The following is a 230,686-nucleotide window of genomic DNA, read 5'->3' as shown; positions in this document are numbered from 1 at the left end:
CGTCGGTCTCGCCGTTCTCGAAGACGGGACGGAAGGTACCCTCTACGGCTATCGCTTGCTCGACTCGGCCCCGGGACTGTATCGCAGTGGCAATGGCGGTCAAACCTGGGAAAGGTTCGGGGAAGGCATTGAAGGCATCGTCGTACATTTGGTGCAGGCGCCGGGAAATTCCCAAATCCTTTATGCTGTTAACGAGAACAATGGCATCTTTGAATCGAGAGATCGCGGCGCCACCTGGACGGCGATCGCGACTCCCTAGCCACTGAGTACCGATTGGGTTAACGGGAGGGCAACAGGTCGGCTCGATCGCCGCCCCGTGCTTGCACGCGCAACGGCTCGAATCCAGATGCGGCGATCGCCCGCGCCCAATCCGCGACCGACAGGCGATCGGCAACGGCAGGGGTCAGGGATTCGGCAATCTCGGTCTGTTCGGCGAACGAGAGGCGATCGGGCAATGTTACGCTCCGAGAAGCCGGGAACGGGGAACGGTCAATCTCGCATTGCCCCGCCGGAGCGAAGGTGATGCGGGGAGAAAGGCGGTGTTCGGTTGTGGCGATCGGACGGATCTCGATCCGGATCTGAAGGGAGTGGCGGGACAATGCGGGTAACAATAGAGTGGCCAGGACGATCGCGCTCGTACATAACGTCGCCTGGTACAGATTGCTCCAATTCATCCCCTTAGACCTCCATTGGGATGGCTTCATTGCTTCCATCCCCAATTCGTCCGATCTCGCGCCGCTAAATTCATCGGCATTTGAATAAAGTCTTGCTCAAAGTTGACCGCCATCACCGATCTCGAACGAGCGGATCGAGTCTTATTTAAGTCAGTATATAACGCCTTTCGATCGGAAATCATCCCCGATTTCTTGGATTTTTGTAAAGTTTAGATGGCAATCGACCCGTAATTTTCGACCTCTTCCATCCAGGGCAATTACTATCGATGGCGATCGCCTTTTTTCGGCGGCGCCCTAGTTATTTGGCCGTGATTTGGCCGTCGATCGCGCGGCGCGATCGACGGGAAAAATGCCCGATTCCGTGAAATAGGGTCGAGTGACTGTAGGCAGATCGGGGAACTGTTACGATGTCGGGCGGCGATCGCCCCTCTCCCTGGGTCGCTTCCGGCCTTGAGAAAGGGCGAATTGCCACCTCTTACATAAATTAGCTAACTTGAATGAGACATCGTTGAGGTTGATGGCAAAGATCGAATATTATATAGAAGACCCCTCGATCGAATGTAGAGTTAACCGATAGAGGATTAAGGTGAGAATCCAATGATGTCCCTCGACTCCAAGTTTCAGGAATTTCTCGACGCACAGGCCAAACATCACGCTTTATCTCGTGCGGAATGGGAAGCCCTCAGTTTAGCCGTAACCGGTCACGAAATTAGTGCCATTGCCGAACAACTGCACGTCCGACCGGAAGCGATCCGACAGCGACTGAGCCAAGTCTATCAAAAATTTAACATTCAAGGACGCGGCCCGGTCAAACTGGCGAAACTGCAAAAACTCCTACAGCAGCGCTACCAAGAATATTGCATCGCCCGCGAAGCGGAATTAGGAAGTTGCTGCTGCGATCGCCTCGGGAGCTCCATTCCCCAGGATTGGGGTAACGCGCCCGATCTGAGTAGCTTTTACGGACGCGAGGCGGAACTGGCCACTCTAGAGCACTGGATCGTCGGCGATCGCTGTCGCTCGATCTCCATTTTAGGACTGGGTGGCATCGGTAAAACCAGCTTGGCGATCGCCGCCGTCAAAGAGGTTCTCGAAGCGGGAAACTTCGACAGGCTCATTTGGCGATCGCTCTCCCACGCACCGACCCCAGAAACTTTACTCGACGACCTCTTGCTGCGTTTCTATCCAGAAACCCTCGATCCGCCCGCCGCGATCGCCACCAAAATGACCCTCGTCATCGAAGGGTTGCGATCGCGGCGCTGCTTAATCGTCTTGGACGACGTAGAAACCATTTTACGCCCTGGCGACCGTCTCGGACGCTACCAAAGCGGCTACGAAGTCTACGGACAACTGTTTCAACGAGTCGGAGAATCTCCCCACCAAAGTACCTTCCTGATTCTCTCTCAAGAAAAACTACGAGAAATCTCCTTACTCGCCGGATCGAATCAACCCGTTCGCTTGCTCAAACTCGACGGACTCAAACTCCAAGATGCCCGACAATTGCTCCAGGAAAAACACCTGACCGGACAACCGGAACATTGGCAAGAGTTAATCGATAATTATCGCGGCAATCCCCTCGCTTTAAAAATTGTCGCCACGACCATTCAAGAAGTGTTTGGTTGCAGCGTGGATCGCTTTATAAAATACAAAACCTTGGTCATTAAAGACCTGTTTCTCGAAGTTCTCGAACGACAATTCGAGCGTTTATCTCCCTTGGAACAAAAAATCGTTTTTTATTTAGCACAGAATCAATATCCGCATTCTTTAGAACAAATTCACCTGCAAATGAAAACCACGAACTTGAGTCATTCCGACTTAATCGAACCGTTGGAATCCCTAAGCGGGCGATCGCTGATCGAAAAAACCAAAAATCACGAAACCCACGAACCCCTGTTTACCCTCCAACCCGTGATTCGCAAATATGCGATCAAATACCACCTCGCCGAAATGGAAGTCAGCGAGAGTGAGGGCGCCGCGATCGAACCGACCCCGTTATAAGATTCAGCCGATGGCGATCCTCCCAACTGCTTTGGAGTCGTTAAGTGCAAAGCGCGAAGCCATGCCGCAGGCTATACGCGATCGCCCCTACTTTTCATTGCTCCCTACGGTTAGCCTCTCACGGTGGCTACTATTTTTTAAAACCATTAGAATAGTTATATATTTCAACCCCTTCTCGATGGTGTCGTTTCTCTAGCTGATTTTTTGGTGAAATGCTTTTGTAACCATTTCCCTTAATATGTGAAATACTGTATCAATCCAGCCTGTCAACACCGTCAAAATTCCGATGCTGCCCTATCCTGTCAGGGATGTGGCACCGAGCTGCTCGTGGGCGGACGCTATCGCCTGCTCCAGCCGTTGCGATCGCTCGAAGGCCATCACCCCACGGAACTGTTCGAGGTAGACGATCGCGGTACGACCAAAGTAATGAAAGTGCTGGTACAAAGGCGCCCAGAAACGATCGAGATGTTCGAGCGCGAAGCCCTGACCTTACAATCGATCCAGGCTCCAGGCATTCCTCGGGTCGAACTCGACGGCTTCTTTAGCGTCTCTCTCCCCGACAGCACGCGCCCGGTGTACTGCTTGGTCATGGAAAAAATCGACGGCGAAACCCTGGAGCAGTGGTCCGCGCGCTGGGGCAAACTCCCCCAACGCCTCGCCCTCAACTGGCTCAGACAGCTCATCGCTATTTTAGATTTACTGCACGGGAACGGCTGCTTTCACCGGGATATCAAACCCTCGAATATTATTTTGCAACCGGACGGTCAACTGGTGTTGATCGACTTCGGTTCGGTTCGCAACGTTACCGATACCTACCTGGCGAAACTTAAAGGCGGACTCGCCGTGACCAGCGTCATTTCCGGCGGCTATACCCCACCGGAACAAATCGAAGGGAAAGCCCTCCCCCAATCGGATTTTTTCGCGCTCGGGCGCACCTTCGTCCACCTGCTTGCAGGTCAATCCCCCGTCGATTTACCCTCAAACCCGAAAACGGGGAGGCTAATTTGGCGCGATCGCGCCGAACAGGTGTCCAAACCCCTCGCCGATTTTATTGACGAGTTGATGGCGCCGTTGCCCCGCCAGCGTCCTCAAGATACTGCCAGTATCAGACGTTACTTGAGCCGTCGGGGCTTGTGGCTGCATAGTATATTGGGGGTGCTGCGATCGCCCCAGATGAAATATACCCTTCTCGGACTGTTGGCGTTCGCGCTTTTGTATCGCTTCTCTTTTCCTACCCAAGCGCAATATTACTACGATCGCGGTCTCGAAGCCTACCGAGAGGAAGAGTACGAACGCGCCCGCCATTATTACGAAAAAGCCCTTGAATTCCATCCTACCGATCCGAAAATTTATAATAATCTAGGATTGTTGTGTGCCAAAGAATCTGACTGGGCTTGCGCTCAAGAAAACTATCAAAAAGCCTTGGATCTCAATCCAGAAAATCCATTCACTCAATACAATTTGGGGGGACTTTACGACGATTCCGGCAACTTCGAGCAAGCCGAACGCTTGTACCGTCTTGCCAGCGAATCCCCCAATCCGGTGACCGCCCACGCCCTGAGTGATTTAGCGCGGATGCGCATTTTACAAGGGGATACCGAAGCGGCGATCGCCTTGAGCGAACGGGGGTTAAAAGCAACCGACCGTCCTACAGTCAAAGCAGCTTTATACAAAAATCTAGGTTGGGCGTTCTGGATCGAAAACGATGACGTCCGCGCCGAATCGTACCTGCGAGCGGCGATCGCCGCCAACCCCGAACGAAGCGACAGTTACTGTTTGCTCGCCCAAGTTCTCGAAGCCCGAGGCGATCGCGAACCCCCCCTCATTGATTGGCAAAATTGCCTAAAAGAAAACCCCCGCTCTCAATTAGACCTGCTCACTTGGCAAACCCTCGCCCGCCAACGACTGAACCAGGCGCACGGCGATCGTTAACCGACCGTCCACTTGCTTTCCTTGTTTCCATCCATCCCATCTCTGGAGGCAGAATAGTCGATGAAACTCACTAGCTACCTCGGTTTGTGCGTCCAAACCCTTTTCGGACTGATTCAGTTTTTCGAGATCGCCCAACCAGCGAACGCGATCGGAGATTCGCCCTCGCTGGCGGATCACTTAACTGCAAATACCGTCACCGATTCCTGTCAGCGAATCGGACGGGTCTTGAAGGCGAACGAGAATTCCTTGATGCACGCCGAAAATACTTCCCTATGCGCCGAAACCGTCATCCAAACTCCCCCCGGTCGTCCCTCGAGCGCCCTGTGCTTTGCAAATCTCGAAACCGTCGTGATTCCGGCAGGTCAGACCGGGCGCGGTGGCGATCTGTGTCCCCCAGTTGCCCTCGTTTGCGACGAAGAACGCGGCTGCGCCCCGGAAGATCCGCGCAGTCCGGAAGAGCTACAAGACAGTCCCAGAATTGTCCGCCCGTACAACAACACGACCTCGATCGACGATCGCCCCACCTTCTCCTGGAAACACATCGCCGGAGTCGATTACTATATCTTGAGAGTAGAAGATTTGAGCGGTACGGACCGCAACCGAGAAGACCGCTACTTCGTTTCCGAAATGAGAACGGGGGATCCGATCGAATTTCAATATCCTTTTGAAAAGCCCTTAACCCCAGGCAATCAATACATCACCACGGTCGAAGGGGTTAGCAATAGCGGCGATCGCCGGATCGTCAGATCGAGGAGTTACTTCAAAATGATCGACCGCAAAACCCACAGCGAGATCGATCGCGCGATCGCCCAACTCGACCGTCTCGACCTTTCCCCCAGGGAACAACTGCTCGACCGCCACGCCATTTATATTAGCCACGAGTTGTTCGATCTCGCGATCGTCATGCTCGAAAACTGGATCGCAGAACATCCCCACGATTCCGAGGTCGTCGGCTTACTTGAAGACCTCAAAAAAAGCCAACAGATTTAGAGGTAAAATCTACCATCTACAATCTAAAATTCCCAATTTCTTACCCAGTTACGATCGCTCTCAATGCCAATCTCCCGCGAGAATAAACGCCGCCCAATAGTAAGGCAAATGGTAGTTTTTGTCCCGATACTGGGGATCGTGTAAAAACGTTAGTTGGGTCTGACGCAACGCCTCCGCTTTCGTAAGGTTCGACTCGCGCCAATGGCGGTAAAATTCGCTCATGAATAACGCCGTCGAACCGTCGGCGACCTTCCACAAACTCGCTAAAGTACTGCGTGCCCCGGCTTGAACCGCGACCCCGGCTAAGCCCAAACCGCCGCGACGGTCCGATTTCGCCGTTTCACAGGCACTCAAGACCAGTAACTCGATCGGGAAAAGACTGCTTTCGATCCGGCGTCGGACGAAGCGGTCGAATTGGCGGACGTTAATCGGGTCGTCGAAGGCGAGAATAAAGGTCTTTTGAGGATCCGAACTAAATTCACCGTGAGTGGCAATGTGAACGATCGAAAAATCCGCGTGATTGATTTGTTTTTCAAAAGCATCGCGGGTAAAGTCTTCGTCCAAAAGGATTTTGCTGTCGCCAATTTCTGCTTGTACTTCCTCTAATTCTCTCTTGACAGCCGGGAGTTCGTCGAACCGATCGGAAAAACTCGGACCGTTTCTCACGCCTGCCAATAAGCCCCGGGGTTCGGACAAAGGTGGGGGCGGATTCGAGTTAGGCTGCGATCGCAAACTTAAGGCTAAGCTATATTTTTCGATTAAATATTGCCCTCCTTCGTCTTGCAACATTGCCATTGGAATAGTTTGGAGCAAACTGTCGGTAACAAAGACGATCGTTCCCGAATCGGGCAAGAGATCGCGAGCGGGTTGAATTAAAAGTTGGTAGAGTTCGCGAGCGGCTTTGGTAATTTGGTCTTGGTTAATACGAGTGTTAAGTGAATGCGCTTCTATAAAATAATTTAAAGCGTTAATTTGTTGTTTGACCGCCTGCCATTCGGCTGAGTAATAGTAAAATTGTTGTTCGGAGCCATCGGGAACCTCGAGGACGATCGCGATCGAATTGTATTTTTCTAAGACGATCGCGTAAAAAGTGGCTGCTGGGCGTTCTTGGAGATCGGAGTGGCGATCGCTTTCCATCAACAAATGGCAACCGAGAAAATTTTCTAATTCGGCCAACCCAAAGCGATCGACGATTTGAGCTAGGGCGATCAGTGTCTCTTGATTGGGTTCCCATTTCAAAAGGACAAAAATATAGTCTTCATAAATATCTCGAACCGTTTCTTGAAAAGCAAACTGTACTTCGGTTTCTAGGGAGAGTAAATCTTGGCGAACCTGCTCTACTTGCTCCACTGCCATTTCGTAAGCGGCGATCGCCATCGGAATTTCCCCGAGACTGTAAGCGATATTTCCTAACTGTTGTTGCCAGCGATAGCTCAATTCTGGAGCGGCGATCGCTTCCGAGAGCAACACCGCTCGTTCGGTCCATTCTCGGGCGAGATTCAAGTTACCTTGTTGCTGGTAAAACATCCCCATCAGACCCGAGGCATAAATTTCGGTCTGAGTATGGTTCAATTGGCGAGATGCGCCCAGAGCGAACTGGATCTGGGCGATCGCCTCGCGAGCGTATTGGCGATCGCCCCATTGCATTAAAGTATGGGCAAAATTGAGCCGCGCGTAGATTTCCTCGATCGCCGATAAACCCGAAAATAATAACGGATCGGCGACTAACTGCTCCACGGTCGGTTGGATTTGAGCGTCGAGTTGGCGCCACTCCTGGGTCAGGATCGCATTGTCATCTTGTCCGGCCCCTTCCTCCTTCAACCACTCGGCGATCTCGACGAGCAAACTCAAGGAATTGAACCGTGCTTGAGAGCGGGTGCCGTTGGCAGCTTCCCCCTCACTCTCCCTTCGTGCTATACGACGATAACGCTCCAGGGTTTCCTTGCCCAATTCGATCGCTTTGATGCGATCGCCGGATTGTTCGGTACGGTCGTAAAAACTGCGCTGGCGATTGTATCGCGCTCGTTGGGTGTTCGCCAAGCTCAGTTCGATAACAGCGATCTCCCGACCCGATCTCCACGATCTCGCCAGTTTCAGGGCTTGTTGCAACACCGTTTCCGATGCTTTTAATTTGCCGATTTCGCGTAAGATTTCGCCCAAATTCTGTAAGGCGAGCTTCTCGATTGCCGTGGAAAGACCGCAGTGCGACTCCGTACACGCCAACTCGAACCCATCCTCCGTTTGAGCTTCACACAAGAGATCGCCCCCCTCAACGGGGAGAATCCCGACTAATACTTTACAAGCACGACGATATTGACCTTGAGTTTGGAAAACCACACTTTGGTTGATCTGGCTTCCTACGATCCCGTCACGATCGCCCAAATAGCGATACAGTCGTTCCGCTTCTTGCCACAACTCTAAGGCTTTTTGGCGGTTGCCCCGGGCAAACTGTTCGTGTCCCTCCCGGGTTAACAGGCGAGCTTGACGTGACCATTGGGAGGATGGCGCGATCGTTTGCACCCGAAGCCGTTCCGAAGTGAGCGGGTTCGGGATCGACGGCAGTGCGATCGCCCGTGGGGTCATTCCTTCACCAAAAATTGTCCAGAGGAACAGGGCGGTTCCTCCCGCGATCGAAATAGAACGTGTCCTAGCGCACCCCCGACGCTCCAGCCAAGGTTCTAGCATCTGAATTTTTGACAACCCCTGAATTGTTTAGAATCAGCCAACGGCGCACTTCTTAACCCTACTTGGCGCGATCGCCTCAGAAGTGACCGAACCACAGAATCGGTTCTTTACTCAAGTTGTTGACTGGCTATCAATATTTTCTCAGGCTTTTTCTGGCCTGGGGAGAACTTGCAACCCTTTGAAATGTGCGATATCGAGATCTTGCCGATTGAGAATCACGAAATCTCAACCGTCGGGAAACTGCCAGCAGCACAAATGCTCGACATCCGAACTGCCACACTCCGGACAATCCGCCTCTTCTGAAGAATCCACCCATTCGGCATCGCAACGGCGACAGTGGCAGAAAATGTTATTGCGATTGGCCTGTTCGATCCCCTGTTGCCATTCTTTGAGACCTTCGGAGTCGAACATTTTGGGAATTTCAGACATTTCTCGAACTCGCGTAGATTTTAGATTGTAGATCTAAGATTTTAAGTTTTAGAGTTTATTGATTAGATCTCAAATTTTAATTACAAATTGCAAAGCGGGCAAGGATGCCCGCCCCTTTTCTAACTCCTGGCTTCTGCCTCCCTATACCGTCAATTCCAAACAAGCGGCCAAATCTTCATCCGGCGTCGAAATTGCTTTGAGGCCATATTTTTTCGATAACAACCCAAACACATTCGGCGAAATAAATGCGGGCAACGTCGGACCCAAGCGGATATTTTCGATGCCGAGATATAACAAGGTCAGCAAAATCGCCACCGCTTTTTGTTCGTACCACGAGAGAATCATCGACAACGGCAACTGATTGACCTCGACCCCGAAGGCATTCGCCAATCCCAAGGCAATCTGCAGGGCCGAATAGGCATCGTTACATTGTCCCACGTCCATCAGTCGCGGAATGCCGCCGATCTCGCCGAGGTCTTTGTCGAAAAAGCGGAATTTTCCGCAAGCTAAGGTCAAAACTACGCAATCGGACGGCACTTTTTCGACTAATTCCGTGTAGTAATTGCGGGTCGGTTTGGCCCCGTCGCAACCGCCGACGAGGAAGAAATGACGGATTTTACCTTGTTTGACTGCTTCGACGACTTCTCCCGCCACGCTTAAGACTGCATTGCGCGCAAATCCAGTCATCACTTGACGGGAATCGCCCGTTTCGGTAAAGCCGGGTAAATTTTGGGCGATCGCAATTAACGCCGCGAAATCGTCATTTTCGATATGGGGCAAGTCGGGCCACCCCACCGGACCGAGGGTATAGACCCGATTTTTATAACTCTCGTGAGGGGGCATCAAACAGTTGGTGGTCATCAGAATCGGACCGGGAAAGGCGGCGAATTCTTTGGTTTGATTCTGCCACGCCGTCCCGTAGTGACCGTACAGGTGCGGGTATTTTTGTTTTAAACCGGGATAACCGTGGGCGGGCAGCATTTCGCCGTGGGTGTAGATCGAGATGCCCGTTGCTTCGGTTTGTTGTAACAAGTGTTCCAGGGCTTTGAGGTCGTGACCGGAGACTAAAATCGCTTTACCGACGCGCGGACCGAGGGGAACGGCGGTAGGGACGGGATGACCGTAGGTTCCGGTATTGCCCGCGTCGAGGAGTTCCATGGTCCGCAAGTTAATTTCGCCGAGTTTGAGGGCAAGATTGACCCAATCGTCCAAGGTTAGATCGTTGCGGTCGAGGGCGGCTAAGGCTTCGTGACAGAAGGCGTAAACGCGATCGTCTTCTTGGGATAATTCTCGGGCGTGGTAGGCGTAGGCGGCGATCCCTTTGAGTCCGTAGAGGACGGTTAATTTTAAGGAGAAAATATCGACGTCGATCGCCGCTTTGGAGATAAATTCGTATTCGAGGTCTCGTCCTTGTTGGATTAACTCGTCGAGTCCGGTGGCGGGTTGGAAAGTGGCGGCGCCTTCGGGAATTGTCGCTTGGGGGGCGATCGCCTGTAACTGCTGTTTTAAGCCGTCTCTCAAGGCGATCGCGCGCTCGATATAATTGACGAAGCTTTGCGGGTCGAAATTGACGTTCGTTAAGGTGGCGAATAGGGTTTCGCAACTGAAGCGGTCGGCGTCGCGATCGATGATACCGTATTCGCGGGCGGCGATCGCCACCTGTCCCAATCCGCGTAAACTATGAATTAATAAGTCTTGTAAGGCGTCGAGTTCGGGGCTTTTCCCACAGGCGCCCCACTGATAACATCCTTCGCCTCGGCTGGTTTGTTCGCATTGGGTACAATACATGGCGCTTGTCTCCTGATTCGCTTTCCTCTGCTTATCCCCACTCTAGAATCGCGATCGCGGCGTGACCTTGACTTAAGTCAAGAACTGATTTTTTCCAGGTTGTTTTCTCTCAATTTCCGATGAAACCCGCCGAATCTTCTCTTGCCGAACTCGTCCAATTTTTGGCGACCACCCAACTTTTTGAGGGTCTTCCTCTCGAAGACATCGAAGCGTTAGCGGCGATCGCGGTTCAAAAAATGTATCGCAAAGGTGAGATTTTATTCTGGGAAGGCGATCGTGGGATTGGCTTTTTTGTTTTAATTCGAGGTCGGGTTAAGGTTTTTAAACAATCGGCGGAAGGCAAAGAACAAATTTTAGGCATTTTTGCGACCGGGGAGCATTTCGCCGAAGTTCCCGCTTTTGACGGCCAAGCTTTTCCGGCTTCGTCGGCGACGTTGGAGCAAACTCACGTTTTATTTTTTCCGAGGGTTGCGTTTTTTCAGTTAATGCAAGATCGACCGACGTTAGCGATGAATTTGTTATCGGTTTTTGCTCGAAAGCTGCGCCGTTTTAGCCGCGCGATCGAGAGTTTATCGTTAAAAGAAGTTCCGCAACGGTTGGCGGCGTATTTACTTTATTTAAATGAGTCGTCGGGCGATCGCACTACGATGGAGTTGGATATTACCAAAGGACAATTAGCCGCTTTTTTAGGCACGATTCCGGAAACGCTTTCCCGGGTTTTCGCCCGTTTGGTCGCCGAAGGGGCGATCGCGATCGACGGTTCGACGATTACCTTATTAAATCGAGACAGGTTAATCGCTCTGGCTGAGGGTCGGGTTAAACTTAAAAGTTAATGATTCTTCGATCTTTTTAAGTCATAAGCTGCTTCTCTTTTAAAATGCACAGGTGTAAGGAGGCGATCGTGTTTCCCGCAACCCCGCAAAAACTAGATCGTGTTTTTAGTAAAATTATTGACTTTAATCATGTATTTTCAATGTCTAACAACGGAGAAATGTAGGTAGGAGTTCATCGAGTTTGCTCCTGCCTACATTTGTTCGATCGCTCGCTCTCGTTTCTCAATCGACGATCGCGCCTGTCTAGTCCGAACTTAAATCAAAATTGTTCAAACTTCCGGACGAGAAGCGGCGAGTTCGGCTTTGGCTTCGGAAACCAGTTCTTTACTGCCTTCATAAGCGACAATACCACCTTTAACTGCCGTTTTGGCGATCGCCTTACCTGCTTTCTTGACGGCGGGAATGGCGACCGGAGCGACGACGAGGGCGCCGAGCGTTCCTAATAAAATCCATCCCATCCCCGGCACCGGACAGCGAAGCCCAAACGGACAAGTTCTCGCTAATTCTTCGCCGAATTCATATTCCCATTTCATCATGTCTTTATCCTCAAATTAGTCCTCTTTTTACGGCTTAATTCTCCCTACCTTTAAGTAAGGGGCGCAGTCCGTTGACCCCAGCCGCGATCGCCGATCCGTTATGGACCACCGCCGCCGCTAAGGGATGAAGTCCTACGGTCGTTGCTAACAATAACGCCGCCACATTTGGAATCACCGAAAGTCGGGTATTTTCACCGATCAATTGCTGGGTTTGTTGGGCCAGGGCGATCGCCTTGACCAGACTCTCTAAATCGTTTTCCATCAACACCACGTCCGCCGTTTCCCGGGCCACTTCGGATCCTTCGCCAAAGGACACGGAAACATCCGCATACGCCAAGGCTGCCGAGTCATTAATCCCGTCGCCGACAAACGCCACCGTTTTTCCCGATTCGTGCAGTTCGCGAACCACCACAGCTTTTTGTTCCGGGAAGGCGTCGGCGTGAATGTTCTCCGTGGCGATCCCCAATTGTGAGGCAACGGTAACGGCTCGTTGGCGGCAATCTCCGGTGAGAATGTGAATGTCGATCCCTTGCGCCTGCAAGGCTTGAATCGTCGCTTTCGTTTCGGGACGCAAGGGGTCGGTATATTCGATCGCCCCGAGTAATTCACCGTTGCTGGCGACGTAAATTGCCGCCGATCCGCGCAAGTCGGGATATACTTCATAGATCCGTTCTAGGTCGATCTGTTCCTTCGCCATGAAGCGATCGCAGCCGACGCGAACCTCTTCTCCCTCAATTATAGCCCGCACGCCGAGACCGACTTGATAATCCCAGCCATCGCGCTCTAACGCCTCTACCCCGCATTCTTGGGCGTAATTGAGCAGCGCACAGGCGATCGGATGCGTGAGGCGTCGTTCCGCAGTGGCGGCGAAAGCTAACAACCGTCGTGGGTCGGCACCGTGGATCGTTCTCACTCCGGTGACGACGACGTCTCCCTGAGTGAGCGTCCCGGTCTTGTCAAACACCACGGCATCTACGTGAGCCAGTTGTTCCAAACTGCGCCCGCTTCGGATGAGGATGCCGCGCCGTGCTGCCGCACTCATTGACGCCAGTACCGTAGTCGGCACGGAAACGCGAATCCCGGTCATGAAATCGAGGGTCAGAATCGCTGCGGCTCTCGCCATGCTGCCCGTCACGACTAAGACCCCGGTCGAGAACGCGAAGGCGGGCAAAATCGCTTTGTCGGCCAGTTGGGCCGCGTAGTTTTCCATGCGCGTATCGCCGACGGGAGCCTCTCGGACGAGGGTGATACTTTGTCCGGCGCGAGTGTCCAGCCCGGTTTTCTCGGTCAGGATATACAAATGGCCTTCGCGCACCAACGTAGAGGCATAGACCGGATCGCCGACCGATCGCCGCACGGGAACCGACTCGCCTGTGAGTTTTTGCTGGTCGATCGTGGCTTGGCCCCGGAGGATCGATCCGTCGATCGGGATTTGTTCGCCGGGATAGACAATAACTGTATCCCCGGGACGGACGCGATCGAGGGCGATTTGGACTTTCATCCCGTCCCGTTGGACCCAGACGACGCGATCGAGGGAATCGATCAATTCCGAGGCGTGGCGGGTCGTACTGCGGGCGGTGCGATCGCGGATCAGGTCCCCGAGTTTGTGCAGTAACAAGATCGTCGAAGGGGTGAGCGGATTGCCCTGTAACGTCGTCAGGGTCAGGGCCATCAAGTCGAGACAGTCGATGTTAATCCGCTTATCTTGCCACAAACTTTCGAGGGCTTTTTGCGCTACGGGCAGACTTCCGACGGCGATCGTCCCGACCACGGCTAGGGTCGGAATCGGCAACCCCATCGGTCCGGCGAGCAAGGCGAGGAGGCTGGCGACCAGGGGCAATTTCAGTTCGGACCAGGCGCTTTCCGCCTCCCCGTCGCCGTCAGCTCCCGGCGCCGGGACGATTGCCGTCGCCGCCAAGTCGATCAAGTTGCCCAAATGCTGCTGCATCTCCTCTACGGAAACGCGATCGCCGTGATAGTGGAGGGCGACGGACATCGCCTGGGGTTTCATGCGGATCTCGGTGATGTACTCGTCAGCTTCGAGCAACATTTGCAATCGGTAGACGTAATGAGCGTCGCAACCGAGGCGAGGCAACCGCAACCGCAACCGCCCGGGAATACTGTGAATCACTTGATGGGGAATCCCCGGGCGCGCAGTCGATGTTGACGGAGTTTGAACGGGGGAAATCGGTGAGTGCAGCGCTTCGCTATTGTCAAGGGCTTGGTCGATGGATTTGACCAGTGCGAGTGACCCTTTTTGCCTTACGACTTTTTGTTGAGACTTGAAATGGACTGCGAGGGCTGCTGCCATGATTTCCCCCTAAGATTTGTCAATTGAACTTAGGTTAACTGAAGGTTAATTTCTTCTGAATTCAGTTTAATTCTCTGGGCCATAGAAAAGCGATTTTGTAATAGTTTGTAAGCTTTGATTTTTATTAAAAATCATTTTCGTTAACGGGCGATCGTTCTCGTTTGTCTCCCCTTGAAATTTGGGGTCGCGACGGGCGACTTGACGGCACAAAGCTAGATTTATCGAGGGTTTTCAGCCAAGCTCCCCCTAAATTTCAACCCCGGCAAAAGACGATCTCTTCTTCGGAAAAATTGCCTCCATATGGGGTTGTTGCGTCATTTTTTTCCCGAAAATAGAGAATGATTGCAAATAGAAAACTTTGTCAATAACTCTGAGATTCCAGAGATTTTCTTAAAAATTCTATAAGTTTGGGGTTAGGTTCGAGGGATTTTAACCGAAGCGACTACGATTTACTCGACCCCCTAAACCTTGCCAGTTATCCCCAGTTTTCGGCTTAGTGTAATTTGGCGATCGCCGATCGCTCTACCAGTAATTCCCCGGTTAAAATATCGCGAACCGTTACTAACAACACCCGCATTTCGTCAATTTCAAATTGAACGGCGATGCGATCGCAACCGACTTGTCCGGGGGGGTCGAGATGGGCAATACAAACGTCGGGATCCCGTCCTTGTAGGGAGCGAAATTGAGTCTGTTTTTGCAGCGCCGTGCTGCTCATTTGACCTTCGGGGTCGAAAATAACCTCTGCTGCAGTAATTTCGGCGACTTCGCCAATATCCAGGCGAATTTCCCGTTGTCCTTCCACGGCGACTTGCAAAACCAACGGGCGATCGCCTGCGGTGGGATAGGACGTTCCTTGTTCAAAAATCGGCCAATAAGAATAACTTTTACTATACGGTTCCCACAGTCGGATCGCGTAACTGTGGCGCAAATAGTCTTCAATTTTAACGTGACGTTCGAGGGCTAAAGCACCGTGGGCGACCGCTTCAAAGGGCTTGTCTATTTTGACTTTCTGCCGTCCGAAATAAGAAACGATTAATTGAGCGATCGCGGGAATCAAACAACTGCCGCCGACTAATAAAACCCGTTCGATCTCCCGTTTGCTAATCCCTTTACTCGTAGCGATCGCCAGCACTTCGTCGATCGCCTCGCGCAAGCGATCGAGTAAACCTTTGCGCTCTAAAAGCTCTTCTAACTGCTGGCGGCTCAATTCAATTTGATAGGCTTGAAAGGTTTCTTCATCAAACCAACTTTCTCGAGCAGTTGCTGTTTGAGAGAGCCGAATTTTCAAACGTTCGGCAATTTCGAGTAACTGCAACCAACCCATTTCGCCGACTTGCGATCGATTCGATCCGATCTGACGCAAATAATCTTCCACGATCCAGCGATCGATATCTTCTCCACCGAGATAGGCGTCGAACTTGGCGATCGCTTGCGCCCGAACCGTGGACGGGTCGCGATCGCGGGCGCCCCATTCCACCGTGCGAACTAAGCTCAAATCCAGAGTTCCGCCACCGAAATCGACGACCAGGACGACGGCGCCGGGGGTTTGTAGGGCATATCCCAACGCCGCCGCCGTAGACTCGTCTATCACTTGCACCGATCCGACGCCGAGGACTTCCCCCATCCCTCGAATCCATTCTAAATAGCGGTCGAAGGCGCCGACGGGAACGGTAAAAATGGCGCGGGTCGGGTCGATTCCCAGGCGGTGCAGTTCTTCCCAGATGCCTAAGAAAAACCGTTGGGCGATCGCCTGCGGGGTGTAGGCGATGCCGTCAATTTGGCGCGGGGGCGGCTGAAAATCGGCCACCAGAGCGCGTTTGAAGCTACGAAACAGGCGATCGGGGTCGGCGGCGTCCAAGCGGCGCGATCGCACGGCTTGACCGAAGGTTAGTTGTTGGTTCTCGCCGCAAAAAACCAGGGACGGAATCACGGGAATTTCATAGCGATCGCCTGAGCTGCGATGGAGGACGAAGCGGCGCGAAAGTCCTTCAAATTTAAGGGTTTCTGGGGTTTGGCGGTCGGGGCTGAGAATGCTGACGACGGTGTTGCTCGTGCCGAAGTCGATCGCGACTGCTGTCATGACAAATGTCTGGATGGTTTAGTCGATCCCTGGCGGTAAGGTCCGGCTGACTTTCGCCGGACACAAGATGCGATCGCCCTGACGGTACCCGATAAAGCGAATGTAAACCAGTTCCCCCGGTTGGATGCTGTCGGTATCGGCTTGATGCCATTGAGGATTGTAACCGACCCGTTCCCACGGCGTCCCGATCGCCTCGTATCCCCAGTTTTCTAAAACCGTTGCTAGGGGAGTAAATAAAGCGATTAAATTTCGCGCCGGAAGTTCGGGTTTTTCGCGGGCGAATTGACACGCACTCGGGTATTGAGTCAGCAAACTTTGCAATTCCTCGAAGGTGTCTCGATGCACTTGTCGGGTAATCTGCTGTTGTTGGTCGGACAATTGAGCGCGCAAGCGCTCGCATTGTCGTCGCAACTGCTCGACTTCGTCGGCGATCTCCGTTGGGTCGGGCGCGGGTTCGCTTTCTTTTTTTAACGCAGAAATAAGCGCCAAACTGATAACAAACAGAACTCCACCGAAGGCGAACAAATTCGGATCTTCAACCACGGAAATCCCTTATTCCTCCTGCCGGATCGAGGCGGTGCGATCGCCCGTCAAGTTTTCATAATTTTCATAAGCATCTTGGCGATCGTCATAGTATTCTGGCAATAATTCCCGCGATTTCACCTGACCGAGTGCCGCTTCTAATCCGGCAGTGATTTCCGTACAACTCGTCCCGGATCCCTCGATCGCGGTTTCGATCGTCTTGCCGTCTTTCCCAATCCGATATTCAATTTTTTGATATTCTGCCATAGAGAGAACTCCCAAACTTTCTGTCCCCTTCGCCCTCGCCGACGAGGGGAAAGGCTGTCTCTAGTTTACGAAAGTTCTCAGGATTTTTCACGCCCAAAAGCCGCCTTCAGGAAAGAAGGGAACCGCTTTCCCCTGTTTTTTCTCCCGCTTGCGGTTGTGATTTTCCAGTTCGCCGTGGGCGTGAGTTAACAACTCAAAAACCGATTCCCGCGAGTGGTTGAGCTTGAAAAATTTGAGATCTCCCGCTACCGTTAACGGCGCGACAAAGGCAATGGAAGCCACTAAACTTCTTTGAATCGGTTTCCAAGTGAACAGTGAAAACATTTTTAAAACGTCCCTCAGATCTAAAGTGCCAACCGCCTGCAAGGCGTTCGATCGGTGGGCTGCAGCTTTTTTAAATATTGATTGAAGAATTCTTATGATTAATATTAGAGTATCTTTATGTACCCTTCAAGAATGGCACAAAATTATTCACAATCCTTGACATTTGTTTACAATGTGAGCCGTGTTCTGGAGTGCGATTTAAGGTATAATTACAAGTTCACTCTCTAGGAAAGAGCGATTTAGGGGGTGGGGTGACCCTGGCACGGGATTTCCCAAGGGCGAAGCTGGCGGGTAGTTGGGGTATCGGGAATCGGCCACCCCACACAGGTCGGCTGACGGTAAATTTGTTGCAGGGTATTGAGATCCCGTGGCGAAATTCCCGGCGGTCGGGAGACTTGCGAGAAATACATCACGTCGGACGGGCGATCGCTGTGTCCCCAGATTCCCAAAGCGTGACCGAGTTCGTGGCGGGCGGCAGCTTTGAGATAATCCCCGGTTTGAGTCGGACTCAGGAAAATTTCGCAGTGATGGGCGAGGAGGCGCCTCCCGGAGTCGGGGCGATCGCCAATTTGGTAGCGGGTTTGTGCCGATCGCGCCCGCAACAGTTCCCCAGTCGGCGACAGGCGCACGGGAGGACGGCGCGACCAGATCGTAATATCGGCGCCTTCGGGGTCGCCGACGAGGGTTAAGGGAAAATAGGCGCTCCATTCGGCCACTACTTCGCCCACCCCCTCGTTCCAGTCGCGCGATCGCGGCAAGTTCGGCGCCAGGGGTTCGATATAAACAGTAACCGGAAAGCGGGACCAAACGAGATAGCCGACATCGAGGGGGACGACTTCGGAGAAATAGTCACCGCCCTCGCCGTCGTCGTGCCATCCGGCGAGGGCTGGGGGCAGGGGATGGGGACGGGCAACGATCGCCCCGGACGCCTCGGAACCGGGAACCCGCAGGGCCGCCGCCGCGATCGCCCAACTCCAACACACGAGAGCGACCGCCAGGGCGGCGATCGCCGTCTTCTTCCTCAGCCAACTCATTGCACGAAGCCGCGATCGCCAGACTTGGCAAAACCTAGCCCAACCATCCGGCGCTTAACACGATCGTCGTTCCCATAAACACGATCGTCAGCCCCCAGGTAATCCGGTTGAGGCTCGTTTCCGCACTTTTGGCGCTGGTAAACAGTTGGGCTTGTCCGCCAATCCCACCAATACCGTCGCCTTTGGGGCTGTGCAGCAACACCAAAATAATTAAGGCGATCGCCGAAACCAGCCAAATAATTTCTGTCAGTTGGGTGATGGTCATAATTGCTACTGCTCAACAATGCTCGTTATCGATCTCGATCCACCAGGGGTCCAAACAGCCCGAGCCTCCCCAGTTTTGGGAGGCATCACGAGCCACTCGCTCGGTTCGCGATCGCGCCTACAGCGAAATCTCGACGGGTTCGCGACTCGGTTTGAACTTAACCCGACTCGAAACAATCATAGAACGTCCCGTCATCTCTGGCGGTTGCGGCAGACCCAAAATCTCCAAGATCGTCGGGGCAATATCCGCCAGACAGCCGTCCTCGCGCAAGGCGACTTCCGTTCCGTGTCCCGGAATCTTCAAGCCTTCCCCTTCCACCAAAATAAAGGGAACGGGATTGGTCGTGTGGGCGGTCCAGGGATTACCTTGTTCGTCTTGCATATATTCGGCATTGCCGTGATCCGCAATAATAATTGCCGTTCCACCCCGACGGGAGATTCCCGCCAGTAAGCGTCCGATATTGCGATCGACCGTTTCGATCGCCTGAATCGCCGCCTCAATTTGCCCCGTATGACCGACCATATCCGGGTTGGCGTAGTTGATCGCCACAAAAGAATAGATCCCGCGATCGATCGCGGCGAGGGCAGTGTCCGTCACCCTATCCGCCGACATTTCCGGCTGTCGGTCGTAAGTCGCCACCATCGGCGAGGGGATTAATTCGCGGTCTTCCCCTTCAAACGGTTCTTCCAGACCGCCATTAAAGAAATAGGTGACGTGAGCGTACTTCTCCGTTTCTGCGGTGCGGAATTGCCGCAAACCGCGATTGGAAATCACCTCGCCGAGAATCTGACTGAGATTTTGTGGCTCGAAGGCGACCAACACCGGGAGTTCGCTATCGTATTGGGTGAAGGTGACGAAGTTCAAGGGCTTAATCTGCTCGCGCTCGAACTCGTCAAAGGTCGGATCCACAAAAACTTGAGTGAGCTGTCTGGCGCGATCGGGTCGGAAGTTGAAGAAAATGACGCCATCCCCCGCTTCTACCGCCCCGGGTGCGATCCGCGTCGGAATGACAAATTCGTCGGTGATCTCCTCGGCATAGGATTGCTCTAACAGCTCGATCGCCGAGCGCCCGGCCCCCGGTCCGTCTTGGGTCATGACCCTATACGCTTTTTCAGCTCGATCCCAACGGCGATCGCGGTCCATCGCGTAGTAACGACCGCTCACCGTGACGATTTTACCCACGCCAATACGCGCGATCGCCTCCTCAATTTGCCCGATCGTCTCTATCCCTGACGTCGGCGAGGTATCTCGACCGTCCGTAATCGCGTGAATGCAAACGTCTGAAATCTGCTGTGCTTTTGCTAAATCCAGCAATCCGATTAAGTGGCTGATATGGGAATGAACCCCGCCTTCGGAACACAGACCGACTAAATGGAGTTTTCCTCCGCTTGCTTTGACCTCATGACAGACTTTCACGAGAGCCGGATTACTCAACAAGGAACCATCTTCGACAGCATCCGTAATCCGCATCAACTCTTGTTTGACAATCCGCCCGGCCCCGATGTTCATGTGGCCGACTTCCGAATTGCCCATTTGACCTTCTGGCAGCCCGACAGCTTTCCCCGAGGTTTTGATTAGGGTACTCGGGTAGGTCTCCCAAAGGCTGTCCATCACGGGTGTATTGGCAGCAGCAATGGCATTTCCTTCAGTTGAGTCACTGTAGCCCCAACCGTCTAAAATGACTAGCACCACCGGAGATATAGGTGCTTGCGCCATACTCAGTCACCCTTTCTTTTGTGATTTCTCCGCAATGATAGCATCTCCTCCGGGCATCCTCCAATCGGCTCGGGTTCGGTGGCGTCGGTTCCTACAGGTCGGGGAGGTCGGTTGGAACGGCGAACTGTACGGTTCGGATCGGGGAGGGGGTTTGGGCTTGCATCGGTTTCATGGCTCGGCTGCTCCTCCTGATTTTGGCTGAGTTCCCTCGCGGTTTTTTCAATTGCTTTAACGGGAAATCTGGTGCGTCTCGCTCGACGCGCGATCGCCTTCAAAAATGAACCGATCGCGGCGATTTTTTGGTTCTTGCCGATTCGATTTCGGGGAAAACAGAATCCATTTTAAGGTTGAAATATCGAGATTAAAGCGTATTCCTTTCGAGGGCGATCGCTCTCCAAACAATAGATGTTTTTCTTCCGGCTCGATCGCCCGTCATTCTTAGAGTTTGGAAAGGAGGAGATCGGCGAGTCTCATGTCGGATCCCACGGGTTTAAAATAGAGTCGTCGTTCGTTGAATTCTCAAGGGAAATAGGAACCCGGATCGGGCGCTCATGGGGCGATCGCCCTCGGGCTAAAGGTCAGGGGGGTAAGGGAGTCGATCGCCCTCCCCTCCCGGCGATCCCCCGGGCGATCTCCGCCCCGACGGTTGCCAAAAAAGACGCCACGATTTTATTTTGACTTGCAAAACTATCGAGTTTTAAAAAGCTTATAAAGTAGGATTGAAGCGGGATTTAAACCCGAATAAACCATGACCTCCCGTGCAAAAAAAAACGGCTCGACCGCCGGGGAGACGGAGACCGGATCGGGGGGAGGAGATCGGCTCGGAACCGCAGCCAGCCAGAGATCGAAGCCGACCCTCAACCGGAGCCAAACCCAATCGATTCGATCGCAATCCTTACAGATCGGGAACGAGATCGCTTCAGATTAATTGACAAAAATGATTAAAACTTCTAATCGATCGAAATTTTCCTCGATTCCTATCGGTGGGTTCGGTCTGAAATCGCCGCCAAGCGGTCATTTGCCGAGAGAAATCTTATCCGTTGTAACAGACGATCGCCCCCGATTGAAGGGGGAATCTTTAAGAAATTGCGATCGCCCGGTACGATTCCAAGATAGGATCGATGTTAATTTTAATTACAGCCTCTTGTCTGATGATGTCCATAAAGAAAATATTCTCCCGCCTGTTCGCCTTAGTTTTAGTCGTAGCGATCGCTTTAGTCGGTTGTTCCAGTAGTGGCAGCCTCACGGGAAACTACCAACAAGATACCCTCGCCTTAGTTGACAGTCTGCGAACGGCGATCGAACTGCCGGAAGACGCCCCCGAGAAAAAAACTGCCCAAGCCGAAGCGCGCGATCGGATTAACGAATTTTTCTCGCGTTACCGCCGCGATCCTTCCGTTTCCAAACAGGTATCATTTACCACCATGCGAACGGCGATCGACAGCTTGGCCGGACATTATAACTCTTACCCGAATCGTCCGATTCCGAGCAAATTAAAAAAACGACTCGAACAAGAATTCCGACAAGTTGAATCTGCAATCCAACGAGGCGCCTAAAATTGAGGGCGAGGGAAGCGCCCGAAGCAGCCGCTTGAGTGCCTTCTCTCCCTCGAATTCGTTCGTCCGTCGTCGGATCGACCCATCGAGAGCGAGCGTGCTGGCGTCATTCGGTTCGACCTTCCTCACACCGAGCCAGTCTTCTCCATCGCCACCTGCAGCCATCGAGTACATGGCTGAACTCCAGATCGAACAATCCGGTTTCGATCGCAAGCAGTGGGAACAGATCGACAGGAACTCGGGGTGCTACCGTTCATTAAGTTCATCAAGTTCATCAATTTCATCTGTTCGATCGCGCAAAACAGCTTTTCCCTTGCTCGAAGCCGCCACCGTAAGGGTGGCGATCGTCCATCGATCCCTCATTGCGGTTTGTCGCACTGGCGTCCGACCTCAATCGGGTTTCCTCCCTGGGGAACAAACGAACAAAGAAACAAACTAACAAGATGAATCGGTTGACGATCTCTGGCATAACCGAACGACCCCATTAAATTTTCCCGTGTCCTTCTCGTTCGGACGCCCCGAACCCAGCAACTGGAGGCGATCGCGAACCTCCCCACCCCCACCGTTCGGACATCGACCCGATGGGTGCGATCGTTGTGGATTCCCGAATGCTGCGACGGCTGCGCGATCCGAGCGTCTGCCCAAATCACTCAATTGTTTAACTGCGATGCAACACTGGCGATCTTTGTACGGCGCTCTCGCCGGACTCCTCATGAGTACCTCCCTCATCCCCCCGGCATTCAGTCAAGTCTCGAATGCCCAAGGTGGCCCGACCTGTCAAGCCACTGCCGAACAAATTGCCGAAAAAGATCGATTGCGGCAAGCCGCCCTCTCTGGCGACGAGACAGCCCGCCAAGCTTACCAAGCCTTTCTCGAAGCCGAAGGCAAACGCCTCGACGAATGCCGCAATAAAACTTGGCCCCAAGATCAAGCCCTCTGGTTGCGGCTGTATCCGTGTGACGCCCAACCCGGACAACTTGACGCCTTACTCGATCGCGTCGTCAACAAAGGATACAACAAAGTTTTTGTCGAATATTTCTATGACGGACAGGTCTTATTACCTGCCACCGACAACCCCACCCCTTGGCCCTCGGTCATCCGCACCCCGGGCTACGAAAATGTCGATTTATTAGCCGAATCCATTGAAAAAGGCCGGGAACGCGGTTTAGAGGTCTACGCTTGGCTGTTTACCCTCAATTTCGGCTATACCTATTCCCAAATGGAAGATCGACAAGGAGCTCTGGCGCGCAACGGCGAAGGTCAAACTACCCTCAGTATCAACCAAGACCCCGCCTTACACGACCAAGTGGGAGCCAGTCACGCCAATCATGCTTTTATCGATCCCTACAATCCTCAAGCCAGACAGGACTATAGTTGGCTGATTGCCGAAGCCCTCGAACGTCAACCCGATGGCGTCTTGTTCGATTACGTCCGCTACCTGCGCGGTACGGGTCCGGCTTCTGTCGTCTCCAAACCTTCCGATTTGTGGATTTACAGTCAGGCGTCCCAACAAACCCTCCTGCAACGCGGCATGAATCAAAAAGGACGGGAATTAATTCGCCGTTTTATCACTCAGGGATATATCAGTGCTGGGGATATCGAAGAAGTCGATAAAATGTACCCCAACGAACTCGAACCTCTCTGGCACGGTCGCACCCCACCGACGACCAAAACCCTCGCCCCGCCTGCCGAAAGGCAGCCGCTTTTGCAATGGGAACTGTGGTATCTCAGTGTAGCCCACGCCGTCCAAGGGATTCTCGATTTTGTCGATGCGGCTGCCGAACCGATTAAAGAGCAAGGACTCGCCGCCGGAACGGTCTTTTTCCCGGGGGGCAATCGCCCGGTCGGCGACAAAGGATTCGACTCTCGCCTCCAGCCTTGGGACCGCTTCCCCGCTTGGATGGAGTGGCATCCCATGGCCTATGCCAATTGTGGCGATCCCTCCTGCATTATGGACGAAATTCAGCGCGTCGTCAGCATGGCCCCTGAAGGCACTCAAGTGATTCCTGCCTTAGCTGGGGATTGGGGCCAGTCCGTGAGGGAGCGTCCGTCTCTGGAAGCCCAAATGTTTGCCTTGCAACGTCAGTTTGGGTCTAAAATTAATTCGGTCAGTCACTTTGCCTATTCTTGGCAAGAACCGGACTCCGATCGCGATCGCAAATTCTGTCAGCTTCCATCGCCTCAATAATATATTTTCCTAAATTGAACCCTTAAGGAGGTCGATCCGAGGGAGGCTGTCGCTCTCCCTTGGTTTTTTGCGTGAAAACTTCGCCAAAGGCCGATTTTAGGCTTAAATCTGGTAAATTATCAGGTGAATTACATTTCAAAAAGTTGACGCGATCGGCTCATGCGCTTGACCCACAATTTCTTAAAAGTTGAAACGGGCGAAGGAATTTGCATTTATAATATTACGCCGCAAATTCAAGAGTTCGTCGAAAAACACGGCATCAGACAGGGAAATGTCACCGTCATTTCTCAGCATACAACTACGGCTTTAACCATCAATGAAGCCGAAGAACGATTGCTCGAAGATATTAAAGCGTATCTCAAAAAATTAGCTCCTCCCGAAGATAAATATTTACATAACGACCTCCATTTACGCGACGTTCCCGAAGACGAACCGATTAACGCTCATTCTCATTTAATGGCAATGACGATGGGAACGACGGAAACCATCCCGATTCTTAACGGTAAATTAGCGTTAGGAACCTGGCAATCGGTGTTGTTATTAGAGTTAGATGGACCGCGTACCCGCAAGGTTTTATTACAATTTTGGGGAGAATAAATCGATCGCCGTTCGCGATCTAAAAAAATAAAGGTTCAACTCTAAAATCACAATGTCCAATTAAAATATAAAACTAAACTGCCCCATTAAAATTCCTACACTCACGATGAATCACGTTCGCTCCTGGGTCGCGCGTTTTCCCCACGCCCTCTTGAAAGTCGGATCGATCGCCGTGCTGACGATCGCCGCGTTGGGAGTCGCCAGTTGTCAGGCTACACCGGAAGGAGGCTCCACCCCACGGGGACGAGGTAACCCGGAACGCACCGAGAACAACCAACCGATCGCCGTCGATATCGCGATCGCCGAACGGCGGCCCTTACGAGAACCGATCCAATATACCGGAACGACGCGCCCGGTGGAGGAAGTGAGCTTGCGATCGCGCGCCGAGGGACAATTACTCGACTTGAGGGCCGATGTCGGCGATTTCGTCACCCAAGGCGAAATTCTCGGGCGCATTGACGATACCTTAGCGGTCGCCGACGTGGTTGAGGCGGAAGCGGAACTGGCGGCCCTGCAAGCGGAAGTCCAACGGTTGCAAGCGGCGGTCCGCGACGCGCGATCGCAAGTCGAAAGCATCCGCCTCGACCTGGAACAAGCGGAAAACGACGCCGAACGCCTCCAGTGGCTTTACGAAGAAGGGGCCTTGTCCGAACAAGAAGCGGAACGGGCCGGAACCTTAGCGCGCACGACCCGCCAAAATTTAGAAGCGGCGAGAGAACGGATCGGCACCCAGGAAAAAGCGGTAGAAGCGGCTCAAAAGCGGGTTTTGGCGCAAGAAGCGGTGCTGGCGGGATTGCGATCGCGCCGAAACTACAGCGTGTTGACGGCCCCCATCTCGGGTTCGGTGGTCGAACGGTTGGTGGATCCCGGGAGTTTGGTGCAAACGGGCGGCGAAATTCTCAAAATCGCCGATTTCAGCCGCTTGGAGGTCGTCGTCAACCTTTCCGAACTCAAACTCAATCAAATTCGTACCGGACAAACGGTTAACGTGCGTTTAGATGCGTTTCCCGAAGATAGCTTTTTCGGCGAGATTTCGCGGATTTCTCGCGCCGCCAACACCGAAACCCGTCAAATTCCCGTAGAGATTATCTTGGATAATACCGATCGCCGCCTCGCTAGTGGGTTGTTGGCGCGGGTGACTTTTGAAGCGGGCCGAACTCAGTCGGTGGTGTTACCCGAAAGTGCCTTACAGACTGGAGAGACCCGGGCGCGATCGCTGCGCGAAGGCAGTGAGGCGACGGTGTTCGCGATCGTCGAAAACGAGCAATCACCCCAGGTTAAGGCGCGTCCGGTAATCCTTGGCGAGCGGGTCGATGGCAAAGTGGAAATTCGCGCGGGCTTGGAATCGGGGGAACGGGTGGTCGTCAGAAGTAGTAAACCGTTGAAGGACGGCGATCGCGTGCGCCCCAGTATCCTGTCCGAATGAGCGGTCTGGACTCGAAGTAGAGGGCGATCGCTCGGATATTTATGTAAATCGCGCATCGATTATATTTTTTTTTGCATAATGACGCCCGATTTTGCTACTCTCGCTACAAATTTTTGCAGGAAAAAATGGGATTTCTACAAACATTAAGACGGGGTTAAAACAATTCTTGAGCAATCGATAACCTTCCGCTCGAAAAGTTACCCAGATTTCGAGCGTTCAGGGATCGTTGACGGCGGTTCGCCAAAGCGATCTCAAACTAATTTTCAACAGCAAAATCGTTGAATCATTGGCGATCCACTCGGCAGAAAGCTGCCTTTATTTTTGTAGACTTCCTCTCATTTACACTGTGGAAATTTGTCGCACTGCAATGTCACAATTCTCCCTAAAATTTTTGGCCACTCCTCTCTCGATCGCCGGATTTGCTCTTCTAGGTGCGACTGCCGAACTCGATGGGGCGATCGCCGCCGCCTCATCGCCTAACCGTGCAACTCAATCGCAAAATGTGTTCCGACAAGGCGATCGCTACTCCCCCATCAGCCAGGAATTCGCTCCCTGTCTCCAGCCCTTGCTTTACCAGATTTGGGTAAACAAGGATCTCTCGGCGGCTCGATCTTCGGCGCCGAACCGTATTTAAGCGATCTCGACGTGCCGGGAAATCCCGATTTTTCTACAGATATCCCGTTTCATGTCGAAGGCTTTTATAAATATCAAATGAGCGACAATATTACTATTACACCGGGTTTGATTGGGTTGAGCTCTCCCCAGCAAAATAATGACAACGATGATGTTTTTATGGGTACGGTGAGGACGACCTTTTCATTTTAAAGAAAAACGCGAAGGGGGGCAGGAGTCGAGAGTGGGAGGCAATACGAGCGCCATATTTCTCCCTGATTCCTCCTCTTTATTCCCTCAAATTATATGTTTTAAATGTTTTTAACCTGTGTTCGACATGGGTTCAAAATGTAAGAGGATAGAATTGTAACCCAATTCTCAATTAGATGAAGTTCGAGTGCTGTAGGTAAATTTGCTGTTAATTCTCTTATTGTTTGATGATTGTCGGATATGGCTTATCTTGCTCGCTTCGTTATCTAAAATCTAAAATCTAAAATTCAAAACCTCCCATTGTTGTATCGATTTGTACTGTATTTGACGCTTAATTCAGTTATAGTTGAAAAATTGACTTAAAATGGAATTGAATTGATAACAATGCGCCTAGAGCAGTTACAAGCCTTTCTGGCTGTTGCTGAGACGGGAAGCTTTCAGCAATCCGCGCGTCAATGTGGGGTGACCCAATCGACGATCAGCCGACAAATTCAGGCACTCGAAGCAGAATTGGGTTTGCCACTGTTTCATCGGGCTGCTCAGGCTAAGTTAACATTGGCGGGCGATCGCTTTTGGCCGCGCGCCCGTAAAATTTGCCAAGAATGGGATAACGCGCGTCAAGAATTGACGGATTTACTGGCAGGAAAACAACCAGAATTGTGCGTGGCAGCCATTCATTCGGTTTGTGCGTATTATTTACCCCCGGTTTTACAAAAATTTTGTCAAAGTTATCCGGAAGTGCAGTTAAGAGTGACGGCGTTGGGAAGCGATCGCGCACTGAAGGTTTTAAAGGATGGGTTAGTGGATTTGGCGATCGTCATGAACAACCGTTTTTTAACCGCCAGTCCGGAAATGGTGGTCGATATTCTTTATGAAGAAACCATCGAAGTATTGATGGCGGTGGATCATCCCCTCGCCCAATACGATCGCATTCCCTGGTCGGAATTAGCTCGTTTTCCTCAAGTGGTGTTTAAAGATGGTTACGGGATGCAACGGTTGGTACAAGATTTGTTTTTAAAACAAGGAATTCCCTTGCGTGCGGTGTTGGAATTAAACACGCCGGATGCGTTTCGCGGGGTAGTACGTCAGGGGGACACGATCGCCCTGCTGCCGGAATCGGCCCTGGTGGAAGCCCGACACGATCCGACTTTGGCAGTGCGATCGCTGGCGCCTCTATCGTCGGAGGTGGCGTTTGAGGCGGAGAAAAACGGGGAAAATAGCCAGGTTCCCTGGAATCGCCAAGTGGCAATCGTGACGACGCGCGATCGCTTACAAATTCCTCCGATTGCATACTTTTGGAAGTTGGTTCACGAGTGCGTCCCCGAACAGCACCCATTTCATCCCCGGGAAAGTGCGACTTCTCCCGTGTCTTGAAGGAGAACAATCGTGCGATCGCGGGTAAATCTTTGTAAAAATGAGAAAAAAATAATTTTTAAACTGGATTCAGCATAAGATCTCAAATCTAAGGACATCTAAACTTCTATTTTCGCCATGAGTGATGCTTTTCGCGAACTTCTCAAAAAAATTGGCAGTGGTCCTCATACCGGACAATCTCTCAACCGGGAAGAAGCAGCGAGTGCGATGCGAATGATGCTCCTCGGCGAAGCAACTCCGGCCCAAATCGGCGCGTTTTCGATCGCCCATCGAATCAAGCGTCCGACGGGGGAAGAGTTAGCGGGAATGTTGGATGCTTACGACGAGTTCGGACCGCACTTAGGGGCGATCGCGGGAATCGAGGCGATCGTTTTGGGGGTGCCTTATGACGGGCGATCGCGAACGGCCCCCGTAACCCTCCTGACGGCATTAATTTTAGCCAATGCGGGGGAGTCGGTGGTCATGCACGGGGGCGATCGAATGCCGACGAAATACGGCGTCCCTTTAATCGATCTCTGGCAGGGATTGGGGATTGACTGGCGATCGCTCGATCTGGCGCAAACTCAGGCAGTCTTTGAAAAAACCGGGATCGGTTTTGTGTATGTACCCGCTCATTTTCCCGAAGCGGCGAGTCTGATTCCGTACCGGGAGCAAATCGGCAAGCGCCCCCCGATCGCCACGTTGGAGTTAATCTGGTGTCCTTATGCCGGAAATGCCCAGATCGTCTCGGGTTTCGTCCATCCTCCCACGGAAAATATGTTTCGCGAAGCGTTCCGGTTGCGCGGACAAGCCCATTTTACGACGGTGAAGGGGTTGGAAGGCAGTTGCGATTTACCGCGCGATCGCGCCGCGATCGTCGGGGTGAAGCATCCGGAACGATCGCCCCACGACGAGTTAGAACGGTTGCTGCTGCACGCGCGCGATTATGGTTTTAGCAGCGTTAACGTGCCTCTGTGTTCGGAAGCCTTTTTAATCGAGCAAATGCAAGATATTCTCAAGGGCGAGGAAAGCGATTTGCTGCCGTCAGTGTTGTGGAATGCGGGCTTTTACTTGTGGCATCGCGGTATTGCCTCGAATTTGGAAATCGGCACGCAAATTGCTAAAGAAGCGTTGAGCGAAGGTCACATTCTCGCTAAAGTGGGGGCGATCGCCGAAGCCATCGCCGCCAGTTAAAATGTAGGTTCAACGCAAAAAATAACTGGTACTCTACAATCTACAATCTACAATGCTCAAAAATCGCCTCACTGCCTTAGTTCTAGCGGGCGGTTCGAGTTCGCGGATGGGGCAGGACAAAGCCCTCCTCACTGTTGGAGGTCGGACATTTTTGCAGAAAGTCTGCGAAGTCGCGCGCCACTGTTGCGATCGCGTCTGCATCCTGACCCCGTGGCCCGAACGCTATCAATTTTTAAATGAATTGCCCTCCTGGGGAGCAGGGACGATCGCCTTTCTCGACGAACTCCATCCCGGAGAAGGACCGTTAGTGGCGTTATGCGACGGTTTGGCGCAGGTCGAGAGCGAGTGGGTACTGTTGCTGGCGTGCGATTTGCCGTTCTTGGACGGAGCGATCGTGGCACGCTGGGCCGCCCAATTAGATGCCCTTTCCCCGGAGATTCTGGCGTCGGTCCCGCAACAGGACGGTTTGTGGCAGCCGACATGCGGTTTTTACCGATCGCCGATTCTGCCGCACCTGCAAGGGTTTGTCGCTCGGGGCGGGCGATCGTTCCAACGGGGGTTGAGCGAGCTTCCCGTGCAGGCGATCGCCTTGAACTCAGCCGAATCACAAATGTTGCTCAATATCAATACCCCGGAAGCGTTTCGAGCGCTGCAAAATTAGGGTTTTGGGGGGCGATCGCCCCGCCGAGGATCCTCAAATGAGTAAAAAAACTGACTTTAGCTCCGAGTTCCCAGGGATTCTTTGGAAAGATTTTGGAATCCTTGCTTATAATCTGTACAGGAATCTATAGATTTCTCAATAGGTTACTTGCGAACCTTTACAAACTCAGTAGTTCAAACCCTTGAATGATGCCCCGGATACTCGTCATCGACGATGACCCTGCGATTTCCGAATTAGTTGCCGTCAATCTCGAAATGGCTGGCTACGAAGTCAGCCAAGCTGAAGATGGCATCAAAGGTCAGGCTCTAGCGCTCCAGCTTCTGCCCGATTTGATCATGCTCGATCTGATGCTGCCTCGCGTGGATGGATTTACTGTCTGTCAGCGTCTGCGCCGCGACGAACGAACTGCCGACATCCCCGTATTAATGTTGACGGCTTTGGGTCAAACTCAGGATAAAGTCGAGGGCTTTAATGCAGGGGCTGACGACTACCTGACGAAACCGTTTGAAGTTGAGGAAATGCTCGCTCGGGTACGCGCCTTGTTGCGCCGAACCGATCGCATTCCCCAAGCGGCGAAACATACGGAAATTCTCAATTACGGCCCACTCACCCTGGTTCCGGAACGATTTGAATGTATTTGGTTTGCCCAAACGGTGAAATTGACCCATTTGGAGTTTGAGTTACTGCATTGCTTGCTCCAACGTCACGGTCAAACGGTGTCGCCGAGTGAAATTCTCAAAGAAGTGTGGGGTTACGATCCCGACGATGACATCGAAACGATTCGCGTTCACGTCAGACATTTGAGAACGAAGCTCGAACCGGATCCGCGTCATCCCAAATATATTAAAACCGTTTATGGGGCGGGTTATTGTTTGGAGTTACCCAATACCCCCGTTAGCGAACGCCAGGAAGATGTAGAAGCCGGATAGGGCGATCGAGATAGAGAAGGGAAAGGCAATGAAAGATAGCTTTCACGGCGATCGCCCGGATCGATCTCGGTCGAGCCACAGAAACAAATACAGCTAGACAGATTGGTCTAGCTGTATTTTACGATTTTATGGGGGGTCTGGGCGATCGCCCTTTGCCTGCCTTGGCGCGGCGATCGGGCGATCGGCTTCCAATTCGGTCTGTTTTTTTGAAGGTTTTATACACAATCTATAGTTCAAGCGAGCAGGCAAGCGAGCAGGATTCAATAATCAAGCTCGAAAATTGCTCGCCTCCGCTCGGATTCATCGGCGACCCGCGATCGGCGATCGGTCGGAACGACAGGCGCTAAAACCCGCATTCCGACCGATCGCTACCGAAAATATGACCGATGGAGAAAGCGTTCCCAAGCCCCTCTAAGGCGCTAACGCATTTCCTCGCAGCAAGCTACCGATGGTTTTCGCCGTAATCTTGAGCTGTACCAAAGGATTGGCAGGAACGACGGTTTTGTAGAGGTAGCTATCAAAGGTCAGCTTCTGTACGTCGAGGTCGGCGCACATTTCTACAAACGCTTCCCGGGTGGCGTCGGAACGGTAGAAGACCCGTTGCAAGATGTCGAGCACCTTGTAGGTCATGCCGTATTTCTTATCCCAACGCTTGATATAAAGCTGCAAGTCCGCTTCCGTCGGAATGCGCTGTCCGGCGTTGGTGGTTTCGACGATCGTTTCGGCGCACATCCGGGCGGATTTGGCGGCGAAGTAGATCCCTTCTCCCGAGGATTTGGTAACGGTTCCCGCAGCGTCGCCGACGAGAGCCACGCGACCGCGAACCCGGCGCGGACGGGGATGTTCGGGAATCGGGTGCGCTTCGACTTTGATGATTTCGCCACCTTCGAGGCGTTTCGCGGCTCGGGCGCGGATTCCAGCTTGAAGCTGTTTGATGCGCGCTTGGTTGACCTTCATCGTCCCCGTTCCCACGGCGACGTGGTCGTATTTGGGGAACACCCAGGCGTAAAAGTCCGGAGAGACATCGTTACCGACGTACATTTCCGCTAAATCTTGGTAATACGCCATTTTGTCTTCGGGCAGACGAATGCGCTCTTGGAAGGCGATCGCGTAGTTGTAATCTCCGGCTTCGATCGCCTTGGCTACCCGAGAGTTGGCACCGTCCGCACCGATGACGACATCGACTTTCAGGATTTTTTGAGTGCCTTCTAAAGTGCCGTCGGAATGATCGGCGTAGTGAATTGTATAAGGGTCGGTATTATTGGAGGGAATCTCAAGTTTGTGAACGGTGCCGTTGATCAGGGTGGCCCCTAACTTGGCGGCGCGATCGCGCATGAAGCCATCGAGAATTTCCCGGCGGCACATGCCAATATATTCGTCTTGATTGGGTAAATGAATATCGACTTCGATATTAGACGGGGAGATCATTTTCATATTTCTCACCCGCCGATCCACGATTTCGGGAGGTAGATCGAACTCGCTGACCATGCACAGTGGAATTGCACCGCCACAAGGCTTGGCATTATTGAGCTTGCGCTCGAACAGGAAGGTTTCAATACCCGCTTTTGCAAGTGTCTCGGCGGCAGAGGAGCCTGCGGGGCCTCCTCCCACGACAGCAACCCTTAGTCCCAAAGCTGTTCTCCCTATGTCTGTTTGCGGTTACCGCCAGCCATGGTACCACGGACTTCTAAGTCCCGCTTCGCTCCTCTCGCAGATATGACAAAAATGAAACAGACCTTAATATTTCGATACAATTCTTGGAGTCCGTCAATCTCGACCATCAGCAATTTTGAACGACAGGCGATCGCATTTGTGGTAAGAGGACATTAGGCGGGCAAAAAAAAAGGCGACCGGGACGGTCGCACTCGGGAAAATTGGCAAGCTTGCGATTCTGGAGAAAATGCTAGGGTTGCATCTTCCTAGAACGGGGATTTTTATACTCCGATCTGTTGCTGTCAGCCAGGTCAAGATTTATATAAAACGAACTTAGTTTTCAGTATAAGCTTTGACCGCTTTTTTAACCTTCTGTTCTACAGAATTATCCTCTTGCGTATCTTCCGGACTAATCATTTTATTTTTGCTGGCGGCGCCTTGAACCTCATTAATCCCTTTCTGCGCCCTTTTCTGAGTTTCTTTTAAAGACATCGGACTATCTTTGGCGACTTGTTCCGATCGCTGACGGATTTCGTTCAAATTCGCTTCGCCTTCCGTCGGCTGACTTTTAGCCGCAAAAGCCGGAAACGCACTACTCAAAATGAGTAAGCCCGCGATCGCGATCGCCAACAAAAAGCGGATCGGGCGGACGATCGCAAAATTAAAAGCACTAAAATTCATCCAAAAAACCTCCAAAATTTCAAAAATAAAATTCGCTCGGGCAGCGATGGTACCGACGGCCAACCCCCACTCGGGGAATTGAGTTCGATACAACTGAACTAACTTTAATTTAACGGAATTCGTGCGATCGCCAATCCCCCTAGAGAGAGATTTGAAGGGGCGGGCGATCTCTCTGTAGAGTGAGACCGATCGCCCTAGGACGATCGGTCTCCCAGCGCCAAACAGTAGCCGAGACGAGCGCCAACCGATAGAGTAAAAGCAATTTCCCTGTTTTCACCATCTCTATTCCATGTTTCCCAAGCCTTCTCGTCACTGGCAACAATGGCTCGCTTCCCGCCTCAAATGGGGACGATGGTTCGCCCTGGTTTGCACCTGCTGCTTGCTGGCGATCGCCTGTAACCCGCAACCTCAAGCCGATTCGCCCTCACCGACTCCTCCCCCCGAGATCGGCGATCGCATCGTCCTGGGAACCACCTCCAAACTGAGAACCCTCGATCCTGCCGACGCTTACGATCTCAGTTCCGGCTACTTACTCAATAATTTGGGCGATCGCCTCTACGCTTATCCCCTCGGAACCCAAGACATCCAACCCCAACTCGCCACCGCCTTACCCACCGTCAGCGACGACGGCTTGACCTACACCGTACCCCTGCGCCAAGGGGTAAAGTTTCACGACGGCACCCCCTTCGACGCCGAAGCGATGGCCTTTTCCCTGCGTCGCTTCATGGAAAATGGCGGTCAACCGTCCTTTTTACTCGGCGATATTATCGACTCCGTCGAAGCGACTGGCGAATACGAATTAACCTTTAGCCTCAAACAACCCTTTGCCGGATTTACCGCCTTGCTGACTTTTCCTGGCGCTTGTGCGGTGTCCCCCCAACATTACCAAATTGGCCCCGGTGCGTTCCAACCGGATACCTTCGTGGGAACGGGTCGCTATCGACTGGCGAATTACGGTCCCGATTCCTTAACCTTAGAAGTGTTTGAGGACTATTGGGGCGAAAAACCCGCCAACGACGGCATCGACCTGCAACGGTTTACCAGCGAAGGCAACTTATATAATGCCTTCCGAACCGGGGCGATCGATGTCGGTTACGAAACCCTCGACCCCGACCAAATTCGCTCCTTAGAAACCATGGCGCCGGAACGCGGTTGGCAGGTCATTTCCGCCAACGGCAACTCGGTCACCTATTGGACTCTCAACACCCAAACCCCGCCGTTAGATAACGTTAAAGTCAGGCAGGCCCTGGCGTTTTTGGTCGATCGCCCCGCCTTAATCGATCGCGTCAGTCCCGGACAAGCCGAACCGCTTTACAGCCTGATTCCCAATACCTTTGACGTGTCCGAAGCCGTCTTTCAAACCCGCTACGGCGACGGAAAAGCCGAGGAAGCCAAAGCCTTACTCGCCGAGGAAGGTTACGATGCGGACAATCCTCTAACCATAGAAGTGTGGTATCCGTCGGGGTCTCCCGTTCGGGTGATGCTGGCGAGTACGTTAAAGGCGATCGCCGAACGCGAACTCGGCGAAATCGTCCAACTCGAACTCAAAAGCGTCGAATTTACCACCGCCACGGCAAATATCGATAAAGGGGTTTATCAGACTTTTCTCACGAACTGGTTTCTCGATTTCTTCGACCCGGACAACTACGTGCAACCCTTTCTCAGTTGTAGCGAGGGGTCGCCATTGAGGGGATGCGTGTCTGGCGGCAGTCAGGCGCAAGGATCGTTTTATTATAACGATCGCGCCAACGCGGCGATCGATCGCCAACGCCAAGAACGCGACCCCCAAAAACGCAAGGCCATTTTTAGTGAAATCCAACAGATCCTCGCCGAAGAGGTTCCGTATATTCCCTTATTTCAAAATAAGGAGTACGCTTTTGCTCAAGCCGGAATAGAAGGGGTGCAGTTGCAACCCGCCCAACCGTTCCCCTTGTGGGAGATTCGCAAAACGAATGCCTCGGATTCTTAGTCTCCGGTTGGATCGCGGCGATCGCCGTATCTAGGGGAGAATTTGGGTTGCCGGGTCGATCGACGCTGTGCAATTAACGTCTATATCATAAGATTTAGAGTTCGAGGTTTATGGATCTGGGGGATATGTCAAAGTTGAATTTCGTTCGTACAATCTGCGCTTGGGGAATGGCGATCGCGCCGAAGTCGCGGCGGCGGCGATCGCACCTCCAATTTGTCGCCCTGTTTGCCACCTGCTGCTTGCTGGCGGTCAGTTGCGGATCGCGAGAAAGCGCCCAAGTCACTCAATCTCCGGGGGAACCCGGACGAATTACGATCGGCACGATCGCCAAAGTGCGAACTCTGGATCCGGCAGATGCTTACGAAAATGCGGCGGGAACCTTTCTCTATAATTTGGGCGATCGTCTCTACACCTACAAAACCGGGACGACCCAGATCGAACCCCAACTCGCCACCGCACTCCCCACCATCGGCGAGGACGGTTTGACCTATACCATTCCCTTGCGCGAAGGGGTGAAGTTTCACGACGGAACCGCCTTCAACGCCGAAGCGATGAAGTTTTCTTTAACTCGGTTTATCGAAAATGGCGGGATTCCCTCGTCTTTATTGGGGGAAGTCGTCGAGGCGATCGAGGCGACCGGAGAATACGAGTTGACGGTCACGTTGAAAAAGCCGTTTGCAGCTTTTACTTCCCTCTTGACATTTAGCGGAACTTGTGCAGTTTCTCCCCAGGCTTACGAAATTGGCGACGGTAAATTCCAACCGGATCGATTTGTCGGAACCGGACCGTATAAATTAGCCAGTTACGGTACTGATTCGATCCAATTCGACGTTTTTGAGGACTATTGGGGCGAAAAACCCGCCAATCTCGGCGTCGATGTTCGGCGCTATTCTAGTGCTTCCAACGTCTACAATGCCTTGCAAACCGGGGCGATCGATTTAACCTACGGGACGTTAGATCTCGATCAAATTGCTCAGTTAGAAAAAGAGGCAGAAGCGGGTAAGTTTAAAGGCGTTACCGGACCGGGAAATGGCATTTATTATTTAAGTTTGAATTTACAAAGCGAACCGTTAAACCGTCCCGAAGTGCGACAGGCGATCGCCGCGATCGTCAACCGTCCTTTACTGCAACAACGTGTTTTTCGCGGACAAATCGAACCGATTTACAGTCTGTTACCCGCCACCTTAGACGAGTATTACAAACCCGTCTTTCAAACTTACGGCGATGGCAATGGTGAAAAAGCCTTAGCAATCCTCATTCAAGCGGGATATTCACAACAAAATCCCTTAAATTTAGAGCTGTGGTATCGCTCTAATATTACCAGCAATGGTTTAGTCGCTACTACGATTAAAGCGGCGGCGGAACAGCAATTAAACGGTTTCGTCAATATCGAACTGAAGAGTGTGGAATCGGCGACCGCTTACCAAAATTTGGATAAAGGGGTTTATCCCATCTTCTTATTAGATTGGACTCCCGATTTTCTCGATCCGGATAACTACATCCAACCGTTTATGGATTGCGATCGCGGATCGGCGGAAACCGGATGTCAGGAAGGGGCGAGTAAGTTACAAGGGTCGTTTTATTACAGCGATCGCGTTAACGAGTTAATCGACCTCGAACGACAAGAACGAGACCCGGCAAAACGTCAGGCAATTTTTGCCGAATTACAAGATATTTTAGCCCGCGACGTGCCGTTCGTTCCTTTATGGCAAAGTCGGCAATATCTGTTCGCCCAACCCAATCTTGAAGGGGTCGCGCTTCAACCCACCCAACATGTCAATTTTGCGACAATTCAAGAGTAGCGATCGTCGTGGATTCCCGCTTTTGTGGGAATCCATAACTTCGTTTATTCGCCAAGCGATTCAGAACTTTTGTAGCGAACATCAATCATCTAGACGCGCGATCGAATCTAATCATCTAAAATCTAAACTCTAAACTCTAAACTCCCAACATGTCTCGTTCAAAAGCCTTACAATCTTATATCCTCATTCGCTTATTGTTGGCGCCGTTGATGTTGTGGACGATTACCACTTTGGTTTTCCTCCTCCTGCGGGCGACTCCCGGGGATCCCATCGATGCGATCCTCGGACCGAAAGCGTCGGACGAATTTAAAGAGCAAATGCGCGAACAGTTGGGATTGGGCGATCCGTTGTGGTTGCAATATGTTAATTACATGGGACGGTTGCTCAGTTTTGACCTGGGGACTTCGATTACCAGTCGCGGACAACAGGTGTGGGAAATTATCGGCGACTTTTTCCCGGCGACGGTAGAATTGGCGGTGGTGAGTATGGCGATCGCCCTGATTGTCGGAATCGGGGTAGGGATGATGTCCGCTTCCCGTCCCAATACGGTTTGGGATGCGGGGGGACGCTTGTTCGGGATTTTGACCTATTCGATTCCGATGTTCTGGTTTGGGACGATCGTGCAATTGGTGTTTGCGGTTCAACTGCGTTGGTTTCCGTTGGGAACCCGCTATCCCACCGAGGTTCCCGTTCCAAAAACGATTACCGGACTTTACACGATCGACAGTTTGCTGACGGGTCAGTTCGACCAATTTTTCGCCGCCTTGCACCATCTGGCGCTTCCCTGTCTGACCTTGGGAATTCTGATTAGCGGTATTTTCGAGCGCATTGTCCGGGTCAATCTCAAGCAAACGTTGCAAGCGGACTATGTAGAAGCAGCACGGGCGCGTGGTATCCCGGAAGGTCGCATTTTAGTCACCCACGCGCTCAAAAATGCCATGATTCCAGTGATTACGGTCATGGGATTGACTTTGGCGGCGCTCCTCGGCGGTGCGATTTTGACGGAAGTGACGTTTTCCTGGCCCGGATTGGCGAATCGACTGTACGAGGCGATTTCCCTGCGCGACTATCCGACGGTGCAGGGGATCGTGGTCTTTTTTGCGGCGATCGTGGTGTTGGCGAGTATTCTCATCGATATTTTAAATGCGTATATCGACCCGCGCATTCGCTATTAATTGAAGGGGTTAACTATCGGGACGGGCGATCGTACTCAAGATTTGCTCGACGCGATTCGCCGATTGGGTATTGCCTTGGAGTTCAAATAAATCCCGGGCATTGGTTAAAACCATTTGTGCTTCTTGCTCTTGACCTTTTTGATATAAAATAATGCCCAAATTGGCGTGAGCTTCGGCAAATTCAGGCTCGATGCGAATGGCATCGCGATAGGCGGCGATCGCGGCGTCTTCTTCGCCTAAATTGACCCAAGCATTTCCCATGTTGTAATGAGCTTTACTGTAGTTGGGCAAAATTTCGATCGCCCGTTTGTAGGCTTCGATCGCCTCGAAAAAGTTTTCATTTTTAGCCAGGGCGTTGCCTAAGTTATAATGGGCGGCTGCCAATTCCGGATCGATTTGGATCGCCGTTTCATACGCTTCGATCGCGCGATCGATTTCTCCTCGATTAACAAAAATAACGCCGGAATTGACGTGAGCTTCGGCTAAATTGGGATTGAGGCGGAGCGCTTCTCGATACTCTTCTAACGCCCCTTCTAAATCCCCTCTTTCTTGTAAGGTCGTACCGAAGTTATAATGTTCTTCGGCTTCGTCGATTTCGTTATTTTCGGACTCTTGGGCGACGGTAGCCGGGAAATTCTTAAGTAACCCTTCCCGATCGCTGGTGGGGATGTGAGGCGGCCATTGTCTTTGAGAAAGAGGCGTAAAACGGGCGATCGCCGGAGTGGGAATCGCACAACTGAAAGCAAATATCGTGGCGGCAAACCAGTAAAATTGACGCAGCATTGGGTGGGAATTTTTATTGTCTATAAAGTTCACTATTGTAGCATTTTTTAGTAAAAATTAGAATGCGACTTTGGCGAGGAATGATTTTCTCTTTGAGTAAATTTATCCCCACAATTCAAGGGTTGAAAAGTGACAGCGATCGCCCTTGTCACCCCGGCGAGGCGATTCTCCTGGGGAGACGCTTCACTAAGGTGGCGATCGCGCGGTTTCTCTCAAAAACTACCTTGAAAACTTATAAAAGCGACAAACTCTTGGAAACCATCTCGCGATAGAATTTTCACAGCAGTAATCTACACGAGCGACCCTACTCGAACCCATGACCGACCTGGCCTTCCCTTATCTTCTCGTTCGCGCCGATCGCGAGGAACCCCAAACCGTATGACCCGAGTCATTGGCGCCATTAGTGGCACGTCGGTGGATGGAATCGATGTTGCATTAGTAGAGATCGCGGGAACCGAACTCGATTTAGAGGTCAACTTACTAGCCGCTCGTACCCATCCCTATCCCCACACCTTACAAGAGGAAATTTTAGCCGTTTGTGGGGGGAAACCGTTAACGATGGCCGCTTTGGCGGAACTCGACGACGCGATCGCGGGCGAATTCGCCCGGGCTGCCCTCTCCTTGCTCCCCCAACAGCTCCCGGTAGACCTGATCGGCTCCCACGGTCAGACCGTCTATCACCGACCGCCTGTCGGTTCCCGGGATAATGGCTCGCGCCGTCTCGGCTACAGTTTGCAACTGGGACGGGGGGAGGCGATCTCCCAGTTGACTGGAATCACCACGGTTTCTAACTTCCGGGCGGCGGATATTGCCGCAGGCGGGGAAGGCGCGCCCCTCGTCCCCAAAGTCGATCGGGCGTTATTGGGCGATCGCCAGAAAACGCGCTGCGTCCAAAACCTCGGCGGGATCGGCAACGTGGCGTATTTGCCCCCGCGATCGAATCCCCACGAGACCCCGGAACCGATCCTCGGTTGGGATACCGGCCCGGCGAATAGCCTCTTAGATCTCGCTGTGCGGCGTTTGAGTCGGGGTCAACGGACTTACGATCGCGATGGCGCCTGGGCGGCAACGGGAACCCCCTGCGAACCCCTAGTCGAACGGTGGTTGCAAGAACCGTTTTTCCAACACCCTCCGCCGAAGTCTACCGGACGGGAGCTCTTCGGCCCGGACTATCTAGACCGATGTTGGCAAGAGGCGCAATCCTACGCTCTCTCCGACGAGGATTTCCTCGCTACCCTCGTCGAACTCACCGTCGCCTCGATTGCCGTCAATTACCGTGCGTTTCTCCCGGTTCAACCGGATGAGGTCTTGCTTTGTGGGGGCGGAAGTCGCAATCTGTATTTAAAACAACGCTTGCAAGCGCGCTTGGCGGCGACGTCAAACAAACCCGTCTCGGTGCTGACCACCGATGATGTCGGTCTCAATGCGGATTTCAAAGAAGCGATCGCCTTCGCGGTTCTCGCCTACTGGCGGGTGCGAGGCATTCCGGGAAACCTCCCCGAATGTACCGGGGCCGAAACACCCAGGCTGCTGGGTGAAATCCATCGGGTCCCTCGGCGATCGCGTGCTAGCATAGAATGCCAGTAACGGCAGTCAGTCGTGCAATTGAAGGAATTGTGCCGTGACTCACACCTTTTTATTAGAACCCGGTCGGTGGACTTTGGAAGGCACTTGGCTCGAACGAAACGGAATGCTCGTGCCTGTCAAGGGTAAAACTTTGGTCGCCTGGTCGCGGGAAGATTGGTTTAATATGGTGACCAAGTTAATTTTTCCCGGCAGCGATCGCCACGAAATTACACTACAGTACCGGGGTCATTTCGATTTAGGGGAGCGTCAGTATACTTTTGTCCTCCAACACAGCGATCTCGGTCGGGTCGAAGGGGAAGGCTGGATCGCCCCGGAGTCGATCGTCCAACGTTTCTGGGTTCTCGGCGATCGCAAACACCGCCGCAGTGGCTTTGAAACCCTGCACCGCCTCAGTCCGAATACCTATCACCATTCGAGCGGTCTGATGGCGGGGCATTACTTGGTCAGTGCGATGGAAGCTACCCTAGAACGCATTGCCAGCGAACAAAACTAGTGAACTGGGACTCCCGGTTTAGTCCCACCGACAAATCAGGCGACTGAGGGCGGCGATCGTGCCGTTTCAGTCGCCTGATGGGCGATCGTTAAGAATAACGCCGAATTTTCAATTTTGATGGGCGGGGAAGAAAATAATCGGTTCGCAACTGCGGCGCAGCAGTTCCCGGCGGAAGGAGGGCAGCCAGTCCCAAAGATTGCTCAGGTTGTCTGCGGACACGGCGATCGCACAGATATCCGACATCTGCGCCAATTCCAAAATATCGACGATCGGCTCGCCCAAGCGCACTTCTACATCGACTTGCAAGCCGAGGGCTTCGAGATCGGCTTGAATCGGGACGAGGGTTTCGTTCGCTTTGCGCAATTGTTCGTCTTTGGGGATTTGATGCAGGACGCCCGCATCGACGACCCAGGCCAGCAAACAGCGTTCTAGGGAGTTGGCGGGTCGATCTTTTGCGTAATACTTGAGCCGTTCCACCGTCTCGGTAGAGCGATCGCCCCCGTCGTAGGGAATCGCAATGTAACGCAATAAGTGTTGGCAACGTAAGGCTAATTCTTCGCTGGTCAACGCCGAAATTAACTCGGTCGGGAAGGTCATCAAGGGAATTCGCGTCCGTCCCGACAGCTCGATGGTCGTGCTACCAAATAGGTTTTCGCTGAGGGAATTGCGGTGGGACGTACCGAGGACGATTAAGTCACTTTGGTACTTTTTAGCGATTTTGACAATTTTGTCGCTCGCCGGACCCGAGAGCAATTCGACCGCGACTTCTATACCCTCCGGAACGGTTTCGGGGATCGAACGGCTCAGGCGATCGCGCGCCCGCTCCATTTTTTCCGTATCTTCGCGAGGGATTTGACCTTTTGTCCACAAGGGAACGGCGTGTAGAAAAACTACTTGCTCGATCCCCCCTGCCGCCAAGTTGGGGAGGAAGTTCCCCAAACGATGCAGACCATCCGCAAAATCCGTACAAACTAAAAGCCGCCTAAACATTCTGTTTTGATTAAGATTTAACTTTGAAGCTCTCAAATGCAGACATCGAGCGACGCCTGAAATCGCTGGGTCATGCCACGATAGGACTCGATTCGATCGCCGATCTCTTGCAGATCTAGGCGCGATCGGGGCGATTTGTTTCAAATTCTAGCACTTCTCATTGACGCTCACTCCGGTTCCGGTTCGGGCGATCGTCGCTCGTGGCGCTCTGATTACATCCGCGATCGCCCCGACTTTCAGCGTCCGATTGTCGGTCAAAACACTTAATTTGCTTATCTTTTGAGCGCAAAAACCCTCAGTTTTCGCCGTTTTTAATCCCCGTAGCAGCTTATTGGTTTTATCAGATATTTTTAGAACAACTCTCGTCGGCCTCGATCGCCGCGATCTTCACCGACTCGCGACTCGATTCTCTCAAAAAGATCGACGGTCGATCGCCAGGCGTCCGTCCCACGTCCCGTTCTCCTTTTGAAGGGCGATCGGAGAACAATAGCCGTTACAACAGTCAAATTGAGCCATGAAAAGGAGCGATACTCGATACCCGATCCCCGTTAACTCTCTCGGCAGTAGGCGCCGTACTTCTGACGCGATCGCGGGGAGTTAAACGCCCCGACATCCCCAGCTTTAGGTTCTCGCAAACAGAGAACGGAGCAAGAGAAGGAGGTCGTTGACTCGGTTGACCCACGTAAGGGATGACAACCCGTAAACCGGGTTATAATTCCCACTCTTGTTTGAGGAAATGCCGATACATATTTTCGCGCATCAACATTTGCTTGTACAGTTCTTTAAGGAAGTATTGGGCTTGATCGCGGCTCATGCGATCGACTTGATCCTCAAAGCTGCGGACGTTAAATTCTTGTTCTAAGGAGAGTTCTAAAGGTACTTGTTCCATTGGTAACCTCCAAGTTTTATCGGTCGGTTTTGACAAGCGCTATCCAGCCGGATTGACTGGATTTGTCTCTTGTTTCGGGAGTCCTTCTTAGGGGTCAGGATTCCCTGTTGGCCCTACGGCGGTTTCCCGATGTTACAAATTATAACAATCGTTTGACAAGTTGCCCAGTTTAGGGCGTCGTCTTGTGAATAAAAGATGACACGAATCGCCGAAAAGTTTCCGAACAGAGGGGTTCTGATGTCCTTTTATCAACTCGACCCGAGTAAAAATGCTCGGATTGAACGGAACGGGAGTAAATCCCGAGGCAAAGCGTTAACAATCCCGGACAAAAGCGGGAAATCAAATCGCGATTCCCTCGCCATCGGTGCGAGAAGTGAAAGGGTTATCGTTTGGGAAAAAAATAAACGCGCGGCGATCGCCCGACAGACGATTTAAGCGATCGGGCGATCCGGATCTCCCTACGAAAGCAGGACGATCCGAGTCGAATGCAGCGTTTTCGACTCGGATCGAGGGGAGAGGCGATCGGCGCCCCTAAAATCGGGGGGAATACGACCGTGGGGGGGGAGCGAAATTCCGTTTAAGTGACATTTTCGAGGGTAATGGCGATCGCGGTAATATTATCCCGCCCGCCTTTATCTTTAGCGGCGCTGACGAGATTTTTAACCGTTTGGTCCCCGGCGCGAATCGATTTGAGGATCGATTCGATCTTTTTATCCGAGAGCTCTTCCGTCAAGCCATCACTGCACAACAACAGGCGATCGCCCGGCTGTACGTCCAACCTCTGCACCTCAATTTCCTGAATGTCCTGTCTGCCCAAACATTGAGATAACACGTGGCGCCAGGGGTGAGTCCGCACCTCATCCGAGGTCAAATGTCCCGCCTTGAGGGCTCGCGCCACCCAGGTATGATCCTCGGTAATCTGTTCGAGGTTCGCCCCGCGCAGGCGGTAGAGGCGGGAATCGCCGATATGGGCGCACCACGGGCCGTCTTCGTCCCGAAAAATCACGGCGACGGCAGTAGTTCCCATATCCGACCGTTCGGGATGGTCTAACTGATCCTGAATAATCGCTTCGTTCGCTTTTAAAAAAGCCGCTTTCAATAACTCTTCGGAACTTTCCGACGAATCCCAATGCTCGATTAAATAGGTTTGAATCGTTTCAGTTGCAATTCGCGACGCTTCTTGACCCCCAGCATGACCGCCCATACCGTCGGCGACGATAAAAAATCGTCCTTCGGAGTCGTCGATGTAATATGCATCTTGATTAACGGCGCGAACGAGTCCCGTATCCGTGAGACCCGCAAAATATCGTTTCATAATCAACTGTAGGCGTGAAAATACGTGAAAACTAACCAAAATACGCCACGCGCAGCTAAAACGTGCGATCGCGGTGCGCCCGAGGGAAACCCCCTCTAAAACATCTTATCGGAGCGCTCGACACTCATGAGTAAGCGAATCAAGCTCCCCGCTAGGGCGATCGCCACTAAAGCCACCACCAACGCCAGCCAAATTTTATCGTTGACTAACAAAATTGTCGCCGACAGGGTAAACGCACTGACCAACAAAGCTAAATTCGTTCCCATTTGGATGCTACCGAGGCGACGCAGCACGCGATCGGTTTCGATCGAGCGTACCCGTACCCGGACGTCACCGCGTTCGAGTTTTTCGATCGTATCTTCGATGCGACCGGGTAAACCCAGGGCCGTACTACTGACTTGAGCAGCTTGGCGTCCGAGTTCGTCGAAAAAGGTATTGCGATCGCTGGAATTGGCGTTACTCATAATTTGCATTGCAAAAGGTTTGGCAACCTCCATAAAGTTGAAGTCCGGATCTAACCCTTTTCCGACCCCTTCTAACGTGGAAAAGGCGCGCATGACAAACGTAAAAGTGGCGGGAAACCGGAAAGGTTGGTCGTAGGCGATCGCGTAGAGATCGTCGCTAATCGCCGTCACCGACTGTTCCTCGAACGGCTTATCCATCAAGTAATCGAGAATGTATTGAATCGATCGCCTCACCGGACCCATATCGTCCATCGGCGAGAGGGCTTCCAATTCCACCAACGCCGTCACCACATCTTCGGCATTTTTCTTGGCAATCCCAAAAAACAAGTCGAGCATTTTCACCCGGATATCCCGGCGAACCCGTCCCATCATGCCGAAATCGTAGAAAATTAACGCCCCTTCCGGACTGACCGCCACATTACCGGGATGGGGATCGGCGTGGAAAAAGCCGTGATTGAGTAACTGCCGCAAATAGGCTTCGGCGCCGAGTTGGGCGAGGACTTTGCGATCGAGTCCCGCCGCTTCGAGGGCTTCGTAGTGGCTGATTTTAATCCCGGGAACATATTCGAGGGTGAGAACCCGGGGGGACGTGTAGCGCCAGTAAACGCGCGGAACCCTCACCCAGTCGCGATCTCGGAAATTCCGCCGGAAAGTGTCGGCGTTTTGTCCCTCGTTGAGATAGTCGATTTCTTCGTAGAGGATTTTATAACATTCGTCGTAAATGCCGATCCAATCGCGGCCCCGTCCCCATTTCGGGTGGTTGTCGAAATAGCGCACCACCGTTCGCGCGATCGCCAGATCGATTTGAAACAAGCGCTTCAGTCCGGGACGCTGCACCTTGACGACCACTTCTTCCCCGGAATGTAACTGCGCCTTGTGAACTTGCCCCAAACTGGCTGCGGCGAGGGGGATGGGCTCGAAGGCGCGAAACAGTTCGCCGACCTTGCGCCCGAAATCTTGCTCGACAATCGCTTCGGCTTGTTCGTAGCTAAACGCCGGAACTCGGTCTTGCAGTTTGGACAGTTCCTCGACATATTCCGCCGGGAATAAATCCGATCGCGTCGAGAACAATTGACCCAATTTGATAAACGTCGGACCGAGTTGCAACATCGACTCGCGAATCCAAATCGCCTGTCGCCTGCGCCGTCGCGCCCGTTTTTCCTCGCTGTAACCGCCACGATAGGTCCACGGTTTGCTGTCGTACCACAACTCGAACAGAAAGCGCAAAACGAACGCCCAAATTTCCAGGCGTCGCCGATTGCGCGAGTAGTTCGGGCGATTCCAGCGATAAGCCCCTTGTTGATGTACGCTCAGTTGTATTTGTTCTATGGGTTCGATTTGAGATGAACTTTCTCCACTGACCGAACGCGCATTCTCTCGGGAATGATGCTGCCGGGAATGCTGGCGGTCGAGGGAATCGTCAGAGATAGCAGACACGCGGGTTTCCAACTTGATTGATTCGGGCGATCGGAATGGATACGGAGAAATGGAGCAATGCGGGGAGTTCGCGGCGCAGTTGCCAGTAAAATTCGGGGATTGAAGTCTTCCTAAATAGAAAGGAAAACCACCCTACTGCGATCGACTGCGATAGCGTTGCAATTCGGCTCTGACCCGAGCAATTTCAGCGCGCAATTCGTCGATGGTCGCTTGCAAGTCCCCTTCGGGTTCGTTTGCAAAGTTAAAGTCACCTTCAGCAGCGTTAGCACTCGGGTGGGTCGCCGCCGCTTGCTGTTGGGCGCGTTGCATGACCTCTTCCATGAAGGCGTGCAAGCGCTCTCGTTGTTCGGCATCGAATTTGCCTAAATCGCTGAGGGCTTGGGTCAGCGTTTTTTCTACTTGTTCGCCAATGGCTTGAGCCAGGGCTCGACCGACGAAAAAGGCGTTGACTTCAGGTTTACTCATGCTGACCAAAGCTCCCTACATGCATCTCGCCAAAGATTATAACTTGGTTGCTCGATCTGATGTCGGCTTTGCGACCGAGAAGTACGGATCGATCGCCTCTAAAACAGTTTGATGCCAATTTGTCCGTTAATTCCGCGAATGCTGTGATACCCGGCTCCGAAAAAAATATTACCTTCCGGGAAGACCTGGACGCCTCCAGAAAAGGCAAGGTCGCGATCGTCGGAGTCGGGATCGTCGTAGAGTCCGACGCCGACATAACCGGATACTTGACTGATAAATGGCGGGTTGATGAATTTCATCACATCGACGCCGACGGTACTGTCATTGGTCAAGCCGAGTTCGGCGCCAAATCCGAGGGCGCGAACGCCGACGGAAAAGGTCGGTTCGCTGTCTTCAATGCCGACGGATACCCAGGGACGGGGGGCGAGTTGGGCGATCGCCCGTCGATCGGATCCGAGCACGATCGCGGCGATCGCGGCGATCGCCATACTGGTGTTGGCGAGGGATTTCATTGGGGATCTTCAGAGTTTGTTTAGAGTTTAGTTTAGATTTTAGATTCAGAGACGATCGAACTCGCCAAAGGTAATCGAATCGCGAACGTGCTTCCTTGCCCGAGTTCGCTGTCTACCTCAATAGTACCGTGGTGGAGGCGAGCAATTCCTTCGGCGATCGCCAATCCTAAACCCGTCCCTCCTGTTTCGCGAGACCGATCGCTCCCCACCCGGTAGAAGCGATCGAAAATGCGCCTTTGTTCTTCAAGGGAAATACCGATTCCCGTATCTTTGACTAAAATGAGTGCGGCCCGATCGCGGGATCTCAATACGACTTCTACCTTACCTCCAGCAGGGGTGTAGCGGATCGCATTAGCAATTAGATTCGAGACCAGACGGTAAAGCTGCGATTCGTCACCGAGAATGTAGAGATTGTCGTCCGGAATCTGTTTCGTCAAAACAATGTCAGAGGCGATCGCCAGTTCTAAGAATTCTTCCGTTAAATCGCTCGCTAAATCATTTAAACAACACGACTGAAACGAAGTTGAAGCAGAATTAACATCGAGACTGCTTAAAAACAATAAATCGGCGATCAAATAACTCAAGCGTCGCCCCTGTCGTTCCACGGTATTGAGCATCACCGAGAGATCGTTGCGATTGGATGGAGACAGGCGCAGGATCGCCTCGACGGTAGCTAACAAACTGGCTAGGGGCGATCGCAGTTCGTGAGCGACATTCGCCGTAAACTGTCGTTGCTGCTGATAGGACTGGTAAATCGGTTGCATCGCCAATCCGGAGAGCCACCAACTCGAAACCCCAACTAAGACGAGAGCTATGGGAAAACCAGCCCCGAGAATCCATCGAATTCGGCGGATTTGCGTATCGAAACCTTCTAACGTCCGTCCGATTTGTAAGTAACCCCAAGATGAATGGGTATTGAGTCGAGCGCTCGGATCGGACTGAGGGGTGCTATGTAAAATAGTCGTGAATTGGTGGTAGCGAATGCCCCTCGGCGTGCGAAACGTCTGCCAGGGAGTGGGATTGAAGCGGTTCGGGAGCGATCGCGGTTGATTCGGAGAGAAAGCGAGCAGCTTGCCGTGGCGATCGAACAGACGGATGTAGTAAGTATTGCGATCGCTAATGCCAATTGTATGCCGTTGAATTAACGTCGGGGTTTTCTCACACAGTTCGCCCCTCAAACACAGATCGGGAAAAATTTGCTGCAGTACCCGACTCGGATTTTCACCGACAGGCAATAGAGGTTCGACGCTATCGTGCAGGGTTCCGGCGATCGATTCGATTTCGCGCTCCATCGCCAACCAGCTCGACTCGATCGCCGCTCGATAGATGCCGACCCCTGAAATACTCAAAATCAGACCCATAATGCCTGCATACCAGAGCGCCAACTGCAAGCGACTGCGCCGAAACACAGAGTAATCGTTCATGACTGGGAAGCGAAGTCCGAGTTAAATCGATAGCCTGCGCCGGGAACGGTCTCAATCGGACAGGGACAACCATGATGGGCTAACTTGCGACGCAGCAACCGCATGTGAGCCGCGACGACATTACTGCTCGGTTCCGCATCCATATCCCAAAGCTGATGGCGTAATTTACTCCCCGGAATAATCCGATCGGGATTTTGCATCAGATACATCAAAAGCTGAAATTCTTTAGGCGTTAAGGCGATCGTGCGAGGCTCAGACTTGTCGGTACGGACGTAGAGGGTATTGTTAGCCGGATCGAGAGTAAATCCGGCGACGGTCAGGGTAAGCGGTTGAAAATGAGGCGATCGCCGTTGCAAGGCCCGCAAACGGGCGAGCAGTTCTTCCATTACAAACGGTTTGACGAGATAGTCATCCGCTCCGGCATCCAACCCCGTCACCCGATTTTCCGCCTGACCCAACGCGGTCAACATCAGGACGGGTAAAGGATTGTGCTGCGATCTCAACTGACGGCAGATCTCCAATCCAGACAGTTCGGGTAACAACCAATCGACGATCGCCACCGTATAATCCGCCCATTGCTGTTGCAGACAATCCCAAGCATGAGCGCCATTTTGCACCCAGTCCACCACATAATTTTCGTTGACCAACACCTGCTTGATGGCCGATCCCAAATCGATTTCATCCTCGACTAACAAAATTCTCATGGTTTTGCAGACATCGATCGCAACCTCGATTTTAGCCAAAATCTTCAGATTTCACCTGAATTTCATCGACCCCGTGACACACTTTGAAAGATTGTTTTCTAGAGACTTTAGTTGTGAGGAGATCTGATGAAACTATCGGTATTATTCGGTTCGATATTGGCGGTCGGTTTGTGGACGATCGCGCCAACGGTGGTGTTCGCGCACGTCGGTCACGGCGATGAATTTCAGGCCACTGGGGGCGTCAATCGCGTTCAGGTCAATCCCGAAACGGACTCCTTATTCGGGATTGAAGTTAGCGCGATCGCCCCGGCCCCCGATGGCAGTGCTGCGGTACTCATTCCGGTTACGGCGTTGGTGGACGACAACGGTCGGCAATTGGTCTTCGTACAGTACGAGAGTTTTTACGAACCTGTTGACGTCATTACTGGCGCCACTCAAGGCGACGCGATCGAAATTACCGAAGGCTTATCGGTTGGCGAACAACTCGTGACCCAAGGGAGCCTATCTCTATACGCGGAATCGCGCAAAACCCAAACGACCGATACCGCAACCCCTCCGGAAGCGATCGCCTCTGCGGAACCGAACCCCAGTCCCCCTCGGGCCGAGACCCAAGCAACGGAGGGCGATGACGAGACTTCCGGTAATACGGTAACCGCCTCTGGAGAACAAGGCAGCGAAACGACGACGGAATCGGCGACGTTGCCCGTAGGAATTTTAGCGACTATTGGCGGTGTAGCTCTAGTTGTCGTGGGGGCGATCGCTTTTATCGGTAACTCTCGCAAAAAAAACGACCTTTTCTCTGACAAATAAAGGCCAATTTCCAACCGAAGATGTTAAACTCCATCCTCAACCAGACGCTCAAAAACTCCATTGCCCAACGGTGGTTGATTGTCATCGCTGCGATTGTCGTCACGATTTGGGGAGTTTTTAGCATCACCCAAATGCCCCTCGACGTCTTCCCACCCTTCGCCCCGCCTCAAGTCGATATTCAGACCGAAGCCGTCGGATTGGCTCCAGAAGAAGTGGAAACCCAGATTACCATACCCATTGAAAGTGCGGTCAATGGTTTACCCGGGGTCACCACGGTGCGATCGTCGTCCAAAGTCGGACTGTCGATGGTTCATGTCGTCTTCGACCGCCAGGTTGATATCTACAAAGCACGACAATCGGTTTCGGAACGTCTCCAACAGGTGAGCAACGAACTCCCGCAAGTCGCCCATCCGCCGGAAATCTCGCCCCTGGTCTCGCCGTTGGGAACGATCTTGCAATATGCCTTCACCGTAGACGGACAGGGACAAACCTCCCTGATGGAGTTACGCCGCTTGGTCGAAGTCACCCTCACTCATCAAATTCTCTCCGTACCCGGGGTCTCGCAAGTAACCGTTTACGGCGGAGAACGACGACAAGAACAAGTTTTAGTGGATCCGGCCCGACTCAAAGCTCTCGACGTTTCCTTTTCCGAAGTCGTCGATGCCTCCAGGGGGGCGAGTTCGAGCGCCCCGGGGGGATTTTCGATCGGCGGCGGTCAAGAATTACTCGTGCGCGGGATCGGTCACCTTCAATCGATCGCCGATTTGCAGCAGTCCGTCGTCAAAGTAGACAACGGCGTCCCGATTTTGCTACAAGAGGTCGCCCAGGTACAAACTGGAAGCGCGCTCAAGCGTGGCGATGCCAGCTTTAACGGTCAACCTGCGGTTGTCATGATGATTAACAAACAACCGGAGATCGATACGCCCACGGTGACTGAAGCTGTCGAACGGGTTATCGAACAGTTAAAGCCAACTTTTCCCGCCGATGTCAACATCGTGCGGACATTTCGCCAGTCGAACTTTATCGATGCGGCGATTCGTAATGTCAGTGGTTCCCTGGTTCAAGGCATCATTATCGTGTCGGCGATTATGTTGCTGTTTTTGATGAATTGGCGGACGGCAGCGATCGCCCTGAGTGCGATTCCCCTCTCTTTATTAATTGGTTTGTTATTGATGCAAGCTTTCGGCTTGGGCATCAATACCATGACCCTCGGGGGCTTAGTCGTGGCCATCGGTTCGGTGGTCGATGACGCGATCGTCGATATGGAAAATTGCGATCGCGGACTGCGGAAAAATCAGGCTCAAGGCAATCCCAAACACCCGTTTCAAGTCGTTTACGATACCTCCGTGGAAGTGCGTTTAGCCGTTATTTTTTCCACGGTGATTATTATCGTGGTATTTGCCCCCATTTTCACTTTGACCGGAGTGGAAGGACGGATTTTCGCGCCGATGGGTTGGGCCTACTTACTCTCGATTGCCGCGTCAACTCTCGTAGCGATGACCCTTTCCCCTGCCCTCTGTGCGATTTTACTGGCCAACCAAACCTTACCCGAACAAGGCACGTTCATTTCTCGTTGGATCGAGCGATTGTATCGTCCGTTGCTGGAAACTTCCCTCCGAGTGCCGCAACTGATTTTGGGTTTGGCTCTTGCAGCCTTAGTGGCGGCATTTGCGATCGTACCGTCTTTGGGGCGCGTCTTTTTACCCGAATTTCAGGAAAGATCGATGGTCAATTCGATGGTCTTGTTTCCTGGGGTATCTTTGGAGATGACGAATCGAGCGGGAATGGCACTGTACGCTTCGCTCAAGGATAATCCGCTCTACGACTGGGTGCAAGTCCGAGCCGGACGGGCTCCCGGGGATGCCGATGGGGCCGGGGTCAGCATGGCTCACGTAGATGTGGAGTTGAGCGATCTGGCTCTCGAAGACCGGGACGCGAGTGTTAAAGAATTGCGCGAGGCGTTTTTAAAATTGCCGGGAGTTGCCCCGAATATTGGCGGTTTTATTTCTCACCGGATGGATGAGGTTCTCTCTGGGGTCAGAAGTGCGATCGCGGTGAAAATTTTTGGGCCGGATTTAATCGAACTGCGCCGGATTGGCGAACAGGTGCGCGATGCGATCGCCCCGATTGCCGGAGTGGTAGACTTGCAGCTCGAACCTCAACTCCCCATTCGTCAAGTCCAAATTCATTACGATCGCGCGGCGGCGGCGAACTACGGTTTAAAGATGGCGGATATTTCTCAAACCGTAGAAACGGCCCTAAACGGTAAAGTCGTCGCTCAAGTCCCGGAAAATCAGCAACTGATCGATATTTGGGTGGGTTTACCGGAATCGGCGCGCAACAATCTCGATGCAATTCGGGCAATTCCGATCGCGACTCCCACGGGGGAAATGATTTCTCTCGGTACGGTGGCTACAGTCGATTACGGTATGGGCGCGAATGTCGTCAATCGGGAAGATGTTTCTCGGCTAATTGTGGTTTCTGCCAATGTTGCAGACCGCGATTTGGGCAGTGTGGTCGGAGATATCCAAGCAACGATTCGTCAAAATGTCGCGTTGCCCAATGGGTATTTTATCCAATATGGCGGGCAGTTTGAAGCGGAACAAAATGCAACGAACAATCTGGTCGTTTATAGTATTTTGGCGGCGATCTCGATTTCGATTTTAATGTTTTTCTCGGTCAAATCTCTGCCCGCTACGATCGCCATCACAATCAACCTACCTCTAGCGTTAATCGGTGGAATTATTTCGATTATTTTGACTGGAGGTGTAATTTCTGTAGCGTCTTTAATTGGATTTATTACCTTGTTTGGTGTGGCGGTTCGTAATGGGTTGTTATTGGTAGACAACTACAACAATAAATTTCTTCGAGGAATGCCCCTGAAAGATGCGATCGTTAACGGTTCTCTAGACCGAGTCAATGCTATTTTGATGACGGCTCTAACGTCAGCGTTGGGGATGTTACCGTTGGCGATCGCCAACGGGGCGGGAAATGAAATTTTACAACCGTTAGCGGTTGTGGTTTTAGGCGGATTATTTACGTCTACTGCTTTAACGTTATTGGTCATTCCCGCTCTATACGCTAAGTTTGGGAAATGGCTGATGCCCAAACCAAAAACGGCGAAAGTTCGCCGGAATGTTTCGATCGACGAAATTTCGCCATCGACTGCCGATTCGATTCGATAGTCTTAGTGTGAACGTGAATCGGTGGGGCGGGTGTCAGTTGGGCTAACGATCGCCCGCCCACTGTAGCAAGAACTTGGCGGCGCGATCGCAGACCCCGACTTCCCCCAAGGCTTCCTTCATGCGGGCGTAATCGGCGAACATGACCTCGCGGGTTTCGCGATCGCGCAATAACTGCAGCCCTTCCCGGGCGATATTTTCCGGCGTCGCTTCTTCCTGCAACAACTCCGGAACCACGGATTTCATCAACACCAAATTCGGCGGCGACATGAACGGAATCGAGAAGCGCAACAGGTGGCGGGCGATCCACGCCGTAAGCGGACTGACGCGGTACAGCACCACTTGAGGCACCCCGGCGAGGGCAATTTCGAGGTTGACCGTACCGGATTTAGTCAGGGCCAAATCGGCGCAGGCGATCGCCCACGGCGTGTCCTCGCGGTCTACGACGGTCGCCTGCAAGCCGTAGCGGGCGATCGCCCCTTCGATCGCCTCCCGGTACGCCCCCAGAGACAGGGGAACGTAAAAGCGCGCCTCCGGTAGGGTCGCTTGAATCCGGCGCGCCGCCTCGAACAGGGGGGGCAGCAAATAGCGGATTTCTTGAATTCGAGATGCAGGTAATAGGACGATCGCGGGAGTTTCCGGGGCGATCGCCCATTTTTCCCGGGCGCGATCGCGTGCGGGCCATTGGGACTGGCGATCGAGCAAGGGATGGCCCACCCAAGTCACCGAAGCGCCTTTCTCCCGGTAATAGCGGGCTTCTTCGGGGAAAATCGCCAAAATGCGATCGCACAGACGGACGATCTCGCTGGTGGTGCGATCGCCCAGAGACCAGACCCACTCTTGCGGCGCGATATAGTAAATCACCTGAACTTGGGGTAAATGCCGCTTCACAAAATTGGCGATCGCCAAATTCGGCCCCATATAATCGATCGCCACGACCACATCCGGCGGATTCTCCCTCAAATACCGTTTGGCGCGCCGTTGAATCTGCAACGTCGGCCACACAAACGGCAGCGACTCCCACAATCCTACCGATCCGATCGCCGTCGTATCGGCGAGCACTTCGGCCCCCGCGCGCGCCATTTGCGCCCCGCCTAACGCCACGATTTGCAAGTCGATCCCCTGCTTCGCCGCCTGCTCGTATAACGACTCGACCAGCATCGCCCCTTGTAAATCCCCGGAGACTTCTCCGGTACACATAAAAATCCGCACCGCGCGCCCTCGATCCATTCCTGTTAACGCGACCCCTTCGATCCAGAGGTCGGGCCGCGCCGTCCTTCGCCGAGCGAAGCCACTAAAAAGCCCTGCAAGTGGGCGACATATTCGTTATCCGGGAGTAAGTCCAACTGGTCGATACCCTGCCGTAACGTGTCGCCACTGCGGTAAAGGATGCGAAATGCCTTTTTTAGCAATTGGTGGTCTTCTGGGGTCAATCCCGCCCGTTTTAAGCCCACCAGATTGAGCGATCGCACCCGGCAGGGATTGCCTTCGACGAGCATGTACGGCGGCACGTCCCGGTCTACCCGACTCATGCCGCCGATCATCGCCAACCGACCGATATGCACGAATTGGTGAATCCCCAAAACCCCGCCGAGAACGGCGCGATCCTCAATTTGGACGTGGCCCGCCAGGGCGACATTATTGGCAATCACCACGCGATCGGCGATGCGACAGTTGTGGGCAACATGAACGTAAGCCATCAGCAAATTATCATTGCCGATCGCCGTCACTTCGCCTTCTCCCGTCGCCCGGTTGATCGTCACGTATTCCCGAATCGTATTGCCATCGCCAATTTTGGTCAGACTCGGCGCGCCGTCGTACTTTAAATCTTGAGGTTCCAGACCGATCGCCGCCCCCGGATAAATGCGATTGGCTGCCCCGATTTCCGTCTGACCGTCCAAAACGACATGCGCGCCGATCTTCGTTCCCGGACCGACCTTGACTTGCCCTGAGATCGTCGCGTAAGGACCGACCTCAACAGTGGGATGAATCTGGGCATCCGGATGGATGACCGCACTCGGGTGAATCAGTGTCCTCATAATTTTCAAGAGTAAAAAGCCAAAAATAAAAAGAACCCGTTATCAGCCGGGGTCTTTTTACCTTTGCTCCGGTCAATCCACGAGGGAAAACATTAATTCCCCTTCTACAGCCAGTTGGCCCTCGACTTCGGCACGCGCTTTCATTTGAGCGAACCGCCGCCGCATTCTCGTTAATTCCGTGGTCATAATCAGTTGGTCGCCGGGAACCACCGGACGACGAAAGCGGACTTTATCAATTCCGGCAAAGAGGAACAAAGCGCCTTCCATTCCCGGCAGTTGGGTTAAAACGACGCCGCCGACTTGGGCCATCGCTTCGACCATCAGCACTCCCGGCATAATCGGGCGTTGGGGAAAATGCCCTTGGAACTGGGGTTCGTTAAAGCTAATATTTTTCAACCCCACGGCCCGTTCGCCGGGGACGTATTCGAGGATGCGATCGACGAGGGCGAAGGGATAGCGATGGGGAAGGAGTTTGTGTATTTCTTCGATCGATAATTGGGAAGGCGTCGGCTTGCTCTCCTCATCGGCTTGAGGTTCGGTTTGACGGTGGGCAGAATTGTTACGGTCGGTGGAACTGGACATGGTAGATCGATTTGACTTGCGACGCCCGTATCAGGTGAGTTGGGCTGTGGATTGAGTTTGAGTTCAACGGTTGCGAGAGCTGCCGGACTCGGCGATCGCCCGCGCGAGCCGGACGTGCAGCTTGTGACTGGCTTTGTAGGCGACGATATGAGCTTGGGGAAGCCCCCCGAGCAAGCTGAGATCTCCTACTAAGTCTAAAATTTTATGACGCACGGGTTCATTTGCAAATCGTAACGGTCCGTTGAGCCAGCCGTCGGCGCTGCAAACGAGGGCGTTGTCCAGGCTGCCGCCTTTGATTAAACCTGCATTCCGTAAGGCTTCGATTTGGTCGGCAAAACCGAAAGTCCGGGCCGGGGCGATCGCCCGTGCAAAGTCGGACGGCTCGATTTGACCGGGATCCGGGGACCAACTGTACCACTGATTGCCGATCGCCGCATAGGGAAAATCGATCCCGTAACTGATTCGCACTCCCTCGCCGGGAAACGCCGCCACGAACGCATCGCCGTCGCGCAGGACAATTGGTTCGTCCAACACGACGGGTTCGACGATCGCCTCCGGAACCGCCACTCGTCCGACTCGGGCGATCTCCTCTACCCAAGGTTGGGCGGAACCGTCGAGCAACGGCACTTCCGGGCCGTCGATTTCGATGCGGGCGCGATCGACCCCCATCCCGACCAGGGACGCTAACAGGTGTTCCACGGTTCGCACCTCGGCCCCGTCCGCTTTTAATTCCGTCGAAAGGGTCGTTTGGCTCACCGCTTCCACCCGAGTCGGGATCGTCGGTCCGTCGGGGCGATCGCGGCGCACGAACACCCGCCCCGGGGTCGTCCACTCCGGTTTGACCGTCACCGTGGTGATTTCGCCGCTATGCAAGCCGACCCCGGACAGGGTAAATTCCCCGGCCAAAGTGTACGCACTCCGGTGCTCTGTCCGTTCTGCTGTCATTCCCCTTAAAACCGCTCGCCGATGCCGAAGTGAAAGCGGCTTTCGCCCTCGTCGTTGAAGGCGTAATCGACGCGGATCGGGCCGAGGGGAGATTGCACCCGAACGCCGACGCCGTAGCCGAAGCCGCTACCGGGTTTGTCCCGAACCCCCGCCGGATCTCCGGGAACGTCGCCTCCGGTGCCCAAATCGGTCGCGGCGTCGAAAAAGAGCGCGCCGCCGACGATCGCGTAAATCGGGAACCGATATTCCGCCGTGGCTTGCACGAAACTGCGCCCGGTTCCGAGTTCCCCTTCCCCGTAACCGCGCACCGTGGTACTGCCTCCCAAGGAAAAGGCTTCGTAAGGGGGCAGATCGCCGATCGTCGTGCCGCCTTGCACGCTCAGGGCGAGGGTTTCGGCGCCGTCGGAGAATTTGACGATATCGAGGGGGACGTAGTAGCTGTAGCTGCTACGCAGTTGAGTCATAAAAATATTGCCGAGTCCGATGGGAACCGACTGTTCCGCACTGACTCGGAAGAGACTTCCGGCGGTAGGTTGCGCTCGGTTGTTGCGGCGATCGCGCGAGGCGGCTAACTGCACGGTCAACAGGTCGTCTTCCCCGTCGCCGCTAAAGCTCAAATCGTTGCCGAGTTCGTCTTCCGGTTCGATGTCGCCGTCGGAATCGCGAATGCTGACGCGCTGGTATTTGGCCCCGAGGGAAGCCCGCCAGTCGTTTTCTAAGGGACGGGAGAAGGTGACGCCGCCGCCCAACCGCAGCACCCGAGGGCGATCGCCGTTATCGAGTTCGACGTCGTTGTCGCCGCCGTCAAAAATCAGGGAAATCGATCGCCGTCGGAAGGCGTTGACCGTGTACGAGGTGCGATTTTCATCCCCGGCAATCCACGGGTCGGTAAAGTTCACGTCGAACAGCAATTCGCGCTGACCGACTTGCAATTCCGCCCCGAGTTTGAGGTTGCGTCCGAGTAAGTTCTGCTCTTGATAGCTGACCGTTCCAAATAACCCGCTTGCGGAACTAATCCCGGCCCCGGCGGCGATCGATCCGGTATTTTTCTCCAGAACATTGATCACGACCACCACATTACGCGGGTTTTCCCCGGGATTGAGGGAAATCTGCACGTCTTCAAAGATGCCCAAACCGAACACTCGTTGCAAATCCCGTTCGACTTGCGCCCGGTTGAACACTTCCCCGGGTTCTAACTCCAACTCCCGGGTGATGATATATTCCCGGGTTCGCCCTTTAATCGGTTGCCCTTCTTCATCGACAGTTTCGCCGTCTTCGTTAATAAAGCGAATTTGGATATCTTCGACCACCCCTTCGGCGACTTCGAGAATTGCGGTGCCTTCCGGGGTCACTTGGGGGGCGTCGATCACCTGGGCCAGCACGTAGCCGTTGGCTTGATACCACTCGTTGAGTTCTTTAATCCCGTTTTGGAAGCGGCGCAAGTTGAGGATTTCGCCGTACTGTTCGCCGAAAATTTCGTCGATGACGGTTTGGGGTAAAACTTGATTGCCGCGAATTTCGACCGCTTGCAAGACCGGATTCGGTTCGACGACAAAGGTGACGCGCACCCCTAACGGCGTGTCTTCCGGTCGGGCTCGGACGTTGGAGAAATATCCGGTGGCAAAAATGGCGTTGATGTCTTCTTGCAGTTGCGATCGCGTCGTGGTCCGTCCCGGTCGCAGGGAAATGGCCCGGTAAACTTCATCTTCGAGTTCCGGTTCGCCTTCGACTCCTTCGACGACCACTTCGGCGACGAGGACTTCGGGTTCGCTCGTTTGGCTCCCTTCCGGTTGGGTTTCCGGTTCGTCCCTCGGAATCGGTAAGGGCGCTTGCGGACGCGAAGGGGTCGGTTCGTCTTCCGTATCCCTAATCACTTCGGGGCTTTCGGTTCCGTCTTCCGTCGCGTCCGGCATTTCGGTTTCGGTCTCGGCTTCCGGTGGGATCCCTTCAGGCTCTCCGTCGGCTTCCTCCGCCGCCGAGGGCGCGTTGGTAGGGCTCTCGCCGGGATCGTCGGGAACGGGAGGGTCGCTGACTTGTGCTTGCAGCCTCGGGGACGCTGAGGGGGGTAGATGGCTCTCCCCTGGGGCGTTCTGGGTGGCTTCGATCGCTTGCCATTCCCGGGAGATCGCCGCCCAATCCACGCTCCGAGCGCTCGTTGCGGGCTCTGGGGCGATCGCGGGATCGGCGTCGGCGTTCCCGGCGGCGACAGGGGTTTCGGTTCTACGGCCCCCTTCACCGAGGGATTGGGTTTGACCCGGTTGGGAGAAACTGAGAAGGGCTGAGGCAGCCAGAAGGGCTCCCCACACTGGAGATAAGCGCATTTGTCGAGTTTTTGGCACGTCCACACACCACAGACAGAATACTATTGGGCTGCAAAGTCTGCATTCTTTACCGTTTAATGGGGAGCTGACGGGGGCGTTTGAGCGAGAACCCGCTCTAACACTTTTTGATAGGCTCCTTCAACATTGCCCAAATCTTGCCGGAATCGGTCTTTGTCCATTACCCGCGCTTCGGGATCGCTTTGGCTGTCGTCCCACAACCGACAGGTATCGGGACTGATTTCGTCGGCTAAGATGAGGCGATCGCTTCCATCAATGCCGAATTCTAATTTGAAATCCACCAAGGTAATACCACATTGGTGGAAAAAGTCTTTGAGGATCTCGTCGATCCGCAGGGCCATCGTTTGGAGTTGTTGAAGCTGTTCGGGGGTCGCCAGCTCTAATAGGAGCAGTCGGTCGCGCGTCAGGAGGGGATCTCCTAACTCGTCTTTCTTATAGAAGAACTCGACGAGGGGATGTTTCAAGACGGTGCCGACGGCTAACCCGGTTTGTTTGCACAAACTTCCGGCAGCAATATTCCTGACTACAACTTCTAAGGGCAAAATCCGCACGCGCCGGACTTTCATGCGATCGCCTGCCGTTTGCTCGACGAAATGGGTCGGGATTCCCGCCGCTTCGAGATGTTTGAATAAGGCGGCGGATAGGGTGCAGTTGACTTGCCCTTTCCCGACGATGGTTCCCCGTTTTTGGGCGTTGAAGGCGGTCGCGTCGTCTTTATAGTACGCCAATAAAATCTCTGGATCGTCGGTGGGATACAGGATTTTGGCTTTCCCTTCGTAAAGTTTTTCTGGCACGGACATCGGTGATAGTGCTTGATTTTGGTAGAACTGGGGTGGGGGTTGTCTCGCGATCGCGAGCCGTCATTTTTCCCCAATCATTCTATCGCTAGCTGGCGATCGCCCGATCGTCGGCGATCGCCAGCCGGATTTTTGGTTTTTTTTTCTCTTTTTTACCGGTTCTCCGTTCTGGGTTCCCTGACGGCGTTGGATAGATTGTTTTTTTTGAGAATTGGCGCTGTTATGGGGACAATTGTTGCGGCCCTCATTGCCGGATGCTTTTCCCGGGCGATCGCCCTTCAATCTTAAACCATCGAATTGACGATTCAACCCGAAAGGGAAGGCGATCGATACCGATCTCCTCCGCCCTCGATCGCCGTTTTTAAAAGGTCGTATTTCTGTAACTTCTGTTACCTTAGACTCTCTATTTCAAGAATAAACTAGAGATCGAACAACCTATTTCTCTGGCTCGTTAATCGATCTTATAAAAATGTAGATTTCGTTCTCCCGATCTGACTAACTTCACCTTAAAACGCGATCGTCGATCCTTAAAATACTCAATTAAAGTAATTTTAGCTAGGATTTAAACCTAGCAGAGAACTCTATAAATCGAGAAGCGATCGCCCAAACCATCCCTAGATCGCGCCGATGTTTCCAAACTTTTCTTAACCCTAGATCTTGCACTTGTAGCGGCTACGCTTCTCCAAAAAGAAAAACTCAGGACTTGTCAAGTTTCCGTGACCCTCGCGATCCCCATCCAAATTCTCTATAAAATCCCTACCGAGAGTTATTTTCCCTCATCGTTCTCGTCGATGGAATCGTGGGATCGGCAGGGGGCGATCGCCCGTCGCCCGCCAAAGTGCAAAGTACAAAAATCTTGAGATCGAGCCTGGTAACTTTTCAGCGCTTTAGGTTAAGATTGAGTTAAAAGGCGTTAACCTTCAGTTAAAATACCGAGAAGACAGGTTTCAAAAGAACCTAGATTCCATAGATTTACCCAGAAAAAATACCCACGATATCGAGCATTTTGATAACCGCCAGTTCCCGGGATCGTCGCGGCGAACACAACGAACAAATAGGAATTGTCAAATCAGTATCGAGCGGGTAAATCCAGGGGGTCTGAAGCGCGCTCAAGCACTTATCAAGGAGACATTGCCATGAACAGTTATGACTTCTTCTGCCCTCGCAGTCGCTATCGCGGACCGTTCACCCCAGAAAACCTCGTGTTTGATGCCAACTTGCAAGAGTTTGCCCAAAAAGTGACCACGATTAGCTGTCTGGAAACTGGGGGAAAATTATCCCCCGAACAAGCCTATAACGAAATCGAGGCACTCTGGCAAAAATTGCAAACCGCCAAACAAGAATTAGGCATCGGCGATAACGGTCACGACAGTCGAAGCTAACCCGGGGGAATGGCGCCCCGTGACGCGCTCATTTCGTAGTCATCGTATGCACCCCATCCCAATCTTCGGCGGGGGGATGTTCGAGATAATCGAGGGCACGTTGGAGGTGGATCTCGGTAGCGCGATCCTCGGGAAACAAGCGCGCCGCAGCGCGAAACTGCTCGATACAGGCGTCGAAGTCCCGCTTGATATAAGCGTCCCGTCCGGCGCGGTAAAAGTCTAAAAAGCGCCGTTTCTCGTCGCTGAGGGGCATGGAGCGATCGCCGATCAACTCGTAAATACTGACGGCTTCATTTTTGCCTTTGACCCGAATTTTATCTAACTCGCGTACCCAGAGGCGATCGCCGCATAGGTGATACGTAAACTCGCTCAAAATAATATCGCAATGATATTCCTTAGTGACGCTTTCCAACCGGGCGCTGAGGTTCACCCCGTCGCCAATCACCGTATAATCCATCCGTTTTTGGCTGCCAATATTGCCCGAAACCACCTCCCCCGAACTAATACCAATCCCGATCCGGATTTTATGTTCCGGTTGGCGGCGGTTGAACTCGCGCAGGCGACGGCGCATGTCCAACGCCGACTGAACCGCCATCCAGGCGTGTTCCTCCAAGGGTAGGGGCGCGCCGAACACCGCCATCAGGGCATCGCCGATAAACTTATCGAGGGTTCCGTCGTGGTTGAACACCGCCTCGACCATCGTCTCGAAATATTGGTTGAGTAGGGAAACCACTTCCGACGCTTCCAAGTTTTCAGTCAACGTCGTATAGCCGCGAATGTCGGAGAATAGGATCGTCACTTCCTTGCGTTCGCCGACCATCAACGAATCTTCTCCCAGGGCCATCACCCGTTCGGCGACCCCGGGGGTCATGTAACGGTACATGGTCGTCTTCATCCGTTTTTCGCGGCTGATATCTTCCAACACCACCAAACCGCCGCGTACTCCCCCTTCGGGGTTGGTCAGGGGATTGACGGTCAAGTTGAGACTGCGTTCGATTTCCTTGACCTGCTGTCTGGGAATCGGCTCGACCCCTGTGTTGGCGGGGGTTTCGTTCCAGGGAATGTAAAGATTGGGGTCGGCGCGATCGCGGATCGCCAAAATATAGCGATCTCCATGCCGTTCGCCCTCGGACTCGCCCTCGGAGGCGCCCGTCGCCGCCCTCGAACTCGGCTCTAGATACAACCCTACTGTCACACTCTGTTCCGGCACGTAGTGACGCGCCGCATGGCGCAAGCTGTCTTCTAACCGAAATTGCAAATTTTCGATCGGCACCACATCCCACACCGATCGCCCCTGTAATTTTTTCTCCCAAAGCTGTAACTGAGACTTATTCGACCCTTCCGCCGTCGGACAACCGAGCAGTTCTAAAGCCGCCTCGTTAATCGTCACGATCCGTCCTTGCATGTCCGTCGAAATCACCGCATCGGAAAGACTTTCGAGCATATCTTTCTGATACTGTTTTTCCAACAGCACATTTTCAAACAGTTGGGCATTTTGCAGGGCAATCCCCGCTTGAGCGTTAAACGCCCGTAAAAAGGCTTCGTCGGCGGTGGTAAAACTGCCTTGATGCTTGTTAATCAATTGGGTGACCCCGATCAAATCTCCGGCAGCATTAAAGACGGGCATACAAAGAATATTGCGGGTTTGATATCCCGTGCGGCGATCGGTGGTCGGGTCGAAGCGGGGGTCGAGATAGGCGTCGGGGATGTTGAGCGTTTCCCCAGTCGAGGCGACGTAACCCACAATCCCTTTATTGGCGGGGATGCGAATTTCGACCATCGTTTTGCCGTCGGCTTTGGCGACTTTCGTCCACAACTCCTCCGTTTCTTTACTCAGGAGAAACAAAGTGCTGCGATCGGCCTGCATCAAGTCTTTGGCCCGATCCATCACCGCGCGCAAGGTGGTTTCGAGGTCCAAACTCTGACCCAAGGTCGTCGTCGCTTCTAACAGAGCGCTGGCGGCGCGTTGGTTGCGGGCGGCGACGTAGAAAGACTGACAGCTTTCGAGGATAATACCGATCGCGCTGGCGAATTCGCGAAATTGCTGCTCGTCCGCCTCGTCGAAGGGGATGCCATTTTCCTTATTGAGCAGTTGGACGACCGCCACGGCGCGATCGCCGTCCTTACTGCTGAAAATAGGAATACAGAGTATATTGCGAGCCTCGCATCCCGGCGGTTCGTCTACTTCGCGATCGAACAGAGGATGGTTCGCCGCCTCGGTAATATTGAGTTCCTCCCCCGTGTTGGCGACGTGACCGAGAATCCCCACATTCATCGGCAGCCGAATTTCCGTGGTCTTACCCGTTTCGCTGTCGCTAACTTGAGACCACAATTGCTCGCGATTCTGGTCTACTAAAAAAATGGTCGTCCGTTCCGCTTTGAGAATTTGACCGATTTTGAGGGTTAACGCATCGAGAATCTGATTGAGAATCGTTTCCAGGGCTTCGTTACCGATCAGATCGATCGCCCGAAAATACTGTTGAAATTCCGCCGTGATAAAGTCGAGCAGGCAGACAAATTCACCAACTGGCAAATTACTGACCAGATTGGCGAGGACGCCACTTTGATTAACTTGCGTTAACCTAGCCAGAATGCTACCAGTCGGAGAAAATTGCATGTTTGCGAGGGTTTAAGGGGCATTCACGGGGGGACGACCGGGGTGTTGACAGGTGAAAACTCGTAGAACATCCCGTCTCGATGGAGAGGAAGCGAAGCCAAATCTTTTCGACGTTCTTGCTTGCATTTAAATCGCCGTCAATTCGGGCTTTTCATATCTTTCAAAGGAGCGAGTTTAGAGAGGAGTACAGGAGGTGCATAAAGCAAAATGACTTCAATCCGCGAAGGACGCCGTATATTTCGCCAACTGCTGTCAGCCTTCCAATATAGTACCCGAGCTGTCGGCTTGGTGTGGTCGAGCAGTCGTGCGCTGACGGTGGCCCTCGCCGTTTTGACCGTACTCGCCGGGTTGTTACCTGCTGGGGTGGCTTACCTCGGTAAGCTCATCGTCGATAGTGTGGTACGCGCCGCCGAAACTGGATTGACGAGCGATCGCACCACGGCAATCGCCTACGTCGCCCTCGAAGCTGCCGCCGTTATGCTTTTAACCCTAACCCAACGGGGTCTGAATGTCTGCCAGTCGTTGCTACGGGTTCTACTCGGTCAACGGGTCAATGTTGCCATTTTAGAAAAAGCCCTCACCCTCAGCCTCCGTGATTTTGAGGATTCTGAATTGTACGACAAAATGACCCAGGCGCGCCGCCAAGCCTCCAATCGCCCCCTGTCCTTGGCGAATCGCACCTTTCGCCTGGTTCAAGATGTACTGGCGTTAGGCAGTTTTAGCGGCTTATTAATTCAATTTTCGCCGTTGGCGGTGGCGATCCTGGCGATCGCCGCCGTTCCGCCGTTTATCGCCGAAACCCGCTTTGCGACTGAAGCCTTTCGCCTGTTTCGCTGGCGATCGCCCGCCACCCGCGCCCAAATCTATCTCGAAACCTTAATCGCCCGAGAAGATTACGCCAAAGAGGTTCAACTCTACCAACTCGGTTCCAACTTCCTGCAACGCTACCGCAATATTTTCGACGAACTCTACGGCGAAGACCGCGATCTCACCTTGCGTCGCGGCTTTTGGGGCTATTTACTCAGTTTGCTCAGTACGATCGCCTTTTACGGCGCCTATACCTGGATCGTCCTCGCCACCATTTACGGGCACATTTCTTTAGGGGAAATGACCATGTACTTGACCATTTTTCGGCAAGGACAAACCACCTTTTCCGATGCCCTGACTTCGATCGGCGGCATGTACGAAGATAATCTTTATCTGTCCAATCTTTACGAATTTCTCGAACGACCGACCCCGCCGGAAGCCGGAATCTTTACCCGGGGCACTCATCCCCAAGATGGCATTCGGTTCGAACAGGTCGGGTTTACTTATCCGGGGAGCGATCGCCGCGCCGTCAGCGATCTGTCTTTGCATCTCAAACCGGGCGAAAAATTAGCGTTAGTCGGTAAAAATGGTTCGGGAAAAACGACGTTAATTAAACTGCTCACCCGGCTTTACGTCCCCAGTGAAGGGCGCATTTTACTCGATGGCGTCGATTTACAAGACTGGGATATCGATGCCTTACGCCGTCGCATGGCGGTGATTTTTCAAGATTTCGTTCGCTATCATTTCACCGTCGGCGAAAATATCGGCGTCGGCGATGTCGATCGCCTCCAAGAGGAATCCCAATGGCACGCCGCCGCCGAAAAAGGGATGGCGCGATCGTTTGTCGAGACTTTGCCGGAAAAATTTAAAACCCAGTTAGGACGCTGGTTTAAAGGGGGTTTTGAATTGTCGGGGGGTCAATGGCAAAAAATCGCGCTTTCGCGGGCGTTTATGCGAAGCCACGCGGATATTTTAATTTTGGACGAACCCACCGCCGCGATGGATGCGGAAGCGGAAATCGCCGTGTTCGAGCGCTTGCAAGCATTGGCGAGCGACGCAATAGTAATTTTAATTTCTCATCGGTTTTCGACCGTTCGCATGGCGGATAAAATTGCGGTGATGGAAGGGGGAAAAATTATCGAACAGGGAACTCACGAGGAATTACTCGCCGCCGACGGACGCTATGCGAAGTTATTCACGATGCAAGCGTCGGGATATTTGTAGGACGGGAATTCGCGACGATCTCCGTCGCGATCGAAGTCGCGATAACATAGGGGCGAGAAGTTGCCAGAAAAAATAATAAAAATCGATGAATTCCCGAAAAGCAAACGACCGACAAAGCCAACGAGTTTTAATTACCGGAGTCAGTCGCGGTTTGGGTCGGGCGATGGCGGAAAGATTTATTGAATTGGGACATACGGTGTGGGGATGCGCGCGATCGCCTGCGGCGATCGAAGAGTTACAAAAACAATTCGATCGCCCCCATCATTTTGCGGTTGTCGATGTCTCCGACGATTCCCAAGTGCGCGACTGGGCCAGGGAATTATTAACCGAAAAAATTGCGCCGGATTTGTTAATCAATAATGCAGGAGTGATTAACCGTCCGGCTGCATTATGGGAACTCGACGATCGCGAATTTTCCCAAACGATCGATGTCAATATTAAAGGCGTTGCCAATACGATCCGGCATTTCGTGCCGTCGATGGTGGCGAACGATCGCGGGATTATTGTTAATTTTAGTTCGGGATGGGGACGCTCGACTTCCCCGCAAGTCGGACCGTATTGTGCCACAAAATGGGCGATCGAAGGGCTGACGCGATCGCTCGCTCAAGAATTACCGACGACGATGGGGGCGATCGCCCTCAATCCAGGAATTATTCATACCGAAATGCTCGAAATTTGTTTTGGAGAAAGTGCGGCTTCCTACACTCCGATCGCCCGGTGGGTCGATCGGGCCGTTCCCTTTTTATTGGATTTATCTCCTCGGAATAATGGGGCTGCATTGACGGTGGGGGTGTAGGGAGAAACCCGTCTATGACAGCTAGAAAACTGGCAATTTTAGCTCCCGGTTAACGGTTTTTTTCCCTGAAAATATGGATAAGTGGGATAACAGAGGAGTGTGATTCAATGGACGAGAACATGTCACCCCAACCGGATCGAAAACCATCGGAGGTTTCGCCAGAGTCGGCAACGCCTACGGAACTCGATCGCCTGTCTAAGGACTTAGCCCGGGCTTTCACCGTTTATTTTACCTGGAGAACTTCCGGATTACTCGACGAGAAGCGACCTTCTAGGGAGGGTCAAAACCCCGAACGCACCGAGTGAAAGGGAATAGAAAAAGGGCGATCGCGCAGTTGTCGAGTTCGAGACGCGATCGCCCTTTTTCTATGTTTATGACTATTTTATAGCTATTTTATGGCTATTTTACGGCCACGATCGGGCCTGGGAGTTTAGCCGATGGTAGAGAGGTCGTCCACGATTTGAACGCGACCCCGGCAGATCGAACGCAGGAGGCGGTCGAGACAGCGCCGATCGTCTTCCGCTAAGGATTCGTCTAACACCGCAGCCATCAAGCCGTAGCGGTCGGCTTGGGCGATTTGTTGGGTTTCGCGGACGCAGGCGAGTAATTCAGGAATGGCGCCGGGGAGAAGATTGAGCGTAATCATGGGACGATCTCGAACTCGATATTTATATCGTCGCTGGAATTCAAGGCGATCGCCGCGATCGCGCGACCCTCGAAGAGGCGATCGACTTCGGCAAGGGGAGCGATCGCGCTTAGATTATGACGCGATCGCCATCACAAAATCAATCGGCATCCTTGCGGGTCTCGGCGAACGAGATCGGCAATTTTTATCGGGAAGTTCCGGGAGAGGCGATCGACGGGCGTTTCCGAAAAACTACGGAAAAGTTATTGGCAGGCATTTCTACCAATTCGTCCAAATCGAGACAGGCGCCCTCGGCGATCGCCACCACTTCATCTAAATCGCGTACCCCCCAACTCGGATTTTGCTGCTGCAAGATTTCGTCAAACGCCGCATTACTCGCCGCCGTATGCCGACCGCCGCGTTTAAATGCCCCGTAAATGTAGAGAACGCCATCCGGAGGTAACAGCCGATTCGCCCCCGCCAGCAAGCCGAGGGTCGTTTCCCAGGGGGAAATATGCAGCAAATTAATCGCCACGATCGCCGTCAAAGGGGGTTTTCCCGTCGCCCATTCCCGATCGGTTTCGATCGCCCATTGCGACGCCCGCGCATCCACAGCTAACGGCGGATATAGACTTTTACAGGGACGGGCCATTTGCCACGCTTCGATACTGCGGCGCAACACGGCTTCCGGTTCCGTAGGCTGCCAGCCTCGCGGCTGCAACTGGGGCGCGAAATAAACCGCGTGTTCCCCCGTTCCACTGGCAATTTCCAACACCGTCCCCGTCGGCGGCAGCACTCGCTTCAAGACCGTTAAAATCGGGTCTCGGTTGCGCTGGGTCGCAGGGGCGTATTTTCTGGCATCTTCCGAAAGTTGAGTCATTGGGGCTTGATTTTGCCTCGGGCAAAATGCGAACGGTTCGTCGCGATCGAGCTTAGAAGCCGATGGCACAATTGACAATTATCTGGTGGAAATCGCGCCACCTGCATGAGGTTCACCCAATTGGGGGATTGGCGATCGCCCAGTCGGTCGATGTTGGAGTCCCCTAGATTCGGACACAATGAAATCAATCGCGGTTAACCAAACAAGCGAACCTTTTCATACCCCTGGAAAGACCCCCCGGTTTGGTAATAGGAAACCGCTAGCTTTGGCTAACCCCCCCTTAGCCAATTCAAAAATCCTACCCTATTTCAAAGACAGCCCCAGTGATTTAAACATTGGGGCTTCTCCTTATTTAAGGCTCCTTTTTAACCTTGAGAAGGGGGACTTCTCGAACGACTTGGCTTTAATCCAACAAGTTCGGGTCCTCATGACGATCGAAAAGGCTATAACTGAAAGAGTTTACCCGCGAATTCCGAAATAGGTTACGACTAAGTTTTCTTGACTATCATTTATGAGTTCGTGAATTTCTCCGGGTTCCACGGCGATGCAGGTTCCCGGATCTAAAGGATAGGTGCGATCGCCGATCCGAATCGTTCCCCTCCCTTCACTAATAAAAAACACCTCATACATATCGGAATGAACGTGACCGTCGGCAATTTCTCCTGGCGGAAAGGTTGCTTGAGAAAAATAGACTAAATTAGGTAATTCCCCCGGTTCGATTATTACTTTTTTGTCAATTTTTTGATTATGAGAAACGGGCTTTACCGCTAAATCTTCGAGACGAATGTATTTCATATCTTGAGATTGATTTAACTAAAAATAGTTTTAATATTAAACCAATAGAGAGCGAAAGTAGGGGCAAAATATGTTTCGCCCCTACATGAACTTGTTCCCGATCGCCGGGAAATTGAAAAGATCAAAGATACTCTCGATTCTCTTCATCTTCCAAGGCTTGAATTGCCAATAATAGCTCTTCCTCCTGGGCTTCAAATTCTTCCTCAGAAAGATCGCCGAGGTCGAAAGCTAACTGTAAAGATAACAAGCGCTTTTGTAGGTTTTCGCGATCGTCGAGTTCTGCATTGGCGCGGTCTAAAATTTGTTCGCCAATCCAGGTAATGCCTTCGAGTGGGCCGAGTACGGGGAACGTGAGCAAGCGCAATAACATAATGACAATTGGGGATTCTAACGAGACGGATAGACCAGCTAATTTTCGTTCAATTTTCGCTCAAAACGATCGCCCCTGGGGGGATTGGGGGAAACAATTTCGCCCAATACAGGGGTGATATGTAACAAACTTTGGCAAAATGTCGATTTATTTCCCAATGCCTTCAAAATAGCAAGTAACCCACATTAACGCAGTGCATCGGACTCGCCGATCTCGATCCGCGAAGGCGACGATCGCCACTGAGGGCTGGAGACAGGAAACTCCCCCAATATGCCGCGAGTTCGCTGCAATGTCTCATCCAACCTTGCGCTTTTGAATCGTTCGATGAATAACTCGGTGCAACTCGATCCCCTTGACAGTCCCCATCCGATCCCGTGGAGTTGGATTGTCGCCATTCAAACCCAAGCGTCGGCGAGAGAATTGTGTGCTGTTCGTCACTATCGCAGTAGTTCTCTGATCTCGCCGGACGGTTGTTATGCTGCTTACAGTCGCATTTCGATGAAAGTCGATCCGGTGATGGTTCGTTCTCGGGTCAGCAGTGTGGCGATCGTCGAAAATCTGAAAACGGGTCAGTTACGAACCCTCTGTCCGACGTCACCGCTAGCAGAGAATCCGTTCGATCGCGAGAAGGGGGCGCCTGTCTCGGGGACGATTTCGATCGCCGTTCCGATTTCTTGGTCCCATCGGGGCGATCGCCTATTAATCAGAGTCTTTGAATCTTTATTCTGTTCCGATATAGCCTCGGATTACGCCTTAGTTTGGGATCGAGCGTCGCTCAAAAGTCATACGGTAGCGCCTACGGAAATTCACTACACCCATGCGGTGTTATTGGGGTGGAGCGATCGCGCGCCGGATTCTATCTTATTCCGTGCGGGTAAAATTGGCGGCGATTTGTGGTCCGAGTGGCGGGTAGAGGTCACCGGAAAAACCTCGTTGGCGAAAGGCGATCGCCCGGTCGTCATGGGGGAAAAGGTGAATACAGTCTGGAGTGGACCGCAATTGGGCGAGTCGTGGGGTGTGGGCCATGGCTAGGTCTACCGGGAGGATGTCGCCATGGTGCAGATTTTATCCCAAAAGTGGACCACGGCAACTTAAACTCTAAAAGCTCAATAAAAGCTCAATATCCCTATCCAAAATGCCTCCTCTCGAATGGAATACCCTACTGATTGTTGTCGCTTTATTGGGATTGACGGCAATTTTAATGGGGGTTTATCGCCGTCGGTTTTATATCGTCCCCAAACCGCCGTTTTCAAAACGCCCCCCTCCAATTGCTGAAGACGATGTAGGGCAATTACTCGATCGCGACAATCTCATTGCAGCACAAGCACTTTACCAACCGATCGCCCCGTGGACGGGTCGGCTGATTTTACCGACTCCGGACCGCCGTCAACCGGATGGGGCGATCGCCGTTGAAGTCCACAACAGCCCGCCGGAGTGGGCATTTTTGCGCGATCGCGTGGTGACGTTGAAATGGAGTGACACGCCGGAAGTCCGCGATTACCTGCAACGAGTCACGGTGGACGTGCGCTTCGGTTCTCAACTCAAATTGGCGCGCAAACTCGGGGCGATCGTCCCGAAGCGCCTCGACGGGTGGGATCGGGTCGGACCGTTGGAATCGTTGGCGGGGGGACGACCGGAAAACGATGTCGTGGTCAAACTGTGCGATCCGCAGGTCGAAAAAGACGCCGAGGCGATCGCCTTGACGATCGATCGCGAACCGATCCAAATTGCGGGTCGCTTGAAAGCCTTAGTCACGTTAATTCAACCGTTAGAAGCAGGGGAGAGCGATCGCTTTTTAGTACGTCACTACGATCGCGAGACGGGAGGATTCGACGGCCCGTTCGAGGCGATCGCCATTCCCCAAGTTTCGCGCAACCGTCAGGGGGTGTATCCCTCTACGAATCGGGATTTAGAGCGATCGCCGTTCAATGCAGGGGGTTGGTACGTTTACGGGAATCGAGAGGCGGACGGGATCTTTGTAGTCGAGGCGATCGAACCGCGCGCCCTGACTCGGGTGCAATGCGATCGCGCGATCGTCGCGGCTAAGGCGGCGATCGCCCATTTACGAAAGCACAACTGGTCCGATACTCCGGCGAAAAAAGGCACGGGGTCGGCGGTGTTATTGGATACGACCTCGGATCGAGCGCAAGGGGCGATCGCGCGGTGGCGAAAGGGCGATCGCGCGATCGTCATCCATCTGTTTGGTGGAATCGGCGGTCAAAACGCCGAACCCGCGCCCTTGGGTCTGGTGACGGGTCATTTTGCCTACGGTTTCGCCACGGCGATCGAAGATTCGTTGACGGGAGAATTGCGCTTCGCGATCGAATACCGCCAAATTTACGCCCACAATCGCGAAGGCATTATTTCCGGGGCGATCGATTGGTCCGAGTACATGGGCAATTTGCGCCGGGGATGGTTGGGGTTGCGGCCCGTATCCGATATTTTGGTCAAATTCGAGACCGTGACCGAAGCGTTTGAGTTTGACGCGATCGAACTGTCGCCGATCGCCTATCTCGACCGGGAATTGACGGCGATGTGCGCCCGCTACCGAACCGGAGACGGGACGGGGGTTTCCTTGGTCGATCCGGCGAGTTCGTGCGTGCAGGACTCGAATCAGGCGCTTTACGTCACCATCAAGCGTCTGGAAGAGGCGATCGCCACCAGCGCCCCGATTCAAAATTGGCTGGCGCGCCACCTCGACCACCCGCAAAGGGTACAACTGAGTCAATTAGACGATTTAGCGAAAGTTCTCGAACGCAATCTCGTTCCGTTCGGCATCGTGCAACCCGACTGGCGGCGCAATGTCGAGCGAGTGGCGGCGAGTCGGGGATCTAAAGGCCCGATCGCCGTGTTGCTCAAAACGATCGCCACCTGGCGGACCTTGCTCCCCCGTCGCGCCCACGACGAAATCGCCGCCATTTTGCTCAAACGGGGAGCCGCTTTGTGGATTTTGCGAACCAATCAGATCGGCGGCTTCGATCCGGAGATCTTGCCGGAAGCACCGACGGCGTTACTCGGGCCTCGCCTGCGCTAGAAGCCGTCCCAGGGGCTGACTTCGGGAACCCCCGTGGGTCTGAAGACCACCCGAAATTGAGCGATCGCGGCGGGGGTGACGGTGTTGTTGCGGCGATTGGCCGGAGGCGTCGCTTCGCGCACGACGGCGGCGGAGGGTTGGTGTAGCTCTTGAAGGGGGGTTTTGTCCAAATTCTCCTCGGAGAGGCGGTCGACGGCTTCGTAATCGACAATCGTGCCATCTTCGATGACGCCGACCCGATAGGTGAGGGGGCGATCGAATTCCCGAGAAGCGGGCAAGGCATCGATTAATTTACCTTGGAGGGTGTAAACGAGATCGTCGATGACGGCGCGATCGGTAATTTCCGGGGCGTCGCCGAGATCGATGGCTTCCTCTCTCTGTTGGTTTTGCCAGGGATCGACTTGCAGTCTGCCGTCGGGTTGAAAGACGACTTCAAACAAGGCGACGGGTTCCGGGGCGCTGCCCCCTTCGACGGGTTTGTAAACTAGTTGGCTCAAGGGGGTCGCGTCGCTGTACTCGCGGGCGAGATCGTTTTGAGCTTCGTAACCGACGATCGCCCCGTCTGCACCGACGCCGACTCGATAGAGTAAATCGCGATCGAAGTCGGGGCGGGTTTGCCACGCTTCATCGATCTGGTCGTAGAGTTGGTCTTCGAGGGTTGCTAAGGTTTGCGGGTCGGTAATTGCCGGGGTCTCGGGGGCGCTGGTGCGGCTCAACTCGTCCGGAGACGGCGGCGAGGGGGTATCGTCCGGCGGATTGCTCCCGGCGGGGGTAGCGTCTTGAGAGTCTTGGAGTTGTTCGGAGGTCGGTTGCGGTTTGGGATCTTCGACGGGTCGTTCGATGTCGGGGACGGGGACGAAGAAGAACGCCATCGCGGCGATCGCCAAACTGGAAACCCCGATCGCCGCAGGTAAGGCGCGCTGGCTGACGGGGATTTGAGTTTTGGCTTCGCTTTTGGAGACCGATCGCAACTGAAGCGCAAACTGGGGCAGGGTTTCGCGATCGGCTAAGAATTGATCGACCGCTTCGACGAGATCGAACAACTGTACCGAGTTGAGATCGACGGTCAGGGGAGAGCTTCCGCCACGGTCCGGCGATCGCACCAGCAAGCGATGCAAGTTCGTATCGAGGGGTTCAAACTGCACCAACGCCGACTCGCTCTCGTCTTCGTCGCCGTGAGGATCCCCCAAACGCTTGTAAGCTCTTACCCCACTTAATAATTCTTGCGCGTAACTACTGACGGCCATCACCAAGGCTTGGAAGAATTCCATCCCCCCGGAAAGCGGTTGGTCTTTCCCTGCCACGTAACAGTCCGCATTGACTAAAATTGACAGGGTGTTCGCAGAGGTCGAACTTCCCGACCCGGAGCCTTTCTCGTCACTCAAGCCTTCTAAAATGAGCTTGCAATTGGGCAGGATATATTCACGTTGAATGCTCATCAGACCTCTCCATCAAACAGACTCGTCCACAACCGTTGCATTCCTGCAGTTCCCGTACAAAAGAGCAGTTGACCGAGCAGGGAAATCGCCAGTTCGTCGAGCTTTTCATCGGAGTTATAAGCCATCACTCCCGCCCGTCGGGGATTCATGCGACTGCGAAAGTGGGCTCGAAATCGTTCTAAATAGTTCGACAGGCGCAGGTGCTGCTCGATCGGGATCTGCTTGACTTGTAATTGGTGGTAGTCGAGTAAGAGTTGGCGGATCGTTACGGTCAGTCGCCGGGCCAGGGAGCAGGCGATCGCCACGAGGGCTTTGGCTTCGAGCAAGCTTAAGGGACGCCGTTGGCTGTAGCGTCTGAGGGGATTGCTACTGCGAAGTTGCCACAGAAATACCCGGTTTTTAATAATGTGGTCTAGCTGTTGTTCTTTCGCCACCGCCAAAATTGCCTCGGAACCTCCTAGATATAAGGCTTCAATGGCCAGTAAAATCAGGTCGATTTGCAACCGGGTACTGCGAGGACAGCCGATTTCCCAGTGTCCTGGCGGATCGGGCAGACTTTGTAGAAGATCTGGGATAGTTTTGTCTGGTGGACTCTTAGATTGCATGAGGGTTACTGGACCATTCATTCCTAACGGATTCGGCACGCGATCGGCACTAAGTTGACATCCTCTGCGGCCTCAAGGCGCCCAGATCCCCAGACCTCACGATCTGAGTTTCTGTTTCGTAGCACCAGCATAAGCGAGATTTACGCTCTTCGGGTCTTACGATCGCGACCCAGACTGACACCGCTTGCCCGGCAGCCAAGACATTGATAGCAGCATTGACATCGCGATCGGGGTTGCAACTACATTCAGAACATTCCCATTCCCGGATATTCAAAGGCAGTCGTTCGACGACCTGCCCAAAAATTAGCAAACGCTGTTTGGAGGTGCCGCAAGCCTTGCTGCAAGGGGACGCAGCTAACTTCGTTCGAGAAGCTGAGCTCGTCTTCTTTTTTCCAATCGGCGATCGTGGCTGACGTTTCTTCGTGCCCGATTCGCTCTTGCCTTCGATACCAACCTTCAGTCCGGGCGGCCCAAGATCGGTTATAGACAAGACGAGCACAACCCAACGTTCTCCGAAGCAAATTTGCTGGCTCCGCAGTTGGATAGAAACGATATCGGAACGCCTTTTTAGTCATGCTCACATTATGGCGCGGACAATGTACAGCCGCCCTACAAGGCTTGCCCTGAGCTGAGCCGAAGGGGCGGGGTTTCAGAACCAGGAGTTTTGATGATAGCAGAAGCCGTGTAGATTTTAGGTTTCGGGGGATTGAACCCCTCAATTTACGCGGCCTACACCACCAGCCAAATCAAGGATTATAGCTGGAGTACGGGTCGGTTCTTGACCGTTGATTGTATCAAGATCGCCGCCAACCCCTATCGCAACAACCGTTTTCAGCTATAATTTGCACTTTAAAGCTTAGAGCGTCCGGACTTCAAAATCTTCTCCCGATCGCTGCTTCATTCTGTGCTTTGTAGGGACGGCTGAATCCAAACGAGTTTGATATGGATCTTAAATCTCTGATTCGCAACATTCCAGATTTTCCCAAACCCGGTATTGTTTTTCGCGATATTACTACGCTGCTGCGCGATCGCGAGGGTCTGCGATTCGCGATCGATGCCATGGCTCAAACCTGCCAAGCTTGGGAACCCGAGTTTATCGTCGGGATGGAATCTCGCGGTTTCATGTTTGGCGTTCCCCTCGCCTACCAACTCGGCGTCGGCTTTATTCCCGTTCGCAAACCCGGCAAACTCCCCGCAGACTGTCACTCGGTCGAGTACGACCTCGAATATGGTAGCGATCGCCTCGACATGCACAAGGATGCCCTCGATCCCGGTCACCGCGTCGTCGTCGTCGATGACCTGATCGCCACTGGAGGCACCGCCAAAGCCACCGCCGACCTCCTCGAACGCGCGGGCGCCCACGTGGCGGGCTTCTGTTTTGCTGTAGAACTGTGCGAGTTGGGCGGACGGGAAAAACTGCCGTCCAACGTGCCGATTGTCAGTTTAGTGCAGTATTAAGAGGATTAAGAACCCTCTTAATACTGTCGCATCGAACGCTACGACGCCGTTAGCGCAGCGACGCCGGAGGCGTTAGGGGAGGCTGAGGTTGTCGGACTGGGCTGATTATTCCGTGTCCCTCGTGCCCAACGCCTCTCCGGATTGAGACTATACGCGATTGCCTTATGACTTTTTCGACCAAAAAGAGCGCCGATTCACGCGAGGGATTGTCTAATTTGAAAAGTCGCCTCCTCGGTTTAGCTCAAAGCGAAACCTTTTTCTACATTCTCAAGCGATTATTACAAGCGCTCTTGACGCTGTTTCTCGCCTCCGCTTTGAGTTTTTTTATCATTCAATTAGCCCCCGGAGATTATTTAGATAACCTCCGTCAAAATCCCCAAATTTCCAAAGAAACTCTCGACCAACTTCAAGCTCGATTCGGCTTGGACCGATCGCCGATCGCTCAATATTTTCTCTGGCTGAAACAAGTCCTGACCCAAGGCGATTTTGGCACCAGTTTCGTCTACCGTCGCCCCGTCGCCGAACTCCTCTGGGAACGCATTCCCAATACCCTCTTACTCTCGATTTCTTCCCTCGTCCTCACTTGGGCGATCGCCCTCCCCCTCGGTATCGTCGGCGCCGTCAATCAAAATCGCTGGCTCGATCGCGTCCTGCGCGTCCTCAGCTATACCGGACAAGGGTTTCCCAGCTTCATCACCGCCTTACTCCTCCTCCTGTTCGCCCAAATCACTTCCCCTCTCTTCCCCGTCGGCGACATGCGCAGCGTCTATCACGACCAACTTACCCCATTTGGCCAAATCGTCGATATCGCTTGGCACATGATTTTACCGACTCTCGCCCTCAGTATTACCAGTTTTGCAGGATTGCAGCGCATCACGCGCGGCGAATTACTCGACGTTCTCCGCCAAGACTACATCCAAACCGCCCGCGCAAAAGGTTTACCCGAAAATCGAGTGATCTACGTCCACGCTTTACGCAATGCGGTCAATCCTTTAATTACCCTCTTGGGGTTTGAATTTGCTAGTTTACTCGGCGGTGCATTTATTGCCGAATTTTTCTTTAACTGGCCCGGTTTGGGGCGCTTGATTTTACAAGCGGTTCAATCCCAAGATATTTATTTAGTCATGGCCAGTTTGATGATGGGGGGGATGATGTTAATTGTCGGTAATTTATTGGCCGATTTATTACTCAAAGCTGTCGATCCTCGGATTAAGTTGAGCAATCTTAAATAAGAGCTGAGGTGAGGTCAGATAAAAGCCAAAAGGGTTAGTTTTTTAAGTGAAATCTAGGGTCTCCTCTTGGTAAACTCATCAAAAATACTCAGGAGTAGGGGCGTTGGCGATCGCCCCTGTTGGGACGAGTACGGGGAGACCACCCGAGTAGTACATCCAATGAATAAACGCTATAAAATCTAAAATCTAAAATCTAAAATTCCCAAACATGTTATCGCAAACTTATTATTTAGTTCGTTCTAAAGTAGACGGGCAATATTTAACCGCGCATCCCGATCGCCCCTCAGAACAGGCCGACAAGATAAGTTATCTGCTATTATTTTCAGAACATTTTGACGCTTTAACTTATCTGAATAAATATGGGGAAGATTTGCGCGATCGCCTCGCCGTGGAATCGATCCCCGGTTTGCAACTTCCCGGACTACTCAAACGTTGGAGTTATTCGGGAATTGCGATCGTTCGCGATCCGCTTTTACCTCAAGTTGAGTTTTTAGAAATTACTTAATTTTTCAAATATCAGCAATTTAAAATAATTTATACAGCATTTTCTTCTGTTATGCAAGACATTTAGATCCCCCTAAATCCCCCTCGCCAGGTAGGGGTTTGGTAACCCAACCCCTACTTTCCTCATTCCCCCCCGGATCGGCACTGTACCTCATCAGACGCCCGAGTGCTGTAAGTCAACCAGGGAGCCAGATGCTCGCCCTAGTTAGTCCCTTTCTCCGGAGGCGATCGCCTCCAAACTGTCACGATCGCCGATCGTAATTTTGCCGCCGCGACGGTAAGCGATCGCGGGTTTCATTGTTTTAATTAAGCGCACGCATTCTTCATAAGTAATCCCGACGGTGCGCGCCATTCGATAGTAAGATAACTCAATTTTCAATTGCTCCCCCCCCGAAACGCGATCGGTCCCGTGGAGGGTAGCAAAATAAAGAATTAAGCGCGCCAAACGGACGATCGCCCGTTCCGAAACCAAACCGTGTACGGTGTCGTGTAACTGTTGCAAACGGCGGTTAAAAACGACTAATAAACGTAATGCTAATTCTGGATTTTGGGCGATCGCGTCGAGCAATCCCTGACGGTCGAGCAGCAGCACTTGAGTGTCACATAAAGCGATCGCCGTCGCCGGAGCGTTGCGATCGCCAAATAACGCCGGAGCGGCAAAAATTTCGCCAGAATGGATATTGCGCAAAATAGTTTCTTTTCCGGTTGGAGCAATTTTTTTAACTTGCAATTCTCCCGCGATCAAAGCATGTAAAGCTTCTGGGAGGCGATCGCCTTCATGAATGACAATTTCACCACTGTGATAGTCTTGAATCCGCGTGTGGGGTTGCAAGCGTTGCAGTTCGGCGGGTTCCAACCCACTGAAAACCAAAATTTTTGCTAATGTTTCGACAGTCGCCTGCATGGTCGAGCTTCCCGATTCAATCGAGGGATCTCGAAACGATCGCCGCCGGGATCGGCCCGATTGCGATCGGATCGCAGCACCGCCAAACAAGGCAAAAGCGCGATCGCATCGCTTTTACCTTGTCCACGCACTCGATCGCGCGGCAGACGCTAAGCGCCGACCTTGCAAAACCCCTTGATAATATTGACTTAACTGACGGGTCGCGGCGGCCCAACTCCAGCGTTGCGCTTCAGTGCGCGCGTTGTGGCGCAAACTGTCGCGTTCCGACCCATTGGCGAGCAAGCGTCGAGTCGCGGCGATCGCCCCATCGTCGTCATCCGGGTCGAACAAGTAACCATTGACGCCGTCGGTGACGATATCGAGAATCCCACCGCGTGCGGCGGCGACCACCGGACACCCGGCAGCCATAGCTTCCAACAACACTAACCCCAGGGTTTCCGTGCGCGACGGGAAGATAAACGCATCCGCCGAAGCAAAAGCGCTGGCGAGTTCTTCCCCGTGGAGGTAGCCGACAAAATTGGTCGCCGTTCCGGCAAAATGGGCTTCGAGTTGGGCGCGATTGGGCCCGTCGCCGACCAAGGCCAGACGGGCGCCGGGAATCGCTTCGAGGACGGGTTTAATCCGATCGATTTCTTTTTCCGCCCCCAGGCGTCCGACGAACAGCAGTAAAGGACTGTCCGGGTGACCTTGAGAAAGGCGCGATCGCATGTCGCGGCTGGCTAATTCCGGGCGGAACAGTTCCGTATCGACCCCCCGTTGCCACAAATCCACCCGCTCGATCCCGTGAGCGCGCAACTCTTCCACCATGGCCATCGACGTACACAAATTGAGTGCGGCTTGATTGTGCGCGCCTTTGAGCAGTTCCCACAACAACGGTTCGAGCATCCCGAATCCGTAGTGATGGAGATATTGGGGTAAATGAGTGTGGTAAGAGGCGACTAAGGGAATTTTGAGGTTTTTCGCGTAATAGATACCGCCAAGACCCAAAATTGCCGGGTTGACGACATGAATGAGGTCGGGGTCGAACTTTTTGAGAACCCGTCGGATCGAGGGAGTCGGCAGGGCAATTTTGAGTTCGGGATACATCGGTAAGGGATAACCCGTTACCCCGTACACCTTCGCCCCTTGGTACTCGTCGATGCCATAATCGGGGGAGAATACGAGGACGCGATCGCCAGCACGCTGTAAGTGTTCGACGGTTCGGCACAGTCGCGTCACGATCCCGTCTACTTTGGGATAAAAGGTTTCGGTGAAAAGGGCTACTCTCATAAAAAATTTCCAGACAACCGACGGTCCGAGCGGCTGGGTAACACGGCTCACGAACGACGCAAACGAGCGATCGTGGCCCTTGAAAAGCTAGAGGGGAGGGGGCGAATCGCGATCTCGAACCCGCCGGAAGATCGCGAAATCGGCGATCGCCCCGAGAAAGCCCCTCAACGGTCAATGGCGGATGTCTACTTAGTTCCGACTTCCCGACGCCAAGAGACCTTGGGCAGAATTTGAGTTTTATCGACGCGATGCTTGTATTTGATCGCAAAATTCAACAGCGAATCGATGAGCGAATCCGAGAGGTAATGGGGGTCCAAGCCGAGATCGAGGAGTTTTGTATTTTTGGCGTTGAAATAATGGTCTTCGAGTTCGACTCGGGGATTGTCGAACTGACCGATTTCGACATCGAGACCCATTCCGGTCGCCGCCTGCTTGACCATCATCGCCAAGTCGCGGACGCCGAACATTTCCGTGAATTGGTTGAAGACCCGCAATTGTCCAGCTTCCGCCGGGTGGGCGATCGCCAATTCGATGCAGCGAACCGTATCGCGAATGTCCAAGAACCCGCGCGTTTGTCCGCCTTTTCCGTAAACGGTCAGGGGATGTTCGATCGCCGCTTGAATGCAGAAGCGGTTGAGTGCGGTTCCGAAGACGCCATCGTAGTCGAGGCGGTTGATCAACATCTCGTCCATCCCGGTTTCTTCGGTCAAGACGCCGTAGACTACCCCTTGATGCAAGTCCGTGGCGCGCAGACCCCAGATCTTGCAGGCAAAGTAAATATTATGACTGTCGTGTACTTTGCTCAGGTGGTAGAACGAACCCGGTTGCTTCGGATAGGGTAGGGTATCCTTGCGCCCGTTGTGTTCGATGGTGATGTAGCCTTCTTCGATGTCGATATTCGGCGTGCCGTATTCGCCCATCGTTCCCAGTTTGACCAAATGACACTCTGGGAAGTGTTCGCGCATGGCGTAAAGGATGTTGAGCGTTCCGACCACGTTATTGACCTGGGTCAATACGGCATGTTCGCGATCGATCATCGAAAACGGCGCCGAACGCTGTTCGCCGAAGTGAACGATCGAATCCGGCTGGAATTTTTGCAAGGCGTCGATCAGGAAATCGTAGTGATTGATATCCCCGACAAAGAGATCGATGGTCTTGCCCGTTAGGTCTTTCCAACGCTGGAGACGTTGTTGGATCGGGGCGATCGGAGTCAGGGTATCGACTCCGAGTTGTAAATCCCAGTGCCGACGCACCAGATTATCTAAAATTGCGACATCGTAACCTTTGTTTGAAAGGTAGAGTGCGGTTGCCCAACCGCAATAACCGTCACCGCCAATAACCAGGACTCTCATAAGGGTGATGAATCTTGCTTGCCAATACTCGGTAAATTTATCAGGTTTATGTCCCCCATGACATACATACTGGCTGACCGATTCTGATTTACCTTCACAATCGGGTTACGGGTGGGGCGATCGCTACAGGGGTCGTCGAGATCCCGGTACGTCTACCCTTTGAGGATCACTTCGTCGCCAAAATCTGCCAGTCGCTTTGTGAACACAAAAGGTCCGGCGACCGATCCCCAAACATGTTCGTCTGTCTCGGGATCGCGACCCCGGTCGTGGCTGATAAATACCTCGGGGGTAATTTCAAATTGACTGTCGAGATAGGTGGTTTTGCCCTTACGGACGACAATACATTTTTTACCCGGTTCGATCGCCCCTTTAAAGCCTTCTCCGGTCCATTCGGCGATAAACGTCGAACCGGGGATTTTTTCCAATCGTTCTCGGGTCAGTTCTTGCAAGCGTTCCACCTCTCGGGCCGCGCCGAAAAACTGTTCTTGCTCGTCGATTTTATAGTTCTCGATCTGGATGCGATCGCCCGTGGGAATTAACTTCAACACGCGCACTCGATAGGGTTGACCGAGCATGTAATCGTAAGCTTGTTCTAAATACAAGCTCAACCCGTCGAGGAGTTCCCAGGGAAGCGGACGCATACATACTCGAATGTGGGCGAAAAACGGCGGATTTTCGATCGCCTGTTCTTGATTGCTAAAGTCGGCAGCCATCCAACGGGCTAATGTTTCAATATCAGTCGAATGAGTCATTTCTATGCTTAAACTTCAATTAACCAATCCATGCTTCCCCATCGTTGAGGCAGCATGGAAGACGAACATTCCCCCTATTTTAGAATGATTGGCGATCTCCGATCCCCTTTAGATCCCGATCGCCTCGTCGGTTTTCACCCGCAATAACAAAAACTGGCTGAGGCGATCGTCGCTAAAATTATCGTCGCTGACGACGATCAAACTTGGCGACCCATCGGGCAATCGCGGACCGAAACTCATCCCTTCCAAATTGTGAATCGGAACCCCCAATTCGGCAAAATCTAAGACTAACTTCTTCTCAATCGGAGCAACTTTCGTTAACTGCCCTTTCAAACTGGCAATTCTCGATGTATCCGTCGCCGAACCCAGGGTAATTTGAAAGATCTTCGCTTCGTAACCGAGAAAGCCAAAAGAACGCTCTAAACTCAACAAGTGACCGCCGCGATCTAATGCCAGCAAATCGGTTAACCCCGTAAATAAACTCCATCGTTCGTCCGTGTCGAGTTCGTAGAGGTGTTCGGCGATCGGAATCGGCGGTCCGTCGCTGATGAGATAGTGCAGCAGGCGATTTTTCGGCTTCAATCCCGCCTCGGGATCGTCTAAATCTTGGACGAGGGGGGCTTCGGTCGCCGTAAATAACCGAATCGGATCCACACTCGGATCGCCGAAACTGCGGGCGTTGAGGGTGAGCGATTCAAACCCTAAATTCTCTTGCACCCCTCGGGTTTGGCCGTTTTCGGTCTCGTCGGGGAGATAGGTCTTCGGAATCGGGACGCCGCGTTGCCACTGTCCGGTTTCTAAGTCGTACTCGGCGACAAAGGGCGCGATCTGTTTGCGATTGACCCCTTCGCTGGAGATGTAGAGTTGGTGGGGGGGGGCGAAGGCGATCCCTTCCGGATTGATTTCGCCGATGGGATAGGGACGATTGTTTTCGTTGCGGATTTCGGTAACGTTCTCGATTTCGAGCTTTTGAATGCCGATCGCGTCAGGATTGCTAGAATCCAGGGTAAGTTTGAGGGTGTAGAAACGGGCCGGTCCGTAGTTCCCGCGATCGTCGGAAATGGCGTAGAAGCGATCGCGCCCGCGATCGTAGGTTATCCCGGATAACCCGCCGATTTGGGTTCCCTGAAAACTGCTCCCGGTTAATTTATATTCGTCTAAGAATTCTAGGGAAAGGTCGAGAAACATCCGATCTTGCGCGGAGACTGCGGGCAACGTACAGCCACTCAAGAGATTGGAGATCGCTAAAACTAATGCGACTAGGGCGATCGCCCCTTTGCGAAAACCAAATTTTACGAACTGCTTCCCTTGCTGCAACACTCGAACCTCTGAATTGTTACCCATTAGCTATCTTACCGAAAATTTGGGTTTAAAGCCCCGGCCTTCTAAGACCGCTTTTCTTCTTGTAATCTGTCAATCTAATCCTCAATCATCTGAGTCATTTTCTTGCGTTTTTGCTTGGAAATTCTTCTCAGTTTTGTGAGTCTTTCACTGTCAAAATACTCGATCTTTCCTCGATCGTCCTACCCACTGGCTACCCATCCACGTTATCATAAATCCCATGAAGATATTGAAGTTTAAGTTATACAGCCACAAGCACAATAGGCACCTCAAGCGGTCAATTAATGCGGCTGGGGTTTTTTATAACCATTGCATTGCTCTCCATAAACCGTACTAGCGTATGGGGGGTAAGCACTTGAACTGTGCAAAACTTCAGTCTCATCTGGTCAAGTTGCGAAAGCGTAATCCCTGCTGGAAATGGGTTGGCTCTCAGGCGGTGCAGGAGAGCTGTCAACGTATTGAGAAAGCCGATGGATGGTTCTTCAAGCCTCATAAAAAAGGAGTTAGCCCCCCGGATTTAAGAAGGTTAAAAAGTACAATTCCTGCACCCTGAAGCAAGTTGGATACAAGTTTCTAGGCGGTAATCGGGTCAAGATTGGGAATCGAGTCGATCGGTTTTGGAACTCCGGAGAAATAGAAGGGGTGAAGCTGTCTTGAAGAGTCACAATTTGTTTCAATTCGCGTTTTTCTGGCATGATTTAGCCCATTTTGCCAAATTTATGTATAAATTACCCCCAATTTTGACAAAAACCCGTTTTCAATGGTTTACAGGCTGTTTTGGTTTCGCCCAGATTCCCGTTGGTCTGCTGGCGATCGCCCTATGGAGTTGGGCGCCCGCCCCGGTCGGCGCCCGTTCGGAAACGACGGAACCACCGCCGATTCCAGCGCCGGAGTCTTCGGAAATGGCGCCGGATCCCCTGTTGCCCAATCCTCCCGAAGACGGTGTATTGCCTCCAGAACGCCGTCAATCTCTGGAATTGGCCTTGGATCGCCTCAATGCGGAAGCGTTGGCTCAATTGGCGGCGGGAAATGGGAAAGAGGCGTTTAAATTGTGGAATCGGGAATTACGGTTGCGTCGCTATCTCGGCCCGATCGCCGAAGTGCAGGCGTTGAGCCGGGTGGGGGCGATCGCGTGGCAGCAGGAGGAGTTAACTCAAGTCGAAATTGTCGAGACCCGCTTGGAGGCGATTCACCAGGAGTTTTGTCCGGGGGGTCAGTTATGCGATTTGGCGCTTTTGCGGGAATTGGGAGGAGCATTCGAGCAGGTGCGATCGCGCGATCTGGCTATTCGCGTCTACAGCAAACTGTTGGGCAATGCCCGTCAACGGGAAGATATTGAAGAGATTAAGGTTAATTTAGAAAAAATTGGAAGATTACAAGTAGAAAATCTTGACTATCGCGCTGCTGCTCCCTATTACGAAGAATTGCTTGTTCATGCGACAGCACGGGACGATCGCGAGGCTCAAATTGGTTATATCGAACGCTTGATTTTCGTGTACGCCCAAGGACGCGATCGCGAACGGGCGATCGTCATGCGGCAACAATTGATCGCCCACTATTTAAACGTGCAGGATTTACGTAAAGTCCCGCAGTTGAAAGTGGCTGTGGGCGTCGATTCCCAACTGCTGGGCAAACTGCCGGAGGCGATCGATAATTACCGCCAAGCTTATACGATGGCTTGGTCGCTCCAACAATTCCAAGTGGCTCGCGAAGCCCTGCAACAATTGGCGGACTTGTATTATTCTTTAGAGAAAGTTAATGAAGCATTGCAAGTTTACGAGGCGATGTTAGTCGTCGATCGCCGCGCCACAAATCTTTACGGATTGATGGAGAGTTTCGATCGCATCGGCCAAATTCAGCGCGATCGCGGGGCCTATCCGGAAGCGCTCGCCGCCTTCCAAAGCGCTTTAGAATTGGCTCGACGCCTCGATGCCCCCACGGATCGATTCAGCCGCCAAATCGAGGAAATCGTCCGCCAATCGGCTGAATAATAAGCGGCGACGGGCTAAAAGTTTGAGTTTATTTTAAGAATGATGGGTTACACTTTTCGGCGATCGGGTTGGGTGGCGCTCAGGGGTGGGCGATCGTTGCCGAAGGATGCGTACACCACAGCCTGTTGAGTGGCAATCTAAAATCTAAAATCTAAAATCTAAAATTCCTCGTGTCATCTACCCACAATCCTAAAAAAGCTCCCATTCTCGAAACCCTGCAAGCGTGTACTCAGCGTTGTCATGCGCCGTTTTATACCCCCGGTCACAAGCACGGGCGGGGAATGCCGCAGGAGTTGACGGCGTGGCTGGGGTTGCCCGTATTTCAGGCGGACTTGCCGGAATTGCCGGAACTCGATAATTTGTTTTCGCCCCAAAGTGTGATTCAAGAGGCCCAGGAGTTGGCGGCAGAAGCGTTTGGAGCCGATCGCACCTGGTTTTTAGTCAACGGATCCACGAGTGGGATTGTGGCGGCGATTTTGGCGACTTGCAGTAGTGGGGACAAAATTATTTTGCCGCGCACGGTTCACCGTTCGGTGATTTCCGGTTTAATCCTTTCCGGGGCGATGCCGATTTTTATCAATCCGGAATACGATCCCGGGTGGGATCTGGCGTGGGGGATGGGGCCAGAGGCGGTAGAAGGGGCGTTAAACGAGCATCCTGATGCTAAAGCCGTGATGGTGGTTTATCCGACCTATCAGGGGGTTTGTAGTGACATCGAGGCGATCGCCCGTATTTGCCGCGATCGCGACGTTCTCCTGTTGGCCGACGAAGCCCACGGGCCTCATTTTACCTTTCATCGAGACTTGCCGATGGCGGCGTTGGCGGCGGGGGCGGATGTCAGCGTGCAGTCGATCCACAAAGTCCTCGGGGCGTTGACCCAAGCTTCGATGGTACACGTGAAAGGCGATCGCCTCGATCCGGACCGCCTCAGTGCGAGTTTGCAACTGCTGACATCGAGTAGTCCGAGTTACTTGCTGTTGGCGTCCCTGGATGCGGCGCGGCGACAGATGGCCCTCGACGGCGAGGCGCTGATGGAGGAGACGTTAAAATTAGGGCGATCGGCCCAAGCGCAAATTGCGGCGATTCCCGGGTTGAGGGTCTTGGACGGGCCGAGTGCGCCCACATCGGGATTTACGGCACGCGATCGCACCCGCATCGTCGTCAACGTCAGCGAGTTGGGATTGAGCGGTTACGAAGCGGACGAAATTCTCGACGAAAAATTCGGCGTGGTTTGCGAATTGCCGTTACCGAAAACAGTGACCTTTATCGTCAGTTTGGGCAATACTCAAACCGATATCGATCGCCTCGTGGCGGGATTGCAGGGATTAGCGCGGCAGTTTCGACGGGAGGGGGACGGTGGAGGCGATCGCCCCCCACTCGCCTTTCCCAAATTGACCCCGAAACCCTTGCGCCTGTCTCCGCGCGATGCCTTTTTTGCTCCGGTGGAAACGATTCGCGCGATCGATGCCGTCAACCGCATCAGTGCGGAGTTGGTCTGTCCCTATCCGCCGGGAATTCCGATTTTGATGCCCGGAGAGGCGATTGGTGCAGCCGCGATCGATTACTTGCACGCCGTCAAGGCCCGAGGCGCCCTGCTGACCGGATGTAGCGATCCGAGCTTTCAAAGGGTGCAAGTCGTGCAAGAGTAGGGAATTAGCCCCGTATCGAAATTTTTCACCTGCCGTAACGATTATGCCTTCTACTTTGTGGCCCTACATGACCCCTGGAATTCCGGACCATCTGTTCGAGCGACTGCCGGGAATTCCGATGAGCAAGCGCGAAATCCGCGTGTTGTTACTCTCCCACCTGAGATTGATGCCGGATTCGGTGTTGTGGGATATCGGCGCGGGAACGGGGACGATTCCGGTAGAGGCTGGATTGAGTTGTCCTCAAGGGCGAATTGTGGCCGTAGAACGGGATGAGGAGGTGGCGGCGCTGATTCGCAAAAACTGCGATCGCTTCGAGGTGACCAATGTGGAAGTGATCGAAGGCAGCGCGCCGGAATGTCTCGCCGAGTTGACGACTCGACCCGATCGCGTTTGCATCGAAGGGGGGCGATCGATTTCCACGATTCTCAAAGAAGTCTGGCCCTATCTCAATTCCGGCGGTCGCGTCGTCGCTACTGCGGCCAATTTGGAAAATCTCTACAGCATTTCCGAAAGTTTCGCGCAGTTGCACGTGCGTAACGTCGAAGTGGTGCAATCGTCGATCAATCGCTTGGAAACGCGCGGTACCCATCAAACTTTTGCTGCGGTGGATCCGATTTTTATCCTGAGTGGAGAAAAGCTCGACTGAAGTCGGTGCGAGTTCCGATCGCTGTTGACTCGACCGTGGAACCTCCCCCGACAGGGAAGGTTCTATGGTTGAGGACGACTCGAAACCCGTTGCGTTAGGAAGGCGATGCCAACGATCGCGGCATCGAACCCCTGAATTGGCTTGAGGGAGTTCTTGTATCCCCGCCCTCAAACATTGCTTGTCCGAATGAGTCGCTCGTTTTTGAGGACGGGTTTATGGCTCCCTCAATCTCCCTGGTTCGGATAAAATTAAGCTTCGGTTAACTCCGATTTTCGCTACGGTTAATAGAGTAAGCCGGATGGGTCGGTCTGGCTCACCTTGCTTGCTTAGCTGGCCGATCGCCTGACTCAACGCCAACTCTACTCGAACAACCCTTTTTATGCCTTGGTCCCGGATTCTCAGTACGATTGTCGCTAGTCCCCTCGCTTTAGGGGCGATTTGGCTGGGGGGTTGGTACTACACCCTCGGTTTTGCCATTCTCGTTTACCTCGCCCATCGCGAATATCTCAATTTAGTTCGCGCCAAGGGAATTATTCCGGCAGGAAAAACGAGTTTATTTTTAACGATTTGTCTGGTCTGCTGCGCCAATATCAACCCGCAGTTTGCCGATGCACTCTTGCCTCTGGCTGGAACGTTTATCTGTTTTTATTTATTGTTCAAACCGAAAATGGCGACGATCGCCGATTTGGCGGCCTCCATTCTCGGTTTGTTTTATATCGGTTATTTACCCAGTTTTTGGGTCCGTCTGCGATCGCTCGGGCGCAGTCTGACCCTCAACGATTCCGTGTTTCCTTTCCCGGAAACCTGGCAGTTGGGCGCCGATGGGGTGCGCCACCTCTCGGAAGGCTTGACCCTGACCTTAATCGCGTTCGGCTGTATTGTCGCCGCCGATATCGGTGCCTACGTGTTCGGCAGGTGTTTCGGTCGCACGCCGTTGTCCGATATCAGTCCCAAGAAAACCGTAGAAGGGGCGATCTTCGGCATTGCTAGCAGTGTGGCGGTGGCGACTGCCGGAGGCTGGTATATCCACTGGCCTGCATGGCCGGAAACGGGGGTAGCCTTGGGGCTGTTAATCGGGATTGCCAGTTTGCTCGGGGATTTAACCGAGTCGTTGATGAAGCGCGATGCCGGGGTGAAAGATTCGGGACAGTTGATTCCCGGTCACGGCGGCATTCTCGATCGTGCCGACAGTTACGTGTTTACCGCGCCGATCGTTTATTATTTCGCGACCTTAGTGCTGCCGTTGTTACGAGGTTGAGCGTTCGCCCCTGGAGGGGATTGTCCCCGGTGCGATCGCCGGACATCGAGGCGGCCCGAGGGTCGCCCGATTTACTTGATTCTCGATGGGCGAATCGCTTAAGACGGTTGGCTTTGGGAGTCCGGCGCGACGAGCTTTTCGCCGATGCGCGGTTCGGTTCCGGCGAGCAAGCGCTCGATGTTGCTGCGATGCCGCCAGATCACGTACAGCCCTCCGACGATCGCAAAGGCACAGTAGGGCGCGGGTTCTCCGAATAACAGCATCAAGCCGGATACGGCGATCGCTCCGGCGATCGAACTGAGGGAAACAATTCGGGAAATGGCGACAAAAACCGCAAACACGCCCAAGGTTCCCAAGCCGACGGGCCAAGACATCGCCAGCAAGACGCCGAGGCTGCTGGCGACGGCTTTCCCGCCTTGGAAGCCGAGCCAGACCGATTTACTATGGCCGATTAAGGCGGCAAAAGCGGCGATCGTCGTCATCCAGGGCAGCCACAGTTCCGTGTCGGCGGTCGGCGGTACGAACGGGGCGATCGCCTCCCAACCGTAGACGGCGCGCACGAGGGCGATCGCGGCGGCTCCTTTTAAAATATCCACGAGTAAAACGGCGATCGCCGGACCTTTGCCGATCGTTCTCAACACGTTGGTGGCTCCGGTCGAACCCGATCCCTCTTGTCGCAAATCGATCCCTTTGAGCAGTTTGCCGACGAGGTACCCGGTCGGAATCGAGCCGAGTAAGTAGCCCGACAGCCATAATCCAGCATTAAGTGTCAGCCAAGCAATCATGTTTTTTGTGTTTTGTCAACTGTATTGAAGGATTTGGGGGAGTGGAGAATGAGGATTAAAACTGCCCTCCCGGCATTTCCGGATCCGGGGCGAATGCCAGCCATAAAGGAAATTGCAAGAGTGCCAAACTGATGCTGTTTTCCGTTTCGTCGATCGCTATGAATGGTAATTGACCTTGTTTGACCAGGCGATCGGCTCTTTGTGCTAGCACTTCGGGTTCTTCAAATAAAATCACCCCGCGTTCCGGTCCGAAATCGCCGCGCGAAATGCCCAGACAATCTTGCAGACCGCGCCGCCATTCCCCCAGGCGTTCGGGACTGTTGGCTAAAATTAACGTCCGAAAACGGTTCCCGTAAAGGGTTTTGAGGACCGACATCGCCGCCGAGGCGATCAAGATATTTTGCAGGCGAGAACCCATCGTGCGGATGGCCCCGCGTCCCCCTTGCACGAAAAACCAATCGGAGAGGCGATCGGCATGAATCGGCTCGAAGGTTCGCCGCAACTGCCACGCGGGCCCGTAGTAATCGGGCATGGTGCGATATTGGTCGAGCAGTTGGCGAATTTGCTTGACCCGATCTTGAAACCGTTGTTTGGCAAATTTCGGGGCAGCGGTCCGTTCGGGGGGTTCCGGGGTCGGACTGGGGGGGGCGCTTCTTTGTCCTTGCCAATTGGGCGCTTGGCTCAATTCCAATTGTTCGGCGGCGGTGGCTAAATCTTGCAAGCTGCCAACTAAATATTCTTTAAATCCTTGGACGCGAATCGCTAAATCTTGGGAAACTCCGGCGAAGCTGGTTTTCATTTCTTCGCGGATTCGTTCTTGTCGCCGTTCGAGTTGCTCGACGGTAATCTGTAGGTTGTGTTTGCGCTGTTCGAGTTCGCTGAGGGACTCTTGAATCAGGCGTCCCATCGCCCCTTGAGTTTGGGCGAGTTGGTCTTGCAGCAGTTGGGCGCGGCTGTCTTGCAGTTGGGCGATTTCTTCTTGAAGGGCGCGGTGTTGGGCTTCAAGCTGGGCAATGCGATCGCCCCACTGCGCGGCGATCGCCTCTTCTGTAGGGACGCTTTCCGGTTCTGCCGGGGGTTCGTGGTCGGTGTCGGTGTCGGCTTCGTCCTCGGCGGCGGTGGCGGCGGCGATCGCCTCTGAAGCGTCTGTTTCTGGCGCGGATTCCCGTTCTGGCGCGGGTTCTGCCTCGGTGGGCGCTTCCGCGATCGCCGGATCTTCCTCGGTCGTTTGCTCTTTCGTAGCTTCCCCTTGGGGGTCTAAGGCGTCTGGATTGTGGATATCGTCCGAACTCATAGCAAGTACAGTCTCATGTTCAAGCTTTTTTAGCGTACCAGTCAGCCCGAATTCTCCGCGATCGGGCGATCGGGCGATCGCCTGTGGTTTCAACGGGAGTTAACGATAAGGACAGCGCTGTTCCAAGCAATTTTGCAAGGTTTTCGGGTCGAACAAGACCGGGACGAAGTGAATGCTATTCACTTCTTTGAAATAGAGCAGAATCGGCACGGGCGGCCAAAAAATCCGCCAATTTTCCCACTCCCGATAGGGAAAGCGCCGAATCCGCTTCTCTCCGCGATAAATATCCAAGTCGGTCGCGGTAAATTCCAAGCGCAAGGTCGCCGCTTGCAGCAGTAGAAAGATCGAAAAGGCTAGGATGACAAAGCCGATCCACAGGTTGAGTAAGGCGACGGGAATCGAGCCGATTAAAATGGCTAAGGGTAAGACGTAACTGGGTTCGAGTCGAACGGTTTGGGTCGGTTGTAAGCCAGAAGTGGTAGTCACGAGATTAAAGTCCTCCCGAATGAGCGATACGATCCGAGTGAATGTGAAAGCACGGATTTTATAGCGGTTCTCAATTGAGTCGTGTTGAGTTGCAGTTGAGTTCAGGATAACGATCTCGGTGGATTCCCGTAAACCGGGAAGGGGCGATCGTCTCTAAATTGCCTCTATTCTATAAGCTTCATCGATCTGTCCCAACTACAAGCCGCCTCCCTGACCCATCCCTTGGAACATCAGCCAGGATAGGAAGAAATTCGCAATAAAAATGGCGAGTAAGGAGGTGACGACGGCGGTGGTGGTCGATTGTCCGACGCCTTTCGCCCCGCCTGTGGTGGTCAAGCCCCAGCTACAGCCGATCGTGGCAATTAACCCCCCAAAAAATAAGCCTTTAATTCCGGCGCTGAGGATATCCCAAATATCTAAAAAGTTGCGAATCGATTCGAGAAACATGGTTTGGGACAAGCTGTAGAGATTGGTGGCGATGAACAGCCCGCCGACTAGACCCGTGACTAGAGAAAACAAGGTCAAGATCGGCAACATGATGCAACAAGCGAGAAAACGCGGAATGACGAGGTAATCGATCGGATCGGTTTTGAGGATGTAGAGGGCGTCAATTTGTTCGGTCACTTGCATGGTACCGAGCTCGGCGGCGAAGGCGGAACCGACGCGACCCGCGAGGATGACGGCGGTCAGGACGGGGGCGAGTTCTCTGGCGAGGGCGATCGCGAGGACCCCACCCACCGCACTCCCGGCGCCGAAGTTAATGAATTCTCGCGATACTTGGATGGTGAAGACCATCCCGACGAAGGCGGCGGTAATTAGGGCGATCAGCAGGGAGTCCGGACCGACGGCGGCGAGTTGTTCGAGGGTGTTGCGACGGTGGATTTTACCGGAGAGTAGGTGATAGATGACTTGACCGCCGAGCATGATCGCCGCGAACGATCGCCGCATCCATTGGGTCAAGCTGGATTGAGATTTCTTTTTATTCAAGGCGACGCCGAACGTACAACGTTGAATTGTAGCGAATTGAATTGACTCATCTGCAATAATTTTTTTGATTAAAACTTAAGATTTGCGATGGAGACGCCCGCCATCGGCGATCGCGCGGATCTGAGCGAGGTGGATGTGTGGGGTGGATGGGTATCGTTCCTTTTGTACAATTTCTTGTGTATGAGTGCTTCTGCGATCTTCTCTCGATGCAAATGCTCCGATCGCTGGGCTTAGAAGGGAATATTCTATCGGCTGTGGATGTTTATTTCTCCTTCTATACTTATCTGCTTCATCTCCTCTTACATCATCCCAACTTTATGAAATATCAGATTGATTTGATTTGTATTGTCTGTAGTAACATGCTATTCATAGACTCTCAACCAAAAAACAAAAAATTATTATTTTTGCGACCGATCTTGATACAATTTACTAACAATTTTGGCATAGCTGCGGACAAATGTTTCCATAGAACGCGGTCGTTCTTCCAATTCTTCTGATAAGACATCAAATCCCCCATGAGCGTAAGCATTCATGCGCTTGATTCCATCGAGAGACATATAAGAGGGTGATTCGGGATCGACAATTTCCTTTATCACTTTATAAACTGCATCTCGCTCCTTTAGATCGATGGCTAGGCGACGCAATTCTGCATGAATTAACAAACCGACTAACAAACGCCCTTGGCTCTTATAATCTCCAGGAAAATATTCGACAAAATCATCTACCTCATCACTTTTGACCGAATCCCGATGACCGGAAGCGAAGCCAGCAGTTAAACACCAATAATAGGGATCGAACAATAAATCGTAATCCTTTTCAAGATATTTAAACCAGCGTCGAGCATCTTTGCGAATTTGAAATCCCATAAACTTAAATCTCCTTATCTAAATCAAAGCGATCGAAAAATTCTTTTCCTTGAATTAAGATACCATTCGATGTTTCAGTTACTAGACGATCGTCGATATTTTGCCAGAGATCGTTCATTTGTGGTGTTTTACGAAATATTGTTAAATATTTTATATTTTGCGGTTTACTATATTCTAAAACATCAACAAAATTTTGACGTTCACTGGAAATTGTAAAAGCCACAAATTGATCGCAAAGCTTTGGGATTAAACGGGCAACTTCAGGACGAATATTAAGATCCAATGGTCCTGCCGGACTATCGACAATAAAAGGAAGCTGATGTTCAGTGCGGTTAAATAAGGTTGCTAGAAAAGCATAACTGACCGACAACGTTTGACCCACACTAGCACCTTCTTTCCCCTGTAATTTCAAGGATTCCTGAATATCTTCTAAAAAAATAGGGTCTCTCGATAAGAGTTCAGCTATGCGATCGTTCGTTTGCTTGAGAATTAATTCCCGTAGTTCTTCCCTGGCTTTTCCATGCGCTTGATTCAGAATTCGCGAGAGTATATCGATTTGCTTTTTCAGTTTGATAGTATTTGTTGCTTCTGCTACCTCGTATTCTTTATCTTGAATGAGTCGATTTAGCTCTTTCAAGCATTCTGTATTCTTGTCGGGTTGAGGGGAAGGAGACCTTTCTATTTCTTCAAGATCTTTAATACATTTTTTTTGTTTTTCTTCAAGCTCTTGTAGTCTTTCTTTCTTCTCTCTGATTTCCGAGTCACCTTTCTGTTCTCTCAAATTTTCAAGACCGCTTTTTTGAGTTTTCAAATCATCTCTATCTCTAATGAATTTAGATAAATTATTTAATTCTTGTTGAAATTCTTGATGATAACTATCAGGATTTGAATCGTAACAATAGTCAGCAATATCTGATTTAATACTATTTAAAACTCCAACTTCATCTTCTCCTAGATACTGTTGTGCGCGATCGCGAATCGCTTGACGTGTCAAATCGTCTAAATGACGACCGCAGACACATTCATCCGCCGCAGCAAGTTCGTCAAAAAATTCTTTAGAAGTTGAAGTGGGTAATTTTAGCAAATCTAAGTTACTTTTTAAATCGACTAATTGATGAGCCAAACCGGGTAAAAGTTTGTGGGGCGATCGCATGGAACGCATTACTGTTCCTATTTGTTCCTTTACGAGGTTTTCTGCCGTTTGAAGACGCCCATTTAAATCATCCAGATCTTTACCAAGATTTTCATCCTTTTTGAAGGCTTTATCATATTCAGCTTGCGCTTGCTCAATTTGTGATTTTAACCGAGATTTCTCTTTGTTTAATTTGGTTTGCTTGTGTTTGACATTCTGACGTGTTTGATTGAGTCCTTTTAACTCGTTTTGTAACCTAGTTAACCATTGTTCGCTTTTAACATTTGTTGTCTCAGTATAACTCTGCCAATATGATTCAAATTTGCCCCGAACTTTCTCTAGCAAAAATAGTTGAAATAAAGCATCAATGGCTTCACGGGCGCGAGTACGATTGGCGTCAAGTAAGTGATTGGCTAGTTCGCCATCAAAGACAAAAAGATCGGCAAAAGTAGGATTTAAAAATTTTGAAATTTGTGGAGGGGGATAGAATCCATCTTTAACTCCCGATCTAAAAGTCGTGCGATAATCTACTGTAAGTTTTTCAAAGTCTAAATTGAGTTCAAAAGTTAACCTTTTTTCATTTAAAGCAAGGTGAACAATGAATTGACCAAATGAAGGATTACCATTGTTGCGGAAAGCCAGAATTTCGTCGGGATTCCAATTTTTGGCCGAACCGGATAAAGTTGCTCTTAATAATTTTAAGGTTGTTGTTTTTCCCGTACCATTAGGCATTTGAATTAAGCTAACTGGATAGGGGACTAGAGAATTATCTTGACATAAATTTATTTCGTGATCCGGACATCTTAAGTTTTCGCTAGACCACCCTAGAATGAAAAATTTTAGACTCATTTTAGTCTCCACTCACTAAAGAATAGATCGAAAGAATTGGTGACTGAATAGAAAAATACGATTGTTAATCACTTAGTAGAACCGTATTTAGAATACTTTCAACAAATTTTTCAGCTTCATCATCGTCGTCTAAATTAGTATTAGATTCTGATATTTCATTTAAACAGTTAATCAATTCATCTGCAAGATTATCCGGCTGATTGTTATCTTTTACTACTTCTTTAATTGCTGATTTTATAATTTGATCTAATGCCATATTTAGTCTTCCTCTCGATTAATTTTAGACAAATCTTCCAACCATTGTTTTCTTTCTTGGTCGCTATTGAGTTCTTCTTTATCTTCTTCTTGAGTACGGATGAAATCAACAACGATCGCCCGTTTGTCCGGATTAGCTGGATCTTTTCTCAAACAACGACCCATCCTCTGTATTGTCTCTAATTTTGCTCGTGCTGACGACAGTAAAATTACAGAACGCAGGGACTGAATGTCAATACCTTGGGAAATTCTATGGCAGGTAATCAGACAGTTAATTTTTCCTTCAGCAAAATCGATCAATTTTTGGCGATCGTCATCAGCATAATAGGTATGAAAATCATGACGGTGGTGATGAATAAGATCCAGAACTTCTTCTCCATATTGACGATCTTCAACAAAAACAATCGCGCGTTCGAGAACTTCAGGATATTCATCTAAAAATGCTTCAAAATAGGGTAATTTAGCCTTAGATGTTTTATAGACTCTAGCCAATGCCGTCCAAAATTCTTCATTAGACATCGGGTTTCCTTCCTTTTTACGAGATTGTTTTTGAACGTAAACTCCTCGAATGCGCTGCCGATCTTCTTCTGATATTTCATATTCAATCCCGTGGTAGTCAAATTCACATAAAATTCCTCGCTTAATTGCATCTTCTAAACTAAACCTATAAATTACAGAGCCAACATTTTGTTCGATAAAATCTGTTCCTTCACGATCGTACTCTCTTTCTGGGGTTGCACTCAAACCCAGACGATAAGCAATATCAACGGACAATCCATCTAGATTTTCAATATTAGCAGGACTTCCCAATCCATGAACTTCATCATGGATAATCAGTAACCGACTCCGGGTTTGGCGATCGAGACAACGCAATACGTAACGTAACGCATTGCGGGAAATCACTAAAATACTGCAATCCGGATCTAAGCTATATTCTTCTCTTTGATGGTGTTGTTCGTAATGTTTAAGAACGCGAAATCTTGGATTTAAACGAGTTGCGATGGGATATAGCTGTTTAGTCCATTGATCTAAAAGATCTGTGCCGATAGTAGTAATGATAACTGAATCAATTGCATTCAAATCGACAAGTTTTTGTAAAATTGTTAATGCAGTTCGCGTTTTCCCGGTTCCTGTTGCCATTTCTAAAACACCGTGACAGTGATCTAGAAATATTTCAATTGCTTCGCTTTGGTGTCGCCAAGTATTCTGTTTTTTAGATGATTTTAAATTATAATTATCCCGAGCTTCAGATACCGAAAACTGATTGAATGTTACCTCATATCTTTCCTCAGTCGGTGGGCGATCGGGTGTCATTCTCAGCAGCGATCGCCGCGCGGCTTCCGGAAATTCAATAACTTCTACATTGTCAGTTCTATTATTCCAGAGGCGATCGAAGTCTTGAACTTTTCGTAAAACTCTCGATCGCACTTCTGAAGACCAAGAGCAAAAAACATCGATACATTCAAAATTGGCAATTAAACCGGAAGAGCTTTCATTCGCAGAACCAGTAAAAGCAACACTGTCATTGTTTCGATCTGTAAAAATTCCCAGTTTTTCATGATAAATTCCATAACCATTGACAGCTTTGGTAATCGCTAATTTGATTTCGAGAATATCTCGTGCTAACAACCAAGCCAAACAAGCCAGACGATCGCCTACAATGTTTTCAAATTCTCGATCGAGTTCTCTCGCGATCGCCCGCGCAATAATTTCTTCGCGTTGTTGCAATCCCATCGCGATCGCGTGAGTATCTTCTGAAGATAACTTCGGAGACGTAATTAATTGCATTTTACCGCCCGAACGAATTAAAGCCGTCAACCCTTTGGCAGCAATTGCCATCGAACTGCTTGAAAAAAAACCGACGGCGCGTCGATAAAGTGTTGCTTTTGCCAAGCAAGGGATGTAAAAATCGTCAATCAAATTATCGCGATCGCTCCGATAATCTTCTTTAAGGTCTAACTCAGCTAAATTCAACTCGGATACTCCTCCTGTTGAGGCGATCGGTCACCGCGCCAATTGAGTGAGGTTAGACCAAGCTCTAGTTGCACGAAAATGACCGATAAAAGCCTTGTAAAAATCTACAATTTATTCCTTGAGATCGAGCTACAAAAATCGACTTAAATCGAACTCTTTTTGTCCGTGTTCGTCTTCCTTAAAACGTTCTCCAATCAACAACAACCCTAACTTGTCGGAATAATCGATCGCCCCGCGCAGTTCTTCACGCAAGATCTCCAAACCTCCATTGGCGTATTCCTCGAAAATCTGACCGCGTTGAGCTTCCGCATTCGGATCCGTGGGTGAAATAATATTGGGGTCGCCCAGTTCGACGATCGCCAGTAACTTGAAGAGAAAATCATAGCCACGGGAAACGAAAATTTCCGTCGGAATGGGGGAGGGTTCGCGCTTCGCTGCTTGCTGTACCGGGATGCGTTGGCGTCGCTTGGCGCCTAACGCCGCCGCAAAAGCTAACACGTCAGCATAAGTGGAAAAAGGCCCCTCTTTATTGTCGTCGTCGGTGAGGGCTTTGACTAATTCGGCTTTATCTTTCGCCACTTTAACGCGATAGGAACCCATGAGGATCGAAATCGGGCTGAACCGAAGGGCAGATGCAATAATAATATATTTACCATATTTGCCGTAATTGAGCATAAAGAGCATAAAATAGAGCGATCGCCAAAACAAGCGATCGCTCCGATATTGTAACTCTCCTCTAAATCGACCTAACTCGATATGCGATACACCGCCACATCATCGACAATAAACTCCGTAGCCCACTGGCCGTCATTGCTACCGAGAGAGAAGAAGACGTAATCTAAATCCTGGAATTCCAGTCCGTAAGCTTTATATGTCGCTACCGCACTTTGCGACCCCGCCCGATACGCGAGAATATCGCTCGCTTTGAGGTCGTCTACTCCCGGACTGGCATAATAACTAATCGATCCGTCCTCATTAAATGCCATTCCTAGGGTCCACCAACCCCCGCGCGTGTGGCGGCGATCGCTCGCAAAGGCATCTTCCCCTTTTTCATTGGCTCGAACCACAAACTGATAGGATTGTTCCCCGGCTTTATTGTTAAACCAAATCCAAATTCCCGGCCAATAATTCTCGCTTTTGCCATTTTTTTCGCCCGTCGCACCGACGCGAAAACCGATGTGATAGCCTTGGCGATTTTCCCATTCACTTAATGGCGGTACGTAAATCCGGGTGACGACACTAACCCCCTTACCCTTTGCTAAATTCACACTCTGATTTCCCGGACGCAGCAACAAGTCATCTTGCTGTAATGTTCCTCGGGTTACATTGGGCGTCCCGCAGTCTTTAGTCGCCAATCTCAACGCATATTGACTGCCCGGTAAACCGCCAGAAGGGGTGGGAACTTGTTCGACAATATCCGGTTGTCCGCGTACTTGCCCTTCATGCCATTTATTATTCGTGGACTGACCGAAGGGAGCATTTTTGGCGGGAATTTCGTTGACCCAGCCCGAACCGGGATTGTGGTAGCGATTGTAAACTTTGGGGGCGTTATAGGTGTAACTCCAGTTACGGTCCTCAAAATTGTCACTAAATGAATCTACACGGGTACCCGTTCCTGGCGGTAAATTAACGCTGCTGGCAGGAACAAAGGCGATTAAGGCCAGAAAATTTGCGATCCAATTCATAAGATTTTGGGGGAGAAAGTAGGGCGGGCATTTTGACTGGTTCGGTTCACCTTTAACTGTCAGACGATCGCCCCCAATGTTAATCGTTAATTATTTGAGAATTAAGGAGACGATCGCTCGGTTTTCAGGAAAGTTCGGGAAATTAGCAATCGGAAAAATGGCTGTAAGATCGCCGATCGCCCGTCAATTACAATAATCTTGATAGCCCTCGATATAACCCATAATAATATCTACGGCTTCAGGGCGCATGTCGGTCTCGAAGGGATACTTTTTGAGAGCGGTATCGACCCCTTGATAAACGCCGCACCAGCGTTCGACACGATCCATTTCTTCCTGGGCGCGCACGAGACTTCTAACCAGAAAAATTGAGAGAGATTTCGGGTCTTTATCGATCGCCGCTTCCACCAGATTTAAAGCGTCGGTTTGCATCACTTCGCCTTCACCGCCGATCGCTTTCATGGTGAAATAATCGTCCATTGCCAATAAATAACCGAGGGCAAAGGTTTCCTCCGCCGTCAAATCGGCGATCGCCAATTCCGAAGCGGGGCGATCGTGTTGTTCGGCGACATATTGCAAATACTGACGGGCGTTGTAGGTCGTTTCAAATTGCCAGCCGAGGGCATTGACGATCGCCGCTCGCACGTCGTGAGAAACATCCGGGTCGCTCAACGCCGCCATCACGCGATCGTCGAGTTGGGCTTCCGACGCATGACGGACAATTTCCACGTCGTCATAAGCTTCCCAAAAACGGGTACTGGTCAGGGGACTGTCGGCGCGGGCGACTGGGGCGACGATCGCGATCGAAGCGACGGCGGCGATCGCCGGAAAATAAGGATTAAACTGCATACAGAAAGATAGACAACAGCACGATTAACTTTATTCTGGCACGAGGCTAGCCGTCGGGAGTGGGGACTCGCAAGAGAAAGCGTCAGAATCGTCCCTCTAGCGTTTGAACTCTTCCCTGAATCTACAATCTAAAATCTACAATCCAAATGCATCTCCAGCGCCTTAGTGTATTTTTCAGTATCTTGTTACTGACTCTCGGACTGGTCGGGTCATTTGTATTGAATCCGATCGCCGAAATAGACTCGGAAGCGTTGAGTATTTCCCGGGATTCCCAGGGTCAGTTAATCGGTCGCTTATACGTTCCGAAAAACACGCCGCCACCCTATCCCGTGGCGGTCTTGATGCACGGGGTTAACGCCTACAAGCAAATGATGGCGCCGTTGGGGGTGGAACTGGCGCGGGGGGGAATGGCGGCGATCGCCCTCGATTTTGGCGGGTCTGGGGAGTCTTATCGGATCGAGGAGGAGAAGGTCGAAGAAACGGAGGATCGGCAACTGGCGGACGCCGGGGCGGTGGTGGATTACCTGCGCGATCGCCGAGATCGGTTCGATCGCGATCGCATTGCGGTGGTGGGACACTCTCTCGGGGGCAGGATTGCCCTCAAATTGGGCAAATACGATCCTGAAATTGCCGCGACGGTGGTTTTGGGAATGGGAGGAGAGGCGACGCCAACGATGCCGAAAAACTTATTTTTAGGGGTGGGATTGTACGAACAACTCAATCCGCCGTCGGAGGCGATCGCCCTGTTGCAACAAGCAGCGCCGCAGAATTATGCGGTTTGTATCAATTCCGAGCATATTTGCGGGAATTTCGAGCAGGGAACCGCCCGGGCGTTGCAAATTTCGCCGAGTACGGACCATATCGGCGAACCGTTCGATCCTTATTTAATCCGAGGGGTTACACAGTGGTTGCAGCAGGCGTTCGGTGTGTCGCAACCGTTGAGATTTCCGAAAGCGCCGCCCTTGATTGTCTGTTTTTTGGCGATATTTGGCGGTGGAGTGGCTTTGGGAACCCACCTATTTTGGCGGACGGGGTTACCCGTGCGATTGCCGGAAATTCGGGAGATTTATCGTTATTGCGTCTCTTGGCTGCTGGGGTTGGCGATCGCCCTACAGTGGGGGTTGGCATTATTAGACGTGGCGCCGAGGTCGGGGGCGGCGAATATGGTGGGGTTCAGCTACATGCTGTTACTGACGAGCAATTACGCGATCGCCCGCAATCGCCCGATCGCCCGTTGTTTCGGGGTTCCTTTGCTCTATCTGGGACTGCTGGCGATCGCCTTTATCGCCCCGGCGCTGATGAATGGCTTACCCCAAGCGTTCGCCGATCCCGATTATCTGCTCGCTTTACCCCTATTTTTAATCCAGTGGCCGTTATTCTGGCTTTACAACGGCTTGCTGAAGCTGAAACTCTTGTTTTTTCCGATTTACAGCTTCGGTTTGCAACCGAGTTGGCTATTGGTTCTGCTCGTCACGATCGAGTTATTGTGGCCGGGAATAACCTTGACAAAATTTGAAAAATGTGCGTCGTTGGCGATCGCTTTAATGCGGCGTCCCTTGACCTTTACGGGGATGGGACGCTGGAACCGCCGCCAGGGGGCGATCGTCTTGGGGTTGTCCGTGGTGTTGATGCTGGCGGTGTACTGGCGGCTCTCCGATGGGTTGCTGGCGATCGCGGCAGGTCAACTGTATGTGACCCTGTATTTGGTGGGACAGATGCTGTTTTTGCCCCTATCGATCCTGGCGATCGCGGTGCGATCGCGCCCGTTCCAACGCTTAGAAGGGCGGATCGCCGCCCTAACCGCCGATGCCCAAACGTCCGGCCAAACCGGGGGTTAAGGGTAACAAGGTGGCGATCGTCAAGAACAAAGCGAGCAGGGCTAAAGCCGCCCGGGCGTCGTCCGGTTCGGTGATGTCGTTCAAACTGGGACGTTCTAAACCGCGTTGCAAGAAAAAGATCAGCACGGCCCAATAGAGGGCGAGGGGATTGGCAAACGAGGCGATCGCCAGAAAAATTAAGGTGGCGATCGTCGTGCGTCCCGCCATTCTACGACCGTAGACCGCTTGAATGATGCGCCCGCCGTCCAACTGACCCGCAGGTAAGAGGTTAATCGCGGTAATCACCAACCCCAGCCAACCGATGACGGCGAGGGGATGAACGGCGACGAGTTGCTGTTCCAATTGGGAACCGAGGACGACTTTCGCCAACGTCCCGACTAAAATCGAGCCTTTGAAAAACTCCGAGGGGACTTGAAATAAACTGCCTTCCCCGGACAGGCTAAAACCGATTAAGAGCATGGCGAGAGAGACCAAACCTCCCGCCGCCGGTCCGGCAAAAGCCACGTCAAATAAGACGCTGCGGTTCGGTAACAGGGACTCGAACCGATCGATCGCCCCAAACGAGCCAATTTGCCATGTAGGGATTAAAAACGGCCAACTGAGGCGCACGTCGTGGCGTTTGGCCCAGACCCGGTGACCGATTTCGTGGGCGAGGAGGACGCCCCAAATTCCGGCGGCGAGGGGCAGCACTTCCCCGAGGCGATCGAGATGGCTATATAAATCGAAGCCGAGGAATAAACCGCCCGTCTCGCAACTGGTTAAAATCGTCGCCACCAGTAAAATTCCGGCGAGGGCTTTTTGTCCGGTACTCAGGGGTTGGGGGTCGTTTTCCTGGGGCAGGACGATGACTACGGGCTTGTCTTCCGGATCGCAGACCAGGAACAGGCGGTAGCGATCGCCGAGACGGTCGTGGAGGCTTTTGGAGAGGCGCTGGCGCGATTCTTCCGGGTCGCCGCGCAAATTGCCTCTAAAAATGGCCCCTTGTTGGTAGGGAATGGTTTCGGTCGAGAAAAAGGTGTCGATTCCGAAGATTCCTTGAATTTTTTGCAGGTCTTCTTGAGGGATGGGAACGAATTCCGGTGGGGCGATCGTGGAATCGCCGCCCTCTTTCGGGGCTTCCCCATTTTCGGCGACGTCTTGCTGTTGCAGGCGTTGCGCGGCCCGCTCTCGCAACAGGGTTTCCTGTCCTTCGGCGCGTAACTTTTTGCCGAGGAAGATATAAACGGCAGCCGATCCGATCACGAGGAAAAGAATCCCGACCAGATTGAGGTAAATCCCCGCCGCAAATAGCCCGAAAAAGAGCAGCCACGGGGCCATGAGCACGACGGACTGCAGCCACGCCAAAATCCCCAATTTTCCGAAGGATCGGGCGCGATAATATCCCCATCCCAAGACTCCCAAGGCGAGGAAGACGATCGCGATCGTCGCCACGTTTTCTGTTGCAATATTCATCAAAACTCCTGGGTCTGAAACCCCGCCCTTCTAGGGCGGCTTTACATTGTACGCGCTATAACGGGAGCATGACTCAAAAGGCGTTCCGATATCGTTTCTATCCAACCCCGGAGCAAGAAAATTTGCTTCGCAGAACGTTGGGTTGTACCCGTCTTGTCTATAACCGAGCTTTGACCGCAAGGACTGAAGGTTGGCATCAAAGGCAAGAACGAATCGGGTACAAAGAAACATCGGCCATGCTCGCCGAATGGAAAAAAGAAGACGAGCTTAGCTTTCTGAACGAAGTGAGCTGCGTCCCCTTGCAACAAGGCTTGCGACACCTCCAAACAGCGTTTTCTCATTTTTGCGCAGGTCGGGATCGAGCGCAAAAGGCGCTGTCTCGAAAGATAAAGGGTTCCAATAATCGGTACAAAGCAAGGCTCAAAGTCGCTAAGTTGCAAGCCGAAATTGCCGATTCCCGCAAAGACTTTCTTCACAAGCTGACGACTCAACTGGTGCGCGACAACCAAACGATCGCCATTGAGGAGTTGGTGGTGAAGAACATGGTGAAAAACCGCAACTTGGCTCAATCCATTTCGGATGCCAGTTGGGGTGAATGGGTCAGGCAGCTTACTTACAAGAGCGAGTGGTACGGTCGGGAATTGGTCAAGATTGACCGTTGGTTTCCGTCTTCCAAGCGCTGCTCCAACTGTGGGCAGGTCGTCGAACGACTGCCTTTGAATGTTCGGGAATGGGAATGTACTCAATGTGGGCATGAACATGACCGGGATGTCAATGCTGCTATCAATGTTTTGGCCGCCGGGCAGGCGGTGTAAGTCTGGGTCGCGACCGTAAGACCTGAAGAGAGTAAATCTCACAGGGCTGGTGCTACGAAGCAGAAACTCAGCTCGTGAGGTCTGGGAATCTCCGTGCCTTTAGGCCGGAGAGGATGTCAAGCTGTCGTTGTAATCGTGCAGACGATTTTAATGCGACGGTTTACTATTATCGGACGTTTGAGAGTCGCGATCGCGGTAACTGTCGATCGCCGATCGCAGTTGACCGTGATGTTCGGCGAGGAGGGTTTCGCTGCTGTCGCGATCGAGTCCGGTCCAGTGCATCAATAAAGCCAATTTGACCGATCGCCCGCTCTTTTCGAGCAAATAGCCCGCCTCATCGCGATTTAATCCGGTCAGGTCGCGCAGAATGCGCAAGGCGCGATCGTGTAACTTGCTGTTGGTCACGGCAACATCGACCATGCGATTGCCGTAAACCTTACCCAGCTTCACCATCATTCCCGTCGAAATAATATTTAAGGCCATTTTGGTGACCGTTCCCGCTTTTAAGCGCGTCGAACCCGCCAAAATCTCCGGTCCGACAATCAGCCGAATGTCGATATCGACTTCTACGGGAACTTGCGAGACGGGCACGCAGGCGATCAGGGCCGTGGTTGCCCCCCGCCGCCGCGCCGCTTGGATCGCCCCTTGCACGTAAGGGGTCGTCCCCCCTGCGGTAATGCCGATCAGCATATCCAACTCGGTGACGTGACGGCGGGCGATCTCCTGTTCGCCATCTTCGGCCCGGTCTTCGAGGTCTTCCGAACTGCGGATTAACGCCCCGGCGCCTCCGGCAATAATGCCCTGAACCAGTTCGGGAGGGGTGCAGAAGGTGGGCGGACATTCCGCCGCGTCTAACACGCCCAAACGACCACTGGTTCCGGCGCCGATATAAAATAAGCGACCGCCGCGCCCTAACGCTTGGGCCGCGCGATCGATCGCCTGGGCCAGGGATTCGCGCGCCCCGGCGATCGCGTCTAGGGTTTTTTGGTCTTCTCGATTGAATAAATCGACCAATTCTAGGGAACTGAGGCGATCGAGATTCGCACTCGAAGGATTGATTTGTTCGGTCAGTAAATGTCCGCGTTCTTCCATGTTTTGGGGGAGTAAGGAGTAGTGCGGGCATCGGGCCCGCTTGGAATACGGGCATCGGGCCCGCTTTGGGTGGGCGGTTAGATCTCGGAGTTGAGCGGGGCGCCGAGCATTGCGAGCGCTGTTGCTAGGATCCGATCCAGGTTACGCTATCCATCTCAAATCTCAAATCCTCACAACAAGCCTTCTAACTGTCGGCGGATGCGATCGAGATCGTCAGAAGAGATCTCTGTCTCGTCTGTGGCTGGGGTCTGTTGGGGTTGGTCGGCTTTCCAGTCCGTATCCTCGATATTGGTTTCTGGAGGGACGGCTAATTCCCCTTCGGGGATTAACTTGCAATCGTAATCCGCCTCGTTACAAAAGGCTTCCACCTCCTCCGAGTCGATTTCCTCGGCAACCGGGGCGGGAAAGTCTTGTGCTTCTAACATCAAGGCGTAACGGGTGGCGTCGTCTTCCGACTCGAACATCAGAACCGTGTTGCGATCGCCGATCTGCAAGGTATGGATCCCTTCGTTTTCAGTGCGTGGATTGAAGAGTAAAACGTAAACTCGCATAGTTGGAAATCGGTAATTTTTTTTGGGTTTTAGGGTTTCAAGTGATTCGAGGCGATCGCGCCGTCGCTTCTTGGGTGCTTTGTCGGTCTCGTCCCCGTCTCAAGTCTAAAGTCTCCCCTCGCAAGACTCAAGTGATGGTTCTCCCCTTGCATCTCCAATCTAAAATCGAAAACCTACAATCAAAAATGGTACGACCGCCTTCTCCCTTGTTGGAATGAGTCCGTCTCCCATGCCACAGCATCCCCCCGAGTCCCCCGCGCCCGATCGCGAAGCGTCTCCCAAAGAGAATCGCCGCCGATGGCCCAAACGCCTCAAACGCCTTATCCTCATCGTCACGCCGATCGCCGCGATCGCCGGGACGGCGGGTGCTGCATATTTATGGTATTTTGTCAACACCGAATTATCGCCCCTGGTCGGTCGGGAATTGAGCAAACTGTTCGATCGCCCGGTGAACGTCGGTCCGGTGCAACGGGTTTCCCTCACCGGGATTCGCGTCGGCGAAAGTACGATTCCCGCCACCGCGACCGATCCGGATCGGGCGATCGTCCCGGCGGTGGAGGTCGGTTTCGACCCATTACAATTCCTGCTGACGCGCACCCTCAGCCTCGACGTGACCCTCCTCGACCCCCAACTGTACCTCGAACAACGTCGGGACGAAGCCTGGTTAAAAACGACCCTCCACACCGAAGATGACGGCAAAGACAGCGCGATCGAAATCCAACTCGACGCCATCCGCTTTCGCGACGGACAACTCACCCTGCAACCGAACGCCGAAGTCCGCGCCGAACTTCTAGACACCGAACCCAAACCCATCCCTCCCGTCGTCGTCACCCCTCTCGACGGTCAAGCCCTATTCCTCGACAACCAAAAGCGGATCGCCTTTGAAGTTACCGGAACCCCCGCCACCGGAGGCGAACTCGACATCGACGGCGAAGTGCTCGTCGATACCCTCGACATCAAACTCGGTGTTCGCGCCCGAGACCTTTCCGGGCCGAATATCATGCCCCTGATTCCCAATTTACCGATCGCCGTCTTCGCCGGAACCTTGGGCGCCAATCTCACCCTCACCTTACGCGAAACCGAGGTTTTACAATGGCAGGGCATCGCCAGCTTTAACGACATCACCGCCCGACTGGCGACCCTCGAACCCAATTTGACCCAAGCGACCGGACGGCTGCGCTTTTGGGAATTAAAAGTCGCCCTCGAAGACACCCGCGCCTTTTACGGAGAACTGTTCGGAACCGCCGCAGGTACCATCGACACCACCGCCGACTATAACTTAAACATCCAACTGCCCCCGACGACCCTCGAAAAGGTCACGAACACGTTGGATTTAGCAACTCCCGTCCCCGTCGCGGGGGAAATCGCCGGGGACTTTCAAGTCACCGGACCGCTAGAGGCGCCGATTTTCTCGGGAACCGTCGCCAATACCAAAGTTGCTCGAATTGACAAGATCGATTTCGATCGCCTCCGAGGAGAAATCCGCATCGACGCGATCGCCGGACAGATGGTTTTAGAATCATTTATTGGCGAACCTGTCGCCGGAGGGCGCATCACCGGAAGCGGCGCCATCCCCCTCGCCCCGGACGAAGGGATGAGCCTCAATTTCACCGCCCGCAACCTTCCCGGCGATGCCTTGGGCGAAGTCTATTCGGGCGGTCCCTTGGACGTGGCGATCGGTCCGATTCAAGGCCGGGCCCGGGTACGCGGAACCCCGGAAAATCCGGTCACGTTCGTCAACTGGGACGCCCGCGAAGGCGACTATCCCGCCTCCGGGGAAATCGTCGTCACCGGGGCAATTTCCAGCTTTCGCAACACCCGCATTCAAGTTCCCGGGGGGGAATTACAGGTCACCGGAAGCGCCAACCAACAGACCCGCCTCTGGCAAGCTTTTGTGACTGCCGACGAGTTGGCCCTCGCCCCGTTATTGCCGCCGGGTTCGCCTTCTGTCGAAGGGGCGATCGCCGCTAACGTGCAGTTGTCGGGAACCTTGGATAGTTTCGAGTTAGGGGAGATCGACGCCGAAGGGGGCGGTTTCCTCAGTTTGGGCGATCGCGGGACCGTCGCCGCCACCGGAAGCTTGCAAAACGGTCGCTGGACCGCCCAAATTGCCACCTCGGATCTCTCCCTCAACCCCTTCGTTCCAGATTTAGCCGTTCCCGTGGGGTTGCCGAGTGCGGAAATCGACCTCGCGGGTCGGATCGACTCGTTCGATCCGGCGCAATTGGCTGCGTCGGGTACCGCCACCGTTCGGATTGCCGGAGGAACTCTACAGACCGAGGGACAAGTCGATCGCGGCAACTTCCAACTGGCGATCGCCGCTTCCGAGATTCCCGTGGATCGCCTCGCCGAGGACCTCCCGGTTCCCATTCGCTTAAACGCTGGCAAGTTAAGGGTTTCCGGCAATTTGGCCGATCTGAATTTGGGGGCGATCGCCGCGCGCACTGAATTTGACGCGATCGTTGCCGGGGCGCCGATTCGCGGCAACGGACAACTCGATCGCGGCGACTTCCAACTCGCCCTCGATACCGCTAACTTGCAACTCAATCCCTTCGCCCCCGCTTTACCCGTCCCGGTGGAACTCGTCGAGGGAGAATTGACCGTGTTCGGCAATGTCAACCGCCTCGATCCGGCGCAAGTGCGCGCCACGACCCGGGTCGCCCTCGATGTCGCCGAGACCCGGATCGCGGGGACGGGTCAGTTAAATCGCGGGGATTTTGAACTGTCGTTGCGCGGCGATCGCCTCTCCCTGAATCGCTTTTCTCCAGACTTACCCGTCCCGGTGGAAGTGAGAGACGCCGAGTTAACCGTTCTGGGCAATCTCGCCGATCTCGACCCCAACCAGATCGCCGCCTCCGGATCGGCCCGGGTCGATCTCGCCGGGGGCGAACTGCTGGCGAATGGCACGGTGAAAGCAGGTGGGTTTCAAGGGGCGATCGCCGCCTCCGGCCTCGATTTAACCGCCCTCGCCCCGGATCTGCCCGTTCCGGTCACTTTGGTGGGCGGTCGCGCCGAAGTGGCGGGGCGACTCGACGATCTCGACCCGCAAAATATAGACGGCACCGCAACGGTGGCGTTAGCGGTGGCCGGGGGGCGGGTCAAAGGTGAGGGCAGTTTACAACAAGGACAGTGGCAAGGGGCGATCGCGGCGGACGGTCTCAATTTGAACGCTTTTGCGCCCCAACTCACCGAATCTCTGGAATTATCGACGGGAACGGTGAATTTATCCGGTTCTTTGGCCTCGTTCTCCCTCGCCGATCTTCGGGCGGATGGAAACCTCAGCGCCGCATTGAGCGCCCCGGTGGGGACGGATTCGCCTTTATCTCCCTTTGCCACCAGTGTTTCTCCGTTTCGCACGTCGTTTCGATGGACGGGCGAGGTTTTGCAAATTCGCGAAGCGATCGCCCCGGGCTTGAGCGCCAATGGCTCGATATTCGTGGATGTCGCGGGGGTGGATTTTCCGCAAATAAGCGGATTTGACTTTAACTTGCAATTAAATCGGTTTAATTTAGACGGCTTGCCGATTCCCGGGGGCAATCCCCTCGCCCTGATGAGTCCACCCGGGGAACCCGTTCCGCCGTTGGTGGCGGGGTCGGTGGAGTTTGTGGGGCGTTTGCGCGGGGAGGCTACGCCGACGGAAGCTTCGCCGTTACCGAATGTACCCTTTGCCCTTTCCCTAATGGGAGAGATGCAGTTGCACGATTTTGCCCTGGCGACCCTGCAATTTGAACCCCTGTTATCCGGTCCGGTGGCGGTGGATACCCGAGAAGGGGTAAATGTGAGTTTGAAGGGGGAAAATGACGAAATTGCGGTGAGTTTGAATCGGCAATTTCTGCCCGAGTCGTTCTCGTTGAGACAGGGTGAGATCGTGGCGCGCGGTCGCTTGCAGGGGGACGAGTTTGCGGCTGTAGCCCGTAATTTTCCGTTGGCGTTGCTCAATTTAGCCCCGGCCCCGGATTTGGGCTTCGATCGCGTCGCCGGGTCGTTGAGTGGTAGCGTCCGCTTCAATTTGGCGACGTCGCGGGGGTTGGCGGATTTGGAAATTACCGATCCGGCGATCGGGTATATCACGTTGAAGCGGTTCGCGGGACGGATTTATTACGAGGATGGCATTGTCGCCCTCGATGAGGGGTCTCTCGCCCTCGGGGAAAGTTTGTATCGCATGGAAGGACGGTTGGCGATCGCCGACAATCCCCAATTTCAAGGCAAAATCGCGATCGATCGCGGACGCATCCAAGATTTACTCGAAGCGTTGAAGTTATTCGAGATCGACGATTTCTTACGCGCCGGAAACCCCCCCGAATATGCGGATGCACGGGCGATCGTCGCCCAAGCGGTAGGGTTGCCCCAGGCATCTTTAGAAAATCAGTTGCGGCGCTTTTCTGAAATTACCGCCCTGGTACGACAGAACGCCATTTTACGCCAAGCCCCCGGCATTCCGGAGTTGGCGGACGTGCGCGGCGAAGTGACCGGAGCGTTGGCATTTAACGGTTCTTTGGAAGCGGGACTACAGATGAGTTTCGACCTGGAGGCGCGACAGGTCGAGTGGCGTCCCCAACGTCCCTATCAAGAAGTGGTGGGCGATCGCGTGGTTTTACAGGAAAATCGGATTATCAATATCGATCGCGCCCTACTGCGGGGAACGTTAAACAACGAAGTTCTCACGTTAAATCCCCTCCGCATCGAAGCGGAAGATACATTAGTCTCCTTCGTCGGCACCGTCGGCGGTCAAAAGCAGTCCGGCAGGTTGGAAGTGAGCAATTTATCGGTGGCGGACTTGCGAAACTTTGCCGAACTTCCCCCGGGAATCGCCCTGACCGGATTGCTCAATTTAAAAGCCAACTTGGCGGGGAGTTTGGAAAATCCCCAAGCACGCGGCGAACTGAGTTTTCTGGAAGGAACGATCAATCGCGAGTCGATTCCGGGGGTTCGCGGCGGCTTCAGTTATGCCAATTCCCGACTCACATTTAGTAGTTTCGAGCCGTCGGCAGTACAAATTACTGGCAGCGTCCCGATTCCTCCCTCTCCGGGAAATGACGCCATTCGCCTCGATGTGGATATCGAAAATCGCGGCTTGACTTTAGTCAATTTGCTCTCGGCGAACCAAGTCGAATGGGTTGACGGTACGGGAAAAGTGCAGTTTGAAGCACGGGGTCGCTTGAATGCAGAACGCGGGGCGATCGAAGAATTGGTCGCCCGAGGAACCGCTACCATCGAAAATGCCACGATTAACGCCCAAGCGTTGCCCGAACCCCTCACGAACGTCACCGGAACGGCCCGCTTTGAAACCGATCGCATCATCGTCGAAGGGGTACAAGGGGAATTTAGTGAGGGTCAGGTGGTCGCCTCCGGCGTCTTACCGATTTTTCTGCCCCTGGAACCGGAGGATAAAGACCGCCAAAATCCTTTGACCGTGGGACTCGATCGCCTCGCGGTCAATCTCAAAGGTTTGTATCGCGGCGGCGTCGATGGGGGCTTGTTAGTCGGCGGAACGGCCCTGGCCCCGGAAATTAGCGGCGAGTTGCGCTTGGCGGATGGGGTGGTGTTATTGCCGACTGAAGAAACGCAAACGGCGCCGCCGCCTCCCGCCGAAGGGGACATTTCCGAAGCGTTCCCCGGTCCGGAATACAAGAATTTACGGGTGATTTTGGGTCCGAATTTAGAAATTGCCAGTCCGCCGTTATTGAGTTTTGCCGCCGTCGGCGACTTGACGATTAATGGCTTTTTGGACGATTTGCGCCCCCGGGGAACGATTCGCCTCGAACGCGGTCAGGTGAATTTATTTGCGACTCAGTTTAGATTGGTTCGCAGTTACGAGAATATTGCGGTATTTCAGGGCAATTTAGATCCGTTTTTGGACGTGCGTTTGTTGGCCACGGTTCGCGAAGTCAATCGCGCTAATATTACTTCCGATCCCAATTCTTCGGAAATTAATGAGGCGATCGATACTAATATTTTAGGGTCGGTACGCACCATCCGCGTGCAGGCTCAAGTGACGGGAGACGCCAGTCAACTCGACCGCAATTTACAATTAACCAGTTCGCCCAGTCGGACGGAACAGGAAATCGTCGCCCTCATTGGCGGTGGATTTATCAATACGTTGGGTCAAGGAGATACGACTTTGGCTTTGGCGAATTTAGCGGGAGGTGCGTTATTGAGCGGTTTTCAAAATACGATCGCCAATGCTTTACGCTTGAGTGAGTTTCGTTTATCTCCAGCCATTGTTAAGTCAGGCAGTTCGGATCAATTGGCCCTGGAAGCGGAAGCGGGACTCGATATTACTCGCAAGTTTTCGGTTTCGATCCAGCGTATTTTATTAGATAAGCAACCGACTCAATTAAATTTACGTTATCGCGTCAACGATCGCATCATGTTACGAGGTTCGACAGATTTTGACGAGGACAATCGTGCTTTAGTCGAGTACGAATTTCGCTTTTAATCGTTTGGCTTCAATCGAAAATTAGCTCATCTATCGCGATCGTATATAGCCTTCCTCAATCAGTCGAGTCAGGACGATCCACCTTAAATCCTTGGAAGTGGGAGCATCTTGCTCCCTAGTTCGGTTACAAATCATTTAGGATGGCTATATAGAGTCAGTTTCAAATCAAAGAGTTTCAAATAAAAGAGTCGGCGGTTAACTGTTCTGCGGCGACTCCTGCAACGATCGCCAAATATTCTTGAGTGACGGTATCGCGAACGATCGCACTGCCCGCACGATCGCCCGTTCCTGCCATAATCGTCAGGCGATCGAAGGGGAAGTTATCGATTAAATCGATGCGGTCTTCTGCTACGGTAAAATCAGTAATTAAATTCGTCGTTTCTAAACTCATTCCCCCGGTTCCCAAGCCGATCGCAAAGGCATCGTAACCGCTTCCTCCCGTCAAGGTATCTACTCCTGCATCGGCGAATAAATGGTCATTTCCTCCATCGCCGACGAGCAAATCGTTGCCGTCGCCGCCGTGAAGGCGATCGCCATGTTCGCCACCGTAAATGACATCATCGCCGCCCCCTCCTTCGATAAAATCGGTTCCCAATTCTCCCCAGAGTAAATCGTCGCCGTCGCCGCCATCAATTCCGTCATTTCCTGACTGACCGTAGAGCAGATCGCGACCCGATCGCCCGAAGAGCAAATCGTTACCGGGTCGGGCGTGAACGAGGTCGTCGGCGTCCGACCCCCAGAAGCGATCGTCTTTCTCACTCAATCCCGTCGCCGAGGCGGACATCAGATCTAACACTTTGCCGGGGCGGTCGGTATCGCTGACTTCGACGATCGCCGCCGGGACGGACAACCCATTGTAATTCGGATCGGAACTGGCGACGGTATGGGCGATCGCGCTACTGTGCGCGCCTTCGATCGCGTCGTCTTCAACCGCCGTCACTTCAATGGTTTGCGGTATATTCCAATTGTCCGGCGTAAAGACAACTGTGGGGCGATCGATCGTCGTTTGTCCGTCCGTGGCGATCGAGATCGTCACTTCAGCCGTGGGGCGATCGCGCAAGACGAGTTTGTAGCGATCGCTGCCAAAGCCTTCGAGAACCGACGTATTGCCCACGGGTTGGACGATCTCGACACCCGGATTGCCCGGGGGCGCGGGTTCTGGGGCGGGCGCCACTTCGTTATCGATAATTTCCACCCACAAACTTGACGTTTCCAGACCGTTATACTTCAGATCGTCACTTTCAACGGAGTGGGCGATCGCGCCGCTATGCACCCCTTCGAGTTGGGCATCGTCGATCGCCCGCACGGTAACGGTTTGGGGAATATTCCAATTGCGCGAATTGAAGGTCAACGGGGCGATCGCCTCTAGCTGGGAACCGACTGTCGGCACGATCCTCACTTCCCCTTGCGGGACGGTCGTCAAGTTGAGGCTATACGTAGTATTTTTACCGTCTTCCGAAACCTGCAAGCTTTCCTCACTCGGGGTCAGGACAACCCCCGGGCTGTCATTATCCGTAATTTCTGCCCCGACCGCCGCAATGCCCAAGCCGTCATAGTTGGGGTCGGCGCTACTGCTGGAATGGGCGATCGTGCTGAGGTGCAGTCCTTCGGCGATCGCGTCGTCGATGGCTTCCACGCTGACGGATTGTGCCACATTCCAGTTATCCGGGGTGAATGTGAGTGAGTTGGCGGAAACCGTGGTTTGGTTGTCGGGGGCGATCGCGATCGTCACTTCGGCGGTCGGTTGGGCGGTCAAAACCACTTCGTAGCGATCGCCGCTTTCCCCTTCGATAAGGTTGGTATTGCCCCCGATTTGGGCAATGGAAACCCCCGCACTGTCATTGTCGATCGCGTCTACTACGACGCTATCCGTGGCGAGTCCGTCGTAATGGGGATCGGCACTGGCGATCGAGTGTGAGATCGTTAACATCTGGTTGCCTTGGGCGATCGCATCGTCGATCGCCGTAACATCGATCGCCTGGGGAAGATTCCAATTCTCGGGGGTAAAAACGAGCTGGGATGTGGTATTCAGCCGGGAGTCGGCAATAACATTCACCGTTGTTTCTGCGGTGGGTCGTGCGGTGAGAACGACTTGATAGGCATCGCCGGAACCCCCTTCGGCGACCGTCGTATTGCCCCCGGATTGCATCACCGAAAGTCCCGCGCTATCGTTATCGGTAATGTGAGCGGTCACTTCGCCGACGACGAAGCCGTTATAATTGCGATCGCTGCTGCCGACGGTATGGGCGATCGCGCTGGTATGGTTTCCCTCGATCTCGCCATCGTCGATCGCCCGCACGGTAACGGTTTGGGGCGTATTCCAGTGACTCGGCGTAAAGGTCATCGGCGCGATCGCCTCGATCTGCTCATCCGTGGTGAAGTTAACCGTCACCTCTGCGATCGGCTGACTCGTGAGAACGAGAGTATAGGTATCGGTGACGCCGCCTTCCGTAATCGCCGTACTATTTCCCGGCGGGGCGATCGCGATCCCGGGACTTTCATCGTCGGTAATCGTCAATTCCGCCGCGTCGTCAGGGCCGATGATATAAGCGCCGCCAGGGGCGAGGGTCAAGGCGACGGTTTCCGCCGGATCGATCTCAAAATCGTCGAGAATATTAAGTGCGATCGTTCCCCTGTCCGACCCCACGGGAATCGAAACCGTTCCGCTTAAGGGTTGATAGTCGGCGCCTGGGGTCGCGCTTCCGGCGATCGTATAGTTGACGGCGATCGGATTTGGGGTGCTGTTAGTCTCGTCGAGCACAACGGTAAAACTGCCGTTGACCGAGGGTTCGCTGGGGTGATTTTCCGCAGCGATATTGACTTCAAATAAGCGCGCAACGGTATAGTAGCCGTCGGCGATCGTGGTGCCATCAATCCCCGAAAATACCGCGCGATCGCCGTCTTCCAGAGTCGTCGTTGTTGCTACAACTTCAAATTCGCCGCTTTCTCCAGAACGGTATAAGAGAGCGTATGTTCCCAGTTCGGCAGCTCCCGACAGTCCGGATTCCGAGCGATCGAATTTGAGAGAGATTTCGCCACCATTATTATTGCTGTCGGTGCGATCGAGATACCAAATGCGCTGCCAGCGATCGATCGCCCCATTGGGTAAATCTGCACTCACTTCGCTGTTGGCGTCGGGGCGATCGTGTCCGAACAGCAAATAATCACCGTTATCCTGTAAAAATCCACTATTTTCAAGAATAAACCCCGCCGATTGGCTACTTTCTTGAGTTCCCGACGCACTGCGACCAATTCCGGCCACATCTTCGTCATAGTCGCCATTTTCTGGTGTATCTCCGAGATAAACATCTCCCGCACTTAGGGGCGTGTCGTATTTGGCACTTAAGTAATTCTCGACGATCTCCCGTTGAGCTTCATTGAGGCTTTCACTATAGAGAATAATCTCGGAAATATCACCCTTAAAAAAGTCATTTGCCGTTCCTTCCGTTCTCCCAGCTCCTACACGCAGGGGTTGAGTTGTGTTGGCTACATAAGCAGAACTATTGCTTCCTTCAATTGTTCCATTAATAAATAGTTGATGGACTTGGCTGTCACTATTATAATGACCGGAAACGAGGGTAAAATTATTCTCGACAACCGGGGAAGAACTACTGATTTCATTCCAGACAATCGGCAAGACGCCACGCCCAGTTTCGAGCAACCAGCGATCGTTATCTTCCGCATATAGAGAATAGCCACCGTTTGCCAAAGGAAGTAATGGAAACTCGCTGCGACTGGAAATAATCGACCGCCGCGAACCGCTATCTCCTGTTGCCTGACCGATAAAAAATAAGGTAAACTTTTCAGGGTTGAGCGCCGCCAAAAAAGCGGTTTCTAAATAATCGTTATTTCCGTCAAAACTAATCGTCCCGCGATTATTTTTAAATCCGAGATTATAGATAGGTTGCCGTCCCGTTATCCCTTGAGTTAACCCTACTCCATTCCCAGATTGGTCTTGCCAACTGCTGACTTTTCCGCCCGTTTCTGTGACTCCTGCATCGGCTTTCAGCCACAGTTCTAAACTCGAACTACCATCTCCCGTCCCGACCCCACCGGGCCCGTTGCCCAAAATGCCCGGATAGGCTTGCAAGGTGGCGCGATCGAAGACCGAAGTGAGATCGGGCTGACCGAAGTACTCTTGTAATTGCCAGTCTCCACCGCGAGAAGCGTTCCCAGTCGGCGTGGTGGAAGCGGCGATCGCGGCACCGGACGTTTCTCCTAAAGTGCGAACAAAGTGACGACCGAATTCTCCGAGGCCGACCCGACAACCATATAAGAGGAGGGAAAGGCGAGATCCCCTCAATTGCTGCAATATAGGGGCGTAGCGGGCGATCGCTGCAATGTCGAGGGTCGTGTTGCCGAGGGTCACCCCCCCCGGTTGACCGTGAGAAATGAGGTGAACTCTCGACAGCCAAGGACGGGCGAGGATGGTACGGATAAGCTGTTCGACCCCATCGCTTCCCGGGTTCAAGGCGATCGCCTCGACGCTTAAAGGTTTACCTCTCAATAAGTAGTGGTAATCTTTAACTTCGGGGTCAATTAAAATCAGGTCGCTGCAACGATCGCAAAGTTTCATCAGTAGAATCTCTAGAAATATATTTTTGTAAAGCTGTCGATCTCCTTTCTGAATTTGCCCTAATTGATTTTATCAATTTTACCCTTAATTAGGTTTATCCAAAAAAAATCTAAATCCTCCAACTGTAAAACTACCTAGATAACCCCGCAATTTTATAGACTCTAAAGCATGGATGAAAGTTTCCTAAATGATGTAAAAATCATGTAAAAAACTAAAATCATTATAAATTCACGTTAACCCAGAAAAGTTTACCAAGGACTGCCGACTAAAGTAAATGCCGACCAATAGTAAGGATGACTTAAATCGGGATCTGTGCTGTGCTGGAGTTCCGGCGGTAAGTCCACCTCAAAGTTACCACCATCCGCAATTAAATGGTTGTTTTCAATTTTCAATTCACCGCGAATAGCGGCAATTTGAGCCTTACGTAAAGCATCGACTTTAATAGGATTTCGACGTAATTGAGCGTAGAATTCCGTCATCAACGCTAAGGTCCCGCGATCGCTGACGTACCACAAACTACCCAATGCGCTTTTCACCCCAGCTTGTACCGCCAATCCGGCGAATCCTAATTCAGCTTGGCGATCGCCCAACGCGGTCTCACAAGCACTTAAAACTAATAAATTCACCGGGGGATCGTTCCAACCGAATTGGCGGATGCGCTCGATCGCCAATTTTCCATCCCAAAATTGAATAAAAGACTGTTCTGGTTGACCGGAACTGAAAGAAACGTGGGTAGCTAAATGAACGATCTCAAAGCTTCCTGTTTCTCGTTGCTGTTGTAGATTACTTGGGGTAAATTCGTTATTTAAAAATACTTTGCCCGACCAAATTTTTTGTAAATTTGCCACTTCTAAAGGAACTCCGGGTAAAGGAATTAATTCTTCAAAATAAGAGGCTCCCATTGCCAAAATACTTGCATCTTTTAAGTCGTGGTAACGTGTGTCTGTAAGGTTGATACTGGGAACTAAAGCTACACCGTATTTTTCGACAAGAAAGCGATCTCCATCGTGCAAGGCAGCCAGAGGAATCGATCGCAATCCTTCATCCATTGAAAAGACTAAGGTTTCGATTCCCAAACGATTTAAATCATTTTCTAAGGGACGAACGATCCAATCGTAGAGTTGTTGCGAATCTTGTAAGTAGCGGTCGAGATGTAAACTTTTTGGATCTGTAATTTGATTACGAAATTGATTGACAACTTTTTCAAGGCTGGCGCGATCCGCAGATCGAATGACTTTGTGAATGGGAAAACCCCGGGGAGGAACTAAAATTAGATCGAGTCGATCTTCGCGAGAAAAGGTGTAAATAATCGCAGGCTGAGTTCCGATTTCTCCAGAAATTTTGCTAATTTTTTGCTGAACCGCAGTAAATGAATTAAGATTGCGAGGGACTTCTCGATTGAGATAGCCTCCGAGTTCTTCACTAAAGAAAACATCGAGAAATAGAGTGGCTTGAGGAAGATCCCCTTCATCAATTAAGCGACCGATTTCTGGAGAACTGACAGTTTTTAAAGTGAAGGAATTTTGTTCGGGTAACGGCCCGCGATCGTGATTTTCGCTCCCTAAAAATGTACCCAAATTCACCCGATTTCCTATTTGGTTCAAGACGTTGCCGATCGAAAGTTCTGGCAATCGCACTTCTGTCGATTCCGGAGTCACAATCGGAGAATCTGGACGGTTGGGAGCGATCGCCTCTCCACCGCGATCGCCGGAATTGGGCGGTTGTTCGTTGCCGATTTCGCCGCCATCGTCGGTGATTCCAGGGGATTGAGGGGCGATCGCGGGCGGTTGGATCGGTTGTGCGAGTGTCGGTGTCGGCTTTCTCTCACTGTTATCCGGAGATTCATCGATCGCGGGGGTCAACGTTGGCGGTTGGGGATTATTGGGCGGTTGGGGATTATTGGGCGGTTGGGGAGGACTGACAGCTTCGCCATTGGTAGAATTGACCCCAGGACTGGGACTTTCAGGTTCCCTGGGAATTGGTTCTATAGTTGGGGATGAGATCGGTTCGCTAGGTTGGACGCTAGGTTCGCTAGGTTCGCTAGGTTGGGCGCTAGGTTCGCTAGGTTGGACGCTAGGTTCGCTAGGTCGATCTGCAGTCGTTTCAATGGTTAAATTCCCTTGATTATATACTTCTGGAGGGACGGGGATTGCAAATTGAGGTGAGAGAGTTTGCGATCCCGTCGTGATTGCGGCTGTAGTGCCGTTAGTGCTGGAATCTCCGACAATAAAGGGTGTCGTCGTACTCCCTGCATGGCGAATGAAAATCTCACCGCCACCGCCATTATTGTCCGCACTTGAAATACTGGCTTCAATGCCGTTGGGGGCGCTAAAACTGTTATTGACCCGTAGAAAATTCCCGGTGACGATCGCGATCGAACCGCCTGCAGAGTCGATCCTTCCTGTAGCGACGATCGTATCACCCGCCGACAGATCGATCGCGCCGCCTCCACTGGCGATCGAGTCGAAAATAATTTGACCGGGACTATCGAGAATGACCGGACCATCTGCAGTGGCGATCGTCCCTACAGAAATATTTTGGTTGAGTCCGGGAACGGCTGTAAAAACCGTCCCTTCCTGCATTTGGAGGGGGGGAACATTCGCGGGATTCTCCAAGTTAGCGACCCCCGATCGCAGAATCAAACTGGGACGACTTCGCAAAATCTCCACGTCCGGATCGTCGGAGTCGGACAAACTCAAATCCGGGCGGTCGATCGTAATATTGCCCCCCGAGATCGAGCCTCGCGCTTCTACTTTGAGTGAGGCGCCTTGGTAGTCACCAAAACTCACACTTCCCTCGGACGTAATAATCGGATCGTATATACTCAAGAAATTGGCCGCTTCCCCGTTGAGTTGAGCGATCGCGAAGTTCCCGCCAGTCTCGAAGTGAGCGTCACCGGAAACCAGACCGTCACTGAGTAAGGTGATATCTCCGTCCGCTTGGAAGGTCGCCGCCGAACCGGGGAGGGGCTCAAAGGCGAGGATGTCGATCGCCCGATCGCCCCTTAAAGTGAGATCGTTCCCCGCGATCGCGCCAAATCCGGCGCTTCCTGCTCGAATCGCCAGAATCCCCTCGGCGTGAAGGTTGAGATCCCCTGTGGATTGAAGGCGAGCGCCTTCGATCTTGAGATTTTGTGAGCTAAATAAGCTCACTTCTCCGGCCTCTATTTGGGCGCGATCGCCGATCGCTCCATTCCCCGGGAGGATCGTCAAACCCGACCCGATCAGTGTCGGTTCTCCCGCCGCATTGAGAGCGATCGCCGTTGCATGACCGATAGGATTTCCTGTCAGTAATTCGGGCAAATCCAAAGGTTTTAAATCAATAGGAAACGAGTTAAATGCAGTGTTTTCTATCTCTAAATTGAGCAAGTAACCGGGTTGTGAAAGACGTACAAATGGCTTACCCGCGATCGCCGCAACGGCGACCTTCCCTTCCGGGGCGCGTAAATTGCCCGCGATCGCGATCGTTCCCGCCACTAAGAGTAAAGATTGCCCGGATCGAACGTTCAAATCCCCGAGACTGACCAAATTTCCCGATGAATTTGGATCGAAATAAAAGCCGCGCGGTTCGGATACTAAATCGGTATAGTTATTATGGCCAAATACATGAAATGTTCCGCGATCGAAACCGATTCCCGTTGCAGTCGTCGCCGCAAAAGAACCCGGCAAGTCTAAGGTGGCATTTCGACCGAAAATAATACCCGATGGATTCATTAAAAATAAATTGGCATCACTTCCACTGACTCTCAGTTGTCCGTCAATAAAAGAAGGTTGACCACCAGTAACACGCCCGAAAATGTTTCTAATTTCGGGTTGAGACATAAAATTAGCAATTTGACCCGTCTGCAATCCAAATTCTTGAAAACTATGGAATAGATTTTGACCGTCGCCAGAGGTTTTACCCCCTTGAATTTGCAGTTGATTCTCTTGTTCGATAATCGTCGTTTCGGTGCGATCTTCCGCCGGAATAATTTCTTGAGATCGCCCTGCCATTGTTCGATCTAAAGCGATCTCGAAGAATAAAAATGCAATAATAGTTTGACTGGAAAGATAGAGAATTGGTGGAATAATTTTAAGGGGGTGGCGATCGCCTCTCCTAAGCATTTTTGCCGATTTTTGTGATTTCATAGTTTTAATAACGTGCAAACACGGGCTGTAATTTCCAGAAGATTTGAAGTAGGAACGCCTTTCAAAATAAAATAATAAAATAACAATAGAAGCGATCCGACATTACGGAAATTTTTAGAGCGATCGCCCAGTCCCTGCAAGAGCTACTTGAGTATTTATAACTATAGTTAGTCGCGAAAATACGGCAATTTATTTTTGTGTGTACGGGTCAAACTAAATATCTTAACCCGAACGAGCGATCGGCAATTTTTGGACGGACAACAACAACATAAACGTTGTTAATTCTAACGTCAAGGTCGATATCTAAAATAAGCGATCGCCGAGAAACAGCGCCATAAAAATGTAGTGATTTATGGTGGCATTTCTGTGTCTGCGAGGATCGATTCCCTAAAAAATTCCCTACAATCGATTGAAAATTAGCCGATTGATTCAGGCGAATGGGATCTTAACGGGACTGGCGATCGGCTTTTATCGAATTGAGCCTAATTTTATTCCTCAAAATAAATATAGCAACTCTGAATTTCGTGACGGATATATAGACGTAAAGAAGTACTCTTGTTGCGGTGGGTCGCGCAAGATTCCCGCCTATTTACACCTATGCATTTTAAAAGAAAAATAGCTTATTGATGTTGTTTAACTCTCTAATATTTTATAAATTAGTCTAATAAAAAAAGACAGATCGCGACAATCTGCCTTCTTTGGTATTTACGAGAAAATCTGGTTGCAAATTAAAGTAAAATTAAAGTCAAATCAACTTATAAATTCAGAGAGGCGATCGTTTCACCCATGACCCGCGCTGAATTTTGCAGCATTGTTTGCTCTTTTTCCGTTAACGATAAATTCACAATTTGTGTAACTCCCTGACGATTGACTACGGCGGGAAGGCTCAAACAAACATCGTTAATACCATGAATCCCATTAATCAGCGTACTCACGGTTAAAACCCGATTTTGATTTCTCAAAAGTGCTTTGACAATTTGGGTTACCCCCAAACCAATCGCGTAAGAGGTAGCGCCTTTGCGTTCGATCACTTCATAGGCGGCATTTTTAACTTGATGGAAGATTTCATTTAATTTATCGGCTTCTTGTTCGAGACAGTCCTCAATCCCCGTCCCGCATAAATTCATCCCGGCAATATTTACCTTACTCCAGACCGGAACTTCAGTGTCACCATGTTCGCCAATAATGTAAGCGTGCAGACTACGCGGATCGAGATGTAATTTATCTGCTAATAAATAGCGGAATCGTGCCGTGTCGAGAACGGTTCCCGATCCGATCACTTGATTGTTAGGTAAGCCGGAAAGTTTCAAGGTCACGTAAGTCATAATATCGACGGGATTTGTGACTAAAAGGACGATCGCACTCGGGCAGTTTTCGACAACTTCTGGAATTAATTTTTTAAAGATTTCGACATTACGATGAACCAAATCTAAACGGGTTTCGCCTTGTTTTTGTTTGGCTCCGGCTGTAATGACAACAACATCGGGGTCTTGACTGTCTGCCAAAGTTCCCGCACGCACGGCGGTCGGTTCGACAAAGGGCAACCCGTGCAGTAAGTCCATTACTTCCCCTTGCAATTTTTCCTGGTTGATATCCACCAGCAACATATCATCGAGGGTATTTTGAATCAGCATGGAGTAAGCACAAGCCATTCCCACTTGTCCCGCACCGATAATCACGCCTTTAAGCGGTCGGCGGTGACTTAACAGTGCTCCATCAGCCGTTTGTTGGGGAGTAAATAATTGTTCAAACATGAGAGATTTTGGGTGTTTTTCAGATGTCTATAGTTAGGATAGGATGAATTGGAATAGTTGCCATCCTTCTTAAGGAGAATATAAGAAAAGTTTTGAGTTAAATTTGTCATAATCGATCCTCTGCCAGGATCCTATTTGTCTGTCAAGGGAAAAAGAATCGAAAAATTGAGGATGGAGGGTCGAATTTTTGTTCTGGGTGGATTTTTTTAGGGTTAGAAATTTATATCAAGAGGTGAGTGGGGTAGGGACGAAGGGTCAGTGTCCCTACGGATTCGATGCTGCTTTGAAAAACGATTCTCCTTCGGAAATGCTATGCGATCGCACTCCTTGACTGATACCGTTTCAATGTGTAATAGCTGATTTCCATGTGTTCGAGCAATTTGGTCTGCGGATCGATTCTGGTTCGATCCTCGGGACTATAGCGATGGAGAATATACGATCGCCGAATGCGATCGCGAAGTTGGTGAAGTAACTCGGCGCAGTCCAGACGTTAGGGATGATGGAGGATTTGGGCGATTTCATGGGAGGCGATCGCCCCGAGGAAATCGACGATCGACGATGTGAGTTTTGGGGACAAGGGGACAATATTGACAGCGTTAAATATTTCTTCGCTGTCAATCCTGGATTGACAGCGATCTTTGTTCGACGATCGATTAAAATTCACGGAAAGGCATTGCAAACTAGAGGGCTTGGAATGCTGATTTCAAGACCCATCAAAACGTGCGCTATTGAGAAAACAATCATTGGCTCAAACCAGCATGAGTTTAATTGATTCTCGACATTCTAGCCTCGCCACTTTAGGTGCTGTCTTAGTCGCCGTCTTTACCCATATTCCGTTACCGCCGCGACTCCCGAACCTCGGTTCGATACGGTCTCTCGTTCAAGATCCAGAAGCGCTCAATTATGTTTATAACGTGGGAGACGATCTCGATCGCCACGTCGATTTAGAACGGGATATATCCGCGATCGAAGCGGGGGAGGGATCGAAACAGTAAAGAGGCGGGCAGGATTTCCGCCCCAGCGAAAAGCTGATTTCATCGTCGTTTTCGCAAAATTAGAGCCTTAACTGATCCCGTTTCACTGTCTAACCGTTGACTCGGCGGTGCAATTGCGATCGCGCCCGGATCGGCGCAAATTTTTGGGACATTTTCCCTAAGACATGCCCTCAAACGGGCCGAGAAAGGTGGGACGGGGGCGACTGATGTGGACTTCCCACAAAGCTTTAATCCCGGCGAGGACTTCTCGGAAGGTATAGTAACGCATCGAATCGTCGCGAAATTTGCCCCAATCGGGAGTTCCCAAGCCAACGGCTTCGATGCCCATCGTGTGGCAGGTGTAGACGGCGCGGGGCAGGTGAAAACGCTGGGTCACGAGGACGGCGTGGGTAATGCCGAAAATTTCGCGGGCGCGGTAGCAGCTTTCGTAAGTACTGAATCCGGCATAGTCGAGGGTAATGGCTTCGCGGGGAATACCTTGCCCTTCGGCATAGCGCTGCATGGCGGCGACTTCGTTGTAATAGGGAGTGCTGTTGTCCCCGGTCATCAAAATTTTGCTGACTCGTCCATTTTTATACAAATCCACCGCAGCTTGCACGCGATCGGCGAGCATCGGGGTGGGGGAACCATCTTCCCAGACTCCGGCGCCGAAGACGATCGCCACGGGTTGATTGGGAACGAGATCGAGGTCGTAATAGCGATCGCCTCGGGTGGCGAGGCGGATGTAGGCGCTAAACATCAATGGCATTAAGGTGAAGGCGATCGCGCTGGCAATCGCCAACCCAATTCGCCAGTCCAACCATCCAGTCCACAACATTTTAGTTTTTAGAGTTGAGATTTTAGATTTTTTGCTTAGGCTTGATTGGCGATACCGACCGCTTGGGACAGATGGCTGAGTCCTTCGGCGTCGAGTTTTTCGAGCAATCCTTCGAGGATGCGGCGCACCATTGCCGGTCCTTCGTAAATCAAACCCGTGTAAACTTCGAGCAAACTCGCCCCCGCCGTAATTTTTTCCCAAGCGTCCTCGGCACTAAAGATGCCGCCAATACCGACAATCGGAAAATTCCCCTCGGTTTGCTGCCAGATAAACCGAATAATTTCCGTCGATCGCGCGCGCAAGGGGGCGCCACTCAAGCCGCCCGCTTCTTCACGGACCGGATTTCCCGTTAAATTCAGCATTTCGGTCACCAGTCCGTCCCGGCGGATCGTCGTGTTCGTGGCGATCGCCCCGGCCAGATCGTAGCGTCGGGCGACGGCGATCGCCTCGGCAATGGCCTCCCACTCCAAATCTGGGGCAATTTTAACTAAAATCGGTTTTTGGCCTCGATTTTCCTGTTGTAAAGCGTCGAAAATCCCCGCCAATTGGCTCCCTTCTTGCAGCGATCGCAGTCCCGGCGTATTCGGCGACGACACGTTGACCACGAAATAATCGCCTAAATCTTTTAACAGGCGAAAACTGGCGAGATAATCTTGGGGCGCCTCATCCAGGGGCGTAATTTTCGACTTGCCCAAATTAATCCCAATCGGAATCGGGAAGGGGCGATCGCCCGGTTCGCGCGCCCCTTGCAACCGTCGGGACAGCGCCTCGGCCCCGCCATTATTAAACCCCATCCGATTGAGGGCGGCGCGATCGTCCGGCAGGCGAAACATACGCGGGCGCGGGTTTCCCGGTTGCGCGTGCAACGTCACCGTTCCCAACTCCGCAAAACCGAACCCCAGACGCGACCACACCCGCGACGCCACCCCATTTTTATCGAATCCCGCCGCCAATCCCAGAGGATTGGGAAACGACACCCCCCACAAATCTACCGATAAGCGGGAATCTTCGATGCAGTAAGCTCGTGTTAATTGAGAGGCGATCGCCCCCGTGGGAAAACGATCTCCGCCGCGATCGAGCCAGCTCAACACTTGCATCGTTTGATGATGCCACCATTCCGGATCCGGTTGTACCCCGGAAAAAATAATCGGACGCAGGACGCTTTTATAAATATCCACGAAACTCAATCACACAAACGGATCACTTAGCGGTCTCATCAAAAACCCCGACAGCATGGAACAATCCGTCAACTGCCGAGGTTGTTTCAAATCGATCCTAAACGTTTTGGGACGCCGTTTGTGCCGCAGGTTGAACCTGGGGCTGGAATTGGAACAGCGAGTAAACCACATTGCGGCGAATGTCGGTCATCATATCGAGGAACAGTTCGTAACCTTCGCTCTTGTATTCGATCAACGGGTCTTTTTGACCGTAACTGCGTAACCCCACCGACTCGCGCAAAGCGTCCATCTGCTGCAAGTGTTCCCGCCAGAGGGTATCGATCTGCTGGAGGATAAAGAAGCGTTCCGCTTGACGCATCAAACCGGGTTGGATCTGCTCGACTTGAGCTTCTTTGATGTCGTAAGCGATCCGAGCTTGTTCGTGGAGGAATGTTTTAATTTCGTCTACATTCAAATCTTCGAGTTGACTCGCTTGCATGTCCGCGAGCAAGTAGACGAACTCTTTAACCTTACTCACCAGATTTTCGAGGTCCCATTCTTCCGAAGGCAATTCCGGATTGACATAGTAATTGACGATGTCATCCATCGTTTGTTCGGCGTACTTGATCACCTGTTCTTTGAGGTCAAGACCTTCGAGAACCCGGCGGCGTTCGGCGTAGATAGCGCGACGTTGGTTATTCATCACCTCGTCGTACTCGAAGACCTGTTTGCGGATGTCGTAGTAGTAGGTTTCCACCTTTTTCTGAGCGCCTTCGAGCGATCGCGTCAGCATTCCCGACTCGATCGGCATATCTTCTTCCACATGGAAAGCGTTCATCAGTCCGGCGACGCGATCGCCCCCGAAAATCCGCAGCAAGTTATCTTGCAAACTCAAGAAAAACTTCGTCGAACCCGGGTCCCCTTGGCGTCCGGCCCGTCCGCGCAACTGGTTGTCGATCCGACGCGACTCGTGGCGTTCCGTTCCGATCACGTGCAGACCGCCGAGTCCGACCACTTCCTCGTGTTCGCGATGGGTAAATTGTTCGTACTCTTCCAAAATCCGGTTGTACACTTCGCGCAGTTTTTGAATCACCGGATCGCTCGTCGGCGCTTTCTCCGACGCCACCGCCACCTTATCTTCCGCTTCCAATTCCGGCAAACTTTGTTCCCCGTACTGATTCACGGCAAACTTGACCGCTTCTTTGAGCAGTTTTTCCGTTTCCGCACTCAGTTCCGTCGGGAAAATTTGCGGCGACGCCTTCCAGCTTTTCACCTTTTTCCCGGGGGTAAAGCCTTGAGCTTTGTCCTTGCTTCCGGCGCCGGGAACCCCACTGGGAGCCGCAAACGAGTCGTCCTCTTCCGGGCGCACGATTTGGGGCATCAAATATTCGCGCACTTTCAAGCGGGCCATATACTCGGCGTTCCCGCCTAAGATAATGTCCGTTCCGCGTCCCGCCATGTTCGTCGCCAGGGTTACCGCGCCTTTGCGTCCCGCTTGGGCGACGATTTCCGATTCCCGTTCGACGTTCTCCGGTTTGGCGTTGAGCAGGTTGTGGGGAATTTCGAGTTGGTGCAGCAATTGGCTGAGGACTTCCGATTTCTCGACGCTGGTGGTTCCCACCAGTACCGGGCGTCCGAGTTCGTGCATTTCGGCGCATTCGTCGGCGATCGCCTTCCACTTGCCCTGTTCGGTCTTATACACCACATCGGACATATCTTTCCGACGTAAGGGGCGGTTGGTCGGAATCACCGTCACTTGCAAGTTGTAAATCTTCTCGAATTCCGCCTCTTCCGTTTTGGCAGTTCCCGTCATCCCTGCCAATTTGGGATAGAGCAAGAAAAAGTTTTGATAGGTAATCGTGGCCAGAGTTTGGGTTTCCGGTTGAATATCGACGTGTTCTTTGGCTTCGATCGCCTGGTGCAGTCCGTCACTCCACCGCCGTCCGGGCATCACCCGTCCGGTAAACTCGTCAACGATCACCACCTCTCCCTGACGGACGATATAGTTAACGTCTTTAATAAACAGTTCTTTCGCTTTAATCGCGTTAAACACGTAGTGCGCCCACGGATCTGCCGGATCGTAGAGGTCGGTGACTTCGAGCAGTTCTTCGGCGCGGGCAAATCCTTCGTCGGCGAGAATAATATTGCGGGCTTTCTCGTCTACTTCGTAATGTTCGTCTTTGTTGAGCGACGCCGCGATCGTCGTGGCTTTCGTATATTTCTCCGTAGGACGTTCGACTTGACCGGAAATAATCAACGGCGTGCGCGCTTCGTCGATCAACACCGAATCCACTTCGTCGATCACGCAGTAATTAAAGGGTCGTTGCACCACGTCCGCCATCGCCGTCGCCATGTTATCGCGCAGGTAGTCGAATCCGAGTTCGGAGTTGGTGCAGTAGGTGATATCGCAACCGTAGTTTTTCTTCCGCTCGCTCGGCGACATCCCCTGTTGGATCAGCCCCACGCTCAAGCCTAAAAAGCGGTGAACCTGACCCATCCATTCGGCGTCCCGACGGGCGAGGTAGTCGTTGACGGTCACGATATGGACGCCTTTACCGCTCAGGGCGTTTAAATAGGAAGGCAAGGTAGCGACGAGGGTTTTACCTTCCCCCGTCTTCATTTCGGCGATTTGGCCGTCGTGAAGGATAATCCCCCCGAGTAACTGAACGTCGAAGTGACGCATCCCCAGCACGCGCCGTCCTGCTTCCCGGACCACCGCAAAGGCTTCCGGAAGCAGCTCGTCCATGATTTCTCGTTCTTCACCGTAGGATTTGGCTTGCGCCACTCGCTGTTTGAACTCTTGGGTTTTATTTCGGAGTTCCTCGTCGCTGAGAACTTGAATATCTTCTTCCAGGACGTTGATATCGGCGACGAGCGGCTTGTATCTTTTCAGCTTGCGGGCGTTCGGATCGCCTAGCAGATTTTTAAGCATGGCAGGAGAGTGACGGTACTTTAAAAGTATTTTAAGGGAGCTTGGCGGGCGGCCAGCTTGACTGAGGTTGATGGCCCGAGAAAGATTGCATTATCTTCATCCTATCACCCGAGTCTCCGGTGACTGACTTCGGAGGGCGATCGCCCGCAACCCGCCCGTTATTCGGCGTTTTGCCATTCTGGGGTCAGGGTGCCGAAGTTATAGGTTTTGGCGCCGGGATGGCAAGTTGCACAACTATTGAGGGTGACGGGGCTGGCAAACTCGACCCGGGGATGGATCGCGCGGAAGGGTTGGGATTCGGCGAGGCGATAGGGAACGGGTTCGTCGGCGCTCAGGGGGCGGGAGTACAGGTTGAGGTATTTCCAGACGAGCAAGCGGGTCGGATCGACCAGGGGTGTAATTTGCTGCCCGTAGTGGTTGCTATCTTCGAGCAGGGTTTTCCAAGTTTGGGTGGGCAAGACCCCGGGAGGGACGGCGAGGTGGCAGTCGGCGCAGGCTTCGAGATAGAGGTCGCGACCGAGGGCGAGTTGGGATTGGGGCGGTACCGGATCGATCGCCCCGGGTCGTTGGGGCGGTTCGATCGCCCGGGCTAACCCGACCGAGATAATTAGGCTCCAGAAGAGCAGGAGGAGTAGCAGGAGGGCGGGCGATCGCCGCCGAAACTTGAAAATCGGTCTGGAACTCGGTTTGCTGGACATAGCGGCTCGACGAGGAGGACGGACGGACGATCGGAGTTTAGGGTATGGCGATCGATTGCAACAACTGCTCGACAATGGTTTTGGCGCGTCGCCCTCCCGCCGGGACCATGCGATGGGCCAAGACGTGGGGGCTTAAAAATTTGACGTCGTCGGGAATGACGTAATCGCGCCCGTCGAGAAAGGCGAGGGCTTGGCTGGCTTTTTGGAGGGCGACGGCCCCGCGCGGGCTGACCCCGAGGGCGATCGCTTCGGAAACCCGGGTGCTGCGGACGAGGTTGAGGATGTACTGCTGTACGGAGGTTTCGACTTCGACTTGCTGGCAGGCCCGTCGCAATTCGAGGACTTCTTCTAATTCAATACAGGGTTCGAGGTCGGCAACGGTAATGTTTTGTCGCTTTTGGTCGAGCATTTGCAGTTCTTCGGCTTCGCTGGGATAACCGAGGGACAGCGACAGGGTGAAGCGGTCCATCTGGGCTTCGGGAAGGGGAAAGGTACCCTGATATTCGATCGGATTTTGGGTGGCGATCGTAAAAAAGGGTTGGGGAACGTTGCGCGAGACTCCATCGACGGTGACTTGCCGCTCTTCCATGACTTCGAGTAAGGCGGACTGGGTGCGCGGGGTGGCGCGGTTGATTTCGTCGGCGAGTAGCACGTTGGCGAACACCGGGCCGGGGAGAAACTCGAATTCGCCGCTACGGGGGTTCCAGATGTTGGTTCCGGTGATGTCCGTCGGCAGCAGGTCGGGGGTACATTGGATGCGCTGGAAGCGTCCGGCAATCGAGCGGGCGAGGGATTTAGCTAATAAGGTTTTCCCGACGCCGGGAACGTCTTCGAGCAAGACGTGTCCCCCGGAAAATAAGGCGACTAAGACCAGACGAATCGCGTCGGATTTGCCGACGATGGTACGGGCTAAGTTTTGTTTGAGGCGATCGATTCGTTCTCTCATTGCGATCTCAGTTTCGGCGACAGTGACAGACCGATCGCCAGTTCCCGATCGTTCCCGGGCTTTGGGGGTAGGGGCGATCGAGCGCGGAGCTAGCTTCAGTCCCCCCTATTTTGACACTTTCTGCCCTAGAAGTGCGGGGATTCTCGGGCTGAATCTTGCCTCTATCGATCTAGGTCAACTTTGGTCTTACAGTTTCATGTCTGACTCGACTACACTCTCTCAAGCAAGCTTCTTAAGGAGTCACTCCCACCAGCGTAAATTTGGGTAGGCTCTACCCTATTTAATGGCTTGGCGTCTTTACAGTTTGGACTGACTTTTACCCCATTGACTGTTCGGCTTTTGAGACCGCCCAGTAGGACGTTAAACCGTTTTCCTCACCGTTCTCACGGTCGGCAACCTGTTTTTAACTCTAACACCAAGCCGTCCTAGAAGGACGGGGTTTTCAACCCAGTTTTTTTGATAACCAGTTTTTTTGATAATCTGTGCCTTTTAGATCCCGACGTCTCACCTGTCGGCGTTTTCTAAGATTTGGCGGGCGCTGTCACAATCGGCCTGTATTTGCGCTTTGAGGGCGTCGAGGGAACCGAATTTTTGTTCGGGGCGCACGAATCCCATCAGTTCGAGGGTTAGGGTTTTTCCGTACAAGTCTGCGGAGCAGTCGAATAAGTGAACTTCGACGCTCACGTTTAAGTTGCCTTCTACCGTGGGACGACAGCCGATGTTGGTCACCCCGGAAAGGGGCAATGGCACGCCGTTGTCGCACTCCCAGCTCGCACGGACTGCATACACGCCGTATTGCGGTAAGAATTTCTGGGGGGGAACCTGCACGTTGGCGGTGGGAAAGCCCAAGGTGCGACCGAGTTGCCGACCGCGCACGACCGGACCGACGAGGCTGTAAGGCCGACCGAGCAGTCGATTGGCTCGTCCGACGTTGCCGTTTTGCAGGCAGGTGCGGATTGCGGAACTGCTGATCCGTTCGTTTTCGGCAATTTGTAGGGGGACGACAAATACGTCGATGCCGTGACGGGCGGCGATCGCCTCTAAGTCGCGGACGGTGCCGGATCGATGCCGACCGAAGCGAAAATCTTCCCCGACGGCGATCCGCTTGGCTTGCAGGCGTTCGACCAGAATCTCTTCGACGAATTCTTCCGGGGTCATTTGCGCCAATTCGCGATCGAAGGGCAGTAAGACGAGCTGCTCGACCCCCATCGCTTCTAGCTGTTTGACTTTTTCGTTGGGTGGGGTCAACAGGATGCGACGTTGACCGGAAAAGAATTCTTGCGGGTGCGGGTTGAAGGTCACCACGCTCGGGTAGGCCCGATCGCCGCCCTCGCGCGATCCGCCTGCCGACTCGCGATCGCCGGATTCTCCCTCGCTTCCCGGCGATCGGGCAGCAAGCTCTTGACAAGACGGGTTTTGTATGCTTCGTTTTTCCCGGATCGACCCTTGGCGCGCCAAGTCTTTATGTAAAATCGGCTGCACGACTTGACGATGCCCCAAATGCAAGCCGTCAAAGTTTCCCAGGGCAACCAAGGTTGGAGTTAGAGCCGTTGATAAAGAAGATGTTATCCACACGCTTTACATTTTGACACATAACCGTCTCTTCTCAACGGCAGTTCGGAAAAAGTCATCTGGAGATCGAGGGGGATCCGACGGCAAAGCAGCGATCGCTAAATCCCCCGACCCCGCCTCCGTCGGCGCGATCGCCCTGTGATTGCCGGACGGGATGCCCATCGGTGAAGTTCGAGCGTCGTTTGAGGCTGAATCGATTTATGCCGAAACTTTGGCTTCTTTCACCGAGGACGAATCGGACGCTTCATTATGATTGTCTTCCGACGGCGGAATTAACTGAATCGAGAGTCCTTCGCGCGCCATCACGCAGTTAGGGAATTGTTGCGCCGCCTCTTCCCCCACCCGGTCTAAAAAGTCGTCGTTGTGCAATGGATCGTGGTGGAAAATAACCAATTTTTTGACTTTCGCCGCTTTGGCCACTTTTACTGCTTCTTGCCATGTAGAATGACCCCACCCCTCTTTCGAGGTCGTCTTCGAGTAATACTCTTCGTCGGTATAAGTGGCGTCGTAAATCATCACGTCGGCATTGCGAGCCAACCAAGCGACATTTTCATCGAGGCGATCGGGAAAATGTTCGGTATCGGTAATGTAAGCGGCAGCATAGCCTTTCCAGTTGACCCGATAGCCGACGGCTTCGCCGGGATGGTTTAACAAGGCGGTTTCGACGACAATATCTCCGATTTCAACCGTTTTACCGATTTCGAGGTCGTTAAACGATAATTGGGCGCCCATAATTTGCAAGGGAACCGGAAAGTTGGGATGGAGCATTTGATCGTTGAGGCGCTGCTCGATGGTCGAACTGTTGGGAGCGACGGCCCCGTAAACGTGAAAGCGATTTCCCTTGACAAACGCCGGAACGAAAAAGGGAAATCCTTGAATGTGATCCCAATGGGAGTGGGTGAAGAACATGTAGGCTTCTACGGGCATTTGCGAGAGTAGGGATTGTCCTAAGACTCTCAGTCCGGTGCCGCCATCAAAAATCAGGCGAGTCCCACCCACGCGCATTTCAACGCAAGGCGTATTGCCTCCATAGCGGACGGTTTCGGCACCGGGACATGCAATGCTCCCACGCACGCCCCAGAAGTGAACGGTGAATTGGTGTTGGATGCTAGACATGGGTGTATTTCGCTTTCCTTCCTTTGGCAGTCCGTTAATCAGCTTTTGCTTTTCGGCTTTATAAAGATGCAGAAATAGGGGTAACTATATTCAAACTCAGATCGCAGGTCAGTTTCCGCGATCGCGATCGCCGGGTGACACGGGACGGATTCAAGTCGGACTCGTTTGGATCCGAGTCTACTCTACCGATTGAGTCCCTTTCCACCCTCTCGGGGGGAACTTGGGGGAGCAGGTGACCTGCCGAGTCTGTTTTGTAACCGCGCACGCCGTTGACCCGTGCGACCCTTGGGGGGATGGCGATCGATGCCTCGCGCTCCTGCATCTGAGGGTCTCTATCGGGGGGATCGAGCGGGGGCGATCGCCCCTCGGCAGTCCCGTCGAGAAGGCGTGGAGGAAAGGGGATCGGGAGAGGCGATCGGGAGCAAGGGCGGTTGCCGATCTGTTGATTGGTATAGTCTAGAAGATCGCTCTGGGTCAAGTCGGCCATTTAGGTACCAAAACAAATGTTGGCCTCTAAAACAAAGAGGAATTTAAGAGGAAGTCTTTCGGTCGAGGTCAAGTGCCTTGTGGCGTCGGGGGGCTGAAAGTTAGACCGGGTTGAGTTGGGAAAAACCGCCCCGTTCCTTCCCCGTCTCCGAACTCGTTCCGGCGTTCGACCGGACCCGATCGCTCGGAGCGGACTGCCTTCTCGGTTGGTGTTCGGAATGTGGATCGAACCATTGCTACGTTGCACCCGCGAATGGGCGATCGCATTCCCCGGCAACGGTCTGAGGACCCATTCCAGCTACCGATCGCCCGTTCTCAATTCGCACGCGCGCCGAGCCTAACCGCAGTCTTCCCTGTAAATATTCAACGAGAAATGAGTTCGGCAGGGTTGAAATTTCCCTCATTGGCTCGGGAAAATCCGAAGATTCAGTTTCTAGGTTTTGAAATTCAATTGTAACTTTTTACTAGCTTAACCTCTCTCGGGAAAAGATCCAGAAGGACAAGCTCAATTCTGTGTTTCTAAATTTTAAGTATAGTTAAATCTTTGTTGCCCGTAGGCGATCGAGATCGGCTCTAAGCGTGTTTTTACTCACTTCTTAACTCGATCTGTCTGTTCTCCTGGATTGGAATCCCGTTGCGGTTCTGTCGCTGCGCAATTTCCCGGCGAATGTCATCATTCCTCAATCGCCGATCGCCCTTCCCGCGTCATTTTTATTGATTTCTTGAATTATTTCTTTAAAAAAGTATAGCGGTTCTCTTCTTTTTCGACGCCGATTCCCACAGCAATTTTCCCCAGAGATCGATTTGAAACGGCGATCGCTTCCCTGGGGTTTCGATCCTCTTTCCAGCTCGATCTCGACGGGTTGCTGCGGGGGCTTTCGAGGGAAGTTGGCCGATCTCACAACACGGTCAACGCGCAACTGACGCCCCCGAGTTCCTCAATTGTACCCCGGACACTTCCGGCAGTTTGGACTCAGCTCGACCCTCGGCCTCTCGGGAGATCCTTTCCCCAGGCTCGGTCTAATTGTTGAGGCGAATAAGTCGTCAGGGGCGACCGCTCCCCTCCATTCCTGCTCGGGAAAGCGATCGCCCCATTCGGCGACGACTGTAACTCGGATTTTGAAGTTCTCAGGTTCGGCGATCGCCGGGAGCGATCGCCCGTTCTGCCGCTACGATGCCATTGGCGAAAAGGCAATCGAGCGATCTTCCCGAGCGGCACGCGATCGATCCTGGAAAAGCGATCCCATTCTCCCTTTCCATCCAACTCCGATTGCGTTTTCTGAAGTTGAATCTCCCCTGGCGGATGCGATCGCCCTTTTCCATCCAACTGTCCTCTCGAAAGCGACAAGATTTTCCGTGGAACGACCGATCTAAAAACAGTTATAGCGTTAAGATCCCGTCAATTGTTGGAGAATCTTTACCGAACTTGGCGATGGTTCGAACCCCTCGTCCAGATTCGGATTACGCGACTTCTTCCGCCTCAGCTCCGATTTGTCGCAGGTGAATGTGTTTGCGTCCCAGAGAAATTTCAAACTCATCTCCCGGTTGCAGATTCATCTGCTTCGTGTAAGCTGCACCAATCAGTAAGTTACCGTTGGACTGCACGGTAATCCGATAGCTGGCACTGCGTCCGCCCCGTCCGTTACCATTCGGTTTGCCGTCGAGGGGTACGCCTTCAGCATCGATTAAGGCATTGAGGAACTTCATCATATTGACTCGTTCCACGCCATTTTTGGTGACGGTGTAGTAACCGCAAGCTCTCGCTTTTTCTTCTTTACTGAGGTTTTCTAGCTCTTTGACTTTCTTGAGTAGCTCTTCGCCAGTTAGAGGTTCCATTTTTTTCTTTTTACTCATGAACTTAGAACTGCCGCCAGGAACGATAGATAGATCCGGTTCTCTGCGCTCTGAGTCTTGCTAGAAACCATAAATATTTGGGTTCGACTCAGATAACAAGTCCATCTTACACTAAGAAAGCAAATAATTCGATCTCATTCCTAAAATTCAGACGCACAAGATCGAGACCGATCGCTTATCAAAGGAGATCGGCGATCGCTCACTGCTTTCCCCCAGAAAATGCACCCACCTCTCCACAGCTTCGATTCCTTTCGCGATCGCTTCACGACTTGCGTGGAACGAGATTTTTAAGAACCCATCTTGACCTTCAATCCCCTTAGAGCAACACAGAGGCCCTCCATCGGGACGCGGCGCTTCGCTGTCAGTAATTCCTCTGATGCGGGTTGACAAATTTTATAACCACTCCTCGTGCTTTGTGGCTCCAATGCAATGAAAATCCCTCCAACGAGAGCGCGATCGACCGAATTTTAGAAGGGGATGGGCGGCAGCTTCCCGACAACAGCCTCAAGAGGAGATCGCCGCTCGATTTCTGTCAGTGTTGATAAACGAACCAAAGTAGAGAAACAATCGCGCCCCTTCTCCCCCTGTCCCCCCCAATCGTCGAGGGTCGTTGCTTCGTACATTCAGCCGGGAGACCCGTGCAAATCTCGGGTGAATTTAGGGTCGTAAAAGTACGATTCGCTCGAACATTCACACCGGGATTCGGAGTGACTACAGTCAGTAAGATGAGGCGCCCTCAAGATAGACCTGCCCCCTATTTAGAAAAGCGATCGCTCCCCAGACGTCGGACAAGTTTCGTGGCTTTCGTTCCCGGCACCCGAAGCAATTCTCGAGGGGTGAAACCTCCTCCTAAAATATCTCTCGCTACGATCCGCCAAGCCCTCGCCACAGCCCTCGATCCCCGACCGACCGACACCGGGAAAGACCGACAGGCAGGAGAGTCGATCGCGCTTCCCAGGTGCTATCGATCGGATCGAAAACTAACATCGTCACTGCACCGTATTGTTCTCGAAACCCTCTAATTTCGACCCCCTCGGTCGGCGTCTCGACAGACAAAAACGACCTTGACGATCGCGATCTCGGCGGCGAAATTTCCCCCAAAAGATGCGATAAGATCGGGAATTTAGCTCGCGAATGGGGAACGAAACTCTTGACAGACTATTGGTTTTTGCCGAGTGGGGCGCTGATTTTGCCGATCGCGGCGCTGTTAGATTATACGATCGGCGATCCCTGGGGATGGCCCCATCCGGTACAGGCGATCGGTGCCTGGATTACCGCCGGAACCGAGACCGCCTTAAAACAGTGCCAAACCCCACGATCGCAGAAAATTGCAGGGATCTTCCTCGCCGTTTCGACGATCGCGATCGCCAGTGGCTGCAGTTGGGCGATCGTGCGCCTCGCTTCCCAACTTCACCCCGGTTTGGGAATCGCCTGCGCCAGTCTCTTACTCGCCAGTTGTTTTGCCGGACGGAGCTTGCGCCGCGCTGCCGAAGACGTATTGCAACCCCTCCTCGCCGGGGATCTCGACCGGGCGCGCGATCGTCTGCGCCTCTACGTCGGTCGCGATACGGACAACCTCTCCCCCCCGGAAATCTGGCGCGCCGTCCTCGAAACCCTCAGCGAAAATGCCGTCGATGGCGTCACCGCTCCCTTATTTTATGCCGCCGTGGGGGCGACCCTTCCCGGTGTCGGTCCGGTACCGATCGCCTTCGCCTACAAAGCCGCCAGCACCCTCGATTCGATGGTCGGCTATCGGGACGCTCCTTATACTCACCTCGGCTGGTTTAGTGCCAATCTCGAAGATCGCCTCACGTGGCTCCCCTGTCGTTTGACCGTACTGACCTTGGGGGCGATCGCGGGTCAACTGCGGCACGTGTGGCAGACCTGCCAGCGCGACGCCACCCAAGACCCCAGCCCCAATGCAGGTTGGAGCGAGTGCGCCTATGCCGCTATCCTCGGCGTTCGACTCGGCGGTGTCAATACCTATCGCGGCGTCGCCAAACCGAAACCCCTGCTCGGCGAGCCAAAACGCCCCATTTCCGAAGAAGTCGTTCGCGAAGCCACTCAGCTAACCCGCAGTTGTTTTTTAATCTGGTTGGCGATCGCCGTCGGCTTGGCGATCGCCCTCGCCGCGCCCTTGTCCTAGTTACGACGAACTCACAAGAGTCCCTCGTAACTAATTTGATTAATTTAACATACAAACATGACCGTCAATCTCTTTAACGAAAACCTCTACTTGAGCAACTATCCCGACGTGCGAGCCGCCGTCGAAGCCGGAGTCTTCTCATCCGGTCGCCAACACTTCGATCGCTTCGGCTTGAACGAAGGACGAGTCGAAATTTCGCGCTTTTACGACGAAACTTATTATCTCGCCAACCAAGCCGACGTAGCCGCCGCCGTCGATCGCGGCGCCTTCGTCTCCGGACTGGCGCACTATCTCCAATTCGGACAAGCTGAAGGTCGTCCGGCGAGTCCCTTATTTGACGAAACTTGGTATCGCCGACGCTATCGGGATATCGCTCAAGCGGTGAGTGCGGGCGCCTTTGCGTCGGGATTGGAGCATTACATTTTATTGGGCGAAGCCGAAGGGCGCTCGGGAACCCCCTTTAATGAATTTGCCTATAAAGACGACTATCCCGACGTTGCCGAAGCGATCGCCGCCGGAACCGTCGCCTCCGGATTGGCACACTATCTCGATTTCGGACGAACGGAAGGACGCGAAGCCCTCTTTAGCGGCACTTCCGGCAACGATACCGTCACCGCCTTCGGTCAGATCCCTACCCTCGTCGGGGTCGATGTCTTGCCGGGAGAATGCGTCGTCGGCGGGACCCCCGTCGGTGGGGAATGCTTGCAATTCGTCAGTGAAGGGGTGGACGAACGAGACGTTCTCGTTGGCGGCGAAGGGGTCGATCGCTTCGTCCTCGGGTCGTTACTCGTCACGCGAGTGGGGGTGGTGGAGCGCAATTTTTACGTGGGGAACGGCGATCGCGACCGCGCCGAAATTCTCAATTTCGAGGTCGGACGCGATCGCCTCGTACTTCCGAGTCGCGAAAGCGACTATCTATTTGAAGCCGACGGCGATCGGATCGCGATTTCCTACAAGGGGAATTCTTTTCAGGCGATCGAGCCGCCGGATCTGATGGCGGCGATCGAGGGAGTCCCTTCCGTAGAAGCGCTCAAAACCCGCATCGACTTTCAAGGATCGGGAGACCTCTAAAACTCCCCCTCCTCAGTGCGATCGCACTAAGCTAAGAAAATATCCGCATTATCCGACCCTTTGAACTCCACCCTGTTTAACTATGTCCCCTAAAATTGTTGAAATTCTTTCAGAAGAAGAGTTACGGCGCACTTTAACCCGGTTGGCCTCTCAAATCGTCGAAAAAGCCGGGGACTTGTCCGATTTAGTCCTCGTCGGCATTTACACGCGCGGGGTGCCTCTGGCCCACTTGCTAGGGGCGCAAATCGAAGCCCTCGAAAATATCAGCGTCCCCGTGGGGGCTTTGGATATTACCTTTTATCGCGACGACCTCGATCGCATCGGAATGCGAACCCCCGCCAAAACCAAGATTCCCTTCGATCTAAGCGGCAAAACGGTGGTCTTGGTCGATGACGTGATTTTTAAAGGACGCACGATCCGCGCCGCCTTAGATGCGATCAACGATTACGGACGTCCTGCGGTCATTCGCCTAGCCGTTTTGGCCGATCGCGGACACCGGGAGTTACCGATTCACCCGGATTTTACCGGGAAATGTCTGCCGACCGCCAAAGAAGAGCAGGTCAAGGTCTACTTAAACGAAATCGACGGTCGCGATGGAATCGAATTGATCGATCGCCAGAATGATTGAGGATTGTCCTCGATCTCCATTCCGCCGCTATTCTAGATCTAGAGTGGGGATTTCTTGTCCACGGTTCACCTTTTTAACTGTAAATATCGATTGTGAATCCTTCTTTGAGTTCGTCTACCCAAACTCAGAACCGCAAAGCCGATCACTTGCGTGTCTGTCTGGAAGAAGACGTGCAGTTTCGCCAGATCGCCACGGGTTTTGAACGTTACCGCTTCGAGCATTGTTGTTTGCCAGAGTTGGATTTCAGTGAAATTGATTTAAAAACGTCCTTTTTGGGCAAATCCCTGAGCGCGCCGTTATTGATTTCTTCGATGACCGGGGGAACGGATTTCGCCAAGACGATCAATACCCGACTGGCGAAAGTGGCGCAGGACTATGGAATCGCGATGGGAGTCGGTTCCCAACGGGTGGCGATCGAAAAGCCGGACGTGGCGGATACATTTGCGGTGCGATCGCACGCCCCGGATATTCTCCTCTTTGCCAATCTCGGAGCAGTTCAGTTAAATTACGCTTACGGGATCGACGAGTGCCGCCGCGCGATCGACTTGCTCGAAGCCGATGCCCTGATTCTGCACCTGAACCCGCTCCAAGAAGCGGTCCAAACCCACGGCGATCGCAATTTTAAAGGATTGCTTGACAAAATCGACAAATTATGCAAAGAACTTCCCGTGCCGATCGTGGCGAAAGAAGTCGGTAACGGCATTTCGGCGAAGATGGCGACTCAATTGCTCGAAGCCGGGGTCGGGGCGATCGACGTCGCCGGGGCTGGGGGGACCTCCTGGGCGAAAGTCGAAGGACAGCGCGCCAAAGATCCGCGCCAGCGTCGGTTAGGCCAGACGTTTGCCGATTGGGGACTGCCGACGGCGGAATGCTTGCAACAGATCCGCGCCTGCCATCAGGAGGTTCCTTTAATTGCGTCCGGGGGATTGCGTAACGGCTTGGATGTGGCCAAGGCGATCGCCCTCGGAGCCGATCTGGCGGGATTGGCGATGCCTTTTTTGCAAGCCGCCTCGGAATCGGAAGCGGCGGTCGCCGAAGTGGTGGAACTGCTGATGGCGGAAGTAGCGACGGTGTTGTTCTGTACGGGAAATGCCAACCTCGAAGGGTTGGAACGATCGCTCGAACGGATTGATTGAAAAATATAGGGGCGATCGCCTCGATCTGCTGACTTTTTACCCCCTCGATTTGATATGCGCGATTTTCTTAAAAATACCTTTGCCAGCATTCTCGGCACCTTAATCGCCCTCGGGATTCTCGGCGGTTTGGGGATTGGCGGCGCGATCGCCCTGATTGCCTTACTCGCCTCTGGAGAGAGCGAACCGGAAGTCGAAAACCAATCCGTTTTGGTGTTCGACCTTTCCATGACCATTACCGATACGCAACCGGAATCGTCCACCGCCGAACTGCTCTCCGATGCGGTCTCCGACGATGACGTTCCCGCAACCATCACCCTGCGCCAAGTCTTAGAAAGCCTCGAAGCCGCCGCCAAAGACGATCGGATCGTGGGGTTGTACTTAGAAGGGAGCAGTAGCGGCAATACGACGGGTTACGCGACCCTCAACGAAGTCAGAAACGCCCTTGAAAAGTTTGCGGGATCGGGCAAACCGATCCTCGCTTACGATCTCGACTGGTCCGAACGGGAATATTACCTCGCTTCCGCCGCTAGCGATCTGGCGATCGACCCCTTGGGGGTGATGGAACTCAACGGTTTGGCGGCGGAAGGGATGTTTGTTGCGGGAGCTTTGGAAAAATACGGCATTCAGGTGCAAGTCACCCGGGTGGGTAAGTACAAATCGGCGGTGGAACCGTTTTTGTTGAAAGAACGCAGTCCGGAAGACGAACAACAGACCCAAAAGTTACTCGGCGACCTCTGGGGTGAGTTTTTACAAGTGTCCAGCCAAACCCGCGAGATCGATCCGACCCAGATCCAGCAATTGGCGAATAGTAAGGGGTTGTTAACGCCACAAGAGGCGAAAAATAGCGGTTTGGTGACGGAATTGGCGGATTACAATACGACGATCGCCAAGCTCAAAGAACTCACGGGAAGTGACGAAGACGATCGCGCGTTCCGTCAGATTCATTTACCGACTTACGCCCAAATTGCCGACGCCAATCGAGACGAAACTTATCGAACCTCGAACAATGAAATTGCGATCGTCTACGCCGAAGGGTCGATCGTTCAAGGGGCCAGCAGTCCCAATCAAATTGGTAGCAGCACGTTGTCGCAACAATTACGCAAACTGCGCCTCAATGAGGAGGTCAAAGCAGTGATTTTGCGCGTCAACAGTCCCGGCGGCGGGGTGACGGCGTCGGAAATTATCGAACGGGAAGTGGCGGCGATCGCCAAAGTTAAGCCGATCGTCGTTTCGATGGGCGATTATGCTGCTTCCGGGGGCTACATGATCTCGACGTCCGCCACGGAAATTCTCGCCCAACCGAATACGGTGACCGGATCGATCGGGATTTTTGGCTTGTTGCCGAATATTCAAGGATTGGCGAACAATAACGGGATTACCTGGGATGTGGTTAAAACGGCGCAGTATGCCAACTTAAATACGATTACTCGTCCGAAAACCCCCCAGGAAATGAATCTCATTCAAAATTTGGTCGATCGCAAATACGATAGTTTTTTAAATTTGGTGGCTCAAACTCGGGAATTACCGAAGGCGAAAGTCGCCGAAATCGCTCAAGGTCGGGTGTGGTCCGGTCGCGAGGCGCAAAAACTCGGTTTGGTCGATCGCCTCGGCGGTTTGGAAGACGCGATCGCCTCGGCGGTGAAGTTAGCCGAACTCGGCGACGATTGGACGTTACAAGACTATCCCAAACCGCGCACCTGGGAGGAAATTTTACTCGATCGCCTTTTCAATTCCGTGCGACGTTCTCCCCGTTCCGGGGTCGTTCCCGACGCCCTCACCCGCGAGTTTGAGAATGTACGCGCGGATTTACAAAGTTTACAAGGCTTGAACGACCCGATCGGCGTTTACGCCCGTCTTCCGTTGAATTTACGTTTCGATTGAGGGTCGCTTTGGGTTGAGGGCGATCGCGTAAGCACATCGGCGATCGCCTTCCATGATATGTTCTACCCGTTCGACGCTGACCTCCGGACCGAGCAAGGTTTGAAAAACTTTCATTTCCCAATGGCACAATAATTGACACGTATGCGCTGCGGTCTGAATCGGACAGTGGTTTTCGACCAGTAAAAAGCTGCCGTCGTCTCGGGCGATCGCCCGGGCCATATACCCTTCGCGATCGCGGATTTCGGCTAAATGGCGAACCCGCCGCCCTAACTCGCTTTGGCGGTCGGCGCGTTCGCGATCGTCCTCCCGTTCGGCTAACTCTTGGGAATAGGTCTCGACCTGTTGTTTCGCCCGTTCGGCTAACACTTTTTCTAACGCCGACGCCCCAAAAAGTTTCTCGACATTGTGCAGCATATCGACCATTAAATCGTCATGGGCGTTCGGGAAAAGATCGGCGGATCGTTCGGTTAATTGCCACAGTTTTACCGGACGTCCTAAAGGTCGGCGATCTTCTTCGTAAGTAACTTGGGCGTAGGCTTTCAGGTTTTGCAAGTGCTGGCGAATCGCCATTGGCGAAACTTGCAATTGTTCGGCTAACTCTGCCGCACTTTGCGGACCGTACATTTTCAAAAGGTAAAGGATTTGATGTTTGGCTTTTTGTTTTTCCTCCATCACCGAAAACTCGCTTTATCTTTGAATTTAACTGACACTCTTGGGGGATTTTAGATGTTAGATGTTAGGTTTTAAATTTAGGGGATTTTGAGACATTAAAGTGCCTGTTTTACTGACTCGCACTGGTTCTCTTTCGGCGATCGCCGTCTTCGAGTTCGCGACGAGAACTTCTAGGGATGCGTTCCTCTACGAGCGATCGCGCCCGGTTTCGATTCCGGTTTGCACTCCCTTGTGAGATTTACCACCACCGAATCTTTTCCATTGTAACAAATTGTCAAATTTCGCAAGTTTGGGAGAAATTACACTATTTTTGTTGAAAAAGCTACAGTATTATTCTCCCGATGGCGATCGCGACCAAGATCGGCGCGAGATGCTTAAAACTGATACTTTTTGCCGAGTACCCACAAACTCACGGGAATCGCTTTTCCCGCGCGATCGACTTTCACTTCTACGACAAATGAGTGCGTTTGCTCTTCAGATTCAGCTTCCGCAAGCTCGATTTGATTTTGACGCTGCTGTTGTTGCGCTTCCCAAATCGCTTGATTGAGTTCGTCCCGTTGCGCTTCCGGAAAATAAAACGTTTCCAAACCGTATTCAACCCCGTTCCAATTCGCATCCCCTTTAATCGCAAGGCGATCGCCTGTTAAATTGTCCGGGAGTTGCGGACTGACCGCTACGGGTTGCCACGGCGCCGGGGGCTGACCTTCCACCTCTTGTGGCGGTTCTAAAATGACGTAAATATCCGTCCCCTGTTCGATATTTTTCGCCAGCAAATCGCATTCGGAATCGGTATCGTTCCCCGGATCGGGACAGGGAATCGGTTCCCCGGGAATATCCCCCCAACCGGGGAGGGTTTTGAGGGTATCAAATTCGGAAATTTGATAGCGCAACGTTTGAGAATAACCGCGCAGCAAATCGTAAGGATCCACGGGAACGGTTTCTAAAACAAGATTCGACCCGGTAGCGAGAACGTAAATCGACCGGGCGGGAATCGTAACGAGGACGACGGTTTGGACGAGTAAAGGAATCCAAAATCGCCACTTTGAAATGGATTGTTCGGATTCGGAAGTCATTGAATTTTAGATTTTAGATTTTATCGTTATTCTTAATAACTTTGGGTCGATGGGCGGTGGATAAGTTTGTTAGCTATACGGGAATCAAGGTAGGGGCGAAAACTTTTTCGCTCCTACCTTGTTGTCTGAAAATAAAAAGTAGATCGCTCAATTCAGTCGATCTTTTACGCTTAGAGCAGTTTTCGCTGTTGTGTACTACATTTCGATCCCCCTAAATCCCCCTTAAAAGAGGGGTTGGGGGGATAAGGGGGGTTGGGGGGATCTTTGCCTCTTGTACCTCATGACAGCGCCAATTGCTGTAGAGCAAATAAACAAGTTTAACGCCGATCGCGAACGTAGTTGAGAATGCCGCGCGCGATCGCCTCCGCCATGCGCGATCGTTGTGCCGCATCGGCCAAAATGCGCGAGTCGTCGCGTCCGGTGACAAACCCGGTTTCGACCAACACCGCAGGCATTCGCGTATGGCGCAGCACGTAAAAACGAGCCTGTTTCACACCCCGATTGGGCATGGTACTGAAACTCTGAATCATGCTGTTTTGAATATACCCTGCCAGCTCGCGCCCGCTCGAATAGTAAAAGGTTTCGAGACCGTTGACTTCCGGACGTTTTCCGGCGACAGCGTTGGCGTGAATGCTGACAAACAAATCGGCATTCACCCGATTCGCCAGTTGGGTTCGCGGCGCCAAATCCAGGGTGCGATCGTCCTGGCGAGTCATGACCACCGTGACCCCATTTTGTTCTAAAATCTGGGCGACTTGTTCGGAAATATCGAGAACCACATCTTTCTCTTGCAACCCACCGATGCCGACCGCACCGGGGTCGCGTCCGCCATGTCCGGGATCGATAACAATCGCCAATCGGGTTTGAGGAACCTGGGGGACACTGCTGGGTTTTTCGGCAGGGGGAGCGGTGGGAATGGGGGGACGATTGTTGGCATTGGGTAAATTCGAGGGCGTAGGGCCGCGACTCAACTGCAAGGAGATTTCGCGATCGCCGTTCTGAGTAATATTGCCAATTTGCGCTCCGGCGGCGGGCAGAATGCGGATCGCCACGGTTTCGGGATCTTCTTGACTGCCGCGCACCCACAGGACCGGAGAATCGGAATTCGGGCGCGTCAGACTGCCTTGCCATGCGAGTTCGGCGGAATAAATCGTCAGCATGTAGGCGGAAGTATGGCGGTCCCAATTACTGGTATAGGCGATCGGGCCGTCGGCTTTGATGGTGACGCGGGAACCGTCCTCACTCAACTCGACGCCTTCGATACGGATTAATCCCGATTGACCCCGGGCCAAACCCGGAGGGGCGGATCCTTCGGGCCACACCAAGACCTGGCCGGATCCGTTGCTGCGAGCCTGCCAGTTGGGGGCAGAGTCGTCCAAGCTGAGGGTTACCCGGGTCATCGGCGGCGTACTCGACAGTTGGATGACCTGGAGGCGTTCGACGCCCCAGCGTTCGACGCTGAGGGTGCGGCGGGCCAGTTCTGGGGAGAGACTGACCCCGGGCAGGTCGATGCTCACCCACGAGCGATCGCTGCTGGGTTTGAGGTCGAATTGGGCTTGTTGACCTCGGGTGTGGAGGATAAAACCTTCGTCTTTGATTTCGATGTCTTCGAGCAGGGTAGCGGCTCCGGTAGCGGCGATCGCGCGATCGCCGGACTCAGCCGTGGAGTAATCCTGCTCGGGGCGATCGAACCCATCGGAGAGGGAATGGGGATGGGCGTGAGCGGGACTGCTCAAGAGTAAAGCACCGAGTAGACCGAGCCACAGGTTTCGATGGGGTAGATGGGATTTGCGGGCGAGTTGAGACATGGGCAAGTAATGAGTCGGTGAAATCACCTTCTTTAGGAATCGGTAAGGAACGATAGGGACGACGGAATTGAGTAATTTTGGGATTTCGCGGCGATCGCCCTTGGCAACCTACGGAACCCTCAAGCGGCGGCTCCCCGGATCGATTCCGTGCAGTTTAGCACGGGAGCCAAGCTGGCAAATTCGGGCAGTCGAAGGGACGCCGTGGGAAAATCAGCCATTATCGCGGATGTAGTTGAGGATCCCGCGAGCGATCGCCTCCGCCATGCGCGATCGCTCTCCCGAATCCGCTAACATGCGCGCGTCGTCGCGTCCGGTGACAAACCCGGTTTCGACCAATACCGCAGGCATCCGCGTGTGACGCAACACGTAGAACCGCGCCCGACGCACGCCGCGATCGTTGACATTTAAAGAATTGAGAATACTGCTGTGAATATAATCGGCCAATCGCCGACCGCTTTCGTAATAGTAAGTCTCGATCCCATTCACATCCGGGCGACTCATATTAATCGCGTTGGCGTGAATGCTGACAAATAAATTGGCATTGATGCGATTCGCCAATTGGGTTCGCGGCGCCAGGTCGATTTCGCGATCGTCGTTGCGGCTCATAATCGCGCTGACCCCATTTTGTTCGAGGATTTGCGCCACCTGACGAGAAATATCGATGACGACATCTTTTTCGCGCAAGCCGCCAATCCCGATCGCCCCGGGATCGCCGCCCCCATGTCCCGCATCGATCACCACCACCATTCGTCCGTTCGTCGGGCGCGGCGTCGGTGCGGGGGTATTGTTCGGTACGGGTAACGGCGCGGAGTTATTCGGCGAAGGGACGGCGATCGCCACGTTATCCCCTTGAGACGTCATCCGGTTCGGCTGCAAGCTCAAGGCAAGTTGTTGGGAATTGTTGCCTTGTTCGACTTGGCCGATTTGAACTCCCGCCCCCGGTAACAAGCGGATGACGACGGTCTGGGCATCTTGCTGAGTAGCTTTAATCCACAACACCGAAGGATTATTTTCCGGGCGAGTCACTTTGACGCCGTCGCCCAAGCGTGCGGAATATAAGGTTAATTTATACGCGGACGTTTCCGGATCCCACCCATTTTCGTAAGAGATCGGCCCGTCGGCGTCGATGAGCAATTCGGTGCCGTTATTTTTCAGCTCGATCGCGTTGACGGTGACGGGTTCGCGATTGGCGGCAGTGAGGCTCGGGGGTGGGCTTCCCTTGGGCCAGAGGGCGATCGCCCCGGAATCGTTGCTGCGAACTTGCCAGTCGCTGGCGTTCTCGTTCAAACTCAGAATGATGCGGGTCAGAGGTTGGGGCGAGGAAGTCACTTCCATCACTTGCACGCGATCGACGCCCCAGCGATCGACATTGAGCAAACGCGGCGACAGTTCCGACGAAACCGCCACCCCAGGCAGGTCGAGACTGATCCAGTTGCGATCGCCTCTCGCATTGAGGTTGAATTGCGGTTTTTCCCCCCGAGTCTGCAAGACGAAACCATCGTCGGTGATTTCGATCCCTTCGAGCAAGGTGGGGGCGCCATTGTTGGCGGCGATCGCCGTTCCTGAATGGCCCTCGGTCGTCGAAGCTGTAGGAATTTCGTTCAATCGTTGCGGTTCGGGCAGTTGTACGGTCCACTGACTCGGCGAGATCCCTTGAAATTGAACTTGGCGCGGATCGAGGGTGTAACCGTGCGCCAGTTCGACCACAATGCGAGTGGTATTGGGATTGAACTGTCCGACGCGAATCTCGCGAATGTTGCCGCCGACCGATTCGCTAAAACTCGGGCGTCCCAAGGTGGTTCCGGGTAAGTCGATCGCCAGCCGGGTAGGATTCGCTAAGAGCTGGGCTTGGGGCTGAACCCCGGAAGCGGTCGTAAATGAGAGGCGATCGCTGTCGGCGTCGAACCGCCACGAGAGCAGTCGCGCCGCTTCGGCGGGAGTCGCCATTAGAAAGGCACCGACCAGACCGGGGAGTAACCACCGCGCCACGATGCCTGTCTTCCTGAGTTGGTTGTGAGTGTTGAGCAAACCAATACCTCGGGTCACCGTTTTAATATCCAGTAAACGACTGTCTGTCCTTACAACCTGATGGCTCTGGCGTTTGCCCGGTCTCGGCTCGGACTCGGGTTGTGCCGGACCTGTCAAGATCCACCGCTACGGGAGAGGCTCGATCCTCCATCGGGTGGCCTCGCTTGCGATCGCGCTCCTATTTTTCAATTAATAAATTGATTGGAGCTTTCGGGAATCGAGGGGGTCGGCTGTTGTAGTTGAGAAGAGGATCGATCGCCCAAGTGGGTTAAAGGTCCTGAGTGGCCGCATCGGAGGAATCGAGGTGGAGCGCTAGGATCGCACCGGGAGGTTCCTCGGTCGGGCTTCTAGGATAGTACGACTTGCCTCAACTCCAATCCGGATGGAGTCTCGCGATCGGGGGAGAGTTCGGGTCAGCCGATCGCGGCGCCCTCCAGATGCACCCTAGAGGGTATTGACTCTCGCTCTGGCGATTGGGTTCAAAATCCGGGAGCGGTTTGCCAGTCCGCGCCAGTATTGCCCTTCGCGATCGCTCCCATCGAGCGCTGTTTGTAGATTGACCCCAAATTTGAAACAGGTTGTTATAGTTCGATACAAAACTTGACAATCATATCATGTCCGATCGCGCGGCGATCGGCAAGATTGGCGATGCCCCCGAGGGGGGGATCGCGGTTCGACGACGGCTTAGGGTTCAGTTTCCGAAGGGTCGATCTCCAACCAGTCGCGAATCTCTTTCGCTAAGCCGAGACATTCTTGTTCGCTCAATTTACGACCGGATTGACCGAAATAATATTCGCCGATCGCCTCGTCGGGCGATCGCGTCAGGAGTTCGACGCCCATCACGAAACGGCGATTGTCGTAAAAAATCGAGACCTCTTCAATTTCGGACAAGACGCCGGACTCGGTGCGATAGTTCAATCCGAGACGTTTGTGCTGGATCTCGAACCGATCGCGATCGCGATCGAGCAGCACTTGAGTTCCCTCGAAATAATCGCTAAAACTGGCAAACAGGGCCACGAAAATCAATAGGGGAAAAACCCCCACGGCGACCTGCAACAGCAGGGAGAGCAAGGTCAGCAACCCAATCCCGATCAGGATGTAAACCAGCAGTTGGGCGGCGACGTCGGAGGCGCTGAGGCTTTCTTGTAGGGAGGCGATCGCGCTTTCGATCGTTTCTTTCACTCGGTCGATCGCCGTTTTGCCCCATTTCATGATTTTCAATCCCGGTTCGGGGATGTGAATCGCCAGTTGACGCTGGGATTCTTTGAGGTGAATTTCGGTTAAATTCGACCAATCGATCGCCCCCGGGGTGTAGGCAGCGATCGCCCCGGGAGTTTCTAAAGCGGCGATCGCCTCTTGGGTACTGCCCAAACGGCGGTCTAACTGCGGTTCGACCAGCATTTCCAGCCAGTCCAAGAACGTCGGCGACAGGGTGCGACTGACGCGATCGCGAAAATCGAGGCGTAAATCTTTCTGGAGCAATTCGGCGGGAGCAATCCCCACGAGTAAATGAATCAGGGTGGCGCCGAGGGCGTAGAGATCGGACGCCGGAACTGCCTGTCCGCCAAATTGTTCTAAAGGGGTATAGCCGTAAGTCCCGACCACCGTAAAGCTGCTGCCTTCAATGGCGGCCCGGTCTTGCACCGCCCCGAAATCGACTAAATAAACGGCCTCGTTCTCGCCGAGGATAATATTGCTCGGTTTGATGTCGCGATGGAGGACGGGGGGATTGAGTTGGTGCAAGTAGCTGAGAATGTCGAGGACGGCGATCGCGATTTCGCGCACTTGAGTTTCGCTGAACTTTTTGCCGCGATCGAGTAATTCCATCAACGAGGCCCCGGGGATGTAGTCTTGAACTAGGGCCGACCACAAGCGATTTTCATCCAGGAAAAAATAGTCCCGATAGCGGGGGATGCGCGGGTGGTCGAGATTTTGCAAGACCTTGGCTTCGCGCTCGAATAATTTAAGGGCTTCCCATTGTTTCGAGCCTCCCCACACCAGCAATTTGACCACGACCGAATCGGAAGAGTGCAAATCTTCGGCCAGCCAGGTTTGGCGTCCGGGATTGTCGCTCAACGGCTGTTTGAGTTGGTAGCGTTCTTGTAAGACCGACTCGGGTTCTAACATAGGGCGATCGCCTCGGGCCGACCCGCGAAGCGCATTCCGGCGCGATCGTTCCGGGATGGGGGGCGCTCCAGTGGATTCGGTATTCTCCTTTCAGTTTAGCCAGATTTGCCGCCAAAAAACGAGGGGGACACGCCGTTACGTTCCCCCTGTTAGCGGGCTTGGGATGGGCTTGGCTGTAGGCACGCCAGTTAATAAGCGTCTTGTAATTCGTAAAAGTCCGGGGAGATGTAGTCCTTACGCAAGGGCCAGCCGATCCAATCTTCCGGCATCAGAATTCGCTTGAGGTTGGGATGACCTTCGTAGATGATGCCGTACATGTCGTAGGACTCGCGTTCTTGGAAGTCGGCAGCTTTCCAGATCCAGTACACCGAGGGAACGCGGGGGTCTTCCCGGGGGAGAAAGACTTTAATGCGGACTTCTTCCGGGCGATCGGCGTCGTCACTCACCTTGATTAAGTGATACATGCTCACTAACGGTTGTCCCGGACCGGGATCGTAGCCGCACTGGCATTGCAGGTAGTTGAAGCCGTAGGCATACAAGGCCGTGGCGAGGGGAAGCAGATATTGCGGTTCGACCTTGACGATTTCGACGCCGAGACTATCCGGTTCCATCGCTTCATGCTCGAAACCGTTTTCGGTGAGCCATGCGGAGATTTTACCGCCTCGGACGATTTGTTGTTCTTCTTGTTCTTTTTCTTCTTCAGGCACGGCTTTTCTCCTTCTGACTGGCCTTGAGTGCAGGAGGGACGGGCATTCCCATCGCTTCGGTCAATTCTTGGGGCGGGGTTTGGCGCAAGGCCGATTGCAGGTACTCGCCCGTGAGGATGGGTTCGGTGGTTTGCATCCCGTGCTTGATGCTGTAGAAGCGGTGAGTTTGTTTGAGTTGGCCGCGTTCTTGCATCGACTCGTTGGAGATTTTTTTCCGCAGTTTGATAATCGCATCGATAATCGCTTCCGGACGGGGGGGACAGCCGGGGATGTAGACATCGACGGGGATGAGTTTATCGACGCCGCGCACCGCGCTGTGAGAATCGACGCTGAACATGCCTCCGGTAATCGTGCAGGCGCCCATGGCGATTACGTATTTGGGTTCGGGCATTTGTTCGTACAGACGCACGAGAGCCGGGGCGTATTTCATGGTGATCGTGCCTGCGGTGATCAGTAAGTCCGCTTGGCGCGGGCTCGAACGGGGTACGAGACCGAAGCGGTCGAAGTCGAAGCGCGAGCCGATCAGGGCGGCGAATTCGATGAAACAGCAGGCGGTTCCGTAGAGGAGCGGCCACAAACTGGACAGGCGCGCCCAGTTGTACAGGTCATCGACAGTGGTGAGGATGACGTTTTCCGAAAGTTCTTGGGTAACTTGCGGGCGCTCGATCGGATTGATGATTTGGCGATCGGAATCGCTGAATTTGGGCAAGTTAGAGTCTAAGACCATTCTAAAGCTCCTTTACGCCAGGCATAAACTAGAGCAATAACGAGAATTGCTATAAAAATCAGGGCTTCTATAAAGGCTAACAGTCCCAATCGATGGAAAGCGACAGCCCAGGGGTAGAGAAAGACGGTTTCGACGTCGAAGACGACGAAGACCAGGGCGAACATGTAGTAACGAATGTTGAATTGAATCCACGCTCCACCGATCGGTTCGACACCGGATTCGTAGGTGGTGACACGTTCGGGGTAACCGCCTCTGGCCCGCAACAAGGCCGAGGCACCCAGGGCGATCGCCGGGACTAGGCTGCACACTAAGAGGAAGCCTAGAAAATACTCGTAGCCGCTCAGGACAAACACGATAAATAACGGAATAGATAGTGGACAATCAGACGCAATCGTTTACATTTTTACACGATCCGGGGAATCGCCGCTAAAGCGATCGCCGGATTTATTCGTTTTTGCGGCTGCGATCGGGTGCGATCGCCCCGTCTGAGGTGGATATTTTGAATTCTGATAGTAAAGATAACGGTCAGTTGATGGCTCAAATGAGGGTGGGATCGAGGTTTACGCCGATCGCGTCCGAAACCGGGGTGAAATCTTTCGAGGGGGAGAACCGTTTTCCTTTATAATCTGTAACATAGATTTTAATCTTAGCGATCCCCTTGCCCACTTTGTACGAAGCAAGCCATGAGTAGCGAAGAAGCGGTTGAATCTCAACAGCTAGACCGTTATGAGTGCCGCGCCTGCGGCTACGTTTACGAACCGGAAAAGGGCGACAGTCGGAAGGCGACTGCCGGAACGCCGTTCGACGAACTACCGATAAGCTGGCGCTGTCCCGTTTGTGGGGCGAAACCGTCGGCGTTCCAAAACATCGGCCCCAAAGAAGGAGCCTCCGGCTTTAAGGAAAACTACAGTTATGGGTTGGGAGTCAATACCCTCACCGCAGGTCAAAAAAGCTTGCTGATTTTCAGCGCCTTGGGGTTGGCGGTTTTATTTTTTCTCAGCCTCTACGGCTTAAAATAAGCGGCGCGATCGCGCGATCGCCCGATAGATTTTGAGAACGACAAAGATTAAAAAGGTGATGGACTCCATCGTGAAATTTTGGAAACGACTCGTTCCCTTACTCGCACTCGTCTTGCTGTGCGTGGGGTGTAGTAACGTTCCGTCCTTGAGTTACAACCCCTGGGAGACGATCGAGTTGCCGACCGAGGCGAACTTGATCGGTATTGGTTTCGGCGACGATCTCGAACACGGATGGGTTGTCGGGGCGAATGCTACCCTGTTGGAAACCACCGACGGCGGGGAAACCTGGGAACCGAAAACCCTCAAGCTCGACAGTGACAACTACCGCTTTAACTCGGTCAGTTTCAAAGGACGAGAGGGGTGGATCGTCGGCGAACCCGCCTTGTTGTTGCATACGGAAGATGACGGTCAAACCTGGGAACAGATCAAACTCAGTGAGAAGTTACCCGGTCAGCCGAATAAAATTCTCGCCCTCGGCCCGCAAACCGCAGAAATGACCACCGATGTCGGCGCGATCTACCGTACCGAGGACGCCGGAAAACACTGGAGTGCGTTGGTCGAGCAGTCCGTCGGGGTGATTCGCAACCTCGAACGGGCGCCGGACGGCAAGTATATCGCCGTTTCTGCGAAAGGAAACTTTTATTCCACCTGGGAGCCCGGTCAAAAGTCTTGGGTCGGACACAACCGCAACAGTTCGCGCCGAATTCAGAATATGGGATTTACGGAAGACGGACGGTTGTGGATGCTCGCCCGAGGCGGTCAAATTCAGTTTAGCGAATCCGCGACGGGAGAAGAGTGGCAAGAGCCGATCTATCCGGAGTTTTCGACCAGTTGGGGTTTGCTCGATTTGGCGTACCGCACCCCGGATGAGATTTGGGTGAGCGGGGGCAGTGGTAATTTACTGTGTAGTTTAGATGGCGGTCAAACCTGGAAAAAAGACCGGGAAGTGGAACAAGTGCCGTCTAATTTTTACAAGATTGTATTTCTCGATCGCGATCGCGGATTTATTATCGGACAACGCGGTATTCTCTTAAAATATCGAGGACAACCAGAAGCGGCCTAAATTTTGGCTCCATTGCTCTCAAAGCTAATAGGAAACAAGACTGAGCCGGGGTTGTCCCCTCGCGTCGATTACTTGTGAGTATTTCTCAAGTTTCGTATCATAATAACCAATGAGTTCGCAGCGATCGCCGTCGATTTGTCGCCGATTCGTCGCGTCATTCTCTGTCGATTCCGATCGGATTGCTCGGAGAACGGACGCCGAACTCGACAAATGCAAGAACCGAGGATCGCCAAGGGGTTGGCGATCGATGTAAACTCTCCCCATCATTCGCTGTTGTAGTTAGGAGGAACGTCCATGTCAGGCTCTACTGGAGAGCGTCCGTTTTCAGATATTATTACCAGTATTCGCTACTGGGTCATTCACAGTATCACCATCCCCGCTTTATTTATTGCCGGGTGGCTGTTTGTCAGTACGGGGTTAGCGTATGACGTTTTTGGTACGCCCCGACCCAATGAATACTTCACTCAAGACCGTCAAGAATTGCCCGTGGTTCAAGGTCGCTTTGAGTCGAAGCAAGAAATCCAAAAATACATTGGCAATTAGTTGAGAGGAGGTAGGAGATCGTGACCAGTAACAATCCCAACGAACCCATTTCTTATCCGATTTTTACCGTCCGTTGGTTGGCGGTTCATACCCTCGCCGTTCCCACAGTCTTTTTCCTGGGAGCGATCGCGGCAATGCAATTTATTCAACGATAGAAGCGAACCATGCCAACTCGTAATCCAAATCCCAATAAGCAACCTGTTGAATTAAACCGGACTTCCCTGTATCTGGGTTTGCTGTTGATTTTCGTTTTGGGCATCCTCTTCTCCAGTTATTTCTTTAACTAAGCGAGAAGTTTTGGAGCGATCGACTGGTTTTTAAACGAGTCTGTTTTGTATTGAATAGAGAGGTAAAAGCTGTGTCTGGATCTGGTCGTATTCCCCTTTGGGTCATTGCAACGGTTGCCGGAACGGGTATTCTGGTGGTTTTAGGTCTGTTTTTCTACGGAGCTTACGCCGGAGTCGGCTCTTCTTTGTAAAAACCGATCGCTAAGTCTATCCCACTACACCCAAAAAACCGCCTTTCTCCAATAGATGGGCGGTTTTTTAGTGGGGTAGAGCTACTCGCCATCGAGGGGAAGGCGGGGCGGTTCCGGGGGTAAAACCCGACGTTCGAGAACGACTTTGTGACTTTCGCGGTCGGTTTGGACTTCGACGGCGATCGCCTCAAACTGGACTTCCAAACAACCGTAAGGAACCAATACCTCCGTCGTCGCAAATTTATCGCCCGATCCCGACGGCCAAAATTCAACCACCCAATGGGGGCCGTCTAAAATTTCGCGAGTTTGGCGATCTTCCAACCATAACTTGACGTACAAGCGGGGCACGATATCCGGTAAGCGCAACGTCACCTTCACCGGACGTCCGGAAACCAGTTCTTTCTGATAGATCTCGATCGTCGGCGTGGGAACGGGTTCGTCTTCCGCCAACACCATACCTGCCGGGATTTCCACGGTGCGATCGCCCCGTCCGGACGGGGGAAGGACCGGGGTGAGGGCCGAGGAACTCGGATCCGGGGTCATTTCCTCCTCGTCGATCACGATTTCGCTGGCTTCCCAATCGGGTTCCTCACCGACCGTCGCCTCCTCCCCATCGAGATCCCCCGTTTCCGTCACGAGGCTTTCGCCGCCACCGTGCCCTTGAGAACGGGATAAATTCGTCTCCAACCATTCCGACAGTTCCGCATCGTTCGCCAAGGCGTTGAGACGGGAGAAAAAGCGGTCTTCCAGGTTCAAAGATGCGAAAGCGCGATCGACCCGGGATTGAGGGGGTACGGGTTCGGGGGCAACTTCGGGCTGTCGTTCCTCTGGGGTTTCCGTTGGTGGGGTCGCTTGCGCGCCGTTCTCGGCGATCTCGGATCGGGTCTGTTCTGGGTCTGCGCTGCCGTCCTCGGACTCCGGCGCCGGGGTGGCGGCAGCTCGATCCTCGCGATCTCCCGGTGGGGGGGGCGCGGGGGGTGGCGGTGCGGGCGATCGCCCGAAACTGGGCAAATCCAGGGGTTTTTTCGCCCGAGGCGGACTCGCCGGACTCGGCGGCGCCAGTTGGGGCGGTAGTACCGGATGGTTCGACGGTTGGAACGAGATCGGCTGACTTTTAGAGATCGTCTCGATCAACTCCTCGAACGACTGCCCGAGAACTTCGGCATTGCGTCTGAGGAGGGCTTCTTGGGAATACTCTAAAACCTCTTCCGCTTCCATTTCCAGGGGAAGGGTGCCGAGCAAGTCGTATAAATCGGCGGTAATCGTCAGGGAACGACTGGCAAGTTCCCGGGGGGTGTCTTCAGCTTCGCCGCCTCGGGTATCGTAAAGCTTGACTTCCCCTAAGACGAGGTGAGTGTCGCATTTGCGCGGGATGGTGAGGGCGCAAGCAAAGGAAAACGGCAGCGATCGCGTGGTGAGGTCTTCGCGACGTTCGACCACCACAGTTCCGGTTTGGGGGTTGCGTAACTCGACGTAGAGGACGACGCCATCGAGGGGGGAGCGATCGCCGGGATCGACCCCTTCGATGCGCCCGCCGAGGGTAAATTCACTTCCCCACCGGACTGTTTGGGTTTCGCGATCGAGACTCAAACGCAACAAAAGCGGCGCCACCGGGGAAGAAATCGGGCGATCGCCTGTCGGTAAGGATTTCTCCGAGGGAGCGGTTTTCGGGGTCGGTTCGGTCGGGGCTGCCGGGGGTGCGGGACTCGCCGTTGCGGAGGCGACCGCTTCGACGACGATCTCCTCCGATGGCGGTTCGGGGGTGGGTGGCGTTTCCGGGGTTTCGGCGTCGGCGGCGATCGCGCGATCGACTGCCGAATCTTCCGGATCCGAAGGTTCTGCCGCGTCTACACTCGGGCTGGGGGTCGGGTCTGGGGTCATTTCGACATCGACCGCCAAGACATCGAGCACCACACTCTGGTGAAAGGGTTTGCCGTCGGCGGGCAGTTCTTCGCCAATACAACTGAGTTCCCACAGGCCCGGTTTGAGGCGGGTAAAGGGAATGACGACGATCGCCCCTTCTTCGTTGGTGCGACCTTTGCGTTTCTGCACCCGGCGTTTCGGTGGGAATTCCTCCATGCAGTGGTAGGTGACCCGGATTTCGACGGGGCTGTTTTTGTGGCTGGAACGGGCCACCACGCGATAGCGACCTTCTAGAATTTCTACGTCGGCAGTTTCTAGAGGCAGCCAAGAGCGATCGCCCTCTTTCTGAATCAGAAATTCCCAATATTCCATCGGTTGCGAACTCGTTCGGGCCTGAGTTGTTGCGAAGCTTTTGTAGACAGTCTAGCTCAGCTCGGGAAATCTGCGCGGCGGCGATCGCCTTCGATCGGTTGCGGGAGGGAGTCGGGAGGGACTCGGGCGATCGCCGCGTGGGTTCAGCGATCTAATTGACCGCGCAGTTGTTCGATTTTGTCGAATAAATCGGCGCGGGCGATCGCCTCTTGTTCTCCGGTGGCGAGCCATTTGAGCTGGACCCGGTCTTGGGCGACTTCCTCGTCGCCGAGAATCAAGCAGGCTTTGGCGCCACTGCGATCGGCCCGTTTGAACTGTTTGCCGAAGGCGCTGCCGCTCAAATCGAGTTCGGCGCTCAAGCCATGCTGGCGCAGTTGACAGGCGAGCTGGAGGGCGACGGCTTCGGCCCTAGCTCCGCGCGAGACGATATAGAAATCGAGGGCGGTTTCGACGGCGCCACCGAGTTGTTGCAGCAGCAGGATCAACCGTTCGACCCCCATCGCCCAACCGACGGCGGGGGTGGACGGACCGCCGAGTTCGGCGACGAGTCCGTCGTAGCGACCGCCGCCGCAGACGGTGGCTTGGGCGCCTAAGTCGTCGGAGATGATTTCAAAGGCGGTATGGGTGTAGTAGTCGAGTCCGCGTACCAGGCGGTGGTTGAGTTGGTAGGGGATGCCCAAATCGGCGAGCAGTTGCTGCACGCGATCGAAGTGCTGGCGGGAGCGATCGCCCAAATGCTCGAAGATCTTGGGGGCGTCGGCGGCAATTTCTTGGGTGCGCCGATCTTTGCTGTCGAGGATTCGCAAGGGATTGCGGGTCAGGCGATCTTGGGAATCCGGGTCTAACTCTGCCCGATAGGGGGTGAGATAATCGACGAGGGCTTGACGGTAGCGCTGGCGGTCTTCGAGGTCGCCGACGGAGTTGAGGTCGAGGTGGAGGTTTTGCAGGCCCAAGCGCTGTAGGATGTCGTGGGCGATCGCGATCGTCTCGACATCGGCGCGGGGGTCGTCGCTGCCTAGCACTTCGACGCCGATTTGATGAAATTGGCGCTGTCGTCCGGCTTGCGGGCGTTCGTAGCGGAACATCGGCCCGGCGTACCACAAGCGTTGGACGCCCCCGGCGGCTTGGAGTTTGTTTTGGATGTAGGCGCGCACGACTCCGGCGGTGCCTTCCGGTCGCAGGGTAATCGAGCGATCGCCGCGATCGCTGAAGGTGTACATTTCTTTGCCGACGACATCCGTGGCTTCGCCGATCCCGCGTTCGAACAGCTCGGTTTGCTCGAAAATTGGCGTGCGAATTTCAGCATACCCCGCTTTGGCGAGGCGATCGCTCGCAATGGCTTCGATCTGTTGCCAGTAGCCGATCTCGTCGGCCAGAATATCCCGCGTTCCTCTTAATGCTTGAATTTGACCCATGCTGAGTTTGACGTTAACTGACAATTAGGGGCGGATGGATGGCGCGATCGCCTTGAGGATCTCTCCAAAAAAAGGAGGCGCTACGATGACGCCAACTGAAGCGAAAGCACGCCCGGCGCCTTTCGACTTAGTTCGCGGCGTAGCGCTGACGATAGTGGTTTAAAATTTGCTCGATCCGTTGGCAAGCGCCTGTTTCGGCTCCTTCGCCAACCCGAATCGACGCGCCCCCGATTTGGCTGCGCTCGTAATCGAAATCTGGAGCGGTTTGGGGGATTAAATCCACTTCAACCCCTCCGATTTGCTCCAAATGAGCCGCCAGTTCTCGATAGACGGCTAAGGGCATTCCGGGAATTTTACAGGCGAATTGAGTGGTTTCCAACCCTCGTTTCCTCATCTGGTTGATTGATATTGATTAACCCAGTCCTTCTAGATTGCGATCGTCGCGATCTGGTTCGAGGTTTTGGGCTTCTGGAGTGGGTAAGGTACAACAATTGACGTCGTTAATGCAAACTTTTCCCGATTGCAAAGCCCACCGTACCAGGGCCACTCTATTGCTGGTTCCCGTTTTGGTCAGGATGTTGCTGATATGGTTGTCTACCGTGCGCTTGCTAATTTCTAGCTCTTCTGCAATCTCCTGGTTGGTCAAGCCAGCAGCTACCAGTTCGATGACTTGTATTTCGCGCTCGGAAAGGGATGCATTACTCTGAGACTCGCCGCCAGCCATAATGAATTCCTATCTCTGTATATCTACCTATATTGTAATGATTCTAATAGAATCTTGCTCAAAACTAATTTTTAGTTATGGCTGGTTTGGGGTTGCGATCGCCCATCGGCCACGACCAAAATTGTCGATTCCCACAAGTTGACGGCCAGGAATGACCCGATCGCCGACGTTGACGAAACCAATCCACAGCAGCATATACCATAAAAAATGAGAATAGTCAAATCTTTAAAACGTGCAATCCAGTGTTTTTTTGAAGGTCGAAGCCTTCGAGTCGCGCCAATTTTGGGGTGGGTTGCCGCGATCGCCGCGACGCTCTTGTTTATGGGCGGCGACGGCGCGATCGCCCAAGAATCGGCACCAGAACCTTCGGAGGCGCCCCCGGCGATCGAGGAGCCGTCCGCGACCCCTCCTCCTCTCGATGCGAGTACGATTCCCTCGGCGAAAGTCAGCCAATTCGTCCAAGCTTACGTGCGGGTTTTGGACTTACTCGAACAGCGTCAGGGGGAAGTTAAAGGCGCTGCGAGTCAACTGGAAGCCAAACAGTTAGAAGGAGAAATCGAAGCGCAAGCCCTCGACATTATCGAAGGAGCGGGACTGACCCAACAAGAATATTTACAACTGTTGAGTTTGGCGAATGTGGATCCGGAATTTGGGGAACGGATTGCTAACGGGTTGGAGGAAGCACGGGAAACGGAAACTGGGGAAGAGTGAAACCCTGAAGCGACGAACCGGGGAAAGACTTTAAACGGGGCGAAAAACGCCTATCCTGTAACCTGTAGGCTTGTAATCAATCTAATCAATCAAGGAGGGCGATCGTGAGCGATCCACGTGTTTTGTGTCTGGGTGAAATCTTGTTTGACTGTCTCGCCGACCAAGCGGGAAAAAGTTTGGAAGCGGTCGAATCTTGGACGCCTTATCCTGGGGGGGCGCCTGCCAATGTCGCTTGTGCCCTGGTCAAATTAGGAACTCCTGCGGGATTTGTCGGTTGTGTCGGCGAGGATAAACCGGGAGAAGAGTTAGTTAGTTTGCTCGGGGAAATTGGGGTAGATTGTAGCGGAGTGCAACGGCATTCGAGTGCGCCGACCCGGCAAATTTACGTGTTGCGATCGCCGAGTGGAGACCGCCAGTTTGCCGGATTTGGCGATCGCGCCACCACCGAATTTGCCGATACTTATTTGCAAGCCGATCGCTTACCTCGGGACTTATTTGAAAATGCCGATTTTCTAGTGCTCGGCAGTCTGGAACTGGCGTATCCGGAGACGCGATCGGCCATTTGGCAGGCGATCGCCTGGGCCGAACAATATGATGTCAAAATTATGGTCGATGTCAATCGTCGCGATATGTTTTGGCCCGATCCGAGTGAGTGCAAACCCCTGATTGAAAAACTGATCGAGCATGTCGATTTTCTCAAAATTACCGACGAAGAAGCTCAATGGTTGTTCGGTACTGCTGACGCGGGAGCGATTACTTATCGCATCGGCAATCTCGAAGGGGTTTTAGTCACGGCTGGAGAGAAAGGATGTGCCTATTGTTTGGGCGAAAATGAAGGCAAAGTCCCTGCTTTTTCCGTCGAAGTAGTCGATACGACGGGGGCCGGCGATGGATTTGTCGCCGGGTTCGTCCATCAAATTTGTCAATTTGGGATTCAGCCTTTGGAGGATCCAGAAAAGGCGAAACAAGTGGTGCGTTATGCGAGTGCGGTGGGAGCGTTAACGACGATGAAACCGGGGGCGATCGCCGCTCAACCGACTCACGCCGAAGTAGAAGCCTTTTTAGGCGATCGGTCCGAGTGAAATACTCAAAATAACCAGCAAAATCACCAGGAAAACAGTTAGAACATTTGGCACGGATACGAACTTATGCCGACTGAAATAGAGCGCAAATTTTTACTAAAAAATGAGAGTTGGCGGGCGATGGCAACGGGAACCCTTTACCGTCAGGGGTATATTCCCACCGATCGCGGTCGTTCCGTGCGCGTTCGCATTGTTGGCGATCGCGGTTTTTTAACGATTAAAGGACCGACTGAAGGCAATTCTCGGGCGGAGTTTGAATATCCAATTCCCCTCGAACATGCCCGAACTTTGCTCGATAATTTATGCGATCCTCCCTTAATTGAAAAAATTCGATATCAAATTAAAGTCGGCGATCTCGTCTGGGAAATTGATGAATTTTCTGGAGAAAATGACGGTTTGATCGTTGCTGAAGTCGAATTGACGGACGAAAATCAGGCGATCTCGCTCCCGGATTGGGTCGGTCGAGAAGTATCGGACGATCCGCGTTACTTTAATGTGAATTTAGTGCGCAATCCTTACCGGAATTGGTCGGCTACGGTAGAATGAGCGATCGCGCTTTTCAAATCGGGTAATTACGGTTTGTTCCTGTAAAGAACCCGATTTTATCCTTCTTTTGTCCTGAACTTACAGCACTCGGGCGATCCGATCGGGTACAGTGCCGATCCCCCTATCCCCCCTTCGCCCCCCTTTCAAAGGGGGGTTGGGGGGATTTCGGGGGGAACGAGGAAAGTGGGGGTTTGGTAACCAAACCCCTACCTGGCGAGGGGGATTGAGGGGGATCTAGACGAAAGTCCCCCTTTTTAAGGGGGATTGAGGGGGATCTAAATGTCTTGCATAGCAGAGGAAAATGCTATACCAGGATTTTACCCCCGTTTGACAAGAGAGTTATCCCTCTTCTGTCCCTCTAGGAGAACCCTTGTCTTGACTGAATTCTAAAACTCTTATAAGCTCGGCGATCGCGACGGATTTTCCTAATAAAAACTCAAAAATAAGGTCGCAGCCGCCTAAATGTCTCCCGATCGGGGATACGGCGATCGCGATTTCCGAAAACGACAGAAGAGGGATAACATCAGTTTAAAATCGAAAAAATAGCGATCTTTCTTTGACTTTATCGCGGAAAGATCGCTTTTATTTTACTTGTAAGCTCTGAGTTTAAAAATGCCCTGCTTAAAAAGGGGGACTTGAGCGGACTCCCCCCTTTTTTAAGGGGGTTTGGGGGGATCGTCGATCGCGGCGATCGACCTAGGAAATCCTATCATCGGTGAAAATTAGCTATACATTACGTAATTTATCGAGGACGCTGCGGTCTTCGAGGGTAGAAGTATCGCCAGAGACCTCTTCTCCGGCGGCCAGCGATCGCAGTAAACGCCGGACAATTTTACCCGATCGCGTCTTCGGTAATGCCTCGCAGAACTGAATATCTTCCGGACGGGCGAGGGCGCCGATTTCTTCGACGACTCGATTTTTCAGTTCTTTTTTCAGTTCTTCCGAGGGAACGTAACTGTCTTCTAAGGTAATAAACGCAATAATTTCTTCACCTTTCAGTTCGCTGGGTTTGCCGACGACTGCCGCTTCCGCGACGGCGGGGTGAGAGACTAACGCAGACTCCACCTCCATCGTTCCGAGGCGGTGTCCGGCAACGTTAATCACGTCGTCGATCCGACCCATCACCCACAAATAACCATCGCGATCGCGGCGTGCGCCATCTCCAGTAAAATACATATACTCACCATTTTTAGGGGGAATGTTTTCCCAATACGTGCTGCGGTAACGATCGGGATTTTTATATACCGTGCGAATCATACTCGGCCACGGATATTTGATGACCAAATAGCCCCCTTGATTCTCGCCGACCGGGTTGCCGTCCAAATCGACGACATCGGCAATAATACCGGGGAAGGGGAACGTCGCCGAACCCGGTTTCGTTTTGGTCACGCCGGGTAAGGGAGTAATCATAATCCCCCCGGTTTCCGTTTGCCACCAGGTATCGACAATCGGACAGCGTTCGCCGCCGATGACCCGGTGATACCACATCCAAGCACTGGGGTTGATCGGTTCGCCAACGGTGCCCAACAAGCGCAAGGAGGACAAGTCGCGGGCTTTGGGCAGTTCTTCCCCCATTTTGATGAACAAGCGGATCGCCGTGGGGGCGGTATAAAAGATCGTGACCCGGTGTTTTTCGACTAAATCCCACAAGCAGCCGGGATTCGAGGGTCGCGGGGCGCCTTCGTACATCAAAATGGTGGCGCCGTTGGAAAGCGGACCGTAAACGATGTAGCTGTGTCCGGTAATCCAGCCGACATCGGCGGTACACCAGAAAACATCGTTTTCTTGCAAGTCGAACACCCATTGAGTGGTGATGTGGGTGTACAAGTTGTAGCCGCCCGTGGTGTGGACGACGCCTTTCGGTTTGCCCGTGGTTCCGGAGGTGTAGAGGATGAAGGCGGGGTCTTCGCTGTCCATCGGTTCGGCGGGGCATTGGTCGGAGGCTTCTTCTTGGAGGTCGTCCCACCACAAGTCCCGTCCGGGTTCGATATGAATCGGGTGTCCGGTTCGCCGGACGACGATGACGTGTTCGATGCTGGGAACTTTATCGTCAGCCAGGGCTTTATCGACTTGTTGTTTGAGATGGACGATTTCCTCTTTACGCCAGCCACCATCGGCGGTAATCAGGACTTTGGCGTTGGCGTCGAGGAGGCGGTCTTTGAGGGCTTCGGCACTAAATCCGCCAAAAACGACGGTGTGGGGGGCGCCGATGCGGGCGCAGGCGAGCATGGCGATCGCCGCTTCCGGAATCATGGGCAGATAAATGCCGACCCGATCGCCTTTGCGGACGCCCAAGTGTTTGAGGGCGTTCGCCATCTCACAAACTTCGCGGTGTAATTGGGCGTAAGTGATGATCCGGCAATCTCCCGGTTCTCCTTCCCAAATTAACGCGGGTTTGTCCCGGCGATCGCCGTCTAAATGGCGATCGAGACAGTTGTAGCACAAATTGAGCTGTCCTCCGACAAACCACTGCGCGAATGGAGGCTTCCAGTCGAGAACTTTGTCCCACTTTTTAAACCAATGTAATTCTCGTTCGGCGATCTCGGCCCAGAAGCTTTCCGGATCGCTTCGTGCTTTTTCATAAAGTTCTTGATAAGCTTCCCAGGTTTGAATTCGGGCATTTTTTGAGAAATTTACAGGAGGTGAGAAAAGACGTTCTTCTTGTAAGACGGATTCAATCGTATTTGGAGACATTGTTCTAAATCCAACCCTATGCTAAACAACCGTAAAATCGAAACGTTACCGATCTCGATGGCCGGGATGAGTCGATGCGATTACAGGTTGACAATTGGAAAACAAATGGAAACATCGAATCGGAAATCTACTCCGACACCAAAACCCCCGATCGCCCTCTTAGGAGACGAACGGTGCGATCCCCCACCCACCTAAAACTGCTCGACAACAACGATCGCTCGGGGGGCTGATTTGTCGGAAAACGCTGCGATTTTTGCTCGACCCAAACTCCCAATCTCGAAGATTAAGCCCTAAGCAACTATAGGAACGAGATTTCAGAGAAATTTAGGCCAATTTTTCTCTAAATTCTCCACTAAATTAATGAAAACAATCTTCTTTATCTATGATAAAGGAATCCTCTGACTCCGATCCCAAGCCTTAATATAAAGAAACAAAAATGGGCGTTCGAGTCATTAGTTAAAGGGAAACTACAAAGGGATTTCACGGCGCGGAGATCGCCAATTTTCCCTGGTATTGCCGATCTCAGCTTTGCGAAAAGCGCTCGTTTTGCTTTACAGTGGATCGACCCAAAGGCACGATCGCCCTTTTTGTTGCTGCTTCCCCTGTCCCCATGTCCGAGAATTCCCCCAAAGTACACGACGCTTTGCGCCTCGAACCCGGTCGCTTGTGGACCCGCGTCACCGAACAAACCGCAATCGCCCTCGACCGTGGCGCCTTGCAATCGATTCCCACCGATTGTGAAATCGTCGAGGAAAACGGCATTCCTTTCCTGGTGCGTATTCTCCAAAATCTCGCGCGCAAAGAAGCCGCCAAACGAAAGCAGCAGCGAAAAAGTGAAAAAACTGGAAAATCTTTCAACCCCTTTTTACCTTACGATCGCGATTTATTTGTCGCCGACCTCTCCGAAACCCACCTGTGTCTGCTCAATAAATTTAACGTCGTAGACCATCACCTGCTCGTGGTCACCCGCGAGTTTGAAGACCAACAAGAGTTACTCACTCGGCGAGATTTCGAGGCGATCGGAGCCTGTCTCACCGAGTTTCCCAGCTTGGCCTTCTACAATGGCGGTCGGGTGGCGGGGGCCAGCCAACCCCACAAACATTTGCAGTTAGTTCCCCTGCCTTTAACTCCCGACTCCTCCACCCCCCTGCCGATCGCCTCGGCGATCGCCCGCGCCGAGTATGACGGCGAAATCGGCACCGTTGGGGACTTTCCCTTCGTTCACGCCGTCGGCAAACTCGATCCCGACTGGGGCAAATCTCCCGACGAAGGGACGGTCGAAGCCTTGCAACTGTATCGCAAATTGTTGCGAGCGATCGGCCTGGAAGTCGAAGGAAGTACAGGAGAACGCCAATCCGAACCGTATAACTGGTTGGCGACCCGAGATTGGATGCTCGTCGTCGGGCGATCGCACGAATGTTTCGAGTCCATTTCCGTCAACTCCCTCGGATTTGCCGGGGCCTTACTGGTTCGCAACGCCGAACAACTCGCCCGACTCAAAGCCCTCGGCCCGATGCAAGTTCTCGCCGCCGTGGGACGGGCGCCCCTTTCTTAATTCAGTGCTTTGACGGGTAAGGCGATCGCAAATTCGGTTCCTTCACCCAGGGTCGAACGACATTCGATCCGACCGCCGTGTTTTTCGACCACAATTTGATGGGAAATCGACAACCCCAACCCGGTTCCTTTCCCTTGCGGTTTTGTCGTAAAAAAGGTTTTAAATAACTGCGATCGCACAGTTTCACTCATCCCGGCCCCGTTATCTGCGATCGTCACCTCTACCTCATTCGGGGCGATCGGGTTCAGTTGAATGCGAATTTCTGGCACGAACGAACGTTCCTCTAATCTCAATCGTTCTAGTTTATCTTCCAAAGAATCGATCGCGTTGGCGAGCAGATTCATAAACACTTGATTGAGCTGTCCGATGAAACATTCGACTAAAGGAACGTCCCCATATTCTTTGATAATTTTAATTTCCGGCTTCGTTCCTTTAGCCTTAATCCGATTCGAGAGAATTAATAAAGTGCTGTCGAGTCCTTCGCGTAAGTCCGCCGCCATTTTGCGGTCGGTTTTTTTGCGCGAAAAATTCTTTAAGGATTTGACAATTTCGCGGATGCGATCGGTACCTAACTTCATTGAAGAAAGTAATTCTGGCAAATCTTCGATCGCGTAGTCGAGATCGATTTCTTCCGCGTGTTCTTGAATGTCCGCCACGGCTTCGGGATAAAATTGGCGATACAGTTGCAAGTGGGTTAATATGTCGTCAACGTAGGCGATCGCGTGGGTTAGATTCCCAGAAACGAACCCGACCGGATTGTTAATTTCATGGGCTACCCCTGCAATTAACTGCCCCAAACTCGACATTTTCTCGTTGTGAACCAATTGCAATTGAGTTTGTTGTAACTCGTGCAGCGATCGCTCTAAATCTTGATAGAGCAGAGCATTTTCTAAAGAAATCGCTGCTTGAGAACACAACAATTGCAACACTTCCAACCGTTGGGCGGTAAACACTCCCGGCGATAAGTTATTTTCTAAATAAATAATCCCCAAAACTTTGCCCTTATGGACGATCGGCGCGCACAACAGCGATCGCGGCTTGACCCGCATTACATAAGGATCTCCGATACAAATTTCTTCGTGACGGGCATCGTTGAGAAGTAGGATCTCTCCGGTTCGTTCCACATAACGGACGATTCCCGGCGAGAGATAATCGCACTGTTCTAAGGGAATAGAACCCGATAGTAAATTCTCAGATTCCATTCCTAAGATTTTCGCTGCTTCTACGGTTAAACGACGATCTTTTTCTAAAATTAAAATCCCTTTTTGGGCGCCTGTAGTTTCTAAAATCGCCTCCATCATTTTATCGATTAAGTTTTCAAGAACTAATTCTTCCGATAAAAATAAGGCAGTTCTCATCACCGTCGTCCAATCTAAAACCGAGGTTTCAGAAGTATTGATACTCGTACTGGTGTTCGTCGTTACGATCGAAATCGTTTCGGTGGTATCGAATACGTCAGTCGAAACCGTACCGCGATTTTTTAATAGAAATTGCGAGTAACGTCCGTCTAAATCGTTCACTTTTGCCACCGCCCCCCACCGGGCATAACCGTAGTAGGCATCGGTGAGATAAAGACGGGCGATTTTTACTCGTCCTAGTTCTAAATAAAACAGTCCCGCCCGTTCGGAGGCGATCGCTTCTTCCTGGATGTAATCGCTATCTCTGGCTTCGGCGATCGCGCGATCGTAAAGTTCCATGGCTTCGGCAATTTTGCCAGAAACTCGTGCTAATTCGGCGGCAATTAAATCGGCCTTATGCTGGTAATTTTCTGGGGCATGTTTTGCCCAAAACTGAAGTTTTTTTACGTTACTATCGAGTCGAATTTTAACCTCATTTTCTAAGGGAGAGGGAGAGGGAGAAGCACAGGCAAGTAAAGCGAGGGATTCGTAAAAATAATGCTCGCCGACGGTCATGGAAGCGGGAACGGAATCGATATATTTGCGAGCTTCGGTGGCGGCGGCAACGGCGCGATCGCCTTCGCCAAATAAGTAATATAAAATAGTTTTAGATAAGTAGATGAAAAATAAAGTGGTTGCATTGTTACGCGCGATCGCTTGCGTAATTGCTTTAGATTCGTCCAAAGTTTCTCCCCTCAGTTCGCACGGATTCGGGGATTGTCCGAGTAAATTTAAACTCAATTGATGGAAAACTTGTTGCGACTCCATCGCATATTCTTGTTTGAGTTTGCGCGTCAGATTGATAAACTCTCCGGTTTTGTGCGCGAACCCTTCTAAATCCATGCCGGAAAACCAGCTATTAATCGTGTAATTAATTGCACTGTGACCGACGTATTCAATATCCCCAGTTTCCAGTCCCGATTGCAGGGCAAATTCTAAATCTTGTAAGGTATCTCGCGCATGTTTTTTCCACGGTCGGACGAATGCATTAAATAAATTAGTGACTTGACAGTTGAGGGGTTTGGCGTTGAAGCGTTGCAGCACTTTTAAGGCTAATTTGCCATAGCGATAGCCCATATCGATATCGGCGATCGGACCGCATAAAATGAGGGCATAAACTGCATAAGCATAGGCGGAAAGCGGACAATTGCCAAAGGTTAAAGACAGATGAACCATCGTGAAAATGACGATCGGCAATAACTCCGGTTTGGCGACATAAGCAGGAGAGAAAATTGTCCTTAAAATTCGCATCGCTGCGAGTTTGTCCGGATCGGTCATTTCCGGGAGGTCGATTAAGGTTTCGATCGCCTGTTCTTTTGGCGGGGTTGTGATTAAATCGATATCGAGAAGTTGGAGAACGTGCAAACCTGTTTGTACCGCTTCTAAGAGTTTGAGTTGAGCGATATTCATCTGGATTTGCAGTTCGTAAACCCGGACGCGATCGCGCAAATCGAGCGATCGCTCTAATAAATATTCGGCAGTTTGACTGGCGGCGTCAAAATCTGTACTTAAATATTGGACTTCTAGCAGTTCGAGATACAGTTCTAAGGTAAACGAATAGCGATCGCTCCAACGGCGATCGTCGAGACAGTCGATCGCCGTTTCAAAGTAGCGAACTGCGGTTTCGTAAGCGGTCGCTAATTTAACTTTTCGTCCCGCTTCTAGATTCAATTCGGCGAGATGTTGTCGTTCGGCGGGATTGACGATCGCCGCGCTCGCCATATTCAGATGGTTGACAATTTCAAATAGCTTTTCTTCTCGGCTTTCTTCTGAGGTATTGGCTAATAGCAATTGACCAATTTTGTAGTGATTGGCAGCTTTTTCCGTATGACTTAAAAATAAATAGGCAGCTTGTTGGACGCGATCGTGAAAAAATTGATAATTGGGAAAGCGATCGAAAGCAGATTCGGGTTTGCTCGCAGCGATCGCCGTCGAATTGTATACTAATTTATCCGGTAGATTTGCCTCTTCAAACACGTGATAGGTCTCGTCGAGAGCGACGATCGAACTCGCCTCTAAAGCGGGGGATAAATCTGCCGCGACTTGGCTGGGAGGATGTTGGGAAACGATCGCCAATGTTTCGAGATTAAAGGTATTGCCGATACAAGCGGCTAAGGTCAGTAGTTCGCGAGTTTGACTGGGGAGTTTGGCTAATTTTTTGCTGGTAAATTCGACTACATCATCGGTTAAATCTTGCGTTTCAATCGCAAATAAGTCGTAATTCCAGCAGTCGAGATCGGGGTCGTAAGTAAATAGTCCTTCAGAGGCTAAAGAAATGAGTAACTGACTGGCAAAAAAGGGATTTCCTCCTGTTTTTTCATAAATTAGTTCGCTGAGTTCTGCCGTTTCTGTAAGGGAAGACTTGAGGGCGTCGGCAACGAAAAGATAGAGGTCGCTTTTGCCAATGGGTTGCAAATGAATCCGTTCGATCGCCCCTCCTTGTTTTTCAATGCGATCGACGGTTAACATTAACGGATGAAGGGGATCGACTTCATTACTGCGATAGGCTCCTACAATTAAAAAATAGCCGATATCTCGATCCAACATCAGCCGTTCGATTAACTTTAAAGACGCCGCATCGACCCACTGCAAGTCATCGAGGAATAAGACAATCGGGCGATCGCTATCGCTGAAGCTACGGATAAAGTTATGAAAGGCAAAGTTAAAGCGATTTTCGGCTTCGACAGCGCCGATTTCTTCGACGACGGGATCGATGTTACCGAGGAGTAATTCTAATTCGGGAATGACGGACACGATCGCGCTGGCATTAATTCCTAAAGATCGCATCAGTCTGCGCTTCCATTTCTCAATATTTTCGCTGCTTTCTGTTAAAATAAGCCGCAAGATTTGGCGAAAGGCGTCGAGGATGGGAGCAAAAGGAATGTCATGTTGAAATTGGTCGAATTTTCCGGTAATAAAATAACCCCGTTGGCGAAGAATGGGACGTTGCATTTCCGAAATTAGCGCCGATTTCCCCGTTCCCGAGGTACCACTGACCAGCACCATTTGCTTGTAATCGCCGATCTTGCGATCGCCTGTTTGTTCCGGTGTTTCTGGGGTTGAAGGGGGCAGAATTCGGTGAAAAGCATTCGTTAACTGGATAATTTCCAAATCCCGACCGTAGAGTTTTTCGGGAAGTTGAAACTGTCCGGCGCGATCGTCACAACCGAGGGTAAAACTGTCAATCGTTCCGGAACTTTGAAATTGGCTCGAACAAGTTTTGAGATCCCGAGATAATCCCCGCGCGCTTTGATAGCGATCTTCGGGATTTTTTGCCATTAATTTTAAAATAATTTGGGCTAAAATTGGGGGTAATTTGCGGTTGAGGCGATCGGGCGATCGCGCTTCTCTGGCAAGATGGCAGTAAACTAATTCGACGGGATCGTTAATTTGAAAAGGGACTTGTCCGGTGGTCATTTCATAAAAAGTCACCCCGAGAGAATAGAGATCGGTTCGACGATCTATCCCACGATTGATGCGACCTGTTTGTTCGGGAGCAATATAGTTTAAGGTCCCTTGTAATTGTCCGGCAGTTTTGAGAGAATGGGTGTCTTTTGGCAGGCGTGCGGAAATACTAAAATCGCTGAGTTTGACTTCTCCGGTTTGCGGATTGATGAGGATATTATCCGGTTTGATATCTTTGTGAACGATATCGCGATCGCTGAGTTGTCGGAGAATTTGGCTCAGTTCGAGAGCAATGGTTAAAAATTGTCCGACGGGAAGGGGAGATCTGTTAAGATATTCTTTTAAGGAAATGGCGCCAAAGTCTTCGAGGATTAAGGCAAAACTATTTTGATAGGCGATTAAGTCCAGGGGTTTGACGACTCCAGGAATGTCTAAATTTTTGGCGATCGTGTATTGATTTTTAAAGCGAGAAATTTCATTGAGGCTCGGATAATCTGGGGTGGGAACTTTGATGATCGCCGAACGATTCTGTTTGGGTTGTACGCCTCGATAAACTCGGGTATGCTGGCTCTCGTAAATTTTTTCCGTTAAAATATATCCGGCAATTTCATTCATCGGTCGTTCCTCATCGTCGCTCCAGTCGCGTTCCTTCTTTCCCCAGGGTGGAATTGCACGGTAATTTATCCCCCATTCGTTACACGGAGATGGAAAGAACGCGGATTGAATTTGATTCCATTCGAGCTAATCAAATCCTATCGAATTTTTCTCGAAAATGTCTCTCCCCCAACTGGAGGATCCGGCGAGTCCTCGTGCCTGGGTTGCTCGACCGGGGGCGATCGGCTGTCGTACTGCTTTTATTTTCCCTCTAAAAAGTTTAAAAATGGGGCGAAACTTCACCCCATTTGTAGCCCCATCGAACAAAGATCGCAGACCTTTTTAGGTGGGAATTAATTCACCGGGACGCAGGCGCGCCCATTTCCCCATTTCTTCGGTAAAACTTTCGCAACCGACGACATCCCATTCCATTTCAATTTCGTTGTCGCGATGGCGAATATTGACGTTTATCGTCGGTTCGACGGCTTCAAAATCGGGGGTTTCCGTTAAATGGGGTTGTTGGTGTTGGTGTTCGACTGCATGGTAGGTGGTGCAGCGATCGACGTAATGGCAGTTAATGCAAATACACATCGCAAACTCCCGTATGCTTTCTTGATACTTTAGCGTAGGGATCGCCAAACTGGAGGATTTAGCGCGGTTTACATTTTCCGGCACGAATCAATCCCACCCGACGGGCGATCGCCGCATCAGGAGACGGAAACGGCCCCCATTGTTCGATAATTTCGGGCGGTGGCGAGGCTTCTAAATCATTTTCGGAGACGATCGCGCAATCGCCGCCATCGGACTTGACGATATACCAATTTTGTCTGTTATCCATCGGTTTTTAACCCTATTTAAGGTTGCAAAATCACGGGAGGCGTACCGGAATCGCTCACGCCTCCTCCCATAATCACCACTTTACTATTGTTAGAATTTGCCAAATTTTGAGTCGCTTCGATGCTCTTCCACTGCAAAAATTGCGAGGTCAAGCCTTGAGAGACGATCGACTGGAAATCGGCAATTCCTTGGGCTTCGATCTTCTTGCGTTCGGCTTCCTGACGCTCTTTTTGCAAGACAAATTCCATGCGCTGGCTTTCTTGTTCCGCTTGCAATTTTTCTTCGATCGCCGCTTGCAAGTTTTCCGGGAGGGCAACATCTCGCAGTAAGGCGGTTTCGACTTCAAACCCCAACGGCGTTAAGGAAGCTCTCATCTCCTGACGCAAACGTTGGGCGATTTCTTGCCGTTTGTCGGTATAAATACTGCGGGCGTCGTAGGCGGCGACGATTTCGCGGATGATGGCGCGAAAGCGAGAAATGAGGATGTCGGTTTCGTCTTTGCCAATTTCTTGATAGACATCCGGCGCCGTTGTCGGGTCGAGTTTGTATTGCAAGCTGACGTCGATGCTCAAGCTCAACCCTTCTTGGGAGGTGGCGGTTACAGTTTCTTTGATGTCGCGCAAGCGGGTCGAAAACTGCACGACTTTCCCCAAGGGGTTGACCGGGTGAACCCCCGGCCCTAAGGCGCGCGGCATCACGGTTCCGAAGACTTCGACGACGCCGACTTTGCCCGCCGGAACGATCGCGAGGGTTTTAAAAACGGATGCGGCGGCAGCGACGAGACCCACAAGCAGGGCGATCGCGCGGATCGGGGTTCGATATTTCTCTTCAGCCATTTTCGGCCCGACGAGAACGACGAGAATGGAAATTAGAGTCGTGAGAGTAGTCGCAATAAAGGTCATTGACTTCCCTATAGTGCTTAATAAAACGGGTCTGGCGATCGATTCGGGATCGAGGTCGCCGTTTCGATCGCCAAACTCTATGTTCTCTCCATTTAAAAGGGTTGGCGTCCCAATTGGATCTCGACTTTGGAGCGATCGCCGCCTGATTCACACCGCGCCGACCCAGAAGCGGCAGATCTCCGAGCAGCATTCCCGAAGCAATTGCCGCTAAGATCTTAAAGATGAAAATCAGCGATCCCCAGGGACTGCTCTCGGGGGGATCGACGGAAACTTAAGCTAATAGTGTTTTAAATGAACGCGATCGCACGGGAATTTAAAAAAATTTTAGATGACGATTCGGCGATCGAGTGGGATGCCCTCGATCGCGACACGCGAGCGTCCTTCCAACGGGCTTTTCCTCCCGATTCGCCCCCCGATTGTATTTTGTATCCCCACACGGTCGAACAACTCGCCGAGGCGGTCGCTTGGGCCGCCAAACAGCATTGGCCCGTGTTGCCGTGCGGTTCGGGGACGAAGTTAGATTGGGGCGGCATTCCACGCGGGATTCGAGCCGCGATCTCCACCCGACACCTCGATCGCACGATCGAGCGCGCCGTCGGCGATCTGACGGTGACCGTGGAAGCGGGGATGAAGTTGAGGGACTTGCAAGCTTTACTGGCGACGGATAACCAGTTTCTCGCCCTCGATCCGAGTTACGGCGATCGCGCCACCCTCGGCGGGATCGTCGCTACTGCCGATACGGGCAGTTGGCGGGCTCGCTATCGGGGGGTTCGCGACCAACTGCTCGGTCTCTCGTTCGTGCGCGCCGATGGCGAATTGGTCAAGGCAGGCAGTCGGGTGGTCAAAAATGTGGCCGGATACGACTTGATGAAGTTGCTGACCGGATCGTTCGGCACCCTGGCGGCGATCGCCCAAGTGACGTTTCGGGTCTATCCCAAACCGCCGACCTCCAGAACGGTGGTGCTTTCCGGCGAGGCAGACGCGATCGCCCAAGCGACTCAAACCCTGTTCGGTTCGGCCCTGACGCCGACGGCAGTAGATTTGCTCTCTCCCGGCTTGGCGCGATCGCTCGATCTCGGCGAACAGGTCGCTTTGTTGATCCGCTTCCAAAGTATCCCCGAAAGTGTCCGGCAGCAGGGCGATCGCGCGATCGCCGTCGGCGAAACCCTCGGCTTGCACGCCACCGCTTACCCGGACGACTCGGATGCGGCTTTATGGCAACAATTGAGAGAACAAATCGATAATGGTTCCCGAGAGGGGGCGATCGCCTGCAAAATAGGAGTCAGACCTTCGGCTGCCGTTCGCACTGCCGTCGCGATCGATGAAAGCCTCGGGCGATCGTCCTTCGGCTGGATTCATGCCACCACCGGGATCGGTCGTCTTTGTACTCACACCGAAAGCACTTCTAGCCTGCGTCAAGTGCGATCGCACTGCGAAGCGAACGGCGGTTTTCTTAGCATTCTGTGCGCCCCGCTCTCGGTCAAAACCCAGCTCGATATTTGGGGTTATACCGGGAATGCTTTAGAAATTACTCGCAAAATCAAACAAAAATTCGATCCCGACTCGATTTTGAGTCCCCATCGCTTCCTCGACCCCCTCTAATTCTTTCGATTCTTTCTCGTCCTTCTTTGTCTTTACTGTTTGCCAGTTAACGATCGCTTATGTCCCCTTCCAACCCGACCACCACCGATCGCGAAACCCGAATTCCCGCTAAATCGAGTACCTTTCTCAACGATAACCCTCACTTAACTCGGGAACTTCCCGAATCCGAATACCCCGGATTCGACCGCCACCACCCGCCGCAACCGGAGTTAATCGATACCTGCGTTCACTGCGGCTTTTGTCTGGCAACTTGTCCGAGTTATCGCGTCATCGGTAAGGAAATGGACTCCCCACGAGGACGCATTTATTTGATGGATGCCATTCACAAAGGAGAAGCACCATTAGCCCAAACCACCAGCCAGCATTTCGATACCTGTCTCGGCTGTTTGGCGTGCGTCACGACCTGCCCTTCGGAGGTCAAGTACGATCGCCTCATTGCCGATACCCGTCCGCAAGTGGAACGCCAGATCGAACGACCGTTAGGCGATCGGGTTTTACGCAGTTTGATTTTTAATTTATTTCCCTATCCCAATCGTCTCAGGGTTCTGTTACTGCCCCTGTTTTTCTATCAACAATCGGGCTTGCAAAAGCTGGTGCGATCGAGCGGGATCCTCTCGAAAGTTTTCCCTCGTTTGGCCGCGATGGAATCGATTTTACCCCGAGTGCGTCTCGATGCTCTCCGCGACGATCTCCCGGATTTGATTCCCGCTCGAGGAGAAAAACGCTATCGCGTCGGCATGATTTTAGGATGCGTTCAACGCCTGTTTTTCTCTTCCGTAAACGAGGCGACGGCGCGGGTACTGACGGCGAATGGCTGCGAAGTGGTTATTCCGCGATCGCAGGGCTGCTGTTCCGCACTGGCGGCCCACCAAGGACAGGAAGAACAAGCCCGCGCGATCGCCCGCCAGACGATCGAAGCGTTTGCAGGCACCGACGTCGATTTTATCATTATTAACGCCGCCGGATGCGGTCATACCCTCAAAGAGTACGGCCATATTTTACGCGACGATCCGGCTTACCGCGATCGGGCGATCGCCTTTTCTCAAAAAGTCCGCGACGTGCATGAATTCCTCGCCGAAGTTGGCTTGAGCGCCCCCTTATCTCCGGTGAGCGATCGGCCTTTAACCCTTGTTTATCAAGATGCCTGTCACTTACTGCACGGCCAAAAAATTAGCGCCCAACCTCGGCAAGTCTTACGACAAATTCCCGGCGTTGAATTGCGCGAACCTCTCGATGCGGCTTTATGTTGTGGCAGTGCGGGAGTTTACAACATGTTGCAGCCGGAAATTGCCGACGAATTAGGTCGCCAAAAGGTCGATAATTTACTGGCGACGGGAGCCGAGTTAATTACTTCTCCCAATCCCGGCTGTTCTTTACAGATTAAAAAGCATTTGGAATCGAGCGATCGCGCCATTCCGTTGATGCATCCCGTGGAGTTATTAGATTTATCGATTCGCGGGATAAAGTTGGACTCGTAATTAGTACAATTTCATCGGTTTAAGGGACGCGGCAATGCCGTGTCCCTAAAGGAATTTGGTTATTTCCAAAGGTCGATCTCAGAATACAATTTCAAATTTCAAATCTAATTACATTTTCTGAATCATACTCGGTTGAGAACCGGAGAAGTCAGAATCGGAAGTATTTTGCACTCGACTGGGAGATTCACCCCCAACAAACAGGTTGAGTAATAAGGTAACGATCGCCGCTAAAATAAGTCTTTCCATTGTTCGTACACTCCCCTGGCACCTGTAAATCGCGCCTGTCAATCGCGCTGTGTGACCCTGATGGTTCTATCTTGAACCACCGAGCTTGGCAATTCCGCGATCGCAACCCGAGGGAAGGTGTGACGGCGATCGCTCCGCAACAAAAATCGCGGTAAAATATGGGCGATCGCCCCCTAGTTTGCTTAACGTTTCTACAACGTTTCTATAATTTTTCTACAATTTTTCTACAATCTACAACATCAACCGCAAAATCGAGATTCCGATCGCCCCCACGGTCCGCAGGAACGACCCCCCTTGACCTTGGTTTTGTCGTTCCGGATCTTGCAGCGCTTGTAACTGCGCCACCAACAGGCGCGACGTGTCGAACGCTTGCGGGTTATTTTCGATCGCGAATAACTTCGAGGCGATTTCCGCATCCCCGATCGCCCCGTTTGTATCCCCCGTTTCTGCACGCACGACCGCTCGCGCCAAGTATGCCGGAGCAAACTCCGGATCCAGAGATAGGGCGCGATTGAAATAGGCGATCGCCTTTTTGTGGTTTTTGCGCTTCGCTTCGGCCACTCCCCAGTTATACACTTCCTCCACACTGAGCAGCTCCGACGGCATACCTACGGCATCCTGCACGTAGGCACTGTCAACCAGAGCATCGGTGAAATCGACATCGACTAAATACGCTTCTCGCAAATCCGTCCCGCGCAAATTCGCCCCAGTCAAATTCGCCCCAGTCAAATTGGCGCCAAATAAGGACGCCCCACTCAAATTCGCCCCACTCAGATCCGCCCCCGCCAAATTCGCCCGACTGAGATTAGCCCGGGTTAAATTCGCCCCACTCAAACGAGCCCCCGCCAGATCGGCCCGCACTAAACCCGAACCACTCAAATCGCAGCCCGTGCATTCTTTGGTAGACATCAATTGTTGCAGGTGTTGGAAATTTTCGGCGATCGCCGGGGTAGCGATCCAAAAACTGCCCAACAACATCGTGGAGGCGAGAGCAGTGCGTTTGTTCATCAGTCCTTCTCCTAAGTGCAGACTCAATCTAGCGCGGCGATCGCGGCTGACCCTATGATAGTTTACCGATGCTAGTTTACGGCGTCCTCACCCCGTGACTCGACCCCCGCTCGCGCGATCGGCAATTGACAATCTATTATTAAAATAATTTCTCAATAATTTCCCGAGACCGCCTCGGTTCTCGCGGGCTTCCCCAAGGGAAACGGGGTCACCGTACTTGTCCTCAACACCCCGATTTGAGCCAACGATCGCTTAAACCCCCATTGAACTGCGATGAGTGAATTTTTTTGTTCCGATCTGGCGCGACAGTCGGGAATATTTCTCGGCGGAACCGCACGCCATTACGAGACTTATTTTTTAATTGAATGTCCGCCCCCTTGGACGAGTTACGACCTCGATTCCCGACAGATTCCCGAGAACTTACGCGCGCTCGGCGATCTCTTTTACAGGCGATCGCAACCGATTACCCGGCGAATTTTGCTAATTTACAATCCAGCGTATTTTCAACCCGATCGCCGTCGCGTTATTATTTATCACAAATCTCAAGGATTTGCCAATCGATACGAACATTACGAGTTTTTTGTTTCCGATCTGGCCGAAGTTGCCCCCGCGATCGAACGTTTTCTTAAAACCCACTCTCTAGAATTAGAAAATAGCAATTCTCAGGTGCGCGATCTTCTCATTTGTACCCACGGACAAAACGATCGCTGTTGCGCCAGATATGGCAAACCACTTTATTATAAAGCTTTGAAAATGAGCGATCGATGTGACCTCGCCAATCTGCGGATTTGGCAAACGAGTCATATCGGCGGACACCATTTAGCACCGACGGCGATCGATTTTCCCCAAGGGCGCTACTACGGCCATCTCGATCTGAATCGTTTACAAACAATTTTAACGCGATCGGGGTCAATTCTCGATCTTTATTCCGTTTATCGTGGTTGGGGTTTGTTACCCAATACCGTGCAGGTTTTAGAAAAAGAATTATTGAAACAATGGGGCTGGGACGGGCTAAATTATGCCGTGCAATTTCGATCGCTTAAAGCAGGCGATCGCGTCGAGCTAGACGTTCGCGATTCGAGGGGGGCGATCGTCACCTATCAAGCAGATATTACCCTGGATTCCGAGCAACACTTTACCCTTCCCGGTTGCTGTTGTCAAACTTATCAAGTAGAAAGTCAACCCTGGAGAATCGAAAACCTGATTAAAATATCTCTCAAAGCGACAGGCTAAACTCACCAAAATACCAATTTTGGCTAAACATTGGAGTGACCAATCCCTCTTCTATTAAAAAGGGGTAAAATCCTGTTAGAAAACCGTCCTAAATCTTTTGCAGAATTTGAGTTAGGGAGATGTGATTAGCCAAAAGTCTACAAATTGTAGCATTCGAGTCGAAAACTCTCTCAAAACTGCTACTTGAGAAGCATTAAACGGCGGCGATCGAAAATTTTATCCCGAGAAGGAGAGAAGAGGCATACGAAGCGATCGACGCCCTTTTAGCAGCCCACGGACGATCGCCCTCCAGGAACGCCGACGCCAGGAACGCGGGGGATTCGAGGAACAAATTGAGCTCGTCTGGGTCAAACGTCACTCGCCGCCCGGATAAATTTAATGTCTTCATCCCCAAAAAATCAGTTCCGAGGCGCTCCGAGGCGCTGTTTCCTGCTTTTTTAACGATGAATTATCCGATCGCGATCGCCTCGGAATGTACTTTTGGGAAGACTCTTTTCAGAATCCACTTTGCGGAAAATACGATGAAACTTGCCATGAAACGATCGCTACTTCCGTTTTCCCCGACGTTCCTGCTTCGATTAGCAACGATCGCCGCCAGCGCGTTACTCGGCGTCCGGGGAGTTCCCGAACCCTTACTCGCCGTTGCGACCCCCGAGAACGGGACGAACGTCGCCCAAAAGATCGCTCAATCCACTGAAGCAGACGACGCCACCCCCCTAGGGGAAGGAATAACCACGGGAACGATCGCCCCCGGACAAGTAAGTTTATATAAAGTAACTCTCGGCGACCAAGAATATATAAAATTGGCGGTCGGCGGACCGGAAATCGAGATCGAGCTTCAACTGATGGCACCGGATGGAACGGCGATCGCCCCAGTCAATACCGAAACCACCGCAGACGGTCACGTTCTCGAAGCGATCGCCCCCGCTACAGGAACCTACACCCTAGAAATTACGGCGATCGCGCCTACTGGGGAAGCGAGTGAATACCAAGTGAGAATTGTCGGACGGCGATCGGCCACGGAAGCCGACCGCGATCGCCTCACTTATATTCAGTTCGTCGGTGAAGGGATGGAGTTATTCGAGCGAGCGACCCTCGAATCTTACCGGGAGGCGATCGCCAAGTGGGAAGCGGCGATCGTCCTGGCGGAACGCCTCGGCGATCGCCTCGGACAAGGCTTGTTACTTCAAGGAATTGGCAAAGTTTACCACGAAATCGGCGAAGTTGATACAGCTTTAACTTATTACCAAAAAGCTTTAGAAATAAGACAAGAAATCGGGGATTTATCGGGAACCGCCCAAAGCTTAAATAATATCGGCGCAATTTATTGGTTTCGCGGAGACTACCAGCGCGCCTTGGAAAACCTCGAACGATCGCTACCTTTATATCAGCAAGTAGAAAATACTTGGGGAGAAGCAGAAGTTTTAAACAACATCGGTCAAATTTATGCAGATCTACGAGAGAGCGATCGCGCTTTAGAGTATTTGAATCGAGCGCTAATACTGCGGCAAGAATTGGGCGATCGTCGCGGGGAAGGATCGACACTCAACAATATCGCCGGGGTCTACAGTCATATCGGCGAAAATGAAACCGCATTCAACTATTACCAACAAGCTTTAGAGATTCGACGAGAAATCCAAGACCCTCAAGGAATCGCCAATACGCTGACGAATTTAGCGGTCTCTTATGCGATCCAGGGGAAACTTCAACAAGCGTTAGATCTGTACGAACAAGTATTGCAATTGCAACAGACGCTCGGCGATCGCCTCGGCGAGGCAGTGACTTATATTAATCTCGGTCAAACATATTTAGATTTGGGCGATCGCGAGCGCGCCTTGGCGTTATTCGAGCGCGCCTTACCGATGACCGAATCCACAGGGTATCTAGTGGGAAAAGGAGCAATACTCAACAATATTGCGGGAATTTATGCTAATGACAATCAGCGCGATCGCGCCTTACCTCTGTACCGCAAAGCATTGGCGATTGCTCGTCAAATCGGCGATCGCGCGGAAGAAGCAAATATTCTCAGCAATATCGGCAGCCAATATTTAAATCAACAAAATCTAGAGCAAGCTTTAGACTATTACCAGCAAGGATTAAGTTTAGCTCGTGAGGTGAGCGATCGGCAAAAAGTTGCTATTATCACGGCCAATTTAGGGACAGTTTACCAGAATTTAGGTCAGTGGGACAAGGCGCGGCAAAATTTTAACCAAGCCTTGGAAATTAATCGCCAACTCGGGAATTTTGGCAAGGCGACTTTCGTCTTATTTGGATTGGCCACTTTAGATCGACAGCAAGGGGATCTCGAAATGGCTTTAGAACGAATTGAAGAAGCATTGAACGAGATTGAAGACGTGCGATCGCAGGTCAATTCCGAACAGTTGCGAAGTCTATTTTTTGCCGAAAAACAGGATTATTACGAACTTTATATCGATATCCTCATGGAACTGCACCAGCGCCATCCGGACAAAGGTTACGACATCAAAGCCTTTGAAGCCAGTGAAGCGGCGCGCGCCCGTTCCTTGTTAGAAATTCTCAATGAAACCCAAGCCGATATCCGCGCCGGAGTCGATCCGCAATTGCTCGATCGCGAAACCGAAATTAAAGCCCAACTCGACGCCCGGGAACGACAACGGATCGAACTGCTGGCCCTCGGCGACCCCCGCCAACAGGTCGGCAAAATTGAAAGTGAGATCGACCGTCTGTTAGAAGAGTACAACGCCGTTCTCGCCGATATCCGCGCCAATTCTCCCCGTTATGCCGCGTTGACCCAACCGCAACCCCTCTCTCTCGAACAAATTCAACGGGAAGTGCTAGATGACGAGACGATCTTGCTCGAATATTTTCTGGGAGGAACCCGTAGTTACCTGTGGGTGGTGACGAACGATCGCATTGCGAGTTACGAACTGGCGTCACGGGAAACGATCGAACAGCAAGCCCGTATATTTAGCCAAGCACTGACCGATCCGCGTTATCGCTTCAATACCGAACGCATTCAAGGGGTGGGAGCCGAATTAAGTGAGACAATTCTCGCACCTGTGGCCGAGGAGTTGGGCGATCGCCGCTTGCTCGTCGTCGGCGACGGCGCTTTGCAATACGTCCCCTTCGCCGCTTTGCCCCATCCGAACCGAACGGGCGATCGCCCGGTCTTGTTAATCGAAGAACACGAAATCGTGACGTTGCCCTCGGCGTCTACGTTAGCCCTGTTGCGGCGCGACTTTGACGGACGGGCGATCGCCCCGAAACGGCTGGCAATTTTTGCCGATCCCGTCTTTAGTGCGACCGACGATCGCGTGGTGGCCGGAAGGCGCCCCACAGTTGAAGAGGATAACTCGTTCACCACCGCCCTGCTAGAGCGATCGGCCCGCATGGCTGGGGTCGATTTTGCCCGCCTTCCCTACACGAGATCGGAAGCGGAGGCGATTTTAAACCTGGTTGCGCCGAACCAACGAGAAGCGGCGTTTGATTTTGAGGTCAATAAAAACAGTGCCACGAGCGATCGCCTCAGTCAATACCAAATCATTCATTTTGCCACTCACGGCATTCTCAACAGCGAACAACCGGAGTTATCGGGATTAGTCCTCTCCCTGGTCGAACCCGATGGCGACGTCCAAAATGGCTTTTTGCGCTTGCATGAAGTGTACAACCTCAATTTACAAGCTGAATTAGTAGTGTTGAGTGCCTGTGAAACCGGACTCGGACAGCAAATCCGGGGAGAAGGAATCGTCGGTTTGACGCGCGGTTTCATGTATGCGGGGGCGAAACGGGTCGCGGTGTCGTTGTGGAGTGTGGACGACCGGGCGACTGCGGACCTGATGGCGCGATTTTACCGTCAAATGTTAGGCGGCGATCGCGCCCCCGCCGCCGCGTTACGGGCCGCCCAATTAGAATTGTTAAACAGCGAGGAATGGCGATCGCCCTACTATTGGGCGGCGTTCGGGATTCAAGGAGAATGGAGGTAGGGAGTCCGTCGCACGAGCATCGGGTCGCCTTTTGCCTACCCCTTCCCTCAATCTAAAATCTAAAACCTAAAATCTACAATCTAAAAACCCCCCATGACAAGCGGGAACTGGGCAAGAACTGCTATCTTCATTGTTTGGGAGGATCGTCGATGGGTTGGCTGGAATTTCTGTAAAGAGGGACATCAGCCCCCTCGGGCTGGGGTTGTCCGTCGCATCCATAAGTCATTAATAATTATATAAAATGAAGCGCTTTTCTACTGTTCTGTTGACCGCTTATTACCGAAATCGGGGGCATTCAAACCTTGGAAGCACGGGCGGTTTCCGCCAAGGCGCGATCGCCGTCAGTTTATGCTTGGGTTTGTCCGGACTGATGCCGATCGCCCTTCCGGTGTCCGCCAGACCTGCCCCGCCGTCGGAGGCGATCGGGGAAACGCCACAAGCGGCAGCCCAGCGTCTTTTTGACGAAGGGATGGTACTTTTTCAAGAAGGAAGCGAAGCCTCGCGGCGGGGGGCGTTACAGAAGTGGAAACAGGCGCGGAATTTGTATCGCCAAGCAGGCGATCGCCCCAAAGAAGCTTATACCTTAACGGCGTTAGCATTTATCTATCAAGGGTTGGGAGAGCGCGATCGCGAGTTGGCGGCGTACCGAGATGCTTTACCGATTTACCGCCAACTCGGCGATCGGAGCGGTCAAGCGGATATCTTAATCAAAATGGGGTTAGTGTATTCGCGCTGGCGGGATAACGAAAAAGCCCTCGACGCTTTTAACGAAGCCCTTCCCCTCTGGCGCGAACTCGGCGATACCCAAGGGGAAGCGATTACCCTGACCGAACTCGGGGTGGTCTACGACGCCCTCGGCGAATACCAACAAGCCCTCGACGCTTACGATCGCGCCTTATCCCTGTGGCGAGACCTCGGGGACGCCCAAGGGGAAGCGACGACCTTAAATAATATCGGTTTTATTTACGACGCCTTGGGACAGTACGATCGCGCCTTGGAAGCGTACAACCGGGCTTTACCGCTCTACCAGGAAGTGGAAGATCGAGCGGGAATGGCGCGCACTCTCAACAATATCGGCTTATTTTACGACGCGGCGAAACAATACGAACGCGCCCTCGACTATTTCGATCGCGCTTTACCGTTGTGGGACGCGGTGGGGGATCTGTCGGGAACGGCGACGACGTTGAATAATATTGGGTTTGTTTATGCCAATTCGGAACAATTGGAGCCTGCGTTAGAGGCTTACCAGCGCGCTTTGGACCTGTGGACGCGATCGGGGGACGTCAAAGGGGAAGCGAGTACGTTGAGCAATATCGGTTTTGTCTACGCGCAGATGGGGAAAGCCGATCGTGCTTTGGATTATTACAATCGGGCCTTACCGATGCGGCGGGCCGTAGGCGATCGCGCCAAAGAAGCGCTCACGTTGTATCGAATTGCCTCGGTGCGGCGCGATCGGGGGGAATTGGAGCGGGCGAAACGGGAGATCGAAACCGCGTTGCAAATTGTCGAAGATTTGCGAACCAAAGTCACCAGCCAAGAATTGCGGGCGTCCTTCTTCGCCTCGAAGCAAGATTATTACGAGTTTTACATCGACCTGTTGATGCAAATGCACTCGCAAGCGCCCGGGCAAGGATTTGACGCCCTCGCCTTGCAAGCGAGCGAACGGGCCCGAGCCCGGTCTTTACTCGACATTCTCAACGAAGCCGGGGCGGATATTCGCCAAGGAGTCGATCCTCAGTTACTCGAACGGGAACGGGCGATCGAAACCGAACTGGCGAGTTTGGAAGAACGGCGCATCCAACTGCTCGGCGGCGAACATACTCCCGAACAAGCGGCCCAACTTGAGGAGGCGATCGATCGCTTAGTGCGTCAATATCGCCAAGTCCAAGCGGACATCCGCGCCACCTCGCCGCGTTATGCGGCCCTGACTCAGCCCCAACCTCTGAATTTGGCGCAAATTCAAGCCCAAGTTCTCGATGAGGAGTCGTTGTTATTGTCCTATTCTTTGGGCAAAGAGCGCAGTTTTTTATGGGCGGTGACCTCGGACGGAATCGAGAGTTACGAACTGCCCCCCCGGGCGGAAATAGACGCGGCGGCGCGGGCGTTTCGCGATGCCCTGATTACGCCGAGTATGCGGATTCGCAAGCAGAAAGCGGCGCAAATTGCGGCGCAGTTGAGCGAGTTGGTGTTGGCCCCGGTGCGCGATCGCCTCGAAGACCGTCGCCTGTTAATTGTTGCCGATGGAGCTTTGCAGTACGTACCGTTTTCGGCCCTGCCGATCCGCGCCAATGAGGGCGCCTCCGAGGAAGTGGTGCCGTTAGTGGTGGAACACGAACTCGTGACCCTGCCTTCCGCATCGGCGATCGCGGTTTTGCGTCGGGAAATTGACGGACGCCCCCCAGCGCCCAAAACCCTCGCGGTGTTTGCCGATCCGGTGTTCAGCGCCAAGGACGAGCGCCTCGATGCCTCCTCGAATGCGTCGAATTCGCTCAAACAAAATAGCCCCGCTTTACCCGGTCCGCTTCAGTTCAACCGCCTCCCATTTACCCGGGACGAAGCGGAAAAAATTCTCGCCCTCGTTCCGCCTTCCGAACAAACGAAAGCGTTCGGACTGGCGGCGAACCGCGATAAGGCGACTTCGGAAGAACTCAGTCAGTACCAGATCGTTCACTACGCCACTCACGGGATTCTCGACAGCAGCAATCCGGAGTTATCCGGTTTGGTCTTTTCTCTGGTAGACGAACGGGGCAAACCTCAAAATGGTTTCGTCCGCCTCCACGATATTTTTAATCTCGATTTACCCGCCCAATTGGTGGTGTTGAGTGCGTGCGAAACCGGACTCGGGCAGAATATTCGCGGCGAGGGTTTGGTCGGTTTGACCCGAGGGTTCATGTATGCGGGGGCGGCGCGGGTGGTGGTCAGTTTGTGGAGTGTGGACGACGAAGCCACTTCGTTGTTGATGGTGGATTTTTATCGGGGGATGTTGCAAGAGGGGTTAACTGCGGCGGCGGCCCTGCGACAGGCTCAAATCGCCATGTGGCAACGGCAGCAGTGGGAGGCACCCTATTATTGGGCGGCGTTTACGGTGCAAGGGGAATGGCAATAAGAATAGTTTTATTGAATTGAATGGTAGGCTAAAAACGTGCAATGATAGCAATCTGTGTCAGGCGTTAAGCATGGCGCACCTTTGATTCTCCCGATCGCGATCGTGCGATCGATCTGCGAGTCGGGGAGTTGGGCAAAAAGGCACGATCTAAATCGACCTAAGCCACCGTACCCTCAATACCTTCGATTGCCGTTAGGCGATACTGCTGCTCGGAACGCCCATTTCTCACAGTGTTATTTTGATGAAAGGGACTATATAAAACAACGCGAAATCAGGAGGGTGATGGAACAGCTAACTTTGCTCAACTACGCGACTCAGCTTCTATCGGAGCGATATCTTTTTTGTCGAGAAGTCTCGACCCGTGCAGCCTCCGAGTTGCTCAACGTGACGCCAAACCAACTTAATCAAGCCAAGCGTGACGGAAAACTTCCGTTCCAAGTCCCCGACGAACAGGGAACCCTAGAGGCGAGCTTTATCCGACGAAACCGTTGGAAAGTGGGATTCAAGCCCACCTTTAACCGCTCGAAATAACTCCTCGAAAAACTCATCCTTTGATGCCGTCAGGCGCTGAAGTCCATTTACCCAAATCTTTGGGAGGTATCACTATGCTGGCTCAACCATCCAACCAATTTGCATCAGCGCCCATGCCATCGTCTTATATCGAATTACACTTTCCAACACGGGGAAGAACTTGGTTTGCCGACCAAAATCACCGCTTGTTAGGAGCCATCGCCAAACAACATCCAACCCTTCATCATCTCGAGGGTTTAGCAATTAACACTATTTCCGGCATTCCCGATAAGCAAGGGAACATCGAACTCACAAAACGTTCGCGGCTATCGCTACGCTGTCCGAGCCAATCGCTTCTTCCTGTTTTAACCCTAGCTGGAACGACACTCACCATTGACGGACGTTCTCTATCCTTGGAAGATCCAAAAATTCGTCCCCTTCGTCCGGTCAGTGAATTAAAAGCTCGCCTCGTAACCATCAAACATCCTTCGGGCAAATTCAAAAACGTCACGCCAGAGTGGTTTTTAGGCGCGTGTAACCGACAGTTACAAGCACTGGGAATCGAAGCATCCGTAGGAATTCCCGCAGACGAAAAAGAAGAACCCGCCCGAAAAACTTTGCGAATTAAGCGACAAACCATTGTGGGTTATAGCGTCATTGTAGCGAATTTATTACCCAAAGATTCAGTTTTACTTCAAGCTAAGGGGATTGGTGGAAAACGACGGATGGGTTGCGGTTACTTTGTACCGTTTCGTCTGAACGGCTAAGGTGTGAGGAAGAAAATATCGATGAAATACGAGCTATTGGCGAAAAGTAAGCCTCAACGCAGCCTCCAAGAACACTTGACAGATACAGAAGAAGCGGCTCGTTCTATTTTTCGCGATCGCATTTTGGAAAATTGGTGTCGTTTTTTCAAGGCTGACTCCGTTTTCTTTCTACGGCTTCTGCGCGTGGCATCGCTGTTCCATGACGTTGGGAAAGCCAATCCAGAATTTCAGGAAATGTGTCGTGGTGCAAATATTAAACAAACCTTGCGACATGAATGGCTTTCGGCGTTGATTCTCCATTTAGAAAGTGTTCGAGAGTGGTTATTAACTGCGAAGGATGTCGATATTGAAGTCATCGTGGCTGCCGTCCTCGGTCATCACATGAAGGCTGATGTTAAATGGGCAGATACGTGCCAAACTGAAGTTCGACAACTGACCCTGGATTTAAACTCAAAACAAATCCAGTCGATCTTGAACGAAATTCGCCACCTTTTAGAAATCGATCCCTCACCGCCCCAACTTCCCAATACTTGGAATTTCAACGATCGAGTCTGGGTCGCCGCTCGAAAAAATGCGGGTTTGGCGGGTAAGAAAAAATTTCGCGATGCAATTCGACGCGACGCTTCCCGCCGCAGCTTACATTTAGCCGTTAAAGCGGGTGTGGTTGCCGCAGATACGGCAGCTTCTGGACTCGTTCGTGAAGGTCATTCAATCCAAGAATGGCTCGACAATCATTTGCATAAACCGAGGTTAACGGTTGAGGATATCGATCGCGACATTCTCGAAGCCAAGTATCAGGAGTTGGAGGAACGATTTGGGCATCCGTTTGGTTTTGATGATTTGTTTAAATTTCAAAGAAACGCTCAAAACTTGGGCGATCGCGCTTTGTTGCGGGCGGGTTGCGGTCGAGGAAAAACCTTAGCAGCGTATCTTTGGGTACGTGGCGTAATCTGTCGAGGAAGCTACAAAATCGGTCGTGTCTTGTTTCTCTATCCCACTCGCGGCACCGCCACGGAAGGTTTTAAAGATTACGTGCAAGCGGCACCGGAATCCGATGCGGGTTTGTTTCACGGTACGAGCGAGTACGAACTCGAACAATTGATGGAGTCGCCAGAAGACTCCGATTATCGAACTGACCCGCGTTTGTTTGCCTTGGGATTGTGGGGAAAGCGTTATCTTTCCGCAACGGTCGATCGATTTTTGGCGTTTCTATCATTCAACTATGGGTCAACTGTATTGTTGCCGATGTTGGCCGATTCAGCAGTCGTTCTCGATGAAGTTCATGCTTACGATCGACGAATGTTCGATTGGGTTGTTGCGTTCCTCAAAGCGTTTGACGTTCCAGTTTTGTGCATGACGGCGACGTTACCGGAAGTGCGACGAACGGAACTCGAAGACCTCGGATTGGAACTCTATCCCAGCGATCGCAGTGAATTGGAAGCTTTAGCCGAAGAAGAAGAGCGCGATCGCTACCACGTTCAAACCTGCGATCGAACGACAGCACTGCAAAAAGCGATCGAAGCCTATCGAGACGGAAAACGGGTGCTGTGGGTCGTCAATACTGTCGATCGCTGTCAGAAAACTGCTCGCGACCTCAATGATGCTTTAAAAGGAGATGGCGCTAACGTGCTGTGTTATCACAGTCGTTTCAAACTCGTCCATCGCAACCAGCGTCATAAAGAAGTTGTCGAGGCGTTCAAACAGTCGGAAAAACGAGCGATCGCGGTAACGACTCAGGTTTGCGAGATGAGTCTCGACCTCGACGCAGACGTTTTGATAACGGAACTCGCGCCCTGTAGCGCCCTCGTGCAGCGATTTGGGCGCAGTAACCGACACGGTAAGTTAGATTACTCCAAAATCTTCGTCTACGAACCCGAAACCGAAAAACCCTATACCGAGGAATTGCTCGATCGCGCTCGCGAATTTTTGACAACAGTTACAAACGCGCAACCCTACGCCAGTCAAAAGTTACTCGCCGAACAGTTAGAAATTTACGGCGAACGGGAAACTCTCGCAGATGGAAACGCGCCTTTTCTAACCGGAGGCTATTTCGCCTGTAGCGAGCCATTTCGCGATATCGACAATTGGACACACGACTGCGTTTTGGAGGAAGACGTTAAAGCAGCGATCGAACGCATTGAAGCAACAGATGCCAAATGGCACGAGTTGGTACTTCCGGTACCGAATTATGTCACCACTCAAAAACCGAACGATTCCCAGGCGAAGTTTCTCAAATATCTTCGCATTGCGCCAAACAGTAAGTACTGTGACACATTTGGATTTCAATCATGGTTGAACTAATCTATCGACTCGGGCAATTGCCCAGTCCAGCCTATCGTGCCGGACTCGCCGGACTGGTGTTTTTAATTCTCTACTTGCATCGGGATCGACCAGAAACCCGAACTCAGATTCAGGTTGAATTTGATTCGTTAGGCGCGACATTGAGATGCGATCGAGAAGGGTTACAAGCCCTAATAAATCTCGCCTTTGATGCCCGTTACGAACTGAAATGGTCTCAGAATCGAATTCAAAATCCAGTTGAAGTTCGGGAAACTGAAGATGGAAGACTTTATGGCTGGAATCTACTCGTTGTAAACGGCGCACCGTTACGGGAACGAGATTCGTCTGGAATTTGGACTAACTTGTGGTCGGAATGGTTATTAAATACGATCCGGGCAATTCCCAAATCGCGAGAACCGTTTAAACTACGAGCAAACCAGGAGCCTATTTCGATCGAAAAACTTTGGACCGCCTTGCAACGACCCAATTCCAAAGTGGGTTTAAGCTCGTCGGCACTCATCGGTGCTGAAGCGAAAAATGCTGAAGGCGTATCCCTTGACGATACCAACGCACAGCAATTTCTCTTGAATTTTTGGCCTTACGTCAGTCAGCCTTACGTTCCCTGTCGCTTCGATACTGATGGAAAACGCGAAGATTGGGGGTACGCTGTTGCGATTCCCGACGTACAAGATTTAGAAGCCTTTGTCGCAACGTTTCCCGATCTCCTCGATCGCCGCCCTCAAAATCCACCTCAATATAACGGCTACCGACCGTTAGGTGCGCTTGTAGAACTTCCTGAAGAGGCGGCACTTGATTCGCTAAGGCTGATTCGAGAGCGGATGAAATTAACTGATATTGCCAGCACTCTGGAATATGATGTTTTGGGATTTGAAGTCTGTCACGCAGTTCGCTCCGACCCGAAACGTGGAGCGGATCTAATGGCGATTGCCTATATTCAACCAGACTGGGAACGAGACGATCGCTACGCCAAAATTCGCAATACTTTTCGCTGTCCTTGGTTTCGCCGACATTTGCTTCAAAACCTTCTCAAAAATCGTCATTGGACGGCACGTTGGGGAGCTTTGCTCTCAACAGCTTCTCAACAGTGGTTTGAAGACCGCTTCTTTCCTCACGACTGTAAACTTATCTTTAATCGGGAGAAAAACGCTGTGGAACTCTCTGAACTCGCTCAAATTCTCAAATCTCTGTGCGATCGCTATTTGATTGCCCGTTTGGTCAGTAAAAATCAAGAGATTACATGGGACAACAAACATAAACTCGCGCGTCAAGAATTTTTGGCAGTGCGATCGCGAACGGAGAAAACTGCCTTTCGGGAGTATTTCTTTGGAACGCTGTGCAGTCAGGTGACTCCGGTTGTCTCGGCGGTGTCAGATGAGTCATTAACCAAACAAGAAAATTCTAAAAATCGAGAGAATGAGAAATTACGGCAAACCATTGCCTTAGCGGAAGCACTAGAAAAAGATCCAGAAACTGTTCGTGGATTGACGATGTTGGCACTGGCAAGCAACTTCAAAATTGCTGAAAAGATTGATTCGTCTTCAGACAGTAAGTCTCAAGCGTCTCAAGCTAGCTAAACCGTTCGATCTTTAACCTCAGAAACCCGTTAGGGAAACTTTTACCGATTGTTGTAGTGAGGTGTCAAAATGACCCAACACGAGAAACCCCTCAATTTATTTGCCACGGTTTTAACCCATGCTGCCCCCAGTAGCAACTATCGCGGTGAGTCAGAGCAGAACCGCACGGTTTTACAAAAGATCGCACGAGGAGACGAACAATACGCGATTGTTTCTGCCGACTCGATTCGGAATGCTATGCGGGAAACTTTGGCAGAATTGGGATTTCCTTGCAACCGCGAGCGCGTTCAGGATGAAGGACAATTGGCGGTTTCCTTTGAAAGCTTACCCAATCCTGACGAGTACGCTGATGATTGGGCGTTTGGCTACATGGTGGCCAAGGAAAAAACATACGCAGACCAAATGAAACATCCGGCTAAACGCGACAGCATCGTGCGACTCAATACGGCGGTGGCTCTGGCTCCCTATCGATTTGAAGCCAGTCTGCACCAATCTCCCGCGAATGTCGATCGACAACCGCGAACGAAGGTGTTTTGGTTCAATTCTAAGGATTCAGCATTGCTTCATCGCGAAGCCAGTTATACGGCGTTTCAATATCCGTTAGCGTTGTCAGGGCGCGATTGTCAGACGAATCCGAACTGGACGCGGGGACTTTTGCAGACGATCGCTCAATTAAATAATGTTGCTGGCGCACACGCTCGCAGCTATTTCGAGTTTGCACCCCGCTCGATTATCGTTCGTTTAACGCCGAAATTGGTGGCGGGATTTGACACCTACGGCTTTAATGCAGACGGACATTGGTGCGAACTGCACCGTTTGAACGACGAGGATTTACCCGCCGAGGAATTTTGGCTTGGGGGGGCCCTCGTGCGCGATATGGCGATCGAGCGAGCGGACGCTCTGCGCGAAGCAGGTGCGAAACTCTATGCTAATCCCGATCGACTGTTTGAAGATTTGGCTGAGGCGTTTTTAGGGGGGTCGGATCGTGCTGCTGCTTAGGTTGAAAGCTCCTTTTGCGGCGTTTCGGTTGTTGCAAGCGGGTCGGTTTCGATCGACGGCTCCAACGATGTCTCCCACAGCAGCTTACGGTTTGTTACTCAATTTAGCAGCGATCGAAACCCGCGACTGGCGTAAGATTGCTAAATCGGCGACACCAATGCTTAAAAATTTGCCAAAAGCGGAGATTGCGATCGCCAATTTGGTTGAACCAGAAACTGCAACGCTATTGCAACAATTGCATAATGTCCCAGTGGGAAAAGTTCCACCGGAAAATTGGGAGCGCACGAAGGGCTGTAAGCCGAATATTAAACCCGTGCGGCGAGAAGTACTCGTAAACTTTAAAGCAGTTGTTGCTGTACGCTGTGAGGAGGAGTTGCGATCGCGGATCGTGGCAGGTTTGAACGGGGAATTCAACAGCGATCGCTATGGTTTACCGTTTGCAGGGGACAACAACTTTTTGTTTGACGAGATCGAGGTCTTTTCCGGGAGCGAACCCTTACATTGGTACGCTCGGATGGCAGATGACGACTTGCCGCGATCGGGCGTTTGTCGGCTGACGACGTGGATCGATCGCGATAAATCTCACCAAACTAAAGTCGAGCCGTTCGCACCTATTTTAGAGCCAACGGTAGACCCTCCACGGGAAGCCTGGACGACTTTGCCACCGTAATCGTTATTGTCCGGTGGCGAGATCGCCTCTGCTCGTCGGCGTCTCTCGATGTTCGTTGGCGATCGGTTAACCTAAGTCTATGCGTGATTCCGATAGAAATACCGAATCCATCGATCGAAGGGGGTCACCGGACTCGAACAAGAACGGCGATCGGATTTTGCAAGCACTATTCGGTGTAGCAATCAATCGGTGGTCAAAAAGTGTTGGAATCCTGAGTAGCTCGGCATTTGAGGATATTAGGAGACTCGCCCGATACTTGTAATTTTTGAATCGTAGTCTGGGTAAGGGTTTTGGCTGTCGGAGTTTTTAAGGTTAAGTGTTACATACCAAATTTTCGCGTATTTGCACGAGGTGCTTGTAAAATAGTCTGCGGATGGGGAGTCAGTCTGGGATTCCGACCCCGCTGTGCAATTCCTTCGATCGCCGTTAGGCGTTGAGCACACCAGTTGGATCCCTTTGACAATTTGGGTCGTGGCGGTGCAATTCCTTCGATCGCCGTTAGGCGTTGAGCACGAGATGGAAGTTGGGGCGGACACGTCATTTCTTCCAGTGCAATTCCTTCGATCGCCGTTAGGCGTTGAGCACGGCAAAGTCGGTGAATTCTTCTCCGGCTGGGGTAAAAAGTGCAATTCCTTCGATCGCCGTTAGGCGTTGAGCACCATAGACCCGCAGAGAGCAACCCACTTGAAGGTTTATTGTGCAATTCCTTCGATCGCCGTTAGGCGTTGAGCACATTGTTGGCAAGCTGCGTAGGGAAAATCTCACTTATTCTGTGCAATTCCTTCGATCGCCGTTAGGCGTTGAGCACTTGGGAGAAACCATTCCGAGAGCGATAAATTCCTTGTAGTGCAATTCCTTCGATCGCCGTTAGGCGTTGAGCACTCGTCTCGGTAGGCTTGCTTCGCTTTCGGATCGATCTTGTGCAATTCCTTCGATCGCCGTTAGGCGTTGAGCACGATACTGGAATCGAAGCTAGATCAACTGCACTTGAGGCGTGCAATTCCTTCGATCGCCGTTAGGCGTTGAGCACGATCGACTTTTAAGCTTGCCTCTCGACAGCTTTTCCTCGTGCAATTCCTTCGATCGCCGTTAGGCGTTGAGCACCCGAGTAGGTAAAAATAGTGGCACCTCAAGGGTGCCGGTGTGTGCAATTCCTTCGATCGCCGTTAGGCGTTGAGCACGAGGAGTCACCCCCACACCTCACCCAGAGAACCCCCAGGTGCAATTCCTTCGATCGCCGTTAGGCGTTGAGCACAGAGTAACACCACTGAGATTGGCGCCATATAAATCTGTGCAATTCCTTCGATCGCCGTTAGGCGTTGAGCACCTTCTCCGGCCAACATGATGAACTTGGTCGGAAAGTGCAATTCCTTCGATCGCCGTTAGGCGTTGAGCACCGTCGGATCGCCCGCGCGACGGGGGTGACTTTTGTTGCCGTGCAATTCCTTCGATCGCCGTTAGGCGTTGAGCACTGCCACCTCAAGGCAAAATCGTCGAGACTCGTGAATTGCGTGCAATTCCTTCGATCGCCGTTAGGCGTTGAGCACTCTCAATTTACGTTGATTGGGTTGCTCGACTTCCACCTCGTGCAATTCCTTCGATCGCCGTTAGGCGTTGAGCACGAACCAGTATTACGATCCCTTTAGCGGCCCTCCCCGAAGTGCAATTCCTTCGATCGCCGTTAGGCGTTGAGCACAAGGGGCCTGTTTCTTCGATTGGAAAATCTCCGTGCAATTCCTTCGATCGCCGTTAGGCGTTGAGCACACGCTATCTCAGCTCGTCAGCCACGTCCTGCTTCGGCAGTGCAATTCCTTCGATCGCCGTTAGGCGTTGAGCACGCAATCAGTTCCCGGACGAAATATCGTGTTTTGTCCCCGGTGCAATTCCTTCGATCGCCGTTAGGCGTTGAGCACTCGTCGGATGCTCGCTTTTTCAAAGCGGGTGGGGTGTTGGTGCAATTCCTTCGATCGCCGTTAGGCGTTGAGCACGACAGACAGGGCAATTCGCAATTTGCCTGAGCGCCGTGCAATTCCTTCGATCGCCGTTAGGCGTTGAGCACGTGCTGACGCGAGTAGACGTCAATACGCAACAAGTCGAGTGCAATTCCTTCGATCGCCGTTAGGCGTTGAGCACCGGAAGTCGGTCGAATGGATCGACTGCCTCGAAATCGTGCAATTCCTTCGATCGCCGTTAGGCGTTGAGCACGAGGAGTACGCAATGGGCAATCCTATTCTCCCCTATGTGCAATTCCTTCGATCGCCGTTAGGCGTTGAGCACTTATGGGTTCAACTGTCGAAGGTGTTGATAAAAGTCGTGCAATTCCTTCGATCTCCGTTAGGGGTCGAATACTAAGAATATCCTGGAAAATTTTTTTAACTCTAACCCAGCACGATCCCCCGTCCCTGGAATAGGCGACGATCGCCCCGTGTCAAGTAAATGTTGCATTTTTTTACAAAGTCTGTTACATTTATTTACAAAGCAACCCGACGACGACCCCCTCAAGGAATCGTCCGGAGGGGAGCCGTCGAAGTTGCTAAATAACAAAATCAATTAAAAAAGCACGATATTTTAGATTTTTCTCTCTCTCTTAAGTCAAGACCTCGATTCGCACTAGCTTGGGCTATAAGCTAGTGCTTTTTATTGGGCTTTGATTGGGCTTTGGATGGGGCGATCGCCGCCACGGCGGGGGTTCAGGACTGCTGCATCGCTTCTCGGTCGGGCGCCGCCGCCGCACCTTTGCGCTTCAAATAAATCGTGCGGATATCGATAGGCAGCAAATTTTCCAAACGGTGATAGCCCTCGTCGAGCAAAGCGCGCACGTCAGCCGGGGAGAGGGTTTCGCCTTCCGCTTGCAGGTAAGCGCCGATCCGAGTTTCGCTCCAATGAAACGTTTGGGCCATCAACACCGTCAGGCGCAAAATTGGCGGCAGTTGGTCGAGGGTTTGTTCCAGATAGCACCACAACGGCGGGGGCGCCGCCTCCAGGGAATAGTGGATCGACTCCACCGGGGGAACCTGGATGCGTTGCAAACATAAAGCAGTCGTTTCGATCAGCCAGGTTTGTAACGTAAAACCGGGAGTACGTTCCTGCGCGGCGCGCAAATCGAGACCGCGAAGTTCGTGGAAAATATGGCGCCAGGTCAAGGCAAATAGGTAATCGCCTTGAACCGGGGATTTAGCTTGATGTTGGATCAGGGTGTAAACGAGGGTGTGGTAGCGGCAAAAAATGGCGACGAAGTATTTACCTTCATCCGGGTGGATTTGAAACAGATTGAGCAATTCGCGATCGCTGTAGTGAAACAGCGCTTTGACCAGGGAGTGGTTGCATTCAGGAAAATTAGGCGGTTGCACGGTTTGAACTCACGAACTAGCTGGATATGGAAACGAACGGCGATCGCGTGCGGGCAATCTGCCTGTTGGCGCGCGGCGATCGCCGTAACCTATTATTGTTAGTCATTCTCGGCAAAAGTTCGCCGTTGCCCGAGCGACCCCGATGGGATGAGGTCGATCTCGGCTTGTTACAATTAAACTTGGCACTCCCACGCCTAAAGACAGTGGGATTCTTGGTTCGACGACAAGACTTACACATTCAACCCGGAAGCCAAATGTCTAGAGATCTTTATCTCCCCAAGCGTTCGCCCCCATTTCAGGGAACCCGTTCCGGTCTGCCCCACCGTACAAAGGAGTCCAAAAATCTTGAGTCTGCGGACTTGAAGCTCGAAGCTTTTACCCACACGAGCGATTTTCCATGTGGAAGCGACAAGCTTCAGTTTTCAAGGTTCCGACCTTCCGATGCCAGGGGGTTAACGAGGTTCGTTACCCGTACCTCAAGCGCAATTTTAGCCAGCAATGCAGCAGTTGTGCCACATCTCCAATCAAGCTCCCCTGGAAAGACCCGGTTTTAGACCCCAAATTTTCGATAAATTGCTTCGAGCTTTAACGAGTTTTCGGCGATCGCTCAACGGCAATATCTTGATTGCTAAATTCTAGCTTTGCTTTCCCCTCTGATAAATACATGGATCTAACCGTTAGTTTTAGTTTGACCTCAAGCGCAATTGTAGCGGCGTTCCCCCTCGATAGTTTGTTTTCGACTCAGGGGATCATGATTATGCTGCTGGCAGCTTATGCCGTAGCAATGTGGATGTTTTTGACCAGCGCGCCCAAAGTCTACACGATTATGGTGTCCGACTTAGAAATTGCCCGTCAGTTTTACGAAGGGATGCTAGAGTTGCCTGCGGCGGACGTCCCCTTGCACTATTACTACAACTACGAACAAACATTAGGGGGGGCAGGCATCGATCCACTCTACCTCTCTTCCGCCAGTCTCGGCGCCCCGACCACCCAGGGATTGGGCGGATCTGACGGACTGTGGTACACCCTCAAGAAGAATACCCAGCTTCACGTCATTTCAGGAGCGAGTTTGGGCCACAAAAATCGGCAGCGTCACGTCGGTTTCGATCGCGACGGCTTAGAAGCGATTTTATTGCGCGTACAAGCCTTGGGCGTCAAATACAAGATTCGTCGGGAAAAACCGCTCAACTTTTTGGTCAAAGATATCGAAGGACGGACGATTGAAATGGCTGAAGTTTCTAGTTAATGCCCACAAAAGCGCACAAAAGCCCACAAAAGCCCCCAGATGGGGGCTTTTCAATTTGTTTCAATTCGATTGAAAGATCGGGAACTTCGGTATATTGCTGCAATTGGTCACCCCCCTCAATTGACACTCCCCGCCCTAGAAGTGCGGCGATCCTCGGGCTGAATCTTGCCTCTATCGATCTAGGTCAACTTTGGTCTTACAGTTTCATGTCTGACTCGACTACACTCTCTCAAGCAAGCCTCTTAACGAGTCACTCCCACCAGCATAAATTTGGGTAGGCCCTACCCTATTTCATGGCTTGGCGTCCTTACAGTTTGGACTTATTTTTACACCGTCGAAGGGACGGGGTTTTAAACCCAGTTTTTTTGAGAACGCCGATCTCCCCTCGTTTAACCCCCGAAGATTCTAAGCCGCGCGATCGCCCCAATGGCGACCTGATTCAATCGGTAATTTTAAAGTCGGCGGTCTCCTGCGCGACTTTGCGACCTTCATTGAGCAAGTAATCGAAAAAGGTTTGCGCCACCACGGACAATTGTTTGCCCGCCGGATAAATAACGTGCCAGTAGCGGCGAATCGGGAAGTGTTGGACGTCGAGAATGGTCAGGCGCTTCATCGACCCTTCCAGGGCTAGGGTATGGCGCGAGAGAACCGAAATACCGAAGCCTCCGGCGATCGCCTGTTTGATCGCTTCATTACTGCCGAGATCGAGACGCACTTTGACATCGACTTCTTTTTGATCGAATAACTCTTGAACCGCACTGCGCGTTCCCGAACCCGGTTCGCGCATGATAAACGGTTCCCCGTTCAGCCGTTCGATCGGGATATTTTTCTCCTTGGCGAGGGGATGATTGGTCGGCGCCAAAACCACCAACGGATTTTCCAAGAAGGGCTGACAACTGATATCCTTACTTTCAGGCGGATTGCTCAGGATGTAAAGATCGTCCAAGTTTTGATTGAGGCGATCGAGAAGTCCCTCGTGATTCATCACGTTGAGGGAAACTTCGACCCCGGGATAGCGCTGGCAAAACGGCCCGAGTAAGCGCGGAATCACATACTTCGCCGTCGTGATCACGCTCAAACGCAATTGACCTTGTTTCATGCCTTTGAGATCGGCCACGGTCATTTCAAATTGAGTCAAGCGCTCGAACACATCCCGACAGGTTACGAGTAATTCTTGTCCCGCTTCCGTGAGATATAACTTCTTGCCGACTTGCTCGAATAGGGGCATTCCCACTGCTTTACCGAGCTGTTTGACTTGCATGGAAACGGACGGTTGCGTCAGAAACAGCTCTTCTGCGGCACGAGTAAAACTCCCATGTCGGGCTGCAGCTTCAAACACTTTAAGTTGATGCAGTGTTGCCTGCTTCAAAACCCTTTCTCCTTTACCCAAAAATCTATAAACTAAAACTTATTATAACTATCAAAAGCTGTGACTTTTCTTTATAGTAGGCTTGCGTTAATATAAGTTTACGTTAAATAACTGTAAGACTTCCTTCCTTCATCGGGGCGTTGCCCGAGAAATCGATTTTCTCAAGGGAATACCTGTAGTCATTATCTCCTGCTTACTACCCTGACGAACGTCGGTGACCGCGCAACGCTTTTTTACTGACTCCCTTTAAAATTGCAGGGGAGGCGATCGCCTCCTTCGGGAATATCCTCCCGAACAGCGCTTTCCACTTGACTTTTCTCCTTTACCGATTAGATTTGGCGGCAGGAATTTTCCCGAGTGATTCTACTCGCTAGTAGCTCAGTGTTCCTTACTCCTGTTACTGGTATATTTCCTGCTCGTATTTCCGGCTAGCCTAGGGGTTTTTCCCCTAGGTTTTTTATTGAACCGAATTGCTTCTGTAGTTCTTGCCTTTCCGAATCCACCCAGGCAAGCTATTTCCGTACAAACGGCAATCCAGCCACCCAGCAATAGCTCTCACCAAATTGAGGATGGCTAGATCGCCAATGATTATAGAATTCGTAAAAAAAATTAACGTTTTGAGGGGTTGGGGGAGCCATAAGTCCCCCTCAAAAATTTTCAATTGAGCGTTGGGATCGGTGGACTCCCCAAACATGCTAACCTACTCCCTAACCGAGACCGAAATAGCGAAAACTAAGGTAGATCCATACAAGTTTTTTGTGGACAACCTGTAGTTTCTATAAATCTTAAGAACTAGGATAGCGCCGATCGCCTAGATCTAAGACCAAGAAGTTCGCTTCCAAGCAGTCTATTGGGTTGTTGCCCGAGCTGTCCGAGCTATATTCTTTGAATCGGCGTGGGTCCTTCACGAAGGCAATCCAGGGCGGGGTAAATCGAAATGATTGCTAGATGAATGAGAAGGATGTGAAGAGTTCAGAAAAGTTACGTAAGACATATTGGCATGTTGTTTCGGTGGGGGACTCGGTTCTGGCGATCGCATTCCCGGCCCGTGTTCTTGATACAAACCGATCGCCCCTTCCAGTTTTGCCTGAGCTAAATTGGCACCACTTAAATCGGCACCACTTAAATTGGCTCCATTTAAGTTAGCATTTAATAAATTGGCATTTCTCAAGCTCACGCCACTCAAATTAGCATCGCTTAAATCCGCTTCGACCAAACGAGCATCACTCAAATCCGCATTGGATAAATTCGCTCCCATCATTTGAGCGTGACCGAGATTAGTCCCCGCCAGATTCGCCCCACTCAGATTCGCCCCACTTAATTCAGCACCAATTAAATTCGCCCCTTCCAGAGAAGCCCCGCTTAAATTAGCTTCTTCTAAATGAGTATTCACCAAACTAGCAAACACCAAATCCGCACCTCCCAAGTCGGCGTGATGGAGTTTGGCATCTAACAGATTGACGCCTTTCCCATCAATCCCGCTTAGATCGCTATTTCCTAAATCCGTAGCGACCAAGTTCGCAAAACTGAGATCCGCACCACTTAAGTTAGCCCCGGCGAGATTGGTTCCATTGAGATTGGCAAACATTAATTTAGCCCCACTCAAATCCGCCCCACTCAGATTGACCCGAGTCAGATGGGCATCTCTAAGGTCGCCTCCCTGACATTGTTTGGTTGCCAGTAAGCGTTTGATATGGGAGTTATTGGCAGACATATCCTTATCCTCCGATCCTAGAACTGCCGATTTCTCGCGTTAGAAACCAGCAGGTAAAATGCTTCGTAACAATGCACAGGGCGTTTTACCCGCCGCAAAAATTTAAAAACCCACTGTTATTTACACGGAATCTGAGAAATTTCAGGACAGTTCGCCAGAAAATCGGGCTTCCAGTAGCCAAGTCTCGCTTAACTTCGCAGAACATCGGCTTTAATAAGTATGTATGTATTGGCATTAATCCAAACAGTTGTAAGGATAAGCAAAACAAAAGTTACTCCCGAATAAAGACAGGAGCGATTGAAGGCAAGAACCATGTTTCTTCCGATCCAAAAATCGATCGCCTACCCATCGGTAAACATGAGTCTACTTGCTCGTTGGGGGGAGGTGGAGATCGGGGGTCAATGCAACCACTTGAAAGAGCAAGAAAGCAAAAGTCATCGAACGATTGAAATATTGACCCTATATTCTTTGTTGATAAAAAAACCTCCCAGTCAACTGACTAGGAGGAAGTCAGGGTGCAACTGGTTTATTTCTTCCTAGATTGACCGATAACTCCGGACTTGTTTTGAGCTTTTTGAGAGAATCGGGTCGCGCGAACCCCAGTACTAACCGATTCACGGGATCGAAAGACCGCTCAAAAGCTGGCCCCTTGACCGTTTGATTCTAAATGGCTATATTATGTGTTAGATTTAAAGTCATATTATTGTTGAGATTGATATACATAATTTATTTTTATGCCAATAACTCATCGGGCAATTGAGTTGCTGTTCGCCCCTCTCAAAAGTTGATTGTTTGTCTCAAATCAACTTATTTATAAAATTATGATTAACCGACCGATTAACTTCGCTGTTTTTCGTGTAGATCGCAACAATTCGAGGATAATATTTTAATGCGATTCTCAAGTCCTTATCCGGGCGAAAAATAGGCGGGTTCTCATTTTATAATTTGGCCATCGTAGGGAATCTATCAATTCTAGACAAAAAAATAGCCCCGATCGCGGGGCGTAAAAGTAAGCGTCAGAGTGAGTCTGTCGCCAATCGTCGCAAGTTTTGATTAGCGATTGCCCATTTGGTTAGCCATTTCCAGGAAAGAACTCATGTTCGCACCGGGACGACGGCGAGGGGTGCTCGCCGTGGGAACCAGGTATTCAGTGGCAAAACCGCCGACGGGTTGGGGTTCGCTTTTCGGTGCCGCAGGAGCTTTGGCGGGTTGCGGCTTGGGTGCGGGGGCAGGTGCGGGCTTGGCTTTTTCAGCTTTGGCAGGTTCGGCTTTGGCTTTTTCAGCTTTGGCGGGTTCGGCTTTGGCTTTTTCTGCTTTAGCAGGTTCCGCTTTTTCAGCTTTAGCAGGTTCCGCTTTGGCGGGGGCCGGACTGCTGCTGTCGGTCTCCCCTAAGTCGAGGTAGTAGTCGGATTTTTTGTTTAAGCCAAACAGTCCACCGAGGAAACCGAAAATGCCACCAAACAATTTCTTAATAAAACCGAACATGGTGATTGCTCCTTAAATTACTGCTGAACGGACTTGAGTGATTTCACTGGAGGGCGAACGACTCAAGTGCGACTCGAAAAATTAAGACTGTCATGAACAATTATGAAGTTACGGGGGCGATCGCCACAACATCTCGCTATTATTTGTTATAAAAATTTACAAATATGCGAATTTTTGGCAATTTTGGCGGGGCGATCGTTCACGGATCTAAACAAAATTAAGAATTGCAATCGAAGTGTGGCCCACCTGAGAAACTGTCCCGAGCCGATCGCCCTTCCCGGGTGGGGCAACGTACACTAAACTCACAGCCACTGAAATGACCTACGCCGGGAGTCAAAAACCCATGCAGAACTCTATTCGGAAAAACCCCGTTCTCCTCGTTCACGGAATCTGGGATAAAGGAACGATTTTTAAACCGATGTCGGCTTATTTACGACAATACGGATGGGAAGTTCACACCGTCGATCTCGAACCGAATGATAGTTCCGTCGGACTCGACCAACTCGCCCAACAAGTGCGCGACTATGCGGACTGTCATCTCTCGGACGATCGCCCCTTCGACCTTCTCGGTTTTAGCATGGGCGGCCTCGTCAGTCGGTATTACTTGCAACGGTTGGGGGGGGTCGATCGCGTCGATCGCTTCATCACAATTTCCTCGCCCCATAATGGAACCTGGACCGGATACGCTTTAGCCCTCGAAGGAAGTATCCAAATGCGTCCGAATAGCCCCTTTTTGCAAGACCTCAATCGCGACGCGATCGAAACCTTGAGTCGGGTTAATTTTACCTCGATCTGGACTCCCTTCGATTTAATGATTCTCCCTGCCAACAGTTCGCAATTGCCCGTGGGCGATGAAGTTAAAATTTCCGTGGGTTTGCATCGCTGGATGGTCAGCGATCGCCGTTGCCTCGACACGATCGCCCGTACCCTTTCCCAACCGTGCCCAAAAGCGGCGAAATTGGCGACGATCGCCCGTTAAAACCGCGATCGCGAGATTGTCATCGGGCGATCGCCCCCCTACAATAAAGGATTACCTGAAAAATCCCGATTGCCGATCGCTCATGCCCTCTTCTCGACCTCGAAAACGATTCGCCCAACACTGGCTCAGAAGCGATCGCGCCCTCGCTTCGATCGTCAAAGCTGCCGACCTCTCCCCGGACGATCGCGTCTTAGAAATCGGACCGGGGACGGGGATTTTAACCCGACAATTATTGAGCGCCGCTCGATCGGTGGTCGCCGTCGAAATCGACCGCGATTTATGTGCCAAATTGACGAAAAAATTGGGCGATCGCGACAACTTTTTACTCCTGCAAGGCGACATCCTCGAATTAGATCTCGACCAGATCTTGCAAACCCTCCCCGAACCGTTCCAAAATCCCAATAAAGTTGTCGCCAACATTCCCTACAACATCACCGGACCGATTTTAGAAAAACTGCTCGGCACGATCGCCGCTCCCCATCCCCACCCCTACAAGGCGATCGTCTTGCTCGTCCAGAAAGAAGTTGCCCTACGCTTGCGCGCCAATCCCGGCTCGAAACATTTCGGCGCCTTGTCCGTGCGCGTCCAATATTTAGCCGATTGCGAATTTGTCTGCGACGTGGGCGCCAAAGCCTTTTATCCGCCGCCGAAAGTCGATTCCGCAGTAGTGCGCCTGTTCCCTCGGGAAATTGTCACCGCCGCCGACAACCCGAAACAGTTGGAAACCTTGGTAAAAGTCGGGTTTAGCAGCAAGCGCAAGATGTTAAGAAATAATCTCAAAGCGCTCGTCGATCGCGATCGCCTGACACAATTGTTGGAACGATTAGAAATCAACCCGCAAAGCCGCGCCGAAGATCTCGGCGTCGCCGAGTGGGTGGCTTTGAGCAATTCTTTGCAGCTCGCCCCGGTTAACTTGCAATCGTAAACGAAAAGATGCGCGCGTATACCCTGCTTGCCCCTGCAAAAATTAACTTGTACTTGGAAATTATCGGCGATCGCCCCGACGGCTACCACGAATTGGCGATGGTCATGCAAAGTATCGGCCTGTGCGATCGCGTCAAAGTGCGCCCCAACGGCATCGAAGACTTTCAACTTCACTGCAATCACCCGCAAGTTCCGTGCGATCGCACCAACTTGGCCTATCGCGCCGCCGCATTGCTCAAAGATGAATTTCCCGACAGCTTCGCTCAGTACGGCGCCGCCGAGATCGAAATCGACAAGCAAATCCCCGTCGCTGCCGGACTCGCAGGGGGATCGAGCAACGCCGCCGCCGTGTTGGTCGGCTTGAATTTATTGTGGCAAATCGGCTTAACTCAACCCGAATTGCAAGAATTAGGTGCTCGCTTGGGGGCAGACGTGCCGTTTTGTATCTCCGGTGGCACGGCCTTGGCGACCGGACGGGGCGATCGCCTCGAACCCTTGCCAGATTTGGACGATCTCTGGGTCGTCGTCGGCAAATACCGCACTCTCGCCGTCTCCACCCCGTGGGCGTATAAAACCTACCGCCAAGAATTCGGCAATACCTACGTTTCCCAACCGCAAGATCTCGCCCGCCGCCAACAGCGCGTCCACGCCGGACCGATGGTCGCCGCTATTTCTCATCGCGACGGCGAGGCGATCGCCCGCGAGTTATATAACGATTTAGAAAAAGTCGTTTTACCCGCCTATCCCCACGTCGCCGAACTGCGCGAAACCTTTAAAAAATTCGAGATTTTAGGAACGATGATGTCCGGATCCGGTCCGAGTGTCTTCGCCCTCACTTCCACCCCAGAAACCGCCGAACAAGTCCGCGTAGGGGTGCGTCGGACGATTACCGATCCGGATTTAGAACTGTGGGTCGCGCCATTGAGCAGCCACGGTATTCACATCGCCCCCTAACACTCGGGTCGTCGTGCAGTGAAAATCAACATCGAGACAGTCATTATGAATAAATCCACTGAAAACACCCCCCTCAAAACCAGTGACGGTAAAGAGATTACCCCTTGGCGCTGCTTTACTGGGGCGATCGTCTCCGGCGGGATCGGCTTTCTCTGTTATCTGATGACCTCGGCGATCGCCCAAACCTTTGCCAACAAACCGATTACCTCCACTAAAGTCGCCACTCTCAATATTGCGGCGGCGGTCCGCACCCTCGTCCTCGGGATTAGTACCCTGGGAACCTGCGTTTTCGCGATCGCCGCCCTCGGTTTAGTCGCCTTGGGACTCCAGTTAGCATGGCAGAAAATGAGGGATTCCAGCGCCAATTGAGCGAACTCGAACCTCTGAAGTGCGGGCATCTGGCCCACGAACTCCCGTCCTACCTTTCTCAGTAAAAATTCATCTGGCGATCGTTAAATAAAAAGAGAGCAAACGCCAAATTTTTCGGATCTATGAGCGAGATTTCAACCTCCAACCCCCTCAAACCAGAAAGTACCTATAATGTCGAACAAGCGGTTTTAGAACGCTATCAAGCCGGAGCCGATCGGGTCGAAGCCACCTTGTGCTGTCCCACCGATTACGACGGGCAATATTTAGAAATTCTTCCTCAAGAAATCCTCGATAAAGATTACGGTTGTGGCGATCCCAGTCGTTATGCCAAACCCGGTGAAACCGTCGTCGATCTCGGTTCTGGATCCGGGAAAATTTGCTATATTCTCGCCCAAAAAGTCGGGGCGTCCGGTCGCGTTATCGGCGTCGATTTTAACGATAAAATGCTCGATCTCGCCCGTCGATATCGCGGCGAAATTGCCGATAAAATTGGCTACGATAACGTCCGTTTTGTCAAGGGTAAAATTCAAGATTTAGCCTTGGATCTCGATGCGGCCCATCGCTGGCTGACCCAACATCCGATCGCCTCGGTGGACGATTGGGGAGCCTTTGAAGCCGAGTGCGATCGCCTCCGGCGAGAACACCCCGCGATCGCCGATAATAGCGTCGATTTAGTCGTCTCCAACTGCGTCTTAAATTTAGTGCGATCGGGGGATAAAAAACAGCTTTTTTCCGAAATTTATCGCGTCCTCAAACGCGGCGGTCGCGCGGTGATTTCCGATATTGTTTGCGACGAAGATCCCACCCCCAAAATTCTCAACGATCCGGACTTGTGGAGTGGCTGCATTGCGGGTGCTTTCCGCGAAGATGCCTTTTTAGAAATGTTTGAAGAGGCGGGATTTTACGGCATCGAAATTCTCGTCCGTCAGGAGGAACCCTGGCAAGTTATTGACGGAATCGAGTTTCGTTCGGTGACGGTACAAGCTTTTAAAGGGAAAGACGGGCCGTGTTGGGAACGCAACCAAGCGGTGATTTACCGAGGACCGTGGCAGCAGGTTCTCGATGATGACGGCCATCGGTATCGACGCGGGGAACGAACGGCGGTCTGTGACAAAACTTTCAAACTGTTAACCGCAGAAAATGGCCCGTATTCCGGCGAGTTTATTGCGGTCGAACCCTATCGGGAAATTCCTTTAGAAACTGCGCCAGTTTTTGACTGCGATCGCACGAGTGTACGCCATCCGCGAGAAACGAAAGGTAGCGACTATCGCTTGACGAAAACGAGCGAGGGAAGTGCGTGCTGCGAACCGGAAGGCGGGTGTTGCTAGGGGGTTGAAAGGGTGAAAATCTAGCCGATCGCAAGAGCAACGAGAAAGGCGATCGCCCATTCTTTCATCGATGAATGGCGATCGCCTAATATTGAGATAGAGCGTTAATTTAAAAACGGCATTGAGAGAACAACTCTACAAACAAAAGTTATAGACCTTGTTTTCTTCTCAATCCCCCAAATAATCCGAAACTTCCTATCCCTAATAAGCCGAGTAGTAGACTCGGTTCGGGTACGGAGACGCCAGGATCGGTAACGGGTACCGTTCCCACCGATCCGGCTTGGATGAATACGGCAGAATCTAACAAGCCATCGCCGACATCTTTAATCCGAATACTTAAGGTATTGCGGCTATTTTGAGCGAGCAAGCCTTCAAATCCTAATGTTCGAGTGTAGCCATCCAGTTTAGTGTTCACCCCAGAACCGACCGGATTATTAATGTAGTCGGGATGGTCTAAACTGGGATTGTCATAACTGGGAACGAGGTTGTTAATCGTGACGTTTTGACCGTCGCTGAGTTTGGCAAGATTAATGCCATTTAATAGCAGTTCAAAGGAATCGTTAAATGGACTGCCACCGTACTCGCGAAATTCTTCGGAACCGAAGACGTAGTTAAAAAATAGTTTTTCGACGCTACTATCGGCGAAAAAACTCAGATCGAGTTGAATATTATCCCCCAGTTCGCCGCTAGAATATCCAGGGGGGGCGGTCGGAGCGAAATCGTGGTTCAAGTCAAAACCGTATACAGAAAGGGTATTCTCGCCAGGAATTTCTGCTACTTTTCCCGTACTCAGAACGATCCCGCTTCCCAACCCGAAGGGATCGTCTGTAAACTGACCGAACGCTTCGCTCGATCCGATGGTGGTCAGGGAAAAGTCGCTGAGACCCGTGGTATCCCCGAGGAGAGTATCTAAGAGGTTAGAGGTTCCTGGGGTAATCGAAAACGCCATGACAGGAGTCGCCACAAAGCTGGCGATCGCGCTGAGGCTGGCGATCGCACCTCGATAAGCGTTATACATGATTTTGTTTATTTCCCAACACTAACGAACCAACGATTGAATAGATGACCCCCTTTCGTCTGCTTGACCTGAGACGATCGCAGACTGACGCGCTCCGCAAAAACCAGCTAACCTCTCGTAACGATTCTCGCGCGCGATTTTGTTGCGGTTACATCCTTCAGAACGACTCCCTACTGAGTGGAACGATTCCTGAGAAGAAGGTCTGGTTATTGGCCAAGAATCGATACGATCGCGCGATCGTCTCCAGTCTATTCCAGCTTTATGCAGTTTTCAAGGGGGGATCGCCCCTCAGCCGGATTTACGATAATTGTCTCCCTCGAAATTGCATCGATCGTCCCCATCTCACCTGTTGCCAAAACAACGCCCCTCGGGTCTTGTGGCGATCGACGTTAGTGTTGCTCGATCCGATCTTTAAGATCGATTAAATTTAATCAAAATACTCGAAGAATTGGGGAAAATCTCTCAAAAAAAAGGTGGCTGTACTGGGAAACAGTACAGCCCTATCAAGGAAGAGTATTAAAAAGGTTCGTTTCAAATTAATCTATCGCTTCATTGGGATCGGCAGAATTTTCGAGATTGTCGGGATCGACGTAATGACAGGAGTTATCAAAGCAGATTAATGCCCACCCCGATGCGTCGATGCCCATCAGTTTGTAGGGAGCTTCTTGCACGAAAAATCCCTTGTGGTTGCGGGTTTCCGGCTTGATGGAAACGTTATCAATAGTCATTTTTGCTCAACTCCTTATTTAATCAACAATCCGCAAGAGCAGTGAATTAAAATTGCTCGTCGTCAAGTTCATCAGATCTTATCATTGAAATAAGAAATGTCTAATAAAGTTTTCTAAAAAAATATTAAGGTAGGTAAATAAAAGCGATCTTTCTGAGGATAACGATCGCCGAAGCCTTGAATAATGGTAAAGACAGCTACAAAGAAGTGAATGGAGAGCCGTTAGTTCTTAAGTAATTGTACTCGATTTCGTCAAAAAATAAGTATTTTTACTAAAGTTTTCGACAATTATTTTCGGCAATTAAAAAAAGTGGGGACTGAGTGGGGTTGGCGATCGCGATCGCTCCCCCCACTCAGTCCCACCGTAGACGCCTGCGAAAGAGGAACCTAACTCGACGATAAAACCTCTTCGAGAGCGATTTTCAGGGTTGGATACCGATATTCAAAGCCGTACTCTAAAGGACGTTTCGGTAAAACTTGCTGACCTTCGAGAACGACTTGGGCCGCATCGCCTAACAATACATGGAGGGCAAAATCGGGGACGGGTAACCAAGACGGACGGTGCATCACCTGTCCGAGGGTGTCGCACAGTTCCTTCATACGAACGGGATTGGGGGCCGTTGCATCGAGAACCCCTTCAATTTCCGGACGTTGCAACGCCGCTAGGATCAAATTGACCAGATCGTCGCGGTGAATCCAGGAAAACCACTGGCGTCCGCTTCCAATCGGACCGCCTGCAAACAAGCGGAACGGGGTAAGCATTTTGGCGATCGCCCCACCCATTCCGAGGACAATTCCGGTCCGAACGATCGCCAAACGGGTGTCACTCTCCTTAACTTGGCGGGCTTCGTGTTCCCATTCCCGACAGACGTTCGCCAGAAAATCGTCTCCCGGGGGACTGGTTTCGTCAAAGGTCGCCGTTTCGCTGGTTCCGTAGTAGCCGACCGCCGAAGAATTCACTAAAACCGAGGGTTTTGGGTCCGCTTGGGCGATCGCCTCGACCAGTTTGCGGGTTCCGAGTTTGCGACTGTCGAGAATCGACCGCTTGCGTTCGGCGGTCCAGCGTTCGTCTGCGAGGGGAGTCCCGGCTAAATTGACCACCGCATCACAACCGGACAGTTCGTGTTGCCACTCCCCGGACTCTTGGGGGGTATAGCCGACAATTTCCACGTGAGGAAATGCCGATGGGGGAAAAACGCGCTGGGCTTTCGTGGGATTGCGCGTGAACACGAGGATCTCGTGACCCTCCTCTTGGGCCCGTTCGACTAAACGACTCCCTACAAATCCGGTCGCCCCTGCGATCGCAATTTTCATTGATTTATATCCGTAAAAGTGAAATCTTTTGATTATTCCCCGCGTCAAGGGATGTTCAGGCCCACCTAGCTTCGGGTCTTAAAGAAAGTAGATTCGATTGTACCATTGGAGCCTGGGGCTAAAGCTGCACGAGTCGCTTTTTTGCGCCGCTTTAACAATGGGAGCGGGAATTCCCCGATTCTACCGAAGGTGAATCGTGGGATGAAAGCGACTCTTCGGCAAATCAGTGATAATCCGATCGTCTGGCTATATCGGCGATAATGTTCAAGGCGTACAAATACCGCATCTATCCAACCCACGAGCAACAAGCGACTTTAGCCAAGAGCTTTGGTTGCTGTCGTTGGTATTGGAACTATGCGTTAAATTTGTGCCAAGAGACTTATCGATCGACCGGAAAAGGTCGATCGAGGGGTTATCTTCAGGGATTATTACCTGCCCTCAAAAAGGAATACCCTTGGCTTAAAGAAGATGTCTATTCCCAATGCTTGCAAGTCGTGGCGTTGAACTTATCAACCGCTTATCGAAACTTCTTTGAGAACCGGGCAAAATTACCCCGATTCAAATCCAAGCAGGGAAGGCAATCTATCAGTTATCCTCAAAATGTTAAGGTTGAGGGAAATTACATCAAACTGCCTAAAGTTGGGTTAGTGCGTTGTCGTCAGCATCGAAGTTTTGAGGGAAAAATCAAAACTGTAACCCTCTCCAAAAATCCAGATGGTAAATATTATGCTTCAGTTTTGGTAGAGGGTAAAAAAGAACCTCCCCTTCTCTCAACTGAAGGAAAAGCCATTGGCATTGATTTAGGGCTGACCGATTTTGCGATTACCAGTGAGGGGTCGAAATATAATAATCCCAAGCATTTTAATAAACACGCGCGAAACCTCAAAAGAAAACAGCAAAAACACGCTCGAAAAAGGAAAGGCAGCAACAACCGCAATAAATCGCGGGTAAAAGTTGCCAAGATTCACGCCAAAATAAGTCGCTGTCGTGAAGATTTTCTCCACAAGCTATCCCGTAAGATAGTGAACGAAAACCAAGTGATTGTGGTCGAGAATCTCAATGTTAAAGGCATGGTTCGCCATCACAAACTCGCCAAAGCGATTAGTGATGTCGGTTGGGGAATGTTTTGTACGATGTTAAAGTACAAGGCTGAATCAGAAGGAAAAGTTTATCTAGAAGTCGATCGATTTTTTCCTTCTTCTAAAACCTGCCATGTATGTCTCAATCAAATCAAAAGCTTGTCTCTTGATGCGAGAAGCTGGACTTGCGAACATTGCCAAACCCATCATGACAGGGATATCAATGCCGCCATCAATCTCAAAAATGAAGGCTTACGGATATTAGAGTTAGGAACTCGCTCTACTGCCCTTGGAGGGGATGTAAGACGAGGTGGTAGAACTTCAGTTCTATCTAGCGCAGTCCCCAGTGAAGAGGGAAGCCGCTATTGTAATCTTTGATTCAATAGCGGTAGTTCACAGATTAAATAGGATTGAAAGAGGATCGTTAGTTGACCGACTGATTCGACATTCACCTGCGGGGGTCGAGTGGCTGTGAAAACTCATAACCGAGTTGGCGATGAGAACGATCGCCGCCATGGGGAGGGGATCGACGACGAAGCGATCGCCCGCGATAGCCGTCTTTTTGAACATGCTCGCTTTATTAACCGGACAAAATTTACTCGAAGCGCAACTGTCGCGCCCCTGCGATCCGTGCGATCGCCCGGTCGCCTGGGCGATCGCCGATTTAACGCGAGGCGCAGAACCGGGGAGTTCCCTCGATGCGGACCTCGAAGCCGAACGGGTCGAGATCGCGCGATCGCGAGGGGACGAGACCCTGTTGATGTTTTGGTTTACTCGTTTGACGATCGCCTATTGGTTTGGGGATTTTCAAACGGCGTTTGTAAAGGGGGAACGGGCGGCGATCGATCTCGATCGCCTTCAAGATCCAGCCTTGTTATCTTGGTTTAGTTTTTACCGCATTTTAGCGGGACTGGCGAGTTATCCGAATTTGTCGAAAAAACAGCGTCGGGCCGTGGTGCAACAAGCCGATACTTTCCTCGAAACCCGTCCTCAACTCCCCCGTTTGGATCGCCAATTTGCGGGCAATTTCGCCTTAGTCGAAGCGGAAAAAGCGCGGGTTTTACAACAGCAGTGGCAAGCGGCACAAAGTTACGATCGCGCCATCGAAACCGCACGCGATCGGGATGTAATTCACGAACGCGCCGTCTGCTACGAACGCGCCGCCGACTTTTATAGCGCCGAGTCGATGAGGGCGATCGCCCGAGATTATCGGGGGCGATCGCTGCAATGTTACCAACAGTGGCAAGCGCGCGCCAAAGTCGTGCAACTGCAACAAAAATATCCCGAACTGGCCACAGACGAAGACGACCCAGCCGCCACCGACCGCCTCGGGAAAGTCGGCGAGATCGTCTCCACAGAAGCGATCGCCTTACAAGAAAGTAAAAAACGCTTCGATTTATTTTTCAATCAAGCCATTGACGGTTGTTTCTTTTTCAGCTTCGACTTTGGCGTCGCCTGGAACGAAGGCGCCGACAAAGACGCCTTACTCGACTACACCTTCAGCCACGAACGCCTCAGTGAAGTCAACGACGCCTTTGTCAAGCAATATGGCGGCACCCGAGAACAATTACTCGGCATGACTCCGGCAGAGTTTTTCTCCCACGATCTCGACTATGCCAAACAAGTGTGGCGGGAGTTATTCGATCGCGGCATTTTAGAAATCGAATCTCGGGAACGCAAATTAGACGGAACCCCGATGTGGGTGGAAGGAACCTACACCTGTCTCTATGACGAAGCGGGACGCATCGTGGGACATTGCGGCGCCCAACGAGAAATCACCGATCGCAAACAGGCGGAAAACCAACTCAAAATCCGGGAACGCCAACAAGCGGCGATCGCCGAGTTAGGTCAAGAAGCTTTAGCCACCGACGATCTCGAAGCCTTGATGCAGCGCGCCGTCAATGTCGTGGCCGAAATCTTGGCCGTCGAATATACCAAAATCTTAGAATTGCTGCCCGACCGCCGGGAATTGCTGCTCAAAGTCGGGATCGGCTGGACACCGGGTTTGGTAGGAACGGTGACGGTGGGAACCGAACGGGAATCGCAAGCGGGCTATACTCTGTATGCTGACGAACCCGCGATCGTGCGCGACTTATCGACGGAAACGCGCTTCAACGGGCCGGAATTACTGCACCAACACCAAGTCGTGAGCGGGGTTAGCGTCACGATCGGCTTACACGATCGCCCCTACGGCGTTTTCGGGATTCACACCCGACAATATCGGGAGTTTAGCGAGGATGACGTTCACTTTCTCCAGGCGATCGCCCATATCCTGGGGGCGGCGATCGACCGCCAGCAAACCCAAGCAGCGCTCGAACGCAGCGATCGCCTTTACCGAACTGTCGCCGAACACTTCCCCAACGGCGCGATTTTCCTGTTCGATCGCGATTTGCGCTATCTCGTCGTCGGCGGTCAAGCCTTGCAGGAGTGGTCCGGTTACACCCCGCAAGATTTGGAAGGGAAAACCCTCTGGGAAGCGCTCACCCCAGACGAAATCGAGCTGATCGAACCGATTTATCGAGAATCCCTCGCCGGGATCGAGACCCCTCACGAAATCGCGTACGACGATCGCGCCTTGCTCTTGCAAAGCGTCAGCGTCAAAAACGACGCCGGAGAGGCGATCGCCGGGATGGTCGTCGCCCAAGATATCACCGAACGCAAGCAAGCTCAAGCGCAAATTGCCTTTCAAGCCTCCTTACTCTCTCAAGTCCGCAATGCGGTCATCGCCACCGATCTAGACGGTCGGATCACCTATTACAATGCCTTTGCCCGCGACTTGTACCGCTTTGCGGACGACCGTATTCTCGGTCAACGGATCTTCGAGGCGATCGTTCCCCCCTGCGAGTACGATCGCGCCTGCGAAATTTTCGCCCGGGTGCAACAACAAGGCTATTGGGAAGGGGAAATCATCGTGCAACGCCTCGATGGCAGTACCTTCGCCGCTTACCTCATCAATACCCTAATTCGCAACGCGGATGGCGAACCCGTCGGCTTTCTCGGGGTCAGTACCGACATCAGCGATCGCAAACGGGCCGAAGAACAACTGCGCCAGAGTGAGGCGCGCTTTCAAAAGCTCGTCGCCAACATTCCCGGAACGATCTATCAATTTCGTCTCGGTTCCAACGGAACCTACTGCGTCCCCTATGCGAGTCACGCCTGTCGCGAAATCTTCGAGATCGATCCCGAACTCATTCGCGAGGACGCTTCGGCAATTTTCGCGCAGATCGACCGCCAAGATCTCGTCGAGGTCAAACGGGCGATCGCCCAGTCCTCACGCACCTTAGAACCGTTTTACTGCGAGTACCAGATCCGCACTGCCTCGGGAAAAACAAAGTGGATTCAGTCGATTTCGCGACCGGAACGCCAAGCCAACGGCGATTTACTCTGGGATGGGGTGGCGATCGATATCAGCGATCGCAAATTGACCGAAGAAGCCTTGCGACGCAGCGAACGGCGGTACGAACTCGCCACCCGCGCCGCCAAAGTCGGCGTCTGGGAGTGGAATTTACTCGAAACCGAATTTTATCTCGATCCGAATATTAAAGATATTTTGGGGTATCGTCCCGAGGAAATGCCCGCCAATCTCCAAGCGTGGATGAGCTACATCCATCCCGACGATCGCCCCCAAGTCCTCGAAGCGGCCCGGGCTCACTTGTGCGGGAAGGTCGGCGAATACATTCTCGAACACCGTCTGAGTCACAAAGATGGCTCGTTTCGCTGGTTTTTGGTGCGCGGTCAGGCCATTCGCGACCACAAGTTTAAAGTCGTGCGCGTCGTCGGAACTTATACCGACATCACCGAACTCAAACAAGTGCAAATGGCGTTGTCGGAAGCGAAAGAAGAAGCGGAAGCCGCCAACCGCGCCAAAAGTCTGTTTTTAGCGAATATGAGCCACGAGTTACGATCGCCGCTCAATGCGATCCTCGGCTTTACTCAACTGCTCGAACATCACGATAACCTCACCGAGGCACAACAAACTTATCTCAACGCGATCGCCCGCAGTGGCGAACATTTACTCGCCTTAATTAACGATATTTTGGATTTCTCCAAAATTGAAGCCGGACGCACCCATCTCAATGAAAATGAATTCGACCTCTATCAATTACTGGCCGATATCCACCAAACCTTTCAACTGAAAGTCAACGAGAAAGGGTTGCAATTCGAGTTCGTCCTCGCCCCGGACCTCCCTCAATATATTTGCAGCGATCGCCTCAAATTGCGCCAGGTTTTAATTAATTTGCTCAGTAATGCGGTCAAATTTACCGATCGCGGCAGGATCGCCGTGCGCGTGAGCTGGCGGGCCGTTGACGGGGCGATCGGCTCTCCTCCCCGCCAGTTCGTGGCTTTCACGGTCTGCGATACGGGCATCGGTATCGCCCCCAACGAACTCAAACAGTTATTCGAACCGTTCGTACAGACCCAATCGGGAATGGAAATGCAAGAAGGAACTGGGTTGGGTCTGGCAATTTGCCAGCGTTACGTCGAACTGATGGGCGGACATATCGAGGTCAGTTCTCAACTCGGCGAAGGCAGCACGTTTCATTTTCAGATCGCCATTCGCCGGGTTTCTCCGACCCAGTTGCACTCGACCACGCCGAGCGATCGCATTGTCGGCGTTGCAGGCGACGGCGAGACTTACCGCATTTTAGTCGCCGACGATCGCGCCAACAACCGCCTGATTCTCGTCAATTGGCTGTCTCGGGTCGGTTTTGAGGTCGCCGAAGCCGTCAACGGTCGCGAGGCGATCGCCGTGTGGCAACGCTTCGACCCTCATTTGATTTGGATGGATATGCGAATGCCCGTCATGGACGGTTACGAAGCCACCCGCCAGATTAAGGCGACCGCCAAAGGTCGGCAAACCAAGATCGTCGCGGTTACCGCCAGTGCTTTAGAACAAGATAGACCCGCTATTTTTGCCGCCGGATGCGACGATTGGGTTCCCAAACCGATCGTCGAATCGGTCATTTTTGAAACGATGGCCAAACATTTGAAGTTGGAATATATCTATGAAGACCGTCCGTTTCACTCGGTCGAAAGTCCGGCCATTCCTCAAGTTTTGACGGCAGCCAATCTCGAAGGTTTGCCCCCATTCCTCATCGATGAATTGAGAGAAGCCATTTTAGATCTCGATCCGCGCGCGATCGAAGCGGCGATCGTCAAAATCGAGCCGGAACATCACCGTATAGCCCAAGTGCTTCGCAATTGTGTCGCTCAGTTTCAATACGATAAAATCTTGAAAGTTCTACCGCAAACTGACCAGGAGCAATCCTCTTAAGACGATCGCCCGGAACCGATTCCGGTTAATTTTTCTAACCGCAAGGATTCCGGTTTGACGGGTTCGATCTCGGTACCCGGATAGCGATCGCGCAATCCCTCTTGCAAACCTTTGGAAGGATTGAATAAATAAATATCGCTAAACGGTTTACTGTCTTTTCCTTCTCTCTCATCCCCTAAGTTGGGGACTTCTCCCTCAAGCACTAATTGGATCGTGACGTGGCGATCGAGTAAGTGCGCTAAAGATAGTATTTCGCCGCGATTGAAGCGAAAATCACTGGTGATTAATAACGGATGTTCTGCCGCATTAATTAATCGGGCAGCTTGCGGGTGATTGTGGCTATTTTTCTTATTCCACCACGTTTCCGAATGGACGATCGCCCCCCCGGAAATCATCCCCGCCAATAAAACAGTGAGGGCGATTCCTTGCCACAGTCTTTGTTTGAAAATACTTTTAGCTGTTGCTAATTTTAACGATAGCAAGGCAGTAACTGCCAATTCCATGCCTAAATAAGAAGGAATTAAATAACGGCTGACCGTAGACCGACGACCGCCGAGGATGAGATCGGGAAGAATCAGGGTTAAAGCGGGAATGGCAATTAATAAAATTACAAACAGCCAGACTTGTTTCTGAGTATGTTTTATCAGAAAATAAAGGGAGTATCCGATTAAGGCGATCGCCAAAACTAAAGCGGGAATGCTGTAAATCAATGGCGAATCAGAATCTAAATTTAGGTCGAAGAACACCCGGCTACTATTGGCAACCCAAGCGATCGCCAAACCGATCGGCGCCATCGGCTGTGCGGTCCACGCCGTCGTCCCACGCACTTTAGAAAACTGGTTGAATACGATAACGATCCAGGGGATAAATAATAAGACGGCTCCCCATGAAGCGAAGAAATAACTCATCTTTTTTTGAGTTATTTTGAAGCCGTCGATCGCCAGTAAGTAGCTCCCGTGGGCGATCGCTACTAACGCGGAAAAGAGAAAGCTGTAAAAACTGGCCGCTAAAGTAACGGTATAAATGGTCCATTTTTTAATACTTTGATTCTCTGAAACTGCTTTTAAAAATGCCGCACTCGCCAGTAAAATTGTCGCCGTCCACAATCCGTATTCTCTAGCTTCTCGGGCATAGAGAATATGAAAGGGAGAAACAGAAATGAGCGCCATTCCGATTAATCCGGCGAATTCGGAACTCAATAATTGATAGCAAAGCCAATACATCGCCGGAAGTGCAATTAAACTGAACAGTGCAGAAACCGTGCGAAGGGAGGCGATCGAATCCCCAAATAGTTGCGCCCACCATCGGGTTAATATGTAATACAAGGGAGGATGTTGGGCGTCTTCGCGAGCTAAGGAGTTGAGGCTATCGCTTAAGTTTTTTTCAGGAGTCAGTTGTTGATAAATTAAAAGGTCGTCGCGATCGAGGGGTTCGTTGGTAAAGAGGTTTTGAATTAACTCAGTTTCCGTATATCCCGAAATTCGTAAAGCCGTATAAGCTTCGTCATGCCAAAAGATTTCGCGATCGAGATCGGCAAAACGGAAAACAATCCCGGAAATTGCGATAGCTATCAAGAGAAAATGCCAAACTCCTCTCGGGAGGAGGATGCGCACGAGGGGGTGAGCTTTCAAGGTACCCGTACCTTTGAGGAAAGGGAGATGCATGATTGACTAAGCGAAGATGTTGGACCGATTCTGGCATATTTTTCCCGCAAGATCGGTTGGGGAAACATTGAAGCAGAAGCCCGGGGAAGTACGAGGACGCCAACGATCGCGCGATCGGGTGAAGAAGGGAAAAACAAAAAACTTTACAATGATTGCAAATCTAGATATTTTACTCAACTTCACGGCGTTCAAAGATGCAAGAAATCGAACAACCCACCTTCTGGGAACAACGTTATCGGGAAGGAAGCGATCGCTGGGATCTCGGTCGCGCCGCACCTCCTTTTGTCGAGTTTTTGAAACCTCCTCAATCCCCCGCGCCGGGTCGGGTGGCGGTGTTGGGATGCGGTCGCGGTCACGAAGCGCTGTTATTTGCCAAACACGGCTTTGAGGTGGTCGGTTTTGATTTCGCCCCCGCCGCGATTTCTGCAGCGCGGCAGTTGGCCCAAAAACACGGCGTTGAAGCGACGTTTTTACAGCGCGATATTTTTGATTTGACCCCTGAGTTTTCGGAGCATTTCGATTATGTGGTCGAGCATACTTGTTTTTGTGCGATTCCACCGACGAAGCGATCGCAATATGTCGAGGTCACCCATCGGTTGCTGCGCCCTCGCGGCGAATTGATCGGTCTATTTTTCACTCATTCTCGTCCCGGCGGTCCTCCTTTTGGCGTCACGAAACAAGAGATCCGCCAGTTTTTCCATCCCCGGTTTCAAGAGATCGCCCTCGAAATTACCCCGAATTCGGTCTCTAGTCGTCAGGGAGAAGAGCATTTAGGGCATTTTCAGAAGTCTTAGAGGTTTGGGTCGGCTCAACTCCTGACTCGTCCCCCTTCCCTACTCCCGTTTGCACTCTATAATGAATGGAAACAAATGTAAACTTTTGTAAAAAACCTTAAGCGATGACTCAGATGACCTTAGCGGAAATTTCCCAGCAGTTGGAGAGTGAAAACGCGCGCGATCGCATGTTGGCGCTGGTTTCGCTCAGATACGTATCTGCGACCGAGGCGGTGCCACTGATTAAGAAAGTCTTGGATGACGAGAATTTGCAGGTGCGATCGATGGCGGTGTTCGCCCTGGGACTCAAGCCGACGGAGGAGTGCTTTCCAATTTTGGTAAGGATGCTCGAAGCGGAACCGGACTACAGCATTCGGGCGGGGGCTGCGGGGGCATTGGGCTATTTAGAAGATGGCAGAGCCTTTGAACCGTTGGTGCGATCGCTCTACGAGGATACGGACTGGTTGGTGCGCTTCAGTGCGGCGGTGGCGTTGGGGAATTTGAAAGATCCGCGCGCTCACGATGCTTTGATTCAGGCGTTAGAGACGGATCAAGTGGTGTTGCAGCAAGCGGCGATCGCGGCGTTGGGAGAAATCAAATCGGTCGCCTCCGTCGATCGCATTCTCGATTTTGCCCAATCGGAGGATTGGTTAGTACGCCAGCGTTTGGCGGAAGCGCTGGGGAATTTGCCCCACGAGAAAAGCCGCGCGGCGCTCAAGTACCTGCAAAAAGACAATCATCCCCAAGTGGTGACGGCGGCGACGATTTCCCTAGAGCGTTTGGATGGGGAATTCCCGCCGTCGCCGTGAGGGGCGATCGTGTTTTCGACGCTCCCATTTTGAAACAGCAGAGGCGCGATCGCGCCGCGCCTCTATATCAGAGAAGCTCGCATCATTGAGTACGGAGCGATCGCCCCAACTTGGCTTATTTGAATTGAAAATCCGGACAAACAAATTCAACGATAATACCATGCTGATTCAGTTCAAATTCAAAATTTTTCCAATCTGAATCAACCGCATTTAAAATTGGTGGATTTTGAGGATGAACCCGGGCGATCGCTACCCATTTACGATCGCTGCGATCGAAGTTGGCTAATTGCGGATCTTGGGGAAATTCTGCAAAATCATCCCCAGGAATTGGCGTAATTTTGACGCGATCGCACCGTTGAGAATTATATTGATAGTCGTGAACCCATTTCACAAATAAATCCCCGACTCCGGGTTGACCGGACAATGAAAGATTGCGTCGGTATTCATCAAAAACCAAACCGTTGTCATCGATAACTAATTTTTTCACTCCTTGTCTAATCGCCATTAATTCTCGAACGCAATTGATAACACATTGCGGTGAAGCATTTGGCTGTTTTTTATTGGCGACCAGTGCAATATTAGTATCTACGATAACAGGTTCCACTAAACTTTAGCCTCCATCCTCCGCCTCATTTCTGCCTCTGTTTTAGCAGCCAATTCACCCATTTCATCTCCGAAAAAGTCTTGTGGCCAATTCATAATATTCCCAAATTCATCTAATTGCAGCGATTGTAAATGAGATTGGCCGCGATCGTCGAGTTGGCAAAAATATAAGCAGGTCTGTTCGTGAGAAAAGACTTCTTCCGCAATACGACGCTGCAAACGACGTAATAAATGCTCGCTATGACTTTCTAAAATAATTTGTACCTTACGGCGATTGATAACATCAATAAAAACATCGGCCAATCCAGCTTGAGCGAAGGGATGCAAATGTATTTCTGGATGTTCTAAAATAATTGTGGAACCTTCCGGGACGTAGTAACACAGGACTAAAACAGGTAAAATTTGGGAGACGCCAAAGCCAACATCAGTAATTAACACTTCAGGGGTATTGGGAGATCGTCGAACCCAAACTTGATAACTGCCCCGATCGCCTTGAATGGCTTCGATTCTTAAATTGTGGATGAGTCCGATCTCGCGTAATTTTTGCGCAATATCCTTTTCGATGGAGTTCTCTCGATCGCGCCAACGAGAGGCTAAAATAGCAGCAATTGTCAATTCTCCCCGGGAGCCGACATCTACCGGGCGATCGCCGGACCAAGCATAATTTCGTCGTGGATATTCTCGCAAGGGTCCTAAATAATAAATATTTTTAAAACATTCTTCAAAAGCCAGAACTAAATCGGATAAAAAGCTTGCATTTTGATAATAATTATTTACTTTATCCGGAAAGCTATAGTTTTTGATTGGGGCAGGAAGTGGCCAAACTCGCCCCCGAAATCGTCTGAGTTCATAACCTTGGGCAATTAACTTATATTTTAATGAATTTTCAGTCTCTGAGGGAGGATCCCATTCCATCCCAAAACGATATGGGCGATCGCCCTGCTTAAATTGATAAACAAATTCTCGAACCCATTTTACATCGTCTCTTTCTTCGATATCGACTTCAAAATTTAATTGAGGGATTGAAAAGAGAACTCGATCGGGTTCACCTTCTGGATCTAAAATTTCTAAGTTATTCCTTAATGTCCATCCGATAGATAAATTGAGATTTGGTCGATCTTCGCCTTTGTGGAGCAGATCCCTAAAGCGACCTAGATCGATATCCGATCGTTCGTCTCCGAGAGCCAAAATTTGCTGGCGATCGCGCGCTTCTACAGTTTGTTTTAACATCAACAGCAATTGCAAAATTGCCGTTTTTCCCGAACTATTCGTACCAAATAATCCAGTTAAGGGAGCTAACTGAATTGACCCCGTATCTGGCCAAGATTTAAAGTTTTGCGCCCTTAGTGCATTCAGCATCTTTCCCTCCCCTTAAAAGCGTAGAAAATAGCAGAGGCGCGATCGCGCGCGCCTCTACATTCAGTCTACGAAACCGTTAGAACTCACCCGCCAATGCAGAAACGCAGCGTTCGCAGATCGTCGGATCGGCTGCAAACTCGCCGACATGGGTGGAATAATTCCAACAGCGATCGCATTTCTGACCGTCCGCATTGACGACGCCGACGCCCAACCCTTCGGACTCGGCGGCATACGATAACCCGTCGAGTGCTGCGGGGCTGTCCACCAATTCGACACCGGAGGTGAGGAACAGATAGCGCAGTTCGTCTACGCCATTGCTGCGAACCGCGATCGCGGGGGGCGCCGGAGTCGAGGGGGTCTCCACCGTCGCCACTTCGCGCACTTCGACCGTTTCCGGTTTTTGCCGACCGACTACCTCCGCCGCCGTTTGCTGCAAGGTCGCGAGCAGTTCCTCGCGGGTAGCGGCTTTGAGTAGGTAGCGGTTGGTAAACCAGGCGCTGTAACCGATACCGACGAGTTCCAAGACGCCCGGTAATAAAGGGAGATCGTCGATCGCGTCGAGAATGGCGGAAATCACCATAAACGAGACGATCGCGCTGAAAATTAACACCAGGGACAATAAGGGACGGCGATAGTCCGAGAAAAACAGGGTGAAATAGCGAGGGAAGTCTTCGAGGAAGGCGATCGCGCGATCGAGGATCTGCCGCCATTGGGGGATCTCGCCGTCCGCCGGAGGTAAACTACTCGCTGCGGTGCCCGGTTCCGGAGGGGCGATCGCCTCCACTGCGGTCGTTTCGGGCTGTGGCAGACTGGCGAAGGTACTCGGGTTCATCTTGGCGAGGTGCGATCGTGCCTTTTCGTCGGCGACGTAGAGTAGCACCTTCGCCTCCAAAGACGACCCGATCGCCTTATCCTTGCGCGCTTTTTCTAAAACCTGGTTCACTTCGGCGCGAATGTGGCGCCATTGCTGCCAAGTTTTACCCAACTCCGGATTGGCGAAGCGATCGTCCAACTGCACCCAACCGGACTCGAACACCGAACGGTAGGGCGTCGGATAGGGCAGATTTTGCCAAATATCCTCCGCCATGTGACACAAGACCGGGGCGATCGCCTTGGCCAGATTTTCGAGGGCGATCGCGAGAACCGTCTGACAACTGCGACGGCGGGCAGCTTCCGGCGCGCTGATATACAGCCGATCCTTGGCGATATCTAAATAGAAATTGGACAAATCCACCACGCAGAAATTCTGCACCGTTTGGAAAAAGCGGAAAAACTGATACTTCTCAAACGCATCGGTCACTTCCGCAAACACCTCCGTCATCCGGTGCAGCATGTAGCGGTCCAACTCCGGCAAGTCGTCGTAAGCGATCGCATCTTTCGCCGGATCGAAATCGTGGAGGTTACCGATTAAAAAGCGCGCCGTATTGCGGATTTTGCGATAAACATCCCCCAATTGTTTGAGGATATTCCGACCGAGGGGAACGTCGTTAGAATAGTCCACCGACGACACCCACAAGCGCAACACGTCGGCCCCGTAGGGCGGTTCTTGCTTGTGATTTTTGCCCCCATTAATAATCGTTTCCGGATCGACCACATTACCGAGAGACTTGCTCATTTTGCGGCCATTTTCATCGAGGATGAACCCGTGAGTGAGTACGGTTTGATAGGGCGCAACGCCGTTATTGGCGACGCTGGTGAGCAAACTCGACTGGAACCAACCGCGATGTTGGTCCGATCCTTCTAAATAGATATCCGCCGGATAGCGCAATTCTTCCCGTTGTTGCGCCACCGCCGCCCAGGACGAACCGGAATCGAACCAGACATCCATGGTGTCGGTTCCTTTGCGGTAGGTTTTACCGTTGTCGCGGTAGGAGGGGGGTAAGAGGTCTTCGACGGGCAGTTCCCACCAGGCGTCCGAACCCTTTTCGGCGATAATGGCTTGGACGTGGGCGATCGTTTCTTCGGTCAGCAGGGGTTCTCCGGTATCTTCTTCGTAAAAGACGGGAATGGGTACGCCCCAACTGCGCTGGCGGGAGATGCACCAATCCGATCGCTCGGAAACCATCGCCCGAATTCGGTTTTCGCCTTGGGCGGGAATCCACTGCACCTGGGAAATCGCCTTGAGGGCTTCGTCGCGGAAGCCTTCGACGGACGCGAACCACTGTTCCGTAGCGCGGAAGATCGTCGGTTGTTTGGTGCGCCAGTCGTAGGGATATTTGTGAACGTAGGGTTCTTCTTTGAGCAGGGATCCGGTTTTTTGGAGGGCTTCGATCACGGCGACGTTCCCTCGGTCGAGGACGTTCAACCCGGCGAATTCCCCTGCGTCTTCGGTAAAGTTGCCGTTGGCGTCTACCGGGGCGAAGATGTCGAGACCGTAGCGCAGACCGACGCCGTAGTCTTCCAGACCGTGACCGGGGGCGGTATGGACCAAGCCCGTCCCGGATTCGGTGGTAACGTAGTCGCCGCCGACGACGATCGGACTGTGGCGATCGTAGAGGGGGTGTTTGTACTTACAGTGTTCGAGGTTTTTGCCTTTAATTTGGGCTTTGACCGTCAATTTACAGCCGAACGTGGTGGAGAGGCGATCGACCAATTCGGCGGCGACGATCAGGAAGCAACCGGGGGCGATCGCACTATCTTCGGGCATCGCGACGATCGCGTAGTCTAAATCGGGATTGACACTGACCGCCAAGTTCCCGGGAATCGTCCACGGCGTCGTCGTCCAGATCGCCGCGTACAGGTTGGGAAGGAAGCGTTTGAGGTCCGCCGCCTTTTTCTCCAGTTCCGTGACCGGGAAAGCGGCGTAGAGACTGCGGGAGGTGTGACCTTCCGGGTATTCGAGTTCGGCTTCGGCGAGGGCAGTTTGGGAACTCGGGCTCCAGTGGACGGGTTTGCGTCCGCGATAGATGTAGCCTTTGAGGACCATTTGACCGAAAACGCCGATTTGAGCCGCTTCGTAGGCGGGATTGAGGGTGAGGTAGGGATTGTCCCAATCGCCCCAGATCCCGTAGCGTTGAAAGCCTGTTTTTTGTTGTTCGACGGTCTTGAGGGCAAAATCGCGGGCTTTGTGGCGCAGTTTGAGGGGGGTGAGCGATCGCCTCTCCTTGTCTTTCATCGCTTGCAAGACTTTGAGTTCGATCGGCAACCCGTGGCAGTCCCAACCCGGGACGTAGCGAACTTTACGCCCTTGCAAGAGTTGGTATTTATTGATGATATCTTTAAGAATTTTATTGAGGGCGTGACCCATGTGCAGCGCGCCGTTGGCATAGGGCGGCCCGTCGTGGAGGATGAAAATCTCCCCGGGGTTGTTCTGCGACAGGGTTTCGTAAATGCGGTGTTCTGCCCAAAACTGCTGGAGTTCCGGTTCGCGCTTAATCGCATTGGCGCGCATGTTAAAGCTTGTTTGGGGCAGGTTGACGGTTTCTTTGTAACTCTTTGCTTCTGTCACAGCCAAATCCCGAAAGGTCGTAGAACGATTTTCCCCTCAATTATAGGGTTCGGCGTCGTCACGAGTCACGAGATCCGGTGAGGCGATCGGGTTTTGGGGTAGATGGGCTTTGGCAGAAAGGTAGCATTCCTAAATCAGCGAACAGGGCAATCCACTCATTCCCTGCGTTGCTCATTCCAAAAACAACCGTTAGAAATACCGTTAGAAATACCGTTACAAACTACTATTCCAGTATTCTAAACCCGTGACGAGCGCATCTTCCAGCCATCCTCGAAATCGCTCGATTAAATGATGTTCTTCATCCGCATAAGAAAACTGAAACGGACTCTCGCTCAACGCTTGAATATCGCTCGGACTCGTGTCCCCCTCTTCTGTCACATCTTTATGATAAGCACAAGCAGAACAAACTAATAAACCGCGATATTCGTGACCGAGAACGTGGAAGGATAGCAAAATAATCGTAGAAGTTTGGAGATCGATCGCCAGTTGCATCCAGTCATGATAGGCGTGAATATTCGCAAAATATCCTAACTGCTTTGCCGTTTGGGCAACTTGAAAGCGATGGTAATATGATTTCGAGCCATCCCTCGGAGGCACAACCGTAAAGACATCAAATTCATTCACTAATTCTTCGATAGAAACTTTGATATCTTCGGCAAGCTTATCCAATCTTTCTATAGCAATTTCGTACAATAGATTGGCAAAGCCTTCCACTTTATTACAGCGATCTTGTCGAGTTGCAGATTGATTCTGTTTGAGTTTTTCAGCGATCGCCGCGATCGCAATCTGGGTTCGCCTCCCTTCCGCTAAAACTTGCTCCGACAGCCCCAGACTTCTAATAAAAGCTTGTTTTTGTCGTTTGGAAAACAACTGAATTAATGGTGATAAATCTCCGCGATCGGCTCGTTCTAAAGCATCAAGATAAACCACTCGTTCGTCACGAGTTAAAGATAAAGGAAACCAACCTGCCTGTAGAAAAACCAAACTCGCCAAACAACGAGCCACTCGCCCGTTACCATCTTGAAACGGATGAATTTGTGTAAATCGATGGTGCAACCAAGCTGCTTCCACCTCCGGTGGAATCTTGTTTTCCTGATGTTGCCGATGCCAACTAATGAGATTGTCCATTTCCGATGCCACTTGTTCCGGCGGACAATGTTCATGAATTAATCCATCCGATCGCATCGGGTTGTTAACTTGTCGTTTCCACTCTCCGCGAATCAGAGGAACATCGATCGTTTCTCCAGTCGCCGGAATCAAGGCTTCTGTCGTCTCTTGATTTTGCGTTAAAACTTGATGCAATTGTTTGATATAATAAGTTGATAAACTGCGGGTTTTACCGACAAAACAAATAGTCCTTCAATCGCCGTTTATTGGTCTTTAATTAAAGAAATAACTTGTTTGACCGAGCCATCCGTAGCCCCATGCGGAATCAGAGCTTCATCAATTCCCTGTTCGATCGGTAACCGTGTAATTCCTCGATCTAAATTATAGAGCCGTTCGATAATCCCAGTTTCGATCGCAATTTCCCGGCAGAGTCTTTCCATAAAGGTTTGAAACTCCCCAGAATTCCTCAATCGTTCCGCTTGTTCGTTCCAAACGGTCACTAAGGGAGGCAACTCAGTATTTGCCAGTTTTTGCCAGTCCGGTTCTAAATCTGGGCGTTGCATAATAGAGAATGATGAAGCGTTGAGGGAAGCATTATGAACTGTCCTTATTGTGCTAGTGACCACATAGTCAAGAATGGTCATCGCAATGGCAAACAAAGCTAGGCGTTGCATAATAGAGAATGATGAAGCGTTGAGGGAAGCATTATGAACTGTACTTATTGTGCTAGTGACCACATAGTCAAGAATGGTCATCGCAATGGCAAACAAAGCTACCTGTGCCGAGATTGTCGTCGCCAGTTCCGAGACAATCCGCACCAAGGCTACACTCCAGAGGTCAAAGCCCTGTGTGTAAGCATGTCACTCAATGGCATGGGTTTTAGAGCAATCGAGCGAGTGAGTGGCATCAACCATAACAGTGTGATCGACTGGGTGCGCCAAGCGGCGGCAGCGATTCCTGAGGAGAATTACGAGATCCCTGAAACGGCTCAACTGGATGAACTGGAAACCTTTGTGGGTCAAAAAAACAAGATTTGGTTGTGGACGATTGTCAACACCAAACAGCCTGGCATCCTCAAGTTCGTGGTGGGAGACCACGCCCTAGAGACTTTTAAACCCTTATGGGAGATGGTGATGGGCTGGGCTTGTTTTCTGTACATCACTGATGGCTATCCAGTATATTATTGTGTGATTGAAGAGGCCGATCGTCCAGTCAGTAAAACAGCGATGACACGGGTCGAAGGGGAGAACTGCCGACTACACCATTACGTAGCTCGATTGCATCGTAAGACGTTGTGTTATTCCAAATCGGTCGAAATGTTAACCACCTCAGTCCGGTTACTCATCTAATATCTCAAGCACCATCAGATTCCAGCATTCACTTAAATCATTCTCTATTATGCAACGCCAAAATCTGAAATTGGTTCCCACAGCATTTCGGATTGGCGTGAACTACCGCTATTGAATCAAAGATTACAATAGCGGCTTCCCTCTTCACTGGGGACTGCGCTAGATAGAACTGAAGTTCTACCACCTCGTCTTACATCCCCTCCAAGGGCAGTAGAGCGAGTTCCTAACTCTAATATCCGTAAGCCTTCATTTTTGAGATTGATGGCGGCATTGATATCCCTGTCATGATGGGTTTGGCAATGTTCGCAAGTCCAGCTTCTCGCATCAAGAGACAAGCTTTTGATTTGATTGAGACATACATGGCAGGTTTTAGAAGAAGGAAAAAATCGATCGACTTCTAGATAAACTTTTCCTTCTGATTCAGCCTTGTACTTTAACATCGTACAAAACATTCCCCAACCGACATCACTAATCGCTTTGGCGAGTTTGCGATTGCGAACCATGCCTTTAACATTGAGATTCTCGACCACAATCACTTGGTTTTCGTTCACTATCTTACGGGATAGCTTGTGGAGAAAATCTTCACGACAGCGACTTATTTTGGCGTGAATCTTGGCAACTTTTACCCGCGATTTATTGCGGTTGTTGCTGCCTTTCCTTTTTCGAGCGTGTTTTTGCTGTTTTCTTTTGAGGTTTCGCGCGTGTTTATCAAAATGCTTGGGATTATTATATTTCGACCCCTCACTGGTAATCGCAAAATCGGTCAGCCCTAAATCAATGCCAATGGCTTTTCCTTCAGTTGAGAGAAGGGGAGGTTCTTTTTTACCCTCTACCAAAACTGAAGCATAATATTTACCATCTGGATTTTTGGAGAGGGTTACAGTTTTGATTTTTCCCTCAAAACTTCGATGCTGACGACAACGCACTAACCCAACTTTAGGCAGTTTGATGTAATTTCCCTCAACCTTAACATTTTGAGGATAACTGATAGATTGCCTTCCCTGCTTGGATTTGAATCGGGGTAATTTTGCCCGGTTCTCAAAGAAGTTTCGATAAGCGGTTGATAAGTTCAACGCCACGACTTGCAAGCATTGGGAATAGACATCTTCTTTAAGCCAAGGGTATTCCTTTTTGAGGGCAGGTAATAATCCCTGAAGATAACCCCTCGATCGACCTTTTCCGGTCGATCGATAAGTCTCTTGGCACAAATTTAACGCATAGTTCCAATACCAACGACAGCAACCAAAGCTCTTGGCTAAAGTCGCTTGTTGCTCGTGGGTTGGATAGATGCGGTATTTGTACGCCTTGAACATTATCGCCGATATAGCCAGACGATCGGATTATCACTGATTTGCCGAAGAGTCGCTTTCATTCCACGATTCACCTTCGGTAGAATCGGGGAATTCCCGCTCCCATTGTTAAAATATACAAACTTCTCAAAAATAACAACTATCGCCTACACCTTAAAAGTCATAGGGTGGGCAATGATTGCCCACCCGACTAACCCATCACTTTTGCTCATCCGTCTCATTGGTCGGAGACGGCGACTCCTCAGTCATTGGCGGCGTCGCCGATTTCGCTTCCCCCGGCTGTTTCGGCATCTCTACAATCGCCGGATTGTTGCGATTCGGACGCATCGAAGGTGAGATCTCCTCCGAACCTTCCACCGTTTCCGCCTCAACCTCGATCGCCCCTTCCAACTCCGAAATCTCCGGTAAGTCTTCAGCAACAACCGTTTCCATCGGTTCCGGCTCCACCTCGACCTTCGCTTCCACGCTCTCACTTTCCTGCGTTTGGGCATCCGGCGCCAGATCCGTTTCTGGCGGCATCTCCTCCCCAGAACTCCGAGTTTCCGAACTCTCCGTTTCCGAACTCTGAGTTTCCGCTTGAGCGTCCTCCGCGACTGTTTCCGGTGGAGGTTCGGGCTGAATTAACTGCTCGAATCCCTCCGCTTTGCGAGTTTCGGCTTCCGTCGCCGTCGCTTCATCTTCCGCTAGATCTTCTACAACGTTTTCCGCCACCGTTTCCGTTCCCGCCACCGTTTCCGTCTCGGCGACGGCGGGAGACGCTTCGGAAACTTCGGCTTCCTCGAATTCCTCAGTCACTTCCGGTGGCGCTTCAACCTCCTGCGGTGCAATCGTTTCCGCCATGGTCTCCTGCGGCTGCGACTCCTGCGGCTGCGACTCCTGCGGTTGCGACTCCTGCGGCTTTGGTTTCGACTTCTTCCCTCTACCGAGAAGACCTTGTAACCCAGACAGCAAACTTGTCAGGGGCGCTAATAGACCTCCCTTGTCAGCCTTCGCCTTCTTCGCCGGACTCGTCGAAACTTTAGTTTCCGTCGGCGTTGCAGGCGCTTTTTCGGGACTCTCCAACTCGTCTAAATCGTCAAACTCATCAAACTCCCCATCACTCGATCCTTCCGTCCAGTCTTTCGCCCCTTCCAACGCGGCGGCTGAAGGCATTTCCTCCATCGTCTCCGGGTTAGTTTCAGTAGGCGACTCTTCCGCAACCGTTGCACTCGGTTTCGTTTCCGCTTCCGATGGCTCACTCGGCGTCTGCGCTGCTGGCCCTTCACTTTCTGCCGATACTGGGGACTCCACCGGAGTCTGAGGCTTGGCTTCAAACTCTGCACTCACCTCAACCTCTACATCCGGACCCGTCGAGGGCGTCTGAGACCGACTCGGTTCGGCTTTCGGTTCCGGTTTGGGTTCGGCTTTCGGTTCCGGTTTTGCTTTTGACTTACCCTTGAATAAATTCTGAAATCCGCCTAAAGGAGATTTTTTCGGAGTCACTTTTTGAGGCGCGGTCGGCGGCGTCTTCTGGGTCGTCGTCTCTTCCGTACTCGTTTCGCCAGAAGGAACGGCTTCGGTTTCTGGCGTTTCCGGTGCGCTAGAAGGCTCGGCTGTCGGCGCTTCCGGCACTGCGGTCACCGATTTTTGTGCCGATTTACCTTTAAACACATTCACCATTCCTCCCTTGAGTGCGGGGGAACTTTCGGCGGCGGATAAATCGGTTTGTTCGGCGAGGGGCGTCACTTGGCGGCGTAAGGCGAGGGTTTGCCACCCCAACCAACCCAAAAGAGCGACGCTAGCGGTTTGACCGAGGAGTACGGCTCCGGTAATCCGTCCCGCACAAAACCACAAGACTAAAGCATAGAATAGCCCCACTCCGCTCCAAATTAAATCGCCTTTACGATGAACTTCTGGAACGAAAAAGGCGGCCATGTAAATCGCGAAACTGCCCAAGGCGACGGCCAAGGCCAGAATATATGCAAGCATGTTCCCGGTTCTCCCTGCGGTGTACTAATGGGGACAAAGGGCTTATCGGTTCGGGGAAGTGGAGGTTGGGAATCCGTGCTGCGGGCATCTGGCCCGCTTTTCTAGGCATTCGGGACTTTGCTACTGCACGGATGCATTTCCTTGTTTGCGGCAATCACAGGAAGTCAACCTCGTTCGCCGAACCAATGCTCTAGGATGTCCCTTAATACGCTAATTCTACCGTTGTGGCTGTTGCTTCTCTTGGGGGGTCGCTACAAACGATCGCCCGATGGGGCCATTGAGACGTGAAATGCCAAACGTCATAGAGCTGAACCCCTGCTAGGGTACTTGCTAGCATCGCCTTGTGTTCTGTAACACCTTTGCCATGACAAGAGAGTTTTAATTTTTGAGGGGTTCGGGGAGCGATAAGTCCCGCACTGTACCTGAAAGGTCAGTGTCGGGATAAACGGACTCCCCACGTCGATTGAGGGGTAGCGAGAAGCCGCTTCGCGTCTACGATGCCCCGAAAATCGACACACTGCCGATAGTCTAACGGAAAGCACAAATCTGTTAGGCTGTAGGTATGTTGAACTTGACCTACAACTACCGAATCTATCCAGGACTTGACCAGGAAGCTCAAATGCTCGACTGGTTGGAGCAATGTCGTCGCGTCTATAACTACGCTTTGGCAGAGCGCAAGGACTGGATCGACTCGCGTAAATGTCCGGTCAATGCTTGCAGGATCAAGCAGGAATATATCATTTCTGCCGATGCACCCTATCCCGACTATTACAAACAGCAAAATGCGCTGACCAAAGCGAAAGATGCGATCCCAGAACTGAAGGCAGTTCACTCTCAGGTCTTGCAAGATGCCTTGAAGCGATTGGATAAGTCGTTCAAGTTCATGCAGAAAAGAGGGTTCGGATTTCCTCGATTCAAAAAGTTTGGTCAGTACCACTCGTTTGTATTTCCACAGTTCAAATCGAACCCCGTCAACGGGTTTGAGATCGAACTGCCAAAAATTGGAGCCATGCCCATTAACCTGCATCGACCTCTCCCGGAAGGGTTTGCACTCA

At 52.2% G+C, this 230,686-nt stretch carries 185 protein-coding genes, 3 pseudogenes and 1 CRISPR repeat array (1 of these 189 running past the window's edge); of the genes and pseudogenes, 83 read left to right on the top strand and 105 right to left on the bottom strand.

Annotation, left to right across the window (positions count from 1 at the left end; genetic code table 11):
* Positions 1-259: the 3' end of a WD40/YVTN/BNR-like repeat-containing protein gene (locus JJD41_RS15335; RefSeq protein WP_200667990.1), read on the top strand. 464 nt of this gene lie to the left of the window's left edge; only the last 259 of its 723 coding nucleotides appear in the window; its start codon lies off the left edge, out of view; its stop codon occupies positions 257-259.
* 19 nt (positions 260-278) lie between these two features.
* Here the strand turns inward: JJD41_RS15335 and JJD41_RS15330 are convergent, their stop codons facing one another.
* Entirely contained in the window at positions 279-674 is a 396-nt protein-coding gene (locus JJD41_RS15330) for a hypothetical protein (RefSeq protein ID WP_200667988.1), read from the bottom strand.
* A gap of 597 nt (positions 675-1,271) precedes the next feature.
* Here JJD41_RS15330 and JJD41_RS15325 point away from each other — a divergent pair.
* The 3 genes from JJD41_RS15325 (at position 1,272) to JJD41_RS15315 (ending at position 5,591) form a co-directional block, all read left to right on the top strand.
* Positions 1,272-2,669 (top strand): NB-ARC domain-containing protein, encoded by a 1,398-nt coding sequence (locus tag JJD41_RS15325; RefSeq protein ID WP_200667986.1) that lies wholly within the window; start codon positions 1,272-1,274, stop codon positions 2,667-2,669.
* Between the two features lie 240 nt (positions 2,670-2,909).
* Positions 2,910-4,601, top strand: coding sequence for a protein kinase domain-containing protein (locus JJD41_RS15320; RefSeq protein WP_370583854.1), 1,692 nt, complete (start codon positions 2,910-2,912; stop codon positions 4,599-4,601).
* A 60-nt stretch (positions 4,602-4,661) separates the two neighbouring features.
* Positions 4,662-5,591 (top strand): hypothetical protein, encoded by a 930-nt coding sequence (locus JJD41_RS15315; RefSeq protein ID WP_200667984.1) that lies wholly within the window; start codon positions 4,662-4,664, stop codon positions 5,589-5,591.
* Positions 5,592-5,651: 60 nt separating this feature from the next.
* On the opposite strand, the gene JJD41_RS15310 is transcribed toward JJD41_RS15315, so the two are convergent.
* The 3 genes from JJD41_RS15310 to hcp all read right to left on the bottom strand — a co-directional run bounded on the left by JJD41_RS15310 (position 5,652) and on the right by hcp (position 10,493).
* Positions 5,652-8,276, bottom strand: a complete 2,625-nt coding sequence (locus JJD41_RS15310; RefSeq protein ID WP_200667982.1) for a CHAT domain-containing protein — start codon at positions 8,274-8,276, stop codon at positions 5,652-5,654.
* Between the two features lie 225 nt (positions 8,277-8,501).
* Entirely contained in the window at positions 8,502-8,705 is a 204-nt protein-coding gene (locus JJD41_RS15305; protein WP_168571361.1) for a hypothetical protein, read from the bottom strand.
* 141 nt (positions 8,706-8,846) lie between these two features.
* Positions 8,847-10,493 (bottom strand): hydroxylamine reductase, encoded by a 1,647-nt coding sequence (gene hcp, locus JJD41_RS15300; RefSeq protein ID WP_200667980.1) that lies wholly within the window; start codon positions 10,491-10,493, stop codon positions 8,847-8,849.
* Positions 10,494-10,612: 119 nt separating this feature from the next.
* On the opposite strand from hcp, the gene JJD41_RS15295 reads away from it, so the two are divergent.
* Positions 10,613-11,326, top strand: a complete 714-nt coding sequence (locus tag JJD41_RS15295) for a Crp/Fnr family transcriptional regulator (RefSeq protein ID WP_200667978.1) — start codon at positions 10,613-10,615, stop codon at positions 11,324-11,326.
* A 269-nt stretch (positions 11,327-11,595) separates the two neighbouring features.
* Here the strand turns inward: JJD41_RS15295 and JJD41_RS15290 are convergent, their stop codons facing one another.
* From JJD41_RS15290 to gpmI, 9 genes are all read right to left on the bottom strand, one after another.
* Entirely contained in the window at positions 11,596-11,862 is a 267-nt protein-coding gene (locus JJD41_RS15290; protein ID WP_234488854.1) for a hypothetical protein, read from the bottom strand.
* Positions 11,863-11,896: 34 nt separating this feature from the next.
* Positions 11,897-14,173 (bottom strand): heavy metal translocating P-type ATPase, encoded by a 2,277-nt coding sequence (locus JJD41_RS15285; RefSeq protein WP_234488853.1) that lies wholly within the window; start codon positions 14,171-14,173, stop codon positions 11,897-11,899.
* A 493-nt stretch (positions 14,174-14,666) separates the two neighbouring features.
* The gene (locus JJD41_RS15280) at positions 14,667-16,253 is read right to left on the bottom strand and encodes an Hsp70 family protein (protein WP_200667976.1); all 1,587 of its coding nucleotides are present in this window, start codon (positions 16,251-16,253) and stop codon (positions 14,667-14,669) included.
* 18 nt (positions 16,254-16,271) lie between these two features.
* The gene (locus tag JJD41_RS15275) at positions 16,272-16,796 is read right to left on the bottom strand and encodes a nucleotide exchange factor GrpE (RefSeq protein ID WP_200667974.1); all 525 of its coding nucleotides are present in this window, start codon (positions 16,794-16,796) and stop codon (positions 16,272-16,274) included.
* A 9-nt stretch (positions 16,797-16,805) separates the two neighbouring features.
* Positions 16,806-17,042, bottom strand: coding sequence for a DUF2997 domain-containing protein (locus tag JJD41_RS15270; RefSeq protein ID WP_200667972.1), 237 nt, complete (start codon positions 17,040-17,042; stop codon positions 16,806-16,808).
* Between the two features lie 87 nt (positions 17,043-17,129).
* Entirely contained in the window at positions 17,130-17,366 is a 237-nt protein-coding gene (locus JJD41_RS15265) for a hypothetical protein (protein WP_200667970.1), read from the bottom strand.
* 239 nt (positions 17,367-17,605) lie between these two features.
* A complete protein-coding gene (locus JJD41_RS15260; RefSeq protein WP_200667968.1) occupies positions 17,606-18,400 on the bottom strand; it encodes a matrixin family metalloprotease in 795 nt (264 codons plus the stop codon).
* A 34-nt stretch (positions 18,401-18,434) separates the two neighbouring features.
* Positions 18,435-18,665 (bottom strand): preprotein translocase subunit SecG, encoded by a 231-nt coding sequence (secG, locus tag JJD41_RS15255; protein ID WP_168571368.1) that lies wholly within the window; start codon positions 18,663-18,665, stop codon positions 18,435-18,437.
* A 117-nt stretch (positions 18,666-18,782) separates the two neighbouring features.
* Entirely contained in the window at positions 18,783-20,381 is a 1,599-nt protein-coding gene (gene gpmI / locus JJD41_RS15250) for a 2,3-bisphosphoglycerate-independent phosphoglycerate mutase (protein WP_200667957.1), read from the bottom strand.
* Positions 20,382-20,786: 405 nt separating this feature from the next.
* On the opposite strand from gpmI, the gene JJD41_RS24845 reads away from it, so the two are divergent.
* The 11 genes from JJD41_RS24845 to JJD41_RS25395 all read left to right on the top strand — a co-directional run bounded on the left by JJD41_RS24845 (position 20,787) and on the right by JJD41_RS25395 (position 31,522).
* The gene (locus tag JJD41_RS24845) at positions 20,787-21,059 is read left to right on the top strand and encodes a hypothetical protein (protein ID WP_234488852.1); all 273 of its coding nucleotides are present in this window, start codon (positions 20,787-20,789) and stop codon (positions 21,057-21,059) included.
* Positions 21,060-21,541: 482 nt separating this feature from the next.
* Positions 21,542-21,937, top strand: coding sequence for a photosystem II protein Psb27 (gene psb27 / locus JJD41_RS15245; RefSeq protein WP_168572047.1), 396 nt, complete (start codon positions 21,542-21,544; stop codon positions 21,935-21,937).
* Positions 21,938-22,604: 667 nt separating this feature from the next.
* Complete coding sequence (locus JJD41_RS15235) at positions 22,605-24,125, top strand: family 10 glycosylhydrolase (protein ID WP_200667953.1); 1,521 nt, start codon at positions 22,605-22,607, stop codon at positions 24,123-24,125.
* Positions 24,126-24,284: 159 nt separating this feature from the next.
* Entirely contained in the window at positions 24,285-24,722 is a 438-nt protein-coding gene (locus JJD41_RS15230; RefSeq protein WP_200667943.1) for a secondary thiamine-phosphate synthase enzyme YjbQ, read from the top strand.
* Between the two features lie 106 nt (positions 24,723-24,828).
* Positions 24,829-26,148, top strand: coding sequence for an efflux RND transporter periplasmic adaptor subunit (locus tag JJD41_RS15225; protein WP_200667941.1), 1,320 nt, complete (start codon positions 24,829-24,831; stop codon positions 26,146-26,148).
* Positions 26,149-26,727: 579 nt separating this feature from the next.
* Positions 26,728-26,973, top strand: a complete 246-nt coding sequence (locus JJD41_RS15220; protein WP_234488850.1) for a carbohydrate porin — start codon at positions 26,728-26,730, stop codon at positions 26,971-26,973.
* 381 nt (positions 26,974-27,354) lie between these two features.
* On the top strand, positions 27,355-28,344 hold the full coding sequence (locus JJD41_RS15215) for a LysR family transcriptional regulator (protein ID WP_200667939.1): 990 nt from the start codon (positions 27,355-27,357) through the stop codon (positions 28,342-28,344).
* Between the two features lie 117 nt (positions 28,345-28,461).
* Positions 28,462-29,517, top strand: a complete 1,056-nt coding sequence (locus JJD41_RS15210) for an anthranilate phosphoribosyltransferase family protein (RefSeq protein ID WP_200667937.1) — start codon at positions 28,462-28,464, stop codon at positions 29,515-29,517.
* 52 nt (positions 29,518-29,569) lie between these two features.
* The gene (locus JJD41_RS15205; protein ID WP_200667935.1) at positions 29,570-30,178 is read left to right on the top strand and encodes a molybdenum cofactor guanylyltransferase; all 609 of its coding nucleotides are present in this window, start codon (positions 29,570-29,572) and stop codon (positions 30,176-30,178) included.
* Between the two features lie 188 nt (positions 30,179-30,366).
* The gene (locus tag JJD41_RS15200; protein ID WP_200667933.1) at positions 30,367-31,107 is read left to right on the top strand and encodes a response regulator transcription factor; all 741 of its coding nucleotides are present in this window, start codon (positions 30,367-30,369) and stop codon (positions 31,105-31,107) included.
* Between the two features lie 280 nt (positions 31,108-31,387).
* Positions 31,388-31,522: a hypothetical protein gene (locus tag JJD41_RS25395; protein ID WP_255547337.1), complete on the top strand. Its 135-nt coding sequence runs from the start codon at positions 31,388-31,390 to the stop codon at positions 31,520-31,522.
* Here JJD41_RS25395 and chlP read toward each other — a convergent pair.
* Together chlP and JJD41_RS15190 are read right to left on the bottom strand one after the other, a co-directional pair.
* Positions 31,519-32,739, bottom strand: coding sequence for a geranylgeranyl reductase (chlP, locus tag JJD41_RS15195; protein ID WP_200667931.1), 1,221 nt, complete (start codon positions 32,737-32,739; stop codon positions 31,519-31,521). The genes JJD41_RS25395 and chlP overlap by 4 nt on opposite strands.
* Positions 32,740-33,093: 354 nt before the next feature.
* Positions 33,094-33,441 carry a low temperature-induced protein gene (locus JJD41_RS15190; RefSeq protein WP_200667929.1) on the bottom strand — a complete coding sequence of 116 codons (348 nt, stop codon included), beginning with the start codon at positions 33,439-33,441 and terminating at the stop codon, positions 33,094-33,096.
* Positions 33,442-33,730: 289 nt separating this feature from the next.
* Between JJD41_RS15190 and JJD41_RS15185 the strand changes: the two genes are divergently transcribed.
* From JJD41_RS15185 to JJD41_RS15175, 3 genes are all read left to right on the top strand, one after another.
* Positions 33,731-35,410 carry an ABC transporter substrate-binding protein gene (locus tag JJD41_RS15185; protein WP_200667927.1) on the top strand — a complete coding sequence of 560 codons (1,680 nt, stop codon included), beginning with the start codon at positions 33,731-33,733 and terminating at the stop codon, positions 35,408-35,410.
* A 167-nt stretch (positions 35,411-35,577) separates the two neighbouring features.
* On the top strand, positions 35,578-37,212 hold the full coding sequence (locus JJD41_RS15180) for an ABC transporter substrate-binding protein (RefSeq protein WP_200669213.1): 1,635 nt from the start codon (positions 35,578-35,580) through the stop codon (positions 37,210-37,212).
* A 149-nt stretch (positions 37,213-37,361) separates the two neighbouring features.
* Positions 37,362-38,387 carry an ABC transporter permease gene (locus JJD41_RS15175; RefSeq protein ID WP_200667925.1) on the top strand — a complete coding sequence of 342 codons (1,026 nt, stop codon included), beginning with the start codon at positions 37,362-37,364 and terminating at the stop codon, positions 38,385-38,387.
* Between the two features lie 9 nt (positions 38,388-38,396).
* On the opposite strand, the gene JJD41_RS15170 is transcribed toward JJD41_RS15175, so the two are convergent.
* Positions 38,397-39,170, bottom strand: a complete 774-nt coding sequence (locus JJD41_RS15170) for a tetratricopeptide repeat protein (protein ID WP_200667923.1) — start codon at positions 39,168-39,170, stop codon at positions 38,397-38,399.
* Between the two features lie 92 nt (positions 39,171-39,262).
* Between JJD41_RS15170 and JJD41_RS15165 the strand changes: the two genes are divergently transcribed.
* The 3 genes from JJD41_RS15165 to JJD41_RS15155 all read left to right on the top strand — a co-directional run bounded on the left by JJD41_RS15165 (position 39,263) and on the right by JJD41_RS15155 (position 41,250).
* Positions 39,263-39,442 carry a hypothetical protein gene (locus JJD41_RS15165; RefSeq protein WP_234488848.1) on the top strand — a complete coding sequence of 60 codons (180 nt, stop codon included), beginning with the start codon at positions 39,263-39,265 and terminating at the stop codon, positions 39,440-39,442.
* A gap of 106 nt (positions 39,443-39,548) precedes the next feature.
* Positions 39,549-40,757 (top strand): anhydro-N-acetylmuramic acid kinase, encoded by a 1,209-nt coding sequence (locus tag JJD41_RS15160; protein ID WP_200667919.1) that lies wholly within the window; start codon positions 39,549-39,551, stop codon positions 40,755-40,757.
* 34 nt (positions 40,758-40,791) lie between these two features.
* The gene (locus JJD41_RS15155) at positions 40,792-41,250 is read left to right on the top strand and encodes a hypothetical protein (RefSeq protein WP_200667917.1); all 459 of its coding nucleotides are present in this window, start codon (positions 40,792-40,794) and stop codon (positions 41,248-41,250) included.
* A gap of 108 nt (positions 41,251-41,358) precedes the next feature.
* Here the strand turns inward: JJD41_RS15155 and JJD41_RS15150 are convergent, their stop codons facing one another.
* Positions 41,359-42,240, bottom strand: a complete 882-nt coding sequence (locus JJD41_RS15150) for a universal stress protein (protein WP_200667915.1) — start codon at positions 42,238-42,240, stop codon at positions 41,359-41,361.
* A gap of 135 nt (positions 42,241-42,375) precedes the next feature.
* Between JJD41_RS15150 and JJD41_RS25390 the strand changes: the two genes are divergently transcribed.
* Positions 42,376-42,507, top strand: a complete 132-nt coding sequence (locus tag JJD41_RS25390; protein WP_255547335.1) for a hypothetical protein — start codon at positions 42,376-42,378, stop codon at positions 42,505-42,507.
* A 442-nt stretch (positions 42,508-42,949) separates the two neighbouring features.
* On the opposite strand, the gene JJD41_RS15145 is transcribed toward JJD41_RS25390, so the two are convergent.
* The 7 genes from JJD41_RS15145 to rppA form a co-directional block, all read right to left on the bottom strand.
* Complete coding sequence (locus JJD41_RS15145) at positions 42,950-43,129, bottom strand: NblA/ycf18 family protein (RefSeq protein ID WP_200667913.1); 180 nt, start codon at positions 43,127-43,129, stop codon at positions 42,950-42,952.
* 577 nt (positions 43,130-43,706) lie between these two features.
* Positions 43,707-44,444 carry a Stp1/IreP family PP2C-type Ser/Thr phosphatase gene (locus JJD41_RS15140; protein WP_200667911.1) on the bottom strand — a complete coding sequence of 246 codons (738 nt, stop codon included), beginning with the start codon at positions 44,442-44,444 and terminating at the stop codon, positions 43,707-43,709.
* Between the two features lie 95 nt (positions 44,445-44,539).
* Positions 44,540-46,345 carry an AarF/UbiB family protein gene (locus JJD41_RS15135; RefSeq protein WP_200667909.1) on the bottom strand — a complete coding sequence of 602 codons (1,806 nt, stop codon included), beginning with the start codon at positions 46,343-46,345 and terminating at the stop codon, positions 44,540-44,542.
* A gap of 132 nt (positions 46,346-46,477) precedes the next feature.
* Entirely contained in the window at positions 46,478-46,810 is a 333-nt protein-coding gene (locus tag JJD41_RS15130; protein ID WP_200667907.1) for a DUF6825 family protein, read from the bottom strand.
* Positions 46,811-46,908: 98 nt separating this feature from the next.
* Positions 46,909-47,322 carry a hypothetical protein gene (locus JJD41_RS15125; protein ID WP_200667905.1) on the bottom strand — a complete coding sequence of 138 codons (414 nt, stop codon included), beginning with the start codon at positions 47,320-47,322 and terminating at the stop codon, positions 46,909-46,911.
* A 32-nt stretch (positions 47,323-47,354) separates the two neighbouring features.
* On the bottom strand, positions 47,355-48,746 hold the full coding sequence (gene rppB, locus JJD41_RS15120; protein ID WP_200667903.1) for a two-component system sensor histidine kinase RppB: 1,392 nt from the start codon (positions 48,744-48,746) through the stop codon (positions 47,355-47,357).
* The gene (gene rppA, locus JJD41_RS15115; RefSeq protein ID WP_200669212.1) at positions 48,743-49,450 is read right to left on the bottom strand and encodes a two-component system response regulator RppA; all 708 of its coding nucleotides are present in this window, start codon (positions 49,448-49,450) and stop codon (positions 48,743-48,745) included. Before rppA ends, rppB begins: the two co-directional genes overlap by 4 nt.
* A 126-nt stretch (positions 49,451-49,576) precedes the next feature.
* On the opposite strand from rppA, the gene JJD41_RS15110 reads away from it, so the two are divergent.
* Together JJD41_RS15110 and JJD41_RS15105 are read left to right on the top strand one after the other, a co-directional pair.
* Positions 49,577-50,260, top strand: a complete 684-nt coding sequence (locus JJD41_RS15110) for an efflux RND transporter periplasmic adaptor subunit (RefSeq protein WP_200667901.1) — start codon at positions 49,577-49,579, stop codon at positions 50,258-50,260.
* A 20-nt stretch (positions 50,261-50,280) separates the two neighbouring features.
* Positions 50,281-53,445, top strand: coding sequence for an efflux RND transporter permease subunit (locus JJD41_RS15105; RefSeq protein WP_200667899.1), 3,165 nt, complete (start codon positions 50,281-50,283; stop codon positions 53,443-53,445).
* A gap of 42 nt (positions 53,446-53,487) precedes the next feature.
* On the opposite strand, the gene lpxB is transcribed toward JJD41_RS15105, so the two are convergent.
* From lpxB to purC, 6 genes are all read right to left on the bottom strand, one after another.
* On the bottom strand, positions 53,488-54,672 hold the full coding sequence (lpxB, locus tag JJD41_RS15100; protein ID WP_200667897.1) for a lipid-A-disaccharide synthase: 1,185 nt from the start codon (positions 54,670-54,672) through the stop codon (positions 53,488-53,490).
* Positions 54,673-54,677: 5 nt separating this feature from the next.
* Entirely contained in the window at positions 54,678-55,481 is an 804-nt protein-coding gene (gene lpxA / locus JJD41_RS15095) for an acyl-ACP--UDP-N-acetylglucosamine O-acyltransferase (RefSeq protein ID WP_200667895.1), read from the bottom strand.
* A gap of 72 nt (positions 55,482-55,553) precedes the next feature.
* Complete coding sequence (gene fabZ / locus JJD41_RS15090; protein WP_200667893.1) at positions 55,554-56,063, bottom strand: 3-hydroxyacyl-ACP dehydratase FabZ; 510 nt, start codon at positions 56,061-56,063, stop codon at positions 55,554-55,556.
* Between the two features lie 63 nt (positions 56,064-56,126).
* Positions 56,127-57,008 carry a UDP-3-O-acyl-N-acetylglucosamine deacetylase gene (gene lpxC, locus JJD41_RS15085; RefSeq protein WP_200667883.1) on the bottom strand — a complete coding sequence of 294 codons (882 nt, stop codon included), beginning with the start codon at positions 57,006-57,008 and terminating at the stop codon, positions 56,127-56,129.
* 5 nt (positions 57,009-57,013) lie between these two features.
* Positions 57,014-59,329 (bottom strand): BamA/TamA family outer membrane protein, encoded by a 2,316-nt coding sequence (locus JJD41_RS15080; RefSeq protein ID WP_200669211.1) that lies wholly within the window; start codon positions 59,327-59,329, stop codon positions 57,014-57,016.
* Between the two features lie 74 nt (positions 59,330-59,403).
* Positions 59,404-60,147 carry a phosphoribosylaminoimidazolesuccinocarboxamide synthase gene (purC, locus tag JJD41_RS15075; RefSeq protein ID WP_200667881.1) on the bottom strand — a complete coding sequence of 248 codons (744 nt, stop codon included), beginning with the start codon at positions 60,145-60,147 and terminating at the stop codon, positions 59,404-59,406.
* Between the two features lie 1,133 nt (positions 60,148-61,280).
* Here purC and JJD41_RS15070 point away from each other — a divergent pair.
* The gene (locus JJD41_RS15070) at positions 61,281-61,526 is read left to right on the top strand and encodes a DUF7219 family protein (protein ID WP_200667879.1); all 246 of its coding nucleotides are present in this window, start codon (positions 61,281-61,283) and stop codon (positions 61,524-61,526) included.
* Positions 61,527-61,554: 28 nt separating this feature from the next.
* Here JJD41_RS15070 and JJD41_RS15065 read toward each other — a convergent pair whose 3' ends face one another.
* Complete coding sequence (locus JJD41_RS15065; RefSeq protein WP_200667877.1) at positions 61,555-64,143, bottom strand: adenylate/guanylate cyclase domain-containing protein; 2,589 nt, start codon at positions 64,141-64,143, stop codon at positions 61,555-61,557.
* A 207-nt stretch (positions 64,144-64,350) separates the two neighbouring features.
* Here JJD41_RS15065 and JJD41_RS15060 point away from each other — a divergent pair, with 207 nt between their 5' ends.
* The 3 genes from JJD41_RS15060 (at position 64,351) to JJD41_RS15050 (ending at position 67,275) form a co-directional block, all read left to right on the top strand.
* Complete coding sequence (locus tag JJD41_RS15060) at positions 64,351-66,174, top strand: ABC transporter ATP-binding protein (RefSeq protein WP_200667868.1); 1,824 nt, start codon at positions 64,351-64,353, stop codon at positions 66,172-66,174.
* An 85-nt stretch (positions 66,175-66,259) separates the two neighbouring features.
* Positions 66,260-66,970, top strand: coding sequence for an SDR family oxidoreductase (locus JJD41_RS15055; protein WP_200667866.1), 711 nt, complete (start codon positions 66,260-66,262; stop codon positions 66,968-66,970).
* Between the two features lie 119 nt (positions 66,971-67,089).
* The gene (locus JJD41_RS15050; protein WP_234488847.1) at positions 67,090-67,275 is read left to right on the top strand and encodes a hypothetical protein; all 186 of its coding nucleotides are present in this window, start codon (positions 67,090-67,092) and stop codon (positions 67,273-67,275) included.
* Between the two features lie 125 nt (positions 67,276-67,400).
* Here JJD41_RS15050 and JJD41_RS15045 read toward each other — a convergent pair whose 3' ends face one another.
* The 4 genes from JJD41_RS15045 to JJD41_RS15030 all read right to left on the bottom strand — a co-directional run bounded on the left by JJD41_RS15045 (position 67,401) and on the right by JJD41_RS15030 (position 69,640).
* Positions 67,401-67,616 carry a hypothetical protein gene (locus JJD41_RS15045; RefSeq protein WP_200667861.1) on the bottom strand — a complete coding sequence of 72 codons (216 nt, stop codon included), beginning with the start codon at positions 67,614-67,616 and terminating at the stop codon, positions 67,401-67,403.
* A 184-nt stretch (positions 67,617-67,800) separates the two neighbouring features.
* The gene (locus tag JJD41_RS15040) at positions 67,801-68,475 is read right to left on the bottom strand and encodes a DUF938 domain-containing protein (RefSeq protein WP_200667858.1); all 675 of its coding nucleotides are present in this window, start codon (positions 68,473-68,475) and stop codon (positions 67,801-67,803) included.
* Between the two features lie 459 nt (positions 68,476-68,934).
* Positions 68,935-69,270, bottom strand: a complete 336-nt coding sequence (locus tag JJD41_RS15035) for a cupin domain-containing protein (RefSeq protein ID WP_200667856.1) — start codon at positions 69,268-69,270, stop codon at positions 68,935-68,937.
* A 121-nt stretch (positions 69,271-69,391) separates the two neighbouring features.
* Positions 69,392-69,640, bottom strand: coding sequence for a gas vesicle protein GvpG (locus tag JJD41_RS15030; protein ID WP_168571406.1), 249 nt, complete (start codon positions 69,638-69,640; stop codon positions 69,392-69,394).
* Between the two features lie 324 nt (positions 69,641-69,964).
* Here JJD41_RS15030 and JJD41_RS15025 point away from each other — a divergent pair, with 324 nt between their 5' ends.
* Both JJD41_RS15025 and JJD41_RS15020 read left to right on the top strand, forming a co-directional pair.
* Entirely contained in the window at positions 69,965-70,672 is a 708-nt protein-coding gene (locus JJD41_RS15025; protein WP_200667854.1) for a hypothetical protein, read from the top strand.
* Between the two features lie 103 nt (positions 70,673-70,775).
* Positions 70,776-72,674: an abortive infection protein gene (locus JJD41_RS15020; RefSeq protein WP_200667852.1), complete on the top strand. Its 1,899-nt coding sequence runs from the start codon at positions 70,776-70,778 to the stop codon at positions 72,672-72,674.
* On the opposite strand, the gene JJD41_RS15015 is transcribed toward JJD41_RS15020, so the two are convergent.
* The 4 genes and pseudogenes from JJD41_RS15015 to JJD41_RS15000 all read right to left on the bottom strand — a co-directional run.
* Complete coding sequence (locus tag JJD41_RS15015; protein ID WP_200667850.1) at positions 72,671-74,113, bottom strand: DUF4335 domain-containing protein; 1,443 nt, start codon at positions 74,111-74,113, stop codon at positions 72,671-72,673. The two genes, JJD41_RS15020 and JJD41_RS15015, sit on opposite strands and share 4 nt — an antisense overlap.
* Positions 74,113-74,718, bottom strand: coding sequence for a DUF3038 domain-containing protein (locus JJD41_RS15010; RefSeq protein ID WP_234488846.1), 606 nt, complete (start codon positions 74,716-74,718; stop codon positions 74,113-74,115). Before JJD41_RS15010 ends, JJD41_RS15015 begins: the two co-directional genes overlap by 1 nt.
* A gap of 49 nt (positions 74,719-74,767) precedes the next feature.
* Complete coding sequence (locus tag JJD41_RS25750; RefSeq protein ID WP_459543062.1) at positions 74,768-75,028, bottom strand: zinc ribbon domain-containing protein; 261 nt, start codon at positions 75,026-75,028, stop codon at positions 74,768-74,770.
* Positions 75,006-75,293 (bottom strand): annotated as a pseudogene (locus tag JJD41_RS15000) (helix-turn-helix domain-containing protein); the annotation flags it as partial. The gene JJD41_RS25750 and the pseudogene JJD41_RS15000, both read right to left, overlap by 23 nt.
* Before the next feature lie 367 nt (positions 75,294-75,660).
* Between JJD41_RS15000 and JJD41_RS14995 the strand changes: the two are divergent.
* From JJD41_RS14995 to JJD41_RS14985, 3 genes are all read left to right on the top strand, one after another.
* A complete protein-coding gene (locus JJD41_RS14995) occupies positions 75,661-76,176 on the top strand; it encodes an adenine phosphoribosyltransferase (RefSeq protein WP_200667843.1) in 516 nt (171 codons plus the stop codon).
* A gap of 164 nt (positions 76,177-76,340) precedes the next feature.
* Positions 76,341-77,408: an ABC transporter permease gene (locus JJD41_RS14990; protein ID WP_200667841.1), complete on the top strand. Its 1,068-nt coding sequence runs from the start codon at positions 76,341-76,343 to the stop codon at positions 77,406-77,408.
* A 208-nt stretch (positions 77,409-77,616) separates the two neighbouring features.
* On the top strand, positions 77,617-77,913 hold the full coding sequence (locus JJD41_RS14985; protein WP_200667839.1) for a hypothetical protein: 297 nt from the start codon (positions 77,617-77,619) through the stop codon (positions 77,911-77,913).
* Between the two features lie 204 nt (positions 77,914-78,117).
* Here the strand turns inward: JJD41_RS14985 and JJD41_RS14980 are convergent, their stop codons facing one another.
* From JJD41_RS14980 to JJD41_RS14960, 5 genes are all read right to left on the bottom strand, one after another.
* Positions 78,118-78,816 carry a Crp/Fnr family transcriptional regulator gene (locus tag JJD41_RS14980; RefSeq protein WP_200667837.1) on the bottom strand — a complete coding sequence of 233 codons (699 nt, stop codon included), beginning with the start codon at positions 78,814-78,816 and terminating at the stop codon, positions 78,118-78,120.
* Positions 78,817-78,930: 114 nt separating this feature from the next.
* Positions 78,931-80,085: a glycosyltransferase gene (locus JJD41_RS14975; RefSeq protein ID WP_200667835.1), complete on the bottom strand. Its 1,155-nt coding sequence runs from the start codon at positions 80,083-80,085 to the stop codon at positions 78,931-78,933.
* 185 nt (positions 80,086-80,270) lie between these two features.
* Positions 80,271-81,437, bottom strand: a complete 1,167-nt coding sequence (locus JJD41_RS14970) for a UDP-sulfoquinovose synthase (RefSeq protein WP_168571416.1) — start codon at positions 81,435-81,437, stop codon at positions 80,271-80,273.
* A 152-nt stretch (positions 81,438-81,589) separates the two neighbouring features.
* The gene (locus tag JJD41_RS14965; RefSeq protein WP_200667833.1) at positions 81,590-82,189 is read right to left on the bottom strand and encodes a chromophore lyase CpcT/CpeT; all 600 of its coding nucleotides are present in this window, start codon (positions 82,187-82,189) and stop codon (positions 81,590-81,592) included.
* Between the two features lie 108 nt (positions 82,190-82,297).
* Positions 82,298-83,533, bottom strand: a complete 1,236-nt coding sequence (locus JJD41_RS14960; protein ID WP_200667831.1) for an esterase-like activity of phytase family protein — start codon at positions 83,531-83,533, stop codon at positions 82,298-82,300.
* Between the two features lie 716 nt (positions 83,534-84,249).
* Between JJD41_RS14960 and JJD41_RS14955 the strand changes: the two genes are divergently transcribed.
* The 4 genes from JJD41_RS14955 (at position 84,250) to JJD41_RS14940 (ending at position 89,074) form a co-directional block, all read left to right on the top strand.
* Positions 84,250-85,521 carry a tetratricopeptide repeat protein gene (locus JJD41_RS14955; protein WP_234488845.1) on the top strand — a complete coding sequence of 424 codons (1,272 nt, stop codon included), beginning with the start codon at positions 84,250-84,252 and terminating at the stop codon, positions 85,519-85,521.
* Positions 85,522-85,691: 170 nt separating this feature from the next.
* Positions 85,692-87,170 carry an aminotransferase class I/II-fold pyridoxal phosphate-dependent enzyme gene (locus tag JJD41_RS14950; RefSeq protein ID WP_200667827.1) on the top strand — a complete coding sequence of 493 codons (1,479 nt, stop codon included), beginning with the start codon at positions 85,692-85,694 and terminating at the stop codon, positions 87,168-87,170.
* Positions 87,171-87,213: 43 nt separating this feature from the next.
* Positions 87,214-87,816: a precorrin-6Y C5,15-methyltransferase subunit CbiT gene (gene cbiT, locus JJD41_RS14945; RefSeq protein WP_168571421.1), complete on the top strand. Its 603-nt coding sequence runs from the start codon at positions 87,214-87,216 to the stop codon at positions 87,814-87,816.
* 379 nt (positions 87,817-88,195) lie between these two features.
* The gene (locus tag JJD41_RS14940; protein WP_168571422.1) at positions 88,196-89,074 is read left to right on the top strand and encodes a phosphatidate cytidylyltransferase; all 879 of its coding nucleotides are present in this window, start codon (positions 88,196-88,198) and stop codon (positions 89,072-89,074) included.
* Positions 89,075-89,172: 98 nt separating this feature from the next.
* Here the strand turns inward: JJD41_RS14940 and plsY are convergent, their stop codons facing one another.
* The 11 genes from plsY to JJD41_RS14885 all read right to left on the bottom strand — a co-directional run bounded on the left by plsY (position 89,173) and on the right by JJD41_RS14885 (position 100,233).
* Positions 89,173-89,859, bottom strand: coding sequence for a glycerol-3-phosphate 1-O-acyltransferase PlsY (gene plsY, locus JJD41_RS14935; protein WP_200667825.1), 687 nt, complete (start codon positions 89,857-89,859; stop codon positions 89,173-89,175).
* A 55-nt stretch (positions 89,860-89,914) separates the two neighbouring features.
* Positions 89,915-91,153, bottom strand: coding sequence for a DUF3086 domain-containing protein (locus tag JJD41_RS14930; RefSeq protein WP_200667816.1), 1,239 nt, complete (start codon positions 91,151-91,153; stop codon positions 89,915-89,917).
* A gap of 99 nt (positions 91,154-91,252) precedes the next feature.
* Positions 91,253-91,639 carry a DUF3119 family protein gene (locus JJD41_RS14925; protein WP_200667814.1) on the bottom strand — a complete coding sequence of 129 codons (387 nt, stop codon included), beginning with the start codon at positions 91,637-91,639 and terminating at the stop codon, positions 91,253-91,255.
* A gap of 195 nt (positions 91,640-91,834) precedes the next feature.
* The gene (locus JJD41_RS14920; RefSeq protein WP_168571425.1) at positions 91,835-92,626 is read right to left on the bottom strand and encodes an MlaE family lipid ABC transporter permease subunit; all 792 of its coding nucleotides are present in this window, start codon (positions 92,624-92,626) and stop codon (positions 91,835-91,837) included.
* 398 nt (positions 92,627-93,024) lie between these two features.
* The gene (locus JJD41_RS14915) at positions 93,025-93,492 is read right to left on the bottom strand and encodes a hypothetical protein (RefSeq protein ID WP_200667812.1); all 468 of its coding nucleotides are present in this window, start codon (positions 93,490-93,492) and stop codon (positions 93,025-93,027) included.
* 4 nt (positions 93,493-93,496) lie between these two features.
* A complete protein-coding gene (locus tag JJD41_RS14910; protein ID WP_234488844.1) occupies positions 93,497-95,356 on the bottom strand; it encodes a hypothetical protein in 1,860 nt (619 codons plus the stop codon).
* 181 nt (positions 95,357-95,537) lie between these two features.
* Positions 95,538-95,729 (bottom strand): CxC ATPase DNA modification system associated small protein, encoded by a 192-nt coding sequence (locus JJD41_RS14905; RefSeq protein WP_200667808.1) that lies wholly within the window; start codon positions 95,727-95,729, stop codon positions 95,538-95,540.
* Between the two features lie 2 nt (positions 95,730-95,731).
* The gene (locus tag JJD41_RS14900) at positions 95,732-97,702 is read right to left on the bottom strand and encodes a DEAD/DEAH box helicase family protein (protein WP_200667806.1); all 1,971 of its coding nucleotides are present in this window, start codon (positions 97,700-97,702) and stop codon (positions 95,732-95,734) included.
* 129 nt (positions 97,703-97,831) lie between these two features.
* Positions 97,832-98,302 carry a DNA phosphorothioation-associated protein 4 gene (locus JJD41_RS14895; protein ID WP_200669210.1) on the bottom strand — a complete coding sequence of 157 codons (471 nt, stop codon included), beginning with the start codon at positions 98,300-98,302 and terminating at the stop codon, positions 97,832-97,834.
* A gap of 146 nt (positions 98,303-98,448) precedes the next feature.
* Positions 98,449-99,387: a hypothetical protein gene (locus tag JJD41_RS14890; RefSeq protein ID WP_200667804.1), complete on the bottom strand. Its 939-nt coding sequence runs from the start codon at positions 99,385-99,387 to the stop codon at positions 98,449-98,451.
* A 183-nt stretch (positions 99,388-99,570) separates the two neighbouring features.
* Positions 99,571-100,233: a hypothetical protein gene (locus JJD41_RS14885; protein ID WP_200667802.1), complete on the bottom strand. Its 663-nt coding sequence runs from the start codon at positions 100,231-100,233 to the stop codon at positions 99,571-99,573.
* A 146-nt stretch (positions 100,234-100,379) separates the two neighbouring features.
* Between JJD41_RS14885 and JJD41_RS14880 the strand changes: the two genes are divergently transcribed.
* On the top strand, positions 100,380-102,071 hold the full coding sequence (locus tag JJD41_RS14880) for an alpha/beta hydrolase (RefSeq protein WP_200667800.1): 1,692 nt from the start codon (positions 100,380-100,382) through the stop codon (positions 102,069-102,071).
* Here the strand turns inward: JJD41_RS14880 and JJD41_RS14875 are convergent.
* Positions 102,030-103,523 carry a site-2 protease family protein gene (locus tag JJD41_RS14875; RefSeq protein WP_200667798.1) on the bottom strand — a complete coding sequence of 498 codons (1,494 nt, stop codon included), beginning with the start codon at positions 103,521-103,523 and terminating at the stop codon, positions 102,030-102,032. The genes JJD41_RS14880 and JJD41_RS14875 overlap by 42 nt on opposite strands.
* Before the next feature lie 68 nt (positions 103,524-103,591).
* Here JJD41_RS14875 and JJD41_RS14870 point away from each other — a divergent pair.
* Positions 103,592-104,416 (top strand): annotated as a pseudogene (locus JJD41_RS14870) (RNA-guided endonuclease TnpB family protein).
* Positions 104,417-104,485: 69 nt separating this feature from the next.
* On the opposite strand, the gene murQ reads toward JJD41_RS14870, so the two are convergent.
* Positions 104,486-105,430 carry an N-acetylmuramic acid 6-phosphate etherase gene (gene murQ, locus JJD41_RS14865; protein WP_200667796.1) on the bottom strand — a complete coding sequence of 315 codons (945 nt, stop codon included), beginning with the start codon at positions 105,428-105,430 and terminating at the stop codon, positions 104,486-104,488.
* Positions 105,431-105,600: 170 nt separating this feature from the next.
* The gene (locus tag JJD41_RS14860) at positions 105,601-105,981 is read right to left on the bottom strand and encodes a DUF3110 domain-containing protein (protein WP_168571433.1); all 381 of its coding nucleotides are present in this window, start codon (positions 105,979-105,981) and stop codon (positions 105,601-105,603) included.
* Positions 105,982-106,210: 229 nt separating this feature from the next.
* Here JJD41_RS14860 and JJD41_RS14855 point away from each other — a divergent pair, with 229 nt between their 5' ends.
* Complete coding sequence (locus tag JJD41_RS14855; protein WP_200667785.1) at positions 106,211-112,420, top strand: translocation/assembly module TamB domain-containing protein; 6,210 nt, start codon at positions 106,211-106,213, stop codon at positions 112,418-112,420.
* Positions 112,421-112,595: 175 nt separating this feature from the next.
* On the opposite strand, the gene JJD41_RS14850 is transcribed toward JJD41_RS14855, so the two are convergent.
* From JJD41_RS14850 to JJD41_RS14840, 3 genes are all read right to left on the bottom strand, one after another.
* A complete protein-coding gene (locus tag JJD41_RS14850) occupies positions 112,596-116,996 on the bottom strand; it encodes a DUF4347 domain-containing protein (protein ID WP_200667775.1) in 4,401 nt (1,466 codons plus the stop codon).
* A gap of 248 nt (positions 116,997-117,244) precedes the next feature.
* Positions 117,245-121,123, bottom strand: a complete 3,879-nt coding sequence (locus JJD41_RS14845; RefSeq protein ID WP_234488842.1) for a CHAT domain-containing protein — start codon at positions 121,121-121,123, stop codon at positions 117,245-117,247.
* 755 nt (positions 121,124-121,878) lie between these two features.
* Positions 121,879-122,877: an L-lactate dehydrogenase gene (locus tag JJD41_RS14840; RefSeq protein WP_200667773.1), complete on the bottom strand. Its 999-nt coding sequence runs from the start codon at positions 122,875-122,877 to the stop codon at positions 121,879-121,881.
* Positions 122,878-123,620: 743 nt separating this feature from the next.
* Here JJD41_RS14840 and JJD41_RS14835 point away from each other — a divergent pair.
* Positions 123,621-123,872 carry a hypothetical protein gene (locus JJD41_RS14835; protein ID WP_234488841.1) on the top strand — a complete coding sequence of 84 codons (252 nt, stop codon included), beginning with the start codon at positions 123,621-123,623 and terminating at the stop codon, positions 123,870-123,872.
* Positions 123,873-124,029: 157 nt separating this feature from the next.
* Here the strand turns inward: JJD41_RS14835 and JJD41_RS14830 are convergent, their stop codons facing one another.
* The 8 genes from JJD41_RS14830 to JJD41_RS14795 all read right to left on the bottom strand — a co-directional run bounded on the left by JJD41_RS14830 (position 124,030) and on the right by JJD41_RS14795 (position 133,432).
* Positions 124,030-124,689, bottom strand: a complete 660-nt coding sequence (locus JJD41_RS14830; protein WP_200667760.1) for a SanA/YdcF family protein — start codon at positions 124,687-124,689, stop codon at positions 124,030-124,032.
* 35 nt (positions 124,690-124,724) lie between these two features.
* Positions 124,725-125,867, bottom strand: a complete 1,143-nt coding sequence (locus tag JJD41_RS14825) for a quinone-dependent dihydroorotate dehydrogenase (protein WP_200667749.1) — start codon at positions 125,865-125,867, stop codon at positions 124,725-124,727.
* Between the two features lie 97 nt (positions 125,868-125,964).
* Positions 125,965-128,778, bottom strand: a complete 2,814-nt coding sequence (secA, locus tag JJD41_RS14820) for a preprotein translocase subunit SecA (protein ID WP_200667747.1) — start codon at positions 128,776-128,778, stop codon at positions 125,965-125,967.
* A 158-nt stretch (positions 128,779-128,936) separates the two neighbouring features.
* Positions 128,937-129,476: a diheme cytochrome C gene (locus JJD41_RS14815; RefSeq protein ID WP_200667745.1), complete on the bottom strand. Its 540-nt coding sequence runs from the start codon at positions 129,474-129,476 to the stop codon at positions 128,937-128,939.
* Between the two features lie 37 nt (positions 129,477-129,513).
* Positions 129,514-130,422: an AAA family ATPase gene (locus tag JJD41_RS14810; RefSeq protein WP_200667734.1), complete on the bottom strand. Its 909-nt coding sequence runs from the start codon at positions 130,420-130,422 to the stop codon at positions 129,514-129,516.
* Positions 130,423-130,926: 504 nt separating this feature from the next.
* On the bottom strand, positions 130,927-131,997 hold the full coding sequence (locus JJD41_RS14805; RefSeq protein ID WP_200667732.1) for a bifunctional riboflavin kinase/FAD synthetase: 1,071 nt from the start codon (positions 131,995-131,997) through the stop codon (positions 130,927-130,929).
* A 195-nt stretch (positions 131,998-132,192) separates the two neighbouring features.
* Positions 132,193-133,110 carry an MBL fold metallo-hydrolase gene (locus tag JJD41_RS14800; protein WP_200667730.1) on the bottom strand — a complete coding sequence of 306 codons (918 nt, stop codon included), beginning with the start codon at positions 133,108-133,110 and terminating at the stop codon, positions 132,193-132,195.
* A 58-nt stretch (positions 133,111-133,168) separates the two neighbouring features.
* Positions 133,169-133,432 carry a hypothetical protein gene (locus JJD41_RS14795; RefSeq protein WP_200667728.1) on the bottom strand — a complete coding sequence of 88 codons (264 nt, stop codon included), beginning with the start codon at positions 133,430-133,432 and terminating at the stop codon, positions 133,169-133,171.
* A gap of 1,283 nt (positions 133,433-134,715) precedes the next feature.
* On the opposite strand from JJD41_RS14795, the gene JJD41_RS14790 reads away from it, so the two are divergent.
* Positions 134,716-134,970 carry a hypothetical protein gene (locus JJD41_RS14790; protein ID WP_200667719.1) on the top strand — a complete coding sequence of 85 codons (255 nt, stop codon included), beginning with the start codon at positions 134,716-134,718 and terminating at the stop codon, positions 134,968-134,970.
* A gap of 87 nt (positions 134,971-135,057) precedes the next feature.
* Here JJD41_RS14790 and JJD41_RS14785 read toward each other — a convergent pair whose 3' ends face one another.
* Positions 135,058-135,450 (bottom strand): AbrB family transcriptional regulator, encoded by a 393-nt coding sequence (locus JJD41_RS14785; protein ID WP_168571448.1) that lies wholly within the window; start codon positions 135,448-135,450, stop codon positions 135,058-135,060.
* A 1,150-nt stretch (positions 135,451-136,600) separates the two neighbouring features.
* Between JJD41_RS14785 and cbiB the strand changes: the two genes are divergently transcribed.
* From cbiB to sppA, 5 genes are all read left to right on the top strand, one after another.
* Complete coding sequence (gene cbiB, locus JJD41_RS14780; protein ID WP_234488840.1) at positions 136,601-137,596, top strand: adenosylcobinamide-phosphate synthase CbiB; 996 nt, start codon at positions 136,601-136,603, stop codon at positions 137,594-137,596.
* Between the two features lie 57 nt (positions 137,597-137,653).
* A complete protein-coding gene (locus JJD41_RS14775; protein ID WP_200667717.1) occupies positions 137,654-138,667 on the top strand; it encodes a hypothetical protein in 1,014 nt (337 codons plus the stop codon).
* 82 nt (positions 138,668-138,749) lie between these two features.
* The gene (pyrR, locus tag JJD41_RS14770) at positions 138,750-139,295 is read left to right on the top strand and encodes a bifunctional pyr operon transcriptional regulator/uracil phosphoribosyltransferase PyrR (RefSeq protein WP_200667715.1); all 546 of its coding nucleotides are present in this window, start codon (positions 138,750-138,752) and stop codon (positions 139,293-139,295) included.
* Positions 139,296-139,387: 92 nt separating this feature from the next.
* Positions 139,388-140,431 (top strand): type 2 isopentenyl-diphosphate Delta-isomerase, encoded by a 1,044-nt coding sequence (fni, locus tag JJD41_RS14765; protein ID WP_370583852.1) that lies wholly within the window; start codon positions 139,388-139,390, stop codon positions 140,429-140,431.
* A gap of 54 nt (positions 140,432-140,485) precedes the next feature.
* Positions 140,486-142,312: a signal peptide peptidase SppA gene (gene sppA / locus JJD41_RS14760; RefSeq protein WP_200667713.1), complete on the top strand. Its 1,827-nt coding sequence runs from the start codon at positions 140,486-140,488 to the stop codon at positions 142,310-142,312.
* On the opposite strand, the gene JJD41_RS14755 is transcribed toward sppA, so the two are convergent.
* Positions 142,298-142,984, bottom strand: coding sequence for a helix-turn-helix transcriptional regulator (locus tag JJD41_RS14755; RefSeq protein ID WP_200667711.1), 687 nt, complete (start codon positions 142,982-142,984; stop codon positions 142,298-142,300). The genes sppA and JJD41_RS14755 overlap by 15 nt on opposite strands.
* A 100-nt stretch (positions 142,985-143,084) precedes the next feature.
* Between JJD41_RS14755 and JJD41_RS25385 the strand changes: the two genes are divergently transcribed.
* A complete protein-coding gene (locus JJD41_RS25385) occupies positions 143,085-143,219 on the top strand; it encodes a hypothetical protein (RefSeq protein ID WP_255547328.1) in 135 nt (44 codons plus the stop codon).
* 139 nt (positions 143,220-143,358) lie between these two features.
* On the opposite strand, the gene JJD41_RS14750 is transcribed toward JJD41_RS25385, so the two are convergent.
* The 8 genes from JJD41_RS14750 to JJD41_RS14710 all read right to left on the bottom strand — a co-directional run bounded on the left by JJD41_RS14750 (position 143,359) and on the right by JJD41_RS14710 (position 151,995).
* Positions 143,359-144,057, bottom strand: coding sequence for a GDYXXLXY domain-containing protein (locus JJD41_RS14750; protein ID WP_200667709.1), 699 nt, complete (start codon positions 144,055-144,057; stop codon positions 143,359-143,361).
* Positions 144,058-144,374: 317 nt separating this feature from the next.
* Positions 144,375-145,892 (bottom strand): N-acetylmuramoyl-L-alanine amidase family protein, encoded by a 1,518-nt coding sequence (locus tag JJD41_RS25745; protein ID WP_370583851.1) that lies wholly within the window; start codon positions 145,890-145,892, stop codon positions 144,375-144,377.
* Between the two features lie 183 nt (positions 145,893-146,075).
* Positions 146,076-148,010, bottom strand: coding sequence for an N-acetylmuramoyl-L-alanine amidase (locus JJD41_RS14735; RefSeq protein WP_370583850.1), 1,935 nt, complete (start codon positions 148,008-148,010; stop codon positions 146,076-146,078).
* Between the two features lie 567 nt (positions 148,011-148,577).
* Positions 148,578-150,020 carry a serine/threonine protein kinase gene (locus JJD41_RS14730; RefSeq protein ID WP_200667703.1) on the bottom strand — a complete coding sequence of 481 codons (1,443 nt, stop codon included), beginning with the start codon at positions 150,018-150,020 and terminating at the stop codon, positions 148,578-148,580.
* Positions 150,021-150,208: 188 nt separating this feature from the next.
* On the bottom strand, positions 150,209-150,727 hold the full coding sequence (locus JJD41_RS14725) for an NAD(P)H-quinone oxidoreductase subunit J (RefSeq protein ID WP_168571458.1): 519 nt from the start codon (positions 150,725-150,727) through the stop codon (positions 150,209-150,211).
* Positions 150,720-151,454 (bottom strand): photosynthetic/respiratory NAD(P)H-quinone oxidoreductase subunit K, encoded by a 735-nt coding sequence (gene ndhK, locus JJD41_RS14720; RefSeq protein WP_200667702.1) that lies wholly within the window; start codon positions 151,452-151,454, stop codon positions 150,720-150,722. The genes JJD41_RS14725 and ndhK overlap by 8 nt, the downstream gene beginning before the upstream one ends.
* Entirely contained in the window at positions 151,445-151,807 is a 363-nt protein-coding gene (gene ndhC / locus JJD41_RS14715; RefSeq protein ID WP_168571460.1) for a photosynthetic/respiratory NAD(P)H-quinone oxidoreductase subunit C, read from the bottom strand. The genes ndhK and ndhC overlap by 10 nt, the downstream gene beginning before the upstream one ends.
* 50 nt (positions 151,808-151,857) lie before the next feature.
* On the bottom strand, positions 151,858-151,995 hold the full coding sequence (locus JJD41_RS14710) for a hypothetical protein (protein WP_200667694.1): 138 nt from the start codon (positions 151,993-151,995) through the stop codon (positions 151,858-151,860).
* A 142-nt stretch (positions 151,996-152,137) separates the two neighbouring features.
* On the opposite strand from JJD41_RS14710, the gene JJD41_RS14705 reads away from it, so the two are divergent.
* The 6 genes from JJD41_RS14705 to JJD41_RS14680 all read left to right on the top strand — a co-directional run bounded on the left by JJD41_RS14705 (position 152,138) and on the right by JJD41_RS14680 (position 154,557).
* Positions 152,138-152,473 (top strand): rubredoxin, encoded by a 336-nt coding sequence (locus tag JJD41_RS14705; RefSeq protein WP_168571462.1) that lies wholly within the window; start codon positions 152,138-152,140, stop codon positions 152,471-152,473.
* Positions 152,474-152,531: 58 nt separating this feature from the next.
* A complete protein-coding gene (locus JJD41_RS14700) occupies positions 152,532-153,536 on the top strand; it encodes a photosynthesis system II assembly factor Ycf48 (protein ID WP_200667692.1) in 1,005 nt (334 codons plus the stop codon).
* Between the two features lie 294 nt (positions 153,537-153,830).
* Positions 153,831-154,079 carry a cytochrome b559 subunit alpha gene (gene psbE / locus JJD41_RS14695; RefSeq protein WP_168571463.1) on the top strand — a complete coding sequence of 83 codons (249 nt, stop codon included), beginning with the start codon at positions 153,831-153,833 and terminating at the stop codon, positions 154,077-154,079.
* 20 nt (positions 154,080-154,099) lie between these two features.
* Positions 154,100-154,234, top strand: a complete 135-nt coding sequence (gene psbF, locus JJD41_RS14690; RefSeq protein WP_168571464.1) for a cytochrome b559 subunit beta — start codon at positions 154,100-154,102, stop codon at positions 154,232-154,234.
* A gap of 9 nt (positions 154,235-154,243) precedes the next feature.
* Positions 154,244-154,366, top strand: coding sequence for a photosystem II reaction center protein L (locus JJD41_RS14685; protein ID WP_168571465.1), 123 nt, complete (start codon positions 154,244-154,246; stop codon positions 154,364-154,366).
* A 71-nt stretch (positions 154,367-154,437) separates the two neighbouring features.
* Positions 154,438-154,557, top strand: a complete 120-nt coding sequence (locus JJD41_RS14680) for a photosystem II reaction center protein J (protein WP_168571466.1) — start codon at positions 154,438-154,440, stop codon at positions 154,555-154,557.
* A gap of 81 nt (positions 154,558-154,638) precedes the next feature.
* Here the strand turns inward: JJD41_RS14680 and JJD41_RS14675 are convergent, their stop codons facing one another.
* The 4 genes from JJD41_RS14675 to pedR all read right to left on the bottom strand — a co-directional run bounded on the left by JJD41_RS14675 (position 154,639) and on the right by pedR (position 158,931).
* Positions 154,639-156,792 (bottom strand): hypothetical protein, encoded by a 2,154-nt coding sequence (locus tag JJD41_RS14675; protein ID WP_200667690.1) that lies wholly within the window; start codon positions 156,790-156,792, stop codon positions 154,639-154,641.
* Between the two features lie 143 nt (positions 156,793-156,935).
* The gene (gene hisS / locus JJD41_RS14670; RefSeq protein WP_200667688.1) at positions 156,936-158,207 is read right to left on the bottom strand and encodes a histidine--tRNA ligase; all 1,272 of its coding nucleotides are present in this window, start codon (positions 158,205-158,207) and stop codon (positions 156,936-156,938) included.
* 127 nt (positions 158,208-158,334) lie between these two features.
* Positions 158,335-158,601 carry an acyltransferase gene (locus tag JJD41_RS14665; RefSeq protein WP_200667686.1) on the bottom strand — a complete coding sequence of 89 codons (267 nt, stop codon included), beginning with the start codon at positions 158,599-158,601 and terminating at the stop codon, positions 158,335-158,337.
* An 18-nt stretch (positions 158,602-158,619) separates the two neighbouring features.
* Complete coding sequence (pedR, locus tag JJD41_RS14660) at positions 158,620-158,931, bottom strand: photosynthetic electron transport-dependent transcriptional regulator PedR (protein WP_200667684.1); 312 nt, start codon at positions 158,929-158,931, stop codon at positions 158,620-158,622.
* Positions 158,932-159,213: 282 nt separating this feature from the next.
* On the opposite strand from pedR, the gene JJD41_RS14655 reads away from it, so the two are divergent.
* The 3 genes from JJD41_RS14655 to JJD41_RS14645 all read left to right on the top strand — a co-directional run bounded on the left by JJD41_RS14655 (position 159,214) and on the right by JJD41_RS14645 (position 161,270).
* Positions 159,214-159,642 carry a DUF4168 domain-containing protein gene (locus JJD41_RS14655; protein ID WP_234488839.1) on the top strand — a complete coding sequence of 143 codons (429 nt, stop codon included), beginning with the start codon at positions 159,214-159,216 and terminating at the stop codon, positions 159,640-159,642.
* A 104-nt stretch (positions 159,643-159,746) separates the two neighbouring features.
* A complete protein-coding gene (locus JJD41_RS14650; RefSeq protein WP_200667682.1) occupies positions 159,747-160,724 on the top strand; it encodes a carbohydrate kinase family protein in 978 nt (325 codons plus the stop codon).
* Positions 160,725-160,790: 66 nt separating this feature from the next.
* Positions 160,791-161,270 carry a CYTH domain-containing protein gene (locus JJD41_RS14645; RefSeq protein WP_200667680.1) on the top strand — a complete coding sequence of 160 codons (480 nt, stop codon included), beginning with the start codon at positions 160,791-160,793 and terminating at the stop codon, positions 161,268-161,270.
* Between the two features lie 726 nt (positions 161,271-161,996).
* Here the strand turns inward: JJD41_RS14645 and acs are convergent.
* Complete coding sequence (acs, locus tag JJD41_RS14640) at positions 161,997-163,964, bottom strand: acetate--CoA ligase (RefSeq protein ID WP_200667678.1); 1,968 nt, start codon at positions 163,962-163,964, stop codon at positions 161,997-161,999.
* A gap of 610 nt (positions 163,965-164,574) precedes the next feature.
* Here acs and JJD41_RS14635 point away from each other — a divergent pair.
* Positions 164,575-165,519, top strand: coding sequence for an ATP adenylyltransferase family protein (locus JJD41_RS14635; RefSeq protein ID WP_200667676.1), 945 nt, complete (start codon positions 164,575-164,577; stop codon positions 165,517-165,519).
* Here the strand turns inward: JJD41_RS14635 and JJD41_RS14630 are convergent.
* The 4 genes from JJD41_RS14630 to JJD41_RS14615 all read right to left on the bottom strand — a co-directional run bounded on the left by JJD41_RS14630 (position 165,516) and on the right by JJD41_RS14615 (position 172,654).
* Entirely contained in the window at positions 165,516-170,936 is a 5,421-nt protein-coding gene (locus JJD41_RS14630; protein WP_200667674.1) for a trifunctional serine/threonine-protein kinase/ATP-binding protein/sensor histidine kinase, read from the bottom strand. The genes JJD41_RS14635 and JJD41_RS14630 overlap by 4 nt on opposite strands.
* Before the next feature lie 321 nt (positions 170,937-171,257).
* On the bottom strand, positions 171,258-171,506 hold the full coding sequence (locus JJD41_RS14625) for a Ycf34 family protein (RefSeq protein WP_200667672.1): 249 nt from the start codon (positions 171,504-171,506) through the stop codon (positions 171,258-171,260).
* A gap of 58 nt (positions 171,507-171,564) precedes the next feature.
* Positions 171,565-171,753, bottom strand: coding sequence for a DDE transposase family protein (locus JJD41_RS14620; RefSeq protein ID WP_200667670.1), 189 nt, complete (start codon positions 171,751-171,753; stop codon positions 171,565-171,567).
* 16 nt (positions 171,754-171,769) lie between these two features.
* Complete coding sequence (locus JJD41_RS14615; RefSeq protein ID WP_200667668.1) at positions 171,770-172,654, bottom strand: prohibitin family protein; 885 nt, start codon at positions 172,652-172,654, stop codon at positions 171,770-171,772.
* A gap of 291 nt (positions 172,655-172,945) precedes the next feature.
* Between JJD41_RS14615 and JJD41_RS14610 the strand changes: the two genes are divergently transcribed.
* A complete protein-coding gene (locus JJD41_RS14610) occupies positions 172,946-174,256 on the top strand; it encodes an FAD-binding oxidoreductase (RefSeq protein ID WP_200667666.1) in 1,311 nt (436 codons plus the stop codon).
* A 59-nt stretch (positions 174,257-174,315) separates the two neighbouring features.
* Positions 174,316-175,734 carry a (Fe-S)-binding protein gene (locus JJD41_RS14605; RefSeq protein WP_200667664.1) on the top strand — a complete coding sequence of 473 codons (1,419 nt, stop codon included), beginning with the start codon at positions 174,316-174,318 and terminating at the stop codon, positions 175,732-175,734.
* A 108-nt stretch (positions 175,735-175,842) separates the two neighbouring features.
* Here JJD41_RS14605 and JJD41_RS14600 read toward each other — a convergent pair whose 3' ends face one another.
* Complete coding sequence (locus tag JJD41_RS14600) at positions 175,843-175,980, bottom strand: hypothetical protein (protein WP_200667662.1); 138 nt, start codon at positions 175,978-175,980, stop codon at positions 175,843-175,845.
* A 231-nt stretch (positions 175,981-176,211) separates the two neighbouring features.
* Positions 176,212-176,988, bottom strand: a complete 777-nt coding sequence (locus JJD41_RS14595) for a pentapeptide repeat-containing protein (protein ID WP_200667660.1) — start codon at positions 176,986-176,988, stop codon at positions 176,212-176,214.
* A 273-nt stretch (positions 176,989-177,261) separates the two neighbouring features.
* On the opposite strand from JJD41_RS14595, the gene JJD41_RS14590 reads away from it, so the two are divergent.
* The 9 genes from JJD41_RS14590 to cas5 all read left to right on the top strand — a co-directional run bounded on the left by JJD41_RS14590 (position 177,262) and on the right by cas5 (position 192,110).
* Positions 177,262-178,221, top strand: a complete 960-nt coding sequence (locus tag JJD41_RS14590) for a sucrase ferredoxin (protein ID WP_200667651.1) — start codon at positions 177,262-177,264, stop codon at positions 178,219-178,221.
* Positions 178,222-178,742: 521 nt separating this feature from the next.
* Positions 178,743-182,183, top strand: a complete 3,441-nt coding sequence (locus JJD41_RS14585; protein WP_234488838.1) for a CHAT domain-containing tetratricopeptide repeat protein — start codon at positions 178,743-178,745, stop codon at positions 182,181-182,183.
* Positions 182,184-182,424: 241 nt separating this feature from the next.
* Complete coding sequence (locus JJD41_RS14580; RefSeq protein WP_200667647.1) at positions 182,425-185,289, top strand: CHAT domain-containing protein; 2,865 nt, start codon at positions 182,425-182,427, stop codon at positions 185,287-185,289.
* A gap of 282 nt (positions 185,290-185,571) precedes the next feature.
* A complete protein-coding gene (locus tag JJD41_RS14575; RefSeq protein WP_200667645.1) occupies positions 185,572-185,820 on the top strand; it encodes a hypothetical protein in 249 nt (82 codons plus the stop codon).
* Between the two features lie 74 nt (positions 185,821-185,894).
* Positions 185,895-186,566: a type I-MYXAN CRISPR-associated protein Cas6/Cmx6 gene (gene cas6, locus JJD41_RS14570; RefSeq protein WP_200667643.1), complete on the top strand. Its 672-nt coding sequence runs from the start codon at positions 185,895-185,897 to the stop codon at positions 186,564-186,566.
* Positions 186,567-186,587: 21 nt separating this feature from the next.
* Positions 186,588-188,867 carry a CRISPR-associated helicase Cas3' gene (gene cas3, locus JJD41_RS14565; RefSeq protein WP_200667641.1) on the top strand — a complete coding sequence of 760 codons (2,280 nt, stop codon included), beginning with the start codon at positions 186,588-186,590 and terminating at the stop codon, positions 188,865-188,867.
* Complete coding sequence (cmx8, locus tag JJD41_RS14560) at positions 188,855-190,441, top strand: type I-MYXAN CRISPR-associated protein Cmx8 (RefSeq protein WP_200667629.1); 1,587 nt, start codon at positions 188,855-188,857, stop codon at positions 190,439-190,441. Before cas3 ends, cmx8 begins: the two co-directional genes overlap by 13 nt.
* A gap of 69 nt (positions 190,442-190,510) precedes the next feature.
* Positions 190,511-191,440 carry a type I-B CRISPR-associated protein Cas7/Cst2/DevR gene (cas7i, locus tag JJD41_RS14555; protein WP_200667627.1) on the top strand — a complete coding sequence of 310 codons (930 nt, stop codon included), beginning with the start codon at positions 190,511-190,513 and terminating at the stop codon, positions 191,438-191,440.
* Positions 191,427-192,110, top strand: coding sequence for a type I-MYXAN CRISPR-associated protein Cas5/Cmx5/DevS (gene cas5 / locus JJD41_RS14550; RefSeq protein ID WP_370583848.1), 684 nt, complete (start codon positions 191,427-191,429; stop codon positions 192,108-192,110). Before cas7i ends, cas5 begins: the two co-directional genes overlap by 14 nt.
* Positions 192,111-192,515: 405 nt before the next feature.
* A CRISPR array of direct repeats spans positions 192,516-194,459; the repeat unit is 36 nt; unit sequence GTGCAATTCCTTCGATCGCCGTTAGGCGTTGAGCAC.
* 341 nt (positions 194,460-194,800) lie between these two features.
* On the opposite strand, the gene JJD41_RS14545 is transcribed toward cas5, so the two are convergent.
* A complete protein-coding gene (locus tag JJD41_RS14545; RefSeq protein ID WP_200667623.1) occupies positions 194,801-195,460 on the bottom strand; it encodes a sigma-70 family RNA polymerase sigma factor in 660 nt (219 codons plus the stop codon).
* A gap of 664 nt (positions 195,461-196,124) precedes the next feature.
* Between JJD41_RS14545 and JJD41_RS14540 the strand changes: the two genes are divergently transcribed.
* On the top strand, positions 196,125-196,706 hold the full coding sequence (locus JJD41_RS14540; protein ID WP_200667621.1) for a VOC family protein: 582 nt from the start codon (positions 196,125-196,127) through the stop codon (positions 196,704-196,706).
* Between the two features lie 439 nt (positions 196,707-197,145).
* Here JJD41_RS14540 and JJD41_RS14535 read toward each other — a convergent pair whose 3' ends face one another.
* The 3 genes from JJD41_RS14535 to JJD41_RS14525 all read right to left on the bottom strand — a co-directional run bounded on the left by JJD41_RS14535 (position 197,146) and on the right by JJD41_RS14525 (position 201,274).
* Positions 197,146-198,075, bottom strand: a complete 930-nt coding sequence (locus tag JJD41_RS14535; RefSeq protein ID WP_200667618.1) for a LysR family transcriptional regulator — start codon at positions 198,073-198,075, stop codon at positions 197,146-197,148.
* Between the two features lie 904 nt (positions 198,076-198,979).
* Positions 198,980-199,789, bottom strand: a complete 810-nt coding sequence (locus JJD41_RS14530; RefSeq protein WP_200667616.1) for a pentapeptide repeat-containing protein — start codon at positions 199,787-199,789, stop codon at positions 198,980-198,982.
* Between the two features lie 1,053 nt (positions 199,790-200,842).
* On the bottom strand, positions 200,843-201,274 hold the full coding sequence (locus tag JJD41_RS14525; RefSeq protein WP_200667614.1) for a hypothetical protein: 432 nt from the start codon (positions 201,272-201,274) through the stop codon (positions 200,843-200,845).
* Between the two features lie 343 nt (positions 201,275-201,617).
* Here JJD41_RS14525 and JJD41_RS14520 point away from each other — a divergent pair, with 343 nt between their 5' ends.
* The 5 genes from JJD41_RS14520 to JJD41_RS14500 all read left to right on the top strand — a co-directional run bounded on the left by JJD41_RS14520 (position 201,618) and on the right by JJD41_RS14500 (position 205,828).
* Positions 201,618-202,253: an esterase/lipase family protein gene (locus JJD41_RS14520; RefSeq protein ID WP_200667612.1), complete on the top strand. Its 636-nt coding sequence runs from the start codon at positions 201,618-201,620 to the stop codon at positions 202,251-202,253.
* 82 nt (positions 202,254-202,335) lie between these two features.
* On the top strand, positions 202,336-203,178 hold the full coding sequence (gene rsmA, locus JJD41_RS14515) for a 16S rRNA (adenine(1518)-N(6)/adenine(1519)-N(6))-dimethyltransferase RsmA (RefSeq protein WP_200667610.1): 843 nt from the start codon (positions 202,336-202,338) through the stop codon (positions 203,176-203,178).
* Positions 203,179-203,186: 8 nt separating this feature from the next.
* Positions 203,187-204,131, top strand: a complete 945-nt coding sequence (ispE, locus tag JJD41_RS14510) for a 4-(cytidine 5'-diphospho)-2-C-methyl-D-erythritol kinase (protein ID WP_200667608.1) — start codon at positions 203,187-203,189, stop codon at positions 204,129-204,131.
* 45 nt (positions 204,132-204,176) lie between these two features.
* Positions 204,177-204,500: a DUF3082 domain-containing protein gene (locus tag JJD41_RS14505; RefSeq protein ID WP_200667606.1), complete on the top strand. Its 324-nt coding sequence runs from the start codon at positions 204,177-204,179 to the stop codon at positions 204,498-204,500.
* Between the two features lie 122 nt (positions 204,501-204,622).
* Complete coding sequence (locus JJD41_RS14500) at positions 204,623-205,828, top strand: methyltransferase domain-containing protein (protein ID WP_200667604.1); 1,206 nt, start codon at positions 204,623-204,625, stop codon at positions 205,826-205,828.
* 148 nt (positions 205,829-205,976) lie between these two features.
* Here the strand turns inward: JJD41_RS14500 and JJD41_RS14495 are convergent, their stop codons facing one another.
* Entirely contained in the window at positions 205,977-206,846 is an 870-nt protein-coding gene (locus tag JJD41_RS14495; protein WP_234488837.1) for a choice-of-anchor L family PEP-CTERM protein, read from the bottom strand.
* 209 nt (positions 206,847-207,055) lie between these two features.
* On the opposite strand from JJD41_RS14495, the gene JJD41_RS14490 reads away from it, so the two are divergent.
* Positions 207,056-207,271, top strand: a complete 216-nt coding sequence (locus JJD41_RS14490; RefSeq protein WP_200667602.1) for a hypothetical protein — start codon at positions 207,056-207,058, stop codon at positions 207,269-207,271.
* A gap of 111 nt (positions 207,272-207,382) precedes the next feature.
* Here the strand turns inward: JJD41_RS14490 and JJD41_RS14485 are convergent, their stop codons facing one another.
* Entirely contained in the window at positions 207,383-207,574 is a 192-nt protein-coding gene (locus JJD41_RS14485; RefSeq protein ID WP_168571608.1) for a hypothetical protein, read from the bottom strand.
* 386 nt (positions 207,575-207,960) lie between these two features.
* Complete coding sequence (gene thyD / locus JJD41_RS14480) at positions 207,961-208,887, bottom strand: thylakoid membrane protein ThyD (protein ID WP_200667600.1); 927 nt, start codon at positions 208,885-208,887, stop codon at positions 207,961-207,963.
* Positions 208,888-209,147: 260 nt separating this feature from the next.
* On the opposite strand from thyD, the gene JJD41_RS14475 reads away from it, so the two are divergent.
* On the top strand, positions 209,148-210,344 hold the full coding sequence (locus tag JJD41_RS14475; protein ID WP_200667598.1) for an RNA-guided endonuclease TnpB family protein: 1,197 nt from the start codon (positions 209,148-209,150) through the stop codon (positions 210,342-210,344).
* A gap of 190 nt (positions 210,345-210,534) precedes the next feature.
* Entirely contained in the window at positions 210,535-215,241 is a 4,707-nt protein-coding gene (locus tag JJD41_RS14470; RefSeq protein ID WP_200667596.1) for a PAS domain S-box protein, read from the top strand.
* Here JJD41_RS14470 and JJD41_RS14465 read toward each other — a convergent pair.
* A complete protein-coding gene (locus JJD41_RS14465) occupies positions 215,238-216,905 on the bottom strand; it encodes a glycosyltransferase family 39 protein (RefSeq protein ID WP_234488836.1) in 1,668 nt (555 codons plus the stop codon). The two genes, JJD41_RS14470 and JJD41_RS14465, sit on opposite strands and share 4 nt — an antisense overlap.
* 194 nt (positions 216,906-217,099) lie before the next feature.
* On the opposite strand from JJD41_RS14465, the gene JJD41_RS14460 reads away from it, so the two are divergent.
* Positions 217,100-217,699: a methyltransferase domain-containing protein gene (locus JJD41_RS14460; protein ID WP_200667592.1), complete on the top strand. Its 600-nt coding sequence runs from the start codon at positions 217,100-217,102 to the stop codon at positions 217,697-217,699.
* 104 nt (positions 217,700-217,803) lie between these two features.
* Entirely contained in the window at positions 217,804-218,487 is a 684-nt protein-coding gene (locus JJD41_RS14455) for a HEAT repeat domain-containing protein (RefSeq protein WP_200667590.1), read from the top strand.
* Positions 218,488-218,602: 115 nt separating this feature from the next.
* On the opposite strand, the gene JJD41_RS14450 is transcribed toward JJD41_RS14455, so the two are convergent.
* The 5 genes from JJD41_RS14450 to JJD41_RS24835 all read right to left on the bottom strand — a co-directional run bounded on the left by JJD41_RS14450 (position 218,603) and on the right by JJD41_RS24835 (position 225,567).
* Complete coding sequence (locus JJD41_RS14450; RefSeq protein WP_234488835.1) at positions 218,603-218,974, bottom strand: hypothetical protein; 372 nt, start codon at positions 218,972-218,974, stop codon at positions 218,603-218,605.
* Between the two features lie 116 nt (positions 218,975-219,090).
* Complete coding sequence (locus JJD41_RS14445) at positions 219,091-220,449, bottom strand: AAA family ATPase (RefSeq protein WP_200667586.1); 1,359 nt, start codon at positions 220,447-220,449, stop codon at positions 219,091-219,093.
* Positions 220,450-220,525: 76 nt separating this feature from the next.
* A complete protein-coding gene (ileS, locus tag JJD41_RS14440) occupies positions 220,526-223,897 on the bottom strand; it encodes an isoleucine--tRNA ligase (RefSeq protein WP_200667584.1) in 3,372 nt (1,123 codons plus the stop codon).
* A 213-nt stretch (positions 223,898-224,110) separates the two neighbouring features.
* Positions 224,111-225,199, bottom strand: coding sequence for a Fic family protein (locus tag JJD41_RS14435; protein ID WP_234488834.1), 1,089 nt, complete (start codon positions 225,197-225,199; stop codon positions 224,111-224,113).
* Positions 225,200-225,267: 68 nt separating this feature from the next.
* A complete protein-coding gene (locus tag JJD41_RS24835; protein ID WP_234488833.1) occupies positions 225,268-225,567 on the bottom strand; it encodes a hypothetical protein in 300 nt (99 codons plus the stop codon).
* A gap of 33 nt (positions 225,568-225,600) precedes the next feature.
* Between JJD41_RS24835 and JJD41_RS14430 the strand changes: the two are divergent.
* Positions 225,601-226,353: pseudogene (locus tag JJD41_RS14430) on the top strand (IS1 family transposase).
* 116 nt (positions 226,354-226,469) lie between these two features.
* Here the strand turns inward: JJD41_RS14430 and JJD41_RS14425 are convergent.
* On the bottom strand, positions 226,470-227,666 hold the full coding sequence (locus JJD41_RS14425) for an RNA-guided endonuclease InsQ/TnpB family protein (RefSeq protein ID WP_200664726.1): 1,197 nt from the start codon (positions 227,664-227,666) through the stop codon (positions 226,470-226,472).
* A gap of 195 nt (positions 227,667-227,861) precedes the next feature.
* Entirely contained in the window at positions 227,862-229,631 is a 1,770-nt protein-coding gene (locus tag JJD41_RS14420; RefSeq protein WP_200667572.1) for a Ycf66 family protein, read from the bottom strand.
* A 562-nt stretch (positions 229,632-230,193) separates the two neighbouring features.
* Between JJD41_RS14420 and JJD41_RS14415 the strand changes: the two genes are divergently transcribed.
* On the top strand, positions 230,194-230,686 hold a 493-nt coding region (locus tag JJD41_RS14415; protein WP_200667570.1), incomplete at its 3' end, for an RNA-guided endonuclease InsQ/TnpB family protein.

Source organism: Oxynema mangrovii CENA135, from assembly GCF_016632315.1.
Classification (GTDB): domain Bacteria; phylum Cyanobacteriota; class Cyanobacteriia; order Cyanobacteriales; family Laspinemataceae; genus Oxynema; species Oxynema aestuarii.
This window is presented reverse-complemented; position numbering and strand designations above follow the sequence as displayed.

Excerpts from the sequence above, each read along its gene's own strand:
- JJD41_RS15330 (WP_200667988.1), bottom strand. The coding sequence starts at position 674 with ATGAATTGGAGCAATCTGTACCAGGCGACGTTATGTACGAGCGCGATC.
- JJD41_RS15325 (WP_200667986.1), top strand. The coding sequence starts at position 1,272 with ATGATGTCCCTCGACTCCAAGTTTCAGGAATTTCTCGACGCACAGGCC.
- JJD41_RS15315 (WP_200667984.1), top strand. The coding sequence starts at position 4,662 with ATGAAACTCACTAGCTACCTCGGTTTGTGCGTCCAAACCCTTTTCGGA.
- JJD41_RS15310 (WP_200667982.1), bottom strand. The coding sequence starts at position 8,276 with ATGCTAGAACCTTGGCTGGAGCGTCGGGGGTGCGCTAGGACACGTTCT.
- JJD41_RS15305 (WP_168571361.1), bottom strand. The coding sequence starts at position 8,705 with ATGTCTGAAATTCCCAAAATGTTCGACTCCGAAGGTCTCAAAGAATGG.
- hcp (WP_200667980.1), bottom strand. The coding sequence starts at position 10,493 with ATGTATTGTACCCAATGCGAACAAACCAGCCGAGGCGAAGGATGTTAT.
- JJD41_RS15295 (WP_200667978.1), top strand. The coding sequence starts at position 10,613 with ATGAAACCCGCCGAATCTTCTCTTGCCGAACTCGTCCAATTTTTGGCG.
- JJD41_RS15290 (WP_234488854.1), bottom strand. The coding sequence starts at position 11,862 with ATGATGAAATGGGAATATGAATTCGGCGAAGAATTAGCGAGAACTTGT.
- JJD41_RS15285 (WP_234488853.1), bottom strand. The coding sequence starts at position 14,173 with ATGGCAGCAGCCCTCGCAGTCCATTTCAAGTCTCAACAAAAAGTCGTA.
- JJD41_RS15280 (WP_200667976.1), bottom strand. The coding sequence starts at position 16,253 with ATGACAGCAGTCGCGATCGACTTCGGCACGAGCAACACCGTCGTCAGC.
- JJD41_RS15270 (WP_200667972.1), bottom strand. The coding sequence starts at position 17,042 with ATGGCAGAATATCAAAAAATTGAATATCGGATTGGGAAAGACGGCAAG.
- JJD41_RS15265 (WP_200667970.1), bottom strand. The coding sequence starts at position 17,366 with ATGTTTTCACTGTTCACTTGGAAACCGATTCAAAGAAGTTTAGTGGCT.
- JJD41_RS15260 (WP_200667968.1), bottom strand. The coding sequence starts at position 18,400 with ATGAGTTGGCTGAGGAAGAAGACGGCGATCGCCGCCCTGGCGGTCGCT.
- secG (WP_168571368.1), bottom strand. The coding sequence starts at position 18,665 with ATGACCATCACCCAACTGACAGAAATTATTTGGCTGGTTTCGGCGATC.
- gpmI (WP_200667957.1), bottom strand. The coding sequence starts at position 20,381 with ATGGCGCAAGCACCTATATCTCCGGTGGTGCTAGTCATTTTAGACGGT.
- JJD41_RS24845 (WP_234488852.1), top strand. The coding sequence starts at position 20,787 with ATGTTTTTCTTCCGGCTCGATCGCCCGTCATTCTTAGAGTTTGGAAAG.
- JJD41_RS15235 (WP_200667953.1), top strand. The coding sequence starts at position 22,605 with ATGCAACACTGGCGATCTTTGTACGGCGCTCTCGCCGGACTCCTCATG.
- JJD41_RS15230 (WP_200667943.1), top strand. The coding sequence starts at position 24,285 with ATGCGCTTGACCCACAATTTCTTAAAAGTTGAAACGGGCGAAGGAATT.
- JJD41_RS15225 (WP_200667941.1), top strand. The coding sequence starts at position 24,829 with ATGAATCACGTTCGCTCCTGGGTCGCGCGTTTTCCCCACGCCCTCTTG.
- JJD41_RS15215 (WP_200667939.1), top strand. The coding sequence starts at position 27,355 with ATGCGCCTAGAGCAGTTACAAGCCTTTCTGGCTGTTGCTGAGACGGGA.
- JJD41_RS15210 (WP_200667937.1), top strand. The coding sequence starts at position 28,462 with ATGAGTGATGCTTTTCGCGAACTTCTCAAAAAAATTGGCAGTGGTCCT.
- JJD41_RS15205 (WP_200667935.1), top strand. The coding sequence starts at position 29,570 with ATGCTCAAAAATCGCCTCACTGCCTTAGTTCTAGCGGGCGGTTCGAGT.
- JJD41_RS15200 (WP_200667933.1), top strand. The coding sequence starts at position 30,367 with ATGCCCCGGATACTCGTCATCGACGATGACCCTGCGATTTCCGAATTA.
- JJD41_RS15190 (WP_200667929.1), bottom strand. The coding sequence starts at position 33,441 with ATGAATTTTAGTGCTTTTAATTTTGCGATCGTCCGCCCGATCCGCTTT.
- JJD41_RS15185 (WP_200667927.1), top strand. The coding sequence starts at position 33,731 with ATGTTTCCCAAGCCTTCTCGTCACTGGCAACAATGGCTCGCTTCCCGC.
- JJD41_RS15180 (WP_200669213.1), top strand. The coding sequence starts at position 35,578 with ATGGCGATCGCGCCGAAGTCGCGGCGGCGGCGATCGCACCTCCAATTT.
- JJD41_RS15175 (WP_200667925.1), top strand. The coding sequence starts at position 37,362 with ATGTCTCGTTCAAAAGCCTTACAATCTTATATCCTCATTCGCTTATTG.
- JJD41_RS15170 (WP_200667923.1), bottom strand. The coding sequence starts at position 39,170 with ATGCTGCGTCAATTTTACTGGTTTGCCGCCACGATATTTGCTTTCAGT.
- JJD41_RS15160 (WP_200667919.1), top strand. The coding sequence starts at position 39,549 with ATGACCCGAGTCATTGGCGCCATTAGTGGCACGTCGGTGGATGGAATC.
- JJD41_RS15150 (WP_200667915.1), bottom strand. The coding sequence starts at position 42,240 with ATGTTTAGGCGGCTTTTAGTTTGTACGGATTTTGCGGATGGTCTGCAT.
- JJD41_RS15145 (WP_200667913.1), bottom strand. The coding sequence starts at position 43,129 with ATGGAACAAGTACCTTTAGAACTCTCCTTAGAACAAGAATTTAACGTC.
- JJD41_RS15140 (WP_200667911.1), bottom strand. The coding sequence starts at position 44,444 with ATGAAACGATATTTTGCGGGTCTCACGGATACGGGACTCGTTCGCGCC.
- JJD41_RS15130 (WP_200667907.1), bottom strand. The coding sequence starts at position 46,810 with ATGAGTAAACCTGAAGTCAACGCCTTTTTCGTCGGTCGAGCCCTGGCT.
- JJD41_RS15125 (WP_200667905.1), bottom strand. The coding sequence starts at position 47,322 with ATGAAATCCCTCGCCAACACCAGTATGGCGATCGCCGCGATCGCCGCG.
- rppB (WP_200667903.1), bottom strand. The coding sequence starts at position 48,746 with ATGAACGATTACTCTGTGTTTCGGCGCAGTCGCTTGCAGTTGGCGCTC.
- rppA (WP_200669212.1), bottom strand. The coding sequence starts at position 49,450 with ATGAGAATTTTGTTAGTCGAGGATGAAATCGATTTGGGATCGGCCATC.
- JJD41_RS15110 (WP_200667901.1), top strand. The coding sequence starts at position 49,577 with ATGAAACTATCGGTATTATTCGGTTCGATATTGGCGGTCGGTTTGTGG.
- JJD41_RS15105 (WP_200667899.1), top strand. The coding sequence starts at position 50,281 with ATGTTAAACTCCATCCTCAACCAGACGCTCAAAAACTCCATTGCCCAA.
- lpxB (WP_200667897.1), bottom strand. The coding sequence starts at position 54,672 with ATGGATCGAGGGCGCGCGGTGCGGATTTTTATGTGTACCGGAGAAGTC.
- lpxA (WP_200667895.1), bottom strand. The coding sequence starts at position 55,481 with ATGAGGACACTGATTCACCCGAGTGCGGTCATCCATCCGGATGCCCAG.
- fabZ (WP_200667893.1), bottom strand. The coding sequence starts at position 56,063 with ATGTCCAGTTCCACCGACCGTAACAATTCTGCCCACCGTCAAACCGAA.
- lpxC (WP_200667883.1), bottom strand. The coding sequence starts at position 57,008 with ATGACAGCAGAACGGACAGAGCACCGGAGTGCGTACACTTTGGCCGGG.
- JJD41_RS15080 (WP_200669211.1), bottom strand. The coding sequence starts at position 59,329 with ATGCGCTTATCTCCAGTGTGGGGAGCCCTTCTGGCTGCCTCAGCCCTT.
- purC (WP_200667881.1), bottom strand. The coding sequence starts at position 60,147 with ATGTCCGTGCCAGAAAAACTTTACGAAGGGAAAGCCAAAATCCTGTAT.
- JJD41_RS15070 (WP_200667879.1), top strand. The coding sequence starts at position 61,281 with ATGAACAGTTATGACTTCTTCTGCCCTCGCAGTCGCTATCGCGGACCG.
- JJD41_RS15065 (WP_200667877.1), bottom strand. The coding sequence starts at position 64,143 with ATGCAATTTTCTCCGACTGGTAGCATTCTGGCTAGGTTAACGCAAGTT.
- JJD41_RS15060 (WP_200667868.1), top strand. The coding sequence starts at position 64,351 with ATGACTTCAATCCGCGAAGGACGCCGTATATTTCGCCAACTGCTGTCA.
- JJD41_RS15055 (WP_200667866.1), top strand. The coding sequence starts at position 66,260 with ATGAATTCCCGAAAAGCAAACGACCGACAAAGCCAACGAGTTTTAATT.
- JJD41_RS15050 (WP_234488847.1), top strand. The coding sequence starts at position 67,090 with ATGTCACCCCAACCGGATCGAAAACCATCGGAGGTTTCGCCAGAGTCG.
- JJD41_RS15045 (WP_200667861.1), bottom strand. The coding sequence starts at position 67,616 with ATGATTACGCTCAATCTTCTCCCCGGCGCCATTCCTGAATTACTCGCC.
- JJD41_RS15040 (WP_200667858.1), bottom strand. The coding sequence starts at position 68,475 with ATGACTCAACTTTCGGAAGATGCCAGAAAATACGCCCCTGCGACCCAG.
- JJD41_RS15035 (WP_200667856.1), bottom strand. The coding sequence starts at position 69,270 with ATGAAATACATTCGTCTCGAAGATTTAGCGGTAAAGCCCGTTTCTCAT.
- JJD41_RS15030 (WP_168571406.1), bottom strand. The coding sequence starts at position 69,640 with ATGTTATTGCGCTTGCTCACGTTCCCCGTACTCGGCCCACTCGAAGGC.
- JJD41_RS15025 (WP_200667854.1), top strand. The coding sequence starts at position 69,965 with ATGAATAACTCGGTGCAACTCGATCCCCTTGACAGTCCCCATCCGATC.
- JJD41_RS15020 (WP_200667852.1), top strand. The coding sequence starts at position 70,776 with ATGCCTCCTCTCGAATGGAATACCCTACTGATTGTTGTCGCTTTATTG.
- JJD41_RS15015 (WP_200667850.1), bottom strand. The coding sequence starts at position 74,113 with ATGAGCATTCAACGTGAATATATCCTGCCCAATTGCAAGCTCATTTTA.
- JJD41_RS15010 (WP_234488846.1), bottom strand. The coding sequence starts at position 74,718 with ATGCAATCTAAGAGTCCACCAGACAAAACTATCCCAGATCTTCTACAA.
- JJD41_RS14995 (WP_200667843.1), top strand. The coding sequence starts at position 75,661 with ATGGATCTTAAATCTCTGATTCGCAACATTCCAGATTTTCCCAAACCC.
- JJD41_RS14990 (WP_200667841.1), top strand. The coding sequence starts at position 76,341 with ATGACTTTTTCGACCAAAAAGAGCGCCGATTCACGCGAGGGATTGTCT.
- JJD41_RS14985 (WP_200667839.1), top strand. The coding sequence starts at position 77,617 with ATGTTATCGCAAACTTATTATTTAGTTCGTTCTAAAGTAGACGGGCAA.
- JJD41_RS14980 (WP_200667837.1), bottom strand. The coding sequence starts at position 78,816 with ATGCAGGCGACTGTCGAAACATTAGCAAAAATTTTGGTTTTCAGTGGG.
- JJD41_RS14975 (WP_200667835.1), bottom strand. The coding sequence starts at position 80,085 with ATGAGAGTAGCCCTTTTCACCGAAACCTTTTATCCCAAAGTAGACGGG.
- JJD41_RS14970 (WP_168571416.1), bottom strand. The coding sequence starts at position 81,437 with ATGAGAGTCCTGGTTATTGGCGGTGACGGTTATTGCGGTTGGGCAACC.
- JJD41_RS14965 (WP_200667833.1), bottom strand. The coding sequence starts at position 82,189 with ATGACTCATTCGACTGATATTGAAACATTAGCCCGTTGGATGGCTGCC.
- JJD41_RS14960 (WP_200667831.1), bottom strand. The coding sequence starts at position 83,533 with ATGGGTAACAATTCAGAGGTTCGAGTGTTGCAGCAAGGGAAGCAGTTC.
- JJD41_RS14955 (WP_234488845.1), top strand. The coding sequence starts at position 84,250 with ATGTATAAATTACCCCCAATTTTGACAAAAACCCGTTTTCAATGGTTT.
- cbiT (WP_168571421.1), top strand. The coding sequence starts at position 87,214 with ATGCCTTCTACTTTGTGGCCCTACATGACCCCTGGAATTCCGGACCAT.
- JJD41_RS14940 (WP_168571422.1), top strand. The coding sequence starts at position 88,196 with ATGCCTTGGTCCCGGATTCTCAGTACGATTGTCGCTAGTCCCCTCGCT.
- plsY (WP_200667825.1), bottom strand. The coding sequence starts at position 89,859 with ATGATTGCTTGGCTGACACTTAATGCTGGATTATGGCTGTCGGGCTAC.
- JJD41_RS14930 (WP_200667816.1), bottom strand. The coding sequence starts at position 91,153 with ATGAGTTCGGACGATATCCACAATCCAGACGCCTTAGACCCCCAAGGG.
- JJD41_RS14915 (WP_200667812.1), bottom strand. The coding sequence starts at position 93,492 with ATGGGATTTCAAATTCGCAAAGATGCTCGACGCTGGTTTAAATATCTT.
- JJD41_RS14910 (WP_234488844.1), bottom strand. The coding sequence starts at position 95,356 with ATGCCTAATGGTACGGGAAAAACAACAACCTTAAAATTATTAAGAGCA.
- JJD41_RS14905 (WP_200667808.1), bottom strand. The coding sequence starts at position 95,729 with ATGGCATTAGATCAAATTATAAAATCAGCAATTAAAGAAGTAGTAAAA.
- JJD41_RS14895 (WP_200669210.1), bottom strand. The coding sequence starts at position 98,302 with ATGGGTTCCTATCGCGTTAAAGTGGCGAAAGATAAAGCCGAATTAGTC.
- JJD41_RS14890 (WP_200667804.1), bottom strand. The coding sequence starts at position 99,387 with ATGAATTGGATCGCAAATTTTCTGGCCTTAATCGCCTTTGTTCCTGCC.
- JJD41_RS14885 (WP_200667802.1), bottom strand. The coding sequence starts at position 100,233 with ATGCAGTTTAATCCTTATTTTCCGGCGATCGCCGCCGTCGCTTCGATC.
- JJD41_RS14880 (WP_200667800.1), top strand. The coding sequence starts at position 100,380 with ATGCATCTCCAGCGCCTTAGTGTATTTTTCAGTATCTTGTTACTGACT.
- JJD41_RS14875 (WP_200667798.1), bottom strand. The coding sequence starts at position 103,523 with ATGAATATTGCAACAGAAAACGTGGCGACGATCGCGATCGTCTTCCTC.
- murQ (WP_200667796.1), bottom strand. The coding sequence starts at position 105,430 with ATGGAAGAACGCGGACATTTACTGACCGAACAAATCAATCCTTCGAGT.
- JJD41_RS14860 (WP_168571433.1), bottom strand. The coding sequence starts at position 105,981 with ATGCGAGTTTACGTTTTACTCTTCAATCCACGCACTGAAAACGAAGGG.
- JJD41_RS14855 (WP_200667785.1), top strand. The coding sequence starts at position 106,211 with ATGCCACAGCATCCCCCCGAGTCCCCCGCGCCCGATCGCGAAGCGTCT.
- JJD41_RS14850 (WP_200667775.1), bottom strand. The coding sequence starts at position 116,996 with ATGAAACTTTGCGATCGTTGCAGCGACCTGATTTTAATTGACCCCGAA.
- JJD41_RS14845 (WP_234488842.1), bottom strand. The coding sequence starts at position 121,123 with ATGAAATCACAAAAATCGGCAAAAATGCTTAGGAGAGGCGATCGCCAC.
- JJD41_RS14840 (WP_200667773.1), bottom strand. The coding sequence starts at position 122,877 with ATGTTTGAACAATTATTTACTCCCCAACAAACGGCTGATGGAGCACTG.
- JJD41_RS14830 (WP_200667760.1), bottom strand. The coding sequence starts at position 124,689 with ATGTTGTGGACTGGATGGTTGGACTGGCGAATTGGGTTGGCGATTGCC.
- secA (WP_200667747.1), bottom strand. The coding sequence starts at position 128,778 with ATGCTTAAAAATCTGCTAGGCGATCCGAACGCCCGCAAGCTGAAAAGA.
- JJD41_RS14815 (WP_200667745.1), bottom strand. The coding sequence starts at position 129,476 with ATGTCCAGCAAACCGAGTTCCAGACCGATTTTCAAGTTTCGGCGGCGA.
- JJD41_RS14810 (WP_200667734.1), bottom strand. The coding sequence starts at position 130,422 with ATGAGAGAACGAATCGATCGCCTCAAACAAAACTTAGCCCGTACCATC.
- JJD41_RS14800 (WP_200667730.1), bottom strand. The coding sequence starts at position 133,110 with ATGTCTAGCATCCAACACCAATTCACCGTTCACTTCTGGGGCGTGCGT.
- JJD41_RS14795 (WP_200667728.1), bottom strand. The coding sequence starts at position 133,432 with ATGCAGGAGCGCGAGGCATCGATCGCCATCCCCCCAAGGGTCGCACGG.
- JJD41_RS14785 (WP_168571448.1), bottom strand. The coding sequence starts at position 135,450 with ATGAGTAAAAAGAAAAAAATGGAACCTCTAACTGGCGAAGAGCTACTC.
- JJD41_RS14775 (WP_200667717.1), top strand. The coding sequence starts at position 137,654 with ATGACCGTCAATCTCTTTAACGAAAACCTCTACTTGAGCAACTATCCC.
- pyrR (WP_200667715.1), top strand. The coding sequence starts at position 138,750 with ATGTCCCCTAAAATTGTTGAAATTCTTTCAGAAGAAGAGTTACGGCGC.
- sppA (WP_200667713.1), top strand. The coding sequence starts at position 140,486 with ATGCGCGATTTTCTTAAAAATACCTTTGCCAGCATTCTCGGCACCTTA.
- JJD41_RS14755 (WP_200667711.1), bottom strand. The coding sequence starts at position 142,984 with ATGGAGGAAAAACAAAAAGCCAAACATCAAATCCTTTACCTTTTGAAA.
- JJD41_RS14750 (WP_200667709.1), bottom strand. The coding sequence starts at position 144,057 with ATGACTTCCGAATCCGAACAATCCATTTCAAAGTGGCGATTTTGGATT.
- JJD41_RS14730 (WP_200667703.1), bottom strand. The coding sequence starts at position 150,020 with ATGTTAGAACCCGAGTCGGTCTTACAAGAACGCTACCAACTCAAACAG.
- ndhK (WP_200667702.1), bottom strand. The coding sequence starts at position 151,454 with ATGGTCTTAGACTCTAACTTGCCCAAATTCAGCGATTCCGATCGCCAA.
- JJD41_RS14705 (WP_168571462.1), top strand. The coding sequence starts at position 152,138 with ATGAGTAGCGAAGAAGCGGTTGAATCTCAACAGCTAGACCGTTATGAG.
- JJD41_RS14700 (WP_200667692.1), top strand. The coding sequence starts at position 152,532 with ATGGACTCCATCGTGAAATTTTGGAAACGACTCGTTCCCTTACTCGCA.
- psbE (WP_168571463.1), top strand. The coding sequence starts at position 153,831 with ATGTCAGGCTCTACTGGAGAGCGTCCGTTTTCAGATATTATTACCAGT.
- JJD41_RS14685 (WP_168571465.1), top strand. The coding sequence starts at position 154,244 with ATGCCAACTCGTAATCCAAATCCCAATAAGCAACCTGTTGAATTAAAC.
- JJD41_RS14675 (WP_200667690.1), bottom strand. The coding sequence starts at position 156,792 with ATGGAATATTGGGAATTTCTGATTCAGAAAGAGGGCGATCGCTCTTGG.
- hisS (WP_200667688.1), bottom strand. The coding sequence starts at position 158,207 with ATGGGTCAAATTCAAGCATTAAGAGGAACGCGGGATATTCTGGCCGAC.
- JJD41_RS14665 (WP_200667686.1), bottom strand. The coding sequence starts at position 158,601 with ATGAGGAAACGAGGGTTGGAAACCACTCAATTCGCCTGTAAAATTCCC.
- pedR (WP_200667684.1), bottom strand. The coding sequence starts at position 158,931 with ATGGCTGGCGGCGAGTCTCAGAGTAATGCATCCCTTTCCGAGCGCGAA.
- JJD41_RS14645 (WP_200667680.1), top strand. The coding sequence starts at position 160,791 with ATGCCGACTGAAATAGAGCGCAAATTTTTACTAAAAAATGAGAGTTGG.
- acs (WP_200667678.1), bottom strand. The coding sequence starts at position 163,964 with ATGTCTCCAAATACGATTGAATCCGTCTTACAAGAAGAACGTCTTTTC.
- JJD41_RS14635 (WP_200667676.1), top strand. The coding sequence starts at position 164,575 with ATGTCCGAGAATTCCCCCAAAGTACACGACGCTTTGCGCCTCGAACCC.
- JJD41_RS14630 (WP_200667674.1), bottom strand. The coding sequence starts at position 170,936 with ATGAATGAAATTGCCGGATATATTTTAACGGAAAAAATTTACGAGAGC.
- JJD41_RS14625 (WP_200667672.1), bottom strand. The coding sequence starts at position 171,506 with ATGTGTATTTGCATTAACTGCCATTACGTCGATCGCTGCACCACCTAC.
- JJD41_RS14620 (WP_200667670.1), bottom strand. The coding sequence starts at position 171,753 with ATGGATAACAGACAAAATTGGTATATCGTCAAGTCCGATGGCGGCGAT.
- JJD41_RS14615 (WP_200667668.1), bottom strand. The coding sequence starts at position 172,654 with ATGACCTTTATTGCGACTACTCTCACGACTCTAATTTCCATTCTCGTC.
- JJD41_RS14610 (WP_200667666.1), top strand. The coding sequence starts at position 172,946 with ATGAACGCGATCGCACGGGAATTTAAAAAAATTTTAGATGACGATTCG.
- JJD41_RS14605 (WP_200667664.1), top strand. The coding sequence starts at position 174,316 with ATGTCCCCTTCCAACCCGACCACCACCGATCGCGAAACCCGAATTCCC.
- JJD41_RS14600 (WP_200667662.1), bottom strand. The coding sequence starts at position 175,980 with ATGGAAAGACTTATTTTAGCGGCGATCGTTACCTTATTACTCAACCTG.
- JJD41_RS14595 (WP_200667660.1), bottom strand. The coding sequence starts at position 176,988 with ATGAACAAACGCACTGCTCTCGCCTCCACGATGTTGTTGGGCAGTTTT.
- JJD41_RS14590 (WP_200667651.1), top strand. The coding sequence starts at position 177,262 with ATGAGTGAATTTTTTTGTTCCGATCTGGCGCGACAGTCGGGAATATTT.
- JJD41_RS14585 (WP_234488838.1), top strand. The coding sequence starts at position 178,743 with ATGAAACTTGCCATGAAACGATCGCTACTTCCGTTTTCCCCGACGTTC.
- JJD41_RS14580 (WP_200667647.1), top strand. The coding sequence starts at position 182,425 with ATGAAGCGCTTTTCTACTGTTCTGTTGACCGCTTATTACCGAAATCGG.
- JJD41_RS14575 (WP_200667645.1), top strand. The coding sequence starts at position 185,572 with ATGGAACAGCTAACTTTGCTCAACTACGCGACTCAGCTTCTATCGGAG.
- cas6 (WP_200667643.1), top strand. The coding sequence starts at position 185,895 with ATGCTGGCTCAACCATCCAACCAATTTGCATCAGCGCCCATGCCATCG.
- cas3 (WP_200667641.1), top strand. The coding sequence starts at position 186,588 with ATGAAATACGAGCTATTGGCGAAAAGTAAGCCTCAACGCAGCCTCCAA.
- cmx8 (WP_200667629.1), top strand. The coding sequence starts at position 188,855 with ATGGTTGAACTAATCTATCGACTCGGGCAATTGCCCAGTCCAGCCTAT.
- cas7i (WP_200667627.1), top strand. The coding sequence starts at position 190,511 with ATGACCCAACACGAGAAACCCCTCAATTTATTTGCCACGGTTTTAACC.
- JJD41_RS14540 (WP_200667621.1), top strand. The coding sequence starts at position 196,125 with ATGGATCTAACCGTTAGTTTTAGTTTGACCTCAAGCGCAATTGTAGCG.
- JJD41_RS14530 (WP_200667616.1), bottom strand. The coding sequence starts at position 199,789 with ATGTCTGCCAATAACTCCCATATCAAACGCTTACTGGCAACCAAACAA.
- JJD41_RS14525 (WP_200667614.1), bottom strand. The coding sequence starts at position 201,274 with ATGTTCGGTTTTATTAAGAAATTGTTTGGTGGCATTTTCGGTTTCCTC.
- JJD41_RS14520 (WP_200667612.1), top strand. The coding sequence starts at position 201,618 with ATGCAGAACTCTATTCGGAAAAACCCCGTTCTCCTCGTTCACGGAATC.
- rsmA (WP_200667610.1), top strand. The coding sequence starts at position 202,336 with ATGCCCTCTTCTCGACCTCGAAAACGATTCGCCCAACACTGGCTCAGA.
- ispE (WP_200667608.1), top strand. The coding sequence starts at position 203,187 with ATGCGCGCGTATACCCTGCTTGCCCCTGCAAAAATTAACTTGTACTTG.
- JJD41_RS14505 (WP_200667606.1), top strand. The coding sequence starts at position 204,177 with ATGAATAAATCCACTGAAAACACCCCCCTCAAAACCAGTGACGGTAAA.
- JJD41_RS14500 (WP_200667604.1), top strand. The coding sequence starts at position 204,623 with ATGAGCGAGATTTCAACCTCCAACCCCCTCAAACCAGAAAGTACCTAT.
- JJD41_RS14495 (WP_234488837.1), bottom strand. The coding sequence starts at position 206,846 with ATGTATAACGCTTATCGAGGTGCGATCGCCAGCCTCAGCGCGATCGCC.
- JJD41_RS14485 (WP_168571608.1), bottom strand. The coding sequence starts at position 207,574 with ATGACTATTGATAACGTTTCCATCAAGCCGGAAACCCGCAACCACAAG.
- thyD (WP_200667600.1), bottom strand. The coding sequence starts at position 208,887 with ATGAAAATTGCGATCGCAGGGGCGACCGGATTTGTAGGGAGTCGTTTA.
- JJD41_RS14475 (WP_200667598.1), top strand. The coding sequence starts at position 209,148 with ATGTTCAAGGCGTACAAATACCGCATCTATCCAACCCACGAGCAACAA.
- JJD41_RS14470 (WP_200667596.1), top strand. The coding sequence starts at position 210,535 with ATGCTCGCTTTATTAACCGGACAAAATTTACTCGAAGCGCAACTGTCG.
- JJD41_RS14465 (WP_234488836.1), bottom strand. The coding sequence starts at position 216,905 with ATGCATCTCCCTTTCCTCAAAGGTACGGGTACCTTGAAAGCTCACCCC.
- JJD41_RS14460 (WP_200667592.1), top strand. The coding sequence starts at position 217,100 with ATGCAAGAAATCGAACAACCCACCTTCTGGGAACAACGTTATCGGGAA.
- JJD41_RS14455 (WP_200667590.1), top strand. The coding sequence starts at position 217,804 with ATGACTCAGATGACCTTAGCGGAAATTTCCCAGCAGTTGGAGAGTGAA.
- JJD41_RS14445 (WP_200667586.1), bottom strand. The coding sequence starts at position 220,449 with ATGCTGAATGCACTAAGGGCGCAAAACTTTAAATCTTGGCCAGATACG.
- JJD41_RS24835 (WP_234488833.1), bottom strand. The coding sequence starts at position 225,567 with ATGCAACGCCCAGATTTAGAACCGGACTGGCAAAAACTGGCAAATACT.
- JJD41_RS14425 (WP_200664726.1), bottom strand. The coding sequence starts at position 227,666 with ATGTTCAAGGCGTACAAATACCGCATCTATCCAACCCACGAGCAACAA.
- JJD41_RS14420 (WP_200667572.1), bottom strand. The coding sequence starts at position 229,631 with ATGCTTGCATATATTCTGGCCTTGGCCGTCGCCTTGGGCAGTTTCGCG.